We start from the raw sequence: 230,686 nt of genomic DNA, 5'->3' as shown, positions 1-230,686 counted from the left end.
TGCGCTCCCACCAGGTGCAGCACGACAACAGTGTGCAGTTGTCCCTCGGGCACGACCAGCAGTTCCAGGGCACCGGGGCGGGACAGCGCACCGAGGTGTTCGAGGTGCCGGCCACCTTCGCGCTCGACCTGTACCAGGGGTCGGGGGAGGAGCCCCTGGAGCGGTTCGCGCCCCTGGCGGCCGAGGAGCCGTACGACCCGCCCGGCGCCCCGCCGCCCGGCCCGAACGACCCGCCGCGGCCTCCGCCCCCGGACCGGGTGGCGGGGACGCTGAAGCTGGCGGTGCCGACGCTCCGTACGCTGCCCGCCGACGAGCCCGTCCCGGCGGCGCCCGCCGCGCACACCGTGCGGGCCGCCGACGACGCCGACCGCACGGCGCTCGGCCTGACCGACGAGCACGGCACCCCGCTGCCCGACTCGGTACCGCTGCCGGACGACTCGATGGTGGAGGTGTTCCGGGCGTCGGCCGCGCTCGACGACGCGTTCCGCGCGGTCCTCGGCAACACCTACCAGGGGCATCCGGCGCGCGGTCTGCTGGACGGCGTACGGGACACGGTCGGGGGAGTGACTCCCGCTCCGCTGGCCCGAGTCGGACGGGCCGTCGGCGAGTCGCTGGCCGGCGCCGACGCCACCGATCCGACCACGGTGACGGCGGAGATGCTCAGCGCCGCCCGCAGCCCCGCCGCCCTGCTGGCCCGCGGCCACCAGGTGCTCAAGGGCGCCTATGTGATCGAGGGGCTCACGCTGCCGGGGCTCGCCGCGGACGAGGTGCTGTCGGTGGAGATCCGCGGCACCCTGCGCAGGCCGCGCGCGTCGGCCGAGATCACGCAGTACTTCGAGACCGGGCTCAACGCCGTCGACGGCGCCGGACAGCAGCGCGGGGTGTCCAGTGCCGCGCAGTGGGCGGGCGGCTTCACCGCGGTCCGCAACAGTTCCTCGGCCCAGACCCCGGGCTCCGACCAGGCCGCGGGCAACGACGGCGACGTCGGCGGCCTCGGCGACGGCGGCATGCGACGCCGCGCCGACGAACCGGCACAGCAAGAGGGCAGCGGCTCTACGACCGGTTCCGCGTCCCGCAGCGCGACCTTCAACCCCTCCGGCCGCTACACCCGCACCACCCGCCGCGAGAAGGGACGGGCGCTCGCCTCCTCCACGGTCGTGCACCGCACGGCAACCGAGGGCGGCGCCCAGCACCGCGTCACCGCCGACGCGCTCCTGCTGGTCACGTTCCGCCGCGGCACCCGCAACGCCGTGGGCAACGCGATCGGCCAGGGCGAGGGCCGCGCCGTGACCGTGGCGGTCGAACTCCCGGACGCCGTACGGTTCTTCGTCAGCCCGGCCCAGATCCGGCGCCACCGCGCCTGGTTCGCGACCGTGCCCGGTCTCACCATGCCCGCGGAGACACCGCGCTCCGTGCCGCTGCCGCGCCGCTTCATCGCCTCCCGCGAGGTGGGCCTCGGCAGCGTCCAGGCGATGGACCAGTACACCGACGCCACCCGCACCGTGCACCGCCCCGACCTCCTCCGACAGCGACTCGTCGCCCTCGTCGAGGAGGAGGCCCCCGGCACGACCCGCCCGGGCCACGCGTCGTACCTCTCCGGCGTCGACACCCGCATCGCCGACCTCACCTCCACGGCCGGCCTGCGCACCCTGGCCGGCCGCGGCCCCGGCCGTGCCCAGCGCTTCCGGTTCCGCCACGTCGGCTACGGCGGCGCCCGCCTCGTCGAGGTCACCCTCTCCGCCGAGCCGGACGCCGACGACCACGCGCTACGACAGGTCCGCGGGCACGACGGGGCACCGGGCGCAGGCATCGAGCAGTACCTCGGCCACACCCCGTCCGCCGTGACCGACAGGACCTCCCACAGCACCCGGCACTCCGCGTTCGCCCAGCTCCAGACCCGGCTCCCGAGGCCCACCGGCGGCCCCCGCACCGACCGGGCGGCCGCACTGCTCAGCGCCGACACCGTGCGCGGCAACTCGGCGCGGGTGACCCGGGCCGCCGAGGACCGGCACTGGCTGCGCACCGACAACGTCGCCGACTTCGACGGCGTCCTGTACCGGGTCGTCGCCACCGTACGGTCCTCCCTGACCGTCGACTGGCTGGTGGATCTGCCGGGCGGCGTGCTCCAGCACGGCGTGCTCAGCCTGACCGACGCGGACACCCCGCTCGCCGAGCGCATCGCCCACCTGTTCCTCGGCCGCCGGCCGCGGAGCATCACCGTGTACACCGCCGCGGCGCTCCGCTTCACCGGCAGCGAGGCCACGGGCCCCCACGAGCCCGACGCGCGGGTGGCGGTGAGGCGGTCGGCGGAACCGCTGACGCCGGTCGGCCAGCGGTTCACGCCGGGCGGCCCCGCACCGGTCTTCTCCTTCGACGCGGGCACCGAACTCGCCGCCGCGCTCGGCGAGGTGGCCCCGGACCTCACCGGCTCCTGGCGTCGGCTCGCCGCCTCCGACTCCGCGGACGCCACCGCCGTACGGGTCGGCGAACTCCTCCAGGCGGGCACGATCGAGCTGGACCACCCGCGCGGCCCCGCCGGTGTCACGACCACGATGCCGGGCGCCTACCCGTTCCAGGGCGATCCCGACACCCCGCCCCGGCTCTCCGTGGAGCTGTACCGGCCGCGCCCGGAGACCGACACCGGCGACGTGACGATCGACCGGGTCCGGCTCAGCACGGTCAGCGCGGGCTCCGCCTCGCACGCGGGCCTCACCGGCAGCCTCTCGGCGCAGGGCGCCTTCAGCCTCCACGACTCCAACCGCCAACTCCTCGGCTTCACCGCGCCGGTACTGGCCCGCCCGGCCCAGGACCCCGGCACCGGCGCGGCCGTCGCGGGCACCCGCCGCGAGTGGCTCAAGCACGGCAACACCGCCACCCCGGAGGACTCCCGCGGCACCCGCAGCCACGAGATCCTCGCCGACGCCTTCGTCACCGTCCACGGCCCGCACGGCACCCGGTACGTCTCCGGCACGGTCCGGCTGCGCCCCCTGGAGCGCGACCTCCTCGGCCACGGCGTCACCACCGGCCGCACCGACACGGGCGTGTACGACGGCGCGTCCCTGATCCGCGAAGCGGCCGACGCCCAGGTGCGGAACGCCCCCGCGCACGCGGTCCTGCGCGACTGGCACAGGGTGTCGCTCCGCGACCTCCCGACCCTGCTGGCCCACGGCATCGAGACGGACCAGGACCCGGCCCGCGACGACACCGCCATGCTCCAACTGTGGCTGGCCACCGACGGCAGCGCCCGCCAGACGGCCCGCGCGCTCTACGCCGCTTCCGGTACGGCCGCGTTGCTACGGCGGCCTGTCGAACTCGCGCTGCGTGACGGCGAGGGCGTGCGCTTCCGGCGGTTCGACGTGAACGGGGACCCGGCGGGGACGCCGAGGGCGGACGAGCGCGGCGACGCGGAGCGGGACGGCGGGGGGCCGAGCAGTGCGGGCCCGAGCGGTGCGGGACAGGGTGGTGCGCGGCGGGGTGGCGTGGGCCAGGGCGACGCGGTCCACGACGCCGGTTGGGCGGCCGTACGGGTTCAGGTGCGCACACTGGAGGAGGCCGCGCGGGCGGAGCACGCCGCGAACACGCAGGAGCGCCGGCTCCAGGACCAAGTGCCGGATGCCCAAGGCGTGTTGAACGAGGCCGAGCTGCCGGTGAGGCAGGCGGAGCTGGACCGGGACGAGGCCCACGCCGCCGCGGACACCGCGGCCGCCGAACTCGCCGCCGCCCAGCGGGCCGTCCCGCTAGCCGAACGCACCGATCAGGAACGGCGGGCCCGGGTGGCGCGGTTGACCACGGATCTCCGGGACCAGACCGAGCGCGTGACGGACGCGACCCGGGTGGCGGGTGAGTTCCACGACGCGGTCCGGACGGCGGAGGAAGAACTGAGGGCGGCGGAGGAAGCCGTACGAGAGGCGGCGGAGGCCGCGCGACAGCCTGGCAACTCGGCCACCCGGGGCCGGAGTTCGCGCCGCGACGACGCCAACTCCCGCTCGGGCGAAGCCGGTTCCCCCACCCGGCCCCAGTCGCGCCGGAACCGGGCCAGTACCACGCTGGACCAGGCACGGATCGAGGCCGAGGCAGCCGACCGCGCCGTCGACGCCGCCCGGCACGCCGTCAACGACACCGGGCGTCGGCTCGGCCTGGCCGAGGACGTGGCACGCCACGCCGCCGGCATCCTGGTCCGCGCCCGGGACGCGGCCGCGACGGCGACCACGGCGGACCGCACGGCCCGGGCGGCGCTCATCGGGGCCACCGCACGCCACGACCAGGCGGTCGCCGCACGGGACGACGCCCAGCAGGCGTTCGACGCCCTCCGGCGCGAGATCGACGACTCCCTCGCCGAGCAGGCCCGGTACGCGGCCCGGCAGCGCAACGCGGAGCACGATCTCACCGATGCCGTAACCCTGTTGGAGGCCCGGCGAGCGCAGGCGGGCGAGGGCACGGCCTCCCTGCCGACGGGCTCTCTGGCCGCCACCCCGGCCACCTGGCCCCGCCGCACCTCTCGCCCGGCACCGGCCCGCATCGAGACGGGACCGACGGCCGAACCGACGGCCGAACCGACGGCCGAACTGGTGCAGGACCCGCAGGCGGACATCGAGACCGAGCCTCAAGTGGCCCCCCAGGAACCGGAGTTCCAGCCGGTCGGAGCCGAGAACGACACCGACGAGGAGTCGGGAGACGACGAGGGCGACCCGGCCGGCCGGCACGGGCAGGGTGGCCAACAGGGCCAGCGAGGGCAGGACTTGGGCGACGGGAGCGAGTCCGGCGAAGACGAGTCGGACGAAGAGGACAGCGACGACGAAGCCGACGAGGACGATCAGGCCGGCCGGCACGGCCAGGGTGGCCAACAGGGCCGGCGCGAGCAGGACTTGGGCGACGGGAGTGAGTCCGGCGAAGGCGAGTCGGACGACGAGGACGACGCCGACCAGCACGGGCGGGGCAGTCGGCACGGGGACGACGTAGACGCAGACGAGTCCGGCCCCGACGGCAGCGACGAGGACGAGGACGAGGACGAGGAAAGCGACGCCGACGCAGACGGCGGCGGCGCGAACCGTCAGCGCGGAGAAGGCTCCGGCGGCTCCCGCTATCGTCCCGTCGTGTCGCGCGCGCAGCGCCCCGAGACGTTCGCCCGTTCACTGGCCGAGTTGCTCGCCGACTCCGATACCGCCCCCGCGTGGTCCCGGGACCGGGACCCGCACAGCGCGCTGCTCGCCTGGGTGCAGGCCGATGTGGCGGCTCACGGCGCCCCCGACGACCCGAGGTTCCCGGCCCCGGCCACGGAGGTGTCGACCGACGCGCTGGCTCATATCGGTGCCCTCACCGAGGAGTTGCGGGCTCAGGCGATCCTCCAGAACGGCATGGTGACCGTCGTGGAGGCCGGACTGGACGACCCCGCCCGCCTCGCCCTGGTACTGGCCCGCCCCGACACCCCCTTCTACGTGGCCACCCTGGCGGCACTGGTCGTACGGGACACCGGGCGCCCGGTCAGGGTGATCAGTCCCGGCGGCCGCACCCAACGCTTCGGCCCGGCCGACGGCACCCCGCTGACCTTGTATTTCGACGGCAACCGGTTCTCGGTCAACCCGCCCGCCCCGGAAGACGACTGACCGGTCGTCACCCGATCACCTTTCCGAAAGGAACAGCATGTCCGGCAAGAACAGCCCGCAGCACCAGGCAGCGACGGGCGGGACGGAGCCCGCCCCGGCCCCGGACACCACCGCGGGCGGCGCCCCCGAGACCGAAGCGGCGGCACTCCCGCCGACCAGCGGGGAGGCGACGGCCGCCCGCACCGGCGGCGACCCCGAGACCGCGGCGACGGCGGAAGCGGCGCTGACGCCCCCCTCACAGCCCGCCGCCACGGCCCAACTCCCGTCCGCGGAAGCCGCCGTAGGCACTGACGAAGCCGCCGTAGGCACCGACGAAGGCACCACCCCCGAAGCCGCACCCGACACCCACGCCGACCCCGACCCGGGCCCCGAGGCGGTGGCCGGAGCGGCAACAGACGGATCCGGAGACGGAGTCGGCGCCGGCGCCGGAGCCGGTTCGGAAGCCGGGGAGGACACCGCCGCCGCGGCCCCCGCCTTCGGCCGTCCCTCCCGAGGAGTCCTCGCCGGAGCCGCGATAGCCGGCGCGCTGCTGATCGGCGTACCGTTCCTGGTGTCCGGTCTGCTCGGCAGGTCGAACTCGGACTCCAAGCCGTCGGACCAAGTGGCCGACGCGGGAACGGTGTTGAACGGGGCGACGACGAACATCGGTGCCGGCGCCTACGGTTCGGCCAGCCCGGGCCCCACCTCGCCGAAGTCGACCCTCTCGCACCCGAGCGGCGGCAAGAACAACACGGTGAAGAAGGGCGCGGGAGCCGCGGCCGCCGGTGCCGGTTCCGGTGCCGGAGTGATCGCGGGCAGTTCCGCCGAGGCACCCAAGAAGGCGTCCTCCGGCGGGGGTTCGAAGAAGACCACCACGACAAAGGTCACCGCCACCAAGACGGTGGTCGCCGCGCCCGGCACCACCATCTACGGCCACGCCTCCAACAAGTGCATCGAGATGGTGGGTCACAAGGGCGCCGACGGTTCGCCGCTCCAGATCAACAGCTGCACCGGCAAGAACTGGCAGAAGTGGGACTTCCGTTCGGACGGCACGATCCGCTCCATGGGCCTGTGCATGGACGTCGCCTGGGGCTCGTCGGCGAACGGCGCGGTGATCCAGATCGCGGTGTGCAGCGGCAACCCGGCCCAGCAGTTCCGCCTCAACTCCAGCAACGACCTGGTCAATCCGCAGGCCAACAAGTGCGTGGACGTCAAGAACCAGGGAACCGCCAACGGCACCCGGCTCCAGCTCTGGGACTGCAACGGCCAGGACAACCAGAAGTGGAGCACCCGCTGAACACGACGGTGCCGCCGCACCCGTAAGGCACGGCGGCACCCCAGGCATCCGCGATGTGTTCTAGATGTCCCGGAAGATCTCGATCTGCGCCCCGATCGAGTTGAGCCGCTCCGCCAGATCCTCGTAACCGCGGTTGATGACATACACGTTGCGCAGCACGGACGTGCCCTCCGCCGCCATCATCGCGAGCAGGACGACCACGGCGGGCCGCAGCGCCGGCGGGCACATCATCTCGGCGGCCCGCCAGCGGGTCGGGCCCTCGACCAACACCCGGTGCGGGTCGAGGAGTTGGAGCCGGCCGCCGAGGCGGTTGAGGTCCGTGAGGTAGATCGCGCGGTTGTCGTAGACCCAGTCGTGGATGAGGGTCTGCCCCTGTGCGACCGCCGCGATCGCCGCGAAGAACGGCACGTTGTCGATGTTCAGGCCGGGGAACGGCATCGGGTGGATCTTGTCGATCGGCGCCTCCAGTTTGGAGGGCCGGACCGTGAGGTCCACCAGGCGCGTACGGCCGTTGTCCGCGACGTACTCCGGTGTGCGGTCGTGGTCGAGGCCCATCTCCTCCAGGACCGCGAGCTCGATCTCCAGGAACTCGATGGGCACCCGGCGGACCGTCAGCTCCGACTCGGTGACGACGGCGGCGGCCAGCAGGCTCATCGCCTCGACCGGGTCCTCGGAGGGGGAGTAGTCCACGTCGACGTCGATGGTCGGCACGCCGTGCACGGTGAGCGTGGTGGTGCCGATGCCCTCGACCTTGACGCCGAGTGCCTCCAGGAAGAAGCACAGGTCCTGGACCATGTAGTTCGAGGACGCGTTGCGGATGACCGTGACGCTCTGGTGGCGGGCGGCGGCCAGCAGCGCGTTCTCGGTGACGGTGTCGCCGCGCTCGGTCAGCACGATCGGCCGGTCGGGGGAGACGGCCCGGTCGACCTGCGCGTGGTAGAGGCCCTCGGTCGCGGCGATGTCCAGGCCGAAGCGGCGCAGCGCGATCATGTGCGGCTCGATCGTGCGCGTGCCGAGGTCGCAACCGCCCGCGTACGGCAGCTTGAAGCTGTCCATGCGGTGCAGCAGCGGGCCGAGGAACATGATGATCGAGCGGGTCCGGCGGGCGGCCTGCGCGTCGATCGACTCCATGTCCAGCTCGGCCGGCGGCACGATCTCCAGGTCGACGCCGTCGTTGATCCAGCGGGTGCGCACGCCGATCGAGCCGAGTACCTCCAGAAGGCGGTACACCTCCTCGATCCGCGCGACCCGGCGCAGCACCGTGCGCCCCTTGTTGAGGAGCGAGGCGCACAGCAGTGCCACGCACGCGTTCTTGCTGGTCTTCACATCGATCGCGCCGGACAGCCGGCGACCGCCGACCACCCGCAGATGCATCGGACCGGCGTAGCCCAGAGAGACGATCTCGCTGTCCAGGGCTTCACCGATTCGAGCGATCATCTCAAGGCTGATGTTTTGGTTGCCGCGCTCGATGCGATTGACGGCGCTCTGACTGGTGCCGAGCGCCTCGGCGAGCTGCGTCTGTGTCCAGCCCCGATGTTGCCGGGCGTCACGGATGAGCTTGCCGATACGTACGAGGTAGTCGTCTGCCATGAGGCCGAGGTTATCTCAGATATGAGATGGCGCCTCCTGGGGGGTCCATTCGAGTGACGACCGGTCAGCAGTCCTGCCGGCTGCTGCCAGTGGCTGCTGTCAGTCGTCCTTCTTGGTGCGCGTCTTGCGCCACCCGAACGGCCCGGGCAGGTTCATCGATGTCGTACGGCGCCCCGAGGTGCTGCGCGTGTAGCGCGGGCCGCGCTTGCCGCCTGTCGTGAACGACAGGGACCCCTTGTTGATGTTCAGCCGAAGCCAGGGAAGGATCCGGAAGCTCTTACGGAACGTGAGCGGCATACCCGCCCCCTTTCGTCTGGCACCGGGTACCCCGAAGTCGGCCAATCATCCGAGGACAAAAGGGAGTTGCTCACTCCTCCCCGTTGTCCCTGTTGTCCTCGTTGTCCTCGTTGTCTCCGAGCCGGAAGTGCCAGATGACGACGACCGGCGATTCGTCCAGGGCGGCGGCGGACGCCTCGGGATCCCAGTGCAGGAGGTCCCAGGACATCCACGTGGGCAGCGGGTCCGGGGCGGCGCCGGGATCGAGGGAGCGGCGTGGGCGGCAGGGCTCCTCGCAGTGCTGGACCCGGAATCCGAGCGGGAGGGCGGCCGAGAGGTATGCGCTGAGCGGGCGGTGGTACTCGGTGAGCAGGGTCGCGCGGCCGTCCGGGCCGGCGCGCCGGGGGAGGGCGGGCCGGAGGTAGGGCGACATGACGTGCGCGTCGGAGATCACGAGATGCCCGCCGGGACGCAGCACCCGCGCGAACTCGGCCAGCACGGCCGCCAGATCGGGGACGTGGGTCAGCGCGAGCGCGCAGAGGACGGTGTCGACCGCGTCGTCGGGAAGCGGCAGTCGATGCAGGTCGGCCTCGCGGAGGTCGACGTCCGGCAGCCGCTCCCGGGCCCGCGCGAGCATCTCCGGGGAGGCGTCGACGCCGATGGCACGGTGGCCGAGCCGGTGCAGATGGGCGGTGTGCCGGCCGGTGCCGCACGCGGCGTCCAGTGCCGTGCCGACGGGCAGGCCGTCCAGGATGCGCCGGACGACGGGTTGCTCGATGTCGATCATCTGGTTGCCGGGGGAGTCGTAGTGCGGGGCCCAGTCCTGATAGACGTCGGCCGTGCTGATCGCGCCGGGGACAGCCGTGACGCCCTCCGCGTCGGCGAGCTCCGGGGTGTCCAGCAGCCTGCGGATCTCGGTGATCCGGGTCTCGACGAAGGCCTGGTCGGCGCTTCTCTCCCGGAAGCCGCGCAGCAGGGCGGCACCCTCAAGTCCCAGCAGGTACCCGAGCGGGCTCAGATAGGTCACTCCGGGGACGGTACGGATGCGGGGCGCGTCGGCTCCACCGGTTTTCGCGGCGTCGATGGACCCTGCCGACGGGTCCGGGCATGACCAGCCCGCCCCCATGTACTAGAGTTATCTCGACATCGAGATATCTGCCGAGGTGCACCGCAGCCGCACACTCCGCCGATCCCAGTAGTAAGGCTTACCTAACTTAGCCTGACCTTAGCGGATCGGCCAAGACGTCGTAGCGGCAGGATGCGGTGGGAACGCGCACATCAATGAAGGAGACTGTCGTGTCGGCGAACAGCTTCGACGCCCGCAGCACGCTGCAGGTGGGCGACGAGTCGTACGAGATCTTCCGCCTGGACAAGGTGGAGGGCTCGGCCCGGCTCCCCTACAGCCTTAAGGTCCTGCTGGAGAATCTGCTCCGCACCGAGGACGGCGCGAACATCACCGCCGATCACATCCGCGCCCTCGGCACCTGGGACTCGCAGGCCCAGCCGTCGCAGGAGATCCAGTTCACGCCGGCCCGTGTGATCATGCAGGACTTCACCGGCGTGCCCTGCGTGGTGGACCTCGCGACCATGCGTGAGGCCGTGAAGGAGCTGGGCGGCGACCCGGCGAAGATCAACCCCCTCGCGCCGGCCGAGCTGGTCATCGACCACTCCGTCATCGCGGACAAGTTCGGCACCCACGAGGCGTTCGCGCAGAACGTCGAGCTGGAGTACGGCCGCAACCGCGAGCGCTACCAGTTCCTGCGCTGGGGCCAGACCGCGTTCGACGAGTTCAAGGTCGTCCCGCCGGGCACCGGCATCGTCCACCAGGTCAACATCGAGCACCTGGCCCGTACGGTCATGGTCCGCAACGGACAGGCCTACCCCGACACCCTCGTCGGCACCGACTCGCACACCACGATGGTCAACGGCCTCGGTGTGCTGGGCTGGGGCGTCGGCGGCATCGAGGCCGAGGCCGCGATGCTCGGCCAGCCGGTGTCGATGCTCATCCCGCGCGTCGTCGGCTTCAAGCTCACGGGCGAGCTGACCCCGGGCACCACCGCCACGGACCTCGTGCTCACCATCACCGAGATGCTGCGCAAGCACGGCGTCGTCGGCAAGTTCGTCGAGTTCTACGGCGAGGGCGTCGCCGCCACCTCCCTCGCGAACCGCGCCACCATCGGCAACATGTCGCCGGAGTTCGGTTCCACCGCCGCGATCTTCCCGATCGACGACGAGACCCTGAAGTACCTGCGCCTGACCGGCCGTGACGAGCAGCAGGTCGCGCTCGTCGAGTCGTACGCCAAGGAGCAGGGCCTCTGGCTGGACCCGGCCGCCGAGCCCGACTTCTCCGAGAAGCTGGAGCTGGACCTCTCGACGGTCGTCCCGTCGATCGCGGGCCCGAAGCGCCCGCAGGACCGCATCGTCCTCGCGAACGCCTCCGAGCAGTTCAAGAGCGACGTGCGCAACTACGTCGCCGACGACGACGAGGCGGGCAAGGAGTCCTTCCCGGCCTCCGACTCCCCGGCCGCCAGCAACGGTGTGCCGAGCAACCCCGTCACGGTGACCGCCCCCGACGGCTCGACCTACGAGCTGGACCACGGCGCGGTGACGGTCGCGGCCATCACCTCCTGCACCAACACCTCGAACCCGTACGTCATGGTCGCCGCCGCGCTCGTCGCGAAGAAGGCCGTGGAGAAGGGTCTGACGCGGAAGCCCTGGGTCAAGACCACCCTCGCGCCCGGCTCCAAGGTCGTCACCGACTACTTCGACAAGGCGGGGCTCACCCCCTACCTCGACAAGGTCGGCTTCAACCTCGTCGGCTACGGCTGCACCACCTGCATCGGCAACTCCGGCCCGCTGCCGGAGGAGGTCTCCAAGGCCGTCAACGACCATGACCTGGCCGTGACTTCGGTGCTCTCCGGCAACCGCAACTTCGAGGGCCGGATCAACCCGGACGTCAAGATGAACTACCTGGCGTCCCCGCCGCTGGTCGTCGCGTACGCCCTCGCGGGCTCCATGAAGGTGGACATCACCAAGGACGCGCTCGGCGTCGACCAGGACGGCAAGCCGGTCTACCTCGAAGACATCTGGCCGACCGAGGCCGAGGTCAACGACGTCGTCGCCAACTCCATCGGCGAGGACATGTTCAACAAGTCCTACGCCGACGTCTTCGCGGGCGACGCCCAGTGGCAGGCGCTGCCCATCCCGGAGGGCAACACCTTCGAGTGGGACGCCCAGTCGACCTACGTCCGCAAGCCCCCGTACTTCGAGGGCATGACGATGGAGACCACCCCGGTCTCGGACATCGACGGCGCCCGCGTCCTGGCCAAGCTCGGCGACTCGGTGACGACGGACCACATCTCGCCCGCCGGTGCCATCAAGGCCGACACCCCGGCCGGCAAGTACCTCACCGAGCACGGCATCGAGCGGCGTGACTTCAACTCCTACGGCTCCCGCCGAGGCAACCACGAGGTCATGATCCGCGGCACCTTCGCCAACATCCGCCTGCGCAACCAGGTCGCGCCCGGCACCGAGGGCGGCTTCACCCGCGACTTCACGCAGGCGGACGCCCCCGTCTCCTTCATCTACGACGCCTCGCGCAACTACATCGAGCAGGGCATCCCGCTGGTCATCCTGGCCGGCAAGGAGTACGGCTCCGGCTCGTCCCGCGACTGGGCCGCCAAGGGCACCGCGCTCCTCGGCGTCAAGGCCGTCATCGCCGAGTCGTACGAGCGCATCCACCGCTCGAACCTCATCGGCATGGGCGTCGTCCCGCTCCAGTACCCGGCGGGCCAGACCGCCGAGTCCCTCGGTCTGACCGGCGAGGAGTCCTTCTCCGTCGCCGGCATCACCGAGCTGAACGAGGGCACCACCCCGAGCACGGTCAAGGTCACCACCGACACCGGCGTGGAGTTCGACGCGGTCGTCCGCATCGACACCCCCGGCGAGGCCGACTACTACCGCAACGGCGGCATCCTCCAGTACGTGCTGCGCAACCTGATCCGCAACTAGCGGCTACAGCAAGGCAGTTGAGGGCCGCATCCCCGGCGACGGGGGTGCGGCCCTCCGCGTCTGTCCGCCGCAGGTCCGCGGAGGTCATCGCCAGGACTCAGGTGGAACACAGGGTTCCCCCAGCGGACGGGGACAGAATCGGGACATGACTGGCACATCGGGGTCCCGCGGCAGCCGTGTCCGCGTGCTCATCGTCGACGACGAGCCCGCGCTCACCGAGCTGCTCTCCGTCGCGGTCACCGAGGCCGGCTGGCGGCCCTACCCCGCGCCGGACGGACACAGCGCGCTGCGCATCGCCCGCGGCTGCGCCCCGCACGCCGTCGTCCTCGACGGCATGCTGCCCGACCTCGACGGCATCCAGGTCCTGCGCAGACTCCGCTACGAGAACCCCCGGCTGCCCGTCCTCATGCTCACCGCCCGCGACGCGATCGAGCACCGCCTCGACGGCCTCGAAGCGGGCGCCGACGACTACGTCACCAAACCCTTCTCCCTGGAGGAGGTCGTCCTGCGGCTGCGCGGACTGCTGCGCCGGGCGGGCGGCGAACGCACCCCGTCCGACGACTCCGTACGGGTCCTCGGCGACCTCGTCCTGACCGGCGAAACCCGCGAGGTACGGCGCGCCGGTGAGCCGGTCCAGCTCACCGCCAAGGAGTTCGACCTGCTCACCCTGTTCCTGGACCATCCCCGCCAGGTGCTGAGCAAGGCGCAGATCCTCGACCAGGTGTGGAGCAGCTGCTTCGACGGCGGCGGCAACCTCGTCGAGGTCTACATCTCCAGCCTCCGCCGGAAGATAGACCGGGGCCGCGCTCCGATGATCCACACCGTGCGCGGGATGGGATACGCCCTACGGCCCGTGGAGGACGCCAGATGAACCTCCGAATCCGCAACCTCCGAACCCGCAACCGAGGCCGCCTGCACGGCCGTTCACTGCGCACCCGCCTCCTCCTCTTCATCAGCGCCACCCTGTTCGTCGTGTGCGCCGCGATGTCCCTCACCACCGTCCTCGTCCAACGCGCCTATCTGCTGGGCGACCTGGACGACCGGGTGGGCAACGCCGCCGAACGCAGCCTGGGCGGCGCCGAACACCACCCGGACTTCGACGGGGACCTCGGGTTCCTCATGGAGAACGGCCACGCCGTCGGGACGCTCGCCGCACGGTTCGACGACAAGGGCTCGGTCATCGCCGCGGCCGTCGTCAGCCAGGACGCCCCGCCGCAGAACCTCACCACCGCCCAGCGCGAGGCCCTCGCGGGCATCACGGCCGACGGCGCGATGCACACCCGGACCGTGCCGGGCTTCGGCACCTACCGGCTCACGGCGCTCAACCACAATGGGGTCAAGGTCCTCACCGGCCTCCCGATGGACGACGTACAGGACATGATCAGCGGTCTGGTGGTGGCCGAGGCGGTCGTCGCCCTCGCCGGCCTGACCGTCGCGGGCTGCCTGTGCGCGGTCGTCATACGACGGCAGCTACGGCCGCTGGGCCGGGTCGCCGCCACCGCGGTCGAGGTCTCCCGCTCGCAGCTCGGGCACGGCGAGGTCACCGCGCTCACCCGGGTGCCCGAGCGGGACACCGACCCCGGCAGCGAGGCCGGCCAGGTCGGCGCCGCGCTCAACCGCATGATCGACCATGTCGAGTCCTCGCTCGCCGAACGCCAACGCAGCGAGGAGCAGATGCGCCGCAGCGAGGAACGCATGCGCCGCTTCCTCGCCGACGCCAGCCATGAACTCCGCACCCCGCTCGCCTCGATCGCGGGCTACGCCGAGCTGATGAACCGCGGCACCGACCGCATCGAACCGGGCCTCGCCTGGCGCCGGGTCACCGCCGAGTCGGCACGCATGACGGGCCTCGTGGAGGACCTCCTGCTGCTCGCCCGGCTCGACGAGGGCCGGCCCTTGCAGTCCGCCGAGGTGGACCTCGCGGCGCTGCTCGCCGAGGCGGTGTGGGACGCCCGAGCGGCCGGCACCGGCCACGACTGGCAGCTCCAACTGTCCCTGGACGCCCCGGCGTTGGTCATCGGCGACGAGGCCCGCCTGCACCAGGTGCTGGCCAACCTGCTGGCCAACGCGCGTATGCACACCCCCGTCGGCACGACGGTCACGGCGAGCGTCGAGGCCACCGCCGCCCGCACCGTCGCAATCCGGGTACGCGACGACGGCCCGGGCATCCCCCCGGCCCTCCTCCCCACGGTCTTCGAACGCTTCACCCGCGCCGACGCCTCCCGCGCCCGCGCAGGCGGCAAGGAGGGCGGCTCCGGCCTCGGCCTCGCCATCGCGACGGCGATCACCGGAGCCCACGGCGGCCGCATCGACGTGACCAGCGTCCCGGGCCGCACGGAGTTCACCATCGAACTCCCCGCCGCCGCCACCGAACTCCCGCCCGCAGAACAGGCGATGCGCGCACGGACGGCGCCGGTCTAGAAGAGCACCGGGCGCCGGACGGACGCGCATCACCGTCGTCGCCGTAGACCTACGGCGTCGTCGTGAACGAGTCGAAGTCGGCCTCGCCGGTCGTGCCCGAGGCGTGTGAGGTCTGGGTGAGGCCGACGTCCTGGGTGGCCGCTGCCGTCGGGACGTCGATGGTGCCGACCAGGTTCCACGTGGCGTTGTCGGTCGAGTAGTAGCCGCTGTACGAGGTGCCGTCGCGGACGAGCTTCAGCCACGACGGGTAGGCGGCGGTGCCGGCGGAGTCCTGCGAGTCGAGCTTTCCGTCGCCGTCGCTGTCCCAGTCGAGGAGGTAGCCGTTGCCCGGGGTCGCGACCAGGGCCACGTACCCGGGGGAGGTGTTGGACTGGGTGATGTCGTTGCGGACCATGATCCCGGCCTTGGCCCAAACATCCGTGTCCGACTGGGAGTTGAGCTTCACGGTCGTCACCGAACCGTCGTGCTCGGCACCCGGCAGATAGATCGAGCCGTATTCGTTGGTGCCGTTGTACAGGTCCGCGCCCTGCGCCCGGATGCCGAGTTGGGTGCCGGACTCGCTGAAGCTCGCGGTGGTGGACGCGAACGTCCGGTACGGGGCGGTCACTTGGTGGTTGACGGTGATCGTGTCACCGGCGGTGAGGCGGGTCTTCCCCGCCGACCGGAAGCGGTAACTCGCCGTCCCCTGGAAGTCGTTGGCGGCGAAGAGCTTCGCCGAGGGCGGGATGGACACGGAGTACGTGACCTTCAGCGCGTGACCGCCGCGGATCGTCCGGGCCCGGGTCACGTCACGCGTGGTGATCTTCGTGCCGGCCGGCCCGGTGAGGGTCAGATCGGCGTCGGTGATCGACCGCGACCCGTTGTCGGACAGGACGGCGGTCACGGTACGGGTGGTGCTGTCGCTGGGCGCGGGCGCCCAGTCGAGCCCGAACGACACGTCCGGAGCCGCGCCGGTCACCGTGCGGTGGGTGGCGTGAACCCGGTACAGAACCACGCCGTGCGCGGGCACGTTGGCGGCGATCCGGCCCGCCGACTCGGTCAGCCGGTGGCTCCACAGATCCCGCAGGGAGTAGTCGCGCGCCTTGGACAGACCCAGCGCGGACGCGGTCGTGGCCACCTCACGGGGAGCCGACCCGGTGTTGAACAGGCCCACCACGACGTCCCCGTCGGCCTCGGTCTTGGCGAACACCTGCGCGTTCGCGTCCGAGGAGATCCGCTTCGCGTCGATGCCGTCCTGGTCGACCGCGAGGACGTCGGTGTTCTTCAGCAACGCGAGGTCGGCCGGGTCGAGATGGGTGAGGTCGGTGCCGAGGACGAGCGGCGACGCGGCCAGCGACCACAGACTCATCTGCGTCCTGCGCTCGTCGGGGGTGAGGCCGTTGTTCGCGCCGTTCCCGATCTCCAGGGAGTCGTAGTCGTTGTAGCCGCCGGGACCGCCGTACGGTGCCCAGGCCGCGACCTGGTCGAAGCGCGAGGCGATGGAGGCCCAGGTCGTCAGGGGGTAACTGCTGTCGTCCGGACCGCAGTAGCACTCGATGTCGCCGCCGGTGCGCCAGCCGTTGGAGAGCTTCTTCCAGGTGGCCGCGTTGCTGATGTCGAGGTTGTTGGACAGCTCCAGGTGGATCGGCCGCCCAGTGTGATGCAGGGCGTCCGACCAGGCCTGGACGTCCTGTTGGTCGGACGTGCCGACACCGTCGATCTTCAGATAGTCGATGCCCCACCCGGCGAACTGACCGGCCCACGAGTCGATGAAGGACTGCGCACCGGGCTTGGTGTAGTCGATGCCCACCATGCCGCCGCAGTTGTAGTTGCTCTCCGTCGTCGTGGTGGCGATGTCCCGCGCGTGGTACGGCGTTCCCTTGATCTCGGTGTTCTTGGCGACCGCCTGCTGCGAGATGCCGGGCGTGACGTACAGGCCGAACTTCAGCCCCAGGGAGTGGACATAGTCGGCCACGACCTGGACGCCGTTCTCGCTACCGCGCGGCGGGAACTTCACCGGGTCGGTGACCCAGCGGCCGTACTGGTCGACGTCCGGCCCCTGACTGCCCGGGCACTGGTACCAGAAGTCGTCGACGTTGGCGTAGACGAACCCGTTCTTCGCGAGGCCGCTGGTCTTGAGAGCCTTCGCCTGCGCCTCGATGGTCTGCGCGGTCGGATCGCGCCGCACAAAGCTCCAACTGCTCCACCCCAGCACGGGTTTGAGCCCGACACCGTTGTCATCGGCCCGCGCGGAATGGCCGCCGGTCGCGGTGATCCCCATGGTGAGCAGCAGCGCTCCGGTGAACGCGGCCAGTACACCGCGGATCTGTCTTCTCATGAGCTGTTCCTCCATCGCAACGCCCACTCGACTCAGAAAACGTCAAGAACCAACCCCGTGGACGCGACAAGTGAACATGACCGAACGCCAGTCACCACATGGCGCGCTCGGTCAAGACTGGGTCAAGTCTGTGGGGTCACTGTGGCGCCGGCCGCACGGCCACCCAGCAACCGCGCCTGCTCCAGCTTCAGTTCACCGAAACCCCGCCGTGCGTACGCGGCCAACTCCGCGCTCGGGAACGCGACCAGCGACAGGTGTTCTGAGAAGTCGCCCAGCGCCCAGCGCGCCGCGGTGATCTCGTATCCGGCCGCGTGCGCGCACAACTCCAGCAGCAGCGGCGGCATCTCCGGCTCGCGCAGCAGATCCGCCCGCCCGACGACGAGTTCGCGCATCTCCCGCAGCACCGGCAGGAAAACGGTCGTCACCCACAGCCGCCACTCGGCGAGTTCCTCGTCGGTCGGCGGAGTCCCGTCGCTGAAGGGCGAGACGCCTCCGGGCCGGGCATGCCGCTCCACGAACGCGGCGAAGGTGCGGGCGTTGGCCTCCGTCAGTGCGAGCAACGGCCCATAGAAATCCCCGAGTTGGCGATTGACCCGGGCCAGCCGCTCCTGCCGCTGGGTCAACCGCAGGCCGTTGAGGTACGTGGCGGCATACCCGGCGAAGGCCAGTGCGACCGTGACGACGACTGCGATCATGCCGGGATCGTACGAGACCCGGCTCCGGACAAGCCCGCCCCCACCGCCACTTCGCATGCCGCCAGACGTTTACAGCCTCCCCAGTCCGCGCTAACTTCACGGGCAAGTGGGGTGGGAGCGCTCCCACCCGCCCGACGGTCCGGAACCCGCCGGGTGGCAGGGTCGCCCCACCCCACGTATCCACCTCCGCACGTTCCTCGCACCCGCCGACCGAAGGGACGTAGAAGTGTCATGCTTATGACAAATCCAACCCCAACTCCCCACGCGGTGCCGCGATTACCGCGCCCCACTCCCCGCCGAGCCCTCTTCCTCGTCCTCCTGGCCCTGCTCACCACCGTCCCCGCCCTGGCCCTGATCCTCGCCACGGGTGGCCGCGCGGAGGCGCACGGCACCCCCATGAAACCCGGCAGCCGCACCTTCCTCTGCTGGCAGGACGCGCTGACCGACACCGGCGAGATCAAACCGATCAACCCGGCCTGCAAGGCGGCTCAGCAGGTCAGCGGTACAACGCCGTTCTACAACTGGTTCTCCGTGCTGCGCTCCGACGGCGCCGGCCGCACCCGGGGCTTCGTGCCGGACGGTTCGCTGTGCAGCGGTGGCAACCCTAACTTCACGGGCTTCGATCTCCCGCGCGACGACTGGCCGTTGACGCATCTGACCTCCGGCGCGACGGTCGACTTCTCGTACAACGCCTGGGCGGCGCACCCGGGTTGGTTCTACGTCTACATCACCAAGGACGGCTTCGACCCGACGAAGACGCTCACGTGGGACGCCATGGAGGACACTCCGTTCCTCACGGTCGACCACCCGCCGCTCAACGGCACGCCGGGCACAGTCGAGGCCAACTACTCCTGGACCGGGCAGCTTCCGGCGAACAAGTCGGGGCGGAACATCGTCTACATGGTGTGGCAGCGCTCGGACAGCGCGGAGACCTTCTACTCCTGCTCGGACGTCGTGTTCGACGGCGGCAACGGCGAGGTGACGGGTATTCACGACCCGGGCAACCCCACCGACCCGGTACCCGGCGTCTGTTCGGCGACCAGGCACACGACGGGAACCTGGCCCGGCGGCTACCAGTCCGAGGTGACCGTCACCAACTCCGGTGACGTCCCGATGCTCGGCTGGATGGTCAACTGGGCACTCCCGGCAGGCCAGTCGGTCGCCAGCCTCTGGAACGGCAACGCGACCTACGCCGGCCAGGACGTGATGGTCCACAACGCCGACTGGAACGGCTCACTGAGTCCGGGGCAGAGCGCCACCTTCGGCTACGTCGTGAACGGCGACGGCGGAGACACGGCAACTACCCTGCCCTGCCAGGTCGGTTGAGCCTGATGCTGAGCTCGGGGCGGATCCGGTGGTCGGGGGCCACCGGATCCGCGAGCCGGACAGGCAATGGGGGTTGAACCTGCCCGGGTGGTGCGTGGCTTGGGGCGACACTGCGGTGCGACAACGTTGTCGAATGGTCTGCATATGACTCTACCGCCCCAACGGACAACGATGTCAAGCCAGTTGGCCTGCGGACGCCGTCCGAGTGGCCGGCCCGCGTGCCCTCACCGGCCCACGCGCTCTTCCGTGGTACGGGTGGCGCACGTTACTGTCCCTGCGGCTTGTGCGACCTGTGGTGCGCGACCCGTCCGAAGGAGGAGGGGCCGCGTCATGCGTTTCCGTCCCATGTCCCTGTGGCTCGCCGCCGCACTCGCGCTCGGCGGCGCCACCCCCGCCCTGGCGGCCACCACCGCCCCGCCACAACTCGTCAAGGACCCCACCGCCTACGTCGATCCGCTGATCGGCACCAAGAACGGCGGCAACGTCTTCCCGGGCGCCGTCGTGCCCTTCGGCATGCTCTCCTGGAGCCCGGAGAACACCAGAGGCAGCGCGACCAGCACCGCCGCACCAGGCGGCTACCAGTACGACGCCACCCGCATCCGCGGCTTCAGTCTCACCCACATGTCCGGCACGGGCTGCGCGGGCGGCAGCGGCGACATCCCGTTCTACCCGTACGCCGGTGAGGTCACCTCGTCCCCGGCGAGCGACACCAAAGATGCCGTCTACGCCTCCGACTTCAGCCACACCGACGAGACCGCCGAACCCGGCCACTACAAGGTGGGCCTCGCCTCAGGCGTCACCGCCGACCTCACGGCGACGGCCCGCACCGGCTCCGGCCGCTTCACCTACCCGGCCGACAAGCCCGCCTCGCTGCTGATCCGCACCGCCAACTCCGAGGTGGGCTCCACCGATTCGTCGGTCACCATCGACCCGAAGACCAACACGGTCTCCGGCTCGGTCACCTCCGGCAACTTCTGCGGCTACCTCGACCCCGAGGGCCAACGCGCCTACTACACCCTGTACTTCACGGCCACCTTCGACCGCGCCTTCAAGTCCACCGGCACCTGGCAGGACGACAAGCTGACCCCGGGGTCGACGAACACGACCGGTGGCACGGGCGGGTTCAGCACCGGCGGCCGTCCCGTCGCCGGCAAGGGCGCGGGCGGCTACGTCGAGTTCGAGCCCGGCACCGGACCGGTCGGCGTCAAGGTCGGTATCTCGTACGTCAGTCAGGCAGGCGCCAAGGCCAACCTCAAGGCGGAGAACCCGCCGAAGCGCTCCTTCGACGCCGTCGAGGACGCGGCCCACCGCGCCTGGCGCGACCAGCTCGGCGCGATCAAGGTCGGCGGCGGCACCGACACCGAGCGCACCACCTTCTACACCGCGCTCTACCACTCCCTCCTGCACCCGAACGTCATCAGCGACGCCGACCGCAGATACACCGGCAGCGACGGCAAGGTGCACAAGGTGAGCCGGGGGCATCAAGCGCAGTACGGCACCTTCTCCGGGTGGGACATCTACCGGTCGCAGGTCCAACTGCTCACGCTCCTCAGTCCCCGTACCGGCTCGGACATCGCGCAGTCCCTCTACGAACTCGCCCAGCAGAACGGGGGAGTCTGGGACCGCTGGCTGCACGGCGCGAGCGGCACCCACGTCATGAACGGCGACCCCTCACCCACCGCCCTGGCCGGCATCCGCGCCTTCGGCGGCACCGACTTCGACCTGAAGGGGGCCCTCGCTTCCCTCGTCCAGGCGGCGACCGTACCGACCGCAGGGGACCTGTCCTCCTCGGGCAAGCCGGTGCTCTCGGTGGGCCAACGCCCGTCCCTGGACAAGTACTTGAACCTGCACTACATGCCGTCCGTGTCCAATGCCTGGGGCGGCGCCGCCGAGACGCTGGAGATGTCCACGGCGGACTTCGCGCTCTCCCAACTCGCCACGGCGGCGGGGAAGAAGAGCACGGCGGCCGACTTCGCCCAGCGCGCTCAGTGGTGGCAGAACAACTTCAACATCGCCGCCGACCCCACCGGCGGCTACATCGCCAACCGCAAGGCGGACGGCAGTTGGGTCACCGGCTTCACCCCGGGCACCGGCAACGGCTTCGTGGAGGGCACGGCCGCCCAGTACACCTGGATGGTCCAGCACAACCCCGCCGGCCTCTTCGCGGCGATGGGCGGCACGGACAAGGCGCTCGCCCGCCTCGACTCCTTCTTCCATGAGGCGGACGGGAGTTGGTCCTTCACGGGCAGCGGCGGCGACAAGTCCGAGCTGGACAACGAGCCGTCCGTCAACGTCCCCTACCTGTACGACTACGCGGGAGCACCCTACAAGACCCAGGAGACGGTCAGGGCGGCCATGAAGCAGCTCTGGACGACCGACCCGGCCGGCATCCCCGGCAACGACGACCTCGGCGAGATGTCGTCCTGGTACGTCTTCTCCGCCCTCGGCATGTACCCCCAGGTCCCCTCCCGCGCCGAACTCACCCTCGCCTCCCCGCTGTTCGAGCGCATCGAGATCAAGCGCCCGCACGGCAACGACATCTCCATCCGCGCGCAGGGCGCCGCGACCGACGCCCCGTACATCCAGTCCCTGAAGGTCAACGGCCGTAGCACGCAACAGCCTTGGCTCTCGTCCTCCATCGTCCGCAACGGCGGCACCCTCGACTACACCCTCTCCACCACCCCGAACCGCGCCTGGGGCAGCGATCCCGCCGACGCCCCGCCGTCCTTCCGCACCGGCGAACAGCCGTACCAGATCGGCGTCGGCCCGACCGCCGCGACCCTCGCGCCCGGCGAGACCACCAAGGTCAACATCAAGGCCCTGTCCTTGAGCGGCGGCACCGGACCCGAGGTCCGCTACAGCGTCGAGACGCCCGCCGGAGTCACGGCGACTCCCGCCCAGGGCACGGTCGTCGACGGCTCCCAGGACATCACCCTGACCGCCGCCACCGACGTCCAGCAGGGCTTCTACGACGTGAAGGTCACCGTCACCTCGGGCAGTACGTCGTACGAGCAGCCGGTGTCCCTGACCGTGGCCGCGCCCGGCACCCTCCTCGCCGCCTACAACAACACCGGTGTCTCCGACGACACCGGCGAGCACGACGAGGCGGACTACGACGGGGGCGGCTGGAGCTACTCCCTCCAGGCGCTGGAGGCGGCCGGGCTGACCCCGGGCGGCACGGGCACGGTGAACGGCCTCGGCTTCACCTGGCCCAGCTCGCCGAACGGGCGCCCCGACAACGTCTCCGCGGCCGGTCAGACCGTCCAACTTCCGCAACCCGCAAGCACGTTGTCCTTCGTGGGCAGCGCGGTCAACGGCAACCAGCAGACCAAGGCGACCGTCACCTACACCGACGGCAGCACCGACGCCGTCGACCTGTCCTTCACGGACTGGACGGTCGGCGGGGGCGGCGGCACCGTGCAGTACGGCAACGTGGTCGTCGCCAGGACCGCGTACCGCAATGTCGCGGGTGCGGACAAGGATCCGGTAGCCACCTATGTGTTCGCCACCAAGCCGTTCGCGGCACCCTCGGGCAAGACCATCAAGAGCGTGACACTTCCGGACGACCCGGATCTCCATGTGTTCACCCTTGCGGTGAACTGACGTCCAAAATATGTGCCCCCGCCCGTTCTGGTGGCGGGGGCACATCGGCGCGTGCGAGCATCCGCAGATGGTGAAACGGCCGCACATGCCCGAGGAGTTCCGGGCCGAAGCCCGTACGGCCTTCGCGTTCCTGGTGGGGGACGAGGGCTTCGCGCCGCCGGAGGACATAGACGGCGGCCTGCGCTATCTGCGCGGGGATCTGATGGTGCGCGTCTGGTTCCTGGGCGGCGCCGAATCGGAGGTCCTGACACGACTGATCCCCCTGGCGCCTGACGGCACCAGGGGGAGCGGGGCCTGGCTGGACGACCTGTACGCGGCCGCCGCGTGCGGTCCGGCCCAGGACGTCCCCGTCTTCGCGTCGACCAGGAGAGGCGTGCTCAGACGGGTTCACCAACACGCGGAGGCGTTGCGGAAACTGCTGCCCCGCCTCCCCGTGTCGTGAGGTGGTCTCAGGCCAGGAGTTCCACCTCCGCGAGCGTCGAGGAACTGTCCAGGACCAGGCGGTAACGCGCGTACGAGCCAGGTGACTTGACTGAGAAGACGCGCGTCTGCTTGTCCCAGGTGAAGGACTCGCCGGAGCGTTTGTCGAGCGTCTTCCACTTGGTGCCGTCGGTAGAGCCCTGGAGGGTCCAGCCGGTCGGTGCCTGCGTGTGGTCCTTCGACGACGTCAGCGTGTACTGGACGCCCTTGGTGGCCTTGGCGATCGGCAGGTCCACCGAGGTCACCGTCGCGTCCGTGGCCGACGTGTTGTCGAACAGGGGCCCGACACCGGCGAGTTGGTCGGTGCGGGGCGTCGGCACCTTGTCGTTCTTGGTGATCGACACCGGCGCCGCGTTCTTGCCGCTGCCCCACGACGAGGGCTTGGAGCCCATGGAGAAGTCCAGGACTCCGCCCTTCTCCAACAGGGAGTGGGGGAGTGAAGTCTTCGTCCAGTTCTGGCCGTTGACCTTCAGACCCTGCACGTAGATGTTCTTCGTGCTGTTCTTCGGCGCCTTGACGACCAGGTCCTTGCCGTTCTCCAGGTGCACGGTCGCCTTGGTGAACAGCGGGGAGCCGATGGCGTATTCGCCACTGCCCATCACCAGCGGGTAGAAGCCGAGCGCGGAGAAGAGGTACCAGGCCGACTGCTCGCCGTTGTCCTCGTCGCCGTGGTAGCCCTGCCCGATCTCGCTGCCGGTGTAGAGCCGCGAGAGCACCTCGCGCACGTCCTTCTGCGCCTTCCAGGGCTCGCCGGCCGCGTCGTACATGTACGTGACGTGGTGGGCGACCTGGTTGGAGTGCCCGTACTGGCCCATGCGGACGTCCCGCGCCTCCGTCATCTCGTGGATGACACCGCCGTAGGAACCGGCGTTGGTGGGCGAGGCGGTCTCCGGGGTGGTGAAGTACTGGTCGAGCTTGTCACCGAGGGCCTTCTGGCCGCCGTAGAGGTTGGCGAGGCCCTTGCTGTCCTGCGGGACGGTGAAGGCGTAGCCCCAGCCGTCGGTCTCCGTGTAGTCGTAGCCCCAGATCTTCGGGTCGTAACTCGCCGAGTCCACCCGCCAGTTGCCCTGGGCGTCCTTGCCCTGGAAGAACCCGGCCTGCTTGTCGAAGAGGTTCACGTAGTCCTGGGCGCGGTTGAGGAAGTACTCGGACTCCTCCTTGTAGTGCTTCTCGCCGGTCTTCTTGTAGAGGGCCTGGCCCATCTTGGCGATGCCGTAGTCGTTGACATAGCCCTCCATCGCCCAGGAGAAGCCCTCACCGGTGTCGGTGCTGGTGTAGCCGAGGAAGGGCGAGGTGGTCATGCCCTTGCGGCCGACGCCGGACGCCGGCGGGACGACGGTCGCATTCTTCACGGCCGCGTCGTAGGCCGACTTGGCGTCGAACTTCACGCCCTTGACGTACGCGTCCGCGAACGCGACGTCCGAAGACGTGCCCGTCATCAGGTCCGCGTAGCCGGGCGAGGACCAGCGCGAGGTCCAGCCGCCGTCCTTGTACTGCTGCACGAACCCGTCGACCATCTCACCCGCCTGACTGGGCGTCAGGAACGAGTAGGCGGGCCAGGTCGTCCGATAGGTGTCCCAGAAGCCGTTGTTGACGTACACCTTGCCGTCGACGATCTTCGCGCCGGTGTGCGTCGGAGTGTCCTGGCTCGTCATCGGGGAGAACGGCGACGCGTACTGGTACGTCGAACCGACCTTCTCGAAGCCGGAGTTGGGGTACAGGTACAGCCGGTACATGCTGGAGTACAGCGTCGTCAGCTGGTCCGGGGTCGCCCCCTCCACCTCGACCTTGCCGAGCAGCTTGTCCCACACCTTCTGGGCCTGCTGCTTGACGGTGTCGAAGGAGGTGCCGTCCGGGATCTCCTGGCGCAGGTTGTCCTTCGCCTGGTCCACGCTGATCAGCGAGGTGGCCAGACGCAGGGTGACCGTGTGGTCGGCGCCCGGCTTGAACTTCAGATAGCCCTTGACGCCGCTGGAGGAGCCGTCCGTCACGGGCGCGTCGAACGTGCCGTAGACGAAGAGCCGCGTAGCGCCGGTGGACAGCCCGGACTTGACGTCCGAGTAGCCGGTGACGGTCCCGTTGGTCTTGTCGAGGGTCAGGCCCGCCTGCTCGGTGACGTTGTCGAAGATCACGCTCGCGTCGTCGCCGGGGTAGGTGAAGCGCAGCGAGGCCGCGTGGTCGGTCGGGGCCATCTCGGCCTTCAGACCGTTCTCGAACGTGACGCCGTAGTAGTACGGGCGCGCGGTCTCGTTCTCGTGCTTGAACGCCAACTCCCGTGCCGTCGGGTCGGTGTTGGGCGTACCCGACGCGGCCGACGGCATCACCTGGAAGGTCTGCCGGTCGCCCATCCAGGGGCTGGGCTCGTGGCTCAGGCTGAGCGCCTGGAGCGTCGGCAGGTTGTCGTCGTTGTTCGCGCGTGCGTAGTCGTAGAGCCAGCTGAGTGACGACGAATTCGTCACCGGCGTCCAGAAGTTGAAGCCGTGCGGCAGCGCGGCCGCGGGGAAGTTGTTGCCGCGCGAGAAGCTGCCGCTGGAGTTGGTGCCCCGGGTGGTCAGCGCGTAGTCGGACAGATGCGCCTTCGGCTTCTCGGGCGCGACCGTCTTGAGGCTCACGTCGTCCAGCCAGCCGCGGAACTTCGCCGGGCCACCGGGGGAGTCGTAGTCCAGCAGGATCCGGTCGACGGTCTTGCCGGCCGCGACCGAACCGATCCGCGAGAGGACGTTGTTCCACTGGTTGACGTAGAGGATCTTCGCCGCGCCCTGCCCCTGCGGAGTCAGCGCGAAGCCGTGCGAGTCCGTCGCGCCGAGGTCACTGAGGTAGGTGCCGTCGGTGAAGGCGAGGTCGACGGAGACGTTCGTGGCGTCGTAGTCGAGGTCGCCGTCGGACATCTGCGGGAAGAGCCGGTAGGAGAGCGCGGTGTCCCGGCCGACCGGCACGTTCACGTCGAAGACCTTGTTGTACGAGTAGGCCCGCCCTGTGGCCGTGTGACGGCCCGCGTAACGCAGTGCGCGCTTCCCGGTGAAGCCGGCCCCCGCCTTGGCCGTGGGGGAGCCGCTGGGGCCCCGGTCGACCAGCGAGAGCATGTCCTCGGGGATCGGGGCGGTGCTCCCGCCCGTCGAGAACTGGACGTCGGCGAGTTGCAGGATGCCGCTCGCGCCGTTGTTCTTCGTGATGTCGAGCCGGAAGTGCTGGTACTCGGCCGGCTCGGCGAGGTCGTACGACTTCGTCTGGAACCGGTCGGCGAAGGTCTCGCCGGAGCGGGTGTCCAGGGTCTTCCAGTCCTTGCCGTCCGTCGAGCCCGACAGCGTCCAGTCCCGCGGATCGCGTTCGGCGAAGTCGTTCGCCGAAGTCAGGGCGTACGTCAGTATCTTGGCCGGCTTGTCGAGGTCGAACTCGACCCAGCCGGTGGGCTCGAAGGTCAGCCACTTGGTGCCGGACTCGCCGTCGACGAGGTTCTCCTTCACCTCCCCGCCGCCGGTGTTCTCGGAGCTGGCCCGGACGTCGGTGACATGGTCGGTCACATTGCCGGGGATGCCGGTGCTGTAACCGCCGTCGACGCCCGAGGCCCGCTTGGAGCCGTCCGGCGCGGTGTCGACCGTGTTCAGCCAGTCCGGTGCCGGGTCTCCCGACTCGAACGAGGAGGCGAACTCCCCGCCGGTCGGGGCCTTCGCCGGGAGGGCGATCGCCGCCCCCTGTGAACCCACGAGCAATGTCAGTGCGGCGGTCGACACGACCGCCGTACCCCACCATCTGTGATGCATACGAGGGCATCCTCCCTGCACGCTGGACAACGTTGTCAGCTTCGATGCGCAAGGAACAGTAGGGAGTCAAGTGGCCTGGTGTGTCAAGGGTGTTGAGTGAGGCATTCGAGGGCAATAACGGGGATTTCTCCGTCATCGAACACACAGGGCGTTCATATTTCCGCGAGGTCTCACTTCGGAAAAGACCGACAACCCACCCTGCATTCGATCTTGCTCTGTCGACCGGAAGTGGACTATACCTGTCGCGTTCGACACCGCTCTCGCAGCAGCACGCACGAAGTACCTCCTGCACGACCAAGCTCGACCTGACCGCGGTGCCGGGGAGGATCCGGTTCACCGCCTGAGTCCTGTTGAAGGCGAGGACTTGAGCATGGGATCCACTTCCGCCGAGAACAACAACGGTTCCGATTACACCGGCGCACCGGATGTCGGCCGCCGAGACCTGATCAAGAGGTCGGCCGCACTCGGCCTGATCGCCGTACCCACGATGAGTTTCCTTTCGGCCTGTGCGAGCAGCGACAGCGGCTCGGACAAGAAGGCCACGGCGGGCACGAAGACCGCGAAGAACCCGCTGGCGGTGAACGCCACCGCGCAGATGGAGTTCGTGCTCTTCGACGGCGGCTTCGGAAAGGAGTACGCCGAGGACGCCGTCAAGATCTACGAGAAGGACTTCCCCAAGGCGAAGGTCAAGTTCTCCGCCACGCAGAAGATCCAGTCGACGCTTCAGCCCCGCTTCAACCAGGGCACCCCGCCGGACCTGATCGACAACTCCGGTGCCGAGCAGATGGACATGGGCGTCCTGGCCGGCAAGAAGCAGCTCACCGACCTCACCCCGCTGCTGGACGCGCCCTCCTACGACGACCCGTCGAAGAAGGTCCGCGACACCCTCCGGCCCGGCATCGTCGAGATGGGCCAGCTCGACGGCGACCCGGTCTGGATCATGTACTACGCCTACACGGTGTACGGCGTCTGGTACTCGCAGAAGGCCCTGGACTCGCTCGACGAGAAGTACCCCGAGACCTGGGACCAGATGCTGGCGGTCTGCGAGAAGGCCAAGAAGAAGGGCATGGCGGGCTGGACGTACGCGGGCAAGTACCCGTACTACCTCCCCTTCTCGCTCTACCCGATGATCGGCAAGGTCGGCGGCCGCGAGGTCCTCGACGCGATCGACAACCTGGAGCCGAACGCCTGGAAGCACCCGGCCGTCAAGGCCTGTTTCGAGGCGTACTACGAGCTCTTCAAGAAGGGCTACATCCTCAAGGGCACGCCCGGCATCGACCACATCCAGTCGCAGACCGCGTGGGCCCAGGGCAAGGCGCTGTTCATCCCGAACGGCTCCTGGGTGGAGAACGAGTCGGCCAACGTCATCCCCAAGGACTTCAACCTCGCGGTCTCCGCGCCGACCGGCATCGACAGCTCCGACAAGCTGCCCTTCGGCACCATCTGGGCGTCCGGCGGTGAACCCTTCATCGTCCCGGCCAAGGGGGCGAACACGGCGGGCGGCATGGAGCAGTTGCGCATCATGCTCAGCGAGGCATCCTCGAAGAACTTCACCAGCAAGGTGAAGTCGCTGACCGCGTACAACGGCGGCACCTCCGGGATCACCCTCACCCCGGGCCTCACGTCCGGCGTGGCGGCCCTGAAGCTGGCCGGTGCCAACGTGCTGAACCCGCGCCTCCAGGACTGGTACGTGCAGCTCCAGAAGGAGCAGATCGGCGTGGCGGGCCTCGGCGAGATGATGGCCGGTCGGGCCACCCCGGCGGAGACCATCAAGAAGATCCAGGGCTACGCGGACGCGACCGCCAAGGACACGTCGATCAAGCACTACAAGCACCAGTGAGGATCCGTCACCAGCGGCGGCGCCCGCCCAGAGAACGGGGTCGGTAGCAATGCAGCACGGCAAGTACCGGTTCATCGTGGGGTTCCTGACGGTTCCCCTCGGGCTGTACGCGCTCTTCGTCGTATGGCCGTTCATCCAGTCCATCTACTATTCGTTCACGGACTGGACGGGGCTGAGCCCGGAATTCAAAATGGTCGGCTTCGACAACTACAAGAGAATGTTCCACGACGAGATCTTCTGGAAGTCGTTGCAGCACAGTCTCTTGTTCGCGTTGGTGCTGCCGCTGGTGACGATCAGTCTGGCGCTGTTCTTCGCGTTCATGATCAACGTGGGGGGACGGCGCCGGGTGGGCGGCCCGGTGATCTCGGGTGTCCGCGGCTCCTCGTTCTACAAGATCGTCTATTTCTTCCCGCAGGTTCTGTCGATCGCGATCGTCGCCCTGTTGTTCGCCTTCGCGTACAACCCGGACAGCGGCGCCATCAACTCCCTGCTGCGCGGCATCGGGCTCGGCAGTCTCCAGCCGCTGTGGCTGGGTGATCCGAGCCTCGCCCTGTGGTGTGTGATGGCGGTCCTCGTCTGGTCCTCGGTCGGCTTCTTCGTGGTCCTCTTCTCCGCCGGTATGGCGTCCATTCCGGCGGAGTTGTACGAGGCGGCGCTGCTCGACGGCGCCAACCGGATGACCACGTTCTTCCGGCTCACCCTGCCGCTGCTGTGGGACACGGTGATGTCCGGCTGGGTCTACATGGGCATCCTCGCGCTGGGCGCCGAGTCGTTCGCGGTCGTACAGATCATGACGACCGGTCCCGGCGGTCCCGACTACTCGACCACCGTCCTGGTCCTGTACGTGTACCAGAAGGCGTTCCGGGACGGACAGGCCGCCTACGCGACCACCATCGGCGTCGCCCTGCTCGTCGTCACGCTGGCCTTCGCCGCCATCGTGATGCGACTGGGCCGCCGTGAGCGGCTGGAGTTCTGATCACATGAAGACGACCGAGACCCCCGCCCCCGTGCCGGCCGAGTCCGGTGTCCCCGTCGCCAAGGTCGGCGCACCGGACGGGAATTCGCCGAAGCGGAAGAAGAAAGAGGGCTCCGTCCTCAACGCCTTCTCGCACGGCATGCTCATCCTGTGGGCGTTCATGGTCGTCCTGCCGCTCGCGTGGGCCGTGATGACGTCCTTCAAGAGCGACAGCGCGATCTTCAGCTCGCCCTGGGCGCTGCCGGACAAACTGCACTTCGACAACTGGGCGCGGGCCTGGACCGACGCCAACATGAGCGACTACTTCTTCAACACCATTCTGGTGGTGGCGGGTTCACTCGTCGGCACGCTGGTGCTCGGTTCGATGGCCGCGTACGTGCTCGCCCGGTTCGACTTCCCGGGCAACCGCTTCATCTACTTCCTGTTCATCGGCGGCATGAGCTTCCCGATCATGCTCGCCCTGGTCCCGCTGTTCTACGTCGTCAACAACATGGGACTGCTCAACACGATCCACGGTCTGATCCTGGTCTACATCGCGTACTCGCTGCCGTTCACGGTCTTCTTCCTGACCGCGTTCTTCCGCACACTGCCCACCTCGGTGGCGGAGGCAGCGTTCGTGGACGGTGCCTCGCACACCCGGACGTTCTTCCAGATCATGCTGCCGATGGCCAAGCCCGGCCTGATCAGCGTGGGGATCTTCAACTTCCTGGGCCAGTGGAACCAGTACATGCTGCCGACGGTCCTGAACACCGACCCGGACAAGCGGGTCCTCACCCAGGGCCTGGTGCAGCTCGCCGCCAGCCAGGGCTACAAGGGCGACTGGTCCGGGCTCTTCGCCGGTCTGGTGATGGCCATGCTGCCGGTGCTCGCGGCCTACATCGTCTTCCAGCGTCAGGTGGTACAGGGCCTGACCGCGGGGGCGCTCAAGTAGCGGCCCGCCCCTGTCTCGTGCGTGCCGCTCCGGGTCTCCGGAGCGGCCTGCACGCATGTGTGCAAGTACCCGGATGCGGTTCAACCTCTTGACGGGAGGCAGCCCGAACAGCTCAGCTTAGAGTTCACTAGTTGGACATAGACGGGGCCTCATCGATGCGGTCCCGCGCGCAGGAGGTCGTCGTGGAGACTCCGGGGTCGCAGTCGTCACTGCACCGAGCCAATCTCGAACGGGTCGTGCGAGCGGTGCGGTTGGCCGGGTCGCTGACACAGGCCGAGATCGCGAGGACGACGGGCCTGTCCGCAGCGACCGTCTCCAACATCGTGCGCGAGCTCAAGGACGGCGGAACGGTCGAGGTCACCCCCACCTCGGCGGGCGGCCGCCGGGCCCGCAGCGTCTCCCTGAGCGGGGACGCCGGCATCGTCATCGGTGTCGACTTCGGGCACACGCATTTGCGCGTCGCGGTCGGGAATCTCGCCCACCAGGTGCTGGCCGAGGAGTCCGAGCCCGTCGACGTGGACGCCTCCTCGACGCAAGGGTTCGACCGGGCGGAAGAGCTGGTCAACCGGCTGATCACGGCGACCGGAGTGGACCGCTCCAAGATCGCCGGGGTGGGCCTCGGCGTGCCCGGACCGATCGACGTGGAGTCGGGCACCCTGGGCTCCACCGCGATCCTCCCGGGCTGGACCGGCACCAGACCCGCGGAGGAGCTGGGCAGCCGTCTGGGCGTACCGGTGCACGTGGACAACGACGCGAACCTCGGCGCCCTCGGTGAGCTGGTCTGGGGCAGCGGGCGGGGCGTCAGGGACCTGGCGTACATCAAGGTCGCGAGCGGGGTCGGCGCGGGGCTGGTCATCAACGGCAAGATCTACCGGGGCCCGGGTGGCACAGCGGGAGAAATCGGGCATATTACTCTTGATGAGTCCGGCCCTGTCTGCCGTTGCGGAAACCGGGGCTGCCTGGAGACCTTCACGGCCGCGCGCTATGTGCTGCCGCTTCTCCAGTCCAGTCACGGGACCGACCTGACCATGGAGGGAGTCGTACGGCTGGCGCGGGACGGAGACCCTGGTTGCCGTCGGGTGATCGCCGACGTCGGCCGACACATCGGCAGTGGAGTCGCCAATCTCTGCAATTTGCTGAACCCGAGCCGAGTGGTCCTCGGTGGCGATCTCGCCGAGGCCGGTGAGCTGGTGCTCGGGCCGATCAGGGAGTCTGTCGGCCGCTACGCGATCCCCAGTGCGGCGCGTCAACTTTCCGTTCTCCCGGGGGCACTTGGAGGCCGTGCGGAGGTGCTCGGAGCGCTCGCTCTCGCACTCAGCGAGATGGGCGATTCGACCCTTTTGGACGGGTCGCTGACCGCGGCCACACCTGTCTTCACTTAGAGAACGCACGACGCCGTTGCCATCTCGTTAAGTATTTACTTCTTGACGCCGAACGCGCGGCCGAGTTGACTTCCAGCCACCTCGGCCGCAACGACGCGGCCTCGTCAGGGAGGTTTCAAAGTGAACACGCGTATGCGTCGTGCCGCCGTTGCCGTTATCGCCACCACGATGGCCGTTGCGATGGCCGCCTGTGGCAAGGCAGGCGACGACAAGAAGTCCGACAGCAGCTCCAGCTCCTCGGGCGGCACGAACGCCTCGATCGGCCTGCTCCTGCCCGACAGCGTCACCGCTCGGTACGAGAAGTTCGACAAGCCGTACTTCGAGGCGAAGGTCAAGGAGCTCTGCTCCGGCTGCACCGTCCAGTACAACAACGCGAACGCCAGCGCCGCGACGCAGGCCCAGCAGGTCAGCAGCATGATCACCAAGGGCGTCAAGGTCATCGTGATCAGCGCCCAGGACTCCGCCGCGATCAAGTCCTCGATCCAGCAGGCGGTCAACAAGGGCATCAAGGTCGTCGCGTACGACCGTCTGGCCCAGGGCCCGGTCTCCGCGTACGTCTCCTTCGACAACGTCCAGGTCGGCAAGCTCCAGGGCGAGGCGCTCCTCACCTCGCTGGGCTCCAAGGCGACCACCAAGTCGAAGATCGTCATGATCAACGGTGACGACGCCGACCCGAACGCCGCGCAGTTCAAGAAGGGCGCCCACGAGGCCCTCGACGGCAAGGTCGACATCGCCTACGAGCAGTCCGGCCTCTGGAAGGACAGCGTCGCCGGGCAGAAGATGTCCGCGGCCATCACCCAGCTCGGTGCCAAGAACATCGCGGGCGTCTACTCCGCCAACGACGGCATGGCCGGCGGCATCGCCACCGTCCTCAAGGGCGCCAAGATCGGCAGCATCCCGCTGACGGGTCAGGACGCGGAGCTCGCCGGTATCCAGCGCATCGTCGCCGGTACCCAGTCCAGCACCGTCTACAAGGCCTTCAAGCCGGAGGCCGAGGCGGCCGCCACGCTCGCCGTCGACCTGGCGCAGAACAAGAGCATCTCCTCGCTCGCCACCACGACCCAGACCAGCGGCTCCGGCAACAAGGTGCCCTCGCAGCTGCTGACCCCGGTGTCGGTCACCAAGGCCAACATCAAGGACACGGTCATCAAGGACGGTCTCTACACCGTCGCGCAGATCTGCACCGCCGACTACGCCGCGGCGTGCAAGGCGGCCGGTCTGCAGTAATCACCGCCCAGCGGTGACAGACCCCCTTCGGCGTCCGCCCCACCTTCCAACCCCGCTGTGGGGCGGGCGCCGATCGGAACCCGTGCGAACGCAGCCGTTGCCAACAGGCACCGGCCGCGCGCATGTTCATCTTGTAAATCTGTGCCTAGGCACAACCCTCCGCGGCTTTTGACTAGCGCGGCATCCCCGCCGGTCAGGCGGCGAAGGAGATGGTTAACGTGTCCGCTACGCCCGTGCTGGCGTTGCGCGGAGTCTCCAAGCGATTCGGTGCGGTGCAGGCCCTCACCGAAGTAGAGCTGGAGGTCCACGCCGGAGAAGTGGTCGCACTGGTGGGCGACAACGGCGCAGGAAAGTCCACTCTGGTGAAGACCATCGCCGGAGTGCATCCCATCGATGAAGGAGTCATCGAGTGGGAGGGCAACCCGGTCAGCATCAACAAGCCGCACGACGCCCAGGGACTCGGCGTCGCGACGGTCTACCAGGACCTCGCACTGTGCGACAACCTCGATGTCGTCGGCAACCTCTACCTCGGGCGTGAGCTGCTGCGCCACGGGGTCATCGACGAGGTCACGATGGAGAAGCACTCCCGTGAGCTGCTGAGCACGCTCTCCATCCGCATCCCGAGCGTGCGCATCCCGATCGCCAGCCTCTCCGGTGGTCAGCGGCAGGTCGTCGCCATCGCCCGCGCGCTGATCGGTGACCCCAAGGTCGTCATCCTCGACGAGCCCACCGCCGCCCTCGGTGTCGAGCAGACCGCACAGGTCCTCGACCTGGTCGAGCGGCTGCGCGAGCGCAACCTCGGCGTCATCCTCATCAGCCACAACATGGCCGACGTCAAGGCGGTCGCCGACACGGTCAACGTGCTGCGCCTGGGCAAGAACAACGGCTCCTTCCCGGTGAAGGACACCAGTCAGGAAACGATCATCGCCGCGATCACCGGTGCCACGGACAACGCCGTGACCCGTCGTGCGGTGCGCAGCACGGAGGCGGCAAAGTGAGCGACACGTCAGACACCGTGAAGAAGGACGCGGTGGCCACGGCCAACGCCGCGTCCGCGGAGGACCCCACGGCGGCGGCCGCGTCCGCCACCGTCGTCGACCCGCGTCTGCTGGTCCGCGAAGAGGGCTACAAGGGCTACATCACCGAGTTCAAGCGCAAGGTCAAGGGCGGTGAGCTCGGCTCGCTGCCGGTCGTCGCCGGCCTGATCGTCATCGGCATCATCTTCCAGTCGCAGAACAGCCGGTTCCTGAGCGCGGACAACCTGTCCAACATCAGCTACTACCTGTCGGCGACCGGCATGCTCGCCATCGGCCTGGTCTTCGTGCTGCTGCTCGGCGAGATCGACCTGTCCGTCGGCTCGGTCAGCGGTCTGGCCTCCACCCTGTTCGCCGTCTTCGTGGTCAACCACGGGATGAACGGCTGGCTGGCGCTGGTCCTGACGATCATCACGGGTATCGGCATCGGCGCGCTGCACGGCTTCTTCTTCGCGAGGATCGGCGTACCGGCGTTCGTCGTCACCCTGGCCGGCTTCCTCGGCTGGAACGGTCTGATGCTGTGGCTGCTCGGTTCGAGCGGCACCATCAACATCCCGGACGAGGGTCCGGTGCACCTGCTCGGCCAGGGCTCCTTCTTCATGGACCAGTCGATCGCGGGCGCCTACATCCTGGCCGCCCTCGGCGTCGCGTCCCTGCTCTACGGCTCGCTCGTCGAGCAGCGCCGCCGCAAGGCCGCCGGGGTGCCGTTCCGGCCCACCAGCGAGATCGCGCTGCGGGTCGGTCTGCTCGCCGTGGCCGCGTTCGTCACCGCGTACGTGCTGAACTCCTCGGCGGGTGTCTCCAACTCGCTGGTGATCTTCCTCGCGTCCCTGGTGATCGTGGACTTCGTGCTCCGTCGTACCCCGTACGGCCGTAAGGTCTTCGCGGTCGGCGGCGGCATCGAGGCCGCGCGCCGTGCCGGTATCAACGTGTCCATGATCCGGATCACCGTGTTCGCCATCTCCGGCGGCTTCGCGGCGGTCGGCGGTATGTTCTTCGCCGGTCAGACCCAGAGCGCCACGCTCAACGCCGGTGGCGGCAACACCCTGATGCTGGCCATCGCGGCCGCGGTCATCGGCGGTACGAGCCTCTTCGGCGGTCGCGGCACCGTCTGGTCCGCCCTGCTGGGCATGCTCGTCATCCAGTCGATCCAGACCGGTCTCGACCTGCTCAACATGAACACGTCGATCCAGTACATGATCACGGGTGGCGTCCTGCTCGGCGCGGTCGTCATCGACTCGGTGTCCCGCAAGAGCCAGAAGGCCTCGGGTCGCGGCTGACCTGCCCCTTCACACAGACTGTGCCCGGTATCGAACGCGATACCGGGCACAGTCATGTCGTAGGAAAGGCTGTTCTTGGGTACAGCCGATCGCGTGACGTATGACGCAGAGCCCGGGCGCCGTCCGCAAAGGCGGAACATTAGACTCGACAAGCCCGGCAACAGCTCGATCAGCTCTACTCGCAAGGAGGCACGGGTGCCGCTGCTGACCCGCATCAGGGGACCGCGCGATCTGGACCGGCTCAGCCTGGAGCAGCTGGACCAGCTGGCCGGGGAGATCCGGACCTTCCTCGTCGACGCCGTCTCCAAGACCGGCGGCCACCTCGGCCCGAACCTCGGTGTGGTCGAGCTGACCATCGCCCTGCACCGCGTCTTCGAGTCGCCGAAGGACCGGGTGCTGTTCGACACCGGCCACCAGTCCTACGTCCACAAGCTGCTCACCGGCCGCCAGGACTTCTCCAGGCTGAAGATGAAGGGCGGCCTGTCCGGCTACCCCTCGCAGGCCGAGTCCGAGCACGACGTCATCGAGAACTCGCACGCCTCGACGGTCCTCGGCTGGGCCGACGGCCTCGCCAAGGCCAACCAGGTCCTCAAACGCGACGACCACGTGGTCGCGGTGATCGGTGACGGCGCGCTGACCGGCGGTATGGCCTGGGAGGCGCTGAACAACATCGCCGACGCCAAGGACCGCCCGCTCGTCATCGTCGTCAACGACAACGAGCGCTCCTACGCACCGACCATCGGCGGCCTCGCGAACCACCTGGCGACCCTGCGGACCACCGACGGCTACGAGCGCTTCCTGGCCCGCGGCAAGGACCTCCTGGAGCGCACTCCGGTCGTCGGCAAGCCCCTCTACGAGACGCTGCACGGCGCGAAGAAGGGCCTGAAGGACTTCATCGCCCCGCAGGGCATGTTCGAGGACCTCGGTCTGAAGTACGTCGGCCCGATCGACGGCCACGACATCGACGCCCTGGAGTCCGCGCTCGCCCGCGCCAAGCGCTTCGGCGGACCGGTCATCGTGCACTGCCTCACCGAGAAGGGCCGCGGCTACCAGCCCGCCCTCCAGGACGAGGCCGACCGCTTCCACGGCATCGGCCCCATCCACCCCGACACCGGCCTGCCCATCAAGGCCTCCGGCGCCGACTGGACCTCCGTCTTCGGCGACGAGATGGTCGCGCTTGGCCAGGAGCGCGAGGACATCGTCGCGATCACCGCCGCGATGCTCCAGCCCGTCGGCCTGAAGAAGTTCGCCGACGCCTTCCCGAACCGCATCTACGACGTCGGCATCGCCGAGCAGCACGCCGCCGTCTCCGCGGCCGGCCTCGCCACCGGCGGACTGCACCCCGTCTTCGCCGTCTACGCCACCTTCCTCAACCGCGCCTTCGACCAGGTGCTGATGGACGTGGCGCTGCACAAGTGCGGGGTGACCTTCGTCCTGGACCGGGCCGGCGTCACCGGCACCGACGGCGCCTCCCACAACGGCATGTGGGACATGTCGATCCTCCAGGTCGTCCCGGGCCTGCGGCTCGCCGCACCGCGCGACGCCGACCAGGTCCGCGCCCAGCTGCGCGAGGCCGTCCAGGTCGAGGACGCGCCGACCGTGGTCCGCTTCTCCAAGGGCGCGGTCGGACCGGCCGTACCCGCCGTGGGCCGCATCGGCGGCATGGACGTGCTGCGCGCGCCCGGCACCGACGCACCGGACGTCCTGCTGGTCTCGGTCGGCGCCCTCGCGCCGATGTGCCTGGAGATCGCCGCCCTCCTCGACAAGCAGGGCATCACCACGACCGTCGTAGACCCGCGCTGGGTCAAGCCCGTCGACGAGGCCATGGCCCCGCTCGCCGAGCAGCACCGGGTGGTCGTCACCGTCGAGGACAACTCCCGTGTCGGCGGCGTCGGTTCGTCGATCGCGCAGGCGTTGCGCGACGCGGGTGTGGACGTTCCGCTGCGCGATTTCGGCATTCCGCCGCGCTTCCTCGACCATGCCTCCCGCGCCGAGGTGATGACGGAGATCGGCCTCACCGCTCCCGACATCGCCCGCCAGGTCACCGGCCTGGTCTCGAAGCTGGACGGCCGCTTCGAACGCCCCACGGCAGAGGTCGACTCGGTGGAGTCCGCGCGCGACTGAGGCACGGCCGGCACCGCTGAACGGGCCGCTTTTTCCACTCTTCGCAGTGGTGAAAGCGGTCCGTTCGCGTGAACCCGCCCGCGTCGGGGCATACGCACAACGCCCCCTCTCGATCATGTCGAGGACGCCAAGCGTGGGAGGTACACCCGTGAGCAGCACACTCTTCCGGACGAAGAGGGTCGAACAGTCCATCCAGGACACCGAGGAACCCGAGCACGCGCTCAGAAAATCCCTCTCGGCCCTGGATCTGACCGTGTTCGGCGTCGGCGTCGTCATCGGCACCGGCATCTTCGTCCTCACCGGCACGGCCGCCAAGAACACCGCCGGTCCCGCGGTCGCCCTGTCCTTCGTCGTGGCCGGCGTCGTCTGTGCCCTCGCGGCGCTCTGCTACGCCGAGTTCGCGTCCACGGTCCCGGTCGCGGGCTCCGCGTACACCTTCTCGTACGCCTCGCTCGGCGAGTTCCCCGCCTGGATCATCGGCTGGGACCTGGTCCTCGAACTCGCCCTCGGTACGGCGGTGGTGGCCGTCGGCTGGTCCGGCTACATCCACTCGCTGCTGGACAACGCGGGCTGGCATCTGCCCGAGGCGCTCAGCGGCCGGGACGGCGCCCACGGCTTCGGCTTCGACATCCTCGCCGCCGCGCTCGTCCTCGTCCTCACCGCGATCCTCGTGCTCGGCATGAAGCTCTCCGCGCGGGTCACCTCGGTCGTCGTCGCCATCAAGGTCGCCGTCGTCCTCGTGGTGATCGTCGCCGGCGCCTTCTTCATCAAGGGTGACAACTACAAGCCGTTCATCCCCAAGTCGCAGGCCGTGGAGGCGGGCGGCAACCTCAAAGCCCCCCTCATCCAGCTGATGTTCGGCTGGGCGCCCTCCAACTTCGGCGTCATGGGCATCTTCACCGCCGCCTCCGTGGTCTTCTTCGCGTTCATCGGCTTCGACGTCGTCGCCACCGCCGCCGAGGAGACCCGCAACCCGAAGCGGGACGTGCCGCGCGGCATCCTCGGCTCGCTGGTCATCTGCACGACGCTGTACGTCGCCGTCGCGATCGTCGTGACCGGCATGCAGAAGTACAGCTCGCTGTCGATCGACGCACCGCTCGCCGACGCGTTCAAGGCCACCGGACACCCGTGGTTCGCGGGCCTGATCAGCTTCGGCGCCGCGATCGGTCTGACGACGGTGTGCATGATCCTGCTGCTGGGCCAGGCCCGCGTGTTCTTCGCGATGAGCCGGGACGGGCTGCTGCCGCGCTTCTTCTCCCACGTCCACCCGCGCTTCCGCACCCCGTACCGCCCGACCATCCTCCTCGGCGTGATCATCGCGATCGTCTCGGGCTTCACGAGCCTCAGCGAACTCGCCGAACTGGTCAACATCGGCACGCTGTTCGCGTTCATCGTGGTCGCGATCGGCGTGGTAATCCTCAGGAACAAGCGCCCGGACCTGCCCCGCTCCTTCCGCACCCCCCTGGTCCCGGCCCTCCCGATCGTCTCGGTCCTGGCCTCCTTCTGGCTGATGCTCAACCTCCCCGCCGAGACCTGGCTCCGCTTCGCCATCTGGATGGCGATCGGCTTCGCCGTGTACTTCTTCTACGGCCGCACGCACAGCCGCCTGGGCCTGCAACAGGCGGCTGAGGCGAGGGAGTCGGCGACACCGCCGAGCGGAAACGCCTCGTAGTTCCTTCGCGATCGACCCAGTTGGTTGTCCGGCCCCGTAAGTCCCGCTCGGTGGAGGGGACTTGCGGGGCCGTGTCGCGTGTGTGTCAGCCGGTGCGGGTCAGCCCCGTACGCTGCGCGGGCCGGTGACCTCCGCGCCCAACTCCGTGACCCTGCGCCGGAGTTCACGGTCCGCGGTGACCACAAGACAGGGCCGGCCGGCGGCCTCGGCGACGAGTTCGACCATGCGGTCGTCGCCGCTGCCGGGGGCCGAGTCCACCCGTACGCCCGGAACGGACGCCACGCCACGGGCCGCGCCCTCCACGACGAGGACGAGTTCCACGGGGTCCGTGCGGCCCGGCAGACCGTCGCTCGCGAGCCGGTCGCGGAGGCGCTCGGCGGCACCCTTGCGGTCGCGCCACCAGCCGTCGGGCACCGACCCGACGACGTTGGCGCCGTCGACGATCACGAGCAGGGGAGTGTCCTCGTCCATGGGGCAAGGGTCGCACGTGGGCGGGGGGTGCCCCGCGCGGAAGTACCCGCCCCACTTACAGTGAACCGGTGAACGGCGACTGGCTCATACGCGGCCGCGACGGCCGGCTCAGTGTGTATCTGCCCTCGGGCGACGCCGTCCTGTGCCGGGCGGAACGCGGCCCCGGCGGCCTCTGGAGCGCCCCGCGCAAGGTCGGCGGCGACCAGAAGCTGCACCCGGGGCTGCTCGGTATCGGACAGGGCGCGGACGGCTACGCCCACCTCGTGTCCTGGCGCCCCACGCGGGCCGACGAGTCCGGACTGGTCCACTCCACACACTTCCGGCCCCGCCTCGCGGCCCTCGACTGGAGCCCGGTCGGCCACCCGGACAAGAAGGGCGACCGCACCGGTGTACCGGCGATCGCGGTCGACGCGGAGGGCCGGGCCCATGTCTTCGTGCGCAACGCGGGGACCGGTGTCAGCCTGCTGGCCCAACGGGAGAAGGGCGGCTGGGAACCGTGGCGCGACCTCAAGGGGAGCGACGTCCACGAGGACCTGGCGGCGGTGACGGGGGAGTCGGGCACGGTCGAGCTGTACGCGGCGGTACCGGGCGCGATCCTGCACTGGCGCCAGCCGGAGCCGGGCGAGCAACCGGTGCTGGAGGAGGCGATGGAGGCCACGATCCGCCCCGGCACACTCCGAGCCCTCCCCACCTCCCCGTCGAGCACCACCCTCTTCTACACGGACGACTCCGGCGACCTCTGCGTCTGGCGCCCCGGCACCAAGCCCATCGCCCTCCTCCCCTCGGCGGGCCCCGGGCCGGTCTCCGCGGTCCGCTGCGAACTCGACGGCTATGACTGCACGTTGCTCGCCCAGCGCTCGGCGAGCGGCCGGGTCGCCTTCGCCGCGTATCCCACGGAACAGGAGTCCGCGGGCGCCTGGTGGACCGAGTCGGGGCCCCAACTCCCGGCGGACGCCGAGGTCTCGCTGACGCTGGACGAGGACGAGCGGGTGGCCGCGGCGACGGTGTCGCCGTCCACCGGTCAACTGCTCGTCACGCGGCGGAAGGAGGAGGCGGGGCTGGCGTTGGAGGCGTGGCGGGAGGTCTGACCGACTGGTCCTTGCACACCGCTCAGCCCATGCGCGGCGTCCACTGCCACCCGCCCGTGCCCACCGTCACCGGATCGCCGAGGCCGCCCGCGGCCGTGCCGGGGTGGAGGGCCAGGGCGCTCGCCGTGCCGGCGTCGGTCGTGGTGCGGAGGGCGGGGCGGTCGTCGCCGTCCAGGTGCAGTCCGCCATCGCGACGCGTGTGCCGAGAGCGCCGGTGCCGGTGCTCGGGTGCAGCCGCAGCGTGCCGGTGGTCCGGTCGCGGGTCCAGAGGTCCGGGGTGCCGTCGCCGTTCGCGTCACCCGGGGCGGTGGTGCCGGTCCGCACCGCGCTGTAGCCGGGCAGTGCGTCGGCCAGTGCCACCCACTGGCCGACGCACAACTCCTGGAGCAGTACGGCGTCCGCGTCCCACGCGGTGATCTGGTCCACCGTCAGACCGGTCCGGGCCGCGGTGTCCAGACCCCTCCGGCACCCCTCGTGGCCACCGCACACGTTGTACGTGATCGAGCGCACGCCGGGTGCCGTGGCCGGGTCGACCTGGTCGGCGTACGCGCTGCCGCTCGGCGGCAACAGGGCCGCGCAGAGCGCGAGTCCGGTGCCGAGTCATGCCAACCGGCTTGTGGCAGCCAGCAGTTGCCCCCTCGCGATGTTCCCGGTTCCACCTGGTCGTGCCGCCCCGTCAGGACGAAGTCCCGCCCGTGGCCGGTGACTTCTTCGCCGACTCGGGGATCGTCGAGTCGGTGCGGAGCGCCTTCCACAGCGTCGTCGCCTGGGGTTCCGCCGCGACCACGCGGTTCGGGTCGACCTTGTCGTAGGCCACCGGGAGCATGATCGTCTCCATGGTGGACGGGTTGACGCCGTTCAGGCTGCGGCCGAACTCGGCGAGCTTGGTGAGCGAGGCGAGTTCGGAGTCGGTGGTGAGCGCGGCGGTCAGCTGGTCGGCGATCTTGTACGCCTTGACGGGGCTGCCCAGCAGGTCCTGCTTCTGGATCTCGGTGAGCAGGGCCAGCATGAACTTCTGCTGGAGGCCGATGCGGCCGAGGTCGCTGCCGTCGCCGATGCCGTGCCGGGTGCGGACGAACTCCAGGGACTGGGTGCCGTTCAGCCGGTGGGTGCCCTTGGTCAGGTCGAGGCCGCTGGAGGTGTCGTGGATGTCCTCGTCGACGGTGACGGTCACGCCGCCTATCGCGTCCACCAGGTCCTTGAAGCCGGCGAAGTCGACCTCGACGTAGTGGTCCATGCGGGTCCCGGACATCTGCTCCACGGTCTTCACGACGCAGGCCGGACCGACCTGGGAGTAGATGGAGTTGAACATCACGCGCTTCGCCGACGCGACCGAGGAGCCGTTCGACGTGGTGCACTCCGGGCGGGTCACCAGGGTGTCGCGCGGGATGCTGATCGCGACGGCCTTCTTGCGGCCCTCGGGTATGTGCATCACCAGCGCGGTGTCCGAACGGGCGCCGGAGACCTTGCCGGTGTTCAGCTTCGCGTTGGCGCCGGCGCGTGAGTCGGAGCCCAGGATCAGGATGTTCTGCCCCGAGGTGGGCAGCTTCTCCGGCCGGTCGTCGCCGATCGCCTTGTCGATGTCGACGCCCTTGATGTTGCCGTCGATCCCGCTGTAGAGCCAGTACGCGGTACCGGCTCCGGCGAGGACCAGGACGGCCAGCGAGAGCAGGATCCAGCGGCCGGTGCGGCGCTTGCCGGTGCGTCCGCGCTTGCGTCCTCGCCCGCCGCCGCGCCGCGAGGGCGTGTCGGAGTCACTGTGCTGGGGCGTCGAGACATGGCTCATCCTGCTTCGAGTCCTCGTGGGTCGTGCCCCGGAGACGGGGCGGTGCTGTGGCGTGAGGACTCGGGTGGGGGGTGAGGCCGGTCCGTGTGCTGCCTGAACGTTTCCGCACTATAGGCAGAGGATCTGCTGATCATGCATGGAATGTGATGCGGTTGTAAACACAAACCCAACAAATAGTATGCAGCTGCCGCTTTGACCGGTCGTGCCTGATCGCACTTGATCACGACCGGTCGTCGACTGCGGTGACCGCGGGCCAACGGGGGCCGCGGGGGAAGGACGACGACGGATCATGCGGGCCACTACCGCGCGTGACAACGAGAGACGGCAGGCGACGGCCGACGGCGGGGGACCGACCCGGGACGACGGGCGCCGGGCCGTGCTGTCCGGACCCTGGCTGCTGCCCGGGCACGACGGCCGGCTCCTGGCGTTCGCGCACGTGGACGGCGCCGTCCTGCGCTGGACGGAGAGCACCCCCGGCGGCCCCGACTGGCTCGGCCCCGACGTCCTGCCCGCCAAGAACGTCACCTCGCTCACCGTCGTCCAGGGCCGCAACCGCTACGCCCACCTGCTCGGCCGCCGGGTGCGCGGCGACGGCACGGACCCCCTCGCGGTCGACCTGGTCTACGCGATCCAGTACCAGACCGGCCGGCCGATGAGCGAGTGGCGCTCGGCCGGCAACCCCCTCGCCCAGCGCGCGCGTTCCGCGCAGACCGGGCTGCCGGCCGCGGCGGTCGACACGGCAGGCACGCTGCACGTGTTCGCGCCGACCTCCGAGGGCCGCGTCTTCCTGCGCCGCGAGGACGCCCAGGGCCGCTGGCAGCCCTGGCTCGACCTGAAGACCCGGGCCTGCCCGGACATCCCGGCCGCGGTCGCCACCTCCACCGGGCACGTCGAACTCCTGGTGCCCGGCCCCGCCGGCGCCCTGACCTGGTATCAGGCACAGCCCGGCGCCGCTCCTCAACCCGGTCACGAGCTAGGGGTGGTCGCGCTGCCCGGCTCCGTCACCGGCCTGGAGACCTCGCCGGGCCGGGTCACGTACTACCTGACCGATGTGGCGGGCGGCCAGATCGTCGCCGTACGCGCGGGCGACTGGCCCGTGCCGGTGGGCGGCGACCCGGGCGACGGACGGCACGCGGCCCTCGCGACCACCGTCGACGGTCACCCCTGCACGGCGCTCGCCCACCGCGACGCCGACGGCCGGATCGTGGTCGGCCTGTGCCCCACCGAGGGCGAGCGGTACGGCGTGTGGTGGACCGACACCGGAACCCCCTGCCTGGGTGACCCCGCCCTCGCCCAGGACGCGCACGGCCGGGTCGTCGTCCTCGCGACGGCGCCGGACGGCACCCTGACCCTGGCCCGCCAGACCGACGGGCCGGGGCTGACGCTCGGCGACTGGATCCGGTTGTGAGGGACAGGTGTGACGGCGCGAGACAGGCGGGTCCGACCGGTGTGCGGCGGGGTTGGGGCCGCGCGGTTGTCGCAGAACCGGCGGGCGCGGCGGGGTCCGTCGTCCTGTGGGACCGGCGGGCCGGGGCTGACGTTCGGCGACTGGATCCGGTTGTGAGGCAGGGACGTGATGGCGCGATGACAGGCGGGTCCGACGGGTGTGTGGGCGGCGCCGTCGCTGGTGTGCGGCGGGGCTGGGGCCGAGCGGTCGTCGCGGAATCTGCGGGCGCGGCGGGGTTCGTCGTCCTGTGGGACCGATGGGCCGGGGCTGACGTTCGGCGACTGGATCCGGTTGTGAGGCAGGGGCGTGATGGCGCGATGACAGGCGGGTCCGACGGGTGTGTGGGCGGCGCCGTGGCTGGTGTGCGGCGGGGCTGGGGCCGCGCGGTTGTCGCGGAATCCGCGGGCGCGGCGGGGTTCGTCGTCCTGTGGGACCGATGGGCCGGGGCTGACGTTCGGCGACTGGATCCGGTTGTGAGGCAGGGGCGTGACGGCGCGATGACAGGCAGGTCCGACGGGTGTGCGGGCACCGCCGTCGCTGGTGTGCGGCGGGGCTGCGGTCGAGCGGTCGTCGCGGTCGTCGCGGAACCGGCGGGCGCGGCGGGGTTCGTCGTCCTGTCGGACCGACGGGCCGGGGCTGACGTTCGGGGACTGGATCCGGCTGTGAGTTCGGACACGAGACCGTGCCGGGGTGCGCTCCCGCACAGACGGGTGTGACGCCATGACACGCAGAACCGACCGAAGAGCGGGCGCCGCCGTTGCCGACGTCCCGCGGGGTCGCGGGCACACGGTCGCCGTGGTCGTCCCGGAACCCGCGGACGCGGTGCCGCTTGTCGGACTCCAGCCGCCCGGCGCCGGGATCGCCGTCGTCTGTCTGCGCGCCGGCGCCAAGGACGGCAGGGCCGCACTGGACCGGGCCCTCTCCGCGACCGGCGTTCGCGTGGTCACCGGCCCCCGGGTGCTCGGCGTCGACGGCACCGACGATCCGGCGACCGTCGCCGCGCTGCTCGACGCGCTGCGCGACATCGCCCCGGACCGGCTGCACACCCTGGACCCCGACCCCGTCCACAGCTCCTTCGACAAGGCCACCGGCACACCGGGTTACGACGTGCCGGCCGCGCACGCCGAGACGGCGGCCGGGGCGCTCGCCGCCGCCCGCGCCTGGCAGGGCGAGACGGGCCGGCCGCTGTCCGTCGACTGCCATCGCGCGCTGTCCGACCCCAGGTTCGGCCTCGACGCCTGCCGCCGCTATCCGACGCCGGTGAACTGGCTGTCCGCCGGATTCGACGGCCGGCTCACCGCCTTCCTGCCCACGGCCGCCGGATTGGTGCGCAACTGGCAGGACACGCAGGGCCGTTGGAGCGGCCCGGAGCTCGTCGAGGGACCCGGACCGCTGCCGGGGCTGCTCGTGCTGCCGGACCCGCGGGGTTTCCCGCACCTGTTCGGGCTGCGCCGCAGGGCCCGCGGCGACGGCGGCGTCGACGTCGAGGTCGTGCACGCGGCCCAGTACCGCACCGGCCCCGCCTCGCTCACCCCCTGGCACTCGCTCGGCGGACCGAACGCGGCCGACTGGCGCCGGGGGCGCGCGGTGGGTTCTCCCGCCGCCGCCTTCGACGGAGCGGGCACAATGTTCGTGTTCGTCCGCAACTTCGGGCACAGCATCAGCTGGCGCTGCCGCCCGGCCGACGGACGCTGGACGGCGTGGCAGCACCTGGGCGGCGCCCGGGTCGCGGACGACCTCGTCGCGGTGACCGCCCCGCACGGCGGGGTCGAGGTCTACGGCCGGCTGCGCGACACCCCGGGCGTGGTCCGCTGGTCCCCGGGCCGCGACGGAACCTGGGCCGAGGACCGCACGCTCCCCTTCGCCCCGCGCCCCGGCACTCTGGCACCGGCCCCCGAACCGGGCCTCGTCCTCTTCCGCGACCGGCGCACCGGCGAGGCCCACGCCTGGTCCTCCGCCGCCGGGGCCGTCCTGCCGCTCGGCGAGCCGGAGGGCACCGGACCCCTGGCCGCCGTACGGGGCGTGGAACTGGACGGTTGGTCCTGCTCCGTGCTGCTCGGACCGGGCGCCGACGGCACCGGCCGGGTGGGCGCGTACCCCGAGGAACGGCCCGACACAGGGGCCTGGTGGCAGGACCTGGGAGCACCGGCGTACGGCACACCGGCCGCCGCGCTCACCCGGACCGGCCGGCTCACCGCGGCGGCCTGGGCGCCTGGCGGGGAGCTCTTCCTGGCGCACCGGGACGAGCGGCCCGGCGCGCTCGCCTTCGGCGCCTGGCGCCCGGCGCGCGGCTGACCGGGCGGGCTGACCGAGCGGGCTGAAAGAGCGGGCGGACCCGTCCGGTCCGATTGCCGTCCAGCGAAAGTGGATGGCTTGATTCCAACGTCTGAGCGCCCGGCGGGCGTTCACTACGTCCTGCCGTTCACCGGAGCTTGTCGACGTTGTGAAAAGTAAAGATCACAAATGGTTGCACAGGAAACTTGTGATGTAAGTCGCGCCCAACAGCAGGTCAACGCGCGTCGACGGGATGGTGATGCGTTGTTAAAGTTCAGGTCGCTCATGTGATCGACCTGTGAAACCTCGGGTCCACCTGTGAGCGCCCGGGGGCGCACCATGGCGACCGTGGGGCACTTTGTCCTGTCTCATGTGCAACTGAGGGGTTATGGCCAGGCTTTCGCTCAGGGCTGTCCAAAAACTGACCTGCAAGAAGCGCGACGCCTGGTGGACGGTCTTCCTCGTGGACCCCGTCGCCACTCGCATGCTGCTGGTGGTGGCGCGCTTCCGGTTCATCACGCCGAACCGGGTCACCTGGGCCGCGCTCTTCATCGGCCTGGCGTCCGCCGGCTTCTTCCTGGAGGGCGACCGCCGCTCCCTGCTCATCGGCGCCCTGCTCTACCACCTGAGCTTCATCCTGGACTGCATCGACGGAAAGCTGGCCCGCCTCAAGGGCAACGGCACCGTCTTCGGCGGCTGGCTCGACTACGTCTTCGACCGCATCCGCGTCCTGTTCTGCGCCCTCGCCCTGATGGGCGGGCAGTTCCTGCGCACGGACGACGAGCGCTTCCTGCTCGCCGCCCTGGCCGTGGTCTTCCTCGACATGCTGCGGTACGTCGACGCGCTTCAGATCTACAAGATGCGCATGTCGATGCGGACCAAGATCGAGAAGGTCACCAAGAGCCGCGCCGAGGCCGAGCGCGTCGAGCGGGAGGCCCAGGAGGAGGCCGAACGCGCCGCCCAGGAGGCCGCCCGCGCCCACGCCGAGCGCACCCGGCGGACCGGCCGGACCCACCCGGCGGACCTCGGCCGGGACGCGGACGGACAGGAGCGCCCCGAACCCGCCGCCCCGCAGGTCGTCTTCATGGAGGACCTGCTGCGCGACAACCCCAGCAGCTCCGCCGAGGCCCTCCGCGAGGAGTCCGGCGCGGCCAACGTGGTCGACCTGCACGAGCAGTTCCGCGACCGGTTCCCCTGGTACACCCGGGTCCGCCGGGCGATGCTGCACACCCGGGTGCGCCCGCACCTGATCAGCGGCATCGAGTTCCAGATGTTCGTCTTCATCGTCGGCCCGCTGATCGGGAAGATCCTGTGGACGACGGTGGTCTCGGCGGCCCTGCTGATGCTGTTCGAGCTCGTGATCATGTACAAGTTCTGGCTCTCCACCCGTGACTTCACCCGCGTCATGGAGGAACTGGACCCCACGCCGACCACCGCCGGCACCATCGCCCCGCAGCTGCACAAGGGCCGTCACCGGCACGGCCGGGCGGTGGCGGACGCCCTCCTCGAAGACGAGCGCTACCAGGCGCCGGGGCCGGAGGAGAATCCTTTCTTCCAGCCCTATCCCCAGCCGCAGTACCACCAGCTGGACCCCGAGGAGGCCAAGGACCTCTCGGGTATCCCGACCCCTCGCGGTGAATCGCCGGACGTGCTGACCCAGCCGATCCGGATCCGTCCCTTCTCCAAGCCCACCTGGGCGGACGCAGGGGCGGAGGCCGAGCACGAGGGTCGCGGCCGATGACCATGCCGAACCCGCCGTACACCGAGTCGTCGTACGGCAGCGGCCCGCTGGCCCCCGCCCGCGACGCCCACGTCGACACCATCTCGTACGCGGACCCGTCCCAGTACACCGTGACCGTCGTCGTGGCGGCCTACAACGCGAGCGCCACCCTCGACCGCGCGCTGCGCTCCGCCCTGAATCAGACCCACCGCACCGTCGAGGTCGTCGTCGTGGACGACGCCTCCACCGACGGGACCCTCGCCGTCGCCCAGGGGTACGCCCGGCGCGACCCCCGGGTGCGGATCGTGGCCCGCCCGCAGAACAGCGGCGGTGTCGGCGCGCCCCGCAACAACGGCATCGAGTGTGCCTCCGGCCAGTACCTGACGTTCCTCGACGCCGACGACGAACTCCCGCACAAGGCCTGCGAGACGCTGCTCGCCTCCGCGCTGGCCACCGGCGCCGAGATCACCGCGGGCCGGGCGCTGCGCGTCAACCTCGCCAAGGACGAGACCACAGTCTGGCAACCGCAGCTCTACGGCACCGACCGCACGGTGACCGGCGGACTCACCGCGATGCCCGAACTGTTCGACGACCCGATCGCCGCGGCCAAGCTCTACCGCGTCGACTTCCTGCACCACAACGGCATCCGCTTCCCCGAGGGCGTCTACTTCGAGGACACCTACTTCTCCACGGTGGCCGGCCTGTGCGCGCGCTCCGTCACCCTGCTCGCGGCACCCGTCTACCGGTGGATGTGGGAACGGGAGACCGACACCCCCTCCATCACCAACCGGCGCGGCGAACTGCGCGGCATCCGCGACCGGGTCCGGGTGCACCGGTGGGCCGACGAGTTCCTCGACCGGCACGGCGCCCACGAACTCGTCGCGCACAAGGCGGCCAAGTTCCTCTCCCACGACCTGCGCCTGTACACACCCGAACTGCGCGCGGGCGACGACGCGTTCCGCGACGGCTTCGTGCAGGCCGTCGCCCCCTACCTGCGCTCCCTCCCGCCGGAGACCTACGACCTGTGCGGCCCGCTGGAGCGGGTGCGCGCCTTCGGGCTGATGCACGGCCGGGTCGACGTGGCCCTGTCCGTCGCCGACTACACCCAGCGGCGCAGCGTGCTCAGCTCCGACCTGGTCGAGCGGGACGGCAAGGTCCACTGGTCGGGCTCCCTGCTCGGCCGCCCGCACGCCGAGCGTTTCCTCGACGTCACCGACCTCGACCTGACCGGCACCACGCTGGGCGACGCCCGGCTGCACAACCAGGCGACCCGGGTGGAGATCCGCGACCACGAACTCCACGTCACCGGCTACATCCGCAACCAGTTCGGCCGGGTCCGCCCCAAGGACAAGGTCGAACTCACCGCCGTACTGCGCCGCCGCAGCCCCAAGACCGACCACACCTTCAAGGTCACCGGTGTCGAGGTCGACGACGAGTACATCCGCTTCCACACCACCGTCGACCTGGCGTCGACCCTCGGCAAGGCCGACCGGTCCGCCGTCTGGAACCTCTTCGTCCAGATCCGGCACGCCGGACAGCGCGCGACCACCACCGTGTGCGTCCGCGGACTCGACGTGGCGCAGGAGCGCTACACCGACGGCGACACGACGTACGAGATCTACGAGACCGTCAGCGGCAACCTCGCGCTGCGGCCCGAGACCAGCGAGCAGCGGGTCAAGGCCGATCCGCGCGGCACCCCGTGGCTGTGGTGGGCGGACCGGCGACTGCCCGAGCCGTTCGCCCCGCCCGAGCGCCCCGGCGCCGCGGTCGTCGTGCACTGCCACAACGACGAGTACAACCTGTACGAGTTCCTCAGCTCGCTCGCCGCCCAGCGCGACTTCGAGCGCACCCAGGTGGTCCTGGTCGACGACGGCTCGACCGACAGCACCCCCGGACACCTCGCCAACTTCGCCGCGCACTACCCCAACACCCGGGTCGTGACCCAGGTCGCCATGGGCATGCGCGCCGCCTTCGACAACGGCCTGCGCCATGTCTCCGCGCCCTACGTCATGTTCACGCGCGCCCGCGACATCCTCGGCGAGGACAGCGTCAGCCGGCTGCTGAGCACAGCCCGCACGGACCGGGCCGACGTCGTGGTGGGCGACCCCGACAACTTCCCCGGGCCGCGCCGGGGCGACGAGGAGCCGTGGCGGCGGTACTTCGGCAAGAAGCCCGACGCGGTCACGAAACTGGACGACGCCCCCTACCTCGTCTTCTCCACCGGCCTCGGCGCGAAGCTGCTGAAGACCGCACTGGTGCGCGACCACCGGCTGCGGGCCGGCGCCGGACCCGGCTACGAGGACGCCTGGATCGCCGTACCCGCCCTGCTGCACGCGGCCCGGGTCGCCACCGCGCCGCGCGCCACCTGCTACGAGCGCGACCAGGGCCGGAGCGACTCGCTGTTCGACGTGCCGTGGAACGACGCGGTCAAGGCGCAGGAGCTGATCCGGCTCTGCAAGCACCTCCTCAAGCGCACCGCCCCGCTCGACGCCCGCACCCGGCGGCTGGCCCAGCGGTTCGTGGTGCGCACCTTCCAGCCGTATCTGCGCAATCTGCACCGGATCATGAGCCGGGCCGAACTCGCCGCGATCTTCCCGGCGTTGTACGAGGTCTACGCGGACATCCCCGACGACCTGGTCCTCCAGTACGCCGTGGCCGCGCAGTCCCGGCTCCAGCACCACGCCGTGCGCACCGCCAATCTCGACCTGTTCTGCGAACCGCACGGCAGACCCGAGTACCGGCCCTACCTGAACATCGACGACCAGGGCCTGTACCGCAGGCTGGCCGACGACCGGGTGGAGACCGCGCTGCTGCGCACCGACCGGCAGAAGGCGGTGCTGGAGACCTGCCAGGTCGACCCGTACCGGATCACCTTCGAGGGCCTGCTGGTGCTGACCGGCGTCGACATCGCCCACCGGTTCGCCAACCGCGTCGAACTCGTCCTGAGCGACGGCCGCACCGAGCGGGCGCTCGCCGTCGAGCAGGTCTACCGGCGCGACCGCTGGCGCACCCGCAACGAACAGGACTGGTTCTCCGGCTGGCGCGCGACCGCCCGGCCCGAGGACTTCGCCGTCCTGAACAACAAGGACCTCCGCCTCACCCTGCGCGTCCACGACGGCGACCGGCACCTCGACACCGCCGTCGACGCCCGCCAGATGCTGCACCGCTTCAAGGGCACCCACCGGGCCGGCCGCGCCACCGTGACCCTCGCTATCGACTCCGACGAGAAGATCATCCTGCGCCGGGTCGCCGGCCTCGGCAGCCGTGTCCGGCACAGACTCACGCGTTTCCGCCGGGAGTTCAGGTCCGCCCTGCCCGGCCGCCCCGGCTGGCGCACCCGCCTGCTGTACTGGATCTGGCACCCCTGGCTGCGCGGCAAGGACATCTGGATCATCGGCGAGCGCGAGGACACCGCGCAGGACAACTCGTACCACCTCTTCAAGTGGATCCGGCAGAACGAGCCCCGGCGCAAGGTCTACTACGCCATCAACGGCAACGCCCCCGACCGCGCCAAACTCAAGCCCCACGGCCGCGTCATCGACCGGCTCTCCTGGAAGTACCGCGTCTACCTGCTGCACGCGAACCGGCTCATCAACGCCTACGACCTGGAGGCCTACCTCGGCTTCCCGGGCCTGTCCAAGCGCGCCTTCCTCACCGGCTACGGCGATCTGCTGCGCTACAAGCGGGTCTTCCTCCAGCACGGCGTGGTCTACAACGACGTCGCCCCGTCCATCCACGCCCAGGTCACCAACGTCGACCTGGTCCTCACCACGGGCCGCAGCGAACGCGCCTACTACGCCGAGCACTGCGGCTACGGCTACGACCGCGTCGCCGCCACCGGCCTGCCCCGCTTCGACGCGCTGGAACCCGTCGAGGGAGTGCGCCGCGTCCTGGTCATGCCCACCTGGCGCCGGGACATCGTGGCCCCGTCCTACAACAAGGCCGCCAAACCGGAGATCCCCTTCGCGGCCTCCGAGTACTACCGCTTCTTCTCCGCGCTGCTGCGCGACGAGCGGCTGCTCAAGACGCTCCGACACCACAACGTGGAGCTGGAGTTCATGCCGCACTACGAGATCCGGCCCTACCTCAAGCACTTCCGCATCGACCACCCCTCCATCACGGTCTCCACCACCGGCCGTGACGTACAGCTGGCGATGCGCGAGTGCTCGATGCTGGTCACCGACTACTCGTCGGTCTTCTTCGACGTCGCCTACATGGGCAAGCCGATCGTCTACACCAACTTCGACGACGAGGCCTTCTACAGCAAGCACTACAAGCGCGGCTACTTCGACCTGGCCCGCGACGGCTTCGGCCCCACCTGCGCCACCGTCGAGCAGGCCGTCGACGAGATCGTCGGCTCCATCGAGCGGGGCTTCCGGATGGAGCCCAAGTACACAGCGCGAGCAGAGGAGTTCTTCGTGCTGCGCGACACCCACAACTGCGAGCGCGCCTTCGACGTGATCGACACCATGGACGTCTCCGTCGTCGGCGACCCGGGCCGCCCGTCCGCGCCGCTGGTCATGGGGCGCCCCGAGGACCACCAGCACGGAAGGGGATGACGTGCGACACCCGAGGATCTTCCTCGCCGGCGACTCCAGCGTGACCAGCCGGCCGCGGAGCATGGCGCCGATGGTCGGCTGGGGCCAGGTGCTCCACCTGTTCGTCCGGACCGCCGAGGTCGTCAACGCGGCCCGCGCGGGCTCCAGTTCGCGCAGCTTCCTGGAACGCGGCAGGCTCGCCTGGATCCTGGAGAACATCGCCCCCGGCGACCTGCTGCTGATCTCCTTCGGTCTGATCGACATGAAGCCGGGCGACGGCCGTTTCACCGAACCCTTCGGCGACTTCCAGCGGTTCCTGCGCCAGTACGTCCACGGCGCCCGTGAGCGCGGCGCGCACCCGGTGTTCGTCACCAGCCACGAGCGCCGGGTCTTCGACGAGCACGGCAACATGCGCCGCCCCCTCGGCCTCTACCCGGGCGCCATGCGGGAGTTGGCGGCCGGTCTGTCCGTGCCGCTGCTCGACCTCAACGCGTGGAGCGTCGGCTGGTGGCGGCAGGCCGGCCCGCAGGGCACCCGGGACCTCTTCCTCCACCTGGACCCCGCCGAACACCCCAACTACCCCGACGGCGTCGCCGACAACACCCATCTGCGCGGCCACGGGGCCCTGGAATGCGCCCGGTTCGTGGCCGGGGAACTGCGCGCGCGGTCCCTGCTCACCCCGGACTACTTCCGCAACCTCGACGCGAACATCCCGGAGACGGCGATCGAGTTCCTCGACGACGACGTCTTCGAGCGGCTGACCAAGGAGCGGGTCGGCGCCGTCCCGGCGCGACGCGACCGCGGCGCGCTGGTGGAGAGCGGGGCGGCGCGATGAGCGACTGGTACCCGCTCGCCCGCGCCTGGGTGACCCACCCGCAGGCCCCGCAGATCGGCGGCACCCTCGAACTCTTCGCCGACGCCGACCCGGCCCAACCGGTCGCCCCCGGCCAGGAGTTCGCCCTCACCCTGGTCGTCACCCCCACCGGCGGCGCCTACCGCACCTACGGCTATCTCCTCGACGACTTCCTCGGCGGCGTCGCCGCCATGGTCAGCCACCAGGGCACCAGCCACCTCAACAACGGCCGCTACGCCACCTACGCCGGCGACGCCGAACCCCGCACCGTCACCTGCCGTATCCGCGTGGGCGACAACGCCGCCGAGGGCGCGGTGCTGCTGCCCCGCATCATCGTCGGCCTGATGCCCGCCCAGGGCGACAAGCTCATTCCCTCCGCGGCCGTCTCGGACGCGGGCTTCCGCGTACGGCGGCACTGGCTCCCCGGCCAGAGCATGACCCTGCGCCCGGGCGGCCGGGCGGTGCTGCCCGCCGGCCACAGCCCGCTCCCCGGCCTGCGCTTCATGGGCGTGGGCCTGGCCCGGCACGGCACGCTCACCTGCCGGTCCGACGGCAGCGTCACCTACCAGGCGGACCACGACCACCTGGGCTACGACCGCTTCGAGCTGGCCTTCGAGGACGAGCTCGGCCACCGGGTGTGGTCCGAGGTCACCGTCCACATCGGCGACTTCGGGGCATCGCCGGGCGCGCTGCCGACGTATGGGTAGCCGCCGTACGGGCACCCTCGGCGCCGCCCTGCTCGCGCTGACGCTCATGGGCTGCACCTCGTCGACACCCCCCTCGGTGTCGTCGGGCCCCGCCGCGTCCCCGACTCCTTCCGCGCTCCCCACCGGCGTGCGGTACCGGGAACTCACCGAGCGGCTCGGGGACGGTGAGCCGGTGCGGCTGTACGTGCTCGACGTCGAGCCCGACGCCCGGGTGAGGGTCACCGGTACATACGGCTCCGACCTGGCCGGCTCCGAGACGGTTCGCTCGATGGCCGCCCCGGCCGGGGCGCTCGCCGCCGTCAACGGCACCTACTACGACATCGCCACCGGCCACGACTACGCCGGCCACGAGGGCGACCCGCTCGGCCTGTACGTCGAGAAGGGCCGGGTGCTGAGCGAGGCACTGGCCGGCCGCCCCGCGCTCCTGCTCGGCGAGAGGAACGGACGGCTCACCGCTCGCGTGGCCGAGACCTCCACCACGGGCAGAGTGCGCGCCGCCGACGGGGCTCAGCGCGAACTGGACGGCGTCGACCGGGTCGCGGGCCGTGTCCTGGGCTGCGGCGGGGTCGGCGACGACCGGATCGCCGCCACCGGACAGCTACGGAAGACGCCGTACAACGGGCTGTGCACCGACCCCGACGAGGTCGTCTCCTTCACCGAGGAATGGGGCACTGACACTCCGTCAGGACCCGTCGGCAGTACGGAGGTTCTGCTCGCCGCCGACGGAACCGTCCTCGGCACCCGGACCCCGGCGGGCGGGCCACTGCCCGAGGGCGGGAGTTCGCTGTACGGGATCGGCACCGGCGCCCACTGGCTGCGGGCGCACACGAAGAAGGGCGAGAACATCGCCGTGTCGACACGGCTCACCGACGCCGACGGTCGGCCGCTCGCCCAGGGGTTGGTGGACACCGCGCTTGGCGGCAGCGCGTGGCTGGTCCGCGACGGCGCCCCCGACCCGGACGCGGCCCGGCTCGGCACCGACCGCCAACCCCGCACCGCCGCCGGTGTCACGGCGGACGGCACCCTGCTGCTGGTCGCCGTCGACGGCCGGGCGAAGGGCGTCAGCGTCGGCGCGACCCCCACCGAGACGGCACGGCTGCTGCTGTCCTTCGGTGCCGTCGACGCCGTCAATCTCGACGGCGGCGGCTCCACCACGGTCGTCGTGGACGGGGAACTCCGCAACAGCCCCCGGGGCACCGAGAACGGTGCGGTGACCGAACGCCGGGTCGCCGACGGAATCGCGATCCTGCCGAAATAACGGCGACCCGGTGGAGTTCAGGAAAGGGTGATGCCGTCGGCCGCCGCGGAGAACAGGGATCCGCCCGTGCTCATCGAGATGAACACCTCGTAGTCACCGGGCACGGCGTTCGTGAGCGCGATTCCCTTGTACCCCGAGGTGGCGAAATAGGCGAATTCATAAGAGCCGAAATCACCGCGGCGCAAGTGCGGCCGTACGGCGGCCGGTTTGCGGGACATGCCGAGCCGGAACGAATACGTGGCCTGCGCGCCCCGCAGGACGAGGTAGTAACGGGCGTGCCCGTGCGCGGCGGCCTCGATCCCGTGGACGAAGAAGACTCCCTCCACGTGCAGGGTGCGCTCCTTCAGCCAGCTCTTCTCCAGCGCGAAGGCCGTCTCCTGGGAGAAATGCCCGATGACCGGCCGGCGCAGCAGTCGCACCCCCTTCTCGTCCCCGACGAGCGAGATCTCCAGGCCGCCGAACGGGCGCCGGATGTCGAAAGGGCGACGCGCCACGAGTTTCGTCCGCCGGTCGATTCCCTCGGCCGGACTGGTCACCCGCACGGAAAGGTCGTAGGCGCCGCCCGGAATTCCCGTCATCGGTATCCCGCTCTTCGCCTCGGGCTCGACGACCCTGCCGTGCACGACGCCTACCGCCTCAACTTCTGGCACCAGCGCGTGGCCGCGGACGTGGCACCGTGACGACACGAAGCCCGATCCGGGCCTCCCACGCGGCCGAACAATCCGTCGCCGTACCGGAGTTGACGGTCGTCTCCTGAACATCTGCGGCGAAGTCGGGTACTGCCCCTACCGCAACCGCGGGGCCACGCCCCAGTCCCAACTCCCGCAAGCGCATCGCGCAACTGGAGGCGGAGAACGCCGAGTTGACGGCACGGCTCGCGACAGCCGACGCCGGCGCATGAGAGGAGGGCCTCCGCCCGGAAGCGGAGGCCCTCCCCAACTCACGTCCGTACGACGGCCGTTACGCCGGAACGCTGGCCACGCCCGGCGCCAGGAACGGCTTGCCGTTCACCCGCTCCGAGACGCCCTCCCGGTCCAGGTACGGCGTGATGCCGCCCAGGTGGAAGGGCCAGCCGGCGCCCGTGATCAGGCACAGGTCGATGTCCTGGGCCTCGGCGACGACGCCCTCGTCGAGCATCAGCCCGATCTCCTGCGCCACCGCGTCCAGGACCCGGTCCCGCACCTGCTCCTCGGTGAGCACCGAGTCGCCCTGCTTGAGCAACGCGGCGACCTCGGGGTCGAGTTCGGGCTTGAACCCGTTCTCGGCGGAGTACACGTAGAAGCCACGCTTGCCCGCCTTGACGACGGCCGCGAGGTTCGGGGAGACCGTGAAGCGGTCCGGGAAGGCCCGGTTGAGGGTCTCCGAGACGTGCAGCCCGATGGCCGGACCGACCAACTCCAGCAGAACGAGCGGGGACATGGGCAGGCCGAGCGGCTCGACCGCCTTCTCCGCGACCGCGACCGGCGTGCCCTCGTCGATGACGTTCTGGATCTCGCCCATGAAGCGGGTGAGGATGCGGTTGACGACGAACGCCGGGGCGTCCTTCACCAACACCGCTGTCTTCTTCAGCTTCTTGGCCACCGCGAACGCGGTCGCGAGCGACGCGTCGTCCGTCTGCTCGCCACGCACGATCTCCAACAGGGGCAGAATCGCCACCGGGTTGAAGAAGTGGAAGCCCACGACCCGCTCGGGGTTCTTCAGCTTCGACGCCATCTCGGAGACGGACAGCGAGGAGGTGTTGGTGGCGAGGATCGCGTGCGCCGGGGCGACCGCCTCGACCTCCGCGAACACCTGCTGCTTGACGCCGATCTCCTCGAAGACGGCCTCGATGATGAAGTCGGCGTCGGAGAAGCCCTCGGCCTTGTCCAGCACACCGGTGACCAGGGCCTTGAGGCGGTTGGCCTTGTCCTGGTTGATACGGCCCTTGCCGAGCAGCTTCTCGATCTCGGCGTGGACGTAACCCACCCCCTTGTCGACGCGCTCCTGGTCGATGTCCGTGAGGACGACCGGCACTTCGAGGCGGCGCAGGAAGAGCAGGGCGAGCTGCGAGGCCATCAGACCGGCGCCGACCACACCCACCTTGGTGACCGGACGCGCCAGCGACTTGTCGGGCGCACCCGCCGGACGCTTGCCGCGCTTCTGCACGAGGTTGAACGCGTAGATACCGGCGCGGAGTTCGCCACCCATGATGAGGTCGGCGAGCGCCAGGTCCTCGGCGTCGTAGCCCTGTTGGAGGTCGCCGTTCTTCGCGGCCCCGATGATGTCGAGGGCGCGGTAGGCGGCCGGGGCAGCCCCGTGCACCTTGGAGTCCGCGACGAAACGGCCCTTGGCGACGGCCTGGTCCCAGGCCTCGCCGCGGTCGATCGCCGGACGCTCGACCTTGATGTCGCCCTTGAGGACGTTCGCCGTCCAGATCAGCGACTGCTCCAGGAAGTCGGCGCCCTCGAAGAGCGCGTCGGCGATCCCGAGGTCGAAGACCTGCTGGCCCTTGAGCTGCTTGTTCTGGTTGAGGCTGTTCTCGATGATCACCGAGACGGCCTTCTCCGCGCCGATCAGGTTCGGCAGCAGCGTGCAGCCGCCCCAGCCGGGAACGAGGCCGAGGAAGACCTCGGGCAGCGAGAACGCCGCGATGTGCTTGGACACCGTGCGGTACTCGCAGTGCAGACCGACCTCGACACCGCCGCCCATGGCCGCGCCGTTGTAGTACGTGAAGGTCGGGACCGCGATGTCCGCGAGGCGCTTGAAGACCTCGTGGCCGCCCTTGCCGATGGCGAGTGCGTCGTCGTGGTTCTTGAGGAGCTCGACGCCCTTCAGGTCCGCGCCGACGGCGAAGACGAACGGCTTGCCGGTGATGCCGACACCGACGATCTCGCCGGCCGCCGCCTCCTTCTCGACCTGGTCGATGGCGGTGTCGAGATTCGCCAGCGAGGCCGGGCCGAAGGTGGTCGGCTTGGTGTGGTCGAAGCCGTTGTCCAGCGTGATGAGCGCGAACCGCCCGGCGCTGTACGGCAGTTCGAGGTGACGGACGTGCGCGGACGTCACGACCTCGTCCGGGAACAGCTCGGCCGCACCCTTCAGAAGCTCGGTGGTGGTGCTCACTTGTCCCCCTCGAAGTGCGGGTTCTCCCAGATGACCGTGGCGCCCATGCCGAAGCCGACGCACATGGTGGTCAGGCCGTAGCGGACGTTCGGCTGCTCCTCGAACTGCCGGGCCAGCTGCGTCATCAGACGCACGCCCGACGAGGCCAGCGGGTGACCGAAGGCGATCGCGCCGCCGTACTGGTTGACGCGCTCGTCGTCGTCCGCGATGCCGTAGTGGTCGAGGAAGGCCAACACCTGTACGGCGAAGGCCTCGTTGACCTCGAACAGGTTGATGTCCTCGATACCGAGACCCGCCTTGGCGAGCGCCTTCTCGGTCGCCGGGATCGGGCCGTAGCCCATGACCTCCGGCTCGACGCCCGCGAAGGCGTACGACACGAGACGCATCTTCACCGGCAGGTTGTGCTCGCGCGCGAAGTCCTCGCTCGCGATGATCGACGCGGTGGCACCGTCGTTGAGACCGGCCGCGTTGCCGGCGGTGACCCGCCCGTGCACACGGAACGGCGTCTTCAGACCAGCCAGGTTCTCCAGGGTCGTCCCCGGCCGCATCGGCTCGTCGGCGGTGACGAGACCCCAACCCACCTCGCCCACCTGCTCGTTGGTGTTGCGCACCGAGATGGGCACCAGGTCCTGCTGGATCTTGCCGTTGGCGTACGCCTTGGCGGCCTTCTCCTGCGAACGCACCGCGTACTCGTCGGCACGCTGCTTGGTGATGTGCGGGTAGCGGTCGTGCAGGTTCTCCGCGGTCATGCCCATGAACAGCGCGGAGTCGTCGACCAGCTTCTCGCTCACGAACCGCGGGTTCGGGTCCACGCCCTCGCCCATCGGGTGGCGGCCCATGTGCTCGACACCACCGGCGATGACCGCGTCGTACGCACCGAAGGCGATGGAGCCCGCGGTGGTCGTGACGGCGGTCAGCGCGCCCGCACACATACGGTCGATCGAATAGCCCGGGACGGACTGCGGCAGCCCGGCGAGAATGCCCGCGGTCCGCCCCAGGGTCAGCCCCTGGTCACCGATCTGCGTGGTCGCGGCGATGGCGACCTCGTCGATCTTCGCGGGGTCGAGTCCGGGGTTGCGGCGCAGCAGCTCCCGGATCGCCTTCACGATGAGGTCGTCGGCCCGGGTCTCGTGGTAGATGCCCTTCGGGCCCGCCTTGCCGAACGGGGTGCGGACGCCGTCGACGAAGACGACGTCCCTGACGGTACGAGGCACGATTGGCTCTCCTCCAGGGTGCGGGATCGGCACTGCCGCGATGCGCTGAGCGCGCGCTCAGTACCCATGCTACTTGCGGGTAACCAACCTGCCCACCCCCGGGGCCGGGAGCGGCGAACGTCACACCCCGCCCGCGCCCGGTTCCCCACGCACCACCTGAGGATCTTGGCCTGATCTCGACGCCAAGGTTCCGCTTCCGAGCCCTTTGTTCAGGGGCGCGGGGCTGTATCGATACGCGGCTCCGCCGCGGGGCGCGACCAGCCACAACGGACCCGCACCCGCAAAACGACGCACAACCCCTACGGCGCCTTCGCGGTCAACGCCTCCACCAGAACCGGCGCAACCTGCTCAACCTGCCAAGCCCGAGCCCCGTACCCCGCCAACGCGGCCCCCACAGAAGCCACATCCACACTCTTCGGCGGCTCCCAGCAAACCCGCCGCACAGTATCCGGAGTAATGAGGTTCTCCTGAGGCATGTTCAGCCCCTCGGCCACCGCCGACACCGCAGCCCGCGCCGCAGACAACCGAGCCGCGGCCTCAGGATCCTTGTCGGCCCAAGCACGAGGCGGCGGCGGCCCGGTGACCGGCTGCCCAGGCTGCGGCAGCGCGGAGTCGGGCATCGCCTTGGCCCGATCCACGGCCACCTGCCACTGCTCCAGCTGTCGTCGCCCCATCCGATGCCCGAACCCGTTCAACGCGGCCAGCGCCTGCACGTCGGCGGGAAGAGAGAGCGCGGCCTCCACGATCGCCGCGTCCGACAGCACCTTCCCCGGCGACACATCCCGACGCTGCGCGATCCGGTCCCGCGTCTGCCACAGCTCCCGTACGACACCGAGCTGCCGGCGCCGCCGTACCTTGTGCATCCCGGACGTACGACGCCACGGATCCTTGCGGGGCTCGGCGGGCGGCGCCGCCGCGATCGCGTCGAACTCCTGGCGGGCCCAGTCCAGCTTGCCCTGCCGGTCGAGTTCCTTCTCCAGCGCGTCCCGCAGATCGACGAGGAGTTCGACGTCGAGAGCGGCGTAGCGCAGCCAGGGTTCGGGCAGCGGGCGGGTGGACCAGTCGACGGCGGAGTGCCCCTTCTCCAGGACGAAACCGAGTACGCCCTCGACCATCGCGCCCAGTCCGACCCGCGGGAATCCGGCGAGCCGACCCGCCAGCTCGGTGTCGAAGAGCCGCGTCGGCACCATGCCTATCTCGCGCAGACAGGGCAGGTCCTGGGTGGCGGCGTGCAGCACCCACTCGACGCCGGAGATGGCCGCACCGAGGCCCGACAGGTCGGGGCAGGCGACGGGGTCGATCAGTGCGGTGCCCGCGCCCTCACGGCGCAGCTGAACCAGATAGGCGCGCTGTCCGTAGCGGTAGCCGGACGCGCGCTCGGCGTCGACGGCCACGGGACCCGTGCCGGCGGCGAAGGCCGCGATCACCTCGGCGAGGGCGTCCTCGTCGGCGATCACGGGCGGAATGCCCTCCCGGGGCTCAAGCAAAGGGATCGGCGCCGTTTCGACGTCGTCCGGAGGGGCGCCTCCGGTGGTTCGCAGTGAGCTGTCTGCTGCGGTTTCTTGGGCGTCGGTCACCTGTCAAGAGTATCCGCGTATGGACAACGCCCGCCGACGGAACGTTCCGTCGACGGGCGTCTGGGGGTCGTAAACCAGTCAGGTAAGTGAAAGATCCGGTTCACGGCTCGAAGGGGGGAGCGGGAAGGAGAGCGGAAGGGGGTGTGGGGACGGGGTTGCGGGAGGGGGTCAGTGGATGATTCCGGTGCGCAGCGCCACCGCGACCATGCCGGCTCGGTCACCCGTGCCGAGCTTGCGGGCGATGCGGGCGAGGTGGCTCTTGACGGTCAGTGCGGACAGGCCCATGGAGACGCCGATGGCCTTGTTCGACTGGCCTTCCGCGACCAGACGCAGGACCTCGACCTCACGGCCGGACAGTTCGCGGTAGCCACCCGGGTGGCTCGGGGAACCCGGGGGGCGGCGGTGCATACGGGCGGCGGCGGAGCCGATGGGGGCGGCGCCGGGCCGGGTGGGGAGCCCGACGTTGGTGCGGGTGCCGGTGACGACGTAGCCCTTGACGCCGCCCGCGAGGGCGTTGCGCACGGCACCGATGTCGTCGGCGGCGGACAGGGCCAGGCCGTTGGGCCAGCCTGCGGCTCTGGTCTCGGACAGCAGGGTGAGACCGGAACCGTCGGGAAGGTGGACGTCTGCCACGCAGATGTCGCGGGGGTTGCCGATGCGGGGACGAGCCTCCGCGACGGACGAGGCCTCGATGACGTCGCGCACACCGAGCGCCCACAGGTGGCGGGTGACGGTGGAGCGTACGCGCGGGTCGGCCACGACCACCATGGCGGTCGGCTTGTTCGGGCGGTAGGCGACCAGGCTTGCGGGCTGCTCAAGAAGAACGGACACCAGGCCTCCTGGGGTGCGGGACGACTTTCAAGGTCACAGTCGTCTTCGGCACCAAACCCCAGGTCCTTTAGAGAAAGATCACGATTTAGTGAGTAGCAATCAGTGCAATTCGGACACGCTGTCGATCGTTCGGTGAACGAAACGGCTCGTTCGATGGGCCACTCCTGATTGAAAGTGGCCGTATCGACAAAGACACCGGAAACGATCGGTAAGACCTCGGTGTGTCTCGGGTAAGGCTCAGCGTGACTGCGGGCCCCGGCGCTGCGGCAGCGTGACGATGGACGCGTCGCCCGGGCCCGCCGGGGGCAGGCCCGCGACCTGGGCCAGCAGATCGCACCAGGAGGCCAGATGCGCCGCCGTGTCCGGAACGCCACCGAGGCCCTCGCGCGGCGTCCACGAGGCACGGATCTCGATCTGGGACGCGGACGGCCGCTCGGACAGCCCGCCGAAGTAGTGGGAGCTGGCCCGCGTGACGGTGCCGCTCGCCTCGCCGTACGTCAGTCCGCGCGACTGGAGCGCGCCGGTCAGCCAGGACCAGCACACGTCGGGCAGCAACGGGTCCGCCGCCATCTCCGGCTCCAGCTCCGCGCGCACCAGCGTCACCAGCCGGAACGTCCCGTGCCAGGCGTCGTGCCCGTCCGGGTCGTGCAGCAGCACCAGCCGGCCGTCGGCCAGGTCCTGGTCGCCGTCGACGACCGCGGCCTCCAACGCGTACGCGTAAGGGGCGAGCCGCTGGGGCGCGGGCGTCGGATCGATCTCGATCTGCGGCCTCAGCCTGCTGTTCCGCAGGGCCTGGACCGCTGCCTGGAAAGCCGGCGGCGCCGCACCGCCCCCATCCCGGTCCCCCTCCTTGGAGTCGTCCATCCCGTCAGCGCCATCCGACAATCGTCCCTGAGCCGCAGCCATGCGGGAAGATTAAGGGGAACGGAGGCATCGTGCGGGACTAGACACCCGCTCTTCCGCTCAGCACACCGTGTAATCGCCTTCTGGCGCCGTGCGAGACTTGCCCCGTGAGTGCCAACCAGAGCCCCGCGGGCCAGCAGCCGACCGCCACTTACGACTCCGCCTTCATGAAGGCGTGCAGGCGCGAGCCCGTTCCGCACACACCCGTGTGGTTCATGCGGCAGGCCGGCCGTTCGCTGCCCGAGTACCACAAGGCGCGCGAGGGCATCGCGATGCTCGACTCCTGCACGCGACCCGAGCTGGTCGCCGAGATCACGCTCCAGCCGGTGCGCCGGCACAACGTGGACGCGGCGGTCTACTTCAGCGACATCGTCGTCCCGCTCAAGGCCATCGGCATCGACCTCGACATCAAGCCCGGCGTCGGCCCGGTCGTCGAGAAGCCGATCCGCACCCGCGCCGACCTGGCCCAGCTCCGCGACCTCACCCCCGAGGACGTCTCCTACGTCACGGAGGCCATCGGCCTGCTGACCGCCGAGCTCGGCTCCACCCCCCTCATCGGCTTCGCCGGCGCCCCGTTCACCCTCGCGAGCTACCTCGTGGAGGGCGGCCCGTCCCGCACGTACGAGAACGCCAAGGCGATCATGTACGGCGACCCCGAGCTCTGGCACGACCTCCTCGACCGCCTCGCCGACATCACGGCCGCCTTCCTCAAGGTCCAGATCGAGGCGGGTGCCAGCGCCGTCCAGGTCTTCGACTCCTGGGCCGGCGCCCTCGCCCCGGCCGACTACCGTCGCTCGGCGCTGCCCGCCTCCGCCAAGGTCTTCAAGGCCGTCGAGGGCTACGGCGTCCCGCGCATCCACTTCGGCGTCGGCACCGGCGAGCTGCTCGGCCTGATGGGTGAGGCCGGCGCGGACGTCGTGGGCGTCGACTGGCGCGTCCCGCTGGACGAGGCCGCCCGCCGTGTCGGCCCCGGCAAGGCGCTCCAGGGCAACCTCGACCCGACCGTCCTGTTCGCCCCCACGGAGGCCGTCGAGGAGAAGACCCGCGAGGTCCTCGACGCGGCGAAGGGCCTGGAGGGGCACATCTTCAACCTCGGGCACGGCGTGATGCCGTCCACCGACCCGGACGCGCTGACCCGGCTGGTGGAGTACGTCCACACCGAGACGGCCCTCTAGGGAGCGTTCACCACGTGTGCCGGGGCCTCGCCCGCCTGCCGAACAGCAGGCCGCGCGGTTCCGGCGGCGGGGGAGTGCCCGCCTTGAGCGGCCAGGCGAGCAGCATGCCCACCAGGAACCCGACGACATGGGCTTCGTACGCCACCGTGCCCGCGTCGGAGACGCCCTCGCCGGACGAGTAGAACGCCTGGAGCACGAACCAGAAGCCCAGCACCAGCCAGGCCGGCAGGCGCAGCGGCAGGAAGAACAGGAACGGCACCAGGACCCACACCCTGGCCTTCGCGTACAGCACCAGATAGGCGCCCAGGACACCGGCGATCGCCCCGGAGGCGCCGATCAGCGGGTCGGCCGAGTCCGCGTTGAGCAGCGCGAAGCCGTAGCCCGCCGCGTAACCGCACACTACGTAGAAGAGCGTGTAGCGGATGTGGCCCATGCGGTCCTCGACGTTGTTGCCGAAGATCATCAGGAACAGCATGTTGCCCAGCAGGTGGATCCAGCTGCCGTGCAGGAACATCGCGGTGAAGACGCTCAGCGGGGCCGACTTGTCGTAGCTCGGCGGTCCGGCCGCACAGGAAGGGCCGCCGGGGCCGGCCTGGACGGCGCCGGTCGGGACCAGCTGCGGCATCTGATGGTGGATCAACTCCCGCGGTACGGCCGCGTAGTGGTCCAGGAACGCCTGGAGATGGCACAGCTGCGAGAGGTCGCTGCCGCCTGCCACGGAGCCCGCCATTCCGGGCGTGAACAGGAAGACGAGCACGTTCGCGGCGACGAGCGCGTACGTCACCCAAGGGGTGCGGCGCACCGGGTTCACGTCATGGACGGGGATGACCACAAGGGATTAGTGCCCCCGATACGCGCGGCGAACCGGTGAACACCGCCGTCCGCCTGTGCGTATGACTCCTCAACCGCCCGCGACGCGGGGAAGGCGTGTCGCGGGGACGACGTGAGGAACAGGCGATGAACGACCGTATTTCCCCTCAGATGACCGCCACGCCCGACGGCGAGGCCGAGATCTCCCTGGTGGTGCGCCTCCCCTGGGAAGACGTCGCCAGGCTCGGCCAGGAAGCGGGCCGGCTCGCCGCGCAGATGCAGCGGCCGGTGACTCTGGACGAGGCGGTGAGCAACCGGCTGCGGTCCAACGCGCTGGGCGCCCACGCGAAGCCCGCGGCGGCGGCACAGCCCGCCGCGATGATGCCGCCGAGCGCGTCGGTGTCCTCGCTGCCCGCCAGGCCGCCGGCCGAGCAGGCACGGCAGGCCATAGACCGCATCAACGGCACGGCGTAAACGCTTTACCGCAGGCTCGCCTGGATCTTGGCGGCCGCCTTTCGGGCCGCCACCAGGACCGGGTCCCACACCGGTGAGAACGGCGGGGCGTAGCCCAGGTCCAGGGCCGTCATCTGTTCCACCGTCATCCGGGCCGTGAGGGCGACCGCCGCGATGTCGACACGCTTCGCGGCGCCCTCACGACCGACGATCTGCACGCCCAGGAGACGTCCGGTTCGGCGTTCGGCGAGCATCTTCACCGTCATGAGGGAGGCCTCGGGGTAGTAGCCCGCGCGGCTCGTCGACTCGATGGTGACCGTCTCGAACTGCAGGCCCGCGCGGTGGGCGTCCTTCTCGCGCAGCCCGGTACGCGCGATCTCCAGGTCGCACACCTTGCTGACGGCGGTACCGACCACCCCGGGGAAGGTGGCGTAACCGCCGCCCACATTGGTGCCGATGACCTGCCCGTGCTTGTTCGCGTGTGTCCCCAGGGCGATGTGCCGCTCCTGCCCGGAGACCAGGTCGAGCACCTCCACGCAGTCGCCCCCGGCCCAGATGTTCTCGTGCCCGCGCACCCGCATCGCCATATCGGTGAGCAGCCCGTCGTGCTGCCCGACCGGCAGCCCGGCCGCCTTCGCGAGCGAGGTCTCCGGCCGGACACCGATCCCCAGCACCACGACATCCGCCGGGTACTCCGCGTCCTCGGTGACCACGGCCCGCACCCGACCGTCGTCCCCGGTGAGCAGTTCGGTGACATGGGCGTCGTCGACCATGGTGATGCCCAGGCCCTCCATCGCCTTGTGCACCAGGCGACCCATGTCGGGGTCGAGCGTGGACATCGGCTCCTTGCCCCTGTTGACGACGGTGACGTCATACCCGCGGTTGACGAACGCCTCCGCCATCTCCACCCCGATGTACCCGGCCCCGACCACCACCGCGCGACGCCCACGCGTGCGTGCCAGCGAGTCGAGCAGCGCCTGCCCGTCGTCGAGCGTCTGCACCCCGTGCACTCCGGGGGCGTCGACCCCGGGCATGTCCGGCCGGATCGGCCGCGCTCCGGTCCCGATCACGAGCTTGTCGTACGACGTCCAGGACTCGGCCCCGGAATCGACGTCCCGCGCGCGTACCCGCCCACCCGCGACGTCGAGCTCCACGACCTCGGTGCGCATGCGCAGGTCGATGTCGCGCTCGCGGTGCTCCTCGGGGGTGCGGGCGATCAACTCCTCCGGTGCGGACACGTCGCCGCCCACCCAGTAGGGGATGCCGCACGCCGAGTACGAGGTGAAGTGGCCGCGCTCGAAGGCCACGATCTCCAGCTCGTCCGGCCCCTTGAGGCGGCGGGCCTGCGACGCCGCGGACATGCCCGCGGCGTCTCCGCCGATGACGACCAGTCGTTCCCGGGTACCCCTCGCACGGCTCATGCTCATGCGAACACGCTACGGGGACCGATCATTTCAGTCCTGCCCACCCGACTCCTCCAGCCGGACCGCCGGAACGGTCGTCGCCCGACGCGGCCGTACGAGACGCAGCCACACGACGAGTGCCAGCGCCGCCACGGCCGCGAACGGGAGCACCGCGCCGAGCGACAGGGCGATCCAGCGCAGCATCGTCACGAAGACGTGCCAGCCGCCCGCCACGGCGTCCACGAAGCCGGGGGTGTCGTCCTTCGCGGCGGCCTTCGCCACCGGGGTCTGCGACAGGGACAGCGTGATGGTCGCCAGGCTGGTGCGGTCCTTCAGGGAGGACTGTTGGGCCAGCAGCGCCTCCAGGTCGGACTCGCGGGTGCTCAACTCGCCCTCCAGCTCCACCACATCACTGAGCTTGGTGGCCCGGTCCATCAGGTCACGCACGCGTGCCACGCTGGCCCGCTGCGAGGCGATGCGGCTGTCCACGTCCACGACCTGGTCGGTGACGTCCTGTGCCTTCGCGGTGCGGTCGAGCAGCTTGCCCGCGCCCTCCAGGTCGGCGAGGACCTCGTCGTACTTGTCGCTGGGCACGCGCAGGACGACCCGGGTGCGCTCATGGCCCTGCCCGTCCCGGCTGGTCGACTCGTTGCCGACGAACCCGCCCGCGTTCTCGGTGGTGGTACGGGCCTCGTCGAGGGCCTTCGGTACATCCTTGACCCGCACGGACAGCGAGGCCGTACGGATGATGCTGCTCGCGGTGAGCTTGGGGACGGCCTTGGTGTTCCTGGCGTTGCCGCTGCCGGACGCGCCCTCCTGCGGTGCGACGGCCTTGTCGTTCGCGCCCGCGCCGGCATCGCTGGCAGTGGAGCTCTTGTCGCTCGCGCCGCTGCACCCGGCCAGTGCGAGCGCCGAGGCCAGCAGGAGGCCGGCCAGGGCCTGGACGGGTCGTGCGGAGTGTCGTGTGCGCATGGGTCGGTACCCCCGAGGTTCGTCGTGACGACTGACGCACCTTCGACGCCGGGACAGGGCGGGACGTTGGCCGGAACGGGTTGCGATGCGGTCACGGACAGGCCCGCGCGTCGGACACCGGGCCGGAGTCGGACTGTCAGTGGGGTCTGAGAGGCTGGGTGCATGCGTGAAGTGGAGACTCGTACGGGCACAGGGCATGTCGTCGTCATCGGCGCCGGGATCGGCGGGCTGGCCGCCGCACACCGGCTGCTGGACAGAGGCGTGCGCGTGACCGTCGTCGAGGCGTCGGACCGGGTCGGCGGCAAGCTGCTGCCCGGTGAGATCGCGGGCGCCCGCGTGGACCTCGGCGCCGAGTCGATGCTGGCCCGCCGCCCCGAGGCCGTCGCGCTGGCCCGCGAGGTGGGCCTCACCGACCGCCTCCAGGCGCCCGCCACGGCCACCGCGTCGATCTGGACCCGGGGTGCGCTGCGCCCCATGCCCAAGGGCCACGTCATGGGCGTCCCCGGCACCGCGTCCGCCCTCTCCGGAGTCCTCTCGGACGAGGGCCTGCACCGCATCGAGCGCGACGCCGACCTGCCCCGCACGGAGGTCGGCGACGACGTCGCGGTCGGCGAGTACGTGGCGGCACGCCTCGGCCGCGAGGTCGTCGACCGCCTCGTCGAACCCCTCCTGGGCGGTGTCTACGCGGGCGACGCGTACCGCATCTCGATGCGCTCCGCGGTCCCGCAGCTGTACCAGGCCGCGAAGACCCACGACTCCCTCACCGAGGCCGTCCGGGGCATCCAGGAGCGCGCCGCCGCCGCACAGCAGACCGGCCCGGTCTTCATGGGCATCGAGGGCGGAGTGGGCCAACTCCCGCTCGTCGTCGCGGAGTCGGCACGCGCGCGGGGCGCCGAGATCCTCACCGGGGCCCCGGTGACGGAGCTGCGCCGCAGCGGGTCAGCGGGCTGGCGAGTGGTCGCCGGAGACCATGTGCTGGATGCCGACGGCGTGATCGTCGCCGTACCCGCGCCGGTCGCCGCCGCACTGCTACGGGACGAAGTCCCCGGCGCGGCAGCCGAGTTGGGCGCCGTCGAGTACGCCTCGATGGCCCTGATCACGCTTGCCTACCGCCGCGCGGACATCGAACTCCCGGAAGGCAGCGGCTTCTTGGTGCCGCCGGTCGACGGCCGCACCATCAAGGCGTCCACCTTCGCCTCCCAGAAGTGGGGTTGGATCGCTGACGAGAACCCGGACGTGGTCGTCCTGCGCACCTCGGTGGGCCGGTACGGCGAGACGACGATCCTGGAGCGCGACGACACCGGCCTCGTGGACGTCTCCCGCCACGACCTGCGCGAGGCGACGGGCCTGGACGCCGCGCCCGTCGCGACCCGCGTCACCCGCTGGACCGACGGCCTGCCGCAGTACCCGGTCGGCCACCACGCGCGCGTGACCCGTATCCGTGAGCACGTGGGCAAGCTCCCCGGCCTGGCGGTCTGCGGCGCGGCGTACGACGGCGTCGGCATCCCGGCCACCATCGCGAGCGCGTACGCGGCCGTCGAGCGGTTGACCGGTGACCCGGTGCCGAGCGCCTCCGGCGGAGCGGGAGAATAGCCCCATGAGCGACGACGCCCCCACCACCGAGCCCGGCCGCATCCCGAACAAGGGCAAGCTGGCCAAGGACCTCAACGAGGCCATCCGCTACACGCTGTGGTCCGTCTTCAAGCTGAAGGACGTGCTGCCCGAGGACCGCGCGGGTTACGCCGACGAGGTCCAGGACCTGTTCGACCAGCTCGCCGCGAAGGACGTGACGGTCCGCGGCACGTACGACGTCTCGGGCCTGCGTGCCGACGCCGACCTCATGATCTGGTGGCACGCAGAGACCGCCGACCAGCTCCAGGAGGCGTACAACCTCTTCCGCCGCACCAAGCTCGGCCGCGCCCTGGACCCGGTCTGGTCGAACATGGCGCTGCACCGCCCCGCCGAGTTCAACCGCTCGCACATCCCGGCCTTCCTGGCCGACGAGACCCCGCGCAACTACGTCAGCGTGTACCCGTTCGTGCGCTCCTACGACTGGTACCTGCTCCCCGACGACGACCGCCGCCGCATGCTCGCCGACCACGGCAAGATGGCCCGCGGCTACGCGGACGTGCGCGCCAACACGGTCGCCTCCTTCTCCCTCGGCGACTACGAATGGCTCCTCGCCTTCGAGGCCGACGACCTCTACCGCATCGTCGACCTCATGCGCCACCTCCGCGCATCCGAGGCCCGCATGCACGTCCGCGAGGAGGTCCCCTTCTACACGGGCCGCCGCAAGGACATCGGCGACTTGGTAGCGGGCCTGGCATAGGCGGCCCCTAGGGCGTGGGGCCTTGTCGACTGTGGGGCTCGGGCGCGTTTGCCTGCCGCCCCCGTCCGACACTCGGCGGACGGGGGGCAGTTCGGTCAGGCTGCCTGGCGGTGTTCCAGCGCGCGGGCGGCCTTGCGCCTGGCCGGGACGAAGGGGTCGATGGCGCCGGCGCCGGCGCCCGGAGTGACGGCCCAGGTGTCGATCTTCGCGGCGACCTTCCGGAGCAGTGCGCTGCCGGGCTTGACGTCTATCTGGAAATGGCTCTCCTTGACCACCCCGCGCTCGTCGCCTCCCCAGCGAACCGCGCCCTCGCAGTCGGCGAGGATGTCCCGCAGGACGATCAGTTCGTCGGGGAAGAAGCCGCCCTTGACGCCGACCGGATAGAGCAGGGGACGGATCGCGAGGGCGGTGCCGGAAAGGTAGTTGCTCTCGAAGGCCGCACCGACCTTCCGGTGGGTCGAGTGACCGGTGACATCACCGCTCGACAGTGGGTGGATCTCGTAGTGGAAGCGTCGGGCCACGTGCAGCAGGACGGTCGCGACCGCGCCGTCCCACAGAGCCACTGAGACGTCGCTGCCCTCGATCCGGAGGGTCTTGATCCTGGATCCGGCGGAGGGCGCGACCTTCCAGCCATTCTGCGAAGTGGACCCGTCCCAGGTGCCGGAGTCCATCGCCGCATGTGCCGTACCGGCGGCGGTACCGGTGATCCAGAGTGCGCCGGCCAGGCCGACGCCGGTGGCCAGTACCGCGCGGCGGGTCGGTCGGGTACCGCTCGGTCTTGCTTCAGCCGTGTCGTCACGCATCGTCGGGCACTCTCCGTTTTCAGGTCAGAGGGCGGGTGGTCTGTCGTCGGGCGGATGCCCAGGTGCGCAGGGCGCTGTAGATCGCGGCGACTCCTCCCAGCACCGTTGCCGCCAGGCAGACGATCAGCACGGGGGAGACCCACGGGGGGACGAGTTCGAAGGACGGGTGCTGCCGGAAGACACAGCGGGCCGACGGGGGGAAGACGCGGATGGCGACCCGTACGAAGTCGGTGTCGGCGCCGAGAGCCCCGCACTCGTCACCGGGATCGGGCACGCCGTTGAACGCGAGCGCGGCACGGACGGCGGCGACCAGACTGCCGCACATGCCCAGGAGACAGGTCCAGATCCACAGTGCGGTGAGGTCGCGGGTGAGCCAACGCCGGGCCCTGCCCGCGGCCCCTTTCCCGGCCGGCCCGGGAGGGGCCGGAAGGGGAACGGGATCATCGGGGTGGCGCGGTGTCTGTGTCATGTCGTTCCATTTTCCGGCGGGTACGGTCCGGCGATCGGACCGGTCGGATCAGTCGTTCTCCTGGCCCACGATCGCGACCAGGGTGTCCACGTAGCCCTGCACGAACGGGTCGAGGAGGTCGTCGGGGAGCATGGCGGGCTGGAGAGTGAGTGCTCCACCCAGCTTGATGACGGCGGCGATCCGCAGGTCGGCCACGACCCCGGGGTTGGTGAGCATGTCCATCGCGGTGTCGTAGACGGTGCTGCCGTTGCCGCCGTAGCGCGCGTCGAAGAAGCGCCGGAACCTGCTGAGAGCGCCCCCGCCCCGCAGCATATTCGTGACGGCGTCCACGACAGTGGTCCCGCTTCCGTCGCTGAGCTGCATGCCGATGAGGTAACCGTCCGCGTCCTCGATCAGGTCGTCCATCATGAAGGTCGACGACGCGTTGATCTTCGCCAGGTGGTCCATGCAGTAGGTGTAGCCCGACGCAGTGGTGTCGGAGTTCTTCCGCCACTCCCCGTAGAAGGTGCTGAGGTCACCGCCCCAGCCGGCGAAGTCGCCGAGATTGGTGCTGGAGCCGGAGCCCTGACCCCGCACGGCGACGCCGTTCGCGGTGGCCCCGAAGTGGGGCACCTTGATGGAGATGCCCGCCACCGGATCCGTGTAACTGGTCACCCGCGCTGGGCCGTTCGCGTCGGCGTAGGCGATCCAGCCGTCGTCGGGGTCCGAAAGGATCTGCGTCCAGCCGCTGAACACCCCCGTGTAGTTCGGGTACCGCAGATACTCCAGGACCCGGATGTTCGGATCTCCCTGGCCCCAGGCGACGGCCGTCTGGTAGAGGTCGGAGATGTACTGCAGATAGGAGTCGAGCGGGCTGTCGGGCGAGTTGACCTTGTTGACCCCACTGTCGGAGCCTGTCCGGTGTACGTCCTTGTCGATGCTGATCGCCCCCGTGCCTGAGCCGGTGGAGAGCGTCTGGATCTGGTTGAAGGCCCAGTTGGCCGGCAACGGGTAGCCCAGGTTCCCGGAGTATCCCCAGGACATTCCAGAGACGAACGAGTGCGCCGCGTATGCCTCGTCGGTCACCCGGGAGCAGACATTGCGGGAGCCGTAGACCCCGTAGATGTAACGCTTTCCCTGCGATGCCAGGCCGCTGGAGACCCCGAGGAAGTAGTCGATGACATGGTTGGATATGTCGTCGTCGGTGGCGTCGAAGTCGACGGAGAAATAGATGACGGTGCCGGGGTCGAATCCGTAGCCGACAGCCGCCGTATGGGCCCCCAGCGCGTCGGTGTACCCCTGTGGGTAGGTGAAATAGCCGGCGGAGCCGCCGTTGTACTGCGATATCGGGAACACCCGCATTCCGTTCCGGAATATGGTGTCCAGTTCGCCGGGCTGTATTCTTTTGTTCAGGTAATGGTCCGAGGGTCTCTCGTCGAGATAACGCCCGACGATGGTGTACCCGGCGGCCTTCAGTGCCGTGGCGCGATCGTCGGTGATCGTGGTGATGCAGTCGCAGGCGGTTCCCGGCCGGTCGGCGTCGCCCATGGAAACGAGGAGCTGGCACCAGGTTTCGTAGTCGGCTCCCCCGCTCTGGTCGAGACCGGAGAACTGCTGGAAGGCGCGGACGTCCTTCGCCAGGTCGGAGTCGAAGGAGCTGGTGAAGTCGGAGCTGGCGCCGTTGCACACCATGGCCGCGGAGAAGAGCTGGACGAACACCCCCGTCGATCCGTCCGACAGGGGTGTGGCGGCCAGTCCGGCCTGAGTGCTCGGGCCGAAGTTGCCGGTGGCGGAGTCGGTCGGGACGCCCAGCTCGTACTGGATGGCCTGCATGAGTGCGGTCTGGACACCCCTTGAGAAGTGCCCGTCGCAAGGAATCAGGTAGAAGTTGTCGCGGTTCGCGAAGTACCTGCCGTTCAGCCACTGTTGGATGCTCCGGACGGTGTTCGATCCGCCGGAGAGGAGTACGTAGGCGTCCATGGTGAGGAGCGCCTTGAACACTTTCGGCTGTATGGATCCGTCCCCGTCCAGGCCGGCGTCCGACTTGAGGTCCTGGACACTCTCGGAAGTGAGCGTGCCGTACACGCCGTCTCCGTCGCCGCCCCAGTAGCCCTTGCAGAACAGGCCGTACTGGACGATGTCGACCAGGTTCTTGTTGGTCTCGGACGTTCCGATGTCGCCGTGCAGGGCCAGATCGGCCAGGGTGGTCGGCCCGAAGTTGGCGGACGGTGTCGTGATGCCCAGCTCGTGCTGGAGCCCCATGGTCAGCGAGTACATGGTGGACCAGCCGGTGTTGCCGTCCTCTGGGCAGGCGACATAACCGGACAGGCTGCCGTAGGTCGCGTTCACCCATTGCTGCGCTTCGAGAACTTTCTGGTCCATGGAGCCTCTTCTTTCGCACGGGAGCGACGGGCCCGGCGATCGGCCCGGCCGCACGATGGCGGCAGGAGGGCAGGCGGACGGGACCCCGGGAAAAGGAAAAGCGTCAGGGCGAGGCGGAATGGAACACGGGGAAGGCAGAAGAGGCGATGTCGTAGACCGTTTTGCCTGCGTCGGCGTGCCGAGGGGGGAATTTGCCGACAGATTGGAAATTCTTTACACACTCAACATGCAATTTCACGCAAGCGCCGCGCTCTTGATTCTGTGTATTCCCTGTGTGATGTTTCTTGGAATCTTCTGTGTAGGCAACATCATCTTATTTGCGCGAGAAGGCTGTCAAGGGTCTGATTGCTTCTTTCCTTCAATGATGAGTGAAGTGGAAAAGTGACAGATATGCGTTTTCATGCATTTCTGGATCTCGCTGTTCGGCGGGGCTGGCGGCGTGCAGGTAGGGCTTCCGCGGTCATGGAGGGAGTTCCTCGGCCGGCCGGAGCCCGGGCTGGGCCGACACCAGCGTGACCGCCGCGCAGGGTCCTCTCCCGGGCTCTGCTCGCCCAACTCGTCTGGGACCAGGGGAAGATCGAGGCCCTGCACCACGTCGGCAACGCCACCTCCGCCGACGCCGTGCCCCGGCGGCCCGCAGTCAGCGACGCCCTCGCTCCGGAGCGCTCGGCTTCGGTTCCTGGTGCGGCGCGCAAGCCGCCCGCCGCTCAGGCAGCCGCCCCTCCAACAGGTACGCGTCCACATACCCGTTGACGCACTTGTTGGCCCCACCCGCGATCCCATGAGTCCCGGCATCCCGCTCGGTCACCAACACCGAGTCGGACAACCGCCGTTGCAACTCAAGCGCCCCGTCATACGGCGTAGCCGCATCCCGCTCGGCAGCAAGGATGAGCACCGGCGGCAACTCACCAGGCCCGGTCCGCACATCAAGGGGCTGCTGACGCGGCGCGGGCCAGTACGCGCACGGCAGATTCATCCACACGTTGTCCCACGTCTCGAACGGCGCCTCGCGCGCGAGCCGCGTGTTGTCCCGGTCCCAGACACTCCACTCGGTCGGCCAGGGCGCGTCGTTGCACTCGACGGCCGTGTACACCGCGTTCCCGTTCTCCGCCTCGACGGCCGCCCCCGGCGTCGGCCCGGCCTGCTGGATCAACTGCTTCGGGTCGCCCTTCAGGTACGACGACAGCGCGGCGGCACTGTGCGGCCAGTAGTCGTCGTAGTACCCGGCGGACAGGATCGCGCCCTGCAACTGCGCCGGCCCCACCTTGCCGCCCGCGGGCTTCTCGGCGAGCCGTGCCTCGGCCTTGCGGTAGTTGCCGAGCACCTTCTCCGCCGTGTCGCCGAGGCCGTAGACGTCGTCGTGCTCGGCGATCCACTCGCGGAAGTCCGTCCAGCGGCCCTCGAACGCGGCCGACTGGTCGAGGTTGTTGCGGTACCAGATCTGCTCGGGGTCCGGGTTCACCGCCGAGTCGAACACCATCCGCCGTACGTGCGAGGGGAACAGCGTCGCGTACAGCGCCCCGAAGTAGGTCCCGTAGGACGCGCCCATGAACGTCAGTCTGTCCTCGCCGAGCGCGGCGCGCAGGACGTCCAGGTCGCGGGCGTTGTTCAGGGAGTTGTAGAAGCGGAGCTTGCTGCCGGAGCGTTTGGCGCAGCCGCGCGCGTAGCTCTTGGCCTCCGCGATGCGCTCCTTCTTGTACGACTCCGAGGGGTACGTCGGCGACTGCGAGGGCGCCTTGAAGAAGTGCTTGGGGTCCTCGCAGGACAGCGGCGCCGACTTGTCGACACCGCGCGGGGCGTAGCCGACGAGGTCGTAGGCCGACGCGATGCGCTTCCACTCGGGGAGCATGCCGATCAGCGGGAAGTAGAGGCCGGAGGCGCCGGGGCCGCCGGGGTTGTAGACCAGGGAGCCCTGGCCGGGCACTCTGCGCTTGCTGTTGTGCGGGTCCTTGTGGGTGGCCCGGGCGCGGCTGACGGTCAGCTTGATCTGTTTGCCGTCGGGGTGCGCGTAGTCGAGCGGGACGGAGACCGTGCCGCACTCCATGACGCCGGGCAGGTCCTGCGCGTCGGGGCACTTCCCGAAGGCGATGCCCGCCGCCCGGGCGTGCGCGGCGGCCAGCGCGGTGCCGGTGAGTTCGGCGGCCCGGACGCCGGGAACGCCGGGGGTACCGGTGGCCGGGGCGGCGGCGAGGGTGGTGAGGAGCAAGGACCCGGCGGCCGAGTACAGGGCGGCGGCTCGCATGGTGGGGTATCCCTTCGGAGCACGGCAGCAACAAAAGGGAAGTTTCGTTCGGCTGTCGGCGAAGGCAAGCACCATCGGGCGGTGTCGGCCCCAATGACCCCTGTGCGCCCCCGGGGAGCGCCTTCACGCTGTGGTCAGCGGCGCCATTCGTACTGCTCGCGGTGCGCGAAGGCCGCCCGCAGATCCGGTTCGCCGACCGCGCGGATGCCGCGTACGGCGACGGACGTCAGATACGTACGGTCGTCCCCGCTGCCCGCGTGCCGGGCCAGCGTGCCCAGCAGCCGCTGACCGGCCGGGGAGGCCCAGCGCGAGTACGGGTGCACCTCGACCCGCGCGATGGCCAGACAGCTCAGTGTGAGGGCCAGCGGCAGCCCGAACCAGAGCGCGACCAGCCCCCGCGGCATCTCGGCCCCCGGCGTCAGCAGCGCGGTCGCGCCCAGCACGAGCACGACGAGCGCGGCCGCCCGCACCTGCCGTACCCCGGACGCGACGGTCGTCGTGCTGCCGTCCGGTACGGCCAGGCCCGCGTCGACGAGCCGGACCGCGACCTCATGCACCGCGTCCGTGGCCGCCGCGGTGGCCCGCACCGGGCCGATCCTGGACTGCCCCTCGGGCCCGATCGCGCCTATCACCGACCGCTCGATGGCGTCCCGGCCGCGCGGGTCGACGACGGTCGCCCAGCCGGTGTGCGCGAGCAGCAGCCGGTGCTGCCGCGCCATGGAGACCAGCGTCAGATCGGCGACCCGCGCGGGACCGCCGGAGAGGAACGCCGCCTCGTAGAGCGTCAGATCGTGTCCCGTGCCCGTGTCGTCCGTGTCGACGGCCGCCGCTCTGACGGCGGCCAGGCACAGCCGCGTGCACGCCGTGCCGGCGACGGCCCAGGCCAGGAGCAGGAGGAGGACCCAGAACATGCCAAGTTTCTATGCCAAAGGCCCAGTGCGACGCCATGCCTTGTTCACAATCCGGACGGAGCGTTGTCGGTATGTGACGTTCCGAATGTCCGGAAACGAACCACGGACGACCCACGTCCGGGACGGTTCTACGGCCGGCCCGACGGCGGTGGGGCGGAGGCGGCCGGCGGGAGCGTGTAGGTCGGGGAGACCGACGGGGCCAGCGGGACCACCTGGCCGGGGTCGGCCGCTGCGGAGACGCTGGGTACGGGTAAACTCGACGCCGCCATGTCCCGGGCCAGCGTCGCGAAGTCGACGTACCCGGTGGCCTCCAGGACCTTGATGTGGTCCAGGACGGTCGTGTTGGCGTCGTCGGCGAGCGCCCGGACCAGGGAGTTCTGGGTGGTGGCACGGACCTGTGCGACCACCGTGAACACCCTGCCGTGCGCCAGGCGCAGGATGTTGGCGAACTTGCGGTCGAAGTCCACGCCCTGCGCCGCGTTGAGGGTGGCGAGCCACTGTTGTTGCTGCACGTTGGGCTGGTTCGGCAGCGGCAGCCCGAGCCGGGCGGCCACGTCACGCACCCGCTCGTCCAGGAACGTGTGCCCGTCGATGAGGTGCTGCCCCGCCGTCCGTACGGCCGCGGTCGTGCCCTTCTCCTCGGCCTGCCGGCCGGCCGGCAGCTCCCACAGCCCGGCCAGCCGGACCTTCGTGACGAAGTCCCGGTCCAGGGCGGACAACGGCCCGTACTGCGTGGTCACCGTCTGGGCGCTGAGCACATTGGCGCCGGTCGTCCCGGACCGGTCGGCGTAGGACCAGACGGGGAAGACCAGCGCGGCCAGCGTCGCGGTCAGGCCCATGACGATGACGCCGGTGCCACTGAATATGCCTCGGCCCTTCACGGGGGGGCGCGGTCGCATGGGGTGCCTCCTGTCACGGCACCGCACGGGAGTGTGCTTTTCGTGCGCTTCTCGTGCGGAACCGCAATATTACTGTGGGGTCACTGTCAGCTTCCAAGGCCCCACCAAAGCCCCACGTCAGTCCCGCCCCGACCCCTCAACGGCGCAGCAGCACCCGCCGGGTGGCACGGGCGAGCCGGACCGTGGGCCGCGTCGAACGCGGGGCCGGCCCCGACCGCTCCAGCCACCACTCCCGCAACTCCCGCCGCACCTCCGCGTCCTCGGGCCCGCCCGCCAGCAGCAACTGCCCGGCGAAGTCCAGCGCGTCACGCCGGTAACCGCCGGTCATCGGGTGCGAGTGCGCGTACGCGAGGAAGGCCGCCCGGTACAAGTCCCCGAGGATCAACGGCAGTTCGGGAGCCACCTTCGCCACGACATCCGCCCGCTTCACCCCGAGCGCCCGTGCCTGCACACCGAGCCGTACCCGGTCGAACCCGTCGGGGACGGGAGTGCCGGCGACCAGGGCGGAGAGGAGGGCGGTCTGGGCGAGGGCGAGGCGTTGGCGGGCACAGCCGGAGGACTGTGGTGCGGCCGGGGGAGCGGGAGGGGCGAACGGAGCGGCGGCGGTGGTGGTGGTCTGAAGCGCGGGTACCGCCTTCGCTTCCCGGGCGGGCACCCTGCTCGCGGCCGACCGTGCCCACCCCTTGGTCAGCGCCCCCTGAATGGCCTCCAACTCCCGCTCCAGCACAGCCGGTTCGGGGAAGTTGTCGTCCCGCTCCAGCAGCACCCCGGGCGGGGAGACGCGGGACGCCAGGTCGGTCAGGATGGCGAGGACCGGTGCGGGGACCGGGTGGGCGTGGGTGTCGTGCCAGACGCCGTCGCGTTCGACGCCGCCCGCGACGTGGACGTACGCGATGGCCTCGACGGGGAGTTCGGCGAGGGCCTTTGCCGGGTCCTCGCCGCGGTTGACGTGGTTGGTGTGCAGGTTGGCGACGTCGATGAGCAGCCGTACGCCGGTGCGGTCGGCCAGTTCGTAGAGGAACTGGCCCTCGGTCATCTCATCGCCCGGCCAGGCGAGCAGCGCGGCGATGTTCTCGACGGCGAGGGGTACTGGCAGTGCGGCCTGGGCGATGCGGATGTTCTCGCAGAGCACGTCGAGGGCGTCCCGGGTGCGCGGGACGGGCAGCAGGTGGCCGGCTTCCAGGAGCGGGGAGGCGGTCAGGGGGCCGCCCGCGCGGACGAACGCGATGTGCTCCGTGACCAGCGGTGCGCCCAGCGCCTCGGCCCGCTCGGCGAGTGCCGTCAGCCTGCACTCGTCGGGACGGTCGGCGCCGCCGAGGCCGAGGGAGACGCCGTGCGGGATCACGGTCACGCCGCGCTCGCGCAGCCGTAGGAGGGATTCGGGGAGGTGGCCGGGGCAGACGTTCTCGGCCACGGCCTCGACCCAGTCGATGCCCGGCATGCGCTCCACTGCGTCGGCGATCTCCGGCCGCCAGCCGATGCCCGTTCCCAGTCGCTCCATCGTCCGTCCCCGTTCTCCGTGCAGGCCATGAACTCCACAGGTCCGCTGTTCGGCGTGACGGGGGTATCGCCCATGGGCAAGGCCCCGAACCTCGGCCGCGTCACTTTCAGAGCAACATTTGAGGTTCGGGGCCAAGACTTCGGGGCCGGGACCCGGACGGCCGGGAGAGCCCTAACCCAGCACGCCGTTCGAGTCGACCGGATCCGGTCGGACGGTGTTGACCGTGCCCGGTGCGGCCGGGGACGGCCGGGAGGTGGTCCGGATGTTCGGGCTCGCCTCGGCGACGGGGGCCGAGGGCGCCACCTGGCCGGGCACCGGCGCCGCGGGGCCGGTCGGGCTGGCGGTCGAGGTGTTGGCGATCGAGTTGGCGATGGCGTCGAAGTCGACCCGCCCGGTCTTCTCCAGGATCGTGATGTGGTCGAGCACGGTCTGGTTGGCGTCCGAGGCCAGCTGCCGTACGAGTGTGTTCCGGGTGGTGTTCCGTACGGCGCCGATGGCCGGGAAGATCTTGCCGTGCGCGGCCCGCAGCAGGTTGGCGAACTTGTACTCGTACTCGGCGCCGGTCGCCGCGCTCATCTCCCGCAGCCAGCCCTGCTGTTGCTCGTTCGGCACGTTCGGCAGCGCGACCCCGAGCTGGGCCGCGATGATCCGCACCCGCTTGTCGAGGTCGGTGTGGCCGACGATGAGATGGTCCCCGGCCTCCTTGATCACCTGGCTGGGCGCCCGCTCGATCGCCTGCTGCCCGGCCGGCAGCTCCCACAGCCCGGCCAGCCGCACCCGCACGATCAGATCCCGGTCGGCGGCCGTCAACGGCCCCCACTCGGTGTTCACGGTGCCCGCCGCCACGTTCGCCTGCCCTGTCCCCGCCCGGTCGGCGTACGACCACACGGGAAAGACGAGCGCGCCCGTGGTGGCGAAAATGGTGGCGATGAACACAGCCGTACCGTTGATACGACGCAAGGGAGCCTCCCGGGGGAACCAACTGGTCGTTGGAGAAGTTGACGCGTGGCCAGTGCCAGGAGGTACGCGCGGAGCGGTTTCCTTGTTCAAAGGGAGGGCAGCTTTACTCAAAGGGCAGGCAAAGGAAGCGAGTTCAGCGGCCCTTCGCCGGTCCTGCCGTTAGTTCTTCGTCGGCCAGTGCTCCGGCGTCCGGCCGAGCAGCCGTAGCGTCTCGTCGAGCGGGCCGGCCTCCGGCGGTACGTCGAGCGGCGGGGCGAAGGCGAACTCCGGTCCGCGTACGGCCGGTTCGGTGGGCACCAGTCGGGCCACCACCAGCGCGATGTCCAACACGTCGTCCGACAGGTCGAGTTCGGTGCCGAGGGCAGCGGCGACATCCCAGGCGTGGGCGACGTAGTCGATGAAGTGGAAGCCGATCGCTGTCCGCCCGGGGAAGCTCGCGCCCAGCTCGGGAAGCGCGAACTCCCGCTCTGTGGCGCCCGGTTCGGCGAACGCGGCGAGGACGGCGGTGGCCGCCGCGCGATGCGTCCGGGCCGGCTCGCTCATGTCCTCCGGCTCCCGCCAGTACGCCCTGTCCCGGCCCGCCCCGCGTGCGGCGGCGGCGAACCCGTGATGCTGCGCGGCCATGTGCGCCACCAGTCGCCGCAGGTCCCACCCCGCGCAGGGCGTGTCCCGCTGCCAGTCCTCCTCCTGTGCCAACTCCACTACGCGCAGGGCCTCGTACACGGCGATCCGGTCGAGCTCGACGATGTCCGTTCCGGTGGCTGTCATGGGGCTTGAGCCTAAAACTGGGCGAACGGTCGTGCTACTTGTTTTCGGCCGAAGTGAGGAGAGGGGGAAAACGCTGTGCGCAGGGAGGCGAAATGCCTTGCACATCGCTGGTATATCGCTTGTATGTCAGGGGACTTGAGGAGCCGTCGAAGGGTCCGTGGCCGCGCCCCGCAGTCGGGCCGCTATGCCGATGCGAGCCCGGCGGTACGCGGTCTCCTCGTCGTGCAGTACGGAGACCACGTTGGCCGTCTCCATCAACGCGACGATCTCGAAGGCGAGTTGGGGTATGTCCGTGTCGGCGCGCAGCTCGCCCGAGTCCCGGGCCTCGGCGGCCGTCCGCTCCACGAGGGCCGTCCAGTCCCGCTGGGCGCGGACCACCGCGTCGTGCACCGGCCCGGAGCGGGCGTCGAACTCGGCGACGACCTCGTAGAAGAAGCAGCCGCCGGGGAAGACCCGCCCCCGCGAGTACTCCAGCCACAGCTCGCACAGCCGCCACAACCGGCCTATGCCGGGCGGGAGTTCGGTGGCGGGCCGGATGACCTTCTCGGTGTAGATGCGGGCGGCCTCGCGCACGGTGGCCAGTTGGAGTTCCTGCTTGGAGCCGAAGAGCGCGAACACCCCGCTCTTGCTGAGTTGCAGCTCGGTGGCCAACCGGCCGACGGTCAGGGCCTCCAGACCCTCGACGGAGGCGATGTCGACGGTGCGGCGCAGGACGAGTCGCCGGGTGCGGTTGCCCCGCTCGACCCGGCCGTCGAGCCGTGTCGTACCCGCGTCCTCGTCAGGTGTCCTGGTCGCTCCGCCTGCTCTCATGGTGGTCCACCCTAAGCAACACGGGGGAAACGGACCCTTCCTAGGATGCGGCGTGTGCACCTGATCGTCCTGGACGCCCCCACCGAGTGGAGCCGGTTCGCCGAGGGTTCCGTCGAGCGCCGCATGCTGCTCGCGCTCGGCGACCGCCTCGGCACGCCGCTGCGCCCGAAGCCGCTCATGCTGCCCGACGGCAGCCGGGTCGAGGTCGAGGGGATCGACGTGGGCTGCCGCGTACTCGTCCAACTCGTCGGCAACCAGGGTGCGTACAAGCCCGCCTACCGCAACAAGGTCATGGCGGACATGTTCAAACTGCTCTGGCTGCGGGAGTCCGTACCGACCGCCGAGCGCGCGGTCCTGCTGGTCACCGAGCTGATCGTGCAGGCCCTCGGCGGCTGGGTGGCGCGGGCCGCGACGGACCTCGGGATCGAGATCCAGGTCTTCGACGGCAGCGCGGTCGCTCCGCTGCACCTCCCGTCGCGGTCAGACGTAAAACGCCCGTAACAGTCAACTGCGCTGTCCCGAAACACAATCTTCCTACGGTCGGGGGCACCTAAGCGGATTTCCGCGTGGCAGTCAGTCGCACTCGCTACGCACGCTCTCCGACTTCCAGGATCGGGCACTTGTGCCCGCGACATGGATGGGAGCGTGAAGGTGACTGGTACGCCAGCACTCGAACTGCGGTCGGTACGACGGGTCTACGGCTTCGGGTCCGCCGCGACCACGGCACTCGACGACGTCCACCTCACGGTGCCGTCGGGCCGTTTCGTCAGTCTCATCGGCCCCAGCGGCTGCGGAAAGTCCACCCTGCTGCGCCTCGTCGCGGGCCTCGAACAGCCCGACCTCGGCGAGGTGTCGGTGCACGGGGTGACACCGGCGGATGCCTGCGCGGCCAAGATGATCGGCCTTGTGCCGCAGAGCCCCGCGCTGCTGCCGTGGCTGTCCGTCCTGCGCAACGTCACGCTGCCGCAGAAGATCAACCGGGGTGCGGGCAAGCGGCGCGAGCGCATCGCCGACTTCGCCGAGCGGCAGGCCGCGGCCGTCCCCGACATGAAGGAACTCCTCGTCAAGGCCGGTCTCGGCGACGCCCTGCACAAACTTCCCGCCCAGTTGTCCGGAGGCATGCGCCAACGCGCCGCGATCGTGCGGGCGTTCGGCCTGCGACCCGACGTGCTCGTTATGGACGAACCCTTCTCGGCGCTCGACGAGTTCACCCGCGAGAGCCTTCAGGACCAACTCCTCGACCTGTGGGAGGAGTTGAGGACGACCGTCCTGTTCGTCACCCACTCCGTCTCCGAGGCCGTACGGCTTTCCGACACCGTCGTCGTCATGGCGCCGAACCCCGGCCGGATCGTCGAGAGCATCGACGTCGACCTGCCTCGGCCGCGCGGTGAACGGCTCTTCGGGGAACGGCGGTTCCACGAGTACGAGGATCTGGTGCGAGAGCGGCTGCGGCGCGCGTGGAACAGCGAAGCCGCGTGAGTGGGGGCGTGAGGGACATGACCGTTGCCGACGAACGCACCACCGCTCCGGTGACGAAGACACCGCCGCCGCCTGTCGAACCGTCCCGGTTCAGTCTGAAGCACCCGCGGTCGCGGATCGGGTGGATCCGGCCGGCCGTGTGGTTGCCGCTTGTCGTGATGCTGGTGCTGCTTGGCGGGCTCTGGCACTGGGGGGCTGAGCAACTTCCTTATCTGTTGCCGCCGTTGTCGGATGTGGGTAGTTCGCTTTCTGGTGAACTCGGCTACTACGTCCACAACGCGCTTGTGACCCTTGGTGAGGCTACGGCCGGGCTGGGGATGGGGTTCGTCGGGGCGTTCGTCCTTGCGGTGCTGACGAGTGAACTTCCGTTGGTGCGGCGGGCGGTGATGCCGATCGCTGTCGTCCTCAATGTCACGCCGCTGGTGGCCGTCGCACCGGCCCTTGTTGTGGCTTTCGGGTTCGGGGCCATGCCGAAGCTGATCATCACCGGGCTGATCTGTTTCTTTCCGATTCTCATCAACACGGCTACGGGGTTGCGGTCTGTGCCGCAGCAGGTGTTGCAGGTGTATCGGACGATGGATGCGAGCCGGGTCGAGTTGCTGTGGCACGTGCGCATTCCCAATGCCTTGCCGTATCTCTTCGCCGCGCTGCGGATCGTCTTTCCGCTGTCGATCATCGGGGCGGTGGTTGCCGAGATGTCGGCGTCCGGGTCTACGGGGGGTCTTGGCACTGCGATCAGTGTGGCCTCCTCTATGAATCAACTCCCCGTTGTTTACGCCTCGATCCTCGTGCTTGCGGTGATGGGCGTGTTGCTGTTGCTGGCGGTCACGCTTGTTGAGCGGCGTGTGCTGCATTGGCACGACAGCACGCACGACTGACTGACAGCACAGTGGTTATCTGCGGGCCGGTGGGGGCTGGTCGCGCAGTTCCCCGCGCCCCTTTCGGGGCGCTCAACTCACCGGCATACAGCCAGTTTGGAGTCACCCATGCCTCGTTGTCGCCTCACCAGATCTGCCCTCGTCGCCGCCGTGTTGGCCCTCGGAGTCGCCGGATGTGGCTCCGGGTCTGACGACAGCACCTCCGCCGGCTCGGCCGGGTCCGCGATTTCCGCCAAGCGGTGTGCTGAGAACAAAGCCGCCGGGAAGATCACGTATCTTTCCGGGTACCAGTTCCAGTCCTCCGTCTCGATCCTCGAATACATCGCGGCCGCCAAGCTCGGCTACTTCAAGGACCTTTGCCTCACCGTCGACCTCAAGCCGGGCAGTGGCGACACCGCGCAGAACACCAAGCTGCTCGCCGGGGGACAGGCGACCGTGTCCGCGATCTCCGAGCAGGATCTGATCCAGGCGCAGGCCAACGGGATTGATATCAAGGGGATTTCCTCGTACTCGAATGCCGGGCTCGACATTCTGATGACGAACAAGGACATCACCGATCTGACCCAGCTGGACGGGAAGGTCGTCGGGCACAAGGGGTATGTGCCCGCCACGGTGGAGGCGATGCTGGTCAAGGCCGGGGTCAAGTGGGACTCGCTCAAGCTGGTCAAGGAGGGCTACGACCCCTCGGTGCTGCCGCGTAAGCAGGGCGGTCTTGAAGCGCTCACCGGGTTCGTCTCCAACGAGCCCAACCAGCTGAAGGCGGCCGGCAAGGACGTCACTGTGTGGAAGCCGGTCGACTACAAGATCCCGAGTTCGATCGGGGCGATGGCGGTCAACCCGGCGTTCGCCAAGGCGCATCCGCACGCTGTCGAGGACATGTTGCGGGCCGCGCTGCACGCGTACGCGTACTGCTCCGCCGGCGAGGCGCACATCAGCGAATGCGTCGGCTACGCGGCCAAGTTGTCCGGCCCGACCTACGACAAGAAGCTGAACGCGACGATCTGGAAGACCGAGACGCAGGTCGTCAAGGAGAACCCGACGCCCGGACAGCCGCTGGGCGGCATCGACCCCGACAACGTCACCCAACTCGTCGCCATGCTGCACCAGTTCAAGATCGTGCCGAGCGGTGTGACCGCCGCCAAGGCCACGGGGTGGTTCGACACCTCCTTCGTCAAGGACATCTACAGCGGCGACAAGCTCGTCTGGCCCGCGCCGTAAGAACGCAAGAGACCCGCAGAGCCGTAGAAAAAGCAGAGCCGTAGAAAGGTCCGTGACGTGCCCGCGAAAGAATATGGAATCTTCCTTCCCATCGGGAACGGCGGCTGGATGCTGTCCACCACCGCGCCGCATCCCGAGGCGACCTACGCGTACAACAAGCGTGCCGCCGTGCACGCGGAGAGCATCGGGCTCGACTTCGTGATGTCGATGGCCAAGTGGCGTGGTTTCGGCGGGAGTACGGACCACTGGGGCCGTTCGTTGGAGTCGATGACGATGATGGCGGCGCTCGCCGAGGCGACCAGCCGGGTCAAGATCTGGGCGACTCTGCACGCCAATATTCACAATCCCGCTGTCGCGGCGAAGATGCTCACCACGCTCCAGGACATCTCCGGCGGGCGGGCCGGGATGAACATCGTGAACGGGTCGTACGCGGGGGAGTTCGAGCAATTCGGGGACTGGGACCCGGAGTTGAGTCACGAGGACCGTTACCGGATGACGGAGCTGTGGACGGAGGCGGTCACGCGGTTGTGGACCGAGGACTCGGTCACCCTGCGCACTCCGTATTTCGACCTCGTCGACTGTGAGTCGCGTCCGCATCCGGCGACCCGGCCGACCCTCATCAGCGCGGGGCGGTCCGAGGACGCGCGCCGGTTTCAGGCGCGGTACGCCGACGGTGCCTTTCTCGCCGCCGACAGCCTCGACGACATGCGGTCGCTCTCGGCCGACGTGCATGCGCGGGCGAAGGCCAACGGCCGTGTCTGCAAGACGTATTCGATGCTCACCGTCGTCCAGGACGACACCGACGAACTGGCCGTCAAGAAGGTGAAGGAGTGGGGCGTCGGCGTCGACCGTGAGGCGCTCGCCCATATGCGGCACACCTGGGGCGTGCCCGCGGACCAGGCCCGCGCGTGGGCCGACGGCGCCAACGGGGAGGCGGCCTTCCAGACGCCGTACGTCGCCGGTTCGGCCCGCACCGTCACCGAGCACATCGAGTACATCGTGCGGGAGGCCGACCTCGACGGACTCATGCTGATCTTCCCGGAGTACGACGAGGACATGCTGCTGTTCGGGGAGACCGTGCTGCCCGAGCTGCGCGCCCGTGACGAGGTGGCGGCCTGATGTCCGACCTGCGGGACAGACAACTCGCCCAACTCGCCAGGCCGTTCAGCAGGCCCGCGCTCGTGGTGGTCGACGTACAGCGCGACTTCGCCGATCCGGAGCGGCTCGGGGCGTACGGCCTGACGGAGGCGGCGCTGGCGACCCTCGACCGGACGGTCACCCGTATCGCCGAGCTCGTCGACGCCGCGCGTGCCACCGAAGTACCGGTCGTCTGGGTCGAGTTGGGCAGTGCCCCGGCACGGCCGTGGCGGTCCAGCAACTGGCTGCGCGAGGGCGACTACGACGCTCCCATGAGCCCGGACGAGCCGTGCCGGGTGGGGACGGTCGGCGCCGAGTGGTATCAAATGCAGCCGGAGGAAGGGGAGTTGCGGGTCGTCAAGCGCGGCTACAGCGGTTTCCTCGGTACCGATCTCGACGCGCGGTTGCGCGCCGCCGGCCATGACTGGCTCACCGTCGTCGGCCTGACGAGCGAGTGCTGCGTGTACGCCACCGCGCAGGACGCCGTCCAACTCGACTGGCCCGTCGTCGTACCGCAGGACACGACGACCGCCTACGACCACCACGTCAATGCCGCCGCCCTGTTCCAACTGGGTCTGAACGTGGCCGTGTTGAGCGACGCCGACGAAGTGGCCGAGCTGTGGAAGAAGGCCGCGCGATGACCGGAATGCACATCGGCTACGACCTCTCCTTCACTCACACCGAGGGCGCCTGGGCGCGAGAAGGCTCCTGGATCGGGCGGGACTTCCCGGACGTCCGGATGTTCATGGAGCTGGCGCAGAGCGCCGAACGCGCGGGTGTGGGGCTGCTGTTCTTCGGTGACGGCAGCGGCATCCCCAGCACCTGGCGGGGGAGCATCGCACCGGCGGTGGAGTGGGGCATCCAGTGGCCGCGCCACGACATGGCGCCGGTCATCGCCGCGATGTCCACGGTGACGGAGAAGGTCGGCTTCGGGCTGACGTACTCCTCGACCTTCATGCATCCCTTCTACGTCGCACGGCTGTTGAACTCGCTCGACCATGTGACCGGCGGCCGGATCGCCTTCAACGTGGTCGCCTCCACGCGCGGCGCCGACGCGGCCAACTACGGGTTCGCCGAGCTGATGGACCACGACCTGCGCTACGAGCGGATGGAGGAATTCGTAGACGTCTGCCGGGCGTTGTGGGACTCCGTGGCGCCGGACGCCATCGTCCGCGACCGGAGCACGGGCCGGTTCGCGGACCCCGAGAAGGTCCACCCCATCGACCACGAGGGGCGCTTCTTCACCGTCAAGGGACCGCTCGCGTCCGTGCCCGGCCCGCAGTACCACCCGCTCATCGTCCAGGCGGGCAACTCGCCCCGGGGCATTGCCGCTTCGGCCCGCTTCGCCGACCTGGTCTTCGGCTTCGGCGGCAACCTCGCCGGCCAGCAGCGCCACCGCAAACTGCTCGACGAGGCCCTCCTCGCCGAGGGTCGGGACCCGGAGCACGTGGGCATCCTCTGGGCGACCCAGGTGATCGTCGGCCGCACGAAGGCCGAGGCGTCGGCACGCTGCGAGGCGGTGCACGAGTTCTGGAACGAGGAGGCCGTCGCCACCTACCTCTCGCACAACGCCGGCTACGACTTCTCGACGCTTCCGGTCTCCTTCCGACTGGGTGAACTGCGCGACGAGTTGGCGGCGGCCAACGCGAGTCCCGCGGGGATCGTCGGCTCTCTCGTCGCGGAGTTCGGCGCGGACCACACCATGAGCCGTAGCGAGTTCTTCGAGCACGGCCGGGGGCGGGCCACGGGCCTGGACCACAGCGTCGTCGGTGACCCGGCCACGGTGGCCGACGCGTTGGAGGAGACCTTCGCCGCGACCGGATCGCGGGGCGGCTTCATGTTCTCCAGCCCGCTGGCCATGCCCTCGGGATTCGCCGCGATCAGCGAACTGCTGCTGCCCGAACTGCGCCGCCGGGGTGCGCTCGCGCCGCCGTACCAGGGGCCAACTCTCCGCGAGAACCTGGCAGTTTGAGATGCCTGTGGTGAGTGCGGGTGCGATTGCGGGTGGGGATGGGGGCGCGGGCGGGCGGCGCGACTGGCTCGCCCTCGGCAGTCTCTGCACCGGGTTCTTCATGCTCCTGCTGGACAGCACGATCACCTCGGTCGCGCTGCCGTCCCTGATCAGCGGGCTGCACGCCGACGAGACGGCCGCGATGTGGGTCAACAGCGGCTATCTCATCGCCTACGCGGTCCCGTTGGTCGTCGCGGGACGGCTGGGGGATCGCTACGGCCATCGGCGCGTCCACCTGGTCGGGCTGGCGGCCTTCACGCTCGGGTCGCTGCTGTGCGCAACCGCCGCCTCCATCACGGCACTTGTCGCGTGGCGGGTGGTGCAGGGCATCGGGGCCGCGCTGATGACACCGCAGTGCCTGACCCTCATCAAGGCGCTGTTCCGGCCGCCGCGGCTCGCCGTAGCGCTCGGGGTGTGGGGCGCGGTCGGGGGAGTGGCGGTGGCTGTCGGGCCGTTGCTGGGCGGTTTCCTTGTCGCCGCCGGGGGCTGGCCCGCGGTGTTCTGGGTCAACGTCCCCGTCGGTGTCGGTGCGTTGGTGGCCGTGGCCGTGTTCGTGCCGGTCCTGCCGCGGCAGGAGGCGCGCATCCCGGTGTGGGCGATCTGCGCGAACGCGAGCGGGGTCGGTGCGCTGGTGATCGGCATACAGGGGACGGATGCGACCAGTGGCGAAGTGCTGGGCGTGCCACGGTGGTTGCTCGTCGTTGTCGGCGTGTTGGTGGTCGCGGGCGTGGTGTGGTTCCAGCGCCGGGACGGTCAACGCGCCCTGGTTCCCGTCGAGTTGTTGCGCAGCCGGGGGTTCGTCGTCGCGGCCTGGGCCGGTGCGGCGGCGGCCTTCTGCTCCGGGTCGGCGATGATTCCGCTGATGCTCTACCTCCAGCGGGAGCGCGGGCTCGATGCCGGCGCGGCTGCCCTCACCCTCGTACCGATGGGCGTGGTCTGCCTGTTGGGGGCGCCGGTGTCGGCCCGGCTCAACAACGGGATCGGGTCCCGCGCGGTCGCCGTCATCGGCTCCGGCGCCCTGGTCCTGTCCATTGGGACGTCGGCGGTGCTCGTCGCGACGGACGCCCCGATCTCCGCACTGACCGCCACCTTCGCGGTGTACGGAGTCGCCAACTCCTTTGTCTGGTCGCCCCTTTCGATCGCTGCGGTGACCTCGGTCGGGCCGGACGAGGTCGGGGCGGCGTCCGGAACCTTCAACGCGATGAAGCAACTCGGCGCGGTGCTGGGCAGCGCGGTGTGCGCGGTCCTGCTGGCCGGCCACGGCTACGCGACGACACTCGGCGGGCTCGCGGCGGTCGGAGTGCTCTGCCTCCTCGCGTGCGCACTCCTCCATAGCGAGCCTCCCGGCAACGGACCCTTGCCGGTGTCCGCCGCGCCGCAACTACCCACAGGAGTCGCGTGATGAGTCGTGACGAGGCGTCATGAGGACCGATGCGGACGGGGGTTGCACGATGACGGCAACGGAAGGCATGGCCGGCCTGGAGGATCTGGACGGCATCACCTCGGACCCCGGGGAGATCACGCGGGCGTTCTCCGGGTTCCCGTCGGGCGTCGCGGCGCTCTCCGCACGCGTACACGGCGACCCGACTGTCATGATCGTCTCGTCGTTCGCGGTCGGCGTCTCCCACAACCCGCCCATGGTCTCCTTCGCCGTGCAACACACCTCGACCACCTGGCCGTTGCTGTCCCGCGCACAGGCCATCGGAATCTCCGTCCTGGGCGAGGGCCACGGCGACAAGGCCCGTCAGCTCGGCTCCCGCAGCAAGGCGGGCCGCTTCACCGACCTGCGCACGGTGGAGGCGGAATCCGGCGCGATCTTCCTCGACGGCGCACCGGTGTGGCTGGAGTGCACCGTCGAGCACAGCTATCCGGCCGGCGACCACGACATCATCGTGCTGCGGGTGCTCGCCATGCGGTCCGACGAGGAGAGGAGTCCGTTGGTGTGGCATCGAAGGACCTTGAAGATGCTGGGTAGTTGAGGCGCTGCACGCTCAGGGGGTGCTCGCGGCGGACCGCCCGCGCCGGGTCTGCCGTAGCCGCTGGGGAAGCGGCCTGCGGTAGTCGGGCAGCAGACGCTGGGCGAGGAACGCGGACTTCAGGAAGAGGCGGACGGCACGCTCTCGGCGAGGGGAGAGCCAACCGATCCGATGGAGCCGGCAGACCCGCTCGCCGGCGAGATACCGGGTCAGGTCCCTGCCGAACGCCCGTAAGGGGGTGGGGAACCAGTACTCGGCGAAGAACTCCATCATCGCGGTCGCCACCCGGTGGCCGGACTCCGTCCCCTCGTACGGCCGGGATTCAAACTTCAGGGCGAACTCGGTCATGGCGTCCCAGTCCTCGGGGAAAGCCTCGTCGGCCAGCGGTCCGGACTCGCGCACCAGGAGGCGGAAGAGGGTCCGCGCCCAGCGATGCCAGGCGGTCTTCATGTGCTCGCTCGTACCCGGCAGACCGAGCGAGGTCTGCACGCGGTCGGCGGACGTGGCCAGCAGGACCAGGGGATAGACGAAGTCGTCGACGTCATCGAAGTTGCCGGGCAGGTGCGGTGTCCCACGGGCGATGGCCAGGTGGATGCGATTGAGTCGTCCGGTGGCCTCACGGCCCGCGGCGCTGGACAACCCGTCCACCATCCAGGCCATCAGGAACTTGTTGCCGTCCTCGAAACGCCGCCGGGGCCGGGTCTCCAGCTTCCCGGTGTGGGCGAGGGTGGCGGATCCGAAGCCCGGCCGCATCATGCGCATGGTGCCCGGATAGACCATCATCGCCAGCGCGAACTCGGGGACGCGGTGGCCGACGTAGAGCGAGATCATGCGCTCCCAGTCGGTGTCCGGGTCCATCCGGGCCAGTTCGCGGTCGACCCATTTGTAGCCACGGCGCACGGTCGGTTCCCCCTCGTGGACTTTCAGAAGGGGGACGCTGCGGCAGGACTGTCCGATGCCGCGATCCGTCGTGATCTGAGTCACCTCGGCCGGGAGTCATGGTGTGAGCCATAGCGTGAGTCATGGGTCTCCACCCGAGGGTGGAGCCGCTGAATCAGCCCGTGGGTGGTGGTGATCGACGCGGGTCGGGGCGCAGCCTTGTGCCATGAGCTCACTACATTCCGCACTTGTCGCTCTCACCGGCATCTGCGTCGCGATCTTCCTCGTGGCCTGGATCGCGGGCGCCATCTACTTCGGCGTGAAGGGCGAGGCCGGGTCGCGCGGCTGGGCGCGAGGCCTGCGCCGCACCCTGCCGCAACGGGCTCTGCTGATCGCGGGCTGCTGCGCGTTCTCCCTCCTGGTCAACCACACCCCGGACTCCTTCTGGCACCACCTCCAGTACTGGCAGCCCGAGCTCGCGATCCTGGGCGCCCTGCTCGCCGTCGCCTCCACCGCGCTGCTGCTGTGGGCCCGTTGGGTGCTGGGCGTCATGTGGGCCAGCATCCCCCTGGTCCACGAACACCACGAACTGCGCACCGAGGGCCCGTACCGCATAGTGCGGCACCCCATCTACACCGGGCTCCTCGGCCTCGTCCTCGGCGGGATGCTGGCCTGCGGCTTCGGCATATGGATCGTGTTCCTGGCCGTCGCCGTGCCGTGGCTGCTGCGCCGGGTGCGCAGAGAGGACGGGATGATGGCCGGGCAGTTCGGTGCGTCCTACGACGCCTACCGCGCCCGCGTTCCGGCGCTGATCCCGTGGACCCGGCCCGCTCCGGCCGGACCCCGGGCCGTCGACAGCCGGCAGGGGTAGTCCGGGTCGGTCGTGTGGCTGTCATCGGCGTCAATCCCTGCTCCAAGAGCGGGAGTTGACGGGGTCACCTGTCGGATTGCTGTCATCCCGGTGCCACTGTTGCCCATGTCCACAGCTCGTCACTAACGTGCTCATGGAGATTTCAAAGGGAAATCTGATGGAGGGTCTGCAATGCCCCTGCCAGAACGCCCGGCCACGTTGTCCTCGGCCCCCACGGCGACCGCTCCCGAATCGCTCTGTCCGCCGACGAGGCGCGACCATTCCGGCTGACCGGCCATAGCTGACGCGCCCGGACGGCACCTCGCAGGAACAGCGCCCGGCCAGGACGCGTCGTCACGCGACGGCGGCCGTCCTTCCTCACCCCTCATCTGTCACCCCCCACCCTCCTCCGGGCATGTCCCCGCCCGGAGCAGAAGGAGAGTTCCGTGAACTCCACGCACAGTGAGCGTCTGGACTACCTCGTGGTCGGCGCGGGTCCCGCCGGGCTCCAGCTCGGGCAGTTACTCCAGGCGGCCGGGCACGGATACCGGATCCTGGAGAGCGGCCACGCCCCCGGCACGTTCTTCGGCACCTTCCCCCGCCACCGCAAGCTGATCTCCATCAACAAGGTGTACAACGGCACCGACGATCCCGAACTGAACCTCCGGATGGACTGGAACTCGCTGCTGTCCCCGGACCCGCACCTGCTCTTCAGCCGCTACAGCAAGCGTTACTTCCCGCACGCCGACGACCTGGTGCGCTATCTCGCCGACTTCGCCGAGGCGTTCAAGCTGGACATCGCCTACGACACCCGGGTCGTGCGGATCCGGCGCGACGAGGACGGCTTCACCGTCACCGATCAGCACGGTCACGAACACCGCGCCCGTCGGCTGATCATGGCCACCGGACTGACCCGGCCCAACACCCCGGACATCCCCGGCATCGAGACGGCCGAGGACTACTCCGTCGTCTCCGTGGACCCCGAGGACTTCACCGACCGGCGCGTCCTGATCATCGGCAAGGGAAACTCCGCCCTGGAGACCGCTGACAACCTTGTCGAGACCGCTGCCGTCATCCATGTCGCCGGCCCGCACTCGGTCCGCATGGCCTGGAACAGCCACTACGTCGGCCATCTCCGCGCGGTCAACAACAACTTCCTCGACACTTACCAACTCAAGTCCCAGAACGCCCTGTTGGACGGAAACGTGCTGTCCGTCGAGAAGGACCCCGACGGCAGGTACCGGGTCCGCTTCAGCTTCTCCCGGGCCGACGAGGTCGTGAAGGAACTCCGCTACGACCGGGTGATCGTCTGCACCGGATTCCGCTTCGACGCCTCGGTGTTCGACCCGGCGAGCAGCCCCACCCTGGTCATCGACGACCGGTTCGCCGCCCTCTCCCCGGCGTACGAGTCGGTGAACGTGCCCGGCCTCTACTTCGCCGGAACGCTCATGCAGCAGCGCGACTTCAAGAAGTCCACCGGTGGCTTCATCCACGGATTCCGGTACGCCGTACGCGCCCTGAGCCACATCCTCGACGAACGCCACCACGAACAGCCCTGGCCGCACCGGCGGTTGGAGAGCGACCCGGCCGCGCTGGCGGACGCCGTGGTGGACCGGGTCAACCGCAGTTCGGCACTGTGGCAGCAGTTCGGCGTCATCGGGGACCTGATCGTCACACCACCCGGCGAACCGGCCAGGTACCACGAGGAGGTGCCGGTCGCGTACGCCCACGAACGCCAACTCCCCGACAGCGGCGACTACTTCACAGTCACCCTGGAGTACGGCCCCGACCACGACAAGGTCGACCCCTTCGACATCACCGTGCGCCGCACCGCCCAGAACTCGGTCGACGACGCCTTCGACGCGGCGTACCTCCACCCGGTGATCCGCCACCATGGCGGCGGTGAACTTCTCGGCACCCATCACATGGCCGAGAACCTGGAGAACCACTGGGACCACCCGGAGGTCCACCACGCCCCGCTGGCCGCGTTCTTCGCCCGCGAGCAGGCCCGCCGACCGAGCCCCGCCGGGCGGTGAGCGGCATGCGGTACACCGTCCGCGACTTCGAGACCGCGGCGCGCGCCGAACTGGACCCCGTGTACGCCGACTTCATCGCCGGCGGGGCACGTGACGAGATCACCGTACGGGCCAACGAGGCGGCGTTCGGGCGTTTGCAGCTGCTGCCCCGGGTGCTGCGGGGGAGTGCCGAACGGGAGTTGGGCATCAGCCTGCTCGGCAGCCGGGCGAGCCTGCCGGTCCTGCTCTCCCCGACCGCCTTCCACAAACTGGTCGACCCGGAGGGGGAGTTGGCGACCGCCCGGGCCGCCGCCGCGGCCGGCGTGATCATGATCGCGGCCATGGCGTCCACGGTGGCCGTGGGCGAGATCGCCGACGCGGCCCGCGCGGCCGGCGACGACGTACCCCTGTGGTTTCAGCTCTACATCCAGCCCGACCCGGACATCACCGAGACGTTGGTGCGGCGGGCCACCGACGCGGGGTGCACCGCGCTCGTGGTCACCGTGGACTCGCCGGTGCTGGGCGCGGGCGAGCGCAACCGGCGCAACGGCTTCCACGACCTGCCGCCCGGCCTGCGCTGCGAGAACCTGGTGGACCTGCGCGACGGCGAGCGCGGCCACGTACGCCAGATCGCCATGTCCCCCGAACTGAACTGGGAACACATCGACTGGCTGCGCGGCATCACTTCGCTGCCCGTCCTGCTCAAGGGTGTCCTGCACCCGGAGGACGCCCGGCTCGCGGTCCGGCACGGCGTCGACGGGCTGTTGCTGTCGAACCACGGCGGCCGCCAACTCGACACCGTCCCCGCCACGTTGGAGCTGCTGCCCGAGATCCTGGCCGCGGTCGAAGGGCGCATCCCGGTCGTGCTGGACGGAGGCGTCCGGCGCGGCACCGACGCGGTCAAGGCGCTGGCGCTCGGCGCGTCCGCGGTGGGCATCGGCCGACCCGTGATGTGGGCACTGGCCGAGGGCGGCGAGAAGGGCGTACGGCGCCTCCTCGAACTGCTGCGGGACGAACTCGACGACACCCTGGCCCTGTGCGGGGCGTCCGGACTCGCCGACCTGACACCCGATCTGGTCCGGATGCCCGCGTGGGGTCCCGTGCCCGGTCCCGCCGTGACACCAGGGGCGGACCGACGATTCGGCGGGGTGGTCGCGTGAGCACCACCGGTTGGCTCGTTCTGGGCCCGGCCCTGATCCTGGTGGCCGGTCTGCCGTACTGGCTGCCCAGGACCGTGATCGCGCTGCGGGTGCGGATCTTCGCCTGGGTGGGCGGCGAGGAAGGGGTCCGGGCTCCGGGCAAGGAGGTGCCCGCCGAGGAGTTCAAGAAGGTGTACGGACATCCGGCGGCCAACGGCCGCAGCCGGGGCGCCGCGCTCTCCGACCTGTTCTGGTACTGGCTGTCGCCGGGCCCGGAGGTGCACCAGGAGCACCTGGAGCCGGGACCGCGCTACGACGACGTGGCCCGGACCACCCGGCAGATCCTGGCCGGGCTGTCCCGTGAGCGGTGGACGGAGCTGGTCGGCCGCTGCACCCGCCGGGTGCTCGACGAACTCGACGGCCACGCGCGCGTGCACCGGGTCAGACTGCGCGACCTGATGATGCCGCTCTGGGCCGAGGTCTACTACGAGGTCGTCTTCCGCGCACCCTGTCCACGGCACGTCCGGGACCTGATCACCGCGAACGCGGACGACGTGGTCAGCGCCCTGAAGTGCACCGGCCTGCGCCACATGGACCGCCGGGCCCGCCTCACCGCCCACCTGCGGGACCGACTCGCCCATGACCCGCCGCCCGGCCCGCTGCCGGCCACACTCACCCCGCGGGAGCAGGCGTACTACCTCCAGGGCACGTTCTTCAACACCGCGGTCGTGCAGATGTCGGAGGCGATGGCCCATCTGCTGCTGGCCCTCGCCACCCACCGCCCGGTGCAGGACCGTCTGGCGTCCGGAGCGGAGGACCCGGACTTCCTCGACCGGGTGATCAACGAGACGCTGCAACACTTCCCGCTCTTCGGAGTGGCCCACCGGATCACCTCGGGGGAGATCCCCCGGGACGGGCGGGACCCCATCCCGGCCGGTTCGGTCCTGCTGTTCAACTACCCCGAGTACCAAGGGTCCGGAGGCGACGCGTTCGACCCCGACCGGTGGCTGGACCCGGACACCAGGCCCTCGGCCTTCATCCCGTTCGGGGTGACCGCCAACCGTCCCTGCCCGGCGCGCGGTTTCGCCGTCCTCACCATGCGGGTCGCGGCGGAGGAGATCCTGCGCCGCTTCCGACTCGACTCCTCGGTGGAACACACCCGTTCGCTGCCGAGCCGCGGTCCCTGCCTGCTGATCCCGCGCACCGGGGCCGAGGTCCGCAGCCGGACCCGGCTCGCGGTGATGCGCTTCGCCGACAGCTGGGAGGGCGTCCGGCGCAGCCTCGTCCAGCTCGTCCTCGGCAGCTACATGGTGTGGGACGCCCGGCGCCAGGGGCTGTGCCGGAACTATTTCGCCGCCTCGTCCGGCGGCTCCGCCACCTCTGTCCCAGCCGGCCGTTGAGAGGACGAGACCATGACTCCCGTGGAGCTCGCTCCCACCTTCTTCCTGGCCGTCGTCGTGATTCTGCTGGCCTGCCGGCTGGTCGTCCTGCTGGCCGGCCGTTTCGGCCAGCCGCCCGTGGTCGGCGAGATGATCGCCGGGGTACTGCTGGGCCCCTCCCTGTTCGGGCTGATCGCCCCAGGAGCCTCCGCCCACGTCTTCCCGCCCGAGCTGAAGCCGGTGCTGTACGTGGCCGGCCAGATCGGTCTGGTGGCCCTGATGTTCGGTGCCGGTTACGAGTTCCGGGCGCACGCGGGACGCGGCCTGGCCGCCACCGCCGTCGCCGTTTCCTCGGCGGGCGTGGGGATCCCGCTGGTGCTGGGCGTGGGACTGACCCTCGTGGCCCACGGCCATGTCGGCATCTTCGTCGACGGGGTCTCGGTCTGGGTGACGGCGGCGTTCGTCGGCGTCGCTCTGGCGATCACCGCCTTCCCGATGCTGGCCCGGATCATCACCGAACGCGGGCTGGCCGGCTCGCGGTTCGGCTCACTCGCCCTGGCCTCCGGGGCCACGGACGACGCCGTCGCCTGGATCATGCTGGCGGGCGTGCTGAGCGTGGCCTCGGGCAAGGTGCGGCCCATCCTGGAGGCCGTCGGCGGCACCCTGCTGTTCGTCGCCGTACTGCTCCTGGTGGGGCGCCGCCTGCTGGCCTGGATCGTGAACCGCCCGGGCCTCGGCGACGACACCCGTCTCCTCTTCACGGTCGCCCTGCTGTTCTGCGCCGCGTGGTTCACGGACATCAGCGGCCTGTACTCCGTGTTCGGGGCGTTCTGCGTGGGGATGGCCATGCCACGCGGCGAGGCCTCGGAACGGCTCGTGCGGACCACCCAGTCCGTGACCCAGGTCGTGTTCGTGCCGATGTTCTTCACCTACTCCGGCCTGAACACCCGGTTCGACGTCTTCTCCGACCCGCCCGTGCTGCTGTTCGGGGCGGCGGCGGTCGTCCTCGCCGTGGCCGGAAAGTTCGGCGGCTGCTGGGCCGCCGCCCGGCTGCGCGGCGAACCCGGCCCGGTGGCCGTCCGGGTCGGCGCCCTGATGAACGCCCGAGGTCTCATGCAGCTGATCGCGCTCAACATCGGGCTGTCGGCCGGCATCGTCAGCGAGGAGCTCTTCACCGCGCTCGTCCTGGTCGCCCTGGTCACCACGGTCATGACGGTTCCGGTGCTGAGCCTGCTGGACCGGCGCGACGCCAGATCCCTGACAGCGGAGGAGGCACCCGAGGGCGAGGAGGAGGTGGCGGTGGCGCCGAGTTGAGCGGCGGGGTACGGGGTGCTGGACGGAGTGGCGCACCCCGCAACCCGCAACCCGTATGTGTCCGGCGTCGAGCCGTCACGACGCGCTCGGCGTCGAGGGGGACGATGATGGCGCGACCCCGAAAAGACGCCGCTCGGACCGGCCGCCGCCCCGTTCGACCGCCCGCCGACCCGGCCGTACGCCTTCCGTGATGGCCGTACGCCTTCCGTGACGGTCGGCGCGAGGGCCTCGCCCGCGCTGCCTCAGCCCCGTCGCCGCAGCGCCGGATGCTCCGCCACGACGGTCGCCGAGCCCGGCGCGATCTCCGTGAAGCCCGCGTCCTTGACCAACGGCAGCCCGCTGTCGGTGAGTTCGGCCCACCGGGCGGGGGCGGCGGTGCGGACGGAGAGGGGGAAACCCGCCTGGCGCCAAGCGGTGCGGTCCTCGTCCGAGAGTTCCCACCAGGCCAGTTGGGCGCCGTGGCCGGTCTGGGCCATGGTCTTGCCGGCCGACATGTCGAGATCGGGGTTCAGCCAGAGCACCGGTGCCGTCAGGTCCGCGTCGGCCGGCGGCTCGGGGTCGTCGAGGTCGGTGCCGGAGACCTGGAGCCGGGCCAGGTCCTTGGGCCAGCCGTCGAGCGGGACGGGCGGGAAGACCCGTACCTCCGCCGACTTTCCGGTCACGGTGATGCCCGGCAGCGCCTCGGCCCGCCGCCACTCGGCCCCGCGCGCCCGCCGGACCACCTTCCGGATCCGCGCGTCCTGCCAGTCCCGCATGACCTGCGCCCACTCGCCGTCCCCGACGGCCCGCTCATCACTCAGGATCGTCAGCACGGCCCGGGCGGCGGTCTCCAGCGCGTCGGTACGGGCCGGGGGAGCATCCCGCTCGATCCGCACAACCAGGGGCAGTACGAACTGTGGAGCCTCGTCGCGAGAGGTTGGCTCATTGAGGAAGGGGTCGACGTCGTCGCCGGGAACGATGGAATCACTGGTCACACCCCCTAGTTTGCCAGGCAAAAGATCGGCTCCCAGAAGCGCCGGTGAGTAGCCCTACCCCAGGGGCGCGGGGCTGTGACGTTGTGCGGCTCCGCCGCGCGGGCGCGACCAGCCACAGCGCACCCGCACCCGCCAAACGACCCACCTCCTACGCCGCTCTCGCGAGAAGATGCCCCCATGCGACGCGATCTACAGCTGACCAACGTCGGCCGCCGTTACGGAATTCACGGCCCCTGGATCCTCCGCGCCGTAAACCTGGAGATACCCCCCGGCACACTCACCCGCGTAAACGGCCCCAACGGCACCGGCAAATCCACCCTCCTCCGCCTCCTCGCCCGCATAGACGCCCCCACCGAAGGCAAGATCACCGGCCGCCCCCGCACCGCGTACGTCCCCGAACGCTTCCCCCAGGCACTCCCGTTCACCGCCGAGGCCTACCTCACCCACCTGGGCACGGTGCACGGCCTCGCCCGTACGACGGCAGCCCGCTCCGCCGCCGAGTGGCTGGACCGCTTCGGCGCCGGCGCCTACGCCCGCACCCCCATGACCCGCCTCTCGAAGGGCAGCAGCCAGAAGGTAGCCGTAGCCCAAGCCCTGCTGGCCGAACCGGAGTTGCTCGTCCTCGACGAGGCATGGACCGGCCTGGACGAGGACGCGGGGGCGGAGTTGGAACGGGCAGTGGCCGAACGTACCGCAGCCGGCGGAGCCGTCGTCTTCGTCGACCACGACCCGCGCCGCCTCGCCGGGGCTCCCGACGCGACGTACGCGGTCACGGACGGAACCCTCAACCTCCGTACGGACAAGCCCACTTCACCATCCGGACCGCAGGTCACCCTGGATGTCCAGGGCCCGCCGGGAGGCCAACTCCCGGCCGAGGCGGTCCAGTTCCTCGCCTCATCCACCGAACTCGCCCCCGGGACCCACCGCCTCACCGTCCCCGCCTCCCACTCGGACGTCCTGCTCCGCACCCTGCTGACGGCCCGCCCGCCCTGGCACGTGGTCAGCCTGAACCGGCTTACGGACCTACCCCGCGACGACGAAAGCCCCCGATGACCGCGATGACGGCGATGACCGCCCTCCTGCGCTACCAGGCCGCCCTTCTCCTCCGCTCGCAGCGCTGGCTCCCGCCGTTCATCCTGTACGTCGCGTTCCTGGGGATCGGCGTCCAGGGCGGCCAGCCGGTGCTCGACTCGCTCGGTTACACGGCCGCGGCCCTGCTTCCCGTAGCGGCCTGGCTGGTGCGGATCTGTACGACCAACGAACCGCCCGCGGCGCGCAGTTGTGTCGCGGCGGCGGTCGGGCCCGCGCGGGCGCACCTCGCCTGTCTGCTGGTCGCGCTGACCACGGCGGCTGTGCTCGGTGCGGCGGCGACCCTCGTCGTCACGCTGATCAGTGACCCGGCGAGCGCCGATCACCGCACCCGGGTTCCGCTCCCCGCGGCCGCCGCGGCCGGCCTGCTCGCGACCCTCGCCTGCGCCCTGCTCGGCACGGCGGTCGGCGCGCTCACCAACTGGCCGCTGCTGCGCTCACCCGGCCGGGCGGTGCCCGCGATGCTGCTCGCGGCGCTGCTGGCCGTGGTGGTGACCGGTTCCCCGGCGCAGGCGGCGGTCAGCGGTCTGGTCACCGGCTCGCAGTCGGGCACGGTTCCGGTGCCGTTGCTGCCGCTGGCCGGAGCAGCCCTGGTCACGGCGGCCGCGACCGCCGTGACCTGCGCTCTCACCTCTCGCCGTTCACCCTGAACAGGCGGTGCGCTGCGCCTCCTGCCACTCGCACACGGGGCACAGCGTGATCCCCTTGTACGACTCCGGGTACTCGGTCGGCTCCTGGCACAGCACACACTCCGCGTACGCCGGCGCCGGCTCTTCGTCGCTCATGCGACCAGCGTAAGAGGAGCGCGCCACCGGCCGACCCCAGCCGACCTCAGCGGTGCCGGTCCGTCGCCCCGATCAGCTCGGAGACCTTCACGAACCGGTACCCCTTCTTCCGCAGCTCGGGCACGATCATGCGGACGGCGCGTTCGGTCGCCGGGGCGGCGCTGCGCGTGCAGTGCATGACGACCACCGAGCCGGGCTTCACACCGTCCAGGACCTGCTGGGCCACGGCGTCCGAGTCCGTCGCGAACGCGTCGCCGCTCACCACGTCCCACTGCACCGCCGTGACACCGACCGCGCTCAGCGTCTTCAGCGCCTGCCGGTCGTAACACCCGCCGGGGAAGCGGAAGTACGGCATCGCGTTCGGCACGCCCGCCTTCTTGAAAGCGGTGTACGCCCGCTCCACGTCCGCCTTCATCCGGTCCGGGGACACGGTCGGCAGGCCGTAGCAGTCACCGGTGAAGGCGTAGTGGCTGTACGAATGGTTGGCGATCTCAAACTGCGGGTCGCGTCCGATGGCGTGGGCCTCGGCCGGGTACTCGTCGGCCCATCGCCCGGTCATGAACACGGTCGCCGGCACCTTCAGCGTGCGCAGCGTGGAGATCAACTGCGGATTGTCGAAGTGCTCGCCCGCCGCCGCGCGAGGTCCCTCGTCGGCGGTCATGTCGGCGTCGAAGGTCAGCGCGACGGTCTTGCCGTCCACCCGCGGACCGTTCTTGAAGACCGGGGTCAGACCGGCGGGGCCGGGCGCGAGAGTGGGCGGCCGCGAGACGGCGGCGGAGGGCGCGCTGGGCGCCGGACGGCTGGCATGGGGCGCCGAGGGGGCCCCGCAGGCGGTGAGCGCGGCGCCGAGTGCACAGGCGGCGGCGACTCGTCGTACTCGAATGGTCACCGAGCGAACGTAACGCAGCAAAAGGGATTATTCGGTTATATGAACCTTCTCGCCTTCTTGCGTCTCCTGGGCCAGGGTCAGCTCCGACCGGACCAGCTCCAGCAGCCGCCCCACCCAGTTGCGCCCCCGGTCGTCGCGCTCGTCGAGCCAGAACGGCGAGTCCGAGTAACCGGTGTAGCTGATGCGCGCGTCCTCCGTGCCGAGCAGGACCGCCGCGAGTTCCGGATGCTGGGTGAACTTGGCCCGCAGCAGCCCCGCCATCACCGCGAGCCGCAGCCCGGTCCACCCGTCCCGCCGTACGACCCCGCCGCCCAGCTCCTGCGCGTCCCACCCGGAGGGTGCCTCTCGGATAGCGGCACGGTCGGCGGGGTCGGCCGCCGAAAGGGCCCAGTAGCCGTGCAGGACGGACGGGTATGTCTCGCCGTCGTAGGCGATGGGCGAGGGGAAGTCGTTCCGCAGCACGAACAGGTCCGGCTCGGTCGGCCAGCCCCGCGGGTAGACGGCCTGGTGCGAGGTGACGGTCGCCCGCCCGGCCGTGACCGGGTCGTCGGCGTGGAGCGCGGCCCGCTGCCGCTCAGCCTCCGCGACCGCCGCCTCCCCGCGCCGGAAGTACTCCAGCTGGGCCTCGTGCATCTCCGCCGTCACCAGGGGACCGTCCCCGTCGACATGCGAGCCCACGTCGGTGAGGAGGATCCGCAACGGGCGGTCCTGCCGGTCCATGTCGCCGAGCACGAAGATGCGCAGATGCTGCGGTACGGCGAGATACGCCGCCCGCAACAGCTCCCGGTTCGCCTCGCTCGGCTCCCGCGCGAAGCGTTCCGCGGCGTCCCAGCAGCGCCGAGCGGCGGTCGGCCGACCGTTCAACTCCTCGACCAGGTCGGCGACTTCGAGCAGAAAACTCTCCGGGGTGCGCGGCTCACCCCACCGGGACTCCCACTTCGACCGCTCATCCAGCCTCACGGGAGTATCGGGAGATGTCAGCGCGAGCCGGCCGGTGTCCAGCTGCCTCTTCAGACCGGGCAGATCCTTGGCATCGCAGGAAACGCTCCCGTCGGCGTACAGGACGAGATCGTCGACGTAGTACTCGCCACTGAAGTCGGTTCGCCGCCAGATGTGGCACCAGACCCCGTCGATCCGTTCCCCGTCCACCATCCGATACGTCGGTCTCCGCCATGCCATGGGTGAACCGTACCGGTCCCCGCTCAGCCCGAACTCAGCAGCTGCTCCCGGGACTTGGCCACGTCGAAGTCCGCCTTCGGATACTGCGGGTCCAGTGCCGTCAGATGTTCCAGGAGGAGGCGGCTGATCGCCCAGTTCCGGTACCACTTGCGGTCGGCCGGGATCAGGTACCAGGGGGCGTCCGGCGTGGAACAGCGGTCGAGGGCGATCTCGTACGCCTGTTGGTACGCGGGCCAGAGCGCGCGTTCCGCGATGTCGCCCGGGTTGAACTTCCAGTGCTTGTCCGGGTTGTCGAGGCGTTCGAGCAGGCGGCGCTGCTGCTGGTCGTAGGAGATGTGGAGGAAGCACTTGACGACCGTCACGCCGTCGTCGGTCAGGGACTTCTCGAAGCGGTTGATCTGGGTGTAGCGGTCGTTGATCTCGCGGTGCGGGGCGAGTTCGCGGACGCGGGCGATGAGGACGTCCTCGTAGTGGGAGCGGTCGAAGATGCCGATCTCGCCGGGGTGGGGGAGGGCGCGTCTGATGCGCCAGAGGAAGTCGTGCTTGCGCTCTTCGGGGGTGGGTGCCTTGAAGGCGCTGATCCGGCAGCCGGAGGGGTTGAACAGGCCGATGACGTGCTTGACCGTGCCGCCCTTGCCGCTGGTGTCCATGCCCTGGAGGACCAGGAGCAGGCGGCGCCCGTCGCCGGCCGTGCTCGATGCCCAGAGGCGTTCTTGCAGGTCGGCGAGGTGTTCGCCCATCCGGGCGGTGTCCTTGAGGCCGGCGGCCTTGTCGGCGGGGCCGCCGGGGGTGGCTGCCGCGTCGTAGGAGGAGAGGTCGACCGGGCGGCCGGCGGGGACGCGCAGGAGGTCGGCGACGGGGACCGTCCCGCTCTTCTTCCCGCTCTTGCGCTTCGCGCCCTTCTCGGCCATGGGGCACCCCTTCCGGTCGGCTCCCTCGATCCTGCGACGCGGGGGCCGTGCCCGCCAGTCAGCGGGCGGGACTACGGGTCCACGGCGGGCGGGGGCGGCACGGGAGACGGCTGTTGCGGCTGCGCGCGTTCCAGGAAGCGCAGCAACTCCACCGGGAAGGGGAGCACGAGCGTCGAGTTCTTCTCGGCAGCGACCGCCACCACCGTTTGCAGCAGGCGCAGTTGGAGTGCGGCGGGCTGTTCGGACATCACCCCGGCGGCCTCCGCCAGCTTCTTCGAGGCCTGCAACTCGGCGTCCGCGTTGATGATCCGGGCCCGCCGCTCACGGTCGGCCTCGGCCTGCCGGGCCATGGAGCGCTTCATCGTCTCGGGGAGGGAGACGTCCTTGATCTCGACGCGGTCGATCTGCACGCCCCAGCCGACGGCCGGGCTGTCGATCATCAACTCCAGCCCCTGGTTGAGCTTTTCGCGGCTGGAGAGCAGATCGTCGAGGTCGCTCTTGCCGATGATCGACCGCAGTGACGTCTGGGCCATCTGCGAGACCGCGAAGCGGTAGTCCTCGACCGTGATGATCGCGTCGGCCGCGTTGACGACCTTGAAGTAGACCACCGCGTCGACGCGCACGGTCACGTTGTCCCGTGTGATGCCCTCCTGCGCGGGGATGGGCATCGTCACGATCTGCATGTTGACCTTGCGGAGCCGGTCCACGAACGGGACGACCATGGTGAAGCCGGGTGCCCGCACCTCGCCGGCCACCCGCCCGAGGCGGAACACGACCCCGCGCTCGTACTGCTTGACGACCCTGGCCGCCGCAGCCACGTAGACGACGCACGCGGAACCGGCCGCCGCGCCCGCCACCAGCAGTTCCTGGAGCATCCTGACCCCCTCGTCGAGAGGCCGTTTTATCTGCTCCTGCAAGGGTATGCCCGGCGCCTGCTCCGGGGCCACGATCGCCCCGGAGCAGACACCGCCGCCGCTACTTCACGGCCGTGACCTGCACTGCTGTCATCTTCACCGGCTCGGTACCGGCCGCGCTGTGCCGCTCCGCCCAGTTCTCCAGGGCCGTACGGCAGGCGTGGTCGAGGTGGTGCAGGCCGGAGAGGTGCAGTTCGACCGGCCGGTCCTGGGGGAGCGCCTCCAGGCTGTCGAGGATCTTCGGCAGCCGCAGGAAGGTCGCGTTGCCCGACAGGTAGGCCTGCACGGGGCCCGCGCCCTTGTCGACGACCTCCAGCTTGATGTGCGAGGCCTCCCACGCCGTCTTCGCGACGGCCAGCGCGAGGCCGATGAGAACGCCCTCGAACATGCTGACCGCGACGATCGACAGGGCCGTCACGACCAGGATCAGCGCCTCGCCCCGGTGCTCGCGCCACAGCGACACGATCTCCCGGACCGGGATCAGCTTGGCGCCGGCGTGCACGAGGATGCCCGCCAGGGCCGGGATCGGGATGTACGCGAGGACGTTCGGCAGCAGCGCCGCGAACAGCAGCAGCCATACGCCGTGCAGCACCCGGGACGCCTTGGTCCGCGCGCCCGCCTGCACGTTCGCCGCGCTGCGCACGATCACCGCGGTCATCGGCAGCGCGCCGAGCATCCCGCACAGCGCGTTGCCCGCGCCCTGCGCCACCAACTCCTTGTCGTACTCGGTACGTTGACCGGAGTGCAGCCGGTCAACCGCCGCCGCGCTGAACAACGACTCCGCGGACGCGATCAACGTGAACGCGACGATCGTGCCCAGCACCCCGACCCGCGCCAGCTCACCGAACGCACTCAGCGGCGGCGGCTGCAACGAGCCGAGCAGCCCCTGCACTTCGACGGTCGCCACCGGCAGCCCGAACGCGAGCGCCGAGAGCGTCGCCAGTCCTACGGCGGCCAACGGACCCGGCACCGTACGGACCTTGGCCGGCATCCGCTTCCACAGCACCAGGACGGCGATGGTGGCGGCACCCAGCGTGAGCGAGGCCAGTGCCTTCGTGCTCCCGACGGCGTCGACGAGCGCGCCGGGCAGCTCGGCTATCTTGTCGAGACCCGAGGCGGGGGCCTTCGCCCCGGCCACCGAGTACAACTGCCCGGCGATCAGCACGAGTCCGATACCGGCCAGCATGCCCTCGACGACCGAGACCGAGATGGCCCGGAAGTAGCGCCCCAACTTCAGGACGCCCATGGCGATTTGAAGGACACCGGTGGTGAGCACGATGACTCCGAGGGCGGGCAGCCCGTACTCCCGCACCGCCTCGAAGACCAGCACGGTCAGACCGGCGGCGGGCCCGGACACCTGGAGGCTGCTGCCTCGCATGAATCCGGTGACGAGCCCGCCCACGATGCCGGTGACCAGGCCGAGTTCGGCCGGCACACCGGAGGCGACGGCCACGCCCACGCAGAGCGGGAGCGCGACCAGGAACACCACGAGCGAGGCCGCGAAGTCCTGCCGTAGATAAGGGAACTTGGTCGTGCCGTCGGTCTTCTTCGGGTTGTTCTTCTTGTTCTTCCTCAGGTTCATGGCGCGACTCACAGGGCCTCGAACTGGTCGGTGTCCGCGCTGTGTTCGAGCACGGCACCGGTGTGCACCTCGTAGTACCAGCCGTGCACCCGCAGCCGTCCGTCCGCCAACCGCCGCTCCACACAAGGGTAGGAGCGCAGCCGCAGCAACTGGGCGAGCACGTGGTTCTGCACGGCCCCGGCGACCGTCGGGTCGTCCGTGTCGCTCGGGGCGGGGTCGTCGGCGGCGTGCGCGAGCCAGTCGCGTACGGCCGGGACGGCGGCGAGGTCGTCGCCGCGCACCAGCGCGCCGACGGCACCGCAGTGGGAGTGGCCGCAGACGACGACGTCCTGGACGCCGAGCACCTCCACGGCGTACTCGATGGTGGCCTCCTCGCTGGTGGGGCTGCCGGAGGCGTACGGCGGGACGATGTTGCCGGCGGTGCGCAGCTCGAAGAGCTGGCCGGGGCGGGCGCCCGTGATCAGGGCCGGGACGACCCTGGAGTCGGAGCAGGTGATGAACAGCACCTGCGGGGACTGGCCTTCAGCGAGTTTGGCGAACTCCTCAGGGCGTTGTCCGAACGTACGGGCGTTGTCGATGAGGGGCTGCATGGCGTGTTGGCTCCTCCTGGCGCGCCCTCTGGGCGCGTCGGGCTTGCATGACAGTGTGCGTGGGGGAATTGACTGCCTGCCGGACTCTCAGCAGCGGAAGACCTGAAGTGCCGCCGGAGTGTGTGCTGCCGAGGATCTCGATGTGCGGTGCCGCGCCGTGCCGGGCGCCACAGATGTGCGTACGGCGGCCGGATCCTGTGTCAGGAGCGGGCGTTCGGGCGTCTCGGGTCCGCAGTCGGCGGAGCGGTATCGGTCGCGCAGGCGGAGCGGGACGGTGGGAGTCCCGGAGGCGCCGCAGTCGCGGAACGTGATCGTCTCGGCACGCAGGGCCTTGCCGCTGAGCTTGAGCCCGGGCTGTGCCTTGGCCTCCGCATGACGCGCTGTGTGCGCGGGTGCGAAGGATTCCATGGATGCGAAGAACTGAAGGGTGAACAGGACGGCAGTGAGGAGCGTCACGACGGTCCGAGCCGTCTTACCTCGGAACATGCGCCCCCCTTCAGCCCGTTCGTGTTCCTAGTACAGACCAAGGCCAGGTCAACGGCTGGTCAAGTAACACGGTAACCCGGTGAAGTTGTTTGCAGGGTTAACGCAGCGTTTCCGATGCAAGAGAGCGTGAAAAGCGCGCCTGGGCTGGCGTGAACTAAGCGGTTTTGACGAGGCCCTTGGCGTCCCGGGCCAGCGCGGTGAGGCGGGAGATCGCGCGGAAGTACTTCTTGCGGTAGCCGCCGTTCAGCATCTCCTCGCTGAACAGCCGGTCGAAGGGCAACCCCGAGGCCAGGACGGGCACTTCACGGTCGTAGAGCCGGTCCGCGAGGACGACGAGCCGCAGCGCCGTCGACTGGTCGGGTATCGGCTGGACGTCGGTGAGGCAGACGGCCTTGAGGTCGTCGGTGAGGGCGCCGTAGCGGCTGGGGTGGACCTTGGCGAGGTGCGCGAGCAGGTGCGGGAAGTCGTCGAGGGAGGCGCCCGGGGTCGCGTACGCCGCCTTCGTCACCTGCTCGTCGGAGAACGGGGCCGGGGCCTCCGGAAGGCCGCGGTGGCGGTAGTCGTCGCCGTCGATGCGCAGCGAGCGGAAGTGCGCGGACAGGCCCTGGATCTCGCGCAGGAAGTCCACGGACGCGAAGCGGCCCTCGCCGAGCTTGCCCGGCAGGGTGTTGGAGGTCGCGGCGAGCGCCACGCCCGCGTCGACCAGCTTGCCGAGCAGGGTCGACACGAGGACGGTGTCGCCCGGGTCGTCCAGCTCGAACTCGTCGATGCACAGCAGCCGGTGACCGGAGAGCGTCTGCACCGTCTTCTGGAAGCCGAGCGCGCCGACCAGGTTCGTCAACTCGACGAAGGTCCCGAAGGCCTTGAGCGTGGGCTCGGCCGGGGTCGCGTGCCAGAGGGAGGCCAGGAGGTGGGTCTTGCCGACGCCGTAGCCGCCGTCGAGATAGACGCCACGAGGGCCGGCCGGGGTCTTGGCCGACTTGCCCTTGCCGAAGCCCAGGAAGCCGCGCTTGGCGGTACCGGCGGAGTGCGCCCCGCCGAGTCCGGCGGCGAAGGCCTCCAGGACGCCGACCGCCTCGGTCTGGCTGGGCTGGTTCGGGTCCGGGATGTACGTGGCGAAGCGCACCGAGTCGAAGCGCGGCGGCGGCACCATCTCGGCGACCAGCCGGTCCGCGGGGACGTACGGCTCACGGGTGCACAGGGACAGCGGGGCCGCGTCTGCTATCGGGCTGATCCCGGAGGCGGCGGAAGAGGATGACACGGTTCATCAGTCTAGGGGGCGTGCCACACTGCACGACATGCGACGCCTGTTCCCTGTGACGGATGAAACAGCAGCCCAGGCCTCGAACGGGGCCCCCGATGCGCGTGGGGCGGACCGGGAGTGGGGGCTTGGGGAACTGGCGGAGGCGTACGCCTACCCCGCCGGCAGTGCTCCCTGGCTGCGCGCCAACATGGTGTCCACGCTCGACGGGGCCGGTCAGCACGAGGGGCGCTCGCAGCCCATCTCCGGCGACGCGGACATGCGGATCTTCGGCACGCTGCGGGCGCTGGCCGATGTCGTGGTCGTCGGTGCGGAAACGGTACGCCAGGAGGGCTACCGGCCCGCCCGCGCGCGTGCGGAGTTCGCGGCGGCACGCACGCGTGCCGGGCAGGGGCCCGCCGCCGTGATCGCGGTCGTCACCGCGAGCCTCGACCTCGACTTCTCGCTTCCGCTCTTCGCCGCACCCCTGGTGCCGACGCTCATCCTGACGGGCGCCCAGGCGGCGCCGGACCGGGTCGCCGCCGCCGAGAAGGCGGGCGCCCGGGTGGTGGTCGCCGGGGACGGCGCGGGCGTGGACCCCGCGCGGGCCGTACAGGCGCTCGCCGAACTGGGGCACACCCGGTTGCTGACCGAGGGCGGGCCGCGGCTGCTGGGGCAGTTCGTGGCCGCCGGGGTGCTCGACGAGCTGTGTCTGACCCTGTCGCCGATGCTCGTGGCGGGGGAGGCGCAGCGGATCTCCGGCGGGCCGTCGGTTAAGGTTCCCCAGCGCTTCGAACTGGTGTCCCTGCTGGAAGAGGCCGGGTTCCTGTTCGGTCGCTACCGTCGGTCCTGAGAACGGGCGGAATGATCCGTTCCGTTTGTCTTTCGACGGGCACACTAAATCCGGCAGTACCCGTGCGATCACGGGGCAGGATGGTTTCCGCAGGGCCTCGACGGCCTACGGAGGAGAGAGGGCCCGCGGGTCCTCGAAGGAGAAGGGGCGCCTGGTGTTCACAAGCGTACTGATGATCGAGAAGGCCCTTACGTCCGCCGACGTGGAGTTCGTCACCACCTTGCACGGTGACGAGACCGTCTCCTTCCACGTGTTGCTCCAGCCCCGCGGCGACCAGGCGGACCGCCTGCTGCGGGCCATCGACGACGTCGCCCTGGGTGAACTCGACGAGGCGGCGCACGAGCGGGAGACCCCCGAGGGCAAGGACGCGGCGGCACTCGGCACGCAGGCTCTGGAGGTGTCCCTGACGGCCCTGCACGCGGCCGGCAGCGAGGCGCAGGGGCGGCTCATCGAGGACCACCCGCTGGACGCGCTGAAGACCCTGGTGGACGAGATCGGCGCGGACGAGGTGATCGTGCTGACCGATCCCCACTACGTGGAGGAGTTCTTCCACCGGGACTGGGCCTCGCGCGCCCGTCACAAGGTCGGCGTACCGGTGCTGAAGCTGTTCTCGCACAGCAAGGAGTAGCGGTCGGCGGGACGGCCGACGGGTGTCGGTGATTGTCAGTGGCACCGCATAGGCTTGCCGCTGAACGTCCGCCGAACCAGTCGCGATCAAGCCGTACGAGCACGCACGCACAGGGAGACACACATGGCACCCGGCCTTCCCACCGCCATGGACCGACCGCACTTCATCGGCATCGGCGGGGCCGGGATGTCGGGGATCGCCAAGATCCTCGCGCAGCGCGGGGCGAAGGTCGCGGGCAGCGACGCCAAGGACTCCCCGACCGCCGACGCCCTGCGCTCCCTGGGCGCCACGGTGCACATCGGACACGCCGCGGAGCACCTCGCCGACGACGCCACCTGCGTGGTCGTGTCGTCGGCGATCCGCAAGGACAACCCCGAGCTGGCCCGCGCGGCCGAGGTGGGCATCCCGGTCGTCCACCGCTCGGACGCGCTGGCCCGCCTGATGGACGGCCTGCGCCCGATCGCCGTAGCGGGCACGCACGGCAAGACCACCACGACGTCGATGCTCGCGGTCTCCCTGACCGAGCTGGGTCTCGACCCGTCGTACGCGATCGGCGGCGACCTGGACGCCCCCGGTTCGAACGCGCTGCACGGCGACGGCGAGATCTTCGTCGCCGAGGCCGACGAATCGGACCGCAGCTTCCACAAGTACGCCCCCGAGGTCGCGATCGTCCTCAACGTGGAGCTCGACCACCACGCCAACTACGCGTCCATGGAAGAGATCTACGACTCCTTCCAGGCCTTCGCGGACCGGATCGTGCCCGACGGCACGCTGGTGATCTCGGCGGACCACGAGGGCGCGCGGGAGCTGACCCGACGGGTGTCCGACTCCGTGAAGACGGTGACGTACGGCGAGGCGGAGGACGCCGACGTACGCATCCTGTCCGTCGTCGCACAGGGTCTGAAGAGCGAGGTGACCGTGGTCCTGGGCGGCGAGGAACTCACCTTCACCGTCTCGGTCCCCGGCCGCCACTACGCGAGCAACGCGGTCGCGGCCCTCGCCGCCGGCGTCGCGCTCGGCATCCCCGCCGCGGAACTGGCGCCCGCGCTCGCCGCGTACACGGGCGTGAAGCGGCGCCTCCAGCTCAAGGGCGAGGCGGCCGGCGTCCAGGTGATCGACTCGTACGCCCACCACCCCACGGAGATGACCGCCGACCTGGAGGCGATGCGCGCGGCGGCCTCCTCCGCGCGGCTGCTGGTCGTCTTCCAGCCCCACCTCTTCTCCCGCACCCAGGAACTCGGCAAGGAGATGGGCCAGGCCCTCGCCCTCGCGGACGCGTCGCTGGTTCTGGACATCTACCCGGCCCGCGAGGACCCGATCCCCGGCATCACCAGTGACCTGATCATCGAGGCCGCGCGCGCCGCGGGCGCCGACGTGACGCCGGTCCGCGACAAGGCGGACGTCCCCGAGGCCGTCGCGGGAATGGCGAAGCCCGGTGATCTGGTTCTCACCATGGGAGCGGGCGATGTGACAGACCTCGGCCCGCGGATCCTGGACCGTCTCGCGAAGTAAGGGGCTGAGCTGCATGTCGTACGACGTCGAAAAGCCGGACGAGGAATGGCGCGCGGAGCTGAACCCGGCCGAGTACGCCGTGCTGCGGCAGGCCGGCACGGAGCCCGCCTTCGTCGGTGAGTACACCGACACCAAGACGAAGGGCGTCTACTCCTGCCGGGCCTGTGGCGCCGAACTCTTCACCTCCACCGAGAAGTTCGAGTCCCACTGCGGCTGGCCGAGCTTCTACGACCCGAAGGACACCGACGCGGTCGAACTGATCCAGGACCGCTCGCACGGCATGGTCCGCACCGAGGTGAGGTGTGCCCGGTGCGGGTCGCACCTCGGGCATGTCTTCGAGGGCGAGGGGTATGCGACGCCGACCGATCAGCGGTACTGCATCAACTCCATCTCGTTGCGGCTGGCTCCGGAGGGCGAGTGACCACGGTCACGACCCGGTCGTCCCGAAGGTGACCTTGTAGTAGCAGGCCCCCTTGCACGGCATCGTCGCCCCGTCGTCGAAGGCGTACGAGTAGGCGTAGGGGGCCGCCTGCTTGAAGACCTGGGTGTAGTCGACCGGCCACTTCGAGGGGACGCAGTTGTCGCGGCCCGCCCAGGCGCCGCGGCAGCAGTACGTGTCGCCGCCGAACGCCGCGCAGGGCGGCTTGCAGCCGACGACCTGGCCGCCCGACACCGCCCGCATCGCGGTGGGGCAGTCGACGTCCGAGGTGCAGACGCCCTTGTAGCAGCCCGAGGAACTCACCGGGTCGACGGTCGTGGTGTGCGAGATGTTGATGTACATCGGCAGGTTCGAGCCGTCGACCATGCTCACGTCGTAGAAATCCATCCCGGCGTACGCGTCGAACGTGAACTCACCCAGTGTGGTGGGCGGGTTGGCGCCCTCGCAGACGCTGGTGCAGTCGCCGGTCGCGCAATGGCCGGCGGCCGTGGAGGTGCAGCCCGTGCGGCCCCAGATGCGGCCGCCCCAGTTGTTCGCCACGGTCACCGACAGGCTCTGGCCCGGGGCGAGTCGGCGGCCCTTCGGGTAGACGGCCGTGTTGGTGACGATCGCCCAGACCGTCTTCGGGGTGCGGTTGACGACCGTGATCAGGCGTTTGCCGACCGGGGCTGTAGAGGGGTGCGGTGCCGGGTCAACTGCCTTGGCGGTGGGCTTGCTTGTGCTCTTCTTCGAGGCGGCGGTCTTGGGGGACGGGGAAGCCGAGGCGCTCCGACTGGGAGAAGACGAAGGTGAAGGCGAAGCCGACGTGCTTCGGGACACGGTCGGGTGCGCGGCCGTGTCCTGGTGGGCCGTCGCGCGGGTGCCGCCCGTTCCGGACGGCGTCCACACGCTGTAGGCGATCAGCACGGTGGCGGCCGTGGCGACGGCGGCTGCCGTGACGTACCACCAGCCTCGGCGGTGCCGCCGTGGGCTCGCGCCGAGTCTTCTGCGTCCTCGTGCCATGGTCCTCGCGCCTTCCTGATGCTCTTCGGATGCGGTTCAGATGTGATCCAGATGCGGTCCTGCCTATCGGTGACCTGTTCGGCGAGGGCTCGACAACATAAATTCGGACGCGACCGGCTGATTTCTTTTGTTGTCCTGTTTTCTGTAGTCCTTGCGCGCGTCGGCGGTCTCCGAACCAGAGAGATGCCACGGCCGGACCACACGCGGAGGAACGAACGCAGATGACCGAGAAGCCCAGGAGTGGACCCGACGCGGGCGTGGTGACGGCCGCGTGCGCGGGTGACCGGCAGGCCCTGGATCACCTGCTGACGCAGTGCCTGCCGCTGGTCTACAACATCGTCGGCCGGGCCCTGAACGGTCACGCCGATGTCGATGACGTCGTACAGGAGACGCTGTTGCGCATGGTGCGGGGGCTGCCGAAGCTGCGGGATCCCGCCGCGTTCCGGTCGTGGCTGGTGGCCATCACGATCCGGCAGGTACGGGACCGTGAGCAGATACGGGCCGCCGACCGCGACCGCAGGGCGCACCTGGAGGACGCGGAGGCGATCACCGACCCCGCGCTCGACTTCGCCGGACTGACCATCCTGCGGCTGGGGTTGACCGAGCAGCGCCGTGAGGTCGTCGAGGCAACGCGCTGGCTCGACCCCGACGACCAGGAACTGCTGTCCCTGTGGTGGCTGGAGGAGACCGGCGAACTCGAACGGGCCGAACTCGCCGGTGCGTTGGGGCTCTCCGACCGGCATGCCTCCGTCCGTGTGCAGCGGATGAAGAAGCAGATGGAGGTCTCGCGGGTGGTGGTGCGGGCGCTGGTGGCCGCGCCGCGCTGTACGGAGCTGGACGAGACGGCCTCGACGTGGGACGGCACGCCAAGTGCCTTGTGGCGTAAGCGGTTTGCCCGGCACATCCGTGGGTGCGGGGTGTGCCAGGGGCTCGATGAGGGGCTGCTGCCGATGGACCGGCTGTTGAGCGGGCTTCCGCTGGTGGCCGTGCCGACGGGACTTGACCCGGCGCGGGTGCTCAACGCCTTTATGGGGGAGGGTGGTTCGTCCTCACCGGCGGACCAACCTGTGCACTCCGCGCACCGGGGAACACGTCGACGGCACGGGCGCCGGTCCGGTCGGTCCGGTCGTATGGGCAAGCAGATCGTGGGTGGTTCGGCGGCGGTCGCCGTCGTCGTGGTGGCCGCGCTGGTCGCGCCCCGGCTGACCGGGGGTTCCTCTTCTACGACCGCTGTGGCATCGCCCGCTCCGGTGGTCAGCGTCACCCCGAGCCCCACGCCCTCGGCCTCTCCGAGCGCGTCGCCGAGCCCGTCCCCGACGCCGAAGGCCAAGCCGAGCCCCTCTCCCTCGAAGCACACCGCCGCCGCCCCCGCGCACATCGCCTCCGGTGCCAAGAAAGGCGTCGGGGTGTGGTCGTTCGGCGGGGTGAGCCAGGCGCTCGCCGCGAGCGGGGCGAGTTGGTACTACACCTGGTCCACGCAGCACTCGGGGATCACGACGCCCTCGTCGGGGTCGTTCGTGCCCATGATCTGGGGAGCGAAGTCCGTCACCGACTCCTCGCTGGCCCAGGCCCGGGAGTACGGGCCCTATCTGCTGGGGTTCAACGAACCGGACATGGCGCAGCAGTCGAACATGACGGTCGAGCAGGCGCTGGAGCTGTGGCCCAAACTCATGGCGGCGGGGAAGATCCTGGGCAGCCCCGCGGTCGCCTACGGCGGGGACACGGCCGGTGGCTGGCTGGACCGGTTCATGTCCGGGGCCCGGGCGAAGGGGTACCGGGTCGACTTCATCACGCTGCACTGGTACGGCGGCGACTTCCGCACCCCGCAGGCCGTCGAGCAGCTGAAGTCGTACCTGGCGGCGGTGTACGCGCGCTACCACAAGCCGATCTGGCTCACCGAGTACGCGCTGATCGACTTCTCCCAGGGGACCCGCTTCCCGTCCGCGCGGCAACAGGCCGATTTCGTCACCGCGTCCACCAAGGCGCTGGACGGGCTGTCCTATGTGCAGCGCTACGCGTGGTTCGGGCTGGGCGCGGACCCGTCGAAGCCGAGCAGCGGGCTCTTCACGGACGGTACGACGACCACCGCGGCGGGCCGGGCCTTCCAGTCCGCCGACTGATCGGGCCCGGCCGCACGCGGAGTCAGGGGCTCACTCCCCAGGTGATGCGGTACCCGCACTCTCCCGAGCAGGTGAGGACGCTGGTCGCGTCGTCGTTGACGTAGGAGTAGGCGAAGGGTTCGGCCTTCTTGAACACCGCCGCCGAGTCGACGGGCCAGGACGAGGGGACGCACTGGGGTCGTGCCGCGTAGGCGCCGGTGCAGCAGGTCTTGTCCGTCTTGAAGACCAGGCAGGCGCTCAGGCAGGCCACGACCCGGCCGTCCCGGACGCGCTGGAGCTTGGTGGGGCAGGTCGCGTTGGCGTCCCGGGTGCATCCGGCGGCGGAGCAGCCGTTCGCGTCGATCTTGTCGTGGGACGAGCCGCCGTAACTGTTGATCCACATCGGCAGGTTGTTGCCCTCGACGAGACTGACGTCGTAGAAGTCCATGCCGTTCCAGGCGTTCAGGTTGAACTCGGCCAGCGTGGAAGGGAATTCGCCCCAGGTCGAGCCGCACTGGAAACGGCCGCAGTCGCCGGTCAGGCAGTGGCCGTCGCCGGACGCGTCGAAGGAGCAACCGGTACGCGCCCACACCCGGACGTCCCAGTGGTCGGGGACGGTGAAGCTCAGGCCGGCCCCGGGCTTCAGTACCCAACCCGTCGCCTCCACAGGGTGTTTGGGGTCCGCCGCGATCGCCGGCCAGATCGTCTGATCGAGGCGGTTGACCAGGGTGACGGTCCGCTTGCCTGCGGGCGCGGTCTTCAGCTGACCGGCCGCGCGGGACGGCGAGGCGCTCGCCTCGGACGGCTTCCGTGCGTCAGGGGTGGGCGAGGGGGAGGGCGTGGCGCGCGGCGATGACGTCGTCGTGGGCGAGGGTCCGGGGCGGGACGGGGTGCCGGCCGCCGCCGCGCCGCGCGTGGACGACGGGCCCGCGACCGTACGGTCTCCCGGGGTTCCTGGCTGCGCGTGGGCCAGCAGGACGCCGGTCACCACGGCGAGGCAGGTCAGGAGCACCGCGGCGGCCAGGCCGACCTGTCTGCGTACCGGGCGGGGCGCACGGCGGTGGCCCGCCACGGCTCGTGCGCGCCCTTGTCGGCGGATGGACAACCGGCAACGAGGCATGTCTCAACACTCCTGTCCGTTCCCACGCTCCGCCGCGCGGCGATCCGGCCGGCGGAGTCTTCCGTAGAGGAGACCGGCGGCCCGCGTGCCGGACAACGGAAACAGGGGCGGCAATACGCACGAGGTGAGCAGCGCTGGACACAAGTCGATCAGAAGTTGGCAACCCGGCCGCGATTGTTCCGCCGTACATTGCGGCTGCGGGACCGAAAGATCATCTGATCGGCCCGGGAGTCCGGACATCCGCGACCCCGATACCCGCGACCCTGTTCAGAAATTGCTCTGGAGACACATCGATGAAGATCGCCAGACGTCTTGTCCTCACCACCGCGGCCGTCACCGCCGTGGCCGCCGGCACGCTCGTGAGCGCCACCGTCGGCCAGGCCGCCACCCCGCAGCCGCCCCTCCGCCTCGGCGTCACCGTGCCCGACGCGCTGAAGGTCCCGGACGGCAACACGCTCACCGGCGTCTTCTCCGCCGCCGGCGTCCAGACCTACACCTGCACCAACAGCGCCTGGACGCTGCTGGAGCCGGCCGCCACCCTGTGGGCCAAGAACGACCGCGCCAAGCGCCCCGTCGCCCTGCACTCGCGCGGCCCGGTGTGGGTGTCCACGGTCGACGGCAGCGCGGTCAACGGCTCCGCGATCGCCAACTCGCCCAAGACCGGCACCATCCCCGAGCTGCTGCTGAAGGCCACCGCCACCCGCGGCACCGGGATGTTCGCCGACGTCTCCTACGTCCAGCGCCTGGGCACGAGCGGCGGCGTCGCCCCCACCACGGCCTGCACCGGCACCAGCACGGACCAGGTCAGCGTGCAGTACACCGCCACGTACGCGTTCTACAAGCCCGCCAAGTAACTCGGTAGGTGGTGAAGGCAGTTGGCCCCTCGGGGCGACCCTGAAGGGCCGACTGCCGGAACACGTCCGTGAACGGACCCGCCGCAGACGCCCCCTCAACTCCCTTGCGGGGGCTCCTGCCCGGCCCTGATCCGGCCGTGCACCTCCCAGTCCCACACCGTCTCGCGCACCTCGTCCAGGGCGCGGGCCAGATGCCTGCGGTACGTGCTGAACGCCAGGTTGAGCTTCCGCGCCACGGCGTCCTGCGTGGACGTCGAGTGGTACGTCAGCGTCAGCACGTCGTGCAGATGCCGGGTGCGGGGATGGGCGTTGAGCCGCTGTACGGCCTTGCCGATCAGGTCGCGGAGCGCGGTCACCGGGTCGCCCTCGCTGAGTTCCTCCACCAGCCGGCTCCGCAGCAGCGGGTTGTCGGCGAGTCCGCCGGGGTCCAGCCAGCCGCGCAGTGCCTCCCGGACGGCGGCGTCCGACTCCTCCCGACTCAGCGGTGTCACACGGGACTTGGGCTTCCCGGCGGCCACGGCCGGCGCCCCGCCGAGCAGGCGCGCGTCGATGCCCTCGGCCCACTCCTCCGCCCGCGCCGCCCGCCAGTCGTGGCAGAACAGGCCGTACCCGCGATCGGCGTGCACGGCCCGGCGGGGCGGCTGGAACATGCCCAGATACGTCAACAGCGGGGCCCAGAACTTCGGTTCGGCGCTGACGAAGCACGACCAGGCGCAGTGCTTGGCACGCAGCACCTCGAAGACGATCCGCGTCCGCACCAGGTCCCATGACCGCGAGGGGCGGTGATGGTTCTCCTCGTGCACCATGAACCGCGCCACACCGAGGTGTTCGCCCTGGCGCGGGGGAGTCATCGCGGAGACCAGCTCCCATGCCTCCGCCAGCACGGGGTCGGCCGCCCGGGTCTCGTCGTCGAGCGCGTCGATCCTCAACCAGGCCATGAACCCGAGGAGTTGACCCGTGTCGCAGCGCCGGTGGACGTGGAACGCCTCGGGCTGACGTCTCAACCAGTAGGAGACCATACGGGCGTTGTGCTCGCCCTCGACCTTGTGGGTCAGCTCGATCAGCGCGGGGACGTCCTCCGGGCGCATCGGCTGCTCGTGGACGTCGGGTTCGTCCCGGGCGCCCTGGAACTCCCTCAGCCACTGCGCCCTGGAGACGATGTGGTTGAACTCCCTTGCCGCGCGCAGGGCTTCCTTCTCCGGTGCGTCGCGGACCCGCTCCACCAGATGGCGGCGGACCGTGCGGTGCATGGCCTTGTAGCGCTCCGGGTCGCGCCAGCGGAAGTCGCTGTCGAGGGCGTCACGGACGACGTCGTAGGGGCACACCCCGAAGGGGCCCGACTTCATGAAGGACAACTGCCGCAACCAGGCGAAGAGTTCGGTGGCGTCCTTGCCGGGGAGTGCCACGCGCAGCAACTCCTCGGTGGTGTCCGCGACATGGCCGCACACCTCCAGCGCCCGCCGGTGGGCGGGGGAGGGCGGTCTGCCGACCATGTGGGTCAGCAGACGGTCGACGACCGTGCGCAGCGGGGCCCAGAAGACCTCGTCCGTCGACGAGTTGCCGTGGGTCGCGGCCTCCGCCACCAGGCGCAGGGCGAGCGGATGGCCCGCGGCGAATCGGAGGAGGGACGCGTGCGGTGCGGGGTCGGCGCCCTGCGCGGTGAGCAGCGCCGCCGCGTCCGCGGGCCCCAACTCCCTTAGCGGCACGACCTGAAGGACCTCGCTCCACGCGAGGTCCGCCTTCCAGAGGGGGTCGGGTGCGTGCCGTCCCGCGACGACGACCAGGGCTCCGGCAGGTAACCGCGGCAGGAAGCGCTCGCGTATCCACTCCTCCATGGCGCGGTAGCGCTCGAAGTCGTCGACCAGCAGGACAGCGTTGTCGCGGGCGAAGACCTCGGCGGTCGCCTCCTCGAAGGCCGCCGGCGACAACTCGACCGTACGGGCGTCGACGCCGACGACCGGCCGGCCCGCGGCGCGTGCCTCCGCGGCGAAGCGCTGCAACAGGGCGCTCTTGCCCATGCCGCCCGGGCCGTGCAGCACGATGACCATCGGGGCGCCGGGTTCGTCGGCCAACGCCCGCCGGAACAGGGCGAGTTCCTCGCGCCTGCCGACGAAGTTCTGTAGCCGGGCGGAGGCCAGTCTGTCGGCCAGCCGGCCGTTTCCGGCCGATCTGCCGGGCCCGTCCGCCGAGTTGGCGTCGTCGGGGCCGGACCGCAGGGCGGAATCGTCCTTCGCCATGCCGTTCCCTTCCCCGGAGTCGACCGCTTCGGACCGCTGCGAAACCTACCGGGTCGGGCCGGACGACGGGGCACGGCGAGACCTTACGGCGGGCTTACGGACGACTCGGCCGAGCGCCGGAGAGATGCCGGCGGGACGCCGACCGGACATCGGACCGGACTCCGTAAACCTGCGAGGGGGCCGTCCGTGGAAACCCCTACCGACCCGCTTCTTTGTCCTATTCGTGCTCGTTGAGGAACGCAGAAGGGTCCGTAGCCCTCCTTCTGTGTGAAGGAAACAGCACAGGCAAGGAAACCGGGGACTGAGTGGCATGGGTTTGACCAGCGAGACTACCGTTTATGTGGTGGCGGCGGTGGCTGCCGTCTGCGTGGCGCTGCTGGTCTGGGTGTGGCCGAGGCTCGCCAGTCGGGGCGTGCGGCACGTGCTCGGGCGGCTGGCAGCCATTGGAGTGACTCAGGTCACCATCATCGCGGCGTTCGCGTGCTGGCTGAACTCCTCGTACCAGTTCTTCGGATCGTGGGGCGAGCTGTTCGGCAACGTGGACACCGCCCCCGTCGGCGTGACCCAGGCGGCCGACCACAGCGGCGACGGCTCGATCGGCGGCGTCACCGTGAAGGGCGCGCTGGTGCAGCCCGCCGGCGACGAGCAGCTGAAGCGGGTCAGCGGACTGCCCACCGGCAATCCCGCGGTGAACGGCAAAGTGGAGTCCGTGAAGGTCATCGGCCGCCGTACGGGAGTGGTCGACCCGGCGTTCGTCTACCTGCCGCCGCAGTACTTCCAGAAGGCGTACGCGCGCCAGCGCTTCCCCGTCGTCGTCGCGCTCAGCGGCTACCCGGGCAGCATCTTCAACCTCGCGCAGTACCTGCGGGTGTCGCAGACCGCCGGGCAGTTGCAGAAGAGCGGGCAGATGCAGCCGACCATCATGGTGATGATCCGGCCGACCATCGCCCCGCCGCGCGACACCGAGTGCGTGAACGTTCCGGGCGGACCTCAGACCGAGACCTTCCTCGCCAAGGACCTTCCGCAGGCCCTCAAGTCCGTCTACCGGGTGGGCCACGACGCCAGCGCCTGGGGCGTCATGGGCTACTCCTCCGGCGGCACCTGCGCCCTCCAGCTGACGATGCGCAACCCGCACGTGTTCACGACGGCCGCCGCGCTCTCCCCGGACTACCGGATCAAGGACGACCCCACCACCGGCAACCTCTTCGGCAGCGGACTCGGCCGGGTGAACCGGGTCAACGGACACGACCTGATGTGGCGGCTCAAGCACCTGCCCGCACCCCAGGTATCCGTCCTGGTCGCCGACAGCAAGCACGGCGAGCGCGGCTATCCGCAGACCGTCGCCTTCATCAAGGCCGTCAAGGCGCCCATGCGCGTCGCGTCGATCCTGCCCGAGTCGGGGAGCCACAACTTCCCCACCTGGGTACGGGAGATGCCCGCTTCCCTGAAGTGGATGAACCAGCAACTCACCTTCCCCCAGGACGTCGTGCCCCGGCATGTCCCCAAGAAGGGCAACAGCACCGTGCGGGCGGAGGGCACCGAGCCCAAGAAGCCGACGGCCGGGACCCGCAAGTAACTCGCGGCGGGTCACCGCCCGTTCGACGGGCGGCGGAGCACGGCCTGTTCGACGGCCTACGCGTCACTGCCCGTTCGTGCGCCCCAGCGTCCCGGGCAGTTCGCCCCGCCGCCGGATGCCCAACTTCCGGTAGGAACTGGTGAGATGGGTCTCCACCGTGCGGCGGGCCAGATGCAGCAGATCGGCGATCTCGGTGTTCGTCCGGCCGTCGGCGGCCAGCTCGGCGATCCGCCGCTCACTGGTCGTGAGCGACCGCGAACCGGTCCTGGCGGGCGCTGAGCGCCGGGCCCCGCTCTCGCCCAACGCCTCCTCCGCCAGGGCCCATTGACGCGTCGCCCCCAGCCGTTCGGCACGCTCGGCGGCCTCGCGCAGACAGGCCCGGGCCCGCCCCCGGTCCCCGGTCGCGGTCAGCCCACGGCCCCGCACGACCAGCGCCGACACCAACTCGGCCTCCGTGCCCACCGGCCCGTCCCGCAGCAGTCGTACGGCCTCCTCCGCGAGCTCCAGACCGCGCCGGCCGCCCGTCGCCGAGGCCAGGACGCGCAGTGAACGGCCCACCGCGCGGGGCGTGTTCCACACCCGGGCCAGCCGCAACTCCTCCTCCGCCAGGGCGATGGCCTCCCGGGGACGGGCGAGCGCGAGACGGCACTCGGCGGCGGCCGTGCGCCACGGGGTGACGACCGGGCTGACCACCTCACGGGCCGACTGCCGGCGCCCGCACTCCAGGAAATCGTGCAGCGCGCCCGCCGTGTCACCGGTGGCGGCGCGCACCACTCCCCGCGCGTAGAGAAAGCGGTTCAACTCCCAGGAGTCGGGCGCGGACCGCAGATCGAACCCGTCCGCGAGCCGCAGCGCCCGCGCCTCCTCGCCGGTCGCCACGAGCGAAAGCAGCACGTGCGCCTGCCGGTTGGAGGGCCCGCCGCGCCCTCTCTCTCGCGGGCACGGGTCCGCCAGCAGCCGCGCGTGCTCGCCGCGCGCGGCCAGGATGTCGGACCGCACGTTGACCAGCGCCTCGTGCATCGGGTGCAGCACGTCGGGACGCTGACCGACCAGGCCGCGCTCCACCAGCCGCTCGGCCTCGGTCAGTTCGTCGGCCCACTGGGCGACGGCGGCGGCCGTGCCGATCAGGAACGGCTCGGTCAGCGGGTCGGCGGGCTGCGCGAGCAGCGCCCGCAGCCGCCGCAACGCCTCCGCGGCCGAGATCAGCCCGGCCGTGGCCGCATGCCGTACGACGAGTGCGTGACCGGCCGCGCCGACCAGTTCCGGCGCGTGCTCGGCGGCGTCGCACAGCCACCGGTACACCTCCTTGCGTACCGTCTGGTCCTGCTCGGACAGCAGCACCGAGGCGGTCTGGAGGGTGCGGATCAACTGGGGCCGGTCCGTCAACTCGTCCTCCACCGTGCGCAGTACGTCCACGGCGGCAAGGGTCCGGCCCCGGCCGGCCAGAGCCGTGCCGAGCGCGACCGCCGCGCGCACCGTGTCCTGCGGCGCCCCCGGCAGTCGTAGCGCCTCGCTCAGGTGGGGGATGCCGGCCGAGGTCGCCTGCGCCTGGTACTCCAGGGAGCCCAGTTCGGTCAGCAGGCGCTGTCTGCGGGCGTCCCGGAGCGGCTCCTCCAGGACCCGGCGCAGGAAGGCCGCCGCGTCGGACGTGCGTCCGTCGCGCAGCGCGAGCGAGGCCGCCTCCTGGAGCGCGGCCGATGCCCAGGGCTCGCCCACCGGGTCGGACAGCAGCAACTGCCGGGCCACCGTGTCGGGCGAGACACCGTGGCGCTGCATCGTCTCGGCCGCCGCCGCGTGCGCCGCCCGCCGTCGGGTCGCGGGCACGCCGGTGAGCACCGCGTCGCGCAGGAGCGGATGCGCGTAGCGCGGGCGCCCGTCGAGGTCGGGGCGCAGCACCCCGAGCCCGCTCATCGCGGTGAGCCAGCCGGTCACCCGCGCCGGGTCGGCACCCGCCAACTCGGCGATGACCGCGGCCAGTTCCTCGACGGGACAGGTGGCATGGCCGCTCGGCAGATCCCGCGGGGTTCCCCCGTCCCACCCCTCGTCCAGCGCGGCCAGCGCCCGGGCGACCTCGCCGGTGGCCGGACCCGCGCTGTCCAACCACCAGGAAACGGCGGCCGGATACGCGCCCGGGTACAGCGCGGCGGACGTCTTCGGCACGGTCGGATGCCGGCCGGCACCGAGGTCGTCGAGCAGGGCGCGCAGCAACAGCGGGTTGCCCGCACCCGCCCGTACACAGTCCTCCACCCATGGCTCGGGGGCGTCCGGGTGGGCCGAACTCACCAGCTCGGCGGCCGAGTTCGCGGTCAGTGGGGCCAGCGTGAGGGTGCGGACCAGGGCGGGCGACAGGGTGTGGGTCAGGCCCGGTGCCGATGGATCGACGTCGTACTGGCTGCGTTCCGTGACGACCAGCAGGATCCGTAATCGGTCGACGTGCCGGGCGGACTCGACCAGCCAGCGGTGCGAGGCCGGGTCGGCCAGATGGACGTCGTCCACGGCGATCAGCAGCGGTGCCCGGTCGGCGTACGAGTGCAGCACCCGCCGGAACAGCTCGGCGCTCGCCCGCTCGTCCCCGGCGAACGCCACGTCCACGAACTCCGGTACCGGAGCCATCAGTTGCAGCACGGTGGCGTACGGCACCGCCTGGTCGCGGGACGAACAGCGGGCCCGCAGCACCCGCATGCCGTGCGCCAGGGCGTCCGTGACGGCGCCCTCCAGCACGGTGGTACGGCCCGTCCCGGTGGCCCCGCGCAACAGCACCAGCCGGCCGGCGCCGGCCCGGGCCCACGCGGCCTCCGCCGCCAACAGCCGTGCCGCGTCCCGGTGTTCGGGCGGTGTCGCGGACGCTCCGGCGTCAGGCGTCGACCCCGTCATCGCGGTCCTCCTCGTGTTCCTCGTACCCGTCGTGCCGGTCGCTTCCGCCGTCTTGGCCGCTCACTCGCCGTGGTCCGCCGTACGTCCGATCTCGTGGTGCTGCTCGTGGTGCTCCACGATTGCGCGCGCCCCGTCCGTCCCGTGAGGGTGAGGAGTACACGGCCGCCACCAGCGCACCTGGGGTGGCACGTAGGTGGATGTGGATTCGAGGGAGAACGTTGCTCAGCTCATCGCGGCCCGCACACCCCGGTACGGCCGACCCCGCCGACCGGATACCCGTGGCGGTGCACGCCCCGGACCCGATCTCCCGCGAGGGAGCACTCAGCCAGCTGCGCCGATACCCGGAGATCGACCTCCGCGAGGAGAACGACACCGGTCCCGGCAGAGTGGCCTTGTTCATCGCCGACACCCTCGACGAGACCGCGCTCACCCGGCTGCGCCGGCTCGTACGCAGCGAGGGCGGGCGGGCCGTGCTCGTCGTCGGGGCGCTGCGCGAGGCCGAGTTGCTCGATGTGATCGAGTGCGGGGTCGGCGCGATCGTGTGGCGCGGGGAGGCGACCGCGCAGCGCCTGGTGCAGGCCGTGGTCGCCGCGGCGCGCGGTGACGGCGACCTGCCGGCCGATCTGATCGGCAGACTCGTCGAACAGGTGGGGACACTGCATCGCAGCGCGGCGGGCCGGTCCGGAGGCCATCCCTCGGGGCTCTCGCCGCGTGAGGTGGACGTCCTGCGGCTGGTCGCCGAGGGGCTGGACACCGGAGAGATAGCCAGCAAGCTCTCCTATTCCGAACGCACCGTCAAAAACGTCATGCACGGACTGACCACACGCCTTCACCTGCGCAATCGGGCGCATGCCGTGGCGCATGCCCTTCGGGAAGGCTACATCTGACCGAACGGGCACTCGAAGGGGAACGCGCGGGCAGCGTGTCATGCCCTGTGCCCGTCCCCAAGGTGCTTGCGGGGAGGGGCGGTCGGGACGGCACGATCGGGGGACGGCCGACAGGGGCGTACCGGGCGCCGACGCGTACCGCGGGGCACGACAGCACGGCAGGGCGGGAGTTCGGCGGTGATCCACGAGGTGGACGAGGTTCTGGGGCACCTGATCGGCGGCGGCGCACTGGCCGGTTCGGGCATCGAGGTCTCCTTCGACGCCCCGACCCGCGACTGGGCGGCCCGCCGCAACACCCCCACGATCAACACCTACTTGTACGACATCCGGGAGGACGTGCACCGGCGCCAGCGCGGGCATGTCGCCGTGCGCGACGAGCGGGACGTGGTCGTCAAGCGCCGCCAGCCGCCGCGCTGGTTCCGGCTGTCGTACCTGGTGACGGCGTGGACGAAGCGGCCGCAGGACGAACACCGGCTGCTGTCCGCCGTGTTGTCGACCCTGATCCCGCGCGAGCTGCTCGCCCCCGAAGAACTTCCCGGCTCCCTGCGTGAGTTGGGCCTGTCGGTGCCGATCTCGGTGGCCGGCATCCAGACCGAGTCCCGCTCCCTCGCGGAGATCTGGTCCGCCCTCGGCGGCGAACTCAAGCCGTCCCTCGATCTCGTGGTCACCGCACCCTTCCCGGCCTACCCCGAGTACGACGCGGGCCCGCCCGTCACCGAGGGCGCGGCGGTCCGCGTGGGCGGCCTCGACGGCAGGGAGCCTGGCGTGGAGGAACGCGCGCACCGACCGCGCCAGGTGGCGGCGGTACGGGAGTCGCGCGAGGTGGCACGGCGCAAGAGGGCGCCGGGGACGCCGACATGACGGTCACGGACGATGCCGTCGCTTTCACCGGTGGGTCGGAGACCGACGCCCTTCTCGCCCGGCTCGGTCAGCTCCGTGAGCGTGTCGCCCTGCTCGTCGACCGGCGTTCCGCCGCCGACCCCACGGCCGGTGACCCGATGCGCGGCCTGTACCTCCCGGAAGAGGCGGTACGGCAGCTCCTGTTGCGCTCCCCGGAACGGGACCGGGAACTGGCCGCGCCCGCACCGGAGTTGGCGCACAGCCCGGCCGACCGGCTGGCCGCTCTGCGCCTGACCGACCTCGACACCGCCCTCCTCCTCGTCGCCCTCGCCCCCGACCTGGACCGCGCCTTCGAGCCGCTCTACGGCTACCTCAACGACGACGTCAGCCGCCGCCGGGCCACCGTGGGAATCGCCCTGGACCTGTGCGGCGTACCGGCGCACCAGGCCGAGGGTCGGGCACGGTTCCTTCCGACGGCCCCGCTGTCCGCTCTCGGGCTGCTCACCGTGGAGGAACCCGAACGCCCCTTCCTCAGCCGCTCGTTGCGCGTGCCGGACCGGGTCGTGGCCCATCTCCTCGGCGACGACACCCCGGACGCGACCCTCACCGGGCACCTCCACCCGCTGCCGGTGCCGAGCGTGTCGTACGACGGACAAGAGCCGGGCGCGGACGGCGAGTTCACCGGCTTCGTGGACCGGCTGGCCGTGCTGCTCGCCGAAGGTCCGCCCCTCGCCGTGTATCTGAGGGAGCGTCACGAGGGCGACGGGCTCGTGTGCGTGGCGGGTGCCCTGCACGCGGCCGGTGTGGACGCCGTGCGGTACTCCGGGCCCGTGGAGCGGGTGCCGGAGCTGTTGCGCGAGGCCCGGCTGGGTGGCCGCACGGTCGTCGTGAGCGGGCTGCCCGATCAACCCGGCGCGCTGGTACGGGCGTTGACCGATGCCGCCGATGTCTCCGTGCTGATCGCCGGTGCGCGGCCGTACGACCCGCAGTGGTGCGAGAGCGATCCGCTGATCCTGGAGGCGCCCCGGCAACGGGCCGCGGCGGTGCGGGCCTGGACGGACGCGGTCGGCGAGCAGGTCGGGTTCGATGTGCGGGCCACCATCGCGCCGTACCATCTCGGCGCCGACCGCATCGCCCGTGCGGCCCGTGCGGCACACGGTCTTGCCGCGTTCGACGGCACCCCGATGAGCGCCGCCCATCTGCGGCTCGCGGCACGGCAACAGTCGGCGTCGGGGCTCGAACAGCATGCCCGGCGGATCCGGCCCGCCGTCGACTGGCGGGACCTGGTGCTGCCCGAGCGGTCGCTGACCCAGCTGCACGAACTCGCCCTGCGCGCCCGGCACCGCGACCGGGTTCTCGGCGACTGGCGGCTCAGCGCGGGCGGCGGCCGGGGGCGTGGCGTGCTCGGCCTGTTCGCGGGGGAGTCCGGCACCGGCAAGACGCTGTCGGCGGAGGTCGTCGCGGCCGAACTCGGCCTGGATCTCTATGTCGTTCAGCTGTCGTCGATCGTCGACAAGTACGTCGGCGAGACCGAGAAGAACCTCGAACGGATCTTCACGGAGGCCGACCGCACCGACGCCGTGCTCCTCTTCGACGAGGCCGACGCCGTCTTCGGCAAGCGGTCCGAGGTGAAGGACTCGCACGACCGCTACGCCAACATGGAGAGCGCCTATCTGCTCCAACGCCTGGAGTCCTTCGACGGCATCGCGCTGCTCACCACCAACCTGCGCGCCAACATCGACGAGGCGTTCACCCGGCGACTCGACCTGATCGTCGACTTCCCGTTCCCGGACCCGGCGCAACGGCTCGCGCTGTGGCGGCACGGGCTGACCCATGTGCCGAGCGTGCCCGACCTCGAACTCGGTCCGCTGGCCAAGGAGTTCGAGCTGGCAGGCGGTTCCATCCGCAGCGCCGTCGTCACCGCCGCGTACCTCGCCGCCGGACGCGGGGACACGGTGACCGCGGCGGACCTCCTCGAAGGGGCCCGCCGCGAATACCGCAAGGCGGGGCGGCTGGTGCCGGGAGAGGGCACCTGGTAGTGCCCCGCCGGTCACCGGATCACGTTGTCAGCTCGCAGGCACGGTCATCCTGAGGGCTGCCAGCCAGGGGGTGTTGTCGACGGTGCCGGGGAAGCCGAGTGCGGGCCGCGGATCGGTGCAGTTCGTAGGGCCCCAGTCCCAGCCGTTGTTGCGGGAGAACCAGCAGAGCCGGCCGCTGCCGATGTTGATCGCGAAGCCCGTCATGTACGGAGCGTCCGACTTCACGCTCCCGATGTAGTTGTCCTTGCCGTCGGCGATGACGTCCGTCCACCCCGAGGGCTGGTACTGGCCCTTTCCGTCGGTCGACTCGGGGTTGTGGATGAAGGCGTTGGCACCCGAACCGCCGGTGCCGGAGACCGCGATGTTGATGGAGGTGATCTTCGCTTCATCGGTGACCGTGCCGGCCGTGGCGCCGTCGCACTCCGGGGGCCCCCAGCCGTCGCCCGAGACGTAGACCCGGTAGCAGATGTGGCGTCCGGCGTCCCGCGCGGCCAGCTTGTTCACCGCGGTCGCCGCCGTCGCGGGCTTCGGCTTGGCGGACGGCTTGGAGTCTCCGCCGCCGCCCGACCCGCCACCGGCCGCCGCGGCCGTCGAGGTCTCGGCCGCCGGGGGCGCGCTCGGCGCGGTGGGCGACGGCGGGGGAGCGGCGCTCAGGGTGGGGCTGGGCGCGAGCGTGCTGACGCCCGCGTCCTTCAACTGCTCGGTGGCGGCGGTCCTCACCTGCGGCTTGTAAGCGATCCACAGCATCACGAAGGTGAGCGCGAGCGCCATGAGGACACCGAGGAAGGTGGCCAGCCAGCGCGGCAGGAACCCGCGCTGGAGGTAAGTCCCCTCCACGGGAAGGGGGTTGGCGCCGGACCGCAACACGCTGAGCGTATAAGGCCGTTGCTCCTTCGGCCCGAACCAGATGATCTTCCGCGGCTTCAGGGACGCCTTGACGAACGCGGCCCGGCCCGGCTCGATCTGCACATTGCCCGGATGGATGTCGTACGACAGCTGATCGCCGTTGTCGCTGCCGCTGATCGACGCCGTCAGCCTGGTGTTGCCCAGGTTGTCCACGGCGAGCCGGGGGCGGCCCCGGAAACGTCCCTTGACCGTCGGCGGCACCAGCTCCGCCCGCACCTCCGTGAACGGGGTGATCGTCAGATTGCCCTCGGGGACGGTGACCGCCTCCGGGTGCTCGGTCGGCGTGATCCGCACCGCGTACGGGTTCGGGCCCGCCGTCGCGTCCGGGGTGCGCGGCGGCGCGAACGTCAGGTCGACCGTCCCCGTCGTGCCCGGATAGAGCCGCAGCGTCTGCGGCTCCACAGTGGTCCAGGGCGCGATGCTCCCGACCGGCTCGAAGCGGTACTCGTCCACGACGTCGCCGGTGTTGCGCAGCCGCAGCCGCACGCGGGTACTGCCACCGGGATCGACGGTCGCGGACGCGGGCTCCAGGGAGGTCCACAGACTCATGAGCCGACGCTACGACGGATGGTGAGGGCGCGTCAGGAGTCGCCGGGGCAACAGGAGTTGCCCAAAAGGGCCGCCCGCCAAACCCGGTACTGCCCCCACGGCGACGGCGTCCACCGAGGCGGGACGGCCCTGCGGAGGACATGACGCGGCGGGCTGCCCGCGAACCGTGCGCCGGACTGCCCCTGAGGGCAAGGAAGTTGCCCCAAGGCAGGCACTCGGGGACGTTTCGGCGGCCGGGTCGCGCGCGTGACGCTTGAGGGCATCCTGTCTCGTACCCCGAGGAGAGCAGAGCATGCCGTCCTATCTGTCGCCCGGCGTCTACGTCGAGGAGGTGGCCAGCGGCTCGCGCCCGATCGAGGGAGTGGGCACCTCGGTGGCGGCCTTCGTGGGCCTGGCCCCGACCGGTCCGCTGAACGAGCCGACCCTGGTGACCAACTGGACGCAGTACGTCGCTGCCTTCGGTGAGTTCACCGACGGGTACTACCTCGCTCACTCCGTCTACGGCTTCTTCAACAACGGCGGTTCGGCCGCCTACGTCGTCCGCGTCGGCGGCACCGCCGTGGGCACCGCCGCCGAGACCAACTCCCCGTCCGCCGTGACCGGTTCGGCCGCCCCGGCCGCGCTGCCGCCCGGCGAGCCGGCCCAACTCGGCACCTTCGCCGTGACCGCCCTGGCGCCCGGCGACCTGACCGTCGAGGTGGCCGACGCCGAGGGCGAAGGCCCCGCCGAACGCTTCCGGCTGATCGTCAAGGACGCCGGCAAGGACGTCGAGAGCTTCGACGTCACCGCCAAGAAGGGCGGCCGCAACTACGTCGTCACCCAGGTCAAGGAGCGTTCCAAGCTCATCGCCGTGGCCGAGACAGCGCCCGCCGCGCAGCTGGCCCGCCCGGAGAACCAGACGGTCGCCCTCACCGCGCCCACTCCCGCTTCCGCGGCACCCGCCGTACCCGGCAAGGGAAATGACACCGCGTCACATCCCGGCCCGGCCACCTACCTCGGCGACTCCTCCGACCGCACCGGCTTCGGCGGCCTGGAGGCCGTGGACGAGATCTCCATGGTCGCGGTGCCCGACCTGATGGCCGCCTACCAGCGCGGCGCGATCGACCTGGAGGCCGTCAAGGCCGTCCAGTTGGGCCTGATCGCGCACTGCGAGCTGATGGGCGACCGGGTCGCGGTCATCGACCCGCCGCCGAGTCTGAATGCCCGTCAGGTCCGGGTCTGGCGGCAGGAGACGGCCGGCTACGACTCCAAGTACGCGGCCCTGTACTACCCGTGGATCAAGACCTTCGACCCGTCCAGCGGACAGTCCCGGCTGATCCCGCCGAGCGGCCACATCGCCGGCGTCTGGGCCCGCAACGACTCCGAGCGCGGCGTGCACAAGGCGCCCGCCAACGAGGTCGTACGCGGCGCGGTCGACCTGGAGACCCAAATCACCCGCGGCGAGCAGGACTTGCTCAACCCGATCGGCGTCAACTGCATCCGCGCCTTCCCTGGCCGGGGCATCCGCGTCTGGGGCGCCCGCACCATGTCCTCCGACCCGGCCTGGCGCTACCTCAACATCCGCCGGTACTTCAACTACCTGGAGGAGTCGATCCTGATCGGCACCCAGTGGGTGGTGTTCGAGCCGAACGACCACGCCCTGTGGGCGCGCATCCGGCGCAACATCTCGGCGTTCCTGGTCAACGAGTGGCGCAGCGGTGCCCTGTTCGGCCAGCGGCCGGAGGAGGCGTACTACGTCAAGTGCGACGAGGAGACCAACCCGCCGGAGTCCGTCGACGTCGGCCGGGTCGTCTGCGAGATCGGCATCGCGCCGGTCAAGCCGGCCGAGTTCGTGATCTTCCGACTGGCTCAGTTCTCCAGCGGCAGCGGGGAGTTGGAGGAGTAGTCCCCCCATCCCGAGCAGCCAGCAGTCAGCCGCCGTAACGCCAGAAGGAACGCGAATTCATGAGTCTCCAGCCGGGTGACGCCCTCACCTCACACAATTTCGGCCTCCAGATCGACGGCGTGATGGTCGAGTACCTCGCGGAGGTCAGCGGCCTCAGCATCGAGCAGGACGTCATCACGTACCAGCAGAACACCCCCAACGGCCAGAACGTGGTCAAGAACATGCCGGGCGTGAAGAAGAACGGCACCTGCACGGTGATCCGCGGCATGACGCAGTCGGCCTCGTTCACCCAGTGGATCAACGAGTCGATCTCCGGTCAGATGACCACCGCGCGCAAGAACGCGTCGATCATCATGATGGACTTCCAGAACAACCCGGTGAAGCGCTACCACCTGCGCAACGCCTGGTGCAGCAAGATCGACGCGAGCACGGTGAAGGCGGGCGAGGCCGCCGCCCTCACCGAGTCCGTGACCATCGTGTTCGAAGAACTGGTCATCGAATAATGAGGCGTTCGGCGGCGGGCGCGGCTGTGGCCGCGCCAAGCGCGGAGCCTGTGGCCGAGGTGGGGTCCGGTCCGATACCGGCCCCGGCTCCGGTCGCGGCGGCGCCCGCTCCGGCCGTACGGCAGCCGCTGCGGACCGAGTTCCCCTTCCAGCTGCCGCGCGGCTACGTCGACGAGTCCGGCACGGTCCACCAGGACGGTGTGATGCGACTGGCCACCGCACGCGACGAGTTGGTGCCGCTGCGGGACGTCCGGGTGCAGGAGAACCCGGCGTATCTGTCGGTGGTGCTGCTCGGCCGCGTCATCACGAGGCTGGGCACCGTCCCCATGGTCCACGACGGGATCGTGGAGAACATGTTCGCCTCCGACCTCGCCTTCCTCCAGGACTTCTACCGCCAGATCAACGCGGAAGGCCACACCCGCGCGGCAGTTCAGTGCCCGCACTGCGCGGAACCCTTCGAAGTGGAGCTCGGCGGGAGCCGCCTGGGGGAATCGTGACGTACGCGACCGACCGGCTGCACGAGGAGATCGCGTACGTCGCCTACCACTTCCACTGGAGCCTGGAGGACATCCTGGACCTCGAACACCACGACCGCCGCCGGTACTTGGGCGAGATCGCGTCCCTGGTGACGCGCTCCGGGGCGGAGGGCTGAGCGGTGGGGTTCTTGGACCGGTTGCGGGGACGGGCTGGAGGGGACGCCAACTCCGGTGTGGGTAAGGGGGTTGGCGAGGGTCGGAGTTCCGGTGAGGCGGATGGCTCCGCAGGTTCGGTGAGTTCGGCTTCTACGGCTTCTACGGCTCCTGCGGTGGCCTTGGCCGCGTGGCCGGGGCTGCCGCCGATTCAGCGAGCCTCCGCCGTCGGGGGTACCGGGGTTGCCGACGCCGGGTTCGGCGCGCGCTTGCCCACGTGGCAGAACCCGTCGTTCACGGGGACGGGGTTCCGTGCGGTGCTGGACGCGGAGCGCAACGCCCGGATCGCGGGTTCCTCCCTGTCTGCGGCGCCGGTGCGGGCGGTACCGAGCCTGGGGCAGCCTGCGGGTGAACTGCCTTTGGCCGGGCGGGCGTTGGCTGCGCAGCCGGGGCCTGTGGTGCCGTTGCGGGCGAGTGCGGGGCCTGTGGTGCAGCGGGCTGTGCCTCTTGCGTCGAGAGGGGCCGTGGGTGTGCGCAGCACTGCTTCGGCTCCGGTGGCTGGTTCGGTCGGTTCGGTTGGCGCGGTGGGTCCGGCTTCCGGTATTCGGGTGACTGCGGTGTCGGCGTCGGAGCAACTCCGGCCGAGCGCCGGGTCGTTGACGAGGTCGGGTGCGGCTGCGGTGCAGCGGCGGTTGGTTGGTCGGCGGAACTCGGGGGTTGTGGGGGGCGGTTCGGGTGGCGAGTCCGCGTCCGCGTCAACTGGCGGGGGGCGAGGGGAAGGTGAGCCGGGAGGTGACTCGCCTGTTCCGTCTGACCTTCCTGCGGCCGGTGATGTTGTGGGGCAACTCGGCGGTGTTGCAGGCGTAGTTCGTGGTGCGGGGGATGCTCACGGCACGGGCGGGGACGTTGCTGGGCGGGTGGCGGTGCAGCGTGCCGTGGTTTCGGGTGGCGTGGGGGAGACCCGGGACGTTGTTCCGGCGGCTCCGAGTGGGCCGGTGGCCGGCCCGGGTGAGGCGAAACCCGCTGGGCACCGACGACCGGCGACAGGTTCGGGCACACCGCAGACGCCGTTGGCCCACGTCAGTAACGAACCTGTCGGCCCCGGCGCGACCGAGCCCGAAAGTCGTCCCGTCACACGCGGTGGCGCGGCTCCCGTTTCCGGGAACGGGGCGGACAGCGTGCAGCGGGCGGTCGCCACGCCGGGTGCCACGGCCGGTGTTTCGACGGCTCCGAAGTCCGCGATGGTCCCGACGCCGACGCCGACGCCGACGCCGACGCCGACGCCCAACTCCGCTCTGCCGTCAGCCGAGTTGACGTCAGCCCCGCCGGCCGCCCCGGCGCAGCCGGCGACCCCGAACACTGCCCGCGCACCGATGCCCGTACAACGTGCCGCGACTGCTCCCGCCCCGCACGGAGACGGCGTCACCCAGCCCCAAGCTCAGCCCCACACCCCGGCACCCCTCGCGGAGCCGACCGACTCCGCCCGCACCCGGACCGACGATCCAGCTCCCGCTGCTACGCCCCCTCCCGCACCCCAGATAGAACGCAGCGCCGCCCGCCGCCCGCCTCGCATCCCCCTCGGCGCCCCGCTCACCACGCGCCCGAACGAGACACGGCAGCCCTCAACACCCGTACCGCCGATGCCCAGTTCGGCTACCCGCCCCGCGCAGGGCAACATGCCCAACGCCCCTGCCCCGCAAGGTGATTCGCCCACTGTTCCGGCGCCCACGTCCTCGCCGGCAGCAGGTTCGCCGACACCCGCCCCCGACCTTCCGGCTCCCGTGACGCCCACTCCCGCCCGGCGCCGTTCACCCCTCGGCGCTCCGGTCACCGCCACACCCGCGGACGCGAGGCCGCTCAGCGGTTCGCCGTTCTCGCCGGCCGGCGCTGGGCACCGTACGGAACCGGGTTCGACGCCGACAGCGGGACCCGGGCCGACGATCCAACGAAGCGTCGCCTCCAACACGTCCGCACCGCCCCCGGCCACGGCCCTACCCCACCAGCCCGCCGCATACCCGACCACCGCCCATCCGCTTGCCGCACCCCCAACCACCGCGCCCGGGCCGACCGCAGCTCCGGCCAACCCGGCGACACCGGCTCCAGGGCTGACGGTCCAGCGGAGTGTTGCCCCGGGCGGGCTGGTGCCGGCTGCGCAGGCTCCTCCGGTCGCGGGTCCCACATCCGCCGCGTCCCCAATCACCGTAGCCCCGGCTAACCCGGCAGCTCTGGCGGCTCCCGGTCCGGGCTCGACGGTCCAGCGGAGCGTTGCCCTGAGCGAGCCCGTACAGGCCGCGAAGGCATCCTCGGCCACGCCCCCCTCACTCGTCATGCTCCCGACCACCGCAGCCTCGGGCAACCTGGCAGCGGCGGCGACACCGGGTCCGAGGCCGACGCTTCAGCGGAGCGTTGCCCCGAGTGCGCCGGTACCGGCTGCGCAGGCTCCCTCGGCCATGGGCCCCGCACCCGCCGCACCCTCAACCACCGTGCACGGGCCGACCGCAGCCCCGGCCAACCTGGCAGCTCCGGCGACACCGGGTCCGGCGCCGACGATTCAGCGAAGCGTCCCGCCCAGCACGCCGGTACCGGCCTCGCAGGCTCCCTCAGCCACCGCTCCCTCACTCGCCACGCCTACGACCACCGCAGACCCGACGCCCGTAGCCCCGGCCGCGAGCCCGTCTCGGGCCGCGTTTCCGTCCTCGGTCGGTCCCCGGCCCCCGGCGATGACTCCAGCCTCAGCCGTGACGCCGTCTCCAAGCGGGCCTTCGCCCTCGGCCGTGCCCTCAACGCCTGCTCCGCCCAGCCCGACCACTCTCGCCCCGACCGCGCCCGCCCTCACCACCTCCCCGCTCACCCCGCCCCACCCCAATCCCCCAGGGGCGCGGGAAACTGCGCGACCAGCCCCCACGCACCTGCACCCGACAAACAACCCGAACCACCCACCCCCGGCGCAGCGCCCCGCCCCCCCATCGCCCTTCACCCCCGTACAACGTCACCGCCGCACGGCACCCACCAGGCCCGTCACACCCGTAGTACCCGGCACGAGGTCGCCCTCCAGCACCTTCGGAGCACCGGGCACCCCCGTACTGCCCGGCACCCCCACAGTCCTCGGCGCCCCCAACGCCCCTGCCGTACCCGTAGTACCCCTACGCCTCTCCACCCCCGCACCGCACACCCCCCTCCCGGTCTTCACCCCACCCGCACCCGGACCCCTCCCCACCGCATCTCGCTCGCTCGCCCCGATCCCCACGGTCCAACGCAACCCCGCCACCCCCTCCACCCTGAACCAGGCCCGCCCCACCCTCACCAAAACCCCCACCACAGTCGCCGCCCCCGCCTCACCCCCGCCGTACACCCCACCCCCCTCCCAGTCACCCACACCCCCCGACCCGCCACCCCCGTACTCCCCGACCACAACCGCCAACGCCGCAGACCCCCCACCCCCCGCCTACGAGGCAATCCCCGCAGGCCAGTTCGACCCCCGAGACCTGACCGACTTCCAGCTGGACGAACTCGTGCACCGGATCATCGGCCGCATCACCCGCCTCATCCGCACGGAACTCCGCCTCGACCGCGAACGGATCGGCAAACTCCGCGACCCCCGCCGCTGACCGGCACCACGCCGCACCACCCCGCACCACAACGAACCACCCCACCCCCCCGCAGCAACAGAAAGGCAGGCCCACCCCCGATGTCCCGCCTCGACCCGGGCTCCACCATCTGGTTCACCCTCAGCATCGACGGCGAGAGCCTCGGCTACTTCAACGGGTGCGACGGGCTGTCGTCGACGGTGGAGATCGAGCACCGGCAGGAGGGCGGCAACAACGGCTTCGTCTGGCAACTCCCCACCCGTGTCACCTTCTCCACCATCCGGCTGACCCGCCCGCTCACCCCGGACACCGCGAAGGTCGCCAAGTGGATCTCCTCCGTGCAGACCGGGATCAAGCGCCCCACCGGCCAGATCGCGGCGCTGCGCGCGGACGGTTCGGAGGTCGCGCACTGGGGGCTCATCGACGTGCTGCCCGTCAGCTGGCAGGGGCCTTCCCTCGACCCGGCGGGGCCTGCCGTCGCCACCGAGGTCCTGGAGATCGCCCACCACGGATTCACGGACTGAGCGCGGCGGCGGAGGAAGGGAGAGCGAGACCATGGCCACCACCAGCAGGGGCGCCGGCAAGAGCCTTGTCCGGGCCAGCCTTGCGATACACGAGCCACCCGTCGGGGGCAGCACCACCCCCGGCGGGCTCATCAAGACCTTCGCCTTCGACTTCAACCCGGCGCAACTGTCCCTCACCCGCCGCGCCCAGTGGAAGACGACCCCCGCGCAGATCGAACGGGACGGCTCCCTCCCGGAGTTCATGGGTTCGCAGCCGCGCGAGATGGGCGTGGAGATCTTCCTCGACTCCTCCGACGAACCGACCAGCAACTCGGTGCTGAAGAAGGTCGAGTCGCTGCTCGCGTGCTGCGACGTGACCACCAAGTCCATTGCCGCCAAACAGCCTTCACCGCCCTGGGTGGTGTTCCAGTGGGGGTCCTTCTCCACCGCACGGTTCACCGCCTATGTCTCCTCCGTCGAAGCCGCGTACTCGCTCTTCGGGACGACCGGCGTGCCCATCCGCGCCACCTGCCGGCTCCAACTGCACGAGATCCCGAGCAACACCAAGGGCCAGAACCCGACTTCGGGCGCGCTCACCGCGCAGCGCGTCCACCGGGTCGTAGCAGGGGACTCCTTGCAGTCGCTGGCCTGGCGGGAGTACGGCGACTCCGCCGCGTGGCGGGCGATCGCCGAGGCGAACGGGATCGACGACCCGACGCGGCTCGCGAACGGTGTCGAACTCGTGCTGCCCGCCGCCGAGGAGGTGCGTTCCTGATGGTGAAGTCCGCGTTCTCGAACGTCGTCGAGGTGAAGATCGGCGGCGCCAAGATCCCCTCCGAGTACGCCCGTTACCTGGTCGACAGCTATGTCGACCAGGGTGTCGGCGTTCCGGCCGCGTTCCGGCTCACCTTCCGGGACCCGTACCGGCTGATCCTCGGCAAGCTCGGGGTCACCTTCGGCACGAAGGTCGTCATCGCGCCGGTGGCCGACGGGCAGGGCGCCTCCGATCCGCTGCTCACCGGTGAAGTCACGGGACTTGAGGCCGACTACGACGGCACCGGCACCTTCACCGTCGTGCGCGGCTACGACTTCGGGCACCGGCTGCTGCGGCAACGCAGGGTCGCCGCCTACCGCAACCAGAGCGCGTCCGACATCGCCCGCAAACTCGCCGCCCAGGACGGGGTGCCGATCGGGAGGATCACGTCCACGCGGACCGTGTACGAGTTCATCTCCCAGTCCAATGTGACCGATTGGGACTTTCTCGCCCGGCTCGCGGACGAGAACGAGATGGTCATGTCGGTCGACGCGGACGGCAAGTTCCAGTTCGTGGAGCCGAAGCCGTCGTCCGGTGCGCCGTCACCCGAGACCGACGGCGACAAAAGCCCGTTCGTGCTCCAGGCCGGGCACGACATCCTGCGGCTGCGGGCCGCCGTGACCGCCGCCGACCAGGTCGGCACGGTCGAGGCGCGCGGCTGGGACGTCACCACGAAGAAGAAACTCACCGCGACCTCGCCCGGAGCCTCGAACCCGGCCGTCGGAATCGGCACCACCCCGGGTGCGGCGGCGGGCAAGTTCAAGACGGCCAAGCTGGTCGAGACGGGCACGCCGTACGACAAGCAGACCGAGGTGAAGTTCGCGGCCGCCGCCCTCGCCGACGACGTGACGTCCTCCTTCGCCGAGCTGGAGGTCGTCGCCCGCGGAAATCCCAAGCTGCGCCCGGGAGTTCCGGTCGCGCTCGCGGACGTGGGCTCGCCCTTCGAGGGCAAGTACACGGCCACCTCCGTACGGCACGTCTTCGGCGACGGCAAGCACTACGAGACCTGGGTGACGGTCAGCGGACGGCAGTGGCGTTCGCTGTACGGCCTCGCCTCGGGCGGTTCGGAGACCGCGCCCCGGCTGCCCGGTGTCGCCAACGCCCTTGTCACGGACGTGAATGACCCGCTCAAGCAGGGGCGGGTGCGGTTGCAGTTCCCGTGGCTGGACGACACGTACGTCAGCGACTGGACGCGGACCGTGCAGTGGGGTGGGCTCGGCGGTGGCGGGATCTTCCCCATGGACGTCAACGACGAAGTGCTGGTCGCCTTTGACCGGGGGGCACTTGACCATCCGTTCGTGATCGGCGGGCTCTACAACGGCAAGGACAAGCCGACCGTCGTCGGTGACGTTCCGCTGCACGACGCCGTACGGAAGAAGGCGAGCCGGCACACCGTCTCCGACCGGGACGGCAACCGGATGGACCTGCTCAGCCAGAAGACCGGCGGCCGCAAGCAAGGTGTCCGACTGGCCTCCGGGGACAAGCAGTTGACCATCACCCTGGACCGCACGAACACCGAGATCGTCGTGGACAGCAAGGGCGAGGTCACCATCAAGGGCAGCCGCTCGGTGTCGGTCGAGGCGGGCACCGACCTCACCCTCAGCGCCCGGCGCAGTCTCACGATCAAGAGCGGCGGGCCGCTGAACATCGAGGGGCGCGGGCTGGTCAACGTCAAGTCGACCGCCGGGGCTATCACGTTGGACGCGATGGGCGCCCTCAACATGAAGGCGCTCGGCAACGCGATGCTCACCGGCGGCGCGAGCGTGCAGATCAACTCCATCGCCAACGTGGGCATTCGGGCCGTCACCGTGCCGATCATGGGCGTGGTGACCCTCAACGGCCTTGTCCCGATGGTGATTCCGGCATGAGCAGCCCAACGGGCAAGGAACGGGCGGGTGTTGTCTGATGGCCGAACAATTCGTGGGCTCCGGCTGGTCGTTCCCGCTGCGCATCGGGCCGACCGGCGGCATCGCGCTGGTCAGCGGGGAACGCGAGGTCGAGGAGGCGATCCGGCTCGTCCTGTCGACGGCGCCGGGCGAGCGTCCGATGCGGCCCGACTTCGGCTGCGCGATCCACGACCTGGTGTTCGCACCGGTCAACGAGCAGACCGCGGGCCGGATCCAGCACGAGGTGCACGTCAGCCTCGACCGCTGGGAGCCGCGCATCGAGGTCGACGACGTCGAGGTCACCGCGGGCACCGAGCAGAGCGTGCTGTACATCGACGTCCGCTACTCGATCCGCGGCACCAACAACCCGCGCAGCCTCGTCTTCCCCTTCTACGTCATCCCGTCCCACGACGAGCCGGACACCTCCGGTACGCCCGGCACGGCTGCTGAAAGCGACAACTGACCGATGGCCCTGCCCTCCCCGAACCTCGACGACCGCCGCTTCCAGCAGTTCGTCGACGACGCCAAGCGCTACATCCAGCAGCGCGCCCCGGAGTGGACCGACCACAACGTCTCCGACCCCGGCGTCACCCTCGTCGAGACGGTCGCGCACATGGCCGACCAGATCGTCTACCGCCTCAACCGGGTACCGGACAAGAACCACTTGGCGTTTCTCGACCTGGTCGGCATCACGCTCTTCCCGCCGTCCGCGGCCCGCACCGACGTCACGTTCTGGCTGTCCGCGCCCCAGGAGGAAGCGGTCCAGGTGCCGCTCGGCACCGAGGTCGCGACCATGCGGACGGAGGGCGAGGAGGCGGTGGTCTTCGCCACCGAGCGCGAACTCGCCGTCGTACCCAGCGCGTTGAGGCATCTGGTCGTGCAGCACCGGGGCAAGCAGGTCGTCGACCGCACCCACGACCTCGCCGAGGGCAACCACGTCATGTGCTTCGCCGAGTCGCCCGACCCCGGCGACTCCATGCTGTTCGGCCTGACCGCTGCCGTCCCGCACTGCGCCCTCGCCCTCGAACTCGACAGCCGCGTCGACGGAGTCGGCGTCGACCCGCGCCAACCGCCCCTGGTGTGGGAGGCGTGGACCGCCGACGGTTGGCAGCTCTGCGAGGTGGACCGTGACGGCACCGGCGGCCTCAACCGCCCCGGCGCGGTCGTCCTGCACGTCCCCGCCGGCCACACCCTGTCCCGCAACGGCGGCCAGGAAGCGGGCTGGTTGCGCTGCCGCGTCACCGAACCCCACTCCGACCAGCCCTTCTACACCACCTCGCCGACCGTCCGCTCCGCCGAGGCCTTCACCATCGGCGGCACCACCACCGTCGTCCACGCCGACACCGTCTACGACGAGGCCCTCGGCGAGTCCACCGGCCTGCCCGGCCAACGGCTGCGGCTCTCCCACACACCGGTCGTCGGGGACGCCGTACCGCTGCTCCTCCAGACCGCCGAGCACGACGGCTGGACGGACTGGCAGGTCGTCCCGCACTTCGCCGCCTCCGGCCCCGACGACCGCCACATCACCCTCGACGCGGCCACCGGCGAACTCGCCTTCGGACCCGCCGTCCGCGAACCCGACGGCTCCCTGCGCCAGTACGGCGGGGTCGCCCCCAAGGGCTCGGTGATCCGCGCCCGCCGCTACCGCACCGGCGGCGGCCGGTCCGGCAACGTGGCACGCGGCGCGGTCCAGATCCTGCGCAGCTCCATCCCGTACGTCTCCGAGGTCGTCAACCGCGAGGCCGCGCGCGGGGGAGTCGACGGCGAGACCGTCCAGGAGGCCAAGACCCGCGCCCCGATCACCCTGCGCGCCCAGGAGCGGGCTGTCACTCTCCGGGACTACGAGGAACTGTCCCGCAGGGCCGCCCCCGAGACCGCGCGCATCACCTGCCTGGAGGGCGACGAGGAGGAGCACGGGGCGTACGCGGTAAGGGTGTTGGTGGTCCCGCAGGCAGTGCCCGACCCGGGCGGACGACTCCGCTTCGAGCAACTGGTCCCCGGGGACGCCCTGTTGGACCGCATCACCCGGCATCTCGACGAACGGCGGCTGATCGGGACCCGGTTGGCGGTCGGGCCGCCCTTCTACCAGGGCGTCACCGTCGTCGCCACGGTCCACGCCTTCCGGGGCGTCGACACCGACCGGGTGCGCCGTCAGGCCCATGACGCCCTCTACCGTCACCTCGACCCGCTCACCGGTGGATCGGACGGAAAGGGCTGGCCGTTCGGGCGTCCGGTGCAGTCCGGGGAGGTCTTCGCGGTGCTCCAGCGGGTGCCCGGCGTCGAGTTGGTCGACGAGGTCGTCCTGCACCCCGCCGACCCGCTCACCGGCAAGCGCGGCGACCCGACCGACCGCATCGACCTGGAGCGGCCGTCGCTGGTTTTCTCCTTCGACCACCGCGTCCGCGTGATCGGAGACGGCGCGTGAAATCCGTCAACTGCCCATGGGGAGGCGTGCGTTGAGAGGGTCAGTTGACGGCCTCGGCTCGTCCGCGCCGATCGGCGCCATGCTGCCCGCCGTGTTCGCGGACGACGACCTCGCTCAGCGGTTCGTCGCCGGGCTCGACGAGGTCGTAGCGCCGATCCTGAATGTGCTGGACTGCCTCGACACGTACTTCAGGCCGTCGCTCGCACCGCTGGATTTCGTTCAGTGGCTGGGGAGTTGGGTCGGTGCCGAGACCGACGGCAGCGAACCGGAGGAGCGGCTGCGGGCCGCCGTCGCCGCCGCGACATACCTGCACCGTATCCGCGGCACCCGGCGCGGACTGGCCGAGGCCGTGCGGCTCGCCTTCGGTGCCGAACCGGAGATCACCGAGAGCGGGGCCGCCGACTGGGACGCCCGCCCGCTCGGCCCGGTACCCGGCGAACGCAGCCCGCGCCTGCACGTCCACCTGCGACTGCCCGCGCCGACCACCCTGGACACCCACCGCCTCGACGCCCTCGTGGCCGCCGCCCGCCCCGCCCACATGCCGTACACGGTCCAGGTGACCGCCACCGTGCTCGCCGAAAGGAACCCCGAGAGATGACGACCACCCAGAGCTGCGCCGAATGCGGAACCCGCGCGGAACCGGGCCAGTCGTTCTGCGACGCCTGCGGCGCCGTCCTCAGCTGGACGGACCGCGCGGGCGCCCGCACCGGGGCCCCGGCCGAACGCGCCCAGGGCGCTGGGGAAGCCCCGGCCGCCAGTGGTGACCCTCGCTGGGACGCCCTCTCCCAGTCCGACAACCAGCGTCCCGCACAAGGGAGTTCGGGCGCGGACGACCCCGCCGCCCGACTCGACGCCCTGTCCCTGCGCCTGGACGCCCTGGCCGCCGGCGGCTCCTACGACGCGGTCGGCGCGGGCGCCCGCCAGGAGCCGGCGAGCGGCGAGGCGTCCGGCGGTTCTACGACTCCTCAGGCATCCGGTGCCGCTACGAATCGCCCCGCGCCCCACCCGGCGCCCGCCCCGACCCCCGCGCCTGACGCGCCGTACGGTCACCACCACGACGGCACCACCGCCCGCACCCCCTCCACGACCGACACCGCCCCCACCGAACCGGTCCCCGCCACCTCCCCGGAACCGGAACCGCGACCGGAACCGGAAGCCGAGGCCGAGCGCGCCCGGCGCCTGCTCGTCCCGGTCTCCGACCCGGAGCCCCGCCAGGCGCCGTCCGTGGCCCCGGTCCTGCCCGGCCGCCCGGTCGCCGCGCGCCCGCAGGCCGTACGGGCACCCGGCGTCGAACCCGGTGCCGCCGGCGGGGTGCCCTGCCCCTGGTGCGCCACGGCCAACCGGCCCGACCGGCACTACTGCGCCCGCTGTGCGATGCCCATGGCCGGAGAGGAGCGCGCCGCCGGCCAACTCCCGTGGTGGCGACGGCTGTTCGCGTTCCGGAACGGGGAGATCCCGTGGGCGGGCGACCGGCCCCGGCTGCGTCGTACCTTCGACCGGGTGCTGACCTGGGTGGGCGCGGCGGTGGTGCTGACCCTGCTGATCGTGCTGGCCGTCAACATCCCGCGCGGCGTCGACGCGACCAAGGACCACTTCGCCAAGCGGGCCCCCGTCTACCCGGACCGCGTCACCGCCTCCCGTTCCTACCCGGGCCATAAGCCGGACCTGGCCTTCGACCGGCTGAACAACACCTGGTGGGGGCCCGGGGTGACCCAGTCGGGCAAGGGGCAGTGGCTGGAGGCGAAGTTCGACGAGCCGACCCGGCTGCTGGACCTGATGATCACCCCGGGTGTCTCCACCCGTCCCGACCAGCTCAGCCAGTCGGCGCTCCCGCACCGGATCGAGGCGGAGATCACCACGGCCAAGGGCAAGACGATCACCCGGCAGATCACCCTGGACCAGGGCGCGGGAGCCCAGCGCCGTTCCTTCCGGGTCGGCACGGTCACGTCGGTCCGCTTCACCGTCGAGTCCGCCTACGGAGCCACCGGGGGCAAGCAAGTGGCCATCGCCGAGATCGAGTTCTTCGGCCCGTCGAACTCGGGCGGTTCCTGACGGACGGTCCGTGAGGCGGCGACCGAGGGGCCTCAGGCGTAGTCGGTCGCGGGGACCGTGCCGTAGCGGCTCATCGTCTCGATCGTCGACTCGGTGTTGAACTCCCGGCCGCCGGCGATCATGTCCCGCAGGTCGCGGAAGTACTGCACGAACAGGTCGGGCGTGAAGGTGTTGACCATCACCGCGGGCTCGTCACCGGGGTTGGCGAAGGTGTGCGGGGCGCCGGGCGGGATCATCGCGAGGGTGCCCGCCGGGGCGACGTGCACGGTCTCGCCGATGGTGAAGTGCACGGTGCCGGAGACGACGTAGAAGCCCTCGTCGTGCTGGGCGTGGCGGTGCTGCGGCGGGCCCTGGGTGTGCGGGGCGAGGGTGATCTCACCGATGCCGAGACGGTGGCCGGTGGTGCTGCCGTCCTCCAGGATGCGCATCGTGACCGGGCCCAGCTGGATCGACTCGCCGTCGTCCGGACCGACCACGGAAACCTCGTTCATCGCCGACTCCCTTGTGTGTGGCGCCAGTTGAGCGCTCGCTGCGCTGTGGCGCGCCCTCAGAACAGTAGGCGGGCATCTCTCGTTATGCAAGCATACTCTCACAATGAGAGCTTGTCGTGATAACGTGAGGGAGACGGACGGCAACGACGAGCGAATACGGGGAAGTGACGCACCGATGGCGACAGCACAGACGGACACGGGCCGCAGCAACCAGAAGAAGCGCACCCGTACGGCGATCGTCGAAGCGGCGCGCGGACTGATCGGCACGGGCAGCGAGGTGACCATGCCCGAGGTCGCCCGCGTCGCCCTGGTCTCCGAGGCCACCGCCTACCGCTACTTCCCCGACCTGCCCTCGCTGATCGGCGAGGCCCTGGCCGGTGTCTGGCCCGACCCCGTCGACGCGCTCGGCCCGGTCGCCGACTCCCGTGATCCGGTCGAACGGATCGCGTTCGCCTGCGAGTTCCTGCTCCGCGGCACCCTCGCCCGGCAGGGCGGGGTGCGCGCGATGATGGCCGCGACCATCGTCCGCCCCGACACGGCCAACATGCGCCCCGGCATCCGCTTCGGCCTCATCGACCACGCCCTCGCCCCCCTGACGGCCACCCTCGGGGAGACCGACCCGGACGCGTTCACCCAGCTCAAGAGGGGCCTCGCGGTGGTCATGGCCGCGGACGCCCTGTTCACCCTCACCGACCAGTGCGGCCTCACCCCCGACGAGGCGATCACCAGCGCCGTAGACACCGCGAAGACCCTGACGGAGGCGGCGGTGCGCGCGGCAGCCGACGGGTCCTAGCGGCTGCCGGCGTGCGGGCCTCTCAACTGCCCTTTGTCTCTACGGCGGTTGGGTCCGTCGCCAGCCAGTGGCCGTCCGTGGTCCAGCCGAGGAGTCGGCGGGCGCGGCCCCCGTCCGCCGTGCCGTCGGGGGCGAAGGCGCCGCCGTCCGCGACCAGGCGCAGCCCGGCCAGCGCGGGCGCGAGGCGGGCGGCGACATGGGGAGCGTGGCGGGCCGCTTCCGCGTCCAGGCCGTCGAGTACCCGCCGCTGCTCGGAGGGCGGGCACAGGGACAGGTGGAACACCAACTGCCGCCAGGCGTACGCCGCGTCCTTGATCGTGGAGTACGGCCACGGGTTGTGATGCACCCGGGTCGTCAGCCGGCACACGGTGCCGAAGCAGCGGCGCGCCAGGTCGGCCCAGCCCGGCTCGGGGGCGATGCCGACCCGGTGGACCAGCGTGGCCAGGTTGTGCGTGGTCAGGATCTGGGACTGCTCGATCACCTTGCCGTTGGCCGCCACCCAGGACCCGGACGAGGAACCGGACTTCGGCCCCGCCGGAGCCGAGGACGCCGCCGCGGCCCGCTCCGCGCACAGCCGCGCGAACCCCGGGGACGTGCGAGGCCCGGCCCCTGACCCGGTCCCGTCCGACCGTCCCGCCGCCTCGCTCGTCTCGGCGATCGCCAGGTCATGGATCGCCGCGTAGTCGACGCCGTAGTACCGCTCGTACAGCGAACCACCGAGCAACTCGCCCGCGATCCCGGCCGCCACAAGGAACTTGGGGCCGAAGGCGTCCATGAAGATGTCCGCGGCCAGCTCCTCCACCAGCGGGGCGCCCAGCTCCGACTGGCGGGCGAGCACGCCGAGTTCGCGCACGAGCGGGTTGGGCAGGATCGTGCCCGGGAACCCGCGCACGGCCAGTTCGCCCAACTGCCGTAGCAGCAGGGCCGCTTCAGCCGTGCCGTCGCCGCGCTGCGCGGCCACCGCCCGTACCCAGGGCAGTTCCTCGATCCGGACCTGCCGCTCCAGGTTGAGCAGGAGCAGCGAACGGCGGTTGCGGAACGCGCGGTAGTTCGTGGCCATCAGGGTCCGCAGCGCCTTGTCGTCGTAGGCCCGTGCGGTGGTGACGGCGACCAACCGCGGTACCAGTTCGGCCAGTACCTCGGCCGAGGGGACGACTCCCCGCTCCACGAGGGTGGATACCGGTGCGCTGAGCGCGCCCTCGACCACCCGCCGTAGCACGGGCGGGAGTTGGGCACCGGCGGGCAGGCCGGTCTCCCGCTGCTCCGGCTCGGAGACCGGGGCGAGTACGGGTGTGAGGTCGGCGATGCCCGCCTCCTGGGGCAGCCCGGCGAGCCGGCCCACCAGCACCTGCGCCAGGGCGTGATGGGAGGGGAGCGCGGCCTGGGCCCGCTGTACGCGGCGCAGTTCCGTGTGAGGTGCCGAGCCCGGCAGACCGCGCCGCAGCACCATCGACGCTACGGCGTGCCGCAGCAGCCCGAGCCGCCGCGCGTCCAACTCCCGCCCGGCGACGTTCTCTTCGAGCGCGCCGCGCAGAATGCCCAGGTTCCCCTTGGGGTCGCGGTGCTTCCCGCAGCGCGTGTGCTCCTCGGCCAGTAGCCGGTATCGGCTCAACAGGCCGGCACCGCGCTCCAACCAGTCCGCGTCCGGGACGAGTTCGAGCACCGGCCCGTTTTCCCCGCCCGCCGTCTCCAGCCAGTGCGCGAGCAACTCGTCCCCGAACGGCTGCCATACGGCGAGTGCCTCGCGCTGTGTCTCCACGGCCGCGTTCGGGCGTCGCCGGACCAGCCGGTCCACGGTGTCGGAGACGCTGCGGCGGTGGAGGGCGTCGGTGACGTCCGGCGCGGGCCGACCGGTCGACGGGCGCGGCAGGAAACGGAGTTGATCCGCGAACGGTTCCAACTCCGCGACCAGGTCCAGGGCGGCGGCCGTCTCCCCGTGCCGCACCAGCCACGCCATGGTGAGCAGCGCGCCCTCCTCGGGCACGGTCACCTCGTACCGCCCGCTGTTCAACTGCCCCCACAGCCAGGCGAGTCCGGTGTCGGTGAGGCAGTGCGCGAACAGCGCCCGCCGGTCCGCGGGCACGCCGAACCGCTCCGCGAGCCGCGTCTCGTACGGCTGGAGCGGACCGCCCGCACTCGGGGTGCCCGTGGCGAAGCTGCCGTGCACCACCTCGGGGGTGACCCAGGCCGGGAGTCCGGCCACCGGGGTGCGCGAACCGATCGACAGCAGGCCGCCGGCCATCCCCGCGAGCACGGCACGCCAGCGCGTCACGCGGCTCTCCGCGCGACGGCGGGTGTCGGTGTCCCCGTGGGTCAGCGCGGTCGTGAAGGCCTTGGCCAACTGCCCTTGGGCATAGCCGGGGTTCGCGGTGAGGTGCTGCTGGTCAGCGTCGTCGTTCATAAGCCGACGTGGCAGGTCCTGCCCCTGCGCCCTCCGGGATAAGAGCCCGGTGCTCTGCTGCTGAGCTACACGCCGATGAGCAGCGACGCTAGACGCGGAACGGGTGGCCGTACAAGGGGATTTCGACGGACAAGGGGATGCGGACGGATGGGCGGGATGCCGATGTACAGGGGGATGTCTGTCACAGCACCTTCCGGTGGACCAGCGCCGACAGCATCAACGCGCCCGGCAGCAACGGCACCCACACCGTCAGGACGCGGTAGCCGATGACGCTCGCCGTGGCCACGTCCATGGGGGCGCCGAACGCGACCATCGTGAACACCGTCGCCGCGTCCACGGGACCGATCCCGCCGGGTGCGGGCACGGCGCCGACCGCGGTGCTGGCGGCGAGGAACGCGAGGACGACCTGCGGCCAGGACAGCGGCATGCCGAGCGAGGCGCCGACCGAGAAGATCACGGTCGCCTGTAGTACCGGCGCGGCGGCCGCCCCGCCCCACAGGGCGAGGATGCGGCTGGGCATGGTGTGCAACTGCCGTACGTCGGTCAGGGCGGTGCGGAAGCAGCGGAGGACCGGGCGGCGCAGCGGAGGCACGACGGCCAGGAGCAGGCCTGCCGTGCCGAACGCGACCCCCAGCCCGCCGAAGGCGAGGACCAACGACCAGCCCCGCGGGACGAGTTGGCCGGACCTCAGCATCTCGGGGAAGGCGATGAGGAAGGCGATGAGCACGATGGTCTTCGCGATCGGCCGGACGAGTGAGTACAGGGCGAGCGAGGCGGTGGCGCGGGGGAGGGGGATGCCGCGGCCCTGGAGGAAGCGCAGCGTGACGGCGTGGGCGCCGATGCTGGCCGGCAGCGCGTGGTTGGCGGCGCCGGCGGCGAACTGCGAGGCGATCAGCAGACCGGTCGGCAGCCGCTCGGGCACGGCGCCCTGGCGGACGAGGGCGGCGGTGCCCCAGCCGAGGCAGGTGAAGAAGAACGCGGCGAGCAGCCACCAGGGGTCGGCGGACGCGAGCCGGGCCGTGCCGTCGTACATGGCGCGCCAGTCGACCGCCGCCCACACCGCGATCAGCAGCAGGGGCAGCAGGGTCAGGATCCTGGTGGCGAGGCGTGCCGCGGAGGGGAGGCGGGGGAGGCGGAAGGGGACGGGGGCGGTCGGAGTGGCGTCGGGGCCGGCGGTGGAGACGGGGAGCGGCCCGGGGATCTCTTCGAGCGGAAGCAGGGACACGTTGCGAAACGTTCCCGTCCGGTATGACGTCGTGGTGTCCGTCAGCGGAAGGGGCGCGGGCGGCTGGGCGACGCGGACGGCTTGAATGGCTTGAAGGGCCCGGGTGAACGCACCGGGCGCACCATCGGCATCATCTGTGACACCGCCCACTTCACCGCCCGCTCCACCACTCACGCCACCACCCCAGATCATTGCCTGAATCAACAATCCATCGGTTTGTTGACTTTAGGTTGAGCGAGCCATTTCAATTCCAGTATGACCCACGCCGAGCGTATGTCCGCCGCCGTCACCGCCCTGCCCGCCGACCTCGACGAGGCGGCCCACCGCTGTCTGGTCGCCGGGTTCGACGGCGCGACGACCGTGCCGGACCCGCTCAAGCGGCTCATCGACCGCGGCCTCGGCGGCGTCATCCTGTTCACCCGCAATGTGCGCGACGCTCAGCAGGTGCGCCGGCTCACCGACCAACTCCGTTCCATCCGCCCGGACTTGCTCGTGGCCATCGACAACGAGGGCGGCGGAATCGGCCACTTGGTGAGCGCGGGCGCCCCGGACGTCCCGGGTTCCTACGCCCTCGGAGTCGTCGACGACCCGGCCCTGACCGCCCGTTGCGCCGACGCGCTCGCAGGTCACCTCGCCACACTGGGCATCACCGCCTCGTACGCACCCGTCGCCGACCTTCAGCACCAACCGCGCAACCCGATCGTGCGCACCCGCTCCTTCGGCGCCGATCCCGTCCTGGCCGCCCGCCATCTGCGCGCCTGGATCACCGCCACCGACGTCCGCGGCATCGCCTCCTGTGCCAAGCATTTCCCGGGCCACGGCGGCACAATCACCGACAGCCATCACGGTGTCGCCACGGACCCGCGCCCTTACGACGAACTCCTCGTCGACCTGGCACCGTTCCGCGCCGCCATAGCCGCGGGCGTACCGATGCTCATGAGCGCCCACGTCGTCTTCCCGGCCCTGGACGCCAACCGCCCCGCCACCCTCAGCCGCCGCATCCTCGGCGATCTGCTCCGCCTCGAACTCGGCTTCGACGGCGTCCTCGTCAGCGACGCCCTGGAGATGAAGGCGATCGCCGACGCGTACGGCGAAGCCGCCGGGGCCCGGATCGCCCTCGCCGCCGGAGCGGACCAAGTCATCGTCGCCGTACCGGACCTGGACGTCACCCTGGCCTGCCGGGACGCAGTCCTCGACGCGCTCCACTCGCACGTGCTGCCCGAGGAGCGGGTGTGGGAGGCGGCCGGGCGCGTACGCCGGCTCGCCGAGCGGTACGCGACCCCGCGCCGCACGGTCACCGCCTGGGACGCGGACGCCGGCCTGGAGGCGGCCCGCCGCGCCGTACGCACCCGGACCCTGCCCCCGCCGATACGCGGCGCCCACGTCGTCGACCTGTTCCCGGCCCCGCACCCCGCCCTGAACTGGGGCGGCGAGGATCTCCTCACCGAACTCCGCGCGATCGACCCCACGGCCACCGGCACCGTGCTCAACACGGAACCGGCCGACCCCGCCGCCCTCGTCGACGGGATCGTCCGGACGGGCGCCCCGCTGGTCGTCGCCACCTCCGACGCCGGCCTGCACCCCTGGCAGACCCGGCTGCGCGACACGCTCACGGCCCGGCGCCCCGACGCCGTACTGATCGACACCGGACTGCCGGAGGGCGGCGCCCTCTGCTCCTACGGTCGCGGGCGGGTCAACCTGCGGGCGGTCGCGGAGCTACTGACGGGCGCGTGATCGCTATGGGAGGCGTACGACTTCCTTGATGCCCCGCGCCGCCAAGTACCCCGCGTCCTGCGCCCGTTCGGCCAGCACCACCGCAGGCCGGACGCCTTCCGTGCGCAACCGCATCCACTCCTCGAAGTACGCCCCTCCCGGCCCGGACACCGAGCGGGTGGCCGGGGTGCAGTCCAACACCAACGCGGTATCGCGGAGGTGGACGGTGTGCGGCTCCGCGACGGCTTCGGCGAAGGCCTCGGCGATCGGCTTGGGGCGGCCCGCCGAGTCGAACAGGCCCAGCGTGTATTCGAGTTCGGGGTAGTCGGCGAGCGAGCGGTCCACGTCGTGCGAGCACCACCAGGTCACACCCCACAGACCTTCGCACTCGGCCGCGTTGCGCACGGTCGCCCGCGCGAACTCCGGGGCGTCCGCCGCCGGGATGTGCGGTTCGGGCGCGCCGGTCTCCTGGACCCAGACAGGCCGGGCCGGGTCGGTGGCGTACGCCTTGGCCAACTCCGTTCCGTACTCGGCGAGATGGAGCACCTGCGGCGAGCGCGGACCGTAACGGCGGGCACAGTCGCCCGAGAACACCCACGGGTGGACGGTGGTCAGATCACCCTTGCGGGCCGAGGCCTCCGGGGTGAACGGGTGGTCGTCCCCGTACCAGGCGGCGTCGTACGCGGAGTGCGTGACGAGGCGGTCCGGCGGCAGGTGCTCGCGGGCGGCGGCCAGCAGCGTGTCGAGATAGTGGTCCACCTCGGCCACGGTCACCGGGTTGTGCTCCACCAAGTTGTTGAGCTCGTTGCCGAGTTGGAGGCCGATCAGGTTCGGGCGGTCGGCGAGGGCGCTGCCCAGCGTGCGCATCAGCTCCGCCTGGGCGGTGATGGCCTCCGGGTCGGTGAAGACGTTGCGGTGGTGCCAGCCGCGGGTCCACTCCGGGTAGAAGTCGAAGCTCGACAGATGACCCTGGACGCCGTCCACGAGCACGTCGAGACCCGCCTCGCCCGCCAGGTCGACGAGGTGCACCAACTGGTCCACGGCGGCCCTGCGGATCAGCGTGCGGTTGGGCTGGAGCAGCGGCCAGAGGTGGAAGATCCGGACGTGGTCCAGGCCGAGCCCGGCTATCTGGGCCAGATCCTCGCGGGCGTGCGCCGGGTCGAAGTCGTGCCAGGAGTGGAACCAACCGCGGCGCGGCGTGTAGTTGACGCCGAAGCGGAGCGTAGGAATGGGATCCTCCCCAGGTCCGGTCTTGCCCTGTCTGTGTCTTTGGCTCTTGTTCTGCGCGAATGTATCAACCACCATAGTCAGTGATGAGCAATGATTTGAACCAAGAATTCGTCGGTGACCTCGTCGTCGGCCTCGACGCCGGCGGCACCCGCACCCGCGTCGTCCTCGCCGCCGCCGACGACGGCCGCCCTCTCGCCGAGGGCGCGGCCGGGCCCGGCAACGCCCTGACCGTCCCGGTACCGCGCCTTACCGACCACCTGGTCGAGGCGATCGGGCAGGCCGTCCCGGAGCGGGCGCGCGCCCGCGTGGTCGCCGTGTCCGGCGGTTTCGCGGGCGCCACGGCCGCCTCCACCGAGGAGCCGGGACACGTCAACGCCCGCACTGCCCTCACCGCCGCGCTCCAGCGCCTCGGCATCCCCACCGGCCGCGTGCGCGTCCGCAGCGACATCGAGGCGGCCTTCGCCTCCGCCCCCGGCACCCCCGCCGACGGCCTCGCCCTGGTCGCCGGCACCGGCGCGGTAGCCCTGCGCATCACCGACCGCCGCTCCACGGCCACCGTGGACGGCGACGGCTGGCTCCTCGGCGACGACGGCAGCGGCTTCTGGATCGGCCGCAGCGCGGTACGCGCGGCCCTGCGCATGGCGGACGGACGCGGCCCTACGACCGTGCTGGCCGGGTCCGTCGGACAGGCGCTCGGAGTGCCGGCGGAGGAACTGCCCGGCGACGGCGACTGGTCCCGCGCCCACCGCGAGGCCTACCGCATGCACGTACTCCCCGCCGTGATGGCCGAACTCCCCATCCGCCTCGCCCGGTTCGCCCCGCTGGTGGTCGAGGCGGCGGGAAAGAAGGACGTCGTGGCGGAAGGCATCCTCGACGAGGCGGCAGACCAACTGACCGACACGGTAAGGGCGTTGGAACCGGCCCCGGGTGAGCGAATCGTCGCCACCGGCGGCCTGCTCGGCCCCGAGGGCCCGCTCACGACCCTCCTCACCGCCCGCCTCCACACCCTCGGCCTGACCCTGGACTGGGTACCGGACGGCTGCCGGGGCGCGGTCGCCCTCGCCCGACTCGCCTACGACGGTGACACCCGATGACCGACACCACCGTCCCCGTCTACCGCGACCCCAACGCCCCTGTGGACAGCCGGGTTTCCGACCTCCGCGCCCGTATGACCCTGCGCGAGAAGGTCGGCCAGCTCAACCAGCGGATGTACGGCTGGAATGCCTACCGCCGCACTCCCGACAGCCCCGACGGGTTCGAACTCACCGACGCCCTCCGCGCCGAGACCGACCGCTTCGCCGGACTCGGCGCGCTCTACGGCCTGTTCCGCGCCGACGCCTGGTCCGGCGTCGACCACACCAACGGCCCCGGCGCCCAAGACAGCGCCGCGCTGGCCGAGTTGGTGCAACGCCATGTCATCGCGAGCAGCAGGCTCGGCATCCCGGCGCTGTTCGTCGAGGAGGTGCCGCACGGCCACATGGCCCTGGACGGTACGGTCCTCCCGGTCAACCTGGCCGTCGGCGCCACCTGGGACCCCGACCTGTATGAGCGGGCCGCCGCCCACGCCGCCGCCGAACTCCGCGCCCGTGGCGGTCACTTGGCCCTCGTCTCCGCCCTGGACATCGCCCGCGACCCGCGCTGGGGCCGCACGGAGGAGTGCTTCGGCGAGGACCCGCACCTCGCCGCCCGCCTCACCGAGGCGCTGGTGCGGGGGATGCAGGGCGAGCCCGGCGACGGCTTCGCTCCCGACAAGGCCCCCGTCGTCCTCAAGCACTTCGCCGGCCAGGGCGCCACGGTCGGCGGCCGCAACTCCGCCGAGTCCGAACTCGGCCTCCGTGAACTCCACGAGATCCACCTCCCCGCCGCCCGCGCCGGAGTCCGCGCAGGTGCCGCCGCCCTCATGTCCGCCTACAACGAGGTCGACGGCCTGCCCTGCTCCGGCAGCCACGCCCTGCTGACCCAACTCCTGCGCGAGGACTGGGGTTTCGAGGGCCTGGTGATGGCCGACGGGCTTGCCGTGGACCGGCTCGCCCGTATCACCGGCGACAAGGTCTCGGCGGGCGCGCTCGCACTCAACGCCGGTGTCGACCTGAGCCTGTGGGACGAGGGCTTCACACATCTGGAGGAGGCGGTCGAGCGGGGACTGGTGACCGAGGAGGCCATCGACACCGCCGTGGCGCGCGTGCTCAGCCTGAAGTTCCGGCTGGGCCTCTTCGAACGGCCTTACAGCACAGGCGAGTTCCCGTCCCCGCATCAGGGCAGAGAGCTGAGCACGGCCCTCGCCCGAGCCGCCGTCACCCTCCTCCACAACGACGGCGACGTCCTGCCCATCCCGGCGACCGTCTCCCGTATCGCGGTCATCGGCCCCCAATCAGCCACCACCACCCACCAGTTGGGCGACTACACGGCACCACAGCCTTCCGGTGTCAGCGTCCTCGAAGGCCTACGGCGACTCGCCCCGCCCGGCACCGACTTCCGCCACACCCCCGGCTGCGCCCTCACCGGCGACGACCTCTCCGGCATCCCCGAGGCGGTCGCCGCGGCAGCCGCCTCCGACCTGGCCGTTCTCGTACTGGGCGGCAGCAGCGCCCGTACCCCCGACACGGACTTCGACGCCAACGGGGCCGCGCGGAACGCAGTTTCGGAGATGACGTGTGGCGAGGGCGTCGACCTCGCGGGCCTGAGCCTCGGCCGCGCCCAACTCGCCCTCCTGGACGCGGTCACCGCCACCGGCACACCCACGGCGGTCGTCCTGATCCAGGGCCGCCCTCATGTCGTCCCCGAACATGCCGGCGCCCTGCTCACCGCCTGGTACCCCGGTCCATGGGGCGGCGAGGCCATCGCCGAGGTACTGCTCGGCCACGCCGAACCGACCGGGCGTCTGCCCGTCTCCGTGCCCCGCTCGGTGGCCCAACTCCCCGTCTACTACAACCACAAGGACACCGAGTACGGAGGCTACGTGGATGCCGGCGCCGAGCCGCGCCACCCCTTCGGGCACGGGCTGTCGTACACGAGCTTCAAGTACGGTCCGCCGCGCGTCGCGGGGAACGTGATCGAGGTCGACGTCACCAACACCGGGAAGCGGCACGGGCGTTCGGTCGTCCAGGTGTACATCCGGCGGCTGATCACACCGGTGTGGCCGCGCACGCTCGAACTGCACGCCTTCAAGGGTGTCGAGTTGGCCCCGGGGGAGCGCCGTAGGGTCGAAATCCCCTTCGGCACCGACCAGTTGGAGCAGGTCGGTGCCGTGGAGGTTCGGGTCGCGCAATCCGCGCGGGCGGCGCTCGCCGTCGAGCCCGTTGTCGTACGCCTCAGAGCTTGACGGCTCCCGCTGAAACGCCTTTGTAGAACCAGCGTTGGGTGATGACGAACAGCACGAGCACCGGGATCACGGAGATCACCGAACCGGCCATCACCACGCGCTGGTCGTAGCCGAACGACGAACTCTGCAACCGGGAGAGGCCCAGCGTCAGGGTCATGTGGTCCTCGGAGCGGAGCACGATCAGGGGCCAGAGGAAGTCGTCCCAGGCGCTGATGAAGGTGTTGATCGTGACGACCATGATCGCGCCCCACGCGGACGGGAGATAGAGGTAGCGGAAGCGCTGCCACTCGCTCGCGCCGTCCAGCATCCCCGAGTCCTCGATCTCGCGCGGTACCGCGAGGAACGCGCCGCGCATCAGCAGGACGTTGATCGCGCCGACGAAGCCGGGCAGCCACACGCCCACCACGCTGTCGACCAGGCCGAGGTCGCGGATGCTCAGGAACAGCGACACCATGATCGACTCGAAGGGGAACATCATGGAGGCGACCAGGAGGATCCAGACCGACCTGCGGCCCTTCCAGGCGGGCTTGGAGAGCATGTAGCCGGCCGTGGTGGAGAACAGGAGCTGGCTGCCGACCGAGAGGGCGACCACGATCAGGCTGTTCTTGATGTACGTCGCCACCGGGACCTGGCTGAAGACCTCGCGGTAGGCGTGCAGGGTCGGGTGGTGGGGCAGCAGGGAGGCGTTCGCGCCGAAGACGTCCTCGCCGGTGCCCTTGAGCGAGGCCAGGAGCTGCCAGATGAGGGGCCCTACGGTGAGGCCGAGGACCAGCAGCAACAGGAGGTAGCGGACGAGGAGTTCGCGAGGGCGGCCGTAGTCACGCCAACGGGGCGTCAGGCGGCGGGACTTGGGCCGCACGGCGGTCGTCGTCATGACTCGTCCTCCTTCGTGAGGCGCTGCGCCAGCAGGGTCAGTCCCAGGGTCAGGACGAACAGCGCCACGCTCACCGCCGAGCCGTAGCCCGCGTTTCCGGTGATGGGGTCCAGGCCGACGTCCCGGATGTAGAAGGGCAGCGTGCGGTCGGCGCCGCCGGGGCCGCCGGTGGAGCTGCCGAGCATGTAGATCTCGGTGAACACGCGCAGCGAACCGATGCCGGTGAGGGTGCCGACCAGCATCATCGCCTGGCGTACGCCGGGCACGGTGATGTGCCAGAAGCGGCGGGCGGCACCGGCGCCGTCCATGGACGCGGCCTCGTGCAGTTCTTTTGGAACGTTCCCGAGGGCGGCCAGGTAGAAGACCATGTACCAGCCGAGGCCCTTCCACAGGGTGAGGCCCATCGCGGAGAGCAGGATCAGCCACGAGTCGGAGAGGAAGGGGATCGCCGACCGGATCAAGTGGGCTTTCTCCAGCCAGGTGTTGACCAGCCCGTCGTCCGCCAGCAGCCACTGCCAGCTCAGACCGACGACCACGCTGGAGGCCAGCACCGGGGTGTAGAAGGCCGAGCGGAAGAAGCCGATGCCGGGGAGGTTCTTCTCCACCAGGACGGCCAGCAGGAGGGGCAGCAGCACCATGAGCGGGACGACGATCACGGCGTACAGGACGCTGTTGCGGGTCGCCAGCCAGAAGTCCGAATCGCCCAGCATGCGGGTGTAGTTGGAGAGCCCGACGAAGTTCGCGGCGCCGCCGAGCGGCTTGGCGTTCGTGAACGACAGCAGCAGCGTGTTGAGGAACGGGAACACCCCGAACACCGCCGCGCAGACGATCGCTGGAGCGGTCCAAAGCCAGGGCAGCCACCAACGGCGGTACAGGGACGCACCGTTGGCGCCGGGGGCGGGGCCGGGCAGGACGGCGCGGGCGAACTTACGTATGCGGGACGTGCCCGGTGCGGAGACGACGGCCTCCGCACCGGGCACGGTCACCGGCTTCGCGGTCTGCGTCGCCACCATCAACCAGCCTGCTTCAGCAGCTCGTCGGCCTTCGCCTGGGCGTCCTTCACGGCCTGCGCCGCGCTCTTCTTGCCCTGCATGGCCAACTGCACCTGCGACACGATCGCGTTCTGCACGGCCGGCGAGAGGTTGGTCTGGTAGGCCGTGGTCGTCTTGAGCTGGTCCGCCACGAGCTTGCGGGCCTGCGCGAACTGGTCGTCACCGCTTGCCTTTTGGAAGAACGGGTCGTTCAGCGAGGTGGTGGTCGTCGGGAAGATCACCACGTCCGGATCCTTGGCCCATGCCGTCTGGTTCTCGGCGTCGGTGAGGTACTCCGCGAACGCCAGTGCCACTGGGGCGTGTTTGCTGGTCGCGGCGACCGAGATGTACTGCGGGGCGCCGGTGGTGTGGCCGAGTGCGTCGAAGGGCTGCTGCCCGACGCCCGTCTTGGCGTAGATCGAGGGGCTGTTCTGCTTCACGAACCGCACATAGCTCGGGTTGGTGGAGCCGTAGGCGACCTTGCCCTGCGTGTACGGCGTGGACGGGTCGTTGCTGGAGGACAGCGAGTCCTTCGGCATCGCGCCCTCCTTGTACAGCTTCGCCATCCAGGCGACCCACTGGGTGGTGCGCGGATCGTCGGCGAACACGGCCGACTTGCCGTCGCTGGAGAGGGTCTTGATGTTCATCTGGTCGAAGTCCGCGGGGATGCGCCAGATCGGATTGGCCATCGTCGCGTAGTACTTGCCCTTGGCCGACTTGGCGATCTTCTCGTAGTCGGCGAACAGCCCGAAGATCGTCGTCGGCGGCTTCGCGGGGTCGATCCCGGCCTTCTTCAACAGGTCGGTGTTGTACGTCAGGACGATGCCGCCGGTGTACCAGGGGAGCACGGTGTGCAGCGCGGAGCCCGAGGCGTCCTTGAAGGTGCTCGACTTCCAGAACGCGGGGACGAACGGCTTGCCGACCGAGGGGTCCTTGACGCCGAGGTTGAGGAGGTAGCCGGCCTTCGTGAGCGCCGTCGCCGTCTCCGAGTTGAGGTTGAGGACGTCCGGCAGCGTGCAGGCCTGGGCGTCGGCCACGGTGCGCTGGGTGAAGGTGCTGTCGCCCGGATCGTCGATCCACTTCACCGACGTACCGGGATGCGCCTTCTCGAAGGACTTGATGACCCCGTTGAAGAACGTCCCGAAGTCCTTCTTCAAGTTGGTGGTCTGGAAGGTGATGCTGCCCTTCACCGAGCCGGTGAGCTTCCCGGACCCGACGTTGCCCTTGTCCACCTTGCAGCCGCCCGCGGTGGAGTCGCTGTCGCCCGAACTGCCGGACAGCCCGCAGCCGGCGGCCGTCAGGGTCAGGACGATGATCCCCACCATCGATCCGGTCAGTCTTCCTGTGCGCATCGCTGCCCTCCTGAGCATCAGCCAACAGCTGGTTCAATTAACCAACTTCGACTCCGATTGATGAAAAGGTGGACCAGAATTCATCGGAGGTCAATGGGTTCCCGTGTTGCTTTTAGGTTCCGGGAGTGATCAGTGCCGGTGCTCGTGGTCCGGGTGCGCCGGATCGCCGGGATGCTCATGACCCACGGCATACACGACGCCGGCCTTGGCCTGGTCCAACCAACCGAAGAAGGCCCGCCGCCCCGCGGCTTGCCGCAACTCTCGCTCGACCCCCGCACGGGCCTGCCCGTACGGCACGAAGTCCTCCGATGACACCCGACCGAACGGGTCGACACCGCGCCGTAGCGCCTCCGCGGTGAGGAAGCGATCCCGGTTCCGGTCGTAGTAGTCCCGTACGGCTTCCTCCGCGACCTCCTGCTCGCCCTCCAGCTCGGCCAGCAGCAGCCGGGCGGCCGGGGAGTGCGCGAGGGCCGCCGCGACGATGCTGCCGAGATCCGCGACATCGGTCTCGGCTACGGCGAGCACCTGGTCCGGCGACACCTCCGCGGGAGGCTTCAACCCCCGCTCCGCGCACGCCCGTTGGGCCAGCTCGTCGATGACCACCACCTGCGTCGCCCACCGCCGGCGCTGCCGCTCGGCCCGCGCGAGCGCCTCGGGCCGGGTCTCCCGGTCCCGCGCCGGTACGGCCGCCAGCAGCGCGTCCACCCGCCTCTTTGGAACGGTCCTGCCGCGCACCACGGCCGCGTGCTCGGTCACGGCGTCACCTCCAGCGCGACGGCCTCCGTGTAGGCGACACACCCGTTCCAGGCGACCTTCGCGAGCAGCCAGTACGACCCCGGTTCCACCGCCGAGCCGTCCACCTCGATCAGGCACTCCTGTTCCGCGCCACCGGCCACCGTGAACCCCTGGCAGCCGGGTGCGACCCCGGCCCAGGTGCCCCACGAGGAGACGGCCCAGAGGGTGCCGTTGATGGGCCCCCGGGTGGTGTTGCGGACGGTCACGGGCACCTGGACCCGCTCGCCCGCCCGCACGGTGACCCGCTCAACTCCCAGACCGGACACCAGCGTTGGGCCATGCTGCCAGCCCGCCACGTCCAGCGCCACGACGTCCTCGTACGTCTGCCCGCCGTACTCCAACCGGGCCGCGAGCCAGTGCCGGCCGGGCTCCGGTTCCGGCGGAGGCGTCACGGCCACCTCCGCCAGCGTGAACCCGCCTGGGCCCAACGCGTACGGCAGCTCGGCGGGTCGCGCGGTCCAGCCGGGCGGGACCTCGATCCTCACGGTGCCGGACACCGGTGCGTCGGTGAGTTCTGAGCCGACTCTGACGGTTGCGGTGACGGGGCCGGAGACGGTGAGCACGCCGGGGGAGAGGTACACGGACACCGGCATGTTTCCCCGGGGCGCGGGGCCGGAGTTGTGGAGCCAGTAGCGGGTGTGGACGGGTTGCGCGGGCTCATCTGCCGCAAGTCCAGGCCCGGTTGAGGTCTCGACGTCGGCAGTCGCCAGCACCGTCGCGACCTCGAACCCGGTCAGATCGACGGCGAGCCCACCATCCCGCTCCGGCGTCAACTCCTCACCGGGCGCCTCCAGCACGTCGGCCCGCGCACCCTCGGCCCAGTCGCGCGGCCCGCGTATCCGGGCCCGCACCGGCCGGCCGTTCACCTCGTGCATCCGTACGACGACACCGCGCCCCGGATCGACCGGAACCGCGCTGCCCCGGGCGAGCGGGGAGCCGACCGGCTTGAGGGCATCGAGGACGACCTCGCCCGCCGGTTCCAGGGCGAGCAGGGCCAACTTCCTTGGCAGGGTGCCCTGTTGGGTGGAGGTCCGCAGGCGGGCCGTGAGCGGGTGGTTGAACTCATGTCCGGCCTGAGGGAAACGCGCCTCACGCCAGTCACCCGCGCCCGCGACCACCGCGTACTCGAACTCATGGGTCCAGCGCTGGAGTTGGAAGGCCGAACCGTCCGGTGCCGTACGGCGCGGCGGGTCGACCCAGATGCCGGAGGGCCAGCCGGTGCAGGAGCGCATGAGGGACATGTAGAGGTCGCCGGAGGAGGTGACGACACAGCCGGGCGTGCCCCGGTTGAGCACGGCGAAGCTGCGGCCGTCCCAGGCGTCGCCCGGCGGTAGCGCCTCGCAGCCGCCCGCCGCCGTGGCCGTGAGGGCCGCGTCGTCGAGGTCGGCGATCAGCGCGTCGACCGCCTTGGCGTCGTCCTCGGGGCGGGTGCCCGCGACCACGAGCAGCGGCAGTCGTTCGAGGTCGCGCAGGTCGGCCCCGGGCACCCACTCCTCGCGCAGCCCGGCACGCGGCGCGACCCACACCACCGCCACACCCCGCTCGGCCAGTTGCCGGCGCACCTCGCGACCTGCGGCCGGGTCCCAGCCGAGGGCCTCGGCGACCACGGAGTTGCGCTCGGGCGCACCTACGGCGATACGGAAGTCGGGGAGATTGGAGTCGACTTCGAGGTCGCCGTAGCGCGGGCCACCGGCGATTGTCGAGGTCGCGGTGACCCCGGCGCGGACCAGGGCCGCCGCGAGCGGCGTACCGAGTTCACCGGCGTCGCCCCAGTCGGCGTAGACGAGTTCGGCGACGCCGATCGACCGGTGCCCGAGCAACTGCCCCGACTCGTCCCGTACCGCGACCCGTGCGGTGGATCCCAGCCCGAACCACGTGTTCGCCGGGTTGTCGAGCGTCCACGGGAACTCCTCGCTGTCCACCTCCACGAACCCGAACCCGCGCCCGATCACCGCGTCCGCGACCTCGTGCACCGGCAGCCCGCCGGTCACGTCGGACGGCCAGCGCACCCGGATCAGCCGGTCGGCGCCGTCGTAGCCGTCGACGGTCGTCGTCAGATCGAGGCGCGGGACCCCGGCCCACAGCGTCAGCCGCTGCGTGTACCGGAACAGTCCGAGGTCGGCGGTGACGGTGATCCGGGAGCCGGCGGGGGAGTGCTGGACATCGACCTCGGCGATGACGTCCCGGCTGCGTGCGGCGTTGGTCCCGGTCGGTGTGAGATGCCACGGTCCCTCGCCGAAACGCGGGTGCCGTGCGTACTCCTCCTGTACGACGAGTTCGTTGCCGATGTCGCCGGCGCGCAGCAACTCCCGGCCACCCTCGGCCAGTTCGCGCAGGCTGCTGACGCCGCCGCCGCGCGCGGGGTCGACCGTCACCTCGTAGAACTCGTTGCGGATGGTCAGGCCCTCGCCGGGCGTCCACTCGGGTACCGAACCCTCGGCGAGCGGGAGGGCCTTGAGGCCCATGCCGGGCACGTCCGGTACGACGACGCGGAGTTGGTCGCCCTCGCGTACGGCGGGCAGCGGCAGGCCGGTGTCGTCCAGCGGGACGCGGCCCGGGTCGGCGACCGTCAGGACGTCCCGGCGCTCCCAGGTCGCCGCGTTGAACACGACCAAGTCATCGGCGGCACCCGGCATTTGGGCGACCGTCGCGGCCAGGGCGTCCGTCGCGTCGGCGTGCACCGTCTCGGCCAGGTCGTACAGCTCGCGCCAGCCGGTCATCAGGTCGATGTACACCTGGTCCGACTCGGAGCCGGTGATGGCGTCGTGGTGGGCGCCGTAGATGAGCTGGCGCCAGGCCTTGTCCAACGCCGCGTCGGGGTAGGGGTGTTGGGCGACCAGCGAGGCCAGGGTCGCCCAGGCCTCGGCGTCGGCGAGGAGGGTCTCGCCGTGGCGCTGGGCCTGCTTGGTGTCGATGTAGGAGACGTCCTTGCCGGTGTAGACCGGGTTCATGTCCCGGGTCTGCGGGGACGCCTTGCGGCCCTCCTCGTCCAACTCGACGCGGACGGCGGCGAAGAAGTCCCGGGGGATCGCGCTGACGAAGCGCGGCGACACGTAACGGGCGTTCCAGTCCCGGTGGATGTCCATCACCCAGCGGCACGGGGGCGCGTAGTCCCCGCCGACCGGGAGCAGGACGTTGCGGGTGAGCGCGACCTTCTTGAGTCCCCGGAAGAGCTTCAGCGCCGCCGCTTCCGCCTCGGGGAGCGTGGGCGCGTTGTCGATGGCCCAGCCGGCGCCGTAGTGGTTGACCATGTAGGCCGTGAGGAGTCCGCGCCCGGAGGGGGCGATCCAGCTGAACTCGGCCGGGAACTGCATGCGTTGGGGGTCGCGTGGCTCCTCGCCGAACACGGACAGGGTCGGGCCCCACTGGTGGAACGGTCCACGCGCCCATGAGCTGGAGGAGACTCCCGCGTCCGCCATCAGGCCGGGGAACTGCGGGTCGTGCCCGAACGCGTCGAGCTGCCAAGCGGTTTCGGGGGTCGCGCCCAGGATGCCGCGCTGGAAGCCGTCCCCGTACAGGGCGTTGCGTACGGTCGCCTCGGCGCCGGTGAGGTTGGTGTTGGGCTCGTTGTAGGTGCCGCCCATGATCTCGACCCGGCCGGTGCGGATCAACTCCCGCAGGAAGGCGCGCTCTTCGGGGAAGGCGTCCCAGTACGGCTTGAGGTAGTCGACCTCGGCCAGCACGAAGGTGTACGCGGGGTCGCGGCGGGCCAGGTCGCAGTGGGCGCGGACGAGGGTCATGCCGGACTGGCCGCGGGAGTCGAAGGTGCGGGCCGGGAGACCGGTGGAGGCGGGGTCGTCGGCCACGTCCCAGGTCTCGGTGTAGGCGCCCTGGGTGTTCCACCAGACGGGGTCGTAGTGGAAGTGGCTGACCATGAACATGGTCCAGCCGGGTTCGGCGACCGTGAACTCGGTGGTGAGCGTGGCCAGTTGGTCGCCGTCGGCGGCCGTCACCTCGATCGAGCATCGCTCGCCGGGTGCGAGGTCGGCGGTCACGGGTATCTCGACGTGCGCGGTGCCGTCCTCGCCCACGACCGTCTCCGCGGTGCCGTGCACGCCGGGGCCCTCGACCGTGAGGCGGACCGGCCGGCCGGGGACATGGGCGAGTTCGGCGGCCACCACCTGGAGCGGATGCTCGGCGGTGCCGACGAACAACTCGGTCGACAGGGCAGCGGTGACGCGCATGGGTCTCCTACCAGAGGCTCGGCGGAGCGCCCATCCTGACATCGCGAAGATGATTCAAACAACCATCTCCGCGTAACTTCGGTGGTTCATCCATGCAGACTCGGCCGAGATCACGGCCGGGTCCCGGCTGGGATCACCGGCCCCGGCGGGACTTCACGGCATGCTCCCCGGCGATGTGGTCGGTGAGGGCCAGGGAGGCGCTCGCGCGCTGGTAGGAGAGCTGCGCGATGCGGACGTAGAGGCAGTCGATGAGGACCAGGACCGAGTGGCGGGCACCGATGATGCCGGTGGGGAAACTGGTCGCCGAGGACGAGGAGATCAGCCGGATGTCGGCGGTGCGGGCGAGTGCGGAGCGCGGGTCGGAGGTGAGGGCGATGGTGGTCGCGCCGCGCTCCTTGGCGAGTTCGAAGGGCTCGATGGTCTCGCGGGTCGAACCGGAGTGGGAGATGCCGATGGCGACGTCCGCCGGGGTGAGCAGGGCGGCGGAGGTGGAGGCGGCGTGCACCTCGGTCCAGCCGCGCACCGCGCAGCCGATGCGGAACAGCCGGGTCTCGGTCTCCTGCGCGACCGCGCCGCTGCCACCGATGCCGTAGACGTCGATGCGCCGGGCGCGGGCGGCGGCCGTGGCCGCGCGCTCCACCGCGTCGAGGTCGATCCGGTCGATCGTCTGCTGCACCGCGCGCAGGTCCGCGCTGCCCACGACCTGCACGACCCGTTCGAGATCGTCGTCCGGGGAGATGTCCGGGCCGATCTCGGCGGTGCCCCAGTCGGAGACCTCGCCGCGACCGCGCTCCTGGGCCAGCTCGATCAGCAGATGCTGGTACGAGTCGAGGCCGACCGCGCGGCAGAAGCGGGTCACCGTGGCCTGCGACGTGCCGGTGCGGCGGCCCAGCTCGGCGGCCGAGCAGTGGGTGACGGCGGCCGGATCCTCCAGGATCAGCTCGCCGACCTTCCTCAGTGAGCCGGCCAGGCGGGGCAGCTCGGTGCGGATGAGGGTGGTGACGTCTGTCGGGGGCATGTGCAGAAGGTATCAGCCACCCCAGAGGCCATCGATTGAATACCAGGACCGTATGTGATTTATTGATTCATTGATCTAGAAAGAATAGGTGGTTTGATCCACCGGTGGGGAGAATCGCGTGTCCGCCGAGTCCGTAAGCGCCGAGACCTTCGCGCGCGAGAGCCTGGCCGTCCTCCAGCACATCACCGAGTCCAGCCGCGACACCGTGTCCCGCGCCGCCGAACTGATCGCGGACTGCGTCCGCACGGACGGCGTCATCCAGGCCTTCGGCACCGGCCACTCCCAGGCCATGGTCCTCGAACTCGCGGGCCGCGCCGGGGGGTTGGTGCCCACCAACCGGCTGAGCATCGCCGACCTCGTCCTCTACGGCGGCGACCCGCCCAGCGTCCTCGACGACCCGCTGCTGGAGCGCCGGTCCGGGGTCGCCGAACGCCTCTACGACCTCGCGGCACCCCGCCCCGAGGATCTCTTCGTCATCATCTCCAACTCCGGTGTGAACAAGGTGATCGTGGAGATGGCCCTGCGCGTGAAGGAGCGCGGCCACCGGCTTCTGGCCATCACCTCGCTCGCCCACACCCGCGCCGTCCCGGCCGGTCACCCGAGCGGCAGGAAGCTCGTCGACCTCGCCGACGTCGTCCTCGACAACGCGGCCCCGCGCGGCGACGCCCTCCTCGAACTCCCCACCGGGGGTGCCGTTTGCGCCCTGTCCACGCTCACCGGCGCGATGCTCGTCCAGCTGTCGGTCGCGGAGGCGGCGGCGCAGTTGCTCGCCTCCGGGGAGCGCCCGCCGGTGTACGTCTCGGCCAATGTGCCCGGCGGCTTCGAGGGCAACCTGGAGCTGGAGAAGCGGTACGAGGGGCGAATTCGCCGTACCGCGAGCTGAGTTGACGTAGCGGTGTTGTCGTAGAGGCGCGGTGGAGACGAGCGGCCGGAGCCCCCGGAACCGGGCCGCGGCCGCTCGTCGTCGTCACGTCCCCCGTCGACACGTCTCCCGTCAACGCGCAGGAGTCAGACGGGAATTGCTGGAATCACCGAGTGATGCTAGGCGCGGTGAATGCATCATTCAATGGAGGTTAGCCGGTACTCGGCCACTGTGGGGCGGGTGGTCAGCCCGTGCGGAGCACCGCCGGGCCCTCCTCCGCGATGCGGTCGACCACGGCGGGCGGCAGGCCGTCGTCGGTCACGACCGTGTCGAGCCGGTCCAGCCTCGTCACGTTGAACCGCTCCACCGTGCCCCACTTCGTGCTGTCGGCGAGCAGCGCGACCGAGCCGGCCGCCTCCATCACCGCCTGCTTGAGCAGCACCTTGTCCATCGAGAAGCTCGTGATGCCGTGGGCCAGGTCCCAGGAACCAGCACTCAGGAAGGCTAGGTCGAGGTTCAGCGCTCCGACCGTCCTGGCGGCCAGGGGCCCACTGCTCGAACCGCTCGACACATCGACCTCGCCACCGGTGTGGACCGTGTGCACGGACGGCAGTTCGCACAGCGCCAGTACGGCGTGAAAGTCGTTGGTGACGACGGTGAGATCCTTGCGGCCGACCAGGAACGGCACGACCGACTGGCAGGTGGTTCCCGCGTCGAGGAACACCGTCATGCCGTCCTCGACGAGTTCCGCCGCCCGCCCGGCGATCGCCTGCTTGCGGGGCATCTCCAGCGCCGCGCGCGAGGCCCGCTCGCGGGGCGGCACATGGCCGGTCCAGTCCGCGAGCCGCACCCCGCCCTGCACCGAGACCACCTGACCGCTCTTCTCCAGCGCGGTGATGTCCCGGCGCACCGTCATGTGCGACACGTTCAGCGCCGCGGTCAGGTCGTGGATGCTCAGCACCCCGCTGCCCCTCAGCAGGCGCAGCAGCTCCTGATGGCGTTGCTCGGGGATCAGGGGTGCCCTGCTCAATGCGTCTCCTCGAAGCCGGGGGAGCGGTGGGTGGACCGGTGGGTCGAGCGGCGGCTCGCCGGGGTCAGCCTAACTTCGTGTGACAAGGGGCGTGACAACATGTGAATTCATGTTCTAACGTGTTCTCCCATGGTAACAAAGTTTAACGCCCTGGAATCAATCACCGGTACGGGCGCGCTGCTCATCGTCCGCCTGGAGAGCGCCGAGGAAGCCCTCGCCGTCTCCGAAGCGGCGATCGAGGGCGGCATCCGGGCCCTGGAGATCACCCTCTCCGTGCCCGGAGCGCTGGACGTCATCAACAAGCTCTCCGAGCGCTACGGCGACGACGGCATCCTGATCGGCGCCGGCACCGTCCTGGACGAGCACTCCGCGTACGAGTGCCTCTCGGCCGGCGCCCGTCTGCTGGTCAGCCCCAACCTCAACCCGGCGATGCTGACCACCGCCAACCGCTACCAGGCCGTCACGGTCAGCGGCGCCTTCACACCGACCGAGATCGTCGACACCATGCAGGCCGGCGCCGACATAGTGAAGCTCTTCCCCGCGGAGTTCGGCGGCCCGGCCTACGTCCGCACGGTCCGCGCCCCGCTCCCGCAGGCCCCGCTCATGCCCGCGGGCGGCGTCACCGCCGACAACGTCAAGGAATGGTTCGAGGCCGGAGTCGTCGCGGTCGGCGTCGGCAGCTTCGTCACCAAGGCCGCCCGCGCGGACGGCGACTACCGCCACGTCACGGACGCCGCTACGACGATGCTGCGGGCCATCGAGGGAGCGCGGGCGTAACTCCCGCCTCCCGTAAGGCAGTACCCGCACCGCTCACACCCCCCCCCGCACCATCCGTCCCCAACTCCCCAGCACCAGCACGGTGGTTCAAAGAGGAGCTCACCATGGCTCAGCAGTCCCTCACTCCCGACTCCCTCGACCTGGGCGGCACCGCTCCGCGGACCTCGATCCGTATCCGCTGGGTCCTGGTCGCCCTCCTGGTGATCGGCGGGGTCGTCAACTACCTCGACCGCGCCACGCTGAGCGTCGCCAACACGACCATCGCCGGTGAGTTCGGCCTCAACGCGACGGAGATGGGCGTACTGCTCGCCGCCTTCTCCTGGCCGTACGCCATCGCCAACCTCCCCGCCGGCTACCTCGTCGACCGCTTCGGCCCCAAGCGGATGTACGCCTGGGCCGCCGGACTCTGGTCCCTGATGACGATGGTCACGGCCGCCGCACACTCCTTCGGCGTGCTCTACGCCGCCCGGGTCGCCCTCGGCGTCGCCGAGTCCCCGTTCTTCACGGCCAGCCTCAAGGTCAACGAGCGCTGGTTCAACAAGGACGAGCGCGCCCTGCCGATCTCGATCGTCAACACCGGTTCGCAGATCGCCAACGCCATCGCCCCGCCGATCCTCACCGGCCTTCTCCTGACGGTCGGTTGGCGCGGCATGTTCGTCGCCGTGGGCGCGCTCGGCATCCTCGTCATGCTGGTGTGGCTGCGCGTGTACCGGGACCCCACCCTGCGCGAGCAGGCGATCATCAGGGGTGAGGAGTTGGCGGAGGCCCGCGCGAACGAGCAGGCGAAGCCCGCCAGTTGGGGCGCGCTGTTCCGCCAGCGCAACACCTACTTCATGATCCTCGGCGCCTTCGGCATCTTCTACACCGTGTGGGTCTACCTGACCTGGCTGCCCAGCTACCTCCAGACCTCCCGCGGCCTCAGCCTCTCCGAGACCGGCTGGCTGTCCTCCCTGCCCTACCTCTGCGGCATCGTCGGCGTCCTCTTCGGCGGCTGGCTCTCCGGCCGGCTGATCCGCCGGGGCCACTCCGCGGTCGTCTCCCGCAAGGTCCCGATCGTCGGCGGTGCCGTGCTGGCGGCCGCGGCGGTCCTGCCCGTGGCGTACGTCCACAGCACGCCGGTCGCGCTCACCCTGCTCTCCCTCGGCTACTTCGCCGCCCAGGTGCCGATGGGCTGCCTGTGGACGCTGGCCTCGGACATCGCGGAGTCGCACCAGGTGGCCTCGCTCGGCGCGATCCAAAACTTCGGCGGCTTCCTCGGCGCCGCGATGGCCCCCATCGTCACCGGTGCGATCCTGGACGCGACCGGCAACAACTACACGTACGTCTTCCTCGTCGGCGGAGCACTCCTGCTGCTCGGCGGAATGTCGTACCTCTTCTTCGTGAAGGAACGCCGCGCATGAGCACCACCGCACGCGTCTACGTCGTGATCGGCCCCGCCGGGTCGGGCAAGACCGGCGTGGCCCGGCTGATCGCCGAGCTGAGCGGCGCCGCGTACATCGACAAGGACACCGCCTGCACCCGCCTCACCGAGGCGCTCCTCGAACTCGCCGGCACGGACCGCAACGAGCGGGACCTCAACCCGTACTACCAGTCCGTGGTGATGGACCTCGAATACGCGACCGTCCTCGACCTGGCCGCCGACAACCTGCGGGTGGGGCGCCCGGTCGTCCTGGACGCGCCGTTCGGCCGCTACTTCCCACAGCCGGACTACCTCGCCGAGGTGACATACCGTCACAACTGGCCGTCCGACGTCGAGTTGGTCGTCGTCCAGGTACAGGTGGACAAGGACACCGCCCGCGAACGCGTCCGGGCCCGGGGCTGCGCCCGGGACCGGTCCAAGCTCGCCGACTGGGACACGTTCTGGAAGACGGCCGAGGCCAACGAGTGCCAATGGGCGGACGGGCGGCGGCTGGTGTTCGACAACCGGGCCGACGGCATTACGGCGGATGAGGTCGCCCGCGCGCTGGAAGGCTTGTCCTGACCGGTCAGTCGCGCCGCGCGACCAGCCGATAGGCGTTCGACACCCCCAGCCGGTGCGACAGCCGCTTCACCACGAACCGGTCCAGGAACGTTCCAAGGAGCAGCGCCGGAACCCCCGCGATCAGCACCGCCGCACGCCCCGCACGGGCCGGCCCTGACGGCGGCTTCGGCAGCCACGGCAGGTTGTCGCGGGGCGCGGCCGTGTCCAGGGCCAGCCAGGTGCCCGCGAGGAGATCGACCGGGTCGTGCGGCTCCGCGTGCTGTTCCGTTACGACCGTGAAGCCCAGGTCGGTGAGCCGGCGGCGCAGGTTCTCGACCGGGATGAAGTGTAGATGCTGCGGCTGGAGCCACGGCAGCCACCAGCGCCCGAGGAGGCGGGAGTAGCGGCTGTCGGGGTCCGGGACCTCGATCAGGAGGTGGCCGCCGGGGCGCACGGCCTGGTGCGCGGCTGCCAGTTCGCGCTCGGGCTCGGTGCTGTGCTCCAGGTAATGGAACATGCTGACCACGTCGTAATGGCCCGAGAGACCCGGGGCCAACTCGGGGAAACTGCCCCGATATCCGCGCTCCACCCGCCCCGCCGCCTCGGCGAGTTCGGCGCCGTCCGTGAAGTCGAGGCCGTCGAAAGTGGTGTCGGGATACACCGTCCGGGCCGACTCGCAAAAATGACCGTGGCCGGTCCCGACGTCCAGCCAGTTCTTGGGAGTCGGTGAGTGCGGGAGCAGTGACTCCGCGCGCTGCTCGTACATCTTGGTACGAGCAGCGAACGTGTTGCCCAACTGCTTCTCGCCCAGGCCGTCGTAGAAGTCCCGGTAGTAGAACTCCAGCCCCGCCGGGCTCAGTCGGGGGTTCTGGAAGGTGTGCCGGCAGTCCTCGCAGCGGTCCAGGACGAAGGTGCCCGGCTTGTGCTGGATCAGGTCCTTCGTGCGCAGCCGGGTCTTCAGACGGGACGAGTCGCACCAGGGGCAGGTCTCGCGGCGGGGTTCGAAGAAGCGGTCCAGGCCGTCGGCCAGGTCGGCCTGGTAGGTGGGGCGCAGGGTGGCGACCTGCTCGGTGCGGCTCGGGGGTGTGGTCTCGGATGCGTTGCTCACTGCCTCGTTGCTCACTGGTCCTCCTTGAGGGGCGCGCCGGTCGCCAGCCGCTCCAAGTGGTCCGCCGCGGTGTGGGTGCCGCCGGCCGCGCGGAACGCCGTACGGATGCGGTCGGCGGCTGCGCGGTATTCGGGTTCGTGGAGTACGGCGTCCAGGGCCGCGCCGAGTCCGGTGGCGGTCACCCGGCCGAAGCGGACCCGAACTCCCGCACCGGCACCGGTGACTTGGGCGGCAACGACGGGCTGGTCGTCGCGGATCGGGGCGACGACGAGGGGGACGCCGTGCCAGAGGGCCTCGCAGACCGTGTTGTGCCCGGCGTGGCAGACGACCGCGTCGACCCTTTCGAGAAGCGGGAGTTGGGGGACCGACGGGAGGATCAGCAGGTCCTTGTCCTGTCCGTCGGGGGTGCCCAGGGTGTGGCCCGGATCGACGATCACCGCCTGGACACGGTCGGTTCGGGCCCGTAGCGCCGTCACGCACTCGGTGAGGAAGCGCGCTCCCACGTCCGTGTTGGCCGTACCGAGGCTCACCAGGACCGTGGCACGCGACGGGTCGAGCCAGTCCCAGGGGAAGTCCGGCGCGCCCGGACGCGTGGCGATCGACGGGCCGACCCACCGGATGGGGTCGCCCGACCGGGCGCCGGGGCCGACGAGTTCGGGGGTGCTGAACGCCAGCACCAGGTGCGGGGAGAAGCGCGGGTCCGCGCTGCCCGACGGGTCGCCGATATCGGCTCGCAACTTGCTGAGCAGTCCGTCCAGCCACTCCGTGACCTTGGGCATACCCGCCAGCGGGTCGGTGAACTCGGCCGTCGTCGTCGCCGAAGTCGCCCACGGCACCCCCAGCCGCTCGGCCACCAGCCCACCGGCCAGGGCCTGTTGGTCGGCGACGACCGCGTCGGGCCGGAACTCCGTCATGGCCGCCTCGACACCCGGCGCCATCTCCAGGGCGAGCGGAGCGAGGAAGCGTTCCCACAGGAACTTCAGCGCCTCCGGGCCACGGAGGTCCGGCGGGCGTGCGCCGTCCCTCTCACCCGGCACCGGCCCGGCGCACCCGAAGGCGGTCGCGGCCTCGTCGGCGAGACGTAGTACGAGTGCGGGATCGGGGCAGGCCCACGCCAACTCGTGTCCACGGGCGGTGAGTTCGGCGGCGACGGCGGCGGCCGGGTTGATGTGGCCGACCAACGGCGGTACGACGAACAGGAACCGGCTCACCGGATCGCCGCCGCGGGGGTGGACACCGGCGCAATTGTTTCCTGGATCAGGGAGAGGATGTGCCCGCCGACCGTGCCCGCCGCCTCGACCAGCACCGAATGCTCGTGGCCGGGGACGACGACGGTCCGGCAGTCGGGGAGGACGGACTCCAGCCAGGGTGCGAGCAGGGCGAGGTCCGAGTCGCCGCCGTAGATGCCGAGCACCGGGCAGTGCACCGCGCCGATCTGATCCTCCGTCAAGACACCGCTGGCCGGAATGTCTTGGGAGAGGGAGGTCTCCCGGGCCAGCCGGGCGGCGCCCTTCGCGAGGCGGGCGGTGTTGTGGCCGCGGTTCGCGCTGATCCAGGCGATCGCGTCGTCCTCGTTGTGCGCCAGTTCGTGCAGCACGCGGTCCAGGATGCCGCCGAGTTTCGGTGCCCAGGCGGTGGTCGCCGGTTCCGACTCGATGAGGGAGACGCTCGCGGCCCGCTCGGGGTGTCGGGCCGCGTAACCGAACGCGACTGTCCCGCCGTAGGAGTTGCCGACCAGATGGACCGGTCCAGTCACCTCCAGGCGGTCGAGCAGCGCCTCCAGGTCGTCGATGTTGTCGTCGAGCGTGTAGCCGGTGGCCGGGCGCCCGCTGCGGCCGTGGCCGCGCAGGTCGTACATGACGACGTCGACCCCGGCCAGCGCGAACGGCGGCGCGATGGTGAAGTAGTAGCTGGCCAGGCTGTCGGTGAGCAGACCGTGCACGAGCACCGCCGTGGCGGTGACCGGGCGGCCGTCGGGCGGGCTCATCCGCTGTACGTGCAACCGGAGTTGACCGGTGTCGACCATCGCCATGGCTCAGCCCGCCTCGGCTGCCTTGAGACTCTGCACGACGTACTCCACGAGCCGCCCGACGGTGAGTTCGATGATCTCGTCGAACTCCATGCCGGCCAGGAACTCGGCGAAGTTGACCTTCGTCCCGTAGTGCTCCTGGAGCAGACCGGCCAGGGTCACCAGATCGATGCTCTCCAGCTCCAGGTCGCGGTTGAAGGTCGTCGTCATGGTGATCTCGACGTCGTCGACGCCGTACTCGTCCTCCAGCAGTGTGGTGAGCATGCCGGTGAGGTCGGCGAGGACGGTGTCCTCGGTGGTGGGGGTCATCGGTCGTACTCCTCTTCGTGCGCGGGTCCCGTCGTCCAGGCCACGACGTAGGTCCTGTCCGGCAGAGCGGGGGGATTGCCGGCCGGCTCGTAGTGCACGGTGTAGGCGCGCTCTAGGCGCCCCGACACCAACAGCCGTGATCCGGAGACCACTTGGAAGACGGCGAAGTCGCGCGGCCGTCCCCGGAAGCCGGTGCCCTCCGCCTTGGCGACCGCTTCCTTCGCCGCCCAGAAACGGGCGAACCACAGCGCCTCGGACTCGCCGGTGGCCGTCAACTGGGCGCGGAGAAGGGCGAGTTCCTCCTCGCCCAGGGCGGTGGTGAGGGTGCTCGGGGGGCGCTCCACGACCTCCTCGATGTCGATCCCGGGGCCGGGACCAGGGGCATGCGGCCGCACGATCGCGACCGCCGCCTCGGCGCGATGGGCCAGCGAGACATCCAGTGGGGGCAGGGTCCTGCCGTGCAGTCCCGTGACGTACGGGCGGCCCGACTCGTCGTTGTGGACCCGGATCTCCGCCGGATAGACGGGCCCCTCGCCATGGCCCCACAGCCACTGCCGTACTGCGTCCTTCACCGCGATCCGGCCGAGAAGCCACTGTCGGCGCCCACGCGGCGGATGCTCGGCGTACTGCGAACGCTCCACGCTGCTCAGGGAGTTGCGCATGATCAGGTCGCGGGAGGCCAGGTCGGGCCAGCGCTCGTTGAGCAGGGTCCGGCCGCCCGGGCGGGCCTCGGAGAGGGTGTTGCGCTCCGGGAAGCGCTCGACCGGCTTGGTCTGCGGGTCGTTGTCGAAACGCCGGTCCTGCCAGCCGGTCAGGTCCGCCCACACCACGCCGTCGACCGCGAGTTGTACGTCGGCTTCGAGCGCGGTGTCGGTCAGCGAGGTGATCCGCACCAGGCACTCCACCTGCGTGCCGGGGCGCGGATGAGGGCCGTAGAAGCGCATCTCGCGCATGCCGACCGGGAAGACGACGGTGCGTTCGGTGCGGGTCGCCATGATCCAGTAGCCGAGGATCTGGCCGACGTTGTCGAGCAGGGCGCCCGGTGCGGGGGGTGTGGTGATCACGCCGCGTACGTGGCGGTCGCCGATCGCGGTGAGTTCGGTGACCCCTTGGAACGCCGGGCCGTGGAACATCCAGCGTTCGTCGTAGAGATGGGCCGCGGTGTGGTCGGGGACGCGTTCGGTGGTCGGGTCCGGGCGGGGGTGCGGTGGGGGCGATACGGCGTGGGCGGGGGCCAGTTCGACCACTCCGCGCGCGTGCGGGCCGAAGGAGACGGCGAGTCGGTCGGGCGTGTCCGCGACTACCCGCACCGGTACGTCGATCGGCGGTGTCGCCGTGAGCCACCGGTCGAACCGTGCGTCGTGCACGGCGACCGCGCGCATGCCCGGGGCCGTCCGTTCCGCCGCCTCGACGATGTGCTGGACGATCGTGGTCGCGGGGACCACCGGCCAACGGTCCGCCACGTCCGGCCAGTCGGGGCGTTGCGGGAAGAAGCAGTGGTCCATGAGGTAGGGCATGGACTCGGGGGAGACGTGGACCGTCGTCTGCCATTCCCTTGGAGGAGTGGGGAGTTGGGGTGGCGGGACGGGGGCGGACACCCGGGGTGCGGGCACGTGTGCGGGTGCGGTCGGTGCGCTACGACGGCTGCCCGCGCTGATGAGTTGGGCGGCCGTGTCGGCGGTGTCGCGCATGAGGGCGTGGAGTTCGGCGGCGGCCGGGAAGCGGTCGGTGAGGGCGTCCAGGGGTGAAAGCGCCGCGAGGGCCGGGGTGTTGGCGGTGGCCGGTGTGCGTAGTTCCGCCCGCAGCTTCACCAAGGTCGGGGCGTCGAGGGACACGAGTGCGCCGTCCATGTCCAGCCGTACCGGGGGGCGTTCCCGTCGTGGAGCCGGTTTCTGCGGGGTCAGTGTCGTCGGGTCCACCGATGCGCCTGCCGACCACAACGCAGTGGCCACGCGGCGGAGTTGGGCCAGTCCGGAGCGGTGGGGCGAGTTGGCGGCGACGACCAGGTGGTCGCGTCCGCTGAGGGTCGCGTCGATGAGGGAGCCGAGTTGGCCGGTGCCGACCTGGACGAAGGCGCGGTGTCCGGCGGTGTACATGGCCTCGACGAGTTGGCGGAAGCGCACGGGCTCCAGGAGGTGCCGGATGAACAGTTCGCGTACCGCCTTCTCGTCCTTGGGGTACGGCGAGGCGGTGGTCCCGGACCAGAGGGGGACCGTCGGCGGGTGGAGGCGGAAGCGGTTCGTGGCCTCTTCGATCGGGGCGAGGTAGGGCTTCAACATCGGTGTGTGGAAGCCGGATTGGAACGGGAGGACCTGGCTCAGGACGCCCTGCGCGCGGAAGGACCGCACGAACTCGTCCACCGCCTTGTCCGGTCCGCACACCATCGACTGGCCCGGAGCGTTGTCGTGCGAGAGCACGATTCCGGCGTCCGGCCAGTCGGTTGCGAGAGCCGCGAGCACGCGCTCGGCCGGGGCGCCGATCGCCCCGAAGGCGAGGCCGGGGACCGTCACCGAGTCGGGGTCGAACGCCTCCATGAAGTCGCTGACCTCGTCCGGCGAGTACACCCCGGCGGCGGTCATCGCGGTCCACTCACCGACACTGTGTCCGGCGACGGCGTCCGGTACGACACCCATCTTGCGCAACGCGGCGTCCAACAGCCGCCCGACGCCGACGACATCGAAGCCGTGACGGCCAACATCGCCTACTTGTGCGGGTGTTGCGGACCGGCTCTCACGGAGACCGAAGTGCGCGGCGACGTCCTCGACCCGGGGCGTGAAGTCGCCCTCCAGACCCGGGAAGACGAACGCCAGCTGTCCCGCGCCGGGTCCGATGAGCGGGCTCGGCGTGAACCACACATCGCTACGGCCCTGCCAGGCCCGGCCCTTGGCGACCGCCCGGCGGGCCAGCGCGAGGCGCTTGGCGTCCGGAGCGACGATGCCGAGGCGGGAACGGCCCTGGGTGGCAGGGGTGTTGTGTGCGGCCAGGATGGCGGAGTCGTCGGCGTTCAGCAGCGCGGCGAGAGCCTCGGGGCTGTCGGCGGCCAGCATCAGCACGCGTTCCGGTTCGGCCACGGAGGCTGTGCGAGCGGGGGTGTTCGTACGTTCCGGTTCGCCGGGGACCACCGCGGCCGCATGTGCTGCGCGCGCCCCGGGAGCCTCCTCCAGCACCACATGCGCGTTGATGCCGCCGAACCCGAACGCGTTGACCGCCGCCCGGCGCACCGGCTGTTCGGGAGTCGTCTCCCAGGGTGCCGCCTGCTCCAGCGGACGGAACCGGGTGGCCGCGAGCGCCGGATGCGGGTCGTCGCAGTGCAGGGTCGGCAGCAGCATGCCGTGATGGACGGCGAGGGCGGCCTTGACCAGCCCGGCCACCCCGGCGGCCGGCATTGTGTGGCCGATCATCGACTTCACCGAGCCGATGACCGCACGGCCATGGGAGGTGCCGGTGTCCCCGAACACCTCGGCCAGCGTGGCGAGTTCGGCCGCGTCACCGGCGGGTGTCGCCGTGCCGTGTGCCTCAAGGAGGCCGATGGAGTCGGGCAGAGCGGGGTCCAGCCCCGCCGCATGCCAGGCCTGGCGTACGGCATGGGTCTGGCCCGTCGAGTCGGGGTTGACGAGACTCGCGGCGCGGCCGTCGCTGGACACACCGGTGCCACGGATGACGGCGTAGATACGGTCGCCGTCACGCTCGGCGTCAGCGAGGCGCTTGAGGACGACGACTCCCGTACCCTCGCCGATCAGGATGCCGTCGGCGTCACGGTGGAAGGGGCGGATGCGCTGGCTCGGGGAGAGCGCGCGCAGCTGGGAGAACACGCTCCACAGCGTGATGTCGTGGCAGTGGTGGACGCCCCCGGCGAGCATCAAGTCGCAGCGCCCGGCGGCCAGTTCGGACACCGCTTGGTCGACGGCGATCAGCGAGGACGCGCAGGCCGCGTCCACCGTGTACGCCGGGCCGCGCAGGTCGAGGCGGTTGGCGACGCGGGACGCCGCGAGGTTGGGGACCAGGCCGATGACCGACTCGGGACTGTCGGGGCCGAGCCGGTCGGTGAACGCCGTGCGGATGCGGTCGAGTTGGCCGGGGTCCAGGTCGGGCAGCAACTCGCCCAGGGTGCGGACGAGTTGGCCCGCCGTACGGACCCGCTGGTCGAGCCGGACCAGCCCCGGGGTGAGATAGCCGCCCCGGCCGAGGACGACACCGACGCGCCGCCGGTCGGGCAGGCGGGACTCGCCGCCCGCGTCGGCGAGGGCGGCGGCGGCCACGTGGAGGGCGATGAGCTGGTCGGGTTCGGTGCCGGGCACCGAGTTCGGCATGATGCCGAACCGGGTGACCTCGACCTCGGCCAACTCGTCCACGAAACCACCGCGCCGGCAGTACACCTGGTCGGCCACGGCCGGACCGCTCGCTGAGTCGGGCCGGTAGTAGTCAGCGTCCCAACGCCCGTCCGGCACCTCGCTGATGGCGTCCGTGCCGCCCAACAGATTCCGCCAGTACGCGTCGAGGTCGGCGGCGCCGGGGAGCAGCACCGACATTCCCACGATGGCGACCGGCACTTGACGGTCCGTCATGGCTACCAGCCCGAAGCGGTGTAGACGACGGCTCCTGCTGACTCGTCGCCCCAGGCGAGTTCACGCAGCAGAGCAGCGGTGCCCTCCTCGGGGTCGATCAGCGAGATACCGCGCCGGGCGTACTCGCGCCCCAACTCCGGGGTGACCATGCCGTGGTGACCACCGGTGGGCGCCCAGGGACCCCAGTGCACGGTGAGCGCACGGTGCCCGGTGCGGGCGGACCAGGCGGTGCCCAGGCTCTGGATCGCGTCGTTGGCAGCCGCGTAGTCGACCTGGCCCCGGTTGCCGAGGACGGCCGATATTGAGCCGAACAGCACGGCGAAAGCAGGGCCGTTGGGCAGCTCCTCCAGCGCCGACAGCAGGGCTTCGGCGCCGTGCGTCTTCGTGCCGTAGACCCGCTGGAAGGACTCCGTGGTCTTCTCGGCGATGAGCCGGTCCTCGATGACGCCGGCCGCGTAGACGACGCCGTCGAGGCGGCCGTGTTCGGCGTGGATCTCCTTGACCGCCTGGAGCGCGGCGTCCGGTTCGCGGAAGTCGACGGAGTGGTAGCGGGCCTGGCTGCCGAGGGCGCTCAGTTCGTCGAGGGTCGCGGTGATCTCCCTTTGGGCGAGCAGGAGTTCGGCAGTGCGGTTGATCTCGGCGGGGGTGAGTCCGCCGCCCTTCGCGGCGAGTACGGCGCGCAGTTCGGCCGGGGTGCGGGCGCCCGCGGTCGCCGGGTCCTCGGGGCCTGCCGGTGCGGCCGTCCTGCCCAGGAGTTCGATACGGCACCGGGAGGCGGCGGCGAGTGCGACGGCGAACTTCGCGGTGATGCCCCGCGCGCCGCCCACCAGCAGCACCACCGAGTCGCGGTCGAGCCCGATGGCGGATGCTTCGGCGACTCCGTCACCGGCCGGTCCGGCACCGTTGGTCGCGAGCGCGCCGAGCGGTGTCTCGGTCAGCTCAAGTCCGTGGCGTCCGGCGGTCGTTCGGAGCACGACCGGCTCGCTGTCGGGGGCCAGGAGTTCGGCGATCACCGCGTCGGCTACGGCTGCCGGTGCGGTGTCCGCCAGCTCGACGACCCGGGCGGTGGTGTCCGGGTACTCGCGGGCCACCGTACGGAACAACCCGTGCAGGCCCGCCGAACCCCCGTCCGCGCCCTGTATCGCGAGGAGTTGGCGCGGGCCGCGTCGCAGGGCGGCCTGGAACACGGGGAACGCGTCGGGCAGCACCGGGGACGATGCGGTGAGCGGTGTGAGATAGAGGACGCCGTCCACTTGGCCGTCCGCGTCGGTGAGTTGGTGCTCCGGGACGACGGTCACCGCGTCGGCGCCGTAGGAGGAGAGCCGCGCAGCGACCGCCTCCGAAACGCCACTGTCACCGTCGCCGTAGAGGATGAAGCGCCGTCCGCTCAGCACGGATGCCGGATCCGCCGGGTTGTCGCCGTCCTGGTGCGGCAGCAGCACGGGCCGCAGTTGGAGCCGCTTGGGTGCCGAGCCGGTGACCTCGTCCTGCGGGGTGCTGACACTCGGGTGTGTTTCCTCTGCCGCTGCGGGTTCCGTCAGTCGTGCCGACAGCCAGCTCGTGACGGAGGCCGCCGTACGGGCCTTCGCCAGGTCCTCCAACTCGGCGTCGTCGAGCGAGGCGACGTCCATCCCGCCGCCGATGCCCAGGCGATGGGCCAGTTCGCCGGCGATCTCGGCGCGCTTGATGGAGTCGATGCTGAGGTCCGCCTCCAGGTCGAGGTCGGGCTCGATCATGTCGACGGGATAGCCGGTGCGTTCGCTGATGATCTCCAGGACGACGCGGAGCACGTCGGCCTCGGTGACGGCCTCGGGGGCTGATTCCGGTTGCGCGGTGGGTTGTTGAGCGGTCGGAGTCTCGACAGCCGCCGGCAGGGCGGGTGTCTGCGGCAGCACCTCGATCGCGGCGGGCGCCGGTGCGGGCACCCATGTTCCCTGCGGCACCGTGCCCTGCACCGCGCCGAAGTACGTCATCAGCACATCCCGTTGCGCGGCCACCATCTCCCGGCTGGTGCGCAGGAATTCGGAGATGAGCGCGTCCCTGTTCGCCTCGACGGGGACACCGTCCTGAGGGTTCGTCGTCACAGTCGTCTCCACAACGCGTCGGGCCGGTGCGAGGGCACCGGGCAGGAGTGCTCCGGCGGCGGTACGGACGAGCTGTCCGTCGACCGTCCAGCCGGGTCGCGAGGGCACGGGGGTCCGGGCCGCGTCGACGGCGTCGCGCCCGTTGAAGAGCCAGCCGGTGCGCACCGGCAGTCCCGCGACGGCCAGTTGGGCAAGGGCGTCGAGCCAGCCGCGCAGCCCGCTGTCCGGCCGGGGCTCGCACGCGACCGTGCGGTGCGGGCGGTCGCCGAGGATCTGGTCGACCAGCCGGGTCAGCACGGAACCGGGACCGGCCTCGACGAAGACCCGGGCTCCCGCCTCGTACATCGCCTCGATCTGCGCGACGAAGGCGACCGGGGAGCCGATCTGCGCGGCGAGTTCGGCCCGGACCGTGTCGGCGCCCTCGCCGTACGGGGCGGCCGTGCGGTTGGACCAGACGGGGAACTCGGGTGTGAGGACCGGCCGTTGGGCGAGGGACTCCGCGAACCGTTCGCCCGCCCCCGCCACCAGCGGGCTGTGGAAGGCGCAGGCCACGGGGATGCGCTTGGCGCCGAGACCGGCGTCGCGCAGGAGCCGTACGGCCGTGGCGACGGCTTCCGTCGGGCCCGAAATCACCGTCTGGCGGGGCGAGTTGTGGTTGGCGATGACGACCGAGTCGGGGGCGTCCGCCGCCTTCAGGGCCTGCTCGACGTCCTCGGCACCGGCCGCGACCGCGGCCATGGTTCCCGGGTCGTCCGTGCCGGTGGCTTCGAGGATCGCCGCCGCGCGTTCGGCGCTCAGCTCCAGCAGTGCCTCCGGCGCGATCGCGCCCGCCGCGCACAGGGCGACCAGCTCGCCGTAGCTGTGCCCGGCCGCCATGTCGGGGCGGACGCCCGCCTCGGTGAGCAGGGCGTGGGCGGCCAACCCGGCGATGCCCAGGGCGGGTTGGGCGACCCGGGTGTCGGTGAGACCGGCCTGCTGGCGGTCGCGGGCGGTGTCGTCGAAGGCGGTGGGCGGGTAGAGCGCGTCGGCGTGGTCGCGGCCGAGGTGAAGGTAGTGCTGCAACTCGGGGAACGCGATGAACACGTCGGCGAGCATGCCGGGCCGTTGACTGCCTTGACCGGGGAAGAGGAACGCGACTTTGCCGGAGTCCGCGCTCGCGTCGGCCAGGTGAATTCCGGCGACCGGATCGTGCTCACCCGCCAGCGCCCGCCGCAGTTGCCCGGCCAGCCCCTCCACATCCCGCGCCACGACCGCCACCTGCACCGGTTCGTGCCGGGCGTCCGAGCGGCGTGACGCGCTCAGGGCGAGGTCGCGCAGCTTCCAGTGGCCCGCCTCCGCGAGCTTCAGGATCTCCTCGACGCCCCTCCGCGCCGCCGCCCGGTCCACGCCCCGGAAGGTGAACAGCTCCGCGGGCCACGCGTCCAGACCCTGCGCCGGCGGGACCGCCTCGCCGTACGCCCCGATCACCGCGTGGAAGTTGGTGCCGCCGAAGCCGAACGCGCTGAGCCCTGCCACGCGTTCCTCGGCGGGAGCCCCCCACGGGCGGGGCCGGGCGTGGAAGACGAACGGGCTGCTGTCCTGCTGCCAGGCCGAGTTGGGCTGCTTCATGTGCAGGGTGGGTGGCTTGACGCCTGTGTAGAGGGACAGCACGGTCTTGATGAGACCGGCGAGTCCCGCGGCGCACTTCGTGTGCCCGATCTGGGACTTGACCGAGCCGAGCGCACAACTGCCCGTCTCCGCACCGGACTCGGTGAACACCTGGCTGAGGATGGAGAGTTCGGTGCGGTCGCCGACGACGGTTCCGGTGCCGTGCGCCTCCACCAGGCCGACCTCGGCGGGGGAGACGCCCGCGTTGCGGTACGCCCGTTCCAGCGCGGCCCGTTGGCCCTCGGGGCGGGGTGCCGTCAGGCCCAGGGAGCGGCCGTCGCTGGAGCTGCCGACTCCCTTGATGACACCGTAGATCCGGTCGCCGTCCCGCTCCGCGTCCGCGAGCCGCTTGAGGACCACGCAGGCGACGCCCTCGCCGAGCGCGATGCCGTCCGCCGAGCTGTCGAAGGCGCGGGAGCGGCCGGTGGGGGAGAGGGCGTGCACGGAGGAGAAGAGGACGTAGTCGTTGATGCCGTTGTGGAGGTCGGCGCCCCCGCACAGGACCACATCGCTGGTGCCGCCGACGAGTTCTTTGCAGGCGACGTCGACGGCGGCCAGCGAGGACGCGCAGGCCGCGTCGACCGTGAAGTTGGCGCCGCCGAGGTCGAGCCGGTTGGCGATGCGGCCCGAGATGACGTTGGAGAGCATGCCGGGGAAGGAGTCCTCGGTGAGCGTGGGGAGTTGCTCCTCGATGCCCTGCGGGATCTTGCCGTAGTAGGAGGGCAGTACGGCGCGCAGCGTGGTCGCGTTGGACAGGTCGCTGCCCGCCTCCGCGCCGAACACCACGGAGGTGCGCGCCCGGTCGAACTCCCGCCCCCGGTCGCCGTATCCGGCGTCCTCCAGCGAACGCCGGGCCGCTTCGAGGGCCAGTAGTTGGACCGGTTCAATGCTGCCGAGGGAGGCCGGAGGGATGCCGTAGCGCAGCGGGTCGAAGGGGATGCGCGGCAGGAAGCCGCCCCACTTCGACGGGGTGGCACCATTCTTGTCGGCCGAGTAGTGGACGGCGGGGTCCCAGCGGTCGGGCGGGACCTCGTCGACGGAGTCGCGTCCGCCGAGGATGTTCGCCCAGAACGTGGGGAGGTCGGGGGCCTGCGGGAACATGCACGCCATGCCGATGACAGCGATGTCCAGCGGGGCCGGTGCCTCCGGCTCGGCCGTCTCATCGACTCCCAGGCGGGTGCGGGCGGTTCGCGCGCTCTCGGCCAGGTAGTCGGCGGCCTCCTCGGTCACCGAGCGGTGCAGGGCCTCGATCGTGGTGGTCGCCGAACGCAGCACGGCGACCTCGCCGGCCATGAACATCCCCTCGGCGAGCTGGCGCTGCTCGTCCACGGCGGCCAACGCGCCGTCCGCGTCCCGCTCGACGCCCTTGCTGGCGATGCGCAGGCGGCCGACGTTGAGCCGTTCCAATTTCTCCCAGATCTGCCGGTCCGGGACGCCCTGCTCTCGCAGCTGGGCTTCGAAGACCAGGTAGTTGTCGCTGAATGGGCTCGGTACGCAGCGGGTGGCGTGACCGGGCGCGGTCTCCAGGAGTGCGGTCCGAGTAGCGCCGATCACCTGCTCCTGGAAGAGCGGTTGGACCGCTCCACGCGTCACTGCCTCCTCCGTGAACAGATAGGCGGTGCCCATCAGGACGCCCACGGCCGCACCTTGTGCGGTGAGCGGTGCGGTGAGTGCGGCCACCATCGCCGCCGAGCGCTCGTCGTGGACGCCGCCCGCGAAGAACACCTCGACGCGTTCCGCCGTGCCCGCCTCGGCCGTGGCCAAGAAGTCTTCCAGGACGGCGAGTTGGGCCTCCCACAGCGGGAAGCTGCCGCGCGGTCCGACGTGGCCGCCGCACTCGGAGCCCTCGAACACGAACTTGCGGACACCGGCGTCCAGGAACTGGCGGAGCAGTCCCGGCGAGGGCACATGGAGGAAGGTGGAGATCCTGGACCGCTCCAACGCTTCGGCCTGGGAGGGGCGTCCGCCCGCGATGATCGCGTGCGTGGGCCGCAACTCCCGTACGGCTTCGAGCTGGGCGTCGCGCATCTCCTCGGGCGCGAAGCCGAGCACCCCGACACCCCAGGGGCGGTCGCCCACGGCGGCGCGGGTCTCGGCCAGCACCGTCCGGGACTGTTCGCCGCTCGACAGCGCCAGCGCGACGAACGGCAGGGCGCCGCCCTCGGCGACGGCCGCGGCGAACTCCGCCTGGTCGCTGACACGGGTCATCGGGCCCTGGGCGATGGGGAGTCGGGTGCCGAGGGTCCGGCTCATGGGGGAGCCCGCGCGCAGCGCGTCGGCCGCGTGCTCGTCCCGTACCGACTCCCGTACGGCGGCGGTCAGTTCGCGGATCGTGCGTCCCGTGTCGCCCCAGCGTTCCGCGAAGCGCGCGGCGAGGAAACCGTCCTGGCCGACCGGCAGCAACTGGGTGCGGGGGTCGCGGGCGCCGAGCAGTTCGGACACCCGGTCGGCGGGTACCTGCGGGGCGTCAGGACCGCGTCGTAGGAGCACGCGGTGGCCGGCCACCAGCGTGGTCTCGGAGCCGTCCATCGAGCGCAGTGCCGCAGCGGCGGCCTCCGGCAGGACCGATTCGGCGAGCAGGGCCAGTTGGCTGTCGAGGACCACTCCGGCCGCGCCACCGGCCACGGCCGCGGCGGCCGTACGGGGGCCGATGCCGCCGCAGGCCCACACCGGGACGTCCACACCGGGCTCGGCGAGCAGGCGCTGGAGTAAGACGAAGGTACTCAACTCGCCCACCCGGCCGCCGCTTTCGGTGCCCCGGGCGATCAGCCCGTGCGCACCGGCGCGGACCGCCGCCAGTGCCTGGTCCGGGTCGGTGACCTCGACCAGCACCCGGTGCTCCGCCGCGACCTCGTCGACCTGCCAGGCGGCGTCCGCGGTGAGGACCACGGTGTGCGGGGTCGCGCCGCCGCCCGTCGTGAGGTCACCGGGGCCGATCCGGCAGTGCGGTCCGACCCGTACCCCGAATGGGTCGGGCGACCAGCGCCGGATGCGCGTCAGGGCCTCTCTGGATCTTCGGTCGCCCATTCCCAGGTCCAGTACCCCCAGCCCGCCGGCGCGGCTGACGGCCGCCGCGAGTCGGGCGTCCGGTTCATGGAACGGAGTGATTCCAATGATCATTTCTGCGGCGCGCGCGACAGGCGTCATGATTCTCCGAATAAACGGTGAAACTGCACGGTGGGGGGTTTCGGCAGGGGGCGCCGAATGTAATCGCAGAGGCGCAAGAGGGCTGATGGAAAGCTAGCCCCCCGGTTACTCGTCGGTCAACAACGCCAAGGCAAGCAACTGGACAACGGCAGTGATCCAGCCAGCCGGAAAGGGGTCCCCAAACAACCGAAAACCCTGCCAATTTCCTTCAGAGGGCACACCACTCGGACCGCAGTGGCGCAAGCGGTCCAAAAGCCCCCGATATTCATCCTGGGCTCACAGTCCCGAAACACCACTGACGGCGGGGCGGAATTATGTAAACGTTGGGTGTCGCTGCCTCCTCGCATAGGCCGCGCTAGGTTGGCACCTATGAGCACACCGCGGGACCTGATGATCGTCGCCATGGATGTCGCACCCGACCGCCCCGTCGAGACGGGTGATCTGTCGCTCGCTCTCGCCGGAGCGGAGGTGGTCGACCTCCTCGCCGCCGGAGCCGTCGTGCTGGACGGCGACCTGATCGTGCCGAACCCCCAAGTCCCCTTGGAGGACGGCCTGTTGGACCAGGCCGCGGCCGCGCTCGTGCGGGAGGCGCCGTACGAGTCGGTCGAGGACTGGCTGTGGCGGCGCGGGCGCAGCCTGTCCTCCGCGTATCTCGCCGCGTTGGAGGCGGAGGGACTGGTCGCCCGGCAGCGCGGGCGCTGGATCCCGGTCCGCACCGGGCGGACGGCCCTGGTCGACTCCCCGGCCCGTACTCGCGCGGCGGACCGCTGGTCCCAGGACGAGCCCGTCCTCGCCCAGCTCGCCGCGGCCGCCGGTGTCCGCGAGGTGTCCGACGAGGACTCCGCCAAGGTCACCGACGAGTCGCTGGACACGGTCATCGCCGTGGTCCACGACGCGGTGACGGAGCTGGAGGCCGTACGGCAGCGGAAGAGTGTCGAGGACGCGGCCTACGACAACGTGTGGCGCGGGATGTGACGGCGGCTTCCCGGCTTCGAGGCGCGGCAACTGGCGATGAGGCAGAGCCAGTTGAGTGTCCTGAGTCTCAGGTGACGCCACGTCAGTAATGGTGGCACAAGCCTGGCGCCGAGCCTAGAGCGAGGGACGGCGCGCGCTACCCGCGTTCACCGGGACGAAGCCGCCCTCGACAGGGTCGTCACCGGGACGAAGCCGTCCCGCCCGGATTCTCGGCGGGACGAGGCCGCGCCCGACAGGATCGTCACCGGTACGACGCCGCACCCAGTGGGATCGTCACGGTGAAGACCGTCGCGCCGGGCTCGGACGTCAGCTCCACGGTGCCGCCGTGCGCCTTCGCCAGCGACCGGGCCACCGCGAGGCCCAGCCCGCTGCCGCCGCGGTCCCGGGTGCGGGCCTTGTCGACCCGGTAGAAGCGGTCGAAGACCCGGGCCCGGTCGTCCTCCGGGATGCCGGGGCCCGCGTCGGCGATCCGCACGGATGCCGTGCCGGCGGCGACCGACAGCGACACCGACACCCGCGTCCCGGCGGGGGTGTGCACGGCCGCGTTGGCCAGCAGGTTGTCCAGCACCTGCCGGATGCGGACCGGGTCGACGCGCAGCGGGACCGGGGACTCGGGCACCGACACCGTCAGCGGGTGGTCCCGGTGCCCGGCGCGGAAGGCGTCCGCCGCCTGCCCCACGAGGTCCACCAGGTCCGCGTCCTCCGGCCGTAGCGGAGTCTCCACGTCCGCCGCGTCGAGGCGGGCCAGCAGGAGGAGGTCGTCGAGGAGGACGCCCATGCGGGCGGCCTCGGCGCGCAGCCGGGCCAGGTGCTTGTCGCGCTCCTCGGGGACGTTCGCCGCCGCGTACTGGAACAGGTCCGCGTAGCCGCGCACCGACATCAGCGGGGTCCGCAGCTCGTGCGAGGCATCCGCGACGAACCGGCGCAGCCGCTGCTCCGCCTCCGCGCGCACCGCGAGGGAGTCGTCGATGTGCTCCAGCATCGTGTTGAACGCGGTGCGCAGCTCCTCCACCTCGGGCCCGCCGTCGCCCCGCTCGGCGCGCAGCGGCAGCCGGGCCGCCGACTCGGTGAGGTCGTGCGAGGCGATGCCGTGGGCCGTGGTCGCCATGTCGCTGAGGGGGCGCAGCCCGCGCCGCAGCAGGTTCCGCCCTATGACCACCAGCACCAGCAGCGCCAGCGCGAACGCCACCACCTGGACCGTGACCAGCTGCCGTACGGTGCCCTGCACGTCCGCCAGCGGGGCCGCGCTCACCAGGACCACACCGGGGTCGACCTGGCAGGCCCGCAGCCGGTAGGTGCCCTCGCCGTCGATCGTCACCGTGCGGGAGATCTCCGTGGTGGAGTGCGCCATCGTCCTGGCGAGGGCGGTGAGCGCGCTGGTGTCGTCCGGTACATCGGATGGCTCGCGGAGTTTCGCGGTCGTGCCCTTGACGTCGTAGACCGCCGTGTACCAACCGTAGTACGGCTTGTCCTGGACGATGCCGTGGACCTGGGCGTCCTTGGACTGGACGACCTGGACGAGCTTCATCTGGTCGCTGACCTGGCGCTGGAGATAGTCCCGCATATACATCGTCAGGGCCGTGCCGACGACCGCGAACACGATCAGGGACAGCACGCCCACGCCCAGGGCCAGGCGGGTGCCCAGGCGTACCCGGCGCCAGTTGTGGCGCAGTCGTCGGATCACTCGGCGGCCTGCCGGATCACATAGCCGAAGCCGCGCACGGTGTGGATCAGCGGATCGTGCCCCTCGTCCAGCTTGCGGCGCAGGCGGCTGACCACCAGCTCCACCACATTGGAGCGGCCGCCGAAGCCGTACTCCCACACGTGGTCGAGGATCTGCGCCTTGGTGAGGACGGTCGGAGACTTGCGCATGAGGTAGCGCAGGACCTCGTACTCGGTCGGGGTGAGCGTGAGGAGGCGGTCGCCGCGGCGCACCTCGCGCGTGTCCTCGTCCATCGTGAGGTCCGCGACCTGGAGGACCGACCGCTGGAAACCGGGCCCGGCGCTGCGCCGCAGCACGGTCCGCAGCCGGGCCATCAGCTCCTCCACCGCGAACGGTTTGACCAGGTAGTCGTCACCGCCCCGGGTCAGCCCCGCGACCCGGTCGGCGACCGCGTCCCGCGCGGTGAGGAACACCACGGGCACCATCGTCCCGGAGTGCCGCAGCCGGTCCAGCACACCGAAACCGTCGAGGCCGGGCAGCATCAGGTCGAGCACCACGATGTCCGGTCTGAACTCGGCGGCCACGGTCAGCGCCTCCTCACCGGAGTACGCGCACGCGGCCTCCCAGCCCTCGTACCGGGCGACCGTCGCGACAAGATCGGCGATCGGCGGGTCGTCGTCCACGACGAGGAGTCGTACTTTGTCCACCCGCTCATACTGCGCCACACACCGATCGACGCCAGACCCGCGGCACCGCCACACCCACATCGATAAGCACTTGAAAGTTGTCCGACAGGAAAACGACAGCCCCCCGAGGTCAAGCTCGTCTCCCAGGACCCGATCAAGGAGCTGCCGTCCGTGACGACCGTCCAATCACCCCCTGCGCCCCCCACGGCGATACGCCCCAGGGTGGTGGCCCGCACGGGCCTGTACGCCGTGCTGGCCGCGAACGTCGCCGTGGTGACCGTCTTCTTCGCCCAGGCCGGATTCGCCTCCAACGCGCTCATCGTCATCGGCCGCTTCCTCGGCCTCTACGGCGCGCTCGTCATGGCCTTCCAGCTGCTGCTGGTGGCCCGCCTGCCCTGGCTCGACCGCCGGATCGGCATGGACCGGCTCACCAACTGGCACCGCTGGACCGGCTTCGCGCTGCTCTGGACGCTGCTCGGGCACCTCGTCTTCATCGCCTTCGGCTACGCCCAGGGCACCGACACCGGCCCGGTCGGCGAGGTCGTCGACCTGGCCGAGACCACCGAGGGCATCCTGCGCGCGCTCGTCGCCTTCGCCCTGATCCTCGTCATCGGCGCGACCTCCGCCCGCTACGCCCGGCGCCGACTCGCCTACGAGACCTGGCACTTCATCCACCTCTACACCTACGTCGCGGTGGTCCTCGCCTTCACCCACCAGGTCGCGGTCGGTACGACGTTCACCGCGTCGCCCGCCGCCACGACGTACTGGTACGCGGTGTGGGGCGTCGCGCTCGGCTCGGTCGCCCTGGGCCGGCTGGTCCTGCCCCTGTGGCGCAACCTCCGCCACCAGTTCCGGGTGGAGGCGGTGGTCCCCGAGTCCGACAACGTCGTCTCGATCTACATCACGGGCCGCGACCTCCACCAACTCCCGGCCCAGGCGGGCCAGTTCTTCCTCTGGCGGTTCCTGACGAAGGACCGCTGGTGGCAGGCCAACCCCTTCTCCCTCTCGGCCGCCCCCGACGGCACCCGCCTCCGCCTCACCGCGAAAACGGCCGGCGCCGGCACGGCGGCCCTCCGCCACCTGAAGGTCGGCACCCGCGTCTTCGCCGAGGGCCCCTACGGCGCCTTCACCACCCTGCACCGCACGAAGCCGGAGTCCCTGCTCATCGCGGGCGGCGTCGGCGTCACCCCGATCCGCGCCCTGCTGGAGGACCTGGAGGGCCACGCGGTCGTCATCTACCGCGTCTCCGCCGAACGCGACGCCGTCCTCTACGGCGAACTGGCCGAGCTGGCCCGGGCCAAGGGTGCCGAACTGCACCTGCTCACCGGCCCGCCCGTCCCCGACAAGCTCGCCCCGCGCGAACTCGCCCGGCTCGTACCGGACATCGCCGACCGCGACGTCTTCCTCTGCGGACCGCCGCCGATGATGAACGCGGTGCTGCGCAGCCTCGGCGACATGGGCGTGCCCAAGCAGCAGATCCACTTCGAACGCTTCAGCCTGGCGGGATGAGAGACATATCGTGAAGCGAGTCATACCTGTCCTGGTGCTGTCCGTCGCGGGTCTGATCCCCGTGTGGCGCTACGAGCCGTCCATCGGGACGACCACGAGTTCGACGACCACGACTGAGGCGGTCTCGACACCGACTCCTACGGCCTCGTCGTCGTCCCCGTCCTCGTCGTCGTCCGGGTCTTCGTCGACCCCCTCCGCGTCCTCGAAGAAGGTCGTCCAGGGCACCGCGATCAACACCGACAAGGGCACCGTGCAGGTGCAGGTGACCTTCGAGGGCGACAAGATCAGCTCCGTGAGCATGCTCCAGCAGCCGGACCACCCGCAGACCACGGCGGCCGTCCCGGTACTGATCGAGGAAACCCTCAAGGCGCAGAGTTCGAAGATCGACACGGTGTCCGGCGCCACGATCACCAGCGACGCCTACGTCCAGTCGCTCCAGGCCGCGATCGACGCCAAGGGCGCCTGACATGCGCCGAGTTGAGCACGTCATGGGGTTCCCGGTGTCGTTGCGCGTCGACGACGAAGGCATCCGGGACGAAGTGGCGGACGCGCTGTTCGCCTGGCTGCGCGAGGTCGACGCCCGCTTCAGCCCGTTCCGCCCGGACAGCGAGGTCTGCCGCTACGACCGCGGTGAGCTCCAACTCCGGGACCTCAGCGCGGACTTGACGGAGGTGCTCGACCTCTGTGAGCAGTACCGGCTCGCGACCGGCGGCGCCTTCGACGTCCGGCTGCCCGGCCGACCCCTCGACCCCTGCGCGGTGGTCAAGGGCTGGTCGGTGCAGCGGGCGGCGGAACTCCTCACCGCCGCCGGCGCCCGGCGCTTCATCCTCAACGCCGGTGGCGACGTGGTCGTGGCCGGCGGTCCGTGGCGGGTGGGCGTACGGCATCCCGAACACGCCGACCAGCTGTGCACGGTCCTTGAGCTGACCGGCGGGGCGGTGGCGACCTCCGCGCGCTACGAGCGCGGCGACCACATCGTCGACGGCCGCACCGGCGCTCCCGCGACCGGCCTGCTCAGCATCTCCGTCGTGGCCGCCTCCCTCACCGAGGCGGACGCCACGGCCACCGCGGCCTTCGCGATGGGCCCGGAAGGCGTCGACTGGGCCGCCGCCCGGCCCGGCTGTGAAGTGTTCGCGGTCGACGCCGGACGACGGGTCCGCCGTACACCGGGATTCCCGGTCGCGACGGTCGCCGCGTAGGCGCACGCCATAAACCCGGCGACGTCGGCGATCGTCCCCGGGATACTGATCGCCCATGGATGAGGTCGAAGTCGTCGTCGCCCATTCCGAGCGCGCGACCCTGCGCGTGGGCGACGTGTTTCTGAAGGTGGACGCCGATCGGGCGCGTGTCGACGCAGAGGTCGAGGCGATGGCCCTCGCGCCGGTCCCGACGCCGGAGGTCCTGTGGCAGAAGCCGCCCGCGCTCGCGATCGCGGCGGTCCCGGGGACGACACTCGGCCGCCTCGGCGGGCCGTCGACCGGGTCGGCGGCGGCATGGGCCGCGGCGGGTGCCGCCATCCGGAAGCTGCACGAGGCGCCCCTGCCGCCCTGGCCCGCCCGGGGAAAGGGCGTCGACGCGTTGACGGCGGAACTCGACGCCGAGTGCGACTCGCTCGTGACGAACGGCGTCCTGCCCGCCGACCTGGTCACCCGCAACCGCCAGGTCGCCGAGGCCGCGCTCCGGCCGTGGACTCCGGCGTTCACGCACGGCGACCTCCAGATCGCGCACGTCTTCGTCGACGGCGACGAGGTCACCGGCATCATCGACTGGTCCGAGGCGGGCCCGGGCGACGCCCTGTACGACCTCGCCACCTTCACGCTCGGACACGAGGAGCACCTCGGTGACCTCCTCGCCGGCTACGGCACCGACGTCGACCTCGACGTGATCCGCGCGTGGTGGTCGGTGCGAAGTCTGCTGGTGGTCCGCTGGCTGGGCGAGCACGGCTTCGACCCGTTCGCGCCGGGCTGCGAGGTCGACGTGCTGAGATCCCGGATGTGAGGACGCGCGGGCCTGCCGCTACGCCCTCCATCGCGCGGATGCGGACAGACGGATATGGACAAGCGGACGGGCCGCCGGGGTCACCGGCGGCCCGTCCTGTCGGGAGATGTGGCTGGGGGATGGTGCGGGGGAGTGCTTCAGCCGACGTCGGAGGCGTCCAGGCGATAGAGGCCGCTGCTCGTCGACGACGACGATGAGGTCGAGGTCGTGGCGGAACTGCTGCTGTACGCCGAGGACTTGACCGCAGTGCCGTGGGCCTTGACCCAGGCCGTGATCGCGGAGTTGGTGCCCTGGCCGCCGTCGCTGCTGACGATGATGTAGTGCAACTTGCCAGACTTCACCAGGGACTTGAGCTTGGCGAGGGTCATCGCGTTGTCGCTGCCGGACCAGCCGCCCATGGAGATCACGGGCTGGCCCGACTCCAGGATGATCGAGGACGCCGTCTGGTCGGTGGAGACCGCCAGCAGCCAAGTCGCCCCGTCCTGGTGCTTCTTGAGGTACGTGATCATCTCGGACGAGACCTGGGAGCCGCCGCCCATACCGCCACCGGCCTGCTGCGTACCGGACTCGGACGTGGACTTGGAGGTGGATCCGGACTCGGTGCCCGCCTCGGTCGTCCCGGTCTTGCCGGTCGACGAGCCGGTGCCCGAGGGAGCCGTGCCACCGGACGGCGGCGTGCCCATCTTGCCGGAACCCGACCCGCTCGGCGCGCTGCCCGTCTTGCCCTTGGTGCCGCTGGAACTGCCGCCCGGGGCGCCGCCCATGCCGCCGCCGCCACCCATGCCGCCACCGGTGCTGGGACCGGCCGTCGGGTTGGTGCCGTTGGTCGAGGAGGTCGCCGCCGAGACCGAGTAGGCCGCGGGACCGGCGAGGAGGGCGACGACGGCGGCCAGCGCCGCGAAGCCCATCAGACGGTGGCGCTTGGTGAACCGGCCCACCAGCAGGCCGAGTACGGAGGCGATGCCCGCCACACCGACCACGATCTCCGCGACCGTGTACACCGTGCCGGAGCCGGAGACCCGCTGGAGCAGGACGACCGCCCAGACCGAGCTGGCCGCGATCGCCGCCGGCAGCACCCAGGCCCACTTGGCCGCCGAGCCCTCACGGAAGGCGCGGTACAGCAGGACCCCGCCCGCACCGGCCAGCGCCGCGATGCCGGGGGCCATGGCGGTGACGTAGTACGGGTGGAACGTGCCCTCGGCGAGCGAGAACGTCAGGAAGTGGAGGACGAACCAGCCGCCCCAGAGCATCAGCGCGGCGCGCTTGGCGTCCGTGCGGGGAGTGCGGCCGCGCAGTACCAGACCGCCGACGAGGGCGATGGCCGCGAAGGGAATGAGCCAGGAGATCTGGCCGCCCATGATCTCGTTGAACATCCGGTACAGGCCCGAACTGCCGCCGAAACTCGCCCCGTTGCCCTGCGAGCCGACCGAGGAGCTGGCGCCGAAGATGCGGCCGAAGCCGTTGTAGCCGATGACGAGGTCCCACACCGTGTTGTCGGTGGAGCCGCCGATGTAGGGGCGGGAGGACGCGGGGATCAGGTCGACGATCACCATCCACCAGGCGCTGGAGACGATCAGCGCGACGGTGGCGACGGCGAGGTTGCGGACGCGCTTGCCGAGGGAGACGTTCGTCGCCCAGAGGTAGACGAGGAAGAACACGGGCAGGACGACGTACGCCTGCATCATCTTGGTGTTGAACGCGAAGCCGATCGCGACCGCAGACCACACCAGCGGCATCAACCTGCCGTTGCGGACGGCCTTCATGAGGGCCGCGGCGCCGAGCATCATCAGCAGGACGAGGATCGGGTCCGGGTTGGTGTCGCGGGTGATGGCGACCGTGATCGGGGTGAGGGTGAGGACCAGGGCGGAGATCGTGCCCGCGATCGGACCGAAGTCCCGCTTGATCTGCCGGTACAGGAGAGCGACCGAGCCGGTGCCCGCCGCGACCATCGGCAGCATCAACTGCCAGGTGCCGTAACCGAACACGCGGGCGGAGAGGCCCATCACCCAGAGGGCGAACGGTGGTTTGTCGACCGTGATGAAGCTGCCGGAGTCGAGCGCGCCGAAGAAGAACGCCTTCCAGCTCTTGGTGCCGCTGTAGACGGCCGCGTCGTAGAAGGTGTTGCCGGTGATCGAGGTCAGGTTCCAGGCGTAGAGCGCCGTGGCGAGGAGCAGGATGCCCCACAGGGCGGGGCGGGCCCAGCGCGGGTCGTCCTCCGGGCCCGTGAACAGCCTTCTGGCACGGGCGGCGACGCCGCCGTCGGCGGGCGGACCGGCCCGGTGCGAGCGCCGGGCGTCTTCCTGACTGGGGGGCGGGGCGAGGGTCGTCATGACGCGTACTCCAGGTGTTCCGCGGAAGAGGCGGGCGCCCCGACGGGCAGGACAGGGGTGGTGGTGCGGGTGCGGCGGGGTACGGCGGCGATGCGGGCGCGGCCGGTGATCGTCTGCTTGAACATGCGGCGCATGCCCTTGAGGTCGTCGAGGGCGGTGCGGACGATGTCGACACGGCTGTCGGGGTCGTCGATCCAGTCGACCGGGACCTCGTGGATACGGAGCTTGTTGCGCTGGGCGAGGACGAGGAGCTCGGTGTCGAAGAACCAGGCGGTGTCCTCGATGTGCGGGGCGAGCGCCCGGAACACCTCGGTGCGGACGGCCTTGAAGCCGCACTGCGCGTCCGAGAAGCGGGCCGCGAGGCCTGCCTTGAGGAGGAGGTTGTAGGAGCGGGAGATGAACTCCCGCTTGGCACCGCGCTGGACCGCCGACTGCCGGTGCAGCCGGCTGCCGATGGCCACGTCGCTGTGGCCGGACAGGAGCGGGGCGACCAGGGGCAGGAAGCCTTCGAGGCCGGTGGACAGGTCGACGTCCATGTACGCGACCACGTCCGCCTCGGACCGGCTCCACACCTGCTTCAGCGCGCGGCCCCGGCCCTTGGCGTCGAGGTGCACGGCGTGCACGTGCGGCAGCCGCTGGGTGAGGTCGAGCGCCTCCTGCCAGGTGGCGTCGGTGCTCGCGTTGTCCGCCACGGTGATCGTGAACGGGAACGGGAAGGACGTTTCGAGGTATGCGTGGAGACGGCCGATGCTGCCGGCGAGGACGTGCGCCTCGTTGTACACCGGCACCACGATCTCGACCGACCGCTGCCGGACGCCTCCCGCGTTCTGTTCGTTCATGACGGTGACTTTCCGGTCCCCGTCTGTGCCGTTGCTGAGCCTTCACTGAGCGGCCGATGAGAATCAGCGGACTCACAGGTCGCGCACAGTGTCCTCAGGCCGGACCCCAATGCTGGGGCCCGGAAAGGCAGTTCGGACGGGGTGCGGACCGGTTTCTGAGGGGCTTCGTGCGGGCTTCAGATGGGCTGCGGCTCGAAGTCCCAGCCGGGTGGTTCCTCCGCTCCGGTCGCGAGCGCGTCCTCGCAGGCCCGTACGAGCGGATGGTCGGGGCCGACGGCGGCGCGGGCCCGCAGCAGGGTCTCCCGGCGCAGTTCGGCCGCCTCCTCGGGCCGGCCCGACAGCCGGCGGACCGCCGCCGCGTTCAGGGCGCAGCCCAGGGACCACGGATGGTCGGCGCCCACGGCGTTCGTCATGCCCCGCAGCGCCTGCTCGATCAGCCGGGCCCCGGCGGCCCGGTCGCCGGCGAGCCACAGCAGCAGGCCGCGGTTGCCGAGGACGCCCACGGTGTACGGGTGATCGTCGCCGAGGAGATGCCGGTAGCCGTCCGCCACCGCGTCCGTGAGTTCGGCGGACTCGGTGGGATCGCCGTGCGAGCGCAGGAAGGAGGCGTGGTCGGCCTGCACCATCAGGGTCATCGGATGCCGGACGCCCTGGAGGTTCCGGCACCGTTCGACCAGGACGCGCAGCAGGTCGGCGGCGGCCGGGACGTCGCCCGAACGACGCAGGCACAGCGCCTGGTTGTGCTGGGCGGCCAGCGTCTGGGGGTGATGGTCGCCCATGGTCTGCCGGTGCAGCAGGGAGTTGGTCTCCTGGAGCGCGGTGGCGTCCTGGTGGCGGCCCAGGAGACGCAGCGAGCGGGCGTAGGTGAGACCGCTGAGCAGGGTCGACTGGTGGTCCGAACCGAACGACTCCCGCCGCCGGACCAGGAGTTGGGCGTGCACGTCGGCCGCTTCCTGGTAGCGGCCGAGGAGGCCGAGGGCGACGCCGAGGTTGTTGAGGCAGGCTTGGGTGCGGAGGGCCTCCGGTCCGTCGAGGGCGTCGTAGGCCCGCCAGACCTCCTCGAAGAGCTGGTGGGCCTCCTTGAAGAGGCCGAGCGCCATCAGGGAGCCGCCCAGACCGGCCTCGGCCCGCAGGAGGTCGAGGTCGCCGGAGGGCCGCTCCTCGGCGAGTTGCTCGACGACGGCCCTGCCCACGGCCTCCGCCTCGCGGTAACGGCCGCACCGGCGCAGCATGTTGGCGTGCTGGTGCACCAGCACCAGCATCGATGGATGGGTGGGCGCGAGCCTGATCCGCCAGCGGGCCAGCACCTGTTCGCACAGGGTGAGTCCGGTGCTCTCCTCGTCGCGCAGCCGCAGGTACTCGATGCAGTTGAGCACCAGGTCACGCACCGCGTCCTCGGAACTCTCCAGGGCGCCGGACGGGTGCAGATGCGGCAACAGCTCCGCGTACACCGGCCAGTTGGCGACCTCGGACGGCGACCGGGGGTCCGCCGAGACCAGCACCCGGCAGGCGACCGCCGAGAGTTCGTCGCGTTCGCCGGGGGTGAGGGTGCGGCGCAGGAAGCGGTGGTAGAGGCGGTGCATCTCCACGCTGTCCACATAGCCGACGCTGTCCGAGGGCTGAACGTAGTCCATCCGTACGGCAGTCGACTCCGAGAGGCGGCGCAGTGCGCCGAGCCAGCGGGCCGGGTCGACGGCCAACTCGGCCAGCAGCGTGGGGAGATCGCCGGGACGGGCCCGCTGGAGTTGCCGTACCGGGATCGAGCCGGGGGAGAACATGGCGAACAGGCGCAGGAGTTCGGTCGCCTCGGGGCTGTCCTGCTCCAGGGAGTCGAGCGTGAGGGCCCAGCTGGTCTGGAAGCCGATCGGGTAGTCCGGCAGGGTCTGGATGCCGATCTCGTCGGCGTCGGCCCGGCGCAGCAGCCCGATGTACTCGGCCGCCGACATCCGGTTGGCGTCCAGCCAGGCCGCCGTCTGGGCCAGTAGAAGCGGGAAGTCCTCGACGGCGTCGGCGAGTTGGTCGGCCTCCTCCTCGGTGAGCCGCTCCACGTGCCGGCGGGCGTAACTGATGCTCTCCGCCCGGGTGAAGCGCTCCACCTGGACCTCCGCGACCCCGCCGGACGCCGTCCAGCCCTGCGTCACGGTCGTCACCGCGACATGGCCGCCGGCCTCGGGGAGAAGGTCGTAGACCTGTTCCAGGTCGTCGGCGCTGTCGAGGACGAGCAGCCAGCGGCGGTGCGGGCGGCCGGTGCGGAGGGCCTCGCGGACCGCGCGGACCCGCTCGGGCAGGGCGCTGCTGTCGGCGAGGCCGAGCGGTTCGGCGAGGTCGGCGAACTGCTGGCGGGCCGTGGCCCGGAAGCTCGCGCTGATCCACCAGACGACGTCGTACTCGTTGGCGAACCGGTGCGCGTACTCGATGGCGATCTGGCTCTTGCCGACGCCCGAGATGCCGCGCAGGGCGACCCGGGCGCCCGTGGGCGGGCCGTTCTCGAAGAGGGCGCGGAGTTCCTCCAGGACCGTGTCGCGGCCGGTGAAACGGAAGTTGCGGCGCGGCACGTTCCACACCGCGGGCGGCGCGTCCGGGAAGCGGGGGGCGACGGACTCGTCCTCGGGCTCCGGCCGGGCGTCCTGGAGATCGAGGGTGGCCAGCAGCCGGCGCAGCGCCTCGGCCGGGTCCAGTTCGCGCAGACTGACCGGACCCAGCACGGCGGTCGCCGCCGGGAGCGTGCGCGCGGAGAGGTCCACGGCGGCGAACCGGTCGGGGTCCGCGGCGACCACTGAGCCCAGCGCGTCGCCCCATTCGAGCTCGGTGCGCTGCCCGAGCCGCAGATACTCCTCGTCGAGCAGCAGCAGCACCCGGCCGGGGGCGCCGAGGAGATCGGCCAGCAGCCGGGCCAGCGGCACCCCGGGCGGCGGGTCCCAGCGCAGCAGGAACGTCCGGCAGCCGTGCCGCTCCAACTGCCGCGCCGTCCACACGGCCCACGCGCGGTCGGTGCCGGCGTAGCTGACCGTGATGTGGTGCGGCGACCAGACACCGGACACCGGACGCCGTCCGACGCGCTGCCCGGGGACGGTGTGCTCGGCCGGCAGGGTCGCGGTCGCGCCGTTCAGCGCGGGCACCACGACATGCCCCTGTCCTACGACGGCGTCCGCGACGATCTCGCTGGGCAGCTCGACGGTACGGACCGGAACACCCCAGCGGTTGCTGATGGTCAGCCCGATCGTGCCCGGTCCCGGCGCCAGGCTCGCCTTGATCACGAAGCGGGCCGGGCCGTAGGTGCCGCCGAAGCGGTGCAGCACGACGCTGGGTTCGTTCAGGGCCTCGCACACGAAGCGGCGGGAGCCGTCCAGGGAGACGCCGAAGTCGAACTCCTCCTCCTCGTACGGCCAGTCCTCGGGCGCCGCCGGGCCGTTGAGGTCGACGGTGACGAGATAGCTCTGCCCCGCCTGGGCCCTGCGGGGCCAGCCCACGAGGGGCTCGATCATCAACGCAGCGGGATCACCGCTCATGTCCTCGCCTCCTGCGCCCGGACGCTGAGCCGGAGCGTGGTCAAGGGGTGTCCGAAGTAGAGGAACATGAAGCTGTAGAGGATCGGCAGCATCTCCAACTGACCCTCGCTGTTGAAGGTGTCGTCGTCGCCGTAGACGAACGGCAGCGGGTCGGGCAGCCGGGCCACGGCGGCGGCCCGGAAGTCGCGCAGCGCCCGCGCCACCGGGAGTTCGGGGTCGGCGCAGAGCCGTCCTACCAGATCGCGGATCAGGGTGTGCGCCACGTCGTCGCCGACCTTGCCGGAGGTGGCGATGCAGCCGCCCGCGCCCTTGCGGAGGAAGAGTTCGGCGAAGCCGCGCAGGGCGTTCTCGCCGAGCGGGCGGTTGTTCACGAACCGGGCCGAGTGGCAGGCGTTCAGACACACCAAGGTGCGGCGGCCGTCCAGCGCGGACATGTCCAGGCCGTTGAGTTCGTTCCAGGTGACCGTGCCCAGCTTGAGCTTGTACAGGTTCGGGCCGTGGGTGGCGTGACAGCCCATGTAGACGAGGCCGGCGCCGAGGCCCGGTCGGGCGAGTTCGGTGAGGAAGGTGCGGGTGGTGCCGAAGTGGCCGATGTGCTCGAAGTTCTCGAACACCGTGGCGTCGCGGCGCATCTCCTCCGCGTAGTAGCCCAGCACGTGGCCCGAGCAGACCGCGGGTTCGTTGAACGGCGTGCGGCCGGCCTCGCGGATGGTGGTCCAGCGCACGACGGTCACCAGGGCGCCGAGGATGCCGTCGGCGACGCCGTGGTCATGGCCGCCGGTGAGGCGGAGCATCTCCCACGGGATGTCGTAGTCGGTGTCGTCCCAGATGACGAGGTGCAGTTCGGAGCCGAAGCGGGCGCGGAGTTCGTTGATCCAGCGCACCACGTCCTCTTGGCGGCCGGACCATTCGGCTACCGCGCGGAAGATCTCGGTGGGCGGGAAGCCGTCGGGGCGGAGGTTGCTGAGGGCGAGGTCGGTCGGGCGTAGGCGGGTGTCGTCCGAGTCGAGGGAGAGTTCCAGGTCGCCGCTGTGGCCGGTCAGCCAGAACACCTCTTGGCCTCGGTCGTCGTAGGCCTTGGTTACTTCCAACTTCGCGAATCCGACGGGGAGTTGGGCGTTCGGGTCTACGGGTGCTGCCGCTAGCGGTACGGGTTCGTACGGGTCGGCGACGTGTTCGGGTATGCCTGCGGTGCGGGGGGCGGTGAGTGCTTCGGGCTCTGGCCTGCGGGCAGGGGTGCCGGGGCCTAGGGGGACGGCTCCGCCCAGGGGCCGGGGGCCGGGAGGTTCAGCGGGCATTCGTCACCCCCGGTGTGGTGTTGTCGGTCGGGTGCGGGTGCGTTGTGGCTGGTCGCGCCGTTCCCCGCGCCCCTTTAGCGGGTTGATGCACAGCGTGTTTAGTGGGCACGGGGTATCGCCCCCCGCGTCGTGCGGCCCGCCACCGTTACGCCGCCCAGCGCGTCGGCCAGGAGGAACGGGAGGTCGGGGTGGGGCTGGCGGGCCGCGTCGATCACCACGGAGTGGAGGCGCATGCGGCCCATCGCGCCGATGCGGGCGGCCGCTGTGATCGCGTCGTCGATGCCGGTGCGGCGGACCGGGGCCAGGAGGCGGCCGCCTGCGCTGGCGTCGAGGGGGACGTTGCCTCGGCCGTCGGAGACGACCACCAGCCAGGCCTCGACCAGGTTGGAGCGTTGTTGGAAGGCTCGGCGCAGGAGCTGGTCGGTGAGGGTGAGGCCGTGGGCCAGGGGGCTGCTGCGGCCGGGGCGGCGGTGCAGGGCGCCGCCGACGCGCGGGTCCAGGACGCTGCGGGCGATGAAGTGGTCGGCCCGCAACTCGTGGGCCGCGTCCTTGCCGCCCACCTCCACCAGGCAGACCGAGGCCCGTCCCGTGTAGGCCCACTGGAGGTAGGGGGCGAGCGCCGGTTGCCAGTCCCAGCCTCGGCGGCAGGTGTGGTCCAGGAGGAGCACCAGCATGCGTTCGGCCACCGGGAGGCGGGCGTAGCTGCGGAAGTCGCCTGGCAGGACGACCAGTTGGCCGTCCCCGTTCGCGCGCAGTGTGCGGCGGCCGGGCAGGTTCTGGTGTTTGGCCGCCTCGACGACGGTAGCCACGACGGCCAGGTCCCGGAGAGTGGTGGCGGACCTGACCCCTATGACCGGGCCCCGTGCGGAACTTGGCTCCGGACGCCGTTGCCAGGGGATGCGCAGCGGTGCGAACTCCCGGAGGAACCGTGCGTCGTCCTCCGGGAAGGGTGAGCCCGGTCCCTCTCCCGTGTCGGCCGCGAAGGTGTCCAGGGCCTCGGCGGCTCCTGCCGGAAGCGCCATCGCGCCGCCCGCCTGACCCGCCGGGCCGGTGTCCTCGGGGACCGGGTCCGGCTTCGGCTGCTCGGGCGGCGGTGGCTTGCCGTCGGTGTCGTTGCCGGTGGCGAGGGAAGTGCCGTTGGTGGAGCGGCCGTTGCCCGTCGGGGAGGTCAGGGGCGCGGCCACGCCCAGCAGCCGGGCGGCCTCGTCGACGCGGTCGGGGCCGCAGGTCTCGGCGCCGTTCACCACGGCCAGCACCCGGGCCAAGCGGGCCAGTCCGATCGCCCGTCGACCGCTCGTGTCCCCGCGGAACAGGCCCACCGCGTGCGCCGCCGCCTCCTCGGTGAGCGTGCACGCCGGACGTGTCCGGGCCGTGAGCGCGTTGCGCCAGGACGGTGGCAACTCGCCCAGGCCCGGCTCGGGTTCACGGCCGTCGAGCGCGTCGAGCACCCGGTCGGGGCCGCTACTGGTCCGCCGTAGGCCGGCCGCGTTGAGGCGGATCGGGAAGCGGTCCAGGAGGTGGGGGGAGAGGCGGCCGATCTCCGCTTCCTGGCAGGCGGCCAGCCAGCGGGCGCGGGGGCGCCAGCGGGCCCGGAAGCCCGACCGCTCGACCGCTGCCACGTCGGCGCCCAGGAGTTGTACGGCCGCTCGCATGCCCGGGAGGCTGAGGCGGACCAGGTCGGGCACCACGACGACCATCGCCGAGTCGGGGGTGTTGTCCACCAACGGGCCCGGTGCCAAAGAGAAGTTGACGCCGTTGCCGTCGTGGCGCAGCGTCGGGCGCAGCCACAACTCGTCGTCGCCGGTGACCGAGCCGAGCGTCGTCCGCCGTACGGGACGCTGCTCGCGGAGCTGGAGCAGGCCGGCGAACGCGTCCGTCACCGGGGCCACCATCTCCGGCTCCAGGTCGAACAGGAGCACCCCGTCGAGGCCCGGGCCCAGCGCGGAGCAGGCCAGGACCTGTAACAGGCGCTGCCGGGGTCCGACCGGGCGGGCGTCGGCGGGCGCGCTCATCCCAGCAGCCCGTCGAGCAGTTCCGACTCCTCCGCCGTCCACTCGACCGGACCGCCGTGCGCCGCCTCCGGCCTCCGGTGCCGCAGGGAGAGCGGGACCACCCGGCGCACATGGTCGGTGGTCACGGCGTCCGCCTCCTCGAAGGCGGCCAGCGCGCGGGCGGCCCACGCGGTGACGACCTCGCCGCGATGGCCCACCGCCCGCAGCCGGGTGGCGACATCGGCGCACAGCTTCGCGATGTCCTCGCTGAGCCGCACGTCCTGCACACCGTCCCGGGCCCGGTCGAGGCGCTCGCGCAACTCCCGGTCCCGGTCGAGTCCTTCGGCCAGCCAGGGGGAGTCCGTACCGGCCGCGTCGTCGAAGCGGAGCACGGCCAGCACCATGGCCCGGCGCTGCTCCTGGTCCAGCTCGGACACGGCGACCATCAGACCGAACCGGTCGAGCAACTGCGGCCGCAGACCGCCCTCTTCGGGGTTCATCGTGCCGACCAGACCGAAGGCGATGTTCCGTACCGTGTCGATGGCCTCGCGCTGCACGGACAGCACACCGGTGGAGACGACGTCCAGGATGATGTTGACGATGTGGTCGTCCAGCAGGTTGACCTCGTCGATGTACAGCATCCCCTTCTCGCCGGCCTCCTCCAGCAGCCCCGGCTGGGTCCGCGCCTCGCCCCGCATCAGCGCGTCCAGCTCCCAGCCGCCCAGCACCCGGTCGTCGGTGGCGTTGATCGGCAGGGTGACCGGCAGCTCGCCCCCGGTCAGCAGCGAGAAGGCCCGCACCACCGTGGACTTGGCGGTGCCGCGCTGTCCGCTGATGAGGACACCGCCGATCCGCGGCGCGATGTAGTTGAGTTCGAGCGCGAGCTTCAGCTCGGCCTGTCCGACCACATGGCTGTACGGCAGGATGTGCACGTCCGAGCCGTCGAGCCCACCGGTCACGACGCGCTGCCCGGTGTCCAGCGGAAGGTCACCTGGAGCTGTGCCTCGGCCCCCGACTTCACCAGGAACGCCCCGAGTTCGGCGTCGAGCTTGATGGACAGCTGCAGTTCCACCTCGTCGGGCGTCAGCCCCTCACCGAGGTCGTGGAGCCGGCCCGCCGCCTGCCGGGCGCAGTTCCGGGCCAGCTCCAGGCCGTCGCCGTAGACGTCCCGGGCCACCGCCAGTACGCGCTCCGCGGCGTTCTCCCGGGTGTCGATCCCGTCGTACATGTCCTTGAGACCGTCGGGCGTCGGCGCGGTGTCGACCTCCACGTAGATCGGCCGTTCCCGGTCCGGGCCGTCCGCAGCCACCCTTGTCACGATCGCCATGCAGCACTTCCCCCGTTGGTGAGCCGAAATCCTTTCCTTACCTTCCCCAATTCTGGCGCGCCATCAACAGCCTTGTGGTCAGAGGGCGTTGATTGGTCCGCCCGGAACGTGGGCGTCGGCGGCGCTGCGGACTCGGTGTGCGATGTGCCGGATGAGGAGGTCCAGGTCCGCGCAGTACACGGAGGGATTGAGGAATCCCTCGACCGGGCGGTAGCGGTGCGCGTAGTTGCCGCCCCCGCACACCTCCGCGAGCGGGCAGATGAGGCAGGTGGGGGAGAGCGCGTCGGTGCCCAACTGCCGTGCCACCACGCCCGGATGGTCCAGGACGTCGTCGAAGGTGTGGTCGAAGACGTTGCAGCCCGTCGCGGGCGCGCCGGCGTAGGCGGTCTTCAGCGAGTCGACCTGCTCGATGGTGCCGTCGGTGTCGACGACGACGGCGACCACGGGCGAGTTGCCCACCGCCTCGGCGCGGCCGGGCAGTCCGAGCAGCAGGGCGATGATCTCGTGGAACAGCCGGATCGGCACGGCCCGTTCACCCGCGTCGAACCACAGGTCGAAGAGCCGGACGAGCCAGCCGCCGTAGGGATGCGGGCCCTTCGCGGCGGGCGGGAACGCGTGGTTGGCGTGCGGCAGCAGCAGATCCATCGAAGGGGGCTCGAACGCCGTCAACGACGAGTAGACCTCGGCGGGATCGGAGTCCGGGTCGATCACGCTGAGGATCCCGGCGTACGCCTCCGGCCGGCCGCGCAGCACCCGGAGCCCGGCCGCGGTCCTCGCCCACGTGGAGCGGCCCGCGTGGTCGAGCCGGTGCCGGTTGAGCCAGGGGGTGCCGCCGTCCAGGCTCACCCCGATCCGGACGTCGGCGTCGGCGAGTTCGGCCACCGCGTGCTCGGTGAGGAGCGTGCCGTTGGTCTGTACGGAGGCGTCAACAGTGCAGCTTCGGCCACAGCGGTCGCGGACCGCCTCGCGCACCGCGTTGACCTGGGCGACGAGGTTCGACACCCCGGCCAGCAGGGGCTCGCCGCCGTGCAAGTTGATCTGCAGGGAGGTCAGTTGGTGGGTCGCGGCGTGCTCGGCGATCCGGGTCGCGGTGCGTTGTACGACGGCGGGGGAGACCCGGTTGGGGCGGTCCCGCCAGCTGCTGTCGGCGCCCTCGTAGACGTAGCAGTAACTGCACGCGAGATTGCAGCGGCCGTTGACCTTGAGGACGAACTGCCGGAACGGCACGGCCCGCAACCCGGACCGCCGTAAGGCCGCGACGTCGAGTTTCTCAAGGGGCCACAGGGCGGTCACAGTTGGTAGGGGCCGTCCTCGTAGAAGGCCATCGCGGGTTCGCCGCGCAGCATCCGGGGCAACAGGCCGCTGGCCACCGCGGCGAGCACCGGATGCGATGACTGACGGGACAGGGTCCTCAGATCCAGATCCGTGAAGTCGGGCAGCACGCCACCCGGCCCCCGCTCTCCCAGCCTGGAGGGGCCGTCCCCTTCTCTTCCCCGCACGATCTACCTCTCAAGAAGGCCGAAGTCCCCCTTGGGCTAAGGAACTCGGCCATGCTAGCGGCCCTGGGGCCCTGGTGACTCCCGTTGCGGGCGGGTCCGCGGGCGTCACGTAGTCAGCGGTTCGAAATCCCAGTAAGGACGCTCCCTGCGGCGCACGGACAGGGTGTGCGGATGCTGTGGCCCGAGGGTGTCGGAGAGTTGCTGGAGCGCCTCGTTCTCCAGCTTCGTGGCCTCCTGGCCGCGGCGCAGGGCGCGTTGGTCACCGGCCAGGGCGGCCTTGCAGGACAGGGTGAGTGGGTGGGTCTCGCCGAGGGTCGCGCGCGCCGACTCCAGGACGTCACGGCTGAGTCGGGCCGCACCCTCCTCGTCACCGGCCAGACTTCGCGCGCCGCTCGCGTTGAGCGCGGCGCCGAGCGCCCACGGATGGGTGGAGCCGACCGCCGCCCGCATCCGCGTCAGCGCCTGCTCGGCGATCCGTAGCGCCTCGTCCCGCTCCCCGTACTCCCACAGGGCGAGCCCGACATTGCCCAACGTGCCGACGGCGTAAGGATGTTCGGGGCCGACCAGACGGGCGTAGTCCTCGGCCACGGTGGTCGCCATCTCCCGCGCCTGCTCCAGATTGCCGTGCTCGCGGTTGAAGGTCGCGAAGTCGGCCTGCACCAGCAGCGCGTCGGGATGGCGCGGCCCCTGCCGCTGCACGAACCGCTCCACCACGCTGCGCATCAGCGACTCGGCGCTCAGCAGATCACCGGTGCGCCGCATGCACAGCGCGAGATTGTGCTCGGCGAACAGGGTCTGCGGGGTGAACCGGTCCATCGCCTGCCGGTGGGCCCGGACGTTGAGCTCCTGCCGTGAGGTGGCCTCGGCGTACCGGCCAAGCAGCCTGAGCATCCAGGCGTAGAACATGCCGGAACGCAGGGTGAGATGGTGGCGCGGGTTCAGCAGCCGCTCCCGGATCAGCAGGATGTCGCGGTGCAGCAGCAGCGACTCCTCGTACCGGCCCAGCAGGCTGGTGACGACGGCGAGGTTGCCGCGGTCCTGGAGGGTGCGCGGGGCCTCGGCGCCCAGGGTGTCGGAGTACGCGTGGACGCAGTCCTCGAACATCCGGTGGGCCTCGTCGTAGCGGCCCAGCGACACGAGTGTCCCGGCCAGGCCGTTCTTGGCGCGCAGCAGATCGGGGTCGTCGTCGGCGCGGGTCTCCGTGAGCTGGTCCAGGACGGCACGGCCGACGGCCTCCGCCTCGCGGTAACGGCCGCTGCGCCGCAGCATGTTGGCGTGGTCGTGGGTCAGCACCAGCATGTCCCGCTCGTCGGGCTGGAGCCGGGTGCGCCAGCGGGCGACGGTCTGCTCGCACAATCGCAGCGCGGTCCGGTTCTCGCCCCGCACCCGCATGTAGTCGATGCAGTTCAGGACGAGTTGCCGGACCACGGGCTCACGGCTGTCCAGTGCCCCGGCGGTCTCCAGGTGCGGGATCAGCTCCGCGTACCGCGTCCACTCACGCGTGTCGTTGGGCCGGCGCGGATCGGCGCCCGCGAGCAGCGTGCAGGCGATCGTCGACAGCGCCTCGCGGCGGTCCTCGGTCAGGGTGCTGAGCAGGAAGCTGTGGTAGAGGCGGTGCATGGACACGCGGTCCACGGACGGCTCGGCCTCCGAGGACTCGACGTAGTCCAGGCGGACCGCGGTCGACTCGGACAGTCTGCGCAGCGCCGTGTGCCAGCGGATCGGGTCGCCGGCGAGCGCGGCCAGATGGGCCGGCAGGTCGGACGGGTGGGCGGCCTGCATCAGCCGGACCGGGATGGCGTCCGGCGAGAACAGCGCGAACAGGTGCAGCAGCTCCACCGCTTCGGGGTTGTTCTCCTGAAGCGTGTTCAGAGTTATCGACCAACTGGTCTGGAAACCCATCGGGTAGTCCGAGGAGATCCGGATGCCGATCTGGCTGGCCTCGCCGCGCCGGATCATCGCCACATAGTCCTTGGCCGGCATGACGTTGGCGTCCAGCCAGGCCGCCGTCTGCGCCAGCAGCAGCGGCAGGTCCTGTACGGCGTCGGCGAGATCGTCGGCCTCGGCCTCGGTCAGCCGCGGGGCGCGGCGGCGGGCGTAGGCCACGCTCTCGGGACGGCGGAAGGGCTGCACCTCGATCTCCGTGACGCTGCCCGAGGCCGCCCAGTCCTGGGTGAGGGTGGTGATCAGGACATGGCCGTTGCCCTCCGGGAGGAGGTCCTCGATCTGCTCCATGTCGTCGGCGCTGTCCAGCACGAGCAGCCAGCGGCGGAACGGCCGGCCGGTGCGCAGCGCCTCGTGCACCGCGCGGATCCGCTCGCCCAGCTCCTGCCCGACCGGCAGTTCGAGCCGCGGCGCCAACTGCGCGAACTGCTCACGCGCCGGCGCCCGGAACCGCGCCCCCACCCACCACACGATGTCGTAGTCGTTGCCGAACCGGTGCGCGTACTCGATGGCGATCTGGCTCTTGCCGACGCCCGAGATACCGCGCAGCGCGACCCGGGCACCGCCGCGTCCGCCCTCCTCGAAGCCGGCGTGCAGCTTCTCCAGGATGGTGTCGCGGCCGGTGAAGCGGACATTGCGGCGCGGTACGTTCCACACGGCGGGCGGGTCGTTCGGGAAGCGCGGCGCGGTGCCGCTCACCGGGCTGGGCGCGGTGGCCGCGTCCAGGTCCAGGCGGCGCAGGATACGGCGCCGGGCCTCGCGCGAATCGAGGTCGCGGAGATCGACCGGGCGCAGCGGGGCCGCGGTGGCGGGCAGCGCCCGGGTGGCCACGCTGACCGCCGAGAACCGGTCGATGTGCGGCGGCACCACCTCGTGCAGCGCCTGCGTCCACTCGGCGTCGGTGCGCGGGCCCAGCGAGAAGTACCAGTCGTCGAGGACCAGCAGCACCCGGCCCGGCGACTGGAGCAGATTGCGCAGCGCGTCGCCGAGCGACATCTGCTTCGGCGGGTCCCACCGCAGCAGGGTCGTCTCGTGCCCCAACTGCTCCAGCTGGTGGGCGATCCAGGTGGCCCACGGCCGGTTGAATCCCGCGTAGCTGATGGTGAAGTGCTCGTGGGACTCGGCGCCCTTGGACCTGTCGGTCATCCGACCGTCTCCCCTTACACCGAAAATGGACTCGTTGACTACGTTTAAACCGTTTCGCGAGTTTTCGCGTGCACCCTAGTCGATGCGCGGTCGGTCCTCGGGCATTACGGCACTCAGCCGTCGGGCCGCGTGCCGGACCAGTTGTTCCAGATCCGCGCAGTAGACGGAAGGGTGCAGGAAGCCCGTCCCGGCGGAGTACCGGTGCCCGTAGTTGCCGCCGCCGCACACCCGCCCGACCGGACACGCCCGGCACTCGTCCGCGAGCCCCTCGACGCCGAGTTGACGGGCCGCGATCCCGGGATGGTCGAGCGCCTCGTCGAAGCTGTCGCCGAAGACGTCGAACCCGGTGGCGGTGGCGCGGTCGTAGGCGAGGTTGAGGGAGTCGATCTGCTCGACGGCGCCGTCCGTGTGCACGACCACCGCGCAGGTCGGCGACAGCCCGACGGACTCGGTGGCGCTGGGGACGCCGAGCAGCAGTGCCACGATCTCGGTGAACAGCCGCACCCGCGGCTGCGTCCCGTCCGGCGGGCCGTCCCACCAGAGGTCGAAGGCGGTGGCCAGCCAGTCGCCGTACGGCGTGGGCACGGCCCGCTGCGCGCGGGCGTCACGCGGCGGACGGGCGGCCAACCCGGGCGGCGGACTGGACCAGTTGGCGTGCGGCAGCAGCAGGTCGAGGCGGGGCGGTCGCAGCGCGGCCAGCGAGGAGTACACGTCCTTCGGGTCGCTGGTGATGTCGATGGCGCACAGGATCCCGGCATACAGCTCGGGTCGGTCGGCGAGCAGACGCGCGGCCCGCGCGGCGGCCGGCCAGGAGGAACGCCCCGCGTGGTCCACCCGGCGCCGGTTCAGTACGGAGGTGCCCCCGTCCAGGCTCAGCCCGACCCGGATGTTCGCGTCGGCGAGCCGGTCCAGGGTCCGCTCGGTGACCAGCGTGCCGTTGGTCTGCACGGTGGTCCGCAGCGCGGTGCGGGAGGGTAACGCGGCGCGCACGGCGGCGGTATAGGCGAGCGCGGTCTCGGGCCCGGACAGCAGCGGTTCCCCGCCGTGCAGATCGATCCGCACCTCCGACAGCCGGTGCGCGACGGCGTGTTCGGCGATCCGGCGGGCGGTCTGCCGCATCACCTCCGGGCTCACCCGGGCCGGCCGGTCGCGCCAACCGGCGTCCTGGCCCTGATAGATGACGCAGTAGGTGCAGTCGAGATTGCACCGCCCGTGCACTTTGAGCACGAACTGCCGGAAGGGAAAGGCCCGTTGCCCTGCCCGCCGCAGGGCCGCCACGTCGAGCACGGCATGCGGCCACGGCGCGAGCTCCCGGTCCCTGGCCGTCCGTAAGGTGTGCTCCGGTGCCCTGTGCACAGCATCGCCTCCCGTCGGCCGGCGCTCTGCCGCCCCTATCGTTCTGCCCCGGGGGAGTCCTCGTGATACGCGACGAGCCCCCCGTCGGCACTACAGGACCGGGCGAGCAGGGTCGCGAGCACGGCACCCAGCACGGGGTGGTCGACCTGCGCCCGCAGCGCGGTCAGGTCGACGCCGGTGTAGTCGGGCAGGAGGGCATGGTTGTCGTTCGGGTGTCCGTCGGGTCCGCCCGGCTCGTGCGGCAAGGTCTGCTGCTCGGCCAACTCCGCCACCCGGCGCACGGGTTGGTCCCCTCGTGCGCGCAGCGCGGTCGGACCGGCCCCGGTGAACTCGGCCAGCGGCCCGCGCTCGCCGTCCGCGCGTCCCTCGGGTCGGCCCGGCTCGTGCGGCAAGGTCTGCTGCTCGGCCAACTCCGCCACCCGGCGCACGGGTTGGTCCCCTCGTGCGCGCAGCGCGGTCGGACCGGCCCCGGCGTAGTCGGGCAGCGGACCGCGCTCGCCGTCCGCGCGTCCCTCGGGTCGGCCCGGCTCGTACCGCACGGCCTGTTGCCGCTCGGCCGGGTCGGCCACCTCGTACTCCTCCACGTCGTAGCGCGCCAAGTCCGACACCCTGCACTCCTCTACGTCTACGTCGTCGCCCCGAGCGCGGTCATGCGCTCGAACGTGGACTGTGCCTGCGGTCCCTGCGCCGCCCCGGCGCGCTGCCACAACTCCCAGGCGGCCTGGTAGGACTTGAGGGCCCGTGCCGGGCCGGCCGTTCGTTCCAGGACCGCGCCGCGCTGGTGGTGGGCCTGTGCGGCGAGCAGCGGTTCGGCGGCCCGCAGTGCGCTGCGGACGCCGTGGTGGTACGACTCCGCCGCAAGGTCAAGCCACTCCGGTGCCCCGGTCGAACCGGCCAGCGTCAGCAGCACCTCGCCGCGCTCCACCCAGGCCAGCGCGGCCGTACGGTCGGCCAGGGCACCGCGCGCCGCGCGGGCCAGGATCCACTCGGCCTCGTGCAGATCGGTCGCCGCCCCGCCCGCCGTGTGGTGCCGGCGCAACGCCTTGCCGAACAGCAACTGCCGTTCCGCCAGCCGGGGTTCACCACCCGGGGTCAGGGCCAGCGCCGCGCGCAGTTCCCGTACCGCCTCGGCGGCCACCGCCAGTCCGCCGCCGCTCTCGACCCGGGCCAGCAGTACCTCGCCGCGGCCCGCCAGCAGCTCGGCCCGGACCGGGTCGTCGCGCTGCACCAGATCCTGCGCCTGCGCGAACACCCGGTCGGCGGCGTCGAGTTCGGCCGGGTCGGCGGTGTACCGGTAGCGGGCACTGTGCGCCTCGGCGAGCCTGCGCAGGGCCAGCGCCCTCAACTCCGGGCTCACGTCCCGGACGTCCGCCACCGCCTCGTGCAGCGCTTCCAGCACCCCGGTCGCCCCGCTGTCGGCCGCCGCGACGGCCCGCGCCTCGGCCAGGTCCAGCAGAGCCCGGCACCGTACGGCGGAGGTCGCGCCCGCGCCGCCGGTGAGCCGCACACCGCGCTCCAGATCGGCGGCGGCCCGCAGCGCCAACGTCCGTGCCTCTTCCGCCGAGTCACGGCCCCGCGCGTCCCCGGCGAGGGCCAGCAGCCTGCGTCCCCGGGCGAGCACGGCGGCGTCGGAGGGGGACGTACCGCCGTTCGTCACGTCGCGCTCCTCGTCATCGGACGGTCGGATGCGTGCGTTATGCGGTCAAGAAGGATCGGGCAGGATCGAGAAGGGTCCGGGACAGTCCGGTCACCGTCCATGACAGTACGTGGCTACCGACCGGTCAACAGCGCTTTCCGGCCGCCGGATACCGATCACGACCGGTCACGCCGGGGCGGATCCCGCCAAGTTCCCGCAACACTCGCGGTCTAGACTCTGCCCCCAGTGGCCTGCGACCGTGGCCGAGAACGGGCAGTTTCTGCCAAACCCGAAGGGTATTCGGCGTTTTGATACGGATAGATTCAGTCACCAAGCGGTACCCGGACGGCACGGTGGCGGTCGACCAACTGTCCTTGGACATACCGGACCGCTCGATCACCGTCCTCGTCGGCCCCTCGGGCTGCGGCAAGACGACCACCCTGCGCATGATCAACCGGATGATCGATCCCAGCGAGGGCACGATCTCCCTGGACGGCGCGGACATCACCAAGCAGCCGGTCAACACGCTGCGCCGGTCGATGGGTTACGTCATCCAGAACGCCGGACTCTTCCAGCACCGCACGATCGTCGACAACATCGCGACCGTGCCCCGCATGCTCGGCTGGGGCAAGGAGAAGGCCAGGGCGCGGGCCACCGAACTCATGGCACGGGTCGGCCTCGACGCCGCCCTCGCCAAGCGGTACCCGTACCAGCTCTCCGGCGGCCAGCAGCAGCGCGTCGGCGTCGCCCGCGCCCTCGCCGCCGACCCGCCGGTGCTGCTGATGGACGAGCCGTTCTCGGCCGTCGACCCCGTGGTCCGCAAGGGACTCCAGGACGAACTCCTGCGCCTCCAGGAGGAGTTGGGCAAGACCATCGTCTTCGTCACCCACGACATCGACGAGGCGATCAAGCTCGGCACGATGGTCGCGGTGCTGCGCACCGGCGGCAAGCTCGCCCAGTTCGCCCCGCCCGCCGAACTGCTCTCCGACCCCGCGGACGCCTTCGTCGAGGACTTCCTCGGCACCGACCGCGGCATCCGCCGCCTGTCCTTCTTCTCCTCCGCGGGCCTCGACCTCAAGACCTCCCCGATCGTCGCCGTCGACTCCACCGCCGAGCAGATCGCCGAACGCACCACCCCCGACGTGCCGTACCTCCTCGTCACCGACCTGGACGGCAGGCCGCTGGGCTGGAGCGAGCCCGGCGCACTCACCGCCGGAGCCGTCGACACCGCCCAACTCATCGCCCATGGCCGCCCGTTCGAGGCTGGCAAGGACTCGCTGCGGGCCGCGCTGGACGGGGCGGTGCTGTCGCCGACCGGGTGGGCGGTCGGGGTGGACGGGACCGGGCGTGTGGTCGGTGTCGTGTCGCAGGGGGCTGTGGGTGAGGCGATCCGCAGCGCCCACGCGGCGGGTCGCGGCGGCGCGAAGGTCGCCGGATGAACGACTGGTTCCGCATCCCCAGCGACCTCCAGAACAGCTACCTCGGTCTGATCGGCCTGCACCTGCGCGAGGCCGTCATCCCCGTCCTCGTCGGCCTGGTGGTCGCGCTGCCCATCGCCCAACTCTGCGTGCGGCTGCGCTGGTTGTACCCGCCGGTGCTCTGGGTGACGACCGTGCTCTACGCGATCCCCTCGCTGGCGTTCTTCGTCGTCCTCATCGACTACACCGGCCAGACCGAGACCACCGTGATGATCCCGCTCGGCGTCTACAGCCTCGTGGTGTTCGTCCCGGCGATCGTGGACGGCGTCCGTTCCGTGCCCCAGGAGACCCTGGACGCGGCCACCGCGATGGGCCTCGGGCCCGTACGCCGGTATCTCCAGGTGCAGTTGCCGATCGCCGTGCCGGCGATCATCGCCGGTCTGCGGGTGGCGACCGTGTCCAGCATCTCCCTCGTCAGCGTCGGCATGCTGATCGGCAACCAGGGCGCCCTGGGCAACCTGCTCAACGACGGTCAGATCTACCACCAGCCGCGGCTGATCTGGCTCTCCGTGATCACCACGGCCGTCCTCGCCATCGTCGTGGACGCCGTCCTGGTCGGCGTACGCCTGCTCCTCACGCCCTGGATGCCGCGCGGCACCCGCAAGGCCCGCCCCGCCGAGGACCGGCCGGAACCGGCCGAACTCGCACTGGAGGACGCAGCCCGGTGAACGTACTCCACTACATCAACCTGTTCTTCAGCGACAGCACTCACTGGCACGGCTACGACGGCATCCCCACCCGTCTCGTCGAGCACGTCCGGTACTCGCTGATCGCGCTCGCCATCGCCGCCGCCATCGGCCTCCCGATCGGTCTGCTGACGGGTCACACCGGACGCGGCGGCAACACCCTCTCGCTCATCGCCACCGCCGCCCGCGCCCTGCCCAGCTTCGGCCTGCTGGTGCTGATGTTCGTGCTGATCGGCTTCGGCCTGGTCCCGGTGATGATCCCGCTGGTCGTCCTCGCCGTACCGCCGATCCTGGTCACCACCTACGAGGCGATGCGCTCCGTCGACCCCTCCCCGGTCGACGCGGCCCGCGGCATGGGCATGAACGAGACGAGCGTCCTGTTCCAGGTGGAACTCCCGGTTGCCCTCCCGCTGATCCTCAGCGGCCTGCGCTCGGCCGCCATCCAGATCGTCTCCACGGCCACCATCGCGGCCTACGTCAGCCTCGGCGGCCTCGGCCGCTACATCATCGACGGCCTTTACCAGAGGAACTACGAGAAGGTCGTCGGCGGCGCGACCCTCGTCGCAGGGATGGCACTGGTGACGCTCGGACTCTTCTGGGGCATCGCACGGCTCGCGGTGTCACCGGGGGTTCGTAGGAGCAACTGAGACCCGCTGAACGCACAGTTGGGGGGAGCGGCCACCGACCCTCCCCCCAACTCGCTTTCCGCGGCCGTCAGTTCTCCGTGCGCGCCAGCGCCAACTCCAGCACGACCAGCAGCGCGTCCCGCACCGAACCGCGCTCGCGCGCGTCGAACGCGAGGACCGGGACGCGCTCGTTGACGTCCAGCGCCCAGCGGACCTCGTCCAGCGAGTGCTCGATCTTGCCGTCGAAGGCGTTGAGGGCGACCGCGAACGGGATCTGCTTGTGCTCGAAGTAGTCGACCGCCGCGTAGCAGTCGTCGAGGCGCCGGGAGTCGACGATGACGAGACCGCCGACCGCGCCCTCCACGATGTCGTCCCACATGAAGCCGAACCGGTCCTGCCCGGGCGTACCGAACAGGTACAGCTTCAGCGTCGGGTCGATGGTGATGCAGCCGAAGTCCATCGCGACCGTGGTGGTGGTCTTGCGCGGGGTCAGGGACAGGTCGTCCACGCCCGCCGCGACCTCGGTGATGGCGGCCTCGGTGGTGAGCGGCTCGATCTCGGAGATCGCGCCCACGGTGGTGGTCTTGCCCACGCCGAAGCCACCCGCGACGACCATCTTCACCGGCAGCGGCGGTCGTACGACGGTCTGCGCAGCCGCACCGCGGGCGACCGGTTCAGTCGATGTCACGGAGTACTCCCCGGGAGTTGGGGATGGCGCGGAGGCCATCGATGACCCTTCGCAGGACGGTTGCGTCATGGGTGATGTCGGAGTTGGGCACGTGCACCGTCAACTGCCCGGCGGCACGCAGGTCCTCGGCGAGGACCCGCACCACGTTCAGATGCAGCCGCAGCCGGGCCGCGATCTCCGCGAGGGACTGCGGCTGCCGGCAGGCGGCGACGATGTCGTGCTGCTCGAAGGAGAGCCGGTCGAGCACCTCAAGACCGGAGGCCGTGGCCACCACCTGGGTCTCGACCGGTATCGGCCGCCCGGAGGTGGCGGCGTCCGCGCCCGCCACCCGGCCCGCGGTGACCAGGAACGGCCGTACGGCGGAAGGCGTGCGCACCGGATCGCGACCCGGGGGTGTGGCCCCGTCCGCGCCGGCACCGCTCGGAGTGCGGCCGTCGGGCATGAGTGGCTGTTCCTCTCTCGACCGGTCGGGGACCGGTCACCGAGCCGAAGCGGCGCCGACGCTGTTCTTCAGCTGGAGCACCAGCTGGGGGTTGAGCGCGGAACCGGCACGGTTGGCGAACAGCGTCATCTCGTAGGCGATGTTGCCGAGCTTGGCCTCCTTGTCGGTGACGACGCCGAGGACGGCGCCGCTGCCGATCGCGGAGACGAGGACGTGGCCGCCCTCCAGGTCGATGATGACCTTGTTCAGGCCGCCGAGACCGTAGTTGCCTGAGGCTCCGGCGGCGAGGCTGGTGATGCCGGAGACGATGGCCCCGAGCCGCTCCGAGTGAGCGTGTTCACGCAGTTCGGCCACGGCGATCAGCAGGCCGTCGGACGACACCGCGATGGCGTCGACGACACCCGCGGTCTCCGTCGCGAAACGGTTGAGCAGCCAGTTGAAATCGGCCGCGGCTGCCTGCAGATCGGCCGGCGTGGTGCCCCCCGTGGGAGTGTCACCTGTCGACGTACTCACTGCTCCGCTCCTTTCGGGAGGTGGTTCTGGTCGTGCGGGTGGTTCGCGTCCGGGGGGCGCAGGCCCGTGAGGGTGTCGCTGTCGCGATGCGCTTGCTCCACGGCGGCCTCGAACTCTTCGAGGGCCGAGCGGACGGCGTCCGCGTCGGCGGGCCGGGGGGCCTGCCGGGCGGCTTGCTGGGCGACGTCGTCGGCGCCCGTACGAAGGGTGGCACCCCGGACCCGCCGCCGCAGCGGCCGGGAGCCTCCGGCGGCGTCGTCCGGGGCGGTGGCGGACTCGTCCGCCGGGGCGTGGTGGGTGGTGACGGCGGCGGACTCCGCTACGGCGGCTGCCGGCGCCGTCTCGTACCGGGAGACCCGGCGCGGCAGCGGGGCGGGCTGATCGTCGGCCCAGGCCTGCTCCCGCACGGGTTCGGCGGCGATGGAGGGCCGGGGACCGGAGTCGGCGTACCCGGAGTCGCGTCCGGCGGGAGCCCCGACGGCGGGCGTCGGCCGTACGGAGTCGGTGCCGTGGCCGGAGGAGCCGTAGCCCGAAGTCGTGGCCGACAGGCCGGAGTCGGTGGTCCGGGCGGCACCGGAGTCCGCGGTGGCCCAGGAAGGAGCCGGACGCTGGTCCGGTACGAAGCCCGCGGACGCGAGTGCCTTGCCCGACCCCGACCCTGATCCCGAGCCCGATTCCAACCCCGCGAACCCTCCCGCCGAACCGCCGGAGGCCAGCGCGCTCATGCGGAGCAGCAGCGTCGCCGGGATGGTGATCTCGGACGTCACACCGCCGCCCGGCGTGCGGGCCAGCGTGACGTCGATGTCCCAGCGGCGGGCGAGCGTACCGACCACGAACAGGCCCAGCACCTTCGTCGGCACCAGGTCGAGGCGCTCGCGGCGGATCAGCCGGGCGTTCTCCTCGGCGATGCGCTCGGCGCTCATCCCGAGTCCGTGGTCGGCGACCACGATCAGCGCGTCGTCGCCGTCGGTCCGTACGACCACCTCGACGGGGCTGCCCGCGGGCGAGAACGAGACCGCGTTCTCCAGGAGTTCGGCCACCATCAGCGTGAGGTCGCCGATGATGTCGGGCTCCACCATGATCTCGGTGTCGGCCCGCAGACCCACCCGCTGGAAGCCCTCGATCTGGCCGAGCGCGGCCCGTACGACGTTGGTGAGCTCGGTGGGTCCGCCGTCCAGCACCGTCTCGCGGATGCCGGCCAGCAGCATCAGGCTGTCCGCGTTGCGGCGCAGGCGGACGGCGATGTGGTCGATGGAGTAGAGCCGCTCCAGCAGTGCCGGGTCGGTCTCGCCGCGCTCCACCGCGTCGATCAGCGCGAGTTGACGGGTCGTCAGGTTGCTGACGCGGCGGCCGACGTTGCCGAACATCTCGGCGACGTTGCGGCGGCTGACCACCTGGCGGGCCAGCAGCGCGGCGGCCGTGGTCTGCACATGGTTGAAGGCCTCGGCGAGGTCACCGATCTCGTCCTTCGCGGTGACCGGCATGTCGCGCAGGAGTGGCGGCCCGTCGTCCTCGGCGTCGTCGTCGGCGACGCGGGCGAGTTCGCGGCCCGCGACGTCGGCGACCTGCTTCGCGGCGACGGTGAGGGCCTGCACGGGGCGGACCACCGAGCGGCGCACGATCACCACGAAGACGAGCCACAGCGCGAAGCCGAACAGCGCGAGGTTCAGCAGCAGTCCGGCGCGCCAGGAGGCGGAGCTGGACGCGCTGTCGGCGCGGGTGGCGATCTGGTCGATGAGCGAGGTGGTGATCTTCAGCCGACTCGCGGCCTGCTGCGGGTACGAGGGGTAGTCGCTCATGGCGTCCGCGAAGGCCTTGCGGACGGCGCCGGGCGTCCCGGCCTGGAGCCCGCTCGGGTCGATCTGAAGCTCGGCGTAGGCCTCGGCGATCTCCCGCTGCGCCGGGGTGTGCTCGATGCCGGAGAGCTGGTCGGCCTGGTCCTCGGTGGCGAACCGGGCGAACCTGGCGGCCTGGTAGGTGTAGAGGTCGTAGGCGCCGACCGCGTTGTTGAACTCGATGAGCGCGTTGCTGTCGCCGGTCGTCGCGGAGAACACGCTGGTCTCGAACGAGCTGTGGGCGGCGTCCGCCCGCAGCACGGAGTCCAGCAGGTTGCCGGTGAAGGTGGTGGCGAGGTTCGTGTTGTGTTCGAGGTCGAGCCCGTCGATCAGACCGTCGGAGGCGCTGGTGTACGCCGGGTCGATGTTGTCGGCGGGCAGGTAGCTCTGCTCGACGGTGTCGCGCAGCGTCTCCAGGCCGTTGATCTCCTTCAACGCCTGGGCCTCGCTGGCCGGCAGCCGGTCGCCGAAGGTGTCGCGCACCTTCTCGACCTGCTTGTCCACGGCCAGTTGGGCCTCGCGGTAGGCGCTCTGCGAGGGAGTGCCGCCGTCATTGGTGGCCTCGAAGCGGACGGAGAGCAGGATGGCCTGCTGGTGCTCCGCCTCCACGAGGTTCACCAGCCTGGCGACCTGCCCGCTGTCCCGCACCAGTTGCGCCGCGTCGCTCGCGTCCGTCGACTGCCCGACCTCATCCGAGATGAGATACGCCAGCAGCACCGCGACCACCGCGAGCGGTACGCCGACGAGCAGATTGAGCTTGCGCCTGAAGGGCCAACGGTCTGCGAAGCCCCGTATGGACACCAGGCCTCCTTCGTGGGGTGTTGTCACGATACGCGCAGCGACGCGTGTGACTGTTTTTGATCGAAGCGGCCCCCGCACACCGCTGTGACCGACGCCAACTCCGGGGAGACTACCGCCTCTTTGAACGATCAAGTGCGTCGCCCTACGTCAAGAATCAATTACAAAGCGACCGTGTTCGTGACCGGTCTGTTTACGTTGCCTTCACAACTGGGCACCCATTGAGGCCAATCGGTGACCAGAGTTCTCTTGACTGACCAAGAACCGGCTGGATTGGATCAGCGGAGTGCGGCGTTCACGCCCCGCGCGTCGACGCCACAGCCATGCCTGCACGCCTGTGCCAACATCCAAACCCGGAACGGGAATTGTGACTTCTAAAGCGAAGAACAGCTGGTCCAGTACTAGGTACCCCGGCGCGGCCGCCATCGCGCTCGCCGCGACGGCTGCGCTTGTCACGGGATGTGGTTCGTCCTCCGACAGCAAGTCCGACGACCCGCTCTCGGGCGGCAAGGCCGGCGGTGACACGGTCGTCGTCGGTTCCAACAACTTCGCCGAGAGCATCCTGATCGCCGACATCTACGGCGAGGCCCTCAAGGCCAAGGGCGTCAAGGTCACTTACAAGCCGAACATCGGCAGCCGCGAGACGACCTACGGCCTGCTCAAGAACGGCACGATATCCGTGCTGCCCGAGTACAACGGCGCGCTGCTGGCCTACCTCGACCCGAAGGCCACCCCGGCGACCCTCGCGGCGACCACGGCCGCGATCAACGCCAAGCTGGACTCCAAGCTGACGCTGCTGGACCCGGCGGCCGCGGAGGACAAGGACACGGTCACGCTCAACGCGGAGACCGCGAAGAAGTACAGCCTCACGTCCGACTCCTCCATCGCGGACCTCAAGTCCATCGCGAAGGACCTGGTCATCGGCGCCTCGCCGGAGTTCCAGACCCGCCAGCAGGGCCTGGTGGGCCTGAAGTCGGTCTACGGCCTGGAGTTCAAGTCCTTCAAGGCGCTGGACGCGGGCGGCCCGCTGACGGCGGCCGCGCTGAAGAAGAACACGGTGCAGGCGGCCGACCTCTTCAGCACGGACCCGACCATCGTCAAGGAGAAGCACGTCACGCTCCAGGACCCGAAGAGGCTCTTCGGCTTCGAGAACGTGCAGCCCCTCGTCTACAAGAGCGGCCTCTCCGCGGCCGGCGTCGCCGCCCTCAACGCGGTCTCCGCGAAGCTCGACACGGTGACCCTGCTGGACCTCGACACCCAGGTCCAGTCCCAGAACAAGGACCCGCTGGACGTGGCGAAGGCGTGGCTGAAGACGGCCGGCCTGAGCTGACCCGCTCCGGCGACGACGCGGGTGCCTCCGTTTCTCCGGGAGGCACCCGCGTCGTGCTCAGTACCCGACGCGGAACGTCGCGTCCTGCTGATCCGTGGCCGTCGAGATCGGGTCGATCCGCAGGACGTAGTCGGAATGCCGGATGTAGCGCGTCGGATTGTTGTACGACCGGAAGGACGCCCAGGAGGAGTCGGCGAGCCCCGCGGTCCGGTAGAACGTGGCGTCCCCGGCGAACGTCGACGTGCCGTCGTTCACGTCGAGTTGGAGCGCGTAGTCGTAGTGCCGCAGGTAGCGGGTCGGGTAGTTGACCGACTGGAAGGACACCCCGGCGCTGTCCGCGAGACCCGGGACCAGGGTCCACTGCGAGTCGGTGTACGGGTCGAAGGCGTACTCGTCGATCCGCCCGACGAAATTCGAGTGGCGGACGTAACGGGCCGGGTAGTTGTAGGACTTGAGCCGGTTCCAGGCCGGGGTGCCCCACTTGGCGATGAGGTTGTTGTACTCGGCCGTGGTGATCGGCTGGATGCCGCAGTGCTTGGAGTTGAGCGGCTGCGTGTAGCGCTTCTGGTCCACGGCGGTCCAGGTGCCCGCGGCGAGGCTGCTGGTCTGCCAGGCGTAGAAGACGCCGTTCGGGTCCCAGGTGTCACCCCAGAGGTACCAAGTCGAGCTGGACGCAAGGGACTTGACCAGCGTCGGCGCCTCGGTGCCGTTGTGCGAGACCGCCGTGCTGAACTCGGTGAAACTACCCGGGTCCAGTGATGTGGACTTCGCGCCGACCAGCGTCGAACTCTTCTTGAAGTAGAGGTAGTTGACCCCGTTCACACCCACGGCGAGATCACCGTCGATGACGTCGTACCCGGGGTCGAAGAACACCTGCGGATCACCGGCGGTCACGAAATCACTCGTGTAGTTGACCATGATGACGTTGTGCCCGCTGTCGTTCACGGCCGAGTAGATCACCCCGTACTGCCCGCGCCCCGCGTCCCAGAACGACTCCGGCGCCCAGGCGTGGGTGTCCAGGTCGTGCACCTTCATCCGCCGGTAGCCGGTGAAGGTACGCAGGTCGGTGGAGTCCCAGACGTGGATGTACTGGCTGACGTACGACCAGTCGGTGCCGTTGAGGTCGGTCGCGAGGACCACGAACGTGCCGTCCTGCTTGCGCAGGATGAACGGGTCGCGCAGGCCGAGGGAGCCCGCGGTGGGGGTGGCGACGGGGGCGTTCTGGTTGAGCGGGGTCCACTCCAGACCGTCCGGGCTGACGGCCAGGTGCAGGCCGTAGTTGGCGCCCAGGAACGTCGGCGACTCGGTGAAGTAGCACATGACGTAAGCCGAGTTGGTGGCGGCCCGCGCGCTGCCCGCGCCGAGCGTGAGCGCGCCGGTGGCCGCGAGGGGGACGGTCGCGGCCATGCCGAGGAAGAGACGGCGGGACGGGTGGGGGAGAGGAGGGACGGCCATGTGTTCTCCAGGGGGATACGAGCGGCCCATTGATTCATGTCGTTCGACATTCCGAACGGGGTTCGGTAAGTCGATCAGAAGGTAGAGATGGGGCGCGTGCGCGTCAATCACACGGTCGTGCTTGGCCGATTCCCGTCGTTCACGTAGGCGTCCGCTACGAGCCCCCTGTGTGGATCAGGAGTTCCGCCCGCGCCCGGGCCGCCGCCCCGACCGCCACCGCGTCCCCGCCCAGCCGCGCCGGCAGCACCCGCACCGGGTGCCCGCTCACCGGCGGCTCCACAGCCAACGTCTCCTGCACGGCGGACTCGACCAGATCCCACGACCGGCTGACACCCCCGCCGATCACACACGTCGTGACATCCAGCAGCCCCGCCGTGATCAGCAGCGCACGGGCGACACCGCGCCCCACCGCCGTGTACACGGCCCGCGCGTCCGGATCGCCCGCCCGGGCCGCCTCGGCGACCTCACGGGCCGTGAGCGCACGCCCCGTCCGCTCCCCGTACCGCGCCGCGATCGACCGCCCCGACGCCAGCGTCTCCAGATGCCCTCTTCCCCCGCACGTGCACGGCAGTTCACCGAACCCGGGCACATGGCCGATCTCGCCCGCCGCCCCGCGCGGCCCGTCGTACAGGGCGCCATTCAGCCACAGCGCGCCGCCCACCCCGGTGCCGAGCGTCATCCCGAGCACGTTCTCCGCACCGGCGACCGCACCCTTCGCGACCTCCCCGCGCAGAAACGCGTTCACGTCGTTGTCAAGGAACGCCGGTACGCCCAGGGCCTGTTGGACGGTGGCCGTCACCTCGAACCCGGCCCAGTCGCGAAAGGAGTCGCTCGCCACGAGGATCCGCCCGGCCCGCACATCCACGAGCCCGGCCGCACCGACCCCGACCCCGAGCAACCGGGCGGGCGTACGGTCCAGCAGCAGCCGTAGCGCGGAGAGTGCGGCGTCGAGCATGGCCGTCCCGCCCTCACTCGCCGGGGTCGGTACCTCCGTCCGGTCCAGGACGTCGAGTTCGGCCGTGCACAGCACGACCTGGGTGGTCGTCCCGCCGATGTCGACGCCGACGATCACCTGGGGGGAGTCGCTCACGCGCCGGCCCCCGTCCCCAACGCCAACCGGCGCTCCCTGCGCTTCCGTTGGAGCACCGGATCGGGTACGGGTACGGCGGCGATGAGCCGGCGCGTGTACGCGGTCTCCGGGTGCAGCAACGTACTCATGGTCGGCCCCTGTTCCTCGACCCGCCCGTCCCGCATCACGACCACCCGCCCGGCGAACTGCTGCACCACGGCGAGGTCGTGCGAGACGAAGAGACACGCGAACCCGAGTTCCGCCTGCAACTCGGCGATCACTTCCAACACGGTCTGCTGCACGCTCACGTCCAGCGCGCTCGTCGGCTCGTCCGCGACCAGCAACCGCGGTTCGAGGACCAGCGCCCGCGCGAGACTCACCCGCTGCCGCTGCCCACCGGACAGCTCACGCGGCCCGCGCCGCGCCAACTCCCGTGGCAGCCGCACCAGTTCGAGCACCTCGGCAACCCGCTTCCGTCGCTCGGCGGCACCCGTCCCACGCCGGTGCACCCGCAACGGCTCGGCCACGCACTCCGCGACACTCATCCGCGCGTCCAGCGAGGCCACCGGATCCTGCAACACCACACCGACCCCGGCCAGCAGAGCCCGCCGGGCCCCTCCCCGCGCCTTGCGCAGATCGGCCCCGAAGAGGGAGATGCTCCCCGACTCCGGCGAGACCAGCCCGAGAGCCACCCGGGCGGCGGTCGACTTCCCCGACCCGGACTCACCGACAAGTCCCACGGTCTCGCCGGCCCGCACGGTGAGCGACACCTCCTCCAGCGCCCGCACGGCACGAGGCCCACGCCCGAACTGCACGGAGACATCCCGCAGTTCGACCACAGGAGCCGCCGTCTCGACGGACTCACGCGCAACGGCACCCACCGGCTCGCTCACCGCCAGCCGAGGCACGGCGGCCAACAACCGCCGCGTGTACTCATGGGTGGGCCGCAGCAGCACGTCCTCCACCGCCCCCGTCTCCACTACCTCCCCCTCCAGCATCACGGCGACCCGGTCGGCGAAGTCCGCGACGACCCCCATGTTGTGCGTGACCAGCAGCACCCCGGTCCCGGAGTCGGCGGCCAACGCCCGCAGCAGGTCAAGGATTTCGGCCTGCACGGTGACGTCCAGCGCGGTGGTCGGCTCATCGGCGACCAGCAACCCGGGCGAGTTGGCGATGGCCATGGCGATCACGACCCGCTGCCGCTGCCCACCCGACAACTGGAACGGAAAGGCGGAAGCCCGCCGTTCGGGCTCGGGAATCCCGACCCGGCGCAACAACTCAACTGCCTCCGCAGCAGCCTCCTGCCGCGACACATCCCGATGATTCCGCACAACTTCCGCTATCTGCTTGCCGATTCGGGTCAGCGGATCAAGCGCGGTGGCCGGCTCCTGGAACACCATCGAAGCCGTACGCCCCCGCAGCCGCGCGAGTTCGGCCTCACCGGCCCCGACGACATCCGTCCCGCCGACCGAAACGCCCCCGGAAGCACGGGCGTTGCCGGGCAACAACCCAAGGGCAGCAAGCGCGACGGTCGACTTCCCGGACCCGGACTCACCGACAAGGGCAAGAGTCTCCCCGGGCTCCACCCGCAACGACACCCCACGCACGGCAGGCACATCACCGCTCTCGGTGGAGAAAGTGACGCTCAGATTCGCTATCTCCAGGATGCTGTTCATCCCCGTCCCCTCACGTCGAAGGCGTCGCGCAGCCCGTCGCCGACCGCGTTGAAAGCGCACACGACGAGGATGATCGCGAGACCCGGCGGCACGATCAGCCACCAGCGTCCCGAGTAGGCGGCCGTCAGCCCGGCCGAGAGCATGCCGCCCCAGTCGGTCGACGGCGGCTGAACTCCCAGCCCCAGATAGGAGACATAGGCGACGAGCAGAATCGCGTCGGCGACCTGGAAGGTGGCCGCGACGACGATGGTCGACACCGAGTTGGGCAGAATGTGCCGCGTGATGGCCCGACTGTGCGAACCACCGATGGCCCGCAGGGTCAGCACATAGTCCCGGCTCTTCAGGGTCAAGGTCTCGGCCCGCACGAGCCGCGACGGCACGAGCCAGGACACCAACCCAAGAATCACGATCAGCCCAGGCACGCCAGGCGTGGTGATCGCCGACACGACGAGAAGAATGAACAGCGCGGGAATCGCGATCCCGGCATCCACGACCCGCATCATCACGGCATCGACCCACCCACCGGCATACCCGGCGACCGACCCCCAGACCGTCCCGATCACGGTGGCAAGCACCCCAGCGGCAAGCCCGACGAGCAACGACACCTTCCCGCCGTACATGAGCCGCCCCAACTCGTCATGCCCGACAGCATCGGTACCAAGCCAATGCGCCCCGCTGGGCCGGAGATTGACCTGCGTGAGGTCGGTGTGGATCTGATCGGTGGAGTAGAGAAGCGGCCCCACGAAGCAGAAGAGAAGAAAGAGGGCAACGACTGCAAGTCCGGCGACCGCGAGCCTGTTGCGAGCGAAGCGAGCAATCAGGGGCGCGGGGAACTGCGCGACCAGCCCCCACCGGCCCGCACTTTGAACACTCATGTCCGCCCAGCCTTCACTCGGGGATCCACAATCCGCTGGACGACGTCAGCAAGGAGCGTCCCCACCACGGTCGCGACGGAAATCACGAGCACGCACCCGAGGAGCACCGGGTAATCCGAAGACTGAGCCGCACTCCAGAACAGCAGCCCCATCCCCGGGTAGTTGAAGAGCTGCTCAACAACCAGCGCACCCCCGAACAACACCGGCACGTAGTACCCCAACATCGCGATCACCGGCGTAAGCGAGTTCCGGAACACGTGCTTGAAGAGAATCGCCCCCTGCCGAGAACCCCCCGCCCGAGCCGTACGGACGTAGTCCTCGGACAGGTTCTCCAACGTCGCGGCCCGCATGTACCGACTGAACACGGCAACCATCGAGGCCGCCCCGGTCACCACCGGCAGCACCAACGCCACTGGATCCGCGAAGACCTGAGCAACCGTGTCCCCCTGCGGCGCCTGCGAAGGAAACCACCGCACCATCTGCGTGAAGACCAGCACCAGCACAAGTCCCAAGAAATACACGGGAGTTGAGTAGGCCACGAAGCTCAAGGCCGTGATGACATAGTCGGCCGGCTTGTTCCGCCGCACCGCCTGCCACATGCCCAGCGGAATGGCGAGCGCCAGCCCGAGAACCGCGGACAACACGGTCAACACCAGGGTCTTCGGGAGGCGTTGCTCGATGAGCCGGGACACCGCCTCATTGAGCGTGTACGACGTGCCGAGGTCACCGTGCAGCAACTGCCGCAGGTAGTACAGGTATTGGACGGGCAGCGGCCGGTCGAGCCCCTGGTCGTGGTTGAACAGCGTGATCTGCTGGGGCGTGGCCTGCGGGCCGAGGATCCCGCGCGCGGGACCCCCGGGCAGCGCGTGCAGCAGGCCGAACACCACGACCGTCACGATGAGGATCACGACCAGCGCCTGGGCGATCCGCCGAGTCAGATACAGGAGGGTGTCCATGCCTCAGCTGGTCCACTTCCACTGTGCCGGGTGGAAGTTGGCGAGCGGGTCCTGCGAGAAGCCGCCGAGGCCGTTCTTGACGACGGAGATCTGGTAGTCCGGCTCGGGCAGCCAGATCACCGGCAGGTCCTTGGCCAGGGACGCGCTGTACTCCTGGATCTCCTGCGTCGAACTCGACGTCGTGGAGGCGGAGATGAGCTTGTCGACGTCGGCGTTGGAGTAGTTGCCGAAGTTCGCGCCGCCCTTGGACTGGAACAGCGAGTCGCCGGTCGGGAAGGCCGGGAAGTACCAGCTGCCCGCCGTACCGAAGAAGGACAGCTGCCACTTGCAGATCGACTGCGAGGCCGTGCACTGCGGAGTCTGTGACAGCACGGAGTTGACGGGCGCGGTCTTGATGGAGAACTTGATCCCGGTCTTCGCGAGCGAGGACTGGATCGCGCTCATCATGTTGTCCGTCACCGTCGAACCGGACTGCGACAGCACCTGCATCTGGAACTTCGTCCCCTTGGCGACCCCTTCACCGCACTGCGCGGCACCCGTGCCGGGGCTGGTGCAGGCCATGACCCCGCCCTGCTCGCTCCAACCATGGCCGCTGAGCAGCGACTTGGCGGCCGAGGTCGAGAACGGATACGGGTCGCTCTTCTGCGTGGCCGACAGGAACGACGAACTCTGCGCCTGCGGTATCGGCCCGTACCCGGGCACCGCCGTCCCGTTGAAGATGACCTTCGCCAGACTGCTCTGGTCGATGGACTTCTGCACCGCCTGCCGGGCGTAGAGCTGCTTGAACACGGCACCCATGGAAGGGTTGTTGAAGTTGTACGGCATGTAGGTGATCGCCCAGCCCGACCACGGCTTCACGGTGTAGCCCTGCGCGGTGAAGCTCGCCTTCTGGTCGAGGTCGGTCGCCTCGATGTAGCCGTAGTCGACGCTCCCGGACCGCAGCGCGTTCTTCTCGGCGTCCGCCGTCGTGAAGGGGAGGAGGTTCACGGTGGGGATGCCGGGCTTCTCGCCGCCGTCGTACTTCGAGTTGGCGGCCAGGACGACCTTGCCGGCCGTGGAGAAGGACTTCACGGTGTACGGGCCGCTGACCGTCTTCCACAGGGCGTTCGTCGCGTACCCGCTGATGTTCTTCGCCGCGTCGTTGAGGTACGTCCAGTCCTTCTTGGCGTCCCCGGCCTTGTCCCACACGTGCTGGGGGAGTGGGGTGATGGAACTCAGCTCATTGGCCAGCATCCACTGCGGGTTGTAGGCCTTGTCGAAGGTGATCGTGAAGTGACTTGCGTCCACGGTCTTGAAGGATGTCCAGTTGTCCGGCGCCTTGCCCGGGTTGTAGCCGGCCCACTGGGACTTGTTCGCCTTGATGAGGTCGAACCAGAACTTCACGTCGGCGGAGGTGACCGGCTTCCCGTCGCTCCAGTGCCGGTCGCCGAGGGTGATCGTGACGCTCTTGTTGTCGGCCGCGAAGTCGGCGGCGGTCGCCACCGAGCCCTTCTTGTTCCAGCCCATGGTCCCGGTCGAGCCGTCGTAGGCGATGAGCGGCTCCCACAACGAGTTCGCGATGGAGATGTTGTTGGTGTTGAGGTGGGCCGCCGTGCCGATCGGCAGGATCCAGTTCGGGGTGAAGTTCGCGGGCAGCGCGTAGTCGATCGAGTCGTGGGACCCGGACGACGACGTACCGCTCGACCCGGAGCAGCCCGCGAGCAGCAGCGAGGCCGTGGTCAGGGAGGCACCTGCGAGGAGTCTCTGGCGAACAGGGGACATGGTTCTCCTCGGAAAAAGAGGGGCGGAGGCGGGAGTGATGACAGTCAACGGCCCCCGGTGTCGAAGAAACAGGCGTCCCGCTGTAAAAAGCCTGTTTCTGCTGTTCTGAAAAAAGGTGAGAGGGCATCCGGGTGACTTACGCTCGTCGCCTCGATCACCCGATCCGGAAGTAACTTCCTTCATGCCTGAAAAAAGTGCGCACCGCCGGAAGAGCACCTCGGGCGTCTCCTCACTGGCCGAGCACGTCCTCGAACTCCTCGCCTCCGGGCAGGCCGCCACCCGCACCGAACTCGCCGAACTGCTCGGCGCCGCGCCCTCGACGATCTCCCTCGCCGTGGGCCAGCTGGTGTCCCTGGGCCTGGTCGCCGAGCACGGCACCCGCTCCTCCACCGGCGGACGCCCGCGCAAGGTGCTGCGGCTGGGCGGCAGCGACGGCTTCGCGGTCGCGGCCGAGCTGGGCGGCAAGCACGCGCACGTCGGGGTCGTACTCCCCGGCGGAGGCCTGACCGACGTGTCGACCGTTCCCTTCCCCACGGCGGACGGCCCCGAGGCCGCGCTGCCGGGCCTCGCCGAGACGCTCACCGCGCTCGCCGAACGCCACGGACGCGACCGGCTGCGGGGCGTGGGCCTGTCCCTCCCCGGCCCGGTCGACATCGCCTCCGGGATCGTCACGCTCCCGGCCCGGATGCCCGGCTGGAACAAGTTCCCCATCCGCGACTGGCTCGCCGACCGCTTCGAGGTCCCGGCCGCCGTCGAGAACGACGCCAACTGCATGGCCGTGGGCGAGCACACCGTCCAGCCCGCCGAGCGCCGCCAGTCGATCATGGTCAAGGTCGGCACCGGCATCGGCGCGGGCGTCATCGCCGACGGCCGCCTCTACCGCGGGGGTACCGGCGCGGCGGGCGAGATCACCCACGTCCGCGTCGAGGCCGCCCACGACATCCCCTGCTCCTGCGGCAACACCGGCTGCCTGGAGACCGTCGCCTCCGGCGCCGCCCTGGTCCGCATCCTGCGCGGCCACGGCCTGGACGTGACGTCCACGGAGGACGTCGTACGCCTCGCCACGGACGCCCACCCCGAAACGACCCGAGCGGTCCGCCAGGCCGGCCGCTACCTCGGCCAGGTCCTCGCGGCCAACGTCAACTTCTTCAACCCCGACGCCGTGTACCTCGGTGGCATCCTCTCCACCCTGGAACCCTTCGTGGCGGCAGTACGCAGCCAGCTCTACGAGGGCTGCCACCCCCTGGTCACCGAACACCTGGTGATCGACCGAGCGAGCCTGGGCGCGGACGCGGGCTTGGTGGGCGCAGGCCAGTTCGCCCTGCAACGGGCCTTGGCGCAAGCACTCCAAACGGTCACAGACAAACCCGGGATGCGCTGACCTACCTAGGGGCGCGGGGAACTGCGCGACCAGCCCCCACGCACCCGCACCCGACACACAACCTGGAGCCCCCATTGCCTCCTTCCCGCCCCACCATCGCCATCGCAGGCCTGGGCATCGAATCCTCGACCTTCTCCCCAGCCCGCACAGAAGCCCCCGCCTTCCACCCCCAACGAGGCCCCGAAGTCCTCACCCGCTACCCCTTCCTGACCCCCGGCACCCCCCTCCGCGAGGCCGCAGACTGGCAAGGCGCCCTGGTCGGCAAGGCCCTCCCCGGCGGCACGGTAACGGCCACCGCATTCACCGAACTCACCGACGAACTCATCGCACGCCTAGGCGAGTTGGGCCCCCTGGACGGCCTCTGGTACGACATCCACGGCGCGATGACAGTAGAGGGCACAGACGACGCCGAAGCCCAGCTGCTCGCCCGCATCCGGGAAACCGTCGGCCCACACACCCTCGTGTCCACCTCCATGGACCTGCACGGCAACGTCTCCCGCGAACTGGTCCACCAGAGCGACCTGATCACCTGCTACCGCATGGCCCCGCACGAAGACGCCATGGACACGAAGGAACGCGCCGCCCGCAACCTCGTAACCCTCCTGACCAGCGGAGCGCCCCGCCCGGTCAAGGCCTGGATCCCGGTCCCCGTACTGCTCGCAGGCGAACAGACCTCCACCCGCATCGAACCGGCGAAGAGCGTCTACGCGGCCGTAGAAGAGGTCGAGGCGGAAGCCGGAGTCACCGACGCGGCGATCTGGGTCGGCTACGCCTGGGCGGACGAGCCCCGCAACCGAGCCGCGGTCGTCGTGACCGGCCCGTCGGAACCGCAAGTCCGAGCCGGCGCCGAACAGTTGGCGCGCGGCTTCTGGGAAGCGCGACACGACTTCGAGTTCGTGGCCCCGACCGGCACCCTGGACGACTGCCTGGACGAGGCCCTGGCCTCCACCGCCCGCCCGTACTTCATCAGCGACACCGGCGACAACCCGACCGCGGGCGGCGCCGGCGACGTCACCTGGGGCCTCCAACAGGTCCTGGAACGCCCGGAGTTCAAGGACGAGGGCGGCCCCACGGTCATCTACGCGTCGCTCCCCGGACCGTCCGCCGTAGCCGCGGCGGAGCGTGCCGGCATCGGCGCCACCGTCACCGTCACGGCGGGCGCGGAGGTCGACGACCGCCACGCGGGCCCGCTCACCCTCACCGGGGTCGTGCACTCGATCCGGCACGGCGACCGCGACGCGGAGACCGAGGTCGTCCTCAGAGTCGGTAGCGTGTACGTGATCCTGACCCGGCTCCGGAAGCCGTACCACCACGAACACGACTTCACCGACCTGGAGTTGGACCCGCGCTCCGCCGACCTCGTGCTCGTCAAGATCGGCTATCTCGAACCCGAGCTCTTCGCCATGGCCGCGGACTGGAAGATGGCCCTCACCCCGGGCGGGGTCGACCAGGACCTGGTCCGGCTCGGGCATCACCGCGTCCGGCGGCCCCTGTTCCCCTTCGACCGGGACATGCCCGACCCGGACCTCACGGCCCGGATCATCGCCCCCTCGGACGAGCCGCTCAGCGGGGCGGACGAGTGAGCCTGCCGCCCCCGCCGTCCTCGATGGCCGCCTCGATCAACTGGTCCAGCAGCGCGATCAGTACGTTCCGGCACGAGTCGCGCTCACGGGCGTCGCAGAGCAGCACCCGGACGTCCTCGGGGAGGGCCAGCGCCTCGCGCACGGCCTCCGCCGGGTACGGGTGTTCGCCGTAGAAGCCGTTCACGCCCACCACGAACGGGATGCCCCGGCGTTCGAAGAAGTCGACGGCCGCGAAGCTGGACCTCGGGCGGCGGACGTCGATGAGGACCACCGCGCCGAGTGCGCCGAGCGCCAGGTCGTTCCACATGAACCAGAAGCGCTGCTGGCCCGGGGTGCCGAAGAGGTAGAGCACCAGGTCCTGGCCGATGGTGATGCGGCCGAAGTCCAGGGCCACGGTGGTGGCCCGTTTCTCCTCGATGCCGTCGAGGTCGTCGACGGCGAGGCCCGCCACGGTCAGCGGTTCCTCGGTGCGCAGCGGCGCGATCTCGCTCACCGAACCGACCATCGTGGTCTTGCCGACGCCGAAGCCCCCCGCGATCAGGATCTTGACCGTCTCGGGCGGCGCGGGTGCCGGAGCGATGGTGTCAGAGCCGGTCAAGGCCCTCCCTCACTTTCTGCAGCAGGTCCATGTCCGGGCTGGTACGGGAGACCGGGTGCGGCGGCCGGGCCGTGATCAGGCCGTCCTCCAGCAGATCGCAGAGCATGATCACTACCACGCTCACCGGAAGGTCGACAAGAGCGGCGACCTCCGCCACCGCCAGCGGCTCGGCGCACAGCCGCAGGATGCGGGACTGCTCCGGCTGCGGCCGGGGCGCCCGCGCGGGCACCGGATCGACCGCGGTCACCGTGGTGATGAGGGTGAAATCGGCGCGGCTGGGCCGGGTTCTGCCTCCGGTCAGCGTGAACGGCCGTACGAGCCGTCCCGCCGCGTCGCCACCGCTCACCTCACTCGCCGGAGCCGGCCGCGGGGCCGACGTTGGCCCGCGGCGCGGCGCTGAGATGCTCGCCTATCTTCTTCACCAGCATGTTCATCTGGTACGCCACGACCCCGACGTCCGCGCCCGGACCGGTCAGGACGACCAGATGGGCGCCGGGGCCCGCCGAGGTGAGGATGAGATAGCTGTTCGCCATCTCGATCAGCGCCTGGCGCACCGGGCCGCCCCGGAAGTCCATGCTGACCCCCTTGCTGAGGCTCATCAGCCCGGACGCGGTGGCCGCGAGCCGCTCGGCGTCGTCGCGCAGGAACCCGGTGGACTTGCTGACGACCAGGCCGTCCTCGGACAGCACGACGGCCTGGTTCACCTCGGCCACCCGGTCCACGAGTCCGGTGAGCAACTGGTCGAGCTGGGTGTGCGTGGCGGGGACGGGTCGTGTCATGGCGGAGTCCTTCATGAGCGGTCGGCGGGCGGATTCGGGGAGGCTGCTGCTTCCTCCCGGTCGTACTGCGAAGGCGCGTCGTCGTCGATGGAGTCTCGCGCCTGGAACGTGCCGCGCTGGAACCCGGCCAGCGAGGAAGCCGCACGCTCCGCGGTGAAGTCTTCCAGCTCCAGGTCCTCCTCGACCGCCCCGGCCTCCTCCCGCAACTCACTGGCCAGACTGGTCTGCGGCACCCGCCGCGGCAACGGGGTCAGCCCACCGAGCCCGGCCGTCACCGACTCGGACTCGGGCGACCGCGCCGGGGGGACGACGGGACGGCCCTTGGGTGCGGGACTCGACGCGTCAACTGCCCGATCGGCCACGGCGGTTGTTGCTGTGGAGCCGGCCGCCTTCTCCGTCTTCTCCGCTACGACGGCCTCGGCATCGGCCGCTCG

At 70.6% G+C, this 230,686-nt stretch carries 176 protein-coding genes and 1 tRNA gene (2 of these 177 cut by a window edge); 86 read left to right on the top strand and 91 right to left on the bottom strand.

From position 1 onward, the window contains the following. On the top strand, window positions 1-5,603 hold the 3' end of the coding sequence (locus OG194_RS10925) for a hypothetical protein (RefSeq protein WP_327400673.1). 31,261 nt of this gene lie to the left of the window's left edge; the window shows 5,603 of its 36,864 coding nt (coding positions 31,262-36,864); its start codon lies off the left edge, out of view; it ends in the stop codon at window positions 5,601-5,603. Window positions 5,604-5,640: 37 nt separating this feature from the next. After that, window positions 5,641-6,879 (top strand): ricin-type beta-trefoil lectin domain protein, encoded by a 1,239-nt coding sequence (locus tag OG194_RS10920; protein WP_327400672.1) that lies wholly within the window; start codon window positions 5,641-5,643, stop codon window positions 6,877-6,879. A 60-nt stretch (window positions 6,880-6,939) separates the two neighbouring features. On the opposite strand, the gene OG194_RS10915 is transcribed toward OG194_RS10920, so the two are convergent. The 3 genes from OG194_RS10915 to OG194_RS10905 form a co-directional block, all read right to left on the bottom strand. Beyond that, on the bottom strand, window positions 6,940-8,469 hold the full coding sequence (locus OG194_RS10915) for a helix-turn-helix domain-containing protein (RefSeq protein ID WP_327400671.1): 1,530 nt from the start codon (window positions 8,467-8,469) through the stop codon (window positions 6,940-6,942). Window positions 8,470-8,568: 99 nt separating this feature from the next. Then, window positions 8,569-8,766 (bottom strand): DUF4236 domain-containing protein, encoded by a 198-nt coding sequence (locus tag OG194_RS10910; RefSeq protein ID WP_266773474.1) that lies wholly within the window; start codon window positions 8,764-8,766, stop codon window positions 8,569-8,571. 70 nt (window positions 8,767-8,836) lie between these two features. After that, window positions 8,837-9,772: a class I SAM-dependent methyltransferase gene (locus OG194_RS10905; protein WP_327400670.1), complete on the bottom strand. Its 936-nt coding sequence runs from the start codon at window positions 9,770-9,772 to the stop codon at window positions 8,837-8,839. 269 nt (window positions 9,773-10,041) lie between these two features. Here OG194_RS10905 and acnA point away from each other — a divergent pair, with 269 nt between their 5' ends. From acnA to OG194_RS10890, 3 genes are all read left to right on the top strand, one after another. Continuing rightward, complete coding sequence (gene acnA / locus OG194_RS10900) at window positions 10,042-12,756, top strand: aconitate hydratase AcnA (RefSeq protein WP_327400669.1); 2,715 nt, start codon at window positions 10,042-10,044, stop codon at window positions 12,754-12,756. A 145-nt stretch (window positions 12,757-12,901) separates the two neighbouring features. Beyond that, on the top strand, window positions 12,902-13,627 hold the full coding sequence (locus OG194_RS10895; protein ID WP_327400668.1) for a response regulator transcription factor: 726 nt from the start codon (window positions 12,902-12,904) through the stop codon (window positions 13,625-13,627). Further along, window positions 13,624-15,177 (top strand): sensor histidine kinase, encoded by a 1,554-nt coding sequence (locus OG194_RS10890; protein WP_327400667.1) that lies wholly within the window; start codon window positions 13,624-13,626, stop codon window positions 15,175-15,177. Before OG194_RS10895 ends, OG194_RS10890 begins: the two co-directional genes overlap by 4 nt. 49 nt (window positions 15,178-15,226) lie before the next feature. On the opposite strand, the gene OG194_RS10885 is transcribed toward OG194_RS10890, so the two are convergent. Both OG194_RS10885 and OG194_RS10880 read right to left on the bottom strand, forming a co-directional pair. Further along, window positions 15,227-17,494 carry an NEW3 domain-containing protein gene (locus OG194_RS10885; RefSeq protein ID WP_327400666.1) on the bottom strand — a complete coding sequence of 756 codons (2,268 nt, stop codon included), beginning with the start codon at window positions 17,492-17,494 and terminating at the stop codon, window positions 15,227-15,229. 122 nt (window positions 17,495-17,616) lie between these two features. Further along, window positions 17,617-18,189 (bottom strand): hypothetical protein, encoded by a 573-nt coding sequence (locus OG194_RS10880; protein ID WP_327400665.1) that lies wholly within the window; start codon window positions 18,187-18,189, stop codon window positions 17,617-17,619. 237 nt (window positions 18,190-18,426) lie between these two features. Between OG194_RS10880 and OG194_RS10875 the strand changes: the two genes are divergently transcribed. The 3 genes from OG194_RS10875 to OG194_RS10865 all read left to right on the top strand — a co-directional run bounded on the left by OG194_RS10875 (window position 18,427) and on the right by OG194_RS10865 (window position 23,560). Continuing rightward, window positions 18,427-19,515 (top strand): lytic polysaccharide monooxygenase auxiliary activity family 9 protein, encoded by a 1,089-nt coding sequence (locus tag OG194_RS10875; RefSeq protein ID WP_327400664.1) that lies wholly within the window; start codon window positions 18,427-18,429, stop codon window positions 19,513-19,515. A 330-nt stretch (window positions 19,516-19,845) separates the two neighbouring features. Beyond that, a complete protein-coding gene (locus OG194_RS10870) occupies window positions 19,846-23,118 on the top strand; it encodes a GH92 family glycosyl hydrolase (RefSeq protein WP_327400663.1) in 3,273 nt (1,090 codons plus the stop codon). A gap of 67 nt (window positions 23,119-23,185) precedes the next feature. Beyond that, complete coding sequence (locus OG194_RS10865) at window positions 23,186-23,560, top strand: hypothetical protein (RefSeq protein WP_327400662.1); 375 nt, start codon at window positions 23,186-23,188, stop codon at window positions 23,558-23,560. A gap of 7 nt (window positions 23,561-23,567) precedes the next feature. Here OG194_RS10865 and OG194_RS10860 read toward each other — a convergent pair whose 3' ends face one another. Further along, entirely contained in the window at window positions 23,568-27,359 is a 3,792-nt protein-coding gene (locus OG194_RS10860) for a GH92 family glycosyl hydrolase (protein WP_327400661.1), read from the bottom strand. Between the two features lie 370 nt (window positions 27,360-27,729). Here OG194_RS10860 and ngcE point away from each other — a divergent pair, with 370 nt between their 5' ends. The 9 genes from ngcE to OG194_RS10815 all read left to right on the top strand — a co-directional run bounded on the left by ngcE (window position 27,730) and on the right by OG194_RS10815 (window position 39,825). Then, complete coding sequence (ngcE, locus tag OG194_RS10855; protein ID WP_327400660.1) at window positions 27,730-29,199, top strand: N-acetylglucosamine/diacetylchitobiose ABC transporter substrate-binding protein; 1,470 nt, start codon at window positions 27,730-27,732, stop codon at window positions 29,197-29,199. A 49-nt stretch (window positions 29,200-29,248) separates the two neighbouring features. Further along, entirely contained in the window at window positions 29,249-30,175 is a 927-nt protein-coding gene (locus OG194_RS10850; RefSeq protein WP_327400659.1) for a carbohydrate ABC transporter permease, read from the top strand. Between the two features lie 4 nt (window positions 30,176-30,179). After that, window positions 30,180-31,106, top strand: a complete 927-nt coding sequence (locus OG194_RS10845; RefSeq protein ID WP_327400658.1) for a carbohydrate ABC transporter permease — start codon at window positions 30,180-30,182, stop codon at window positions 31,104-31,106. A gap of 182 nt (window positions 31,107-31,288) precedes the next feature. Continuing rightward, a complete protein-coding gene (locus OG194_RS10840; protein ID WP_019063292.1) occupies window positions 31,289-32,488 on the top strand; it encodes an ROK family transcriptional regulator in 1,200 nt (399 codons plus the stop codon). A gap of 132 nt (window positions 32,489-32,620) precedes the next feature. Further along, window positions 32,621-33,715 (top strand): sugar ABC transporter substrate-binding protein, encoded by a 1,095-nt coding sequence (locus tag OG194_RS10835; RefSeq protein WP_327407034.1) that lies wholly within the window; start codon window positions 32,621-32,623, stop codon window positions 33,713-33,715. Window positions 33,716-33,924: 209 nt separating this feature from the next. Beyond that, the gene (locus tag OG194_RS10830; protein ID WP_327400657.1) at window positions 33,925-34,713 is read left to right on the top strand and encodes an ATP-binding cassette domain-containing protein; all 789 of its coding nucleotides are present in this window, start codon (window positions 33,925-33,927) and stop codon (window positions 34,711-34,713) included. After that, window positions 34,710-36,029, top strand: coding sequence for a sugar ABC transporter permease (locus tag OG194_RS10825; RefSeq protein WP_327400656.1), 1,320 nt, complete (start codon window positions 34,710-34,712; stop codon window positions 36,027-36,029). Before OG194_RS10830 ends, OG194_RS10825 begins: the two co-directional genes overlap by 4 nt. Before the next feature lie 195 nt (window positions 36,030-36,224). Next, the gene (gene dxs, locus OG194_RS10820; protein WP_327400655.1) at window positions 36,225-38,153 is read left to right on the top strand and encodes a 1-deoxy-D-xylulose-5-phosphate synthase; all 1,929 of its coding nucleotides are present in this window, start codon (window positions 36,225-36,227) and stop codon (window positions 38,151-38,153) included. 148 nt (window positions 38,154-38,301) lie between these two features. Next, window positions 38,302-39,825, top strand: coding sequence for an amino acid permease (locus OG194_RS10815; protein WP_327400654.1), 1,524 nt, complete (start codon window positions 38,302-38,304; stop codon window positions 39,823-39,825). 99 nt (window positions 39,826-39,924) lie between these two features. Here the strand turns inward: OG194_RS10815 and OG194_RS10810 are convergent, their stop codons facing one another. Further along, window positions 39,925-40,296 carry an NTP pyrophosphohydrolase gene (locus tag OG194_RS10810; RefSeq protein ID WP_327400653.1) on the bottom strand — a complete coding sequence of 124 codons (372 nt, stop codon included), beginning with the start codon at window positions 40,294-40,296 and terminating at the stop codon, window positions 39,925-39,927. A gap of 68 nt (window positions 40,297-40,364) precedes the next feature. Here OG194_RS10810 and OG194_RS10805 point away from each other — a divergent pair, with 68 nt between their 5' ends. Then, window positions 40,365-41,384, top strand: coding sequence for a hypothetical protein (locus OG194_RS10805; RefSeq protein WP_327400652.1), 1,020 nt, complete (start codon window positions 40,365-40,367; stop codon window positions 41,382-41,384). Window positions 41,385-41,450: 66 nt separating this feature from the next. Here OG194_RS10805 and OG194_RS10800 read toward each other — a convergent pair whose 3' ends face one another. Both OG194_RS10800 and OG194_RS10795 read right to left on the bottom strand, forming a co-directional pair. Continuing rightward, window positions 41,451-41,951, bottom strand: a complete 501-nt coding sequence (locus tag OG194_RS10800; RefSeq protein WP_327400651.1) for an endonuclease/exonuclease/phosphatase family protein — start codon at window positions 41,949-41,951, stop codon at window positions 41,451-41,453. A 109-nt stretch (window positions 41,952-42,060) separates the two neighbouring features. Further along, window positions 42,061-43,170: an LCP family protein gene (locus tag OG194_RS10795; RefSeq protein WP_327400650.1), complete on the bottom strand. Its 1,110-nt coding sequence runs from the start codon at window positions 43,168-43,170 to the stop codon at window positions 42,061-42,063. Window positions 43,171-43,459: 289 nt separating this feature from the next. On the opposite strand from OG194_RS10795, the gene OG194_RS10790 reads away from it, so the two are divergent. The 7 genes from OG194_RS10790 to OG194_RS10760 all read left to right on the top strand — a co-directional run bounded on the left by OG194_RS10790 (window position 43,460) and on the right by OG194_RS10760 (window position 55,967). Then, window positions 43,460-44,578 carry a hypothetical protein gene (locus OG194_RS10790; protein WP_327400649.1) on the top strand — a complete coding sequence of 373 codons (1,119 nt, stop codon included), beginning with the start codon at window positions 43,460-43,462 and terminating at the stop codon, window positions 44,576-44,578. Between the two features lie 759 nt (window positions 44,579-45,337). Continuing rightward, window positions 45,338-46,912, top strand: coding sequence for a hypothetical protein (locus tag OG194_RS10785; RefSeq protein ID WP_327400648.1), 1,575 nt, complete (start codon window positions 45,338-45,340; stop codon window positions 46,910-46,912). A gap of 367 nt (window positions 46,913-47,279) precedes the next feature. Then, the gene (locus tag OG194_RS10780; RefSeq protein ID WP_327400647.1) at window positions 47,280-48,632 is read left to right on the top strand and encodes a CDP-alcohol phosphatidyltransferase family protein; all 1,353 of its coding nucleotides are present in this window, start codon (window positions 47,280-47,282) and stop codon (window positions 48,630-48,632) included. Next, window positions 48,629-53,170, top strand: a complete 4,542-nt coding sequence (locus OG194_RS10775; RefSeq protein ID WP_327400646.1) for a bifunctional glycosyltransferase/CDP-glycerol:glycerophosphate glycerophosphotransferase — start codon at window positions 48,629-48,631, stop codon at window positions 53,168-53,170. The genes OG194_RS10780 and OG194_RS10775 overlap by 4 nt, the downstream gene beginning before the upstream one ends. A 1-nt stretch (window position 53,171) precedes the next feature. Next, window positions 53,172-53,984: a rhamnogalacturonan acetylesterase gene (locus OG194_RS10770; RefSeq protein WP_327400645.1), complete on the top strand. Its 813-nt coding sequence runs from the start codon at window positions 53,172-53,174 to the stop codon at window positions 53,982-53,984. Beyond that, window positions 53,981-54,709 (top strand): Ig-like domain-containing protein, encoded by a 729-nt coding sequence (locus OG194_RS10765; protein WP_327400644.1) that lies wholly within the window; start codon window positions 53,981-53,983, stop codon window positions 54,707-54,709. The genes OG194_RS10770 and OG194_RS10765 overlap by 4 nt, the downstream gene beginning before the upstream one ends. Then, window positions 54,702-55,967: a phosphodiester glycosidase family protein gene (locus OG194_RS10760; protein ID WP_327400643.1), complete on the top strand. Its 1,266-nt coding sequence runs from the start codon at window positions 54,702-54,704 to the stop codon at window positions 55,965-55,967. Before OG194_RS10765 ends, OG194_RS10760 begins: the two co-directional genes overlap by 8 nt. A gap of 17 nt (window positions 55,968-55,984) precedes the next feature. On the opposite strand, the gene OG194_RS10755 is transcribed toward OG194_RS10760, so the two are convergent. The 6 genes from OG194_RS10755 to OG194_RS10730 form a co-directional block, all read right to left on the bottom strand. After that, window positions 55,985-56,590: a hypothetical protein gene (locus OG194_RS10755; protein WP_327400642.1), complete on the bottom strand. Its 606-nt coding sequence runs from the start codon at window positions 56,588-56,590 to the stop codon at window positions 55,985-55,987. A gap of 337 nt (window positions 56,591-56,927) precedes the next feature. After that, complete coding sequence (locus tag OG194_RS10750; RefSeq protein WP_327400641.1) at window positions 56,928-59,066, bottom strand: 3-hydroxyacyl-CoA dehydrogenase NAD-binding domain-containing protein; 2,139 nt, start codon at window positions 59,064-59,066, stop codon at window positions 56,928-56,930. Continuing rightward, a complete protein-coding gene (locus OG194_RS10745; RefSeq protein ID WP_327400640.1) occupies window positions 59,063-60,280 on the bottom strand; it encodes a thiolase family protein in 1,218 nt (405 codons plus the stop codon). The genes OG194_RS10750 and OG194_RS10745 overlap by 4 nt, the downstream gene beginning before the upstream one ends. A 299-nt stretch (window positions 60,281-60,579) precedes the next feature. Then, on the bottom strand, window positions 60,580-61,857 hold the full coding sequence (locus OG194_RS10740; RefSeq protein WP_327400639.1) for a ribonuclease D: 1,278 nt from the start codon (window positions 61,855-61,857) through the stop codon (window positions 60,580-60,582). A gap of 168 nt (window positions 61,858-62,025) precedes the next feature. Beyond that, window positions 62,026-62,688: a response regulator transcription factor gene (locus OG194_RS10735; protein ID WP_030605794.1), complete on the bottom strand. Its 663-nt coding sequence runs from the start codon at window positions 62,686-62,688 to the stop codon at window positions 62,026-62,028. A gap of 237 nt (window positions 62,689-62,925) precedes the next feature. Continuing rightward, on the bottom strand, window positions 62,926-63,552 hold the full coding sequence (locus OG194_RS10730; protein WP_327400638.1) for a DUF3000 domain-containing protein: 627 nt from the start codon (window positions 63,550-63,552) through the stop codon (window positions 62,926-62,928). 146 nt (window positions 63,553-63,698) lie between these two features. Between OG194_RS10730 and hemE the strand changes: the two genes are divergently transcribed. Next, on the top strand, window positions 63,699-64,766 hold the full coding sequence (hemE, locus tag OG194_RS10725; protein WP_327400637.1) for a uroporphyrinogen decarboxylase: 1,068 nt from the start codon (window positions 63,699-63,701) through the stop codon (window positions 64,764-64,766). Window positions 64,767-64,773: 7 nt separating this feature from the next. Here the strand turns inward: hemE and OG194_RS10720 are convergent, their stop codons facing one another. Further along, the gene (locus tag OG194_RS10720) at window positions 64,774-65,598 is read right to left on the bottom strand and encodes a rhomboid family intramembrane serine protease (RefSeq protein ID WP_327400636.1); all 825 of its coding nucleotides are present in this window, start codon (window positions 65,596-65,598) and stop codon (window positions 64,774-64,776) included. Between the two features lie 125 nt (window positions 65,599-65,723). On the opposite strand from OG194_RS10720, the gene OG194_RS10715 reads away from it, so the two are divergent. Further along, window positions 65,724-66,050, top strand: coding sequence for a hypothetical protein (locus OG194_RS10715; RefSeq protein ID WP_327400635.1), 327 nt, complete (start codon window positions 65,724-65,726; stop codon window positions 66,048-66,050). A gap of 5 nt (window positions 66,051-66,055) precedes the next feature. Here the strand turns inward: OG194_RS10715 and OG194_RS10710 are convergent, their stop codons facing one another. Both OG194_RS10710 and OG194_RS10705 read right to left on the bottom strand, forming a co-directional pair. Continuing rightward, on the bottom strand, window positions 66,056-67,456 hold the full coding sequence (locus OG194_RS10710) for an FAD-dependent oxidoreductase (RefSeq protein WP_327400634.1): 1,401 nt from the start codon (window positions 67,454-67,456) through the stop codon (window positions 66,056-66,058). Between the two features lie 27 nt (window positions 67,457-67,483). Beyond that, window positions 67,484-68,404: a DUF4349 domain-containing protein gene (locus OG194_RS10705; protein WP_327400633.1), complete on the bottom strand. Its 921-nt coding sequence runs from the start codon at window positions 68,402-68,404 to the stop codon at window positions 67,484-67,486. Window positions 68,405-68,566: 162 nt separating this feature from the next. On the opposite strand from OG194_RS10705, the gene hemG reads away from it, so the two are divergent. Further along, on the top strand, window positions 68,567-69,997 hold the full coding sequence (gene hemG, locus OG194_RS10700; RefSeq protein ID WP_327400632.1) for a protoporphyrinogen oxidase: 1,431 nt from the start codon (window positions 68,567-68,569) through the stop codon (window positions 69,995-69,997). 4 nt (window positions 69,998-70,001) lie between these two features. Continuing rightward, window positions 70,002-70,733, top strand: a complete 732-nt coding sequence (gene hemQ, locus OG194_RS10695) for a hydrogen peroxide-dependent heme synthase (protein ID WP_327400631.1) — start codon at window positions 70,002-70,004, stop codon at window positions 70,731-70,733. Between the two features lie 95 nt (window positions 70,734-70,828). On the opposite strand, the gene OG194_RS10690 is transcribed toward hemQ, so the two are convergent. The 10 genes from OG194_RS10690 to OG194_RS10645 form a co-directional block, all read right to left on the bottom strand. Continuing rightward, window positions 70,829-71,536: a hypothetical protein gene (locus OG194_RS10690; RefSeq protein ID WP_327400630.1), complete on the bottom strand. Its 708-nt coding sequence runs from the start codon at window positions 71,534-71,536 to the stop codon at window positions 70,829-70,831. Between the two features lie 19 nt (window positions 71,537-71,555). Next, on the bottom strand, window positions 71,556-72,005 hold the full coding sequence (locus tag OG194_RS10685; protein WP_327400629.1) for a hypothetical protein: 450 nt from the start codon (window positions 72,003-72,005) through the stop codon (window positions 71,556-71,558). A gap of 48 nt (window positions 72,006-72,053) precedes the next feature. Further along, window positions 72,054-74,366, bottom strand: a complete 2,313-nt coding sequence (locus OG194_RS10680) for a glycoside hydrolase domain-containing protein (protein WP_327400628.1) — start codon at window positions 74,364-74,366, stop codon at window positions 72,054-72,056. A 640-nt stretch (window positions 74,367-75,006) separates the two neighbouring features. Further along, window positions 75,007-76,608, bottom strand: coding sequence for an alpha/beta hydrolase (locus OG194_RS10675; protein WP_327400627.1), 1,602 nt, complete (start codon window positions 76,606-76,608; stop codon window positions 75,007-75,009). Window positions 76,609-76,742: 134 nt separating this feature from the next. Beyond that, entirely contained in the window at window positions 76,743-77,519 is a 777-nt protein-coding gene (locus OG194_RS10670) for a TIGR04222 domain-containing membrane protein (RefSeq protein ID WP_327400626.1), read from the bottom strand. A gap of 128 nt (window positions 77,520-77,647) precedes the next feature. Then, on the bottom strand, window positions 77,648-78,418 hold the full coding sequence (locus OG194_RS10665; protein WP_327400625.1) for a DUF4142 domain-containing protein: 771 nt from the start codon (window positions 78,416-78,418) through the stop codon (window positions 77,648-77,650). A gap of 136 nt (window positions 78,419-78,554) precedes the next feature. Next, entirely contained in the window at window positions 78,555-79,919 is a 1,365-nt protein-coding gene (locus OG194_RS10660) for a DUF692 domain-containing protein (protein WP_327400624.1), read from the bottom strand. Between the two features lie 171 nt (window positions 79,920-80,090). After that, window positions 80,091-80,879, bottom strand: coding sequence for a DUF4142 domain-containing protein (locus tag OG194_RS10655; RefSeq protein ID WP_327400623.1), 789 nt, complete (start codon window positions 80,877-80,879; stop codon window positions 80,091-80,093). Between the two features lie 159 nt (window positions 80,880-81,038). Further along, a complete protein-coding gene (locus tag OG194_RS10650) occupies window positions 81,039-81,647 on the bottom strand; it encodes a TIGR03086 family metal-binding protein (RefSeq protein ID WP_327400622.1) in 609 nt (202 codons plus the stop codon). Between the two features lie 126 nt (window positions 81,648-81,773). Further along, window positions 81,774-82,457, bottom strand: a complete 684-nt coding sequence (locus OG194_RS10645; RefSeq protein ID WP_327400621.1) for a TetR/AcrR family transcriptional regulator — start codon at window positions 82,455-82,457, stop codon at window positions 81,774-81,776. Between the two features lie 45 nt (window positions 82,458-82,502). Between OG194_RS10645 and OG194_RS10640 the strand changes: the two genes are divergently transcribed. The 9 genes from OG194_RS10640 (at window position 82,503) to OG194_RS10600 (ending at window position 91,159) form a co-directional block, all read left to right on the top strand. Then, a complete protein-coding gene (locus OG194_RS10640; RefSeq protein ID WP_327400620.1) occupies window positions 82,503-82,958 on the top strand; it encodes a hypothetical protein in 456 nt (151 codons plus the stop codon). A 150-nt stretch (window positions 82,959-83,108) separates the two neighbouring features. Continuing rightward, complete coding sequence (locus OG194_RS10635; RefSeq protein WP_327400619.1) at window positions 83,109-83,936, top strand: ABC transporter ATP-binding protein; 828 nt, start codon at window positions 83,109-83,111, stop codon at window positions 83,934-83,936. A gap of 17 nt (window positions 83,937-83,953) precedes the next feature. Beyond that, window positions 83,954-84,814 carry an ABC transporter permease gene (locus OG194_RS10630; protein WP_327400618.1) on the top strand — a complete coding sequence of 287 codons (861 nt, stop codon included), beginning with the start codon at window positions 83,954-83,956 and terminating at the stop codon, window positions 84,812-84,814. 108 nt (window positions 84,815-84,922) lie between these two features. Further along, the gene (locus OG194_RS10625) at window positions 84,923-86,032 is read left to right on the top strand and encodes an ABC transporter substrate-binding protein (RefSeq protein WP_327400617.1); all 1,110 of its coding nucleotides are present in this window, start codon (window positions 84,923-84,925) and stop codon (window positions 86,030-86,032) included. A 57-nt stretch (window positions 86,033-86,089) separates the two neighbouring features. Beyond that, window positions 86,090-87,151: an LLM class flavin-dependent oxidoreductase gene (locus OG194_RS10620; RefSeq protein ID WP_327400616.1), complete on the top strand. Its 1,062-nt coding sequence runs from the start codon at window positions 86,090-86,092 to the stop codon at window positions 87,149-87,151. Continuing rightward, on the top strand, window positions 87,151-87,810 hold the full coding sequence (locus tag OG194_RS10615) for a cysteine hydrolase family protein (protein ID WP_327400615.1): 660 nt from the start codon (window positions 87,151-87,153) through the stop codon (window positions 87,808-87,810). Before OG194_RS10620 ends, OG194_RS10615 begins: the two co-directional genes overlap by 1 nt. After that, window positions 87,807-89,141: an NtaA/DmoA family FMN-dependent monooxygenase gene (locus tag OG194_RS10610; protein WP_327400614.1), complete on the top strand. Its 1,335-nt coding sequence runs from the start codon at window positions 87,807-87,809 to the stop codon at window positions 89,139-89,141. Before OG194_RS10615 ends, OG194_RS10610 begins: the two co-directional genes overlap by 4 nt. Before the next feature lie 10 nt (window positions 89,142-89,151). Then, window positions 89,152-90,582, top strand: coding sequence for an MFS transporter (locus tag OG194_RS10605; RefSeq protein WP_327400613.1), 1,431 nt, complete (start codon window positions 89,152-89,154; stop codon window positions 90,580-90,582). Window positions 90,583-90,631: 49 nt separating this feature from the next. After that, complete coding sequence (locus tag OG194_RS10600; protein ID WP_327400612.1) at window positions 90,632-91,159, top strand: flavin reductase family protein; 528 nt, start codon at window positions 90,632-90,634, stop codon at window positions 91,157-91,159. 12 nt (window positions 91,160-91,171) lie between these two features. Here OG194_RS10600 and OG194_RS10595 read toward each other — a convergent pair whose 3' ends face one another. After that, window positions 91,172-92,056, bottom strand: a complete 885-nt coding sequence (locus OG194_RS10595) for a DUF2236 domain-containing protein (protein ID WP_327400611.1) — start codon at window positions 92,054-92,056, stop codon at window positions 91,172-91,174. A 205-nt stretch (window positions 92,057-92,261) separates the two neighbouring features. Between OG194_RS10595 and OG194_RS10590 the strand changes: the two genes are divergently transcribed. The 5 genes from OG194_RS10590 to OG194_RS10570 all read left to right on the top strand — a co-directional run bounded on the left by OG194_RS10590 (window position 92,262) and on the right by OG194_RS10570 (window position 98,732). Next, window positions 92,262-92,906: a methyltransferase family protein gene (locus OG194_RS10590; RefSeq protein ID WP_327400610.1), complete on the top strand. Its 645-nt coding sequence runs from the start codon at window positions 92,262-92,264 to the stop codon at window positions 92,904-92,906. 425 nt (window positions 92,907-93,331) lie between these two features. Next, window positions 93,332-94,921 carry an NAD(P)-binding domain-containing protein gene (locus OG194_RS10585; protein ID WP_327400609.1) on the top strand — a complete coding sequence of 530 codons (1,590 nt, stop codon included), beginning with the start codon at window positions 93,332-93,334 and terminating at the stop codon, window positions 94,919-94,921. A 5-nt stretch (window positions 94,922-94,926) separates the two neighbouring features. Continuing rightward, entirely contained in the window at window positions 94,927-96,060 is a 1,134-nt protein-coding gene (locus OG194_RS10580; RefSeq protein WP_327400608.1) for an alpha-hydroxy acid oxidase, read from the top strand. Further along, window positions 96,057-97,439, top strand: coding sequence for a cytochrome P450 (locus tag OG194_RS10575; RefSeq protein WP_327400607.1), 1,383 nt, complete (start codon window positions 96,057-96,059; stop codon window positions 97,437-97,439). Before OG194_RS10580 ends, OG194_RS10575 begins: the two co-directional genes overlap by 4 nt. Before the next feature lie 12 nt (window positions 97,440-97,451). After that, window positions 97,452-98,732: a cation:proton antiporter gene (locus tag OG194_RS10570; RefSeq protein WP_327400606.1), complete on the top strand. Its 1,281-nt coding sequence runs from the start codon at window positions 97,452-97,454 to the stop codon at window positions 98,730-98,732. A 242-nt stretch (window positions 98,733-98,974) separates the two neighbouring features. Here OG194_RS10570 and OG194_RS10565 read toward each other — a convergent pair whose 3' ends face one another. Beyond that, a complete protein-coding gene (locus OG194_RS10565) occupies window positions 98,975-99,706 on the bottom strand; it encodes an aminoacyl-tRNA hydrolase (RefSeq protein ID WP_327400605.1) in 732 nt (243 codons plus the stop codon). A gap of 177 nt (window positions 99,707-99,883) precedes the next feature. On the opposite strand from OG194_RS10565, the gene OG194_RS10560 reads away from it, so the two are divergent. Further along, on the top strand, window positions 99,884-100,759 hold the full coding sequence (locus OG194_RS10560) for an ABC transporter ATP-binding protein (RefSeq protein ID WP_327400604.1): 876 nt from the start codon (window positions 99,884-99,886) through the stop codon (window positions 100,757-100,759). Between the two features lie 14 nt (window positions 100,760-100,773). Next, the gene (locus tag OG194_RS10555) at window positions 100,774-101,445 is read left to right on the top strand and encodes an ABC transporter (protein WP_327407033.1); all 672 of its coding nucleotides are present in this window, start codon (window positions 100,774-100,776) and stop codon (window positions 101,443-101,445) included. Here OG194_RS10555 and OG194_RS10550 read toward each other — a convergent pair. The 9 genes from OG194_RS10550 to zapE all read right to left on the bottom strand — a co-directional run bounded on the left by OG194_RS10550 (window position 101,437) and on the right by zapE (window position 109,392). Next, a complete protein-coding gene (locus OG194_RS10550; protein WP_317888587.1) occupies window positions 101,437-101,580 on the bottom strand; it encodes a hypothetical protein in 144 nt (47 codons plus the stop codon). The two genes, OG194_RS10555 and OG194_RS10550, sit on opposite strands and share 9 nt — an antisense overlap. Before the next feature lie 46 nt (window positions 101,581-101,626). Next, a complete protein-coding gene (locus OG194_RS10545) occupies window positions 101,627-102,469 on the bottom strand; it encodes a polysaccharide deacetylase family protein (protein WP_327400603.1) in 843 nt (280 codons plus the stop codon). Window positions 102,470-102,496: 27 nt separating this feature from the next. Next, window positions 102,497-103,648, bottom strand: coding sequence for an NADAR family protein (locus OG194_RS10540; protein WP_327400602.1), 1,152 nt, complete (start codon window positions 103,646-103,648; stop codon window positions 102,497-102,499). A 23-nt stretch (window positions 103,649-103,671) separates the two neighbouring features. Continuing rightward, on the bottom strand, window positions 103,672-104,559 hold the full coding sequence (locus OG194_RS10535) for a polyphosphate kinase 2 family protein (RefSeq protein WP_327400601.1): 888 nt from the start codon (window positions 104,557-104,559) through the stop codon (window positions 103,672-103,674). A 71-nt stretch (window positions 104,560-104,630) separates the two neighbouring features. Continuing rightward, a complete protein-coding gene (locus tag OG194_RS10530) occupies window positions 104,631-105,434 on the bottom strand; it encodes a slipin family protein (RefSeq protein WP_327400600.1) in 804 nt (267 codons plus the stop codon). Window positions 105,435-105,534: 100 nt separating this feature from the next. After that, window positions 105,535-107,055, bottom strand: a complete 1,521-nt coding sequence (locus tag OG194_RS10525; RefSeq protein WP_327400599.1) for a SulP family inorganic anion transporter — start codon at window positions 107,053-107,055, stop codon at window positions 105,535-105,537. An 8-nt stretch (window positions 107,056-107,063) separates the two neighbouring features. After that, the gene (locus OG194_RS10520) at window positions 107,064-107,645 is read right to left on the bottom strand and encodes a carbonic anhydrase (protein ID WP_327400598.1); all 582 of its coding nucleotides are present in this window, start codon (window positions 107,643-107,645) and stop codon (window positions 107,064-107,066) included. Between the two features lie 87 nt (window positions 107,646-107,732). Beyond that, window positions 107,733-108,131 (bottom strand): hypothetical protein, encoded by a 399-nt coding sequence (locus OG194_RS10515; protein WP_327400597.1) that lies wholly within the window; start codon window positions 108,129-108,131, stop codon window positions 107,733-107,735. Between the two features lie 154 nt (window positions 108,132-108,285). Next, window positions 108,286-109,392, bottom strand: a complete 1,107-nt coding sequence (gene zapE / locus OG194_RS10510) for a cell division protein ZapE (protein ID WP_327400596.1) — start codon at window positions 109,390-109,392, stop codon at window positions 108,286-108,288. Between the two features lie 37 nt (window positions 109,393-109,429). Here zapE and OG194_RS10505 point away from each other — a divergent pair, with 37 nt between their 5' ends. The 4 genes from OG194_RS10505 (at window position 109,430) to msrB (ending at window position 112,785) form a co-directional block, all read left to right on the top strand. After that, window positions 109,430-110,224 (top strand): pyrimidine reductase family protein, encoded by a 795-nt coding sequence (locus OG194_RS10505; RefSeq protein WP_327400595.1) that lies wholly within the window; start codon window positions 109,430-109,432, stop codon window positions 110,222-110,224. Window positions 110,225-110,378: 154 nt separating this feature from the next. Next, on the top strand, window positions 110,379-110,852 hold the full coding sequence (locus tag OG194_RS10500; protein ID WP_327400594.1) for an indole-3-glycerol phosphate synthase: 474 nt from the start codon (window positions 110,379-110,381) through the stop codon (window positions 110,850-110,852). 123 nt (window positions 110,853-110,975) lie between these two features. Continuing rightward, complete coding sequence (gene murC, locus OG194_RS10495; protein WP_327400593.1) at window positions 110,976-112,364, top strand: UDP-N-acetylmuramate--L-alanine ligase; 1,389 nt, start codon at window positions 110,976-110,978, stop codon at window positions 112,362-112,364. A gap of 13 nt (window positions 112,365-112,377) precedes the next feature. Beyond that, a complete protein-coding gene (gene msrB / locus OG194_RS10490) occupies window positions 112,378-112,785 on the top strand; it encodes a peptide-methionine (R)-S-oxide reductase MsrB (RefSeq protein ID WP_327400592.1) in 408 nt (135 codons plus the stop codon). 6 nt (window positions 112,786-112,791) lie between these two features. Here msrB and OG194_RS10485 read toward each other — a convergent pair whose 3' ends face one another. Next, window positions 112,792-113,805, bottom strand: coding sequence for a thaumatin family protein (locus OG194_RS10485; protein WP_327400591.1), 1,014 nt, complete (start codon window positions 113,803-113,805; stop codon window positions 112,792-112,794). Between the two features lie 221 nt (window positions 113,806-114,026). Here OG194_RS10485 and OG194_RS10480 point away from each other — a divergent pair, with 221 nt between their 5' ends. After that, window positions 114,027-115,925, top strand: coding sequence for a sigma-70 family RNA polymerase sigma factor (locus tag OG194_RS10480; protein ID WP_327400590.1), 1,899 nt, complete (start codon window positions 114,027-114,029; stop codon window positions 115,923-115,925). Window positions 115,926-115,947: 22 nt separating this feature from the next. On the opposite strand, the gene OG194_RS10475 is transcribed toward OG194_RS10480, so the two are convergent. Next, the gene (locus tag OG194_RS10475; protein WP_327400589.1) at window positions 115,948-116,976 is read right to left on the bottom strand and encodes a thaumatin family protein; all 1,029 of its coding nucleotides are present in this window, start codon (window positions 116,974-116,976) and stop codon (window positions 115,948-115,950) included. 341 nt (window positions 116,977-117,317) lie between these two features. Here OG194_RS10475 and OG194_RS10470 point away from each other — a divergent pair, with 341 nt between their 5' ends. Next, the gene (locus tag OG194_RS10470; protein WP_327400588.1) at window positions 117,318-117,878 is read left to right on the top strand and encodes a DUF3455 domain-containing protein; all 561 of its coding nucleotides are present in this window, start codon (window positions 117,318-117,320) and stop codon (window positions 117,876-117,878) included. A 95-nt stretch (window positions 117,879-117,973) separates the two neighbouring features. Here OG194_RS10470 and OG194_RS10465 read toward each other — a convergent pair whose 3' ends face one another. After that, window positions 117,974-120,115 carry an ATP-binding protein gene (locus OG194_RS10465; RefSeq protein WP_327400587.1) on the bottom strand — a complete coding sequence of 714 codons (2,142 nt, stop codon included), beginning with the start codon at window positions 120,113-120,115 and terminating at the stop codon, window positions 117,974-117,976. Between the two features lie 310 nt (window positions 120,116-120,425). Between OG194_RS10465 and OG194_RS10460 the strand changes: the two genes are divergently transcribed. Continuing rightward, window positions 120,426-121,691, top strand: coding sequence for an alpha/beta hydrolase (locus tag OG194_RS10460; RefSeq protein ID WP_327400586.1), 1,266 nt, complete (start codon window positions 120,426-120,428; stop codon window positions 121,689-121,691). Between the two features lie 63 nt (window positions 121,692-121,754). Here OG194_RS10460 and OG194_RS10455 read toward each other — a convergent pair whose 3' ends face one another. Then, window positions 121,755-124,565, bottom strand: coding sequence for a LuxR C-terminal-related transcriptional regulator (locus OG194_RS10455; protein WP_327400585.1), 2,811 nt, complete (start codon window positions 124,563-124,565; stop codon window positions 121,755-121,757). Between the two features lie 218 nt (window positions 124,566-124,783). Between OG194_RS10455 and OG194_RS10450 the strand changes: the two genes are divergently transcribed. The 3 genes from OG194_RS10450 to OG194_RS10440 all read left to right on the top strand — a co-directional run bounded on the left by OG194_RS10450 (window position 124,784) and on the right by OG194_RS10440 (window position 128,331). Next, the gene (locus OG194_RS10450; RefSeq protein ID WP_327400584.1) at window positions 124,784-125,452 is read left to right on the top strand and encodes a helix-turn-helix transcriptional regulator; all 669 of its coding nucleotides are present in this window, start codon (window positions 124,784-124,786) and stop codon (window positions 125,450-125,452) included. Window positions 125,453-125,629: 177 nt separating this feature from the next. Next, window positions 125,630-126,313, top strand: a complete 684-nt coding sequence (locus OG194_RS10445; protein WP_327400583.1) for a DUF4255 domain-containing protein — start codon at window positions 125,630-125,632, stop codon at window positions 126,311-126,313. Then, on the top strand, window positions 126,310-128,331 hold the full coding sequence (locus OG194_RS10440; RefSeq protein ID WP_327400582.1) for an ATP-binding protein: 2,022 nt from the start codon (window positions 126,310-126,312) through the stop codon (window positions 128,329-128,331). The genes OG194_RS10445 and OG194_RS10440 overlap by 4 nt, the downstream gene beginning before the upstream one ends. A gap of 27 nt (window positions 128,332-128,358) precedes the next feature. Here the strand turns inward: OG194_RS10440 and OG194_RS10435 are convergent, their stop codons facing one another. Beyond that, on the bottom strand, window positions 128,359-129,786 hold the full coding sequence (locus OG194_RS10435; protein WP_327400581.1) for a hydrolase: 1,428 nt from the start codon (window positions 129,784-129,786) through the stop codon (window positions 128,359-128,361). A gap of 292 nt (window positions 129,787-130,078) precedes the next feature. On the opposite strand from OG194_RS10435, the gene OG194_RS10430 reads away from it, so the two are divergent. The 12 genes from OG194_RS10430 to OG194_RS10375 all read left to right on the top strand — a co-directional run bounded on the left by OG194_RS10430 (window position 130,079) and on the right by OG194_RS10375 (window position 144,070). Then, window positions 130,079-131,671 carry a phage tail sheath family protein gene (locus OG194_RS10430; RefSeq protein WP_327400580.1) on the top strand — a complete coding sequence of 531 codons (1,593 nt, stop codon included), beginning with the start codon at window positions 130,079-130,081 and terminating at the stop codon, window positions 131,669-131,671. A 59-nt stretch (window positions 131,672-131,730) separates the two neighbouring features. Continuing rightward, window positions 131,731-132,174, top strand: a complete 444-nt coding sequence (locus OG194_RS10425) for a phage tail protein (RefSeq protein WP_327400579.1) — start codon at window positions 131,731-131,733, stop codon at window positions 132,172-132,174. Further along, window positions 132,174-132,671, top strand: a complete 498-nt coding sequence (locus tag OG194_RS10420; protein ID WP_327400578.1) for a hypothetical protein — start codon at window positions 132,174-132,176, stop codon at window positions 132,669-132,671. Before OG194_RS10425 ends, OG194_RS10420 begins: the two co-directional genes overlap by 1 nt. Then, entirely contained in the window at window positions 132,668-132,826 is a 159-nt protein-coding gene (locus OG194_RS10415) for a DUF6760 family protein (RefSeq protein ID WP_327400577.1), read from the top strand. The genes OG194_RS10420 and OG194_RS10415 overlap by 4 nt, the downstream gene beginning before the upstream one ends. Window positions 132,827-135,577: 2,751 nt before the next feature. Then, window positions 135,578-136,411, top strand: a complete 834-nt coding sequence (locus OG194_RS10410) for a hypothetical protein (protein ID WP_327400576.1) — start codon at window positions 135,578-135,580, stop codon at window positions 136,409-136,411. A gap of 80 nt (window positions 136,412-136,491) precedes the next feature. Continuing rightward, complete coding sequence (locus OG194_RS10405; protein WP_200691099.1) at window positions 136,492-136,914, top strand: phage tail protein; 423 nt, start codon at window positions 136,492-136,494, stop codon at window positions 136,912-136,914. 31 nt (window positions 136,915-136,945) lie between these two features. Beyond that, window positions 136,946-137,668: a CIS tube protein gene (locus OG194_RS10400; protein WP_327400575.1), complete on the top strand. Its 723-nt coding sequence runs from the start codon at window positions 136,946-136,948 to the stop codon at window positions 137,666-137,668. Next, complete coding sequence (locus OG194_RS10395; RefSeq protein WP_327400574.1) at window positions 137,668-139,575, top strand: VgrG-related protein; 1,908 nt, start codon at window positions 137,668-137,670, stop codon at window positions 139,573-139,575. The genes OG194_RS10400 and OG194_RS10395 overlap by 1 nt, the downstream gene beginning before the upstream one ends. Window positions 139,576-139,612: 37 nt before the next feature. After that, complete coding sequence (locus OG194_RS10390; protein ID WP_019062855.1) at window positions 139,613-140,056, top strand: GPW/gp25 family protein; 444 nt, start codon at window positions 139,613-139,615, stop codon at window positions 140,054-140,056. A gap of 3 nt (window positions 140,057-140,059) precedes the next feature. Beyond that, window positions 140,060-142,018, top strand: coding sequence for a putative baseplate assembly protein (locus tag OG194_RS10385; RefSeq protein ID WP_327400573.1), 1,959 nt, complete (start codon window positions 140,060-140,062; stop codon window positions 142,016-142,018). Between the two features lie 31 nt (window positions 142,019-142,049). Further along, entirely contained in the window at window positions 142,050-142,616 is a 567-nt protein-coding gene (locus OG194_RS10380) for a phage tail protein (RefSeq protein ID WP_327400572.1), read from the top strand. Beyond that, a complete protein-coding gene (locus OG194_RS10375; RefSeq protein WP_327400571.1) occupies window positions 142,613-144,070 on the top strand; it encodes a zinc ribbon domain-containing protein in 1,458 nt (485 codons plus the stop codon). The genes OG194_RS10380 and OG194_RS10375 overlap by 4 nt, the downstream gene beginning before the upstream one ends. A gap of 32 nt (window positions 144,071-144,102) precedes the next feature. Here OG194_RS10375 and OG194_RS10370 read toward each other — a convergent pair whose 3' ends face one another. Further along, complete coding sequence (locus OG194_RS10370) at window positions 144,103-144,561, bottom strand: cupin domain-containing protein (protein WP_327400570.1); 459 nt, start codon at window positions 144,559-144,561, stop codon at window positions 144,103-144,105. 175 nt (window positions 144,562-144,736) lie between these two features. On the opposite strand from OG194_RS10370, the gene OG194_RS10365 reads away from it, so the two are divergent. Continuing rightward, complete coding sequence (locus tag OG194_RS10365; protein ID WP_327400569.1) at window positions 144,737-145,354, top strand: TetR/AcrR family transcriptional regulator; 618 nt, start codon at window positions 144,737-144,739, stop codon at window positions 145,352-145,354. Between the two features lie 22 nt (window positions 145,355-145,376). Here OG194_RS10365 and OG194_RS10360 read toward each other — a convergent pair whose 3' ends face one another. The 3 genes from OG194_RS10360 to OG194_RS10350 all read right to left on the bottom strand — a co-directional run bounded on the left by OG194_RS10360 (window position 145,377) and on the right by OG194_RS10350 (window position 148,980). Beyond that, window positions 145,377-147,755, bottom strand: a complete 2,379-nt coding sequence (locus OG194_RS10360) for a hypothetical protein (RefSeq protein WP_327400568.1) — start codon at window positions 147,753-147,755, stop codon at window positions 145,377-145,379. A 3-nt stretch (window positions 147,756-147,758) separates the two neighbouring features. Then, a tRNA-Lys gene (locus OG194_RS10355) sits at window positions 147,759-147,830 on the bottom strand. A 106-nt stretch (window positions 147,831-147,936) separates the two neighbouring features. Beyond that, window positions 147,937-148,980: a lysylphosphatidylglycerol synthase transmembrane domain-containing protein gene (locus OG194_RS10350; RefSeq protein ID WP_327400567.1), complete on the bottom strand. Its 1,044-nt coding sequence runs from the start codon at window positions 148,978-148,980 to the stop codon at window positions 147,937-147,939. A 255-nt stretch (window positions 148,981-149,235) separates the two neighbouring features. On the opposite strand from OG194_RS10350, the gene OG194_RS10345 reads away from it, so the two are divergent. Next, window positions 149,236-150,714 carry a glycoside hydrolase family 3 N-terminal domain-containing protein gene (locus OG194_RS10345; RefSeq protein WP_327400566.1) on the top strand — a complete coding sequence of 493 codons (1,479 nt, stop codon included), beginning with the start codon at window positions 149,236-149,238 and terminating at the stop codon, window positions 150,712-150,714. 3 nt (window positions 150,715-150,717) lie between these two features. Here OG194_RS10345 and OG194_RS10340 read toward each other — a convergent pair whose 3' ends face one another. Continuing rightward, window positions 150,718-151,998, bottom strand: a complete 1,281-nt coding sequence (locus OG194_RS10340; protein ID WP_327400565.1) for a glycoside hydrolase 5 family protein — start codon at window positions 151,996-151,998, stop codon at window positions 150,718-150,720. An 8-nt stretch (window positions 151,999-152,006) separates the two neighbouring features. On the opposite strand from OG194_RS10340, the gene OG194_RS10335 reads away from it, so the two are divergent. Together OG194_RS10335 and OG194_RS10330 are read left to right on the top strand one after the other, a co-directional pair. Then, window positions 152,007-153,017 carry an N-acetylglucosamine kinase gene (locus OG194_RS10335; RefSeq protein ID WP_327400564.1) on the top strand — a complete coding sequence of 337 codons (1,011 nt, stop codon included), beginning with the start codon at window positions 152,007-152,009 and terminating at the stop codon, window positions 153,015-153,017. Further along, window positions 153,014-155,245: a glycoside hydrolase family 3 N-terminal domain-containing protein gene (locus OG194_RS10330; protein WP_327400563.1), complete on the top strand. Its 2,232-nt coding sequence runs from the start codon at window positions 153,014-153,016 to the stop codon at window positions 155,243-155,245. Before OG194_RS10335 ends, OG194_RS10330 begins: the two co-directional genes overlap by 4 nt. Here the strand turns inward: OG194_RS10330 and OG194_RS10325 are convergent. The 6 genes from OG194_RS10325 to OG194_RS10300 form a co-directional block, all read right to left on the bottom strand. Further along, window positions 155,235-156,119: a carbohydrate ABC transporter permease gene (locus OG194_RS10325; protein WP_327400562.1), complete on the bottom strand. Its 885-nt coding sequence runs from the start codon at window positions 156,117-156,119 to the stop codon at window positions 155,235-155,237. The two genes, OG194_RS10330 and OG194_RS10325, sit on opposite strands and share 11 nt — an antisense overlap. After that, on the bottom strand, window positions 156,116-157,132 hold the full coding sequence (locus tag OG194_RS10320; RefSeq protein WP_327400561.1) for a carbohydrate ABC transporter permease: 1,017 nt from the start codon (window positions 157,130-157,132) through the stop codon (window positions 156,116-156,118). Before OG194_RS10320 ends, OG194_RS10325 begins: the two co-directional genes overlap by 4 nt. After that, window positions 157,132-158,502 (bottom strand): extracellular solute-binding protein, encoded by a 1,371-nt coding sequence (locus tag OG194_RS10315; protein WP_327400560.1) that lies wholly within the window; start codon window positions 158,500-158,502, stop codon window positions 157,132-157,134. Before OG194_RS10315 ends, OG194_RS10320 begins: the two co-directional genes overlap by 1 nt. Window positions 158,503-158,631: 129 nt before the next feature. After that, window positions 158,632-159,258, bottom strand: a complete 627-nt coding sequence (locus OG194_RS10310) for a peptidyl-prolyl cis-trans isomerase (protein ID WP_327400559.1) — start codon at window positions 159,256-159,258, stop codon at window positions 158,632-158,634. Beyond that, window positions 159,255-163,481: an NEW3 domain-containing protein gene (locus OG194_RS10305; RefSeq protein WP_327400558.1), complete on the bottom strand. Its 4,227-nt coding sequence runs from the start codon at window positions 163,479-163,481 to the stop codon at window positions 159,255-159,257. Before OG194_RS10305 ends, OG194_RS10310 begins: the two co-directional genes overlap by 4 nt. Window positions 163,482-163,614: 133 nt before the next feature. Then, a complete protein-coding gene (locus tag OG194_RS10300; RefSeq protein ID WP_327400557.1) occupies window positions 163,615-164,499 on the bottom strand; it encodes a MurR/RpiR family transcriptional regulator in 885 nt (294 codons plus the stop codon). 118 nt (window positions 164,500-164,617) lie between these two features. On the opposite strand from OG194_RS10300, the gene OG194_RS10295 reads away from it, so the two are divergent. Next, window positions 164,618-165,382 carry an SIS domain-containing protein gene (locus tag OG194_RS10295; RefSeq protein ID WP_327400556.1) on the top strand — a complete coding sequence of 255 codons (765 nt, stop codon included), beginning with the start codon at window positions 164,618-164,620 and terminating at the stop codon, window positions 165,380-165,382. A 223-nt stretch (window positions 165,383-165,605) separates the two neighbouring features. Here OG194_RS10295 and OG194_RS10290 read toward each other — a convergent pair whose 3' ends face one another. Beyond that, window positions 165,606-166,391, bottom strand: a complete 786-nt coding sequence (locus OG194_RS10290; protein ID WP_327400555.1) for a DeoR/GlpR family DNA-binding transcription regulator — start codon at window positions 166,389-166,391, stop codon at window positions 165,606-165,608. A 129-nt stretch (window positions 166,392-166,520) separates the two neighbouring features. On the opposite strand from OG194_RS10290, the gene OG194_RS10285 reads away from it, so the two are divergent. From OG194_RS10285 to OG194_RS10275, 3 genes are all read left to right on the top strand, one after another. Then, entirely contained in the window at window positions 166,521-167,168 is a 648-nt protein-coding gene (locus OG194_RS10285; protein ID WP_327400554.1) for a bifunctional 4-hydroxy-2-oxoglutarate aldolase/2-dehydro-3-deoxy-phosphogluconate aldolase, read from the top strand. A 104-nt stretch (window positions 167,169-167,272) separates the two neighbouring features. Beyond that, window positions 167,273-168,568, top strand: a complete 1,296-nt coding sequence (locus OG194_RS10280) for an MFS transporter (RefSeq protein WP_327400553.1) — start codon at window positions 167,273-167,275, stop codon at window positions 168,566-168,568. Continuing rightward, a complete protein-coding gene (locus OG194_RS10275) occupies window positions 168,565-169,149 on the top strand; it encodes an AAA family ATPase (protein WP_327400552.1) in 585 nt (194 codons plus the stop codon). Before OG194_RS10280 ends, OG194_RS10275 begins: the two co-directional genes overlap by 4 nt. Window positions 169,150-169,153: 4 nt before the next feature. Here the strand turns inward: OG194_RS10275 and OG194_RS10270 are convergent, their stop codons facing one another. The 6 genes from OG194_RS10270 to OG194_RS10245 are packed head-to-tail and all read right to left on the bottom strand — an operon-like array spanning window position 169,154 to window position 184,017. Continuing rightward, complete coding sequence (locus tag OG194_RS10270) at window positions 169,154-170,251, bottom strand: class I SAM-dependent methyltransferase (RefSeq protein ID WP_327400551.1); 1,098 nt, start codon at window positions 170,249-170,251, stop codon at window positions 169,154-169,156. After that, on the bottom strand, window positions 170,248-171,447 hold the full coding sequence (locus OG194_RS10265) for a glycosyltransferase (RefSeq protein ID WP_327400550.1): 1,200 nt from the start codon (window positions 171,445-171,447) through the stop codon (window positions 170,248-170,250). The genes OG194_RS10270 and OG194_RS10265 overlap by 4 nt, the downstream gene beginning before the upstream one ends. Continuing rightward, window positions 171,444-172,268, bottom strand: a complete 825-nt coding sequence (locus OG194_RS10260; protein WP_327400549.1) for an alpha/beta fold hydrolase — start codon at window positions 172,266-172,268, stop codon at window positions 171,444-171,446. Before OG194_RS10260 ends, OG194_RS10265 begins: the two co-directional genes overlap by 4 nt. A gap of 3 nt (window positions 172,269-172,271) precedes the next feature. Then, window positions 172,272-172,574, bottom strand: a complete 303-nt coding sequence (locus OG194_RS10255; protein WP_327400548.1) for an acyl carrier protein — start codon at window positions 172,572-172,574, stop codon at window positions 172,272-172,274. Then, window positions 172,571-177,139, bottom strand: a complete 4,569-nt coding sequence (locus OG194_RS10250; protein ID WP_327400547.1) for a polyketide synthase — start codon at window positions 177,137-177,139, stop codon at window positions 172,571-172,573. Before OG194_RS10250 ends, OG194_RS10255 begins: the two co-directional genes overlap by 4 nt. A 2-nt stretch (window positions 177,140-177,141) precedes the next feature. Then, window positions 177,142-184,017 (bottom strand): SDR family NAD(P)-dependent oxidoreductase, encoded by a 6,876-nt coding sequence (locus OG194_RS10245; RefSeq protein WP_327400546.1) that lies wholly within the window; start codon window positions 184,015-184,017, stop codon window positions 177,142-177,144. Between the two features lie 369 nt (window positions 184,018-184,386). Here OG194_RS10245 and OG194_RS10240 point away from each other — a divergent pair, with 369 nt between their 5' ends. After that, window positions 184,387-184,992: a GOLPH3/VPS74 family protein gene (locus OG194_RS10240; RefSeq protein WP_327400545.1), complete on the top strand. Its 606-nt coding sequence runs from the start codon at window positions 184,387-184,389 to the stop codon at window positions 184,990-184,992. A 241-nt stretch (window positions 184,993-185,233) separates the two neighbouring features. Here the strand turns inward: OG194_RS10240 and OG194_RS10235 are convergent, their stop codons facing one another. Then, window positions 185,234-186,676 carry a sensor histidine kinase gene (locus OG194_RS10235; RefSeq protein WP_327400544.1) on the bottom strand — a complete coding sequence of 481 codons (1,443 nt, stop codon included), beginning with the start codon at window positions 186,674-186,676 and terminating at the stop codon, window positions 185,234-185,236. Further along, window positions 186,673-187,362, bottom strand: a complete 690-nt coding sequence (locus tag OG194_RS10230) for a response regulator transcription factor (RefSeq protein WP_327400543.1) — start codon at window positions 187,360-187,362, stop codon at window positions 186,673-186,675. Before OG194_RS10230 ends, OG194_RS10235 begins: the two co-directional genes overlap by 4 nt. Before the next feature lie 150 nt (window positions 187,363-187,512). Between OG194_RS10230 and OG194_RS10225 the strand changes: the two genes are divergently transcribed. The 4 genes from OG194_RS10225 to OG194_RS10210 are packed head-to-tail and all read left to right on the top strand — an operon-like array spanning window position 187,513 to window position 190,848. Next, window positions 187,513-188,850, top strand: coding sequence for a ferredoxin reductase family protein (locus OG194_RS10225; RefSeq protein WP_327400542.1), 1,338 nt, complete (start codon window positions 187,513-187,515; stop codon window positions 188,848-188,850). Window positions 188,851-188,860: 10 nt separating this feature from the next. Beyond that, window positions 188,861-189,316: an FMN-binding protein gene (locus tag OG194_RS10220; protein ID WP_327400541.1), complete on the top strand. Its 456-nt coding sequence runs from the start codon at window positions 188,861-188,863 to the stop codon at window positions 189,314-189,316. 1 nt (window position 189,317) lies between these two features. Continuing rightward, complete coding sequence (locus OG194_RS10215; RefSeq protein WP_327400540.1) at window positions 189,318-190,049, top strand: FAD:protein FMN transferase; 732 nt, start codon at window positions 189,318-189,320, stop codon at window positions 190,047-190,049. Window positions 190,050-190,104: 55 nt separating this feature from the next. Further along, window positions 190,105-190,848: a phosphotransferase family protein gene (locus OG194_RS10210; RefSeq protein WP_327400539.1), complete on the top strand. Its 744-nt coding sequence runs from the start codon at window positions 190,105-190,107 to the stop codon at window positions 190,846-190,848. A 137-nt stretch (window positions 190,849-190,985) separates the two neighbouring features. Here the strand turns inward: OG194_RS10210 and OG194_RS10205 are convergent, their stop codons facing one another. The 13 genes from OG194_RS10205 to OG194_RS10145 form a co-directional block, all read right to left on the bottom strand. Continuing rightward, complete coding sequence (locus OG194_RS10205) at window positions 190,986-193,178, bottom strand: ArnT family glycosyltransferase (protein ID WP_327400538.1); 2,193 nt, start codon at window positions 193,176-193,178, stop codon at window positions 190,986-190,988. After that, window positions 193,175-194,017 carry a dolichyl-phosphate beta-glucosyltransferase gene (locus OG194_RS10200; protein ID WP_327400537.1) on the bottom strand — a complete coding sequence of 281 codons (843 nt, stop codon included), beginning with the start codon at window positions 194,015-194,017 and terminating at the stop codon, window positions 193,175-193,177. The genes OG194_RS10205 and OG194_RS10200 overlap by 4 nt, the downstream gene beginning before the upstream one ends. Window positions 194,018-194,193: 176 nt before the next feature. Continuing rightward, window positions 194,194-197,526, bottom strand: a complete 3,333-nt coding sequence (gene fxsT, locus OG194_RS10195) for an FxSxx-COOH system tetratricopeptide repeat protein (RefSeq protein WP_327400536.1) — start codon at window positions 197,524-197,526, stop codon at window positions 194,194-194,196. Beyond that, window positions 197,523-198,824 carry a CHAT domain-containing protein gene (locus OG194_RS10190; protein ID WP_327400535.1) on the bottom strand — a complete coding sequence of 434 codons (1,302 nt, stop codon included), beginning with the start codon at window positions 198,822-198,824 and terminating at the stop codon, window positions 197,523-197,525. Before OG194_RS10190 ends, fxsT (OG194_RS10195) begins: the two co-directional genes overlap by 4 nt. 98 nt (window positions 198,825-198,922) lie before the next feature. Further along, a complete protein-coding gene (locus OG194_RS10185) occupies window positions 198,923-200,836 on the bottom strand; it encodes a magnesium chelatase (RefSeq protein ID WP_327400534.1) in 1,914 nt (637 codons plus the stop codon). Continuing rightward, complete coding sequence (locus OG194_RS10180) at window positions 200,833-201,774, bottom strand: AAA family ATPase (RefSeq protein WP_327400533.1); 942 nt, start codon at window positions 201,772-201,774, stop codon at window positions 200,833-200,835. Before OG194_RS10180 ends, OG194_RS10185 begins: the two co-directional genes overlap by 4 nt. After that, a complete protein-coding gene (locus OG194_RS10175) occupies window positions 201,771-202,142 on the bottom strand; it encodes a CU044_2847 family protein (protein WP_327400532.1) in 372 nt (123 codons plus the stop codon). The genes OG194_RS10180 and OG194_RS10175 overlap by 4 nt, the downstream gene beginning before the upstream one ends. Window positions 202,143-202,220: 78 nt before the next feature. Beyond that, entirely contained in the window at window positions 202,221-203,435 is a 1,215-nt protein-coding gene (locus OG194_RS10170) for an FxsB family cyclophane-forming radical SAM/SPASM peptide maturase (protein WP_327400531.1), read from the bottom strand. Beyond that, window positions 203,432-203,584 (bottom strand): YxD-tail cyclophane-containing RiPP peptide, encoded by a 153-nt coding sequence (locus OG194_RS10165; RefSeq protein WP_327400530.1) that lies wholly within the window; start codon window positions 203,582-203,584, stop codon window positions 203,432-203,434. Before OG194_RS10165 ends, OG194_RS10170 begins: the two co-directional genes overlap by 4 nt. Window positions 203,585-203,746: 162 nt before the next feature. Continuing rightward, window positions 203,747-206,731, bottom strand: a complete 2,985-nt coding sequence (gene fxsT / locus OG194_RS10160; RefSeq protein WP_327400529.1) for an FxSxx-COOH system tetratricopeptide repeat protein — start codon at window positions 206,729-206,731, stop codon at window positions 203,747-203,749. Window positions 206,732-206,806: 75 nt separating this feature from the next. Continuing rightward, window positions 206,807-208,087, bottom strand: coding sequence for an FxsB family cyclophane-forming radical SAM/SPASM peptide maturase (locus OG194_RS10155; protein WP_442811525.1), 1,281 nt, complete (start codon window positions 208,085-208,087; stop codon window positions 206,807-206,809). A gap of 35 nt (window positions 208,088-208,122) precedes the next feature. Beyond that, complete coding sequence (locus OG194_RS10150; RefSeq protein WP_327400528.1) at window positions 208,123-208,695, bottom strand: hypothetical protein; 573 nt, start codon at window positions 208,693-208,695, stop codon at window positions 208,123-208,125. A 17-nt stretch (window positions 208,696-208,712) separates the two neighbouring features. Continuing rightward, the gene (locus OG194_RS10145) at window positions 208,713-209,744 is read right to left on the bottom strand and encodes a hypothetical protein (protein ID WP_327400527.1); all 1,032 of its coding nucleotides are present in this window, start codon (window positions 209,742-209,744) and stop codon (window positions 208,713-208,715) included. A 287-nt stretch (window positions 209,745-210,031) separates the two neighbouring features. Between OG194_RS10145 and OG194_RS10140 the strand changes: the two genes are divergently transcribed. From OG194_RS10140 to OG194_RS10130, 3 genes are read left to right on the top strand one after another with little or no spacing between them, the layout of a single operon-like run. Next, complete coding sequence (locus OG194_RS10140) at window positions 210,032-211,162, top strand: ABC transporter ATP-binding protein (RefSeq protein ID WP_327400526.1); 1,131 nt, start codon at window positions 210,032-210,034, stop codon at window positions 211,160-211,162. Beyond that, complete coding sequence (locus OG194_RS10135) at window positions 211,159-211,869, top strand: ABC transporter permease (RefSeq protein WP_266863075.1); 711 nt, start codon at window positions 211,159-211,161, stop codon at window positions 211,867-211,869. Before OG194_RS10140 ends, OG194_RS10135 begins: the two co-directional genes overlap by 4 nt. Continuing rightward, window positions 211,866-212,534, top strand: a complete 669-nt coding sequence (locus OG194_RS10130; protein WP_327400525.1) for an ABC transporter permease — start codon at window positions 211,866-211,868, stop codon at window positions 212,532-212,534. The genes OG194_RS10135 and OG194_RS10130 overlap by 4 nt, the downstream gene beginning before the upstream one ends. 67 nt (window positions 212,535-212,601) lie before the next feature. Here OG194_RS10130 and OG194_RS10125 read toward each other — a convergent pair whose 3' ends face one another. Genes OG194_RS10125 through OG194_RS10110 form a run of 4 tightly spaced genes read right to left on the bottom strand, consistent with a single transcriptional unit; the run spans window position 212,602 to window position 216,792 of the window. Further along, window positions 212,602-213,201, bottom strand: coding sequence for a GTP-binding protein (locus tag OG194_RS10125; protein WP_327400524.1), 600 nt, complete (start codon window positions 213,199-213,201; stop codon window positions 212,602-212,604). Further along, entirely contained in the window at window positions 213,188-213,643 is a 456-nt protein-coding gene (locus tag OG194_RS10120) for a DUF742 domain-containing protein (protein ID WP_327400523.1), read from the bottom strand. The genes OG194_RS10125 and OG194_RS10120 overlap by 14 nt, the downstream gene beginning before the upstream one ends. 36 nt (window positions 213,644-213,679) lie before the next feature. Continuing rightward, the gene (locus OG194_RS10115; protein ID WP_019062808.1) at window positions 213,680-214,156 is read right to left on the bottom strand and encodes a roadblock/LC7 domain-containing protein; all 477 of its coding nucleotides are present in this window, start codon (window positions 214,154-214,156) and stop codon (window positions 213,680-213,682) included. Then, entirely contained in the window at window positions 214,153-216,792 is a 2,640-nt protein-coding gene (locus tag OG194_RS10110) for an ATP-binding protein (protein WP_327400522.1), read from the bottom strand. Before OG194_RS10110 ends, OG194_RS10115 begins: the two co-directional genes overlap by 4 nt. A gap of 364 nt (window positions 216,793-217,156) precedes the next feature. Here OG194_RS10110 and OG194_RS10105 point away from each other — a divergent pair, with 364 nt between their 5' ends. Beyond that, on the top strand, window positions 217,157-218,119 hold the full coding sequence (locus OG194_RS10105; protein ID WP_327400521.1) for an ABC transporter substrate-binding protein: 963 nt from the start codon (window positions 217,157-217,159) through the stop codon (window positions 218,117-218,119). A 57-nt stretch (window positions 218,120-218,176) separates the two neighbouring features. On the opposite strand, the gene OG194_RS10100 is transcribed toward OG194_RS10105, so the two are convergent. From OG194_RS10100 to OG194_RS10075, 6 genes are all read right to left on the bottom strand, one after another. Continuing rightward, on the bottom strand, window positions 218,177-219,574 hold the full coding sequence (locus tag OG194_RS10100) for a glycoside hydrolase family 43 protein (RefSeq protein ID WP_327400520.1): 1,398 nt from the start codon (window positions 219,572-219,574) through the stop codon (window positions 218,177-218,179). A gap of 154 nt (window positions 219,575-219,728) precedes the next feature. Further along, the gene (locus tag OG194_RS10095) at window positions 219,729-220,664 is read right to left on the bottom strand and encodes an ROK family protein (protein ID WP_327400519.1); all 936 of its coding nucleotides are present in this window, start codon (window positions 220,662-220,664) and stop codon (window positions 219,729-219,731) included. After that, window positions 220,661-222,319, bottom strand: a complete 1,659-nt coding sequence (locus tag OG194_RS10090) for an ABC transporter ATP-binding protein (RefSeq protein ID WP_327400518.1) — start codon at window positions 222,317-222,319, stop codon at window positions 220,661-220,663. The genes OG194_RS10095 and OG194_RS10090 overlap by 4 nt, the downstream gene beginning before the upstream one ends. Further along, complete coding sequence (locus tag OG194_RS10085) at window positions 222,316-223,194, bottom strand: ABC transporter permease (protein WP_327400517.1); 879 nt, start codon at window positions 223,192-223,194, stop codon at window positions 222,316-222,318. The genes OG194_RS10090 and OG194_RS10085 overlap by 4 nt, the downstream gene beginning before the upstream one ends. Next, entirely contained in the window at window positions 223,191-224,150 is a 960-nt protein-coding gene (locus tag OG194_RS10080; protein ID WP_327400516.1) for an ABC transporter permease, read from the bottom strand. The genes OG194_RS10085 and OG194_RS10080 overlap by 4 nt, the downstream gene beginning before the upstream one ends. 3 nt (window positions 224,151-224,153) lie before the next feature. Further along, entirely contained in the window at window positions 224,154-225,911 is a 1,758-nt protein-coding gene (locus tag OG194_RS10075) for a peptide ABC transporter substrate-binding protein (protein WP_327400515.1), read from the bottom strand. Between the two features lie 181 nt (window positions 225,912-226,092). Here OG194_RS10075 and OG194_RS10070 point away from each other — a divergent pair, with 181 nt between their 5' ends. After that, window positions 226,093-227,292 (top strand): ROK family transcriptional regulator, encoded by a 1,200-nt coding sequence (locus tag OG194_RS10070; protein WP_327400514.1) that lies wholly within the window; start codon window positions 226,093-226,095, stop codon window positions 227,290-227,292. A gap of 74 nt (window positions 227,293-227,366) precedes the next feature. After that, window positions 227,367-228,875 carry a M81 family metallopeptidase gene (locus OG194_RS10065; RefSeq protein WP_327400513.1) on the top strand — a complete coding sequence of 503 codons (1,509 nt, stop codon included), beginning with the start codon at window positions 227,367-227,369 and terminating at the stop codon, window positions 228,873-228,875. Here the strand turns inward: OG194_RS10065 and OG194_RS10060 are convergent. The 4 genes in view from OG194_RS10060 to OG194_RS10045 are tightly spaced (at most 11 nt apart) and all read right to left on the bottom strand, a layout consistent with a single transcriptional unit that may run on beyond the window. Further along, on the bottom strand, window positions 228,856-229,473 hold the full coding sequence (locus OG194_RS10060) for a GTP-binding protein (RefSeq protein ID WP_327400512.1): 618 nt from the start codon (window positions 229,471-229,473) through the stop codon (window positions 228,856-228,858). The genes OG194_RS10065 and OG194_RS10060 overlap by 20 nt on opposite strands. Continuing rightward, window positions 229,460-229,819 (bottom strand): DUF742 domain-containing protein, encoded by a 360-nt coding sequence (locus OG194_RS10055; protein WP_327400511.1) that lies wholly within the window; start codon window positions 229,817-229,819, stop codon window positions 229,460-229,462. The genes OG194_RS10060 and OG194_RS10055 overlap by 14 nt, the downstream gene beginning before the upstream one ends. A 1-nt stretch (window position 229,820) precedes the next feature. After that, window positions 229,821-230,252 (bottom strand): roadblock/LC7 domain-containing protein, encoded by a 432-nt coding sequence (locus OG194_RS10050; protein WP_019071426.1) that lies wholly within the window; start codon window positions 230,250-230,252, stop codon window positions 229,821-229,823. Window positions 230,253-230,263: 11 nt separating this feature from the next. Beyond that, on the bottom strand, window positions 230,264-230,686 hold the end of the coding sequence (locus OG194_RS10045; protein ID WP_327400510.1) for a sensor histidine kinase. 1,974 nt of this gene lie beyond the right edge of the window; only the last 423 of its 2,397 coding nucleotides appear in the window; the start codon falls outside the window, past its right edge — the gene reads right to left on this strand; its stop codon occupies window positions 230,264-230,266.

Origin of the sequence: Streptomyces sp. NBC_01288 (assembly GCF_035982055.1) — a bacterium.
Lineage (GTDB): Bacteria > Actinomycetota > Actinomycetes > Streptomycetales > Streptomycetaceae > Streptomyces.
This window is presented reverse-complemented; position numbering and strand designations above follow the sequence as displayed.

Bases quoted from the DNA above. Each gene is read 5' to 3' on its own strand.
- OG194_RS10920 (WP_327400672.1), top strand. From the start codon at position 5,641: ATGTCCGGCAAGAACAGCCCGCAGCACCAGGCAGCGACGGGCGGGACG.
- OG194_RS10915 (WP_327400671.1), bottom strand. From the start codon at position 8,469: ATGGCAGACGACTACCTCGTACGTATCGGCAAGCTCATCCGTGACGCC.
- OG194_RS10910 (WP_266773474.1), bottom strand. From the start codon at position 8,766: ATGCCGCTCACGTTCCGTAAGAGCTTCCGGATCCTTCCCTGGCTTCGG.
- OG194_RS10895 (WP_327400668.1), top strand. From the start codon at position 12,902: ATGACTGGCACATCGGGGTCCCGCGGCAGCCGTGTCCGCGTGCTCATC.
- OG194_RS10890 (WP_327400667.1), top strand. From the start codon at position 13,624: ATGAACCTCCGAATCCGCAACCTCCGAACCCGCAACCGAGGCCGCCTG.
- OG194_RS10885 (WP_327400666.1), bottom strand. From the start codon at position 17,494: ATGAGAAGACAGATCCGCGGTGTACTGGCCGCGTTCACCGGAGCGCTG.
- OG194_RS10880 (WP_327400665.1), bottom strand. From the start codon at position 18,189: ATGATCGCAGTCGTCGTCACGGTCGCACTGGCCTTCGCCGGGTATGCC.
- OG194_RS10875 (WP_327400664.1), top strand. From the start codon at position 18,427: ATGACAAATCCAACCCCAACTCCCCACGCGGTGCCGCGATTACCGCGC.
- OG194_RS10870 (WP_327400663.1), top strand. From the start codon at position 19,846: ATGCGTTTCCGTCCCATGTCCCTGTGGCTCGCCGCCGCACTCGCGCTC.
- OG194_RS10865 (WP_327400662.1), top strand. From the start codon at position 23,186: ATGGTGAAACGGCCGCACATGCCCGAGGAGTTCCGGGCCGAAGCCCGT.
- OG194_RS10860 (WP_327400661.1), bottom strand. From the start codon at position 27,359: ATGCATCACAGATGGTGGGGTACGGCGGTCGTGTCGACCGCCGCACTG.
- ngcE (WP_327400660.1), top strand. From the start codon at position 27,730: ATGGGATCCACTTCCGCCGAGAACAACAACGGTTCCGATTACACCGGC.
- OG194_RS10850 (WP_327400659.1), top strand. From the start codon at position 29,249: ATGCAGCACGGCAAGTACCGGTTCATCGTGGGGTTCCTGACGGTTCCC.
- OG194_RS10845 (WP_327400658.1), top strand. From the start codon at position 30,180: ATGAAGACGACCGAGACCCCCGCCCCCGTGCCGGCCGAGTCCGGTGTC.
- OG194_RS10835 (WP_327407034.1), top strand. From the start codon at position 32,621: ATGCGTCGTGCCGCCGTTGCCGTTATCGCCACCACGATGGCCGTTGCG.
- OG194_RS10830 (WP_327400657.1), top strand. From the start codon at position 33,925: ATGGTTAACGTGTCCGCTACGCCCGTGCTGGCGTTGCGCGGAGTCTCC.
- OG194_RS10810 (WP_327400653.1), bottom strand. From the start codon at position 40,296: ATGGACGAGGACACTCCCCTGCTCGTGATCGTCGACGGCGCCAACGTC.
- OG194_RS10795 (WP_327400650.1), bottom strand. From the start codon at position 43,170: ATGAGCCATGTCTCGACGCCCCAGCACAGTGACTCCGACACGCCCTCG.
- OG194_RS10790 (WP_327400649.1), top strand. From the start codon at position 43,460: ATGCGGGCCACTACCGCGCGTGACAACGAGAGACGGCAGGCGACGGCC.
- OG194_RS10785 (WP_327400648.1), top strand. From the start codon at position 45,338: ATGACACGCAGAACCGACCGAAGAGCGGGCGCCGCCGTTGCCGACGTC.
- OG194_RS10780 (WP_327400647.1), top strand. From the start codon at position 47,280: ATGGCCAGGCTTTCGCTCAGGGCTGTCCAAAAACTGACCTGCAAGAAG.
- OG194_RS10775 (WP_327400646.1), top strand. From the start codon at position 48,629: ATGACCATGCCGAACCCGCCGTACACCGAGTCGTCGTACGGCAGCGGC.
- OG194_RS10765 (WP_327400644.1), top strand. From the start codon at position 53,981: ATGAGCGACTGGTACCCGCTCGCCCGCGCCTGGGTGACCCACCCGCAG.
- OG194_RS10760 (WP_327400643.1), top strand. From the start codon at position 54,702: ATGGGTAGCCGCCGTACGGGCACCCTCGGCGCCGCCCTGCTCGCGCTG.
- OG194_RS10730 (WP_327400638.1), bottom strand. From the start codon at position 63,552: ATGGACGACTCCAAGGAGGGGGACCGGGATGGGGGCGGTGCGGCGCCG.
- OG194_RS10715 (WP_327400635.1), top strand. From the start codon at position 65,724: ATGAACGACCGTATTTCCCCTCAGATGACCGCCACGCCCGACGGCGAG.
- OG194_RS10710 (WP_327400634.1), bottom strand. From the start codon at position 67,456: ATGAGCATGAGCCGTGCGAGGGGTACCCGGGAACGACTGGTCGTCATC.
- OG194_RS10705 (WP_327400633.1), bottom strand. From the start codon at position 68,404: ATGCGCACACGACACTCCGCACGACCCGTCCAGGCCCTGGCCGGCCTC.
- hemG (WP_327400632.1), top strand. From the start codon at position 68,567: ATGCGTGAAGTGGAGACTCGTACGGGCACAGGGCATGTCGTCGTCATC.
- hemQ (WP_327400631.1), top strand. From the start codon at position 70,002: ATGAGCGACGACGCCCCCACCACCGAGCCCGGCCGCATCCCGAACAAG.
- OG194_RS10690 (WP_327400630.1), bottom strand. From the start codon at position 71,536: ATGCGTGACGACACGGCTGAAGCAAGACCGAGCGGTACCCGACCGACC.
- OG194_RS10685 (WP_327400629.1), bottom strand. From the start codon at position 72,005: ATGACACAGACACCGCGCCACCCCGATGATCCCGTTCCCCTTCCGGCC.
- OG194_RS10680 (WP_327400628.1), bottom strand. From the start codon at position 74,366: ATGGACCAGAAAGTTCTCGAAGCGCAGCAATGGGTGAACGCGACCTAC.
- OG194_RS10675 (WP_327400627.1), bottom strand. From the start codon at position 76,608: ATGCGAGCCGCCGCCCTGTACTCGGCCGCCGGGTCCTTGCTCCTCACC.
- OG194_RS10670 (WP_327400626.1), bottom strand. From the start codon at position 77,519: ATGTTCTGGGTCCTCCTCCTGCTCCTGGCCTGGGCCGTCGCCGGCACG.
- OG194_RS10665 (WP_327400625.1), bottom strand. From the start codon at position 78,418: ATGCGACCGCGCCCCCCCGTGAAGGGCCGAGGCATATTCAGTGGCACC.
- OG194_RS10660 (WP_327400624.1), bottom strand. From the start codon at position 79,919: ATGGAGCGACTGGGAACGGGCATCGGCTGGCGGCCGGAGATCGCCGAC.
- OG194_RS10650 (WP_327400622.1), bottom strand. From the start codon at position 81,647: ATGACAGCCACCGGAACGGACATCGTCGAGCTCGACCGGATCGCCGTG.
- OG194_RS10645 (WP_327400621.1), bottom strand. From the start codon at position 82,457: ATGAGAGCAGGCGGAGCGACCAGGACACCTGACGAGGACGCGGGTACG.
- OG194_RS10640 (WP_327400620.1), top strand. From the start codon at position 82,503: ATGCGGCGTGTGCACCTGATCGTCCTGGACGCCCCCACCGAGTGGAGC.
- OG194_RS10630 (WP_327400618.1), top strand. From the start codon at position 83,954: ATGACCGTTGCCGACGAACGCACCACCGCTCCGGTGACGAAGACACCG.
- OG194_RS10625 (WP_327400617.1), top strand. From the start codon at position 84,923: ATGCCTCGTTGTCGCCTCACCAGATCTGCCCTCGTCGCCGCCGTGTTG.
- OG194_RS10615 (WP_327400615.1), top strand. From the start codon at position 87,151: ATGTCCGACCTGCGGGACAGACAACTCGCCCAACTCGCCAGGCCGTTC.
- OG194_RS10610 (WP_327400614.1), top strand. From the start codon at position 87,807: ATGACCGGAATGCACATCGGCTACGACCTCTCCTTCACTCACACCGAG.
- OG194_RS10600 (WP_327400612.1), top strand. From the start codon at position 90,632: ATGACGGCAACGGAAGGCATGGCCGGCCTGGAGGATCTGGACGGCATC.
- OG194_RS10590 (WP_327400610.1), top strand. From the start codon at position 92,262: ATGAGCTCACTACATTCCGCACTTGTCGCTCTCACCGGCATCTGCGTC.
- OG194_RS10580 (WP_327400608.1), top strand. From the start codon at position 94,927: ATGCGGTACACCGTCCGCGACTTCGAGACCGCGGCGCGCGCCGAACTG.
- OG194_RS10570 (WP_327400606.1), top strand. From the start codon at position 97,452: ATGACTCCCGTGGAGCTCGCTCCCACCTTCTTCCTGGCCGTCGTCGTG.
- OG194_RS10560 (WP_327400604.1), top strand. From the start codon at position 99,884: ATGCGACGCGATCTACAGCTGACCAACGTCGGCCGCCGTTACGGAATT.
- OG194_RS10555 (WP_327407033.1), top strand. From the start codon at position 100,774: ATGACCGCCCTCCTGCGCTACCAGGCCGCCCTTCTCCTCCGCTCGCAG.
- OG194_RS10550 (WP_317888587.1), bottom strand. From the start codon at position 101,580: ATGAGCGACGAAGAGCCGGCGCCGGCGTACGCGGAGTGTGTGCTGTGC.
- OG194_RS10540 (WP_327400602.1), bottom strand. From the start codon at position 103,648: ATGGCATGGCGGAGACCGACGTATCGGATGGTGGACGGGGAACGGATC.
- OG194_RS10535 (WP_327400601.1), bottom strand. From the start codon at position 104,559: ATGGCCGAGAAGGGCGCGAAGCGCAAGAGCGGGAAGAAGAGCGGGACG.
- OG194_RS10530 (WP_327400600.1), bottom strand. From the start codon at position 105,434: ATGCTCCAGGAACTGCTGGTGGCGGGCGCGGCGGCCGGTTCCGCGTGC.
- OG194_RS10525 (WP_327400599.1), bottom strand. From the start codon at position 107,055: ATGAACCTGAGGAAGAACAAGAAGAACAACCCGAAGAAGACCGACGGC.
- OG194_RS10520 (WP_327400598.1), bottom strand. From the start codon at position 107,645: ATGCAGCCCCTCATCGACAACGCCCGTACGTTCGGACAACGCCCTGAG.
- OG194_RS10515 (WP_327400597.1), bottom strand. From the start codon at position 108,131: ATGTTCCGAGGTAAGACGGCTCGGACCGTCGTGACGCTCCTCACTGCC.
- OG194_RS10505 (WP_327400595.1), top strand. From the start codon at position 109,430: ATGCGACGCCTGTTCCCTGTGACGGATGAAACAGCAGCCCAGGCCTCG.
- murC (WP_327400593.1), top strand. From the start codon at position 110,976: ATGGCACCCGGCCTTCCCACCGCCATGGACCGACCGCACTTCATCGGC.
- msrB (WP_327400592.1), top strand. From the start codon at position 112,378: ATGTCGTACGACGTCGAAAAGCCGGACGAGGAATGGCGCGCGGAGCTG.
- OG194_RS10485 (WP_327400591.1), bottom strand. From the start codon at position 113,805: ATGGCACGAGGACGCAGAAGACTCGGCGCGAGCCCACGGCGGCACCGC.
- OG194_RS10480 (WP_327400590.1), top strand. From the start codon at position 114,027: ATGACCGAGAAGCCCAGGAGTGGACCCGACGCGGGCGTGGTGACGGCC.
- OG194_RS10470 (WP_327400588.1), top strand. From the start codon at position 117,318: ATGAAGATCGCCAGACGTCTTGTCCTCACCACCGCGGCCGTCACCGCC.
- OG194_RS10465 (WP_327400587.1), bottom strand. From the start codon at position 120,115: ATGGCGAAGGACGATTCCGCCCTGCGGTCCGGCCCCGACGACGCCAAC.
- OG194_RS10460 (WP_327400586.1), top strand. From the start codon at position 120,426: ATGGGTTTGACCAGCGAGACTACCGTTTATGTGGTGGCGGCGGTGGCT.
- OG194_RS10455 (WP_327400585.1), bottom strand. From the start codon at position 124,565: ATGACGGGGTCGACGCCTGACGCCGGAGCGTCCGCGACACCGCCCGAA.
- OG194_RS10440 (WP_327400582.1), top strand. From the start codon at position 126,310: ATGACGGTCACGGACGATGCCGTCGCTTTCACCGGTGGGTCGGAGACC.
- OG194_RS10435 (WP_327400581.1), bottom strand. From the start codon at position 129,786: ATGAGTCTGTGGACCTCCCTGGAGCCCGCGTCCGCGACCGTCGATCCC.
- OG194_RS10430 (WP_327400580.1), top strand. From the start codon at position 130,079: ATGCCGTCCTATCTGTCGCCCGGCGTCTACGTCGAGGAGGTGGCCAGC.
- OG194_RS10425 (WP_327400579.1), top strand. From the start codon at position 131,731: ATGAGTCTCCAGCCGGGTGACGCCCTCACCTCACACAATTTCGGCCTC.
- OG194_RS10420 (WP_327400578.1), top strand. From the start codon at position 132,174: ATGAGGCGTTCGGCGGCGGGCGCGGCTGTGGCCGCGCCAAGCGCGGAG.
- OG194_RS10405 (WP_200691099.1), top strand. From the start codon at position 136,492: ATGTCCCGCCTCGACCCGGGCTCCACCATCTGGTTCACCCTCAGCATC.
- OG194_RS10400 (WP_327400575.1), top strand. From the start codon at position 136,946: ATGGCCACCACCAGCAGGGGCGCCGGCAAGAGCCTTGTCCGGGCCAGC.
- OG194_RS10395 (WP_327400574.1), top strand. From the start codon at position 137,668: ATGGTGAAGTCCGCGTTCTCGAACGTCGTCGAGGTGAAGATCGGCGGC.
- OG194_RS10390 (WP_019062855.1), top strand. From the start codon at position 139,613: ATGGCCGAACAATTCGTGGGCTCCGGCTGGTCGTTCCCGCTGCGCATC.
- OG194_RS10385 (WP_327400573.1), top strand. From the start codon at position 140,060: ATGGCCCTGCCCTCCCCGAACCTCGACGACCGCCGCTTCCAGCAGTTC.
- OG194_RS10375 (WP_327400571.1), top strand. From the start codon at position 142,613: ATGACGACCACCCAGAGCTGCGCCGAATGCGGAACCCGCGCGGAACCG.
- OG194_RS10370 (WP_327400570.1), bottom strand. From the start codon at position 144,561: ATGAACGAGGTTTCCGTGGTCGGTCCGGACGACGGCGAGTCGATCCAG.
- OG194_RS10365 (WP_327400569.1), top strand. From the start codon at position 144,737: ATGGCGACAGCACAGACGGACACGGGCCGCAGCAACCAGAAGAAGCGC.
- OG194_RS10360 (WP_327400568.1), bottom strand. From the start codon at position 147,755: ATGAACGACGACGCTGACCAGCAGCACCTCACCGCGAACCCCGGCTAT.
- OG194_RS10345 (WP_327400566.1), top strand. From the start codon at position 149,236: ATGACCCACGCCGAGCGTATGTCCGCCGCCGTCACCGCCCTGCCCGCC.
- OG194_RS10340 (WP_327400565.1), bottom strand. From the start codon at position 151,998: ATGGTGGTTGATACATTCGCGCAGAACAAGAGCCAAAGACACAGACAG.
- OG194_RS10335 (WP_327400564.1), top strand. From the start codon at position 152,007: ATGAGCAATGATTTGAACCAAGAATTCGTCGGTGACCTCGTCGTCGGC.
- OG194_RS10330 (WP_327400563.1), top strand. From the start codon at position 153,014: ATGACCGACACCACCGTCCCCGTCTACCGCGACCCCAACGCCCCTGTG.
- OG194_RS10325 (WP_327400562.1), bottom strand. From the start codon at position 156,119: ATGACGACGACCGCCGTGCGGCCCAAGTCCCGCCGCCTGACGCCCCGT.
- OG194_RS10320 (WP_327400561.1), bottom strand. From the start codon at position 157,132: ATGGTGGCGACGCAGACCGCGAAGCCGGTGACCGTGCCCGGTGCGGAG.
- OG194_RS10315 (WP_327400560.1), bottom strand. From the start codon at position 158,502: ATGCGCACAGGAAGACTGACCGGATCGATGGTGGGGATCATCGTCCTG.
- OG194_RS10305 (WP_327400558.1), bottom strand. From the start codon at position 163,481: ATGCGCGTCACCGCTGCCCTGTCGACCGAGTTGTTCGTCGGCACCGCC.
- OG194_RS10300 (WP_327400557.1), bottom strand. From the start codon at position 164,499: ATGCCCCCGACAGACGTCACCACCCTCATCCGCACCGAGCTGCCCCGC.
- OG194_RS10285 (WP_327400554.1), top strand. From the start codon at position 166,521: ATGGTAACAAAGTTTAACGCCCTGGAATCAATCACCGGTACGGGCGCG.
- OG194_RS10280 (WP_327400553.1), top strand. From the start codon at position 167,273: ATGGCTCAGCAGTCCCTCACTCCCGACTCCCTCGACCTGGGCGGCACC.
- OG194_RS10275 (WP_327400552.1), top strand. From the start codon at position 168,565: ATGAGCACCACCGCACGCGTCTACGTCGTGATCGGCCCCGCCGGGTCG.
- OG194_RS10260 (WP_327400549.1), bottom strand. From the start codon at position 172,268: ATGGCGATGGTCGACACCGGTCAACTCCGGTTGCACGTACAGCGGATG.
- OG194_RS10255 (WP_327400548.1), bottom strand. From the start codon at position 172,574: ATGACCCCCACCACCGAGGACACCGTCCTCGCCGACCTCACCGGCATG.
- OG194_RS10250 (WP_327400547.1), bottom strand. From the start codon at position 177,139: ATGACGGACCGTCAAGTGCCGGTCGCCATCGTGGGAATGTCGGTGCTG.
- OG194_RS10245 (WP_327400546.1), bottom strand. From the start codon at position 184,017: ATGACGCCTGTCGCGCGCGCCGCAGAAATGATCATTGGAATCACTCCG.
- OG194_RS10240 (WP_327400545.1), top strand. From the start codon at position 184,387: ATGAGCACACCGCGGGACCTGATGATCGTCGCCATGGATGTCGCACCC.
- OG194_RS10215 (WP_327400540.1), top strand. From the start codon at position 189,318: ATGCGCCGAGTTGAGCACGTCATGGGGTTCCCGGTGTCGTTGCGCGTC.
- OG194_RS10210 (WP_327400539.1), top strand. From the start codon at position 190,105: ATGGATGAGGTCGAAGTCGTCGTCGCCCATTCCGAGCGCGCGACCCTG.
- OG194_RS10205 (WP_327400538.1), bottom strand. From the start codon at position 193,178: ATGACGACCCTCGCCCCGCCCCCCAGTCAGGAAGACGCCCGGCGCTCG.
- OG194_RS10200 (WP_327400537.1), bottom strand. From the start codon at position 194,017: ATGAACGAACAGAACGCGGGAGGCGTCCGGCAGCGGTCGGTCGAGATC.
- fxsT (WP_327400536.1), bottom strand. From the start codon at position 197,526: ATGAGCGGTGATCCCGCTGCGTTGATGATCGAGCCCCTCGTGGGCTGG.
- OG194_RS10190 (WP_327400535.1), bottom strand. From the start codon at position 198,824: ATGCCCGCTGAACCTCCCGGCCCCCGGCCCCTGGGCGGAGCCGTCCCC.
- OG194_RS10185 (WP_327400534.1), bottom strand. From the start codon at position 200,836: ATGAGCGCGCCCGCCGACGCCCGCCCGGTCGGACCCCGGCAGCGCCTG.
- OG194_RS10175 (WP_327400532.1), bottom strand. From the start codon at position 202,142: ATGGCGATCGTGACAAGGGTGGCTGCGGACGGCCCGGACCGGGAACGG.
- fxsT (WP_327400529.1), bottom strand. From the start codon at position 206,731: ATGACCGACAGGTCCAAGGGCGCCGAGTCCCACGAGCACTTCACCATC.
- OG194_RS10135 (WP_266863075.1), top strand. From the start codon at position 211,159: ATGAACGACTGGTTCCGCATCCCCAGCGACCTCCAGAACAGCTACCTC.
- OG194_RS10120 (WP_327400523.1), bottom strand. From the start codon at position 213,643: ATGCCCGACGGCCGCACTCCGAGCGGTGCCGGCGCGGACGGGGCCACA.
- OG194_RS10100 (WP_327400520.1), bottom strand. From the start codon at position 219,574: ATGGCCGTCCCTCCTCTCCCCCACCCGTCCCGCCGTCTCTTCCTCGGC.
- OG194_RS10090 (WP_327400518.1), bottom strand. From the start codon at position 222,319: ATGAACAGCATCCTGGAGATAGCGAATCTGAGCGTCACTTTCTCCACC.
- OG194_RS10085 (WP_327400517.1), bottom strand. From the start codon at position 223,194: ATGAGTGTTCAAAGTGCGGGCCGGTGGGGGCTGGTCGCGCAGTTCCCC.
- OG194_RS10080 (WP_327400516.1), bottom strand. From the start codon at position 224,150: ATGGACACCCTCCTGTATCTGACTCGGCGGATCGCCCAGGCGCTGGTC.
- OG194_RS10075 (WP_327400515.1), bottom strand. From the start codon at position 225,911: ATGTCCCCTGTTCGCCAGAGACTCCTCGCAGGTGCCTCCCTGACCACG.
- OG194_RS10070 (WP_327400514.1), top strand. From the start codon at position 226,093: ATGCCTGAAAAAAGTGCGCACCGCCGGAAGAGCACCTCGGGCGTCTCC.
- OG194_RS10050 (WP_019071426.1), bottom strand. From the start codon at position 230,252: ATGACACGACCCGTCCCCGCCACGCACACCCAGCTCGACCAGTTGCTC.